The organism is Aliirhizobium wenxiniae (genome assembly GCF_014201355.1).
GTDB lineage: Bacteria > Pseudomonadota > Alphaproteobacteria > Rhizobiales > Rhizobiaceae > Neorhizobium > Neorhizobium wenxiniae.
Map to the genome: position 1 here is coordinate 735,618 of NZ_JACHEG010000002.1, position 230,686 is coordinate 966,303.

Genomic DNA, 230,686 nt, shown 5'->3' on the forward strand with positions numbered 1-230,686 from the left:
CAATCGGCCTGGTCATCCGTTTCGTGCCGGAAATCCTCAGCCGCTACGAGGTGATCCGGGACGCACACTACGCCCGTGGGCTGAAGCCACGCCCGGTGTCGCTCATCGTTCCGCTGATCATCACGACACTTAGAAGCGCGGACGAGATTGCAGCCGCCATTGACGCCCGCGGCATCCGCCGTCAGAAGTGACGAATTGTCAGCCTCAAGGAACCCTAAACCATGGCAACCCGCGACCTCGTTCTTTCAGCGCTCTTTGCCGCCATCATCGTGGCTCTCGGCCTCGTTCCGCCGATCATGCTCGGTTTCATTCCGGTTCCGATCACCGCCCAGTCGCTCGGCGTGATGCTTGCAGGCGTCGTGCTCGGCGCAAGGCGCGGCACGATTTCGGTGCTGCTCGTGCTGGTGCTTGCCGCGATCGGACTTCCGGTACTTTCCGGCGGCCGTGGCGGGCTTGCCGTGTTCATGGCGCCGACCACCGGTTATCTGATCGGCTGGGTATTTGCCGTCATCACCACCGGCTACCTGTCGCAGCTTCTGGTCAGCCACAGCCAGGCCGGCTTCGTGCAGACGGTCAATTTCTTCGTCGCGGCGCTGTTCGGCGGTGTGATCGTTCTCTACGTTTGCGGCATCAGCTATCTGGCGCTGATCACCGGCCTCGGTTTCTCCAAGGCATTCATGGGTTCGCTCGCCTTCATCCCGGGCGACGTGTTGAAGGCCGTGATCGCAGCGCTTGCCGGCCGCGCCGTCATGGTCGGCTACCCGCTCCTGCCTAAGAGGGCCTGAGCCAGACCATAGGGCTCAATCGAGAAACGAATAAAGCCAGTCGCGCAGGTCTTCCGGAAGCGCGACTGGACTGCCGCCCTTTCCATCCGTTGCCACCCAGACGATCTCGACTTCGGCAACGGCCTCTTCGCCACGGGTCATGCGGACAAGGAAACCGGCCGATTTTCCGCCGATCTTGCTGACGCCGACATGGGTGTGGACAATATCCCCCACCTGAAGCGGCACATGGAATGTCCCGGCAACCTTGCCGGTGATGAAGAATGGGTCATCGTCCTTGGTCTTACGGCGACGCCAGAATGCGGCAACCGCTTCTTCGGCGCGGTCGATATAGACCGAACGGAACATCTGGCCATTCATGTCGACGTCGCGGAAGGCAACGCGAAAATCCGACGCCTTGATCGTATCCTTGGCCACGCACACCTCTGAACAGCCATTTCCCCTAGGCCCTATTCTTTCCGGCCAAACCGGGCCGAGGGCAAGGGCTGCTGCTTGAAAAAATGCCACGGATGCGCCATGTCGTGGGCAACAGACCGTCGGGGACACGTTCCATGACCACCCGCCTTTACGAACACCAGATCTTTCTTGAACATCCAGCACCAGAGGGCCATCCGGAGCGGCCCGATCGGCTGCGCTCGCTGGCGATCGCGCTCCAGCATAAGAATTTTTCCGATCTGGCACGCAAGGAAGCGCCGCAGGCCAACGAGGATGCGGTCCTGCTTGCGCATCCGGAAGAACATCTTCGCGCCGTGATGCGCGAAATTCCGGAAGAGGACACGATCCATCAGGTCGAGGCGGATACCTATGTCGGGCCGAAGAGCCTGCAGGCGGCCCTGACCGGGATCGGCGGTGCGATGGCGGCGGTCGACGATGTGATGACAGGTGCGGTCGACAATGCGTTCGTTGCAGCACGGCCACCCGGTCACCATGCCGAAAAGACCAAGGCCATGGGCTTCTGCCTGTTCAACAATGCGGCGATCGCCGCACGCCATGCCCAGCAGACCTATGGTGTCGAGCGTGTCGCGATCGTCGACTGGGACGTGCATCATGGCAACGGCACGCAGGACATATTCTGGGACGATCCGTCGGTGCTGTTCTGCTCCACTCACCAGATGCCGCTTTATCCCGGCACAGGCGCAAAAAACGAGACGGGTGCGAAGAACACCGTCGTCAATGCACCGCTTTCACCCAATGACGGCAGCGATCATTTCCGCGATGCGTTCAAGGATCGCGTGTTGCCACGGCTTCACGACTTCCGGCCGGATTTCATCATCATCTCGGCCGGTTTCGACGCGCATCACCGCGATCCGCTGGCGCAGATCAACCTTGTCGGCGACGATTTCGACTGGGCGACCGGGCGGCTGATGGAAATTGCTGGGAAATACGCCAATAACCGGGTCGTCAGCCTGCTTGAGGGTGGTTATGATCTGGAAGGACTGGCAGAATCCGCCGGCATGCATATCGTGAGACTGATGAGAGGATGAAGGACATGACCGAAACCACCGATACGATCGATGTAAGCGGCTATTCCTTCGAAAAGGCAGTCGCCGAACTCGAAAGCATCGTCGCGCGACTGGAGCGCGGCGACGTGGCGCTCGATGAGTCCATCGCTATCTATGAGCGCGGCGAAGCGCTGAAGAAACATTGCGAGAAGCTGCTCAATGCGGCCGAAAACCGGATCGAAAAGATCCGCCTCGACCGCGCCGGCAAGGTGCAGGGCGTCGAGGCGCTCGACGGGGAATAAGGCTCAGCGCTCAGGCGGGTACGTCGGGAGACGCTCCGCCGTATGACTGCATGCGTGCCTCCGATACCAGATGCCGCAATACAGGATGCCATGAGCAAGAAACCGAAAATCCGGGCCAAGCCGCCTTACCTGCGCAGCATTTCCATCAAAAGCACATGGACGGATTTCGAGTCCTATCCCTATTCCCTGCCGCTTTTGCGGGACGGGGATTTCTCCCTTAGGTTCGACCACCCGATCACGATCATCGTGGGGGAAAACGGCATCGGCAAATCTACCCTTCTGGAGGGCATTGCCGTGCTTGCCGGATTCGATGATGCCGGCGGCGGCAGTGGTTATCGCCCCGTCGATCACTCGATGGCGATCGAAACGCCCGGCGGCATCTTGTCCAAATGCCTAATCGGCGGATGGCTGCCGAAAGTTTCTGCAGGGTGGTTCTTCAAGGCAGAGACGTTCTTCTCCGTCGCCCGTTATCTCGATCAGGCCGCCAGAGAGAGCAACGAGATGGGGCCGGACTTTCTTTCCTATTCCCATGGCGAAGGGTTCCTGCGTTTCTTCCACGAACGCTGCCGGCGACGCGGCATCTTCATCCTCGACGAACCGGAATCGGCACTTTCTCCCAGACGCCAGATCGAGCTGATGAGGATATTGCGTGAGGCGGAACATGCCGGTGAAGCGCAGTTCATCATCGCCACCCATTCGCCGCTGATCATGGCCTATCCCGGCGCACGGCTTCTGCGCATGACGAAGGACGGGTTGGCGGAAACAGACTTCCGCGAGACGGACCATTTTGCGCTGATGAAGGAGTTTACCTCCGATCCGGAAACTTTCGTCGCAGAAATGTTTCCGCCATCCGAAGGCGATGAGTAGATGGACCTGTATTCGCAAGATCCACACCCATATTGAGGTTGGCGGAACAGCTGCCCACCCCTGTAACCCCGCGGTTGTCCACCCTGGGGCGAACGCGCTAGGATGAACCGAAAGACGGAGATTGCTGGATGTCCTTTTTCCCCGGAACAGACCCCGCCCCCGGCGATGCCTTTGCCTGTGATGCGATCGAGAACCTGATCATCCCGCGGTCTTCCGATATCGGCGGATTTTCGGTGAGGCGCGCGTTGCCCAGCCGGCAGCGGCGGCTGGTCGGGCCGTTCATCTTCTTCGACCGCATGGGGCCGGCGATCCTCAAGCCCGACGAGGCGCTGGATGTAAAGCCGCATCCGCATATCGGGTTGTCGACCGTCACCTATCTGTTCGACGGCGAGATCAAGCATCGCGACAGCCTGGGCACCGAACTCGTGATCAAGCCCGGCGACATCAACCTGATGACGGCGGGACGCGGCATCGTGCATTCGGAACGGACGCCGGAGAACCTGCGCGGACACCCGCTTTCGATGTCCGGGCTGCAGACCTGGCTGGCGCTTCCGGACAACAGGGAAGAAATAGACCCGGCCTTTGCCCATACCGGCCGGGAGGTGATGCCTGAAATCGAATGGGACGGCGCGCACGGACGCGTGGTGATCGGCGCATTCGAGGGACTTTCCTCGCCGGTTTCGACCTTTACCGACACGCTTTATGTCGATCTGCGGCTCGAGCCGGGCAAGAGCTTCCCCTTCGGCGCCGGTCATGAGGAACGCGCGCTTTATATCCTTGCCGGTGAACTGGAGATCGCGGGCGACCGGTTCGCAGCCGACCAGCTGCTGGTGTTTCGTGCCGGCGACGAGATCACGCTTAAGGCCGGACCGCTCGGCTGTCATGTCATGCTGTTCGGTGGAGCAGCACTCAACTCGAAACGTTATATCTGGTGGAACTTCGTGTCGTCTTCGAAGGAACGGATCGAAAAAGCCAAGGAAGAGTGGAGAACAGGCCGTTTCGACATCGTTCCGGGCGACGAGGAAGAGTTCGTTCCTTTGCCGTCGCCATAGGCTTTCCGCTTGCCCGCCAGCTAAAATCGATTAGAACCGGTTGTGCGTAAAACTTGAAAAAAGCCGTTTTCTGCTCATCTTCTGAAACGAAACGCCTTCCAAGAAAACAAGAAGAGAAAGCCAGCTTCCGTGACTTCCCTGCCCGCGACGCCGCTGCTCGACACCGTCAAGCTCCCCGCAGATCTGAAAAAAGTCGATGACCGCGACCTGCCCAGGCTTGCCCGTGAAGTGCGCGACGAGATGATCGATGCGGTCTCCAAGACGGGTGGTCACCTGGGAGCAGGGCTTGGTGTCGTCGAACTGACGATCGCCATCCACAAGGTTTTCAACACGCCTGACGACCGGCTGATCTTCGATGTCGGCCACCAGTGTTATCCGCACAAGATCCTGACGGGCCGCCGCGATCGCATCCGCACGCTGCGCCAGGAAGACGGTCTTTCCGGCTTTACCCGCCGGGCGGAAAGCGAATACGACCCCTTCGGTGCCGCACATTCGTCCACCTCGATTTCGGCCGGTCTCGGCATGGCCGTCGGCGCGGAGCTTGCCGGCAAGAAGCGCAACGTCATCTCGGTTATCGGCGACGGCTCGATGTCGGCCGGCATGGCGTTCGAAGCGCTCAACAATGCCGGTGCGCTGGACGCACGGCTGATCGTCATCCTCAACGACAACGACATGTCGATTGCCCCGCCGACCGGTGCGATGAGCGCCTATCTGGCGCGTCTGGCATCGGGCCGCGCCTATATGGGCGTGCGCGAAATGGGCAAGAAGCTGACCGGCTATCTCGGTGCCTCCATCGACCGCGCCATCACTCGCGCCGTCGAACATGCCCGCGGTTACGTGACCGGCGGCACGATGTTCGAGGAACTCGGCTTCTACCATATCGGCCCGATCGACGGTCATTCCTTCGACCACCTTCTGCCGGTCTTGCGCAATGTGCGCGACAATGCTCATGGCCCGGTGCTGATCCATGTCGTCACCCAGAAGGGCAAGGGTTATCCGCCGGCGGAAGCAGCCGCCGACAAGTATCACGGCGTCAACAAGTTCGATGTCATCACCGGTGCGCAGGCGAAAGCCAAGCCGAACGCCCCTTCCTATACGAGCGTCTTCGGTGACGCCCTGGTGCAGGAAGCCGGTTTCGACGACAAGATCGTCGGCATCACGGCCGCCATGCCGGATGGCACCGGTCTCGGCAAGATGCTGAAAGCCTATCCGTCGCGCACCTTCGATGTCGGCATTGCCGAGCAGCATGCGGTGACGTTTGCGGCAGGTCTTGCGACCGAGGGCTTCAAACCTTTCTGCGCCATCTACTCCACCTTCCTGCAGCGCGGTTACGACCAGGTCGTGCATGACGTGGCGATCCAGGGACTTCCCGTGCGTTTCCCCATCGACCGCGCCGGTTTCGTTGGTGCCGATGGGCCGACCCATGCGGGTTCGTTCGACACGACATTCCTTGCCACGCTGCCGAACATGGTGGTGATGGCTGCCGCCGACGAGGCGGAACTGAAGCATATGGTGCGCACCGCCGTTGCCTATGACGACGGCCCGATTTCGTTCCGTTATCCGCGCGGCGAAGGCGTCGGCGTCGAACTGCCGGAGCGCGGCGAAATCCTTGAGATCGGCAAGGGCCGTATCGTCAAGGAAGGCTCCAAGGTGGCGCTTCTCTCCTTCGGCACGCGGTTGAGGGACTGTCTGCTTGCGGCGGAAGATCTCGAAGCCGCCGGTCTTTCGACGACGGTTGCCGATGCGCGTTTCGCCAAGCCGCTCGATCATGACCTGATCCGCCAGCTTGCCCGCCACCACGAGGTGCTGATCACCATCGAGGAAGGCGCTGTCGGCGGTTTCGGCAGCCATGTTCTGCAGTTCATGAGCTCCGAGGGCTTGCTCGATCATGGCCTGAAGGTCCGCTCGATGGTCCTGCCGGATATCTGGATGGAACAGGCAAGCCCGGACGTGATGTATGCCAAGGCCGGTCTCGACCGCGCCGGCATCGTCAGGACGGTCTTCGGCGCGCTCGGCAAGACCGTGATCGACGTGGGTGCGGCGGGCTAAGCGACGCCTCAGTTTCGCTGACCTTCAACCACCATGTCGAATTGCACGAGATTGGAATAGATAGGTGTGCCGACATCCATGGCGTAATGCGACCGGAGTATTTGGCCGCGGACCGTGAAGCCAATCGTCCTGCCGTTCCACGACGTCAACCTGACATCGAAACTTTCCGGAGCGCTATGTCCCTTGGCAGTCAGCGTGCCAGTGACATGCGCCCTATCCGGGCCGGTCTGTTCGATACGGTTGGAGCGAAAGGTAATCTTCTCGTAGTTGTCGCTATCGAACACGGCACTTGAGCGCAGAAATGCATCGACGCGTGTCTGGCCGGTGCTGACGCTTTGCGGTTTCAGTTCGAAATTCACCATGGAATGGTCGAGGTCGCCGGCCTTGAGGTTGAAGTTGCCGGAGAAGCTTCCAAAACTCCCTTTGATGCCGCCGCCGCCAACCTGATCAACATGGAACCGAATATCGGAGGCGTTGGTGATGGTGTAACGCCCCGCCGCGTCCGTCAGGCTTGGTATACCCGTCGCGGCCTGAACGGACTGGGAATATGGCGAACAGATAATGATTGCGACTAGGATTGCTGTTCCTCTGATCATGACGCGTCACCTCCCTGACGAATCCCTGTCTCATCGATAGCGGCGAATGCCGAGCATGCGGATCAGAACGGCATCACGCCTTGCATAATGGTGGTAGAGTGCCGCGCCGGCATGCAGCGCCACCAGTGCCAGGACAAAATAGGCGAGTACTGCATGTGCCGTCGTCCACCATGCTTCCGCGGCATCGGATTTTTCGACCGGCAAATGCGGGATGACGAAGAGATCAAAGGCAAATGTCGGGATTTCCAGCGTCGAGACCGAGGCGATCATCCAGCCCGCAAACGGCACGATCACGGCCAGCAGCAGCAACAGATGATGCATTGCTCTCGCCGCCAGATGTTCCGCCACGCTCATGCCCCCGACAGGCTTTGCCCGAACGTAGAAAAACGAATGGGCCAAGCGTATCAGCGACAGGAGCAAGACCAGCATGCCGAACGACTTGTGCCACTGGAAAAGCGAAAACTGCAGGGCCGGGTCGATGGAGCTGCGCGTCATGATGAAGCCCAGCACGATCAATCCGAGGATAAGCAGGGCGATCAGCCAATGCAGCGTGATCGTCAGAAAGTTGTATCGTTCGAAAGCATCCGCATAACGACGCATCGCTGGCATTCCGGCTGCCTGATCGAAAAACATTGCACCCGCATGAAACCTGCTTCAACTCAAAAAGCGTCACGGGCTTTCAACATATGCTGAATGGCGGCCCCGGAGCGCTTTCGCCATTCCTTCACACGCGAAACTCTCAGCCTGTCGCAAATCCAATCGGGATCTCGCCCGGTCAAGCCGGATTGATGCTCCCGATCCCAAGACTACCCGATGAAACGTGCCGCTTGCGCCGCCTTTCGAGTTGCCAGCCGAGGACCAACTGGATTGCGCAGCCGGCAACAAGGATCGCCATCTGAGCGACGATGGATGCCCGCGCATTGAGATCCATGTAGACGCTTGCGACGGCAGAGAGGAAAATCCCGACCGAAAAGACGGGCAGGCTGTGGCGGCCGATCATGGCGACGGGCTTCAGCAAAGGCCAGTCCGCCGCTCTTTTCACCAAGTCGATATTCCAGGCCAGATAGAGAATGGCGAGCGCATCGACGACACGCAGCGGGCCGGCATTCGTCTTGGAAACCAGCTCCTTGTAGAAACCCGGAAATGGCGGCGTGACCCATTCCCGGAAGACGGCGAGATTGACCGGGATGGCGATAACGGCGAAGGCGGCAGCAAGTGCGAAAACAACCCGGTTATAGGGCATAGGATCAAGACCGTTCTTGATGCGTATGCCAAGCATAATCCCGATGGTGAACACTACCTGCCACGACAGAGGATCGAAGAACCAATGGCCCGTATCGAGCGCGTGGTTCACGAGGTTGACATGGCCCAGACCGGCAATCAGCCAGAGCATTGCCGAGATCACAAAAAGAACGCCCGGGCGACGATCGTGGAGCAGAAAGATGAAGGGTGCCCAGAGCATAAGCGCGACATACATGGGCAGTATGTCGAGATTGCCCGGCATATAGGTGAGCAGCATGGCCTGCATGCCGCGAATGCCCGGTTCGGCAAGGAAACCTGCCATGTCTCTGGCGGCCTCGGTGGGCGGCAGAATGATCGCGAGCCAAGCGGCAAGTGCTCCCATGACGAGAAACAGCAGCAAGTGCGCGAGATAGATACGCCATGCACGGTCCCAGGGCCGTTTCAGGGAGAGATCACCATTCGGTCGATAATAGGCAAGCGCCGAGGACATACCCGCGAGAAGCACGAAGAGCTCGGATGCATCGGCAAAGCCACGCGAGTGCTGGAAGGTGGCAGAGAAGGTGAATTCGGCGTGGCCGATAAAGATCAGCAGCAGCGTAATGCCGCGTAACAGATCGATCCTGACTTCGCGTTGAATTCCCATGCGTGTCTCCACGACAAATTCGTCATGAATGCCGTGCAGCCGTTCTTATCGAAAAATCGCTACCCGCCGCTTTATGCGCTTCCTATTATTTTAGCGATTTTCAACTTCTGCCCGATTTCGGGAATTCCCGCCGGTTTCAACGGAAAGTCGCCATTGCTTGTCTGTTTGGCGTTTACGCAATTCCAGACGCAAGACCGGTTGCCACTTTTGCTGGAATTGCTTGCCTTGCGCCAAGGAAACCGCCAAGAGAGCCGCATGACCCAACATTCATCATCCGTCCGCCTCGACCAGCTGCTGGTCACGCTCAATCTTTTCGACAGCCGCTCGCGGGCACGCGATGCGATTGCGCGCGGCACCGTGAAGGTGGATGGCAAGGTGGTGACGAAGCCGGCGCAGTCCGTTTCGGCGGAAGCCGAGATCGTCGTCGATGATCCGGCAAGCACCTATGTGTCGCGCGCGGCGCTGAAACTGATTGCAGCACTCGACCATTTCGGTCTCGACCCGGAAGGCCTGACCTGTCTCGATGTCGGGGCCTCGACGGGCGGCTTTACCCAGGTTCTCCTGGAGCGCGGTGCGGCGCATGTCATCGCCGTGGATGTCGGCCATGACCAGATGCATGAGCGGCTGCGCGATGACGAACGCGTCACCAATATCGAGGGCCTCAATGCCCGCGAGATGACGGTGGACGATATCGACGACGAGCCGGTCGATTTCATCGTCTCGGATGTCTCGTTCATTTCGCTGAAGCTGGCTTTGCCTCCGGCACTGGAAATGGCGGAACCGGGCAGCCATTGCGTGCTGCTGGTGAAGCCGCAATTCGAGGCGGGCCGCGAGAATGTCGGCAAGGGCGGCATGCTGAAACAGCCGGAGACCGCGCCGGATGTGGCGGCGGAGCTTGAACGCTGGCTTGTCGAAGAGATGGCGTGGGAAAGTCTCGGGATGATCCCCTCGCCGATTGCCGGCGGCGATGGCAATATCGAATTCCTGCTTGGCGGAAGGAAGCCATCATGAGCACGGTTACCGTCACGATCGAGCGGCTGGGCGCACAGGGACATGGCGTCGCCGAAAGCGAGTTCGGGCCGGTCTATGTGCCTTACGCGTTGCCCGGCGAAACGCTGGCGATCGCCCGCAATGGCGATTACGGCACTGTCATGTCGACCTCCAACCCGTCGCCCGACCGGATCGAGCCAATCTGTCGGCATTTCAATCCCGACCGGGACAATTGCGGCGGCTGTTCGCTGCAGCATCTGGCGGCACCGGCCTATAACGCTTTCAAGCGTGAACTGGTCATCGATGCGCTGAAGGCGCGCGGGCTGACACCGGACGTCGGCGAGACCATTGCCTGTCATCCCGGCGAACGACGCCGCGCCGTATTTTCCGTGCGCCGCACCGAGAAGGAACTGCTGCTCGGCTTCAACCGCGCCGAGACCAACCATATCGTGTCGATCGAGGAATGTCCCATCACCTCGCCCGGCATCGTGGCGAGGCTTCCCGCGATCCGCACCGTGGCCGCATCGCTTGCCCAAGGATCCGAGACATTCCGCCTGACCGTGCTTGAGACGTTGTCCGGGCTTGATCTCTCGGCCGACGGGTTGAAGAAGCTCGATGACAAACAGCGCCGTGCGGTGACCGAAGCTGTCCTTTCGCTGAAGGGGATCGCGCGGGTTTCCGTCAATGACGAGATCATTTTGGAACCGACGAAGCCGATTATCGATTTCGGTGGCGTCAACGTCTCGCCGCCGCCCGGCGCATTCACTCAGGCGACCAAGCCTGCAGAAGAGGCGATGGCGGAACTGGTGATGAGCCATCTCGGCAAGGCCAAGCGGGTGATCGACCTGTTTGCCGGCTCCGGCACGTTTTCGCTCAGGATCGCCCGCAAGGCGAAGGTTCATGCGGTCGAGGGCGAGGACAAGCCGCTCAAGGCACTCGACCTTGCGGCGCGCAATACGCAGGGGCTGAAACCGGTCACGGTGGAAAAGCGCGATCTCTTCCGCCGTCCGATGATGGCGCAGGAGCTGAAGGTCTATGATGCGGCCGTCTTCGACCCGCCGCGCGCCGGCGCCGAAGTTCAGGTGAAGGAGCTTGTCCGCTCCGGCATCAAGACGGTCGTGGCCGTTTCCTGCAACCCTGCGACACTTGCGCGAGACCTCAAAATTCTCATCGATGCGGGCTATCGCATCAAGTCGGTGACGCCGATCGACCAGTTTCTCTGGTCGCCGCATGTGGAAGCCGTGGCGCTGCTTTCGCGTTAATCTGACGCAAATCTCGCCCCAGTTCGGGGCAGGCTTATTCTGAAGTGCCGCGAAGATACACGTTCCAGTATTGCTTTCGGCACTTTTGAATTCCCTCCGATTTACCGAACATTAGGACGAGAGCATATTTCGCCGCCTCGCAGCCTGTTGAAGCAAATGACTTGCTTTGCTGCGACGGGAGGGGAAATCATGACAGACGTAGCGATGCATGGGCATGGCGTGCGCGGCATGAAACCGGAGACGCTGCATTCCTTCGACGGTATAGGCGATCCCGGCAAATTCGGGGTGATGTTTCCAAATCTTCTGCCGCTTTCAGCCAGCGACGACGCGCTGGCTGAACTGGCGGCAGCTATGCTGGACAGGCTCGATGCTGCGGGCAATCCGGATCCCGCGGGCGACAACATGAACATCCCGGCCGGATATACCTATCTCGGCCAGTTCATCGACCACGACATTACGCTCGACACGACACCGCTCGACCAGCAGAAGGCCGATCCGCTGGCGACGGTGAATTTCCGCACGCCGGCACTCGATCTCGATTCGCTTTATGGCGACGGACCGGGCATCCATCCCTATCTCTACCAGCGCGATCGCGCCAAGCCGAAGATCATCGGCAAGATGCTGATAGGGCATGCGGCGCAATCACCCGACCAGAACGGCCGCAGCATTCCGACACTGCCCAACGACCTGCCACGCAATCAGGTCGGCCATGCGCTGATCTTCGACGAGCGCAATGACGAGAACCTGCTGGTGGCGCAGATGCATCTTCTGATGCTGAAGTTCCACAACAAGGTGTTCGACAAGGTGGTGGCGGAAAAACCCGGTCTCAGCGACGACGCGCTGTTTAAGGAAACAAGGCGGATCGTCACCTGGCACTACCAGTGGATCGTGCTGTTCGATTTCGTCGAACGGCTGACCGAACCGGGCCTGATTCAGAAGATCAAACATCAGGGACGGCGTTTCTACCGCTTCAAGCAGCGGCCCTATATGCCGGCGGAATTTGCGGCGGCCTGTTACCGGCTCGGGCATTCGATGGTGCGGCAGACCTACAGTCATAACCAGGTGTTCAACCCGACGGCGGATTCCATCGCTAACGGTACGCTGGGGCTGCTGTTCTTCTTCACCGGAAAATCAGGATCGATCACCGGCGAACTGGCACCGGTGCCCCCTGCCCCGCCGCCCGCCGCGCAGAACACGCTTCCCTCCAACTGGGTGATCGACTGGCGGCGCTATTTCGATCTCGGCACACCCGCCGGCGGGAACTTCGCACTCAACCACAGCCGTCGTATCGATCCGCTGCTGACACCGGCACTGCATACGCTGCCGGGACTGATACCCGAAGCACCGCCGCAGCTGGTGCGGGAGTTCAACCTCGCCTTCCGCAATCTCAGACGCGGTGTGCAGATCGGGCTTCCGTCCGGCCAGGCGGTCTGTCGGGCGATGGGTATCACGCCGCTGAAACCGGCGCAGGTTGCGACCGGACCGGACGGCAAGGCCGCCAAAAAACACGGGCTGCATGAGGAAACGCCGCTCTGGTATTATGCGCTGAAAGAAGCGGAGCATTACCACAAGGGCGAACGCCTCGGCCCGATGGCCTCGACCATCGTTGCCGAAACCTTCCTCGGCATGGTGCATGGCGACCATGACTCTTTCCTCTGGCAACAGTCCGACTGGAAGCCGGAACTGCCAAGCGCGAAGGCCGGGCATTTTACCATGGCGGATCTGATCCGCTTCGTCGGCGATATCAACCCGGTCGGCACCGCCCTGGAGCAGGCATTGGAACCGCAACCATAAAAAGTCGAAATTGCCTGCCCGCCCGCAGGCGAGGCCTGCCGGTGCCGACGTCACAGTCGCATCGGCAGGCTGACTTATTGTCAACGCTGAAGGAAAGCCTCGAAGGCCGCGCGTGCCTCGGCGCTTTTCAGCCGCGCGGAGAAATGAACGAGTTCCTCGTCAATCCGGGCGAGAACCTCATCGCGTGGACCGCGGACGAGATTACGGGCGATCTGCAGAGCCTGGGGCGGTTTTTTGGCCAGTTCGGCACCGATTGCCAGCGCCTCCATCTCCACCTCGTTCGGACCGACGACCTTCCAGATCAGCCCTGCCTCAAGTGCCGCCTCGGCCGAGAAACCCTCACCGGCCACCAGAAGCGCAAACGCCCGTTGATGGCCGATGATCCTCGGCGCAAGCAGGCTTGATGCGGCTTCGGGAACAAGCGCAAGATCAACGAAGGGTGTCTTGAACAGGCTGCGGCCGGAAGCGACCGTCAGGTCGCAATGAAGATTGAGCGTCGTGCCGATGCCAATCGCCAGGCCATCGACACCCGAAACGAGCGGCTTTTCAGCCTGCGCCAGCGCCTTGATGAACACGGCTCCAGCGGGTGGCTCCGTGGTGCCCGACATGGCGTAACCGACAAAATCGCCCATGTCGTTGCCAGCGGAAAAGCAGCCTTCGGTGCCGAGAAACACCACGGCCTTCACTTCGTCATCGGCATTCGCCTCTTCGAGCGCCGCCGTCATGCGCTGATACATGGCGGCGGTGATGGCATTCTTCTTTTCCGGCCGGTTGAAGCGGATGACTAGGACGCCCGGATAGGCATCGGTACGCTCGACGATGATATGTTCAGTCAAGATGTCTTCCTCAATCCAGCAGGCTGCGGGCGGCGGCAAGGCTGGCGGAACCTGCCATGACGCGGTCCTTGAGCGCGGAGGTTTCGGCCAGAAGGTTTTCCGCCATGAAACGGCAGAGGCTGAAACGCCCGCTCCCCTCGCCATTATCGGCTGCGACCAGCCCGCCCCTGGCGAGATAAACGCCGGTCAGAACGAGGCCAAACAAGCGCTGATAGGGTGTTGCGCCCGAAAGCGCATCGGTCGTGCGGCCATCCGCCTGAGCTACCAGCAACCACGCGGTCGCCGCCTCCAGAGCGGCGATAGCGGCCCGGAGCCGGTCACCGGTTTCGCCGAAGTCGGGATCGTTGCGGGCGGAGACCTCATCGGCCACCTGTTTCAGCTCGGCGAGAAACCCCTTAACCTGATCGCCGCCGGAAAGCGGCAGCTTGCGGGTAACGAGATCGATCGCCTGAATGCCGTTAGTGCCTTCATAGATCGGGGCGATACGGGCATCGCGAAGATAGCGCGCGGCACCGGTCTCCTCGATGAAGCCCATGCCGCCATGGACCTGAATGCCGAGCGATGCGACATCGACGCCGATATCGGTGGAGAAGGACTTCGCGATCGGGGTCAGCAGCGCCGCACGCTCCGCCCAATGTTTGGCCTCTTCACCCTCATGATGATGGGACATGTCGGTCGCATGGGCGCAGGCATAACAAATCGCCCGCGCGCCTTGCGTCAGCGCCTTCATGGTCAGGAGCATCTGGGCGACATCCGGATGCTCGATGATCGGGTTCATCCCGCTGTTCTGGCCGCCGTTTTTACCGTCTCCCGACCAGCCGGGCGCCTTGCCCTGCGTGCGTTCCTTGGCGAAGGCGATGGCCTTCTGGGTGGCGGCTTCGGCAATCGCGACGCCCTGAATGCCGACGGCGAGGCGCGCATTGTTCATCATCGTAAACATGCAGGCGAGGCCCTTGTTTTCCTCACCGACGAGATAACCGACTGCACCCCATTCCTCGCCGAAGCGGCCGTCGCCGAAGATCATCGTGCAGGTGGGCGAGCCATGAATGCCGAGCTTGTGCTCGATCGAGTGGCAGAGAACGTCGTTGCGCTCACCCAGCGAACCATCCTCGTTCACCAGGAATTTCGGCACCAGAAACAGCGAGATGCCGCGCGTGCCGGCCGGCGCATCGGCTAAACGGGCAAGAACCAGATGGATGATGTTGTCGGCGGCGTCATGTTCGCCCCAGGTGATGAAGATCTTCTGGCCGAAGATGCGGTAGGTGCCATCGTCGCGTGGCTCGGCGCGGGTTTTCAGCACCCCGAGATCGGAACCGGCATGCGGTTCGGTGAGGTTCATCGTGCCGGTCCATTCGCCGGACACCATCTTTTCGAGAAAAACCGCTTTCAGTTCATCCGAGCCGTGGGTGGAAAGTGCCTCGATCGCGCCCATCGTCAGTGTCGGGGCAAGCGCGAAGGCCATGGAGGCCGAGTTCCACATTTCCAGCGCCGCGACGTTGAGCATATGCGGCAGGTTCTGGCCGCCATAGGCTTCAGGCGCGGTCAGGCCGTTCCAGCCGCCCTCGCGCCAGCGGCGGTAAAGATCCGGCCAGCCCTTCGGCGTCGTCACCTCGCCGTCTTCGAGTTTCGCGCCTTCACGATCGCCCTTCTCGCCCAGCGACGCGATCTCGCTCGAGGCGAAGCGTCCGGCCTCTTCAAGGATCGCCGCCACCAGATCACCGCTGAGGTCGCCGAAGCACCCCTCCTCAAGGGCAGCGGAAAGACCGGCAACATGGTTCAACGTGAAGGCAATTTCCTCCACCGGGGCGCTGTACATATGATCCTCCTCATCAGCCGTGCAGCCTTGCCTCTCCAGACAAGTAATTCCTTTTACGTAAACGTAAAGGAGATTGTCAATCGGCAGGTTGTTCCATCATGAAGCAGTCGCGCATGAGGGGAAAGAAAAATGATAAAGGCGGGACGAGGCCACGCGCTAAAGATTCCTTCGCGAGTTTGATCTAGAACGTCCTTCAGGATACCGGAGTTCTGCCGATGGATACGCCACCGCTGATGACGCCTGCCATTCCCGGTCTCGTCTGGGCCTACCGCTTCGATGGGCCGACGCGATCCTGCGCGCGGCTGCCGCTTGAGACGACGGCACGGGAGCTGGATAGCGGGGACGGATTTCTGTGGTTGCACCTGAACCTTGCCGACAGCCGGGTGCCGGCCTTTCTCGAAAACCTGCCGGGCGTGACGCCGCCGGTGCTGGCTGCGCTGACAACCCGTGACACCCACGCGGCCATCATTCTCGACGAACAGCTGATCTACGGCACGCTGATCGACTTCCAGAAGGAGTTCGACAGCGAGACGCGCGATATCGGCTGGCTGCATTTCTTCGTCTCCGACCGCATCATCATCACCACAAGGCTGCAGCCGCTACGCTCCATCGATCGGCTCAAGGCCCAGATGGAAAAGAACGCGGCACGCTACAAACGACCGATCGACGTATTCGAGACGCTGGTGGCGGAATTCCAGCGGACGCTGATCTCGCTCGTCATGGAACTGACGGAAGAGCTGAACCTGATCGAGGATTTCGTCTACGACAACGCACCGCGCGACGAACGCCGCAAGCTTGCGCCCGTGCGCCGCACCGTCGTTCGGCTGCACCGGCATCTGCGAACGGTGCTGACCCTGATGCGGCGTGCTGCTGCTTCCGACGAGGACGAAATGCCGGATGGTTTCGACGATGCCGCAGCGAGGCTGATCAGCCGTCTCGAAGCGGTCGATCATGACGTCTATGCGCTGCAGGAACGGGCGCGGCTGCTGCATGAAGAAATCGATTCCAAGCTTTCGTCGGAAACCAACCGCCACCTCTACATCCTGTCGCTGATGACCGCCTTCCTGTTGCCGCCTTCGCTGGTCACCGGCTTTTTCGGGATGAATACGGAAGGCCTGCCGTTTGCGCATCTGGAGCACGGCACCCTGTTCGCCTTCGGCGCGATCGGGCTTTCGGTCGCCGCCGCATGGTGGCTGCTCAGGCGCGTCGGCATTCTCTGAAACGACAAAACCCGCGCCGAAGCGCGGGCTGATCTATCGCGCCATTTCCCGCCCCACTCAGTAATAGGGCGAATAACAGGTCTGGCGCGGCCCGTTATACGGCTGGAACGAGTTCGAATAGCTATCATAGGACCGGTAGCGGCCCGCGCACCATTCATAGTGGCGCGGGTTCAAGCCGCCTCCGCCGCTATAGGCAGGCCGGGGTGCGGGCTCGACATAACGCGGCTGCGAGGCGATCGCTCCTCCGATGATCGCGCCGGCGCCGAAAGCTGCAAGCGGATACCAGTAGCCGTCGCTGTGACGATGATATCCGTCACGGTGATAACGGTAACCGCGATGACCTCCGTACCAGCCACGGCGCGGGCCATCGCCACGCCAGCCGCGGTCGCGATAATATTGCACGTTGCTGACGTCGGATACGACCGGCGCATTCGGTACAGCCGGCAGCGGCAGCGCCTGCGCGGTTCCGAGCGAGCCAGCGAGAACCACGGCTGAAACAGCTGCAACAGCAAATTTCTTGAACAGAGTCATTTCGTACTCTCCATTCCCTTAGTTGAAGAGGCGACGCCTCCCGCGCCACCAACTCGCACGATAGTCAACAAACATTCCACAACGCTAGGATTTTTATCCTGAAAGCATTCTATACGCGGAAATGTGAAAGCCCGGCCGCGTAAGCGTCCGGGCTTGTTCGTCATGATATCCGCTTACCTGTAAGGCGAAACGCAAGAGCGGCGGACACCGGCGCTGGCGACATAGGTGTTGTCCGAAGCACGATAGGTCCGGTAGCGATTGGCGCACCACTGATAATGGCTGCCCCCCGAAGCCCGCGGCTGGTTGGCGATGGCCCCGCCGATAATTGCAGCGGCACCGAATGCTGCCAGCGGGAACCAGTAACCGTTGTGATAGCGATAGCCTTGGCGGCGCTCGCGATATCCGCGGTGGCCGTTGTAATATCCTTCCCGATAGGCGCGTCGATCATGGCGATAGTGACGGCGATCGCGATCATGGCGGTAATAGCGGCGATCACGATCGTCGCGACGGTATTGGACCTCGGTCGCCTGGTTGGCGGAACTCTGCACCGCCATCGGTGCCGCCGGCATCACAGGTGCGGCCGAAACCGGAATAAAACTCGTAGCAAGAACGGCCGCTGCCGTGAAGGCGGTGGCAATGCGCATGCGAAATGCGGTCATGGGATTGTTTCCTCAGATATAAATCAGCGATTCAAAACGCGAGACATGCCGATTTTGTTCCGGGTTATATTCCTTGGCAAAGGAATGCCATGCCCTATTCGCCGGCTTCGTCGTAAATGCGCCGGTTTTCCTCGATGCGGGAGAAGTTGTCCCTGATCCAGAAATTCAGGCCCTGAAGAGACACCAGTATGCCGGCCCCCAATTCGGTCAGCTCGTATTCGACGCGAGGCGGCACCTCGGGAAAATAGTGTCGCCTGACGAAACCGTCGCGCTCCAGGCCGCGTAGCGTCAGCGTCAGCATGCGCTGCGTAATGCCTTCGATGTCCCTTTTCAGATGCGAAAAACGAAGCTTTCGATCCTCTGCAAGCGAGAGGCGCCAGATGACCTGAACCGTCCACTTGTCGCCCAGACGCCCGCATATTCCGTTTGCAGGTTGCGGCAGGAAAGCCTGATCGCGCTTCACCTGCCTGTCGGTTTTGCTCTGACCTGAATTGTCCAAGAGTATCACCTGTGTGCCCGAGGCTGAAAATAGTGCCGTCTTCCGGCTGTGTTTCAACAGTATATATGGAGACCCCGTGTTCACCACGAGGGTTCTCAGATGAAAGAAGACAAACGTCCAATCCTGGTATTCGGCGCCACCGGCCGGCAGGGTGGAGCGGTCGCCGAAGCGCTTTTGAAGGCAAGATGGCCCGTTCGCGCGATTGTGCGAGACACTGCGGCCCCCAAATCCGTCGCCCTTCGTCAGGCGGGTGCCGAACTGGTTGAAGGATCATTTGCCGATCTCGATAAATTTCGCGCCGTGATGGACAGTGCTCATGGCGTGTTCAGCGTATTACCGGCCAACCTGTCAGAGACCGAAGAGGTACGGATAGGATGCGCGATCGCCGATCTTGCAGCCGAAAGCGGCGTCGCGCATCTCGTCTATTCCTCGGGCGCCAGTTCCGGCGACACACCGACCGGCATCGCCCGTTTCGACGCCAAGCCGCGGATCGAGGCGCATATCCGCCGGCTACCGGTCACCGCAACGATAATCAGACCGATGATCTTCATGGAGATGCTGATCAACCCGGCATTCGGCCTTTCGGAAGGCCGTTACACGTTCCTCCTCAGGCCGGACCAGTCGATGCAACTGATTGCCGTGGAAGACATCGGAAAATTCGTCGCCGCGATCTTTGCCGATGGGATGCGGTTCAGCGGACGAACGATGAAGATCGCGAGCGATACCGTGACAGGTCGTGAGCTGGGAGAAATCTTCAGCGAAGCCGCCGGTCGTCCGGTCGTTTATTCCCGCTTTGCCGATGAAGTCCTTTCCGCCAACAGCGATCTTAGTCAGCTTGCGGCGATCCTGGATAACGGCCCGCTGGCGGATCACGTGGACCTTGCCGCGATGCGCGAGATCAATCCCGAGATCCTTTCCTTTCGGACCTGGCTTGCGACCCAAGGACACCAAGCCTTCGACGCCGTAATCGGGAGTGATCGCACGTCCCACTCGGCGTAAAAACAGGCTCCTCCGCAAACTGACGGCACATTGCGGAGGAGCGCTCAGTATCACGCCACCGCGTAAAGCGTGCTGTCCTTGCCCTGCAGGCGATCGATCATGAAGTTCGAATACCATTCGACGAACTGCATCACACCGCCTTCATGCGCCTCGGAATAAGGACCGGGTTCATAAGCGGGCGAGCGGATGCCGAAGGCGTTTTCCTCGACGATCTGCCTGTCCTGGTCGTTGGTCATGTTCCAGACATGGGTCAGCTGCTCGACATCGTAATCGACGCCTTCCACCGCATCCTTGTGGACCAGCCATGTGGTGGTGACCGCCGTCTCTTCCGGCCCGATCGGGATGACTCGGAAAGAGATCGCGTGGTCGACCAGCATATGGTTCCAGGTGGTCGGGTAATGGAACAGAAGCATCGTGCCGATATGGGAAATCGTCACGTCGTCGGAAAGCGATCGTTGAACTGCGGGACGGCCGTTCATCGTGTAGCTTTCGGCATCCTCGATCAGCGGCATACGCGCCACGCGGAACTGGCCGTCCGGCGACATGTTGAACGTGCTCGGCAAGCCGGCCGCTTCACAGCGGCTCCAGTGTTCGGAAATGAACGGATCGTCGCCTGCGCCCTGCACACCGGTCGCAGTCGGCGCTTCCGGGTAGGTGCGGCAGAGTTCAGGATGGTTGCCGGCGCAATGATAACACTCGCGATTGTTTTCCCAGACGAGCTTCCAGTTGCCCTTTTCGATAATCGTGTTCTGGGCAGCAACCTTCGTTTCGGGCAGGCGATGCGGCGCCATGTAAGGCTCTACCGTTGCGCGAACCGGAGCAAAATCCGGAGCTTCCTTTGCGAGGCAGATAAAGATGTAGCCGGCAACCACCTGACAGTGAACGGGTTTCAGTCCAAACTGCTTCTTGTCGAAATTCTCGCCCATATGACGGGCCGACATCAGCGAGCCGTCATGCTGGTAGGTCCACTGGTGATAGGGACAGACGAGGCGGGTCGCAGAACCCGTTTCCTTGGTGCAGACGCGGTGGCCACGATGGCGGCAGGTATTGTGATAGGCGCGGACATCGCCCTCGCGCGTGCGGATGACGAGAACCGGATAGTCGCCAACCTGCAGGGTGAAATACATGCCCGCTTTGTTGATCTGGCAATCGTGGCCGGCAAACAGCCAGTCGCGATACCAGATCATCTCGAGATCGAGCTTGTAATAATCGGGATCGATATAAAAGGGCTGTTCCAGGCTGAAACCTTCGCGGCGGTTCTTCAGCTGCCGCAGAACCTGATTGTGAATGTCCATATGCTTCCTCGCAATACAAGCAAGCTTCAGGGCATGGACAAGCCGGCAACAATCAATGCAGCCAATTCCCGTCCCGTGCGCCCTCCGCGACCGGTGTCATCAAACTCAGGCTGGTTTCCGGGCTGAGGAGTTGTCCCAAAAGGACTGCATGGTACCTTCCCGGTCGGCCGTTCGGCTCTGTCCCAGTGGCCGGGGTCGCCCCCTACCATGCCTTCAACTCCACCACCGTTGCGGGGGCAGCGCCGGATAGATCTTTGCGATCCGCCGGCTTCCCAATTCTCCGCCTCCCCTAGCGAGGCGGCACCTTGAGCTTTGTCATATTTAAGCGGGATGCCGGCCTGTCGCATAGACGACATTGCGACATCGGCCACTGCATTGGCGACGATCGCGCAATAGCATTCGATGTCGGGGGAAACCGACTGTTAAGGTCTTGCTAATAGTGTTCTTGAAAATTCATTGGGAAGAGCCGCCGCCATGCCAGGACAGCTCCGTTATTACGAAGTCAACAGGCCCAGGCCCTTGATGGTGCCGCCAAGCAGCGGCAATGCCCATACCGAATTCCTGCGAACCGGCAGAATTCCACGCTCACGCCCTGTCTGGGTTCCGGACGAACGCCGCTATCTCACCCATGACGAAGTGGCTGAAAAGACGGGCAAGAAGCTCGAAACTGCCGGCGAAACCACGCATAAGCGGCTGAACAGCTTTCACCGGTCCATCCACCTGCCGAAGATCATCTTTCACCGCACGCTGGAGGGTAGCCCGCATCTGGGCTATTGCCATGTGACCGCGGCACGCACCTTCTTTTCGCAGGATGCGATGGTCAGCTGGTCATTCTACATCGCCAACTTCTCTTCCGAGATCGGCGGCGACGAGGTGTTTTTCGCCCGAATCAATCCACGGAACTCCCGCATGTATTTCGCCGTCGCCGTGGAAGGTGAAGCGGGCGAACAGGCGCGGATCGACCGGACATGGCGCAGAAACGGGCTTCTGTTTCAGACCAACAGCCCGCGCGAGGCGATGCGCAACGTGCTGATGCTTGGTGCGCCGAGTGCCGCAGTACGCGAAATCGTCAAAAGGCTTTGAAGAGCCCGCACTCCGCTGTATTGACAGCACCATGACAGCCGAAATCATCAACATCACCCTTGAGCCCCAGCGCGCCATCAGCGAGGCAAGCCGTGTGCTCCATGACGGTTTTCCCGTCGCCATCCCGACCGAAACGGTCTACGGCCTTGCCGCCGATGCGACGCGGCCTGAGGCGATCTCGCGCATCTACGAAACCAAGGGGCGGCCGCAGTTCAATCCGCTCATCTGCCATGTCTGCGATATCGAGATGGCAGAGCGTTATGCGGTGTTCGATCCGGCGTCGCGAAAGCTGGCCGAAACCTTCTGGCCCGGTCCGCTGACCATCGTCCTTCCGCTCAGGAAAGACAGCGCCATCCATCCGCTGGCAACGGCGGGGCTGGAAACGGTCGGGCTTCGCTGCCCGGAAGGTTTTGCCAACGACCTGATCCGCGATTTCGGCCGGCCGCTTGCAGCGCCGAGCGCCAACACGTCCGGCCGGGTCAGCCCGACGGCCGCACGCCATGTGATGGAAGATCTCGGCGACAAGCTTCAACTGATCATCGACGGCGGCTATTCGCCCGTCGGCGTCGAGTCGACGATCATCCGCGTCGATCCCGAAACCGGCACGATCCTGCTTCTGAGGCCTGGTGGTCTTGCGGCCATGCATATCGCCGATGTTGCTGGGCGTGACCTTGAGCGTCGCTCAGGCCCTGCCGCGATCATCGAGGCTCCGGGCATGCTCGCCTCGCATTATGCGCCGGGCGCTACCGTGCGTCTCGACGCGACGGCAATCGAACCGGGCGAAGCGCTGATCCGTTTCGGTGGCCAGCCGGTTGCTGGTGCGGAAAAGGCTGCGATCGATCTCGACCTCAGCCCATCGGCCGACCTTGCGCAGGCGGCGGCCAACCTGTTCGAATACCTGAAGCGCGCGGATGCCAGCGGTGCCTCAAGCATCGCGGTTACGCCGATCCCGAACGAGGGACTGGGCGAAGCGATCAATGACAGGCTGGGACGGGCAGCCGCACCCCGCGACGGAGAGGAATGACAATGGACGGTTCAGCGGGGGACAATGCAGCGGGCGAGAGCGCAAGGGCTGGTTCAGAGATGGCTTCCGGACTGATCGACCGTTTTGCTGCGATTGTCGGAAACGCCAATGTGATCCGCGATGCGGCAGGCCTAGCCCCGCATCTGGTGGAAGATCGCGGTCTCTACAAGGGTTCCTCGCCGCTGCTCTTGAAGCCTGCCTCGACGCAGGAGGTCTCAGCGATCCTGAAACTCGCCAGCGAAACCGGGACATCCATCGTGCCGCAGACCGGTAATACCGGTCTTGTCGGCGGACAGACGCCGCGTGCCGGCGGCAACGACATCATCGTCTCGCTTGCCCGGATGAACCGCATCCGTGACGTGGACCCGGTTGCGAACGTGCTGGTGGCGGACGGTGGTGCAATCCTTGCCGATGTGCAGAAGGCCGCGGAAGAAGTGAACCGGCTGTTCCCCCTCTCGCTCGGGTCGGAGGGTTCCTGCCGGATCGGCGGCAATCTTTCCACCAATGCGGGCGGCACGGCGGTGCTTGCCTATGGCAACATGCGCCAGCTCTGCCTCGGGCTTGAAGTGGTGCTTCCGACCGGCGAGATCTGGGACGGGCTGCGCCGGCTGAAGAAGGACAATACCGGTTACGATCTGCGTGATCTCTTCATCGGTGCGGAAGGCACGCTCGGCATCATTACCGGCGCGGTGCTGAAACTCTTTCCCCGCCCGGTCGGCCATCAGGTGGCGTTTGCCGGGGTTGCCTCGACCGAAGACGCGCTCGCGCTGTTCGACAAGGCCTCGACGCTTTGCGGCATGGCGCTGACCGGTTTCGAGCTGATGCCGCGGATCGGCATCGAATTCACCTCGCGGCATATCGAGGGGGTTCGCGATCCGTTGTCGGAACCGCATCCGTGGTACGTGCTGATCGACATATCGACATCGGACTCGGCCGAGACTGCCGAAGTCATGATCCATTCGCTGCTGGAACAGGGTTTCGAGGCCGGTCTGGTACGCGATGCGGTGATTGCCAGCTCGGTTGCGCAGCAGAAGGCGCTGTGGACCATGCGCGAAAGCATGTCCGGCGCCCAGAAGCCGGAAGGCGGATCGATCAAACACGACGTGTCCGTGCCTGTTTCGAAGATCCCGCAGTTCATGGCAGAAGCCGAAAAGGCGGTTCTCGCCGCCATGCCAGGCGCGCGCGTGTGCGCCTTCGGCCATATGGGCGACGGCAATATCCACTACAACATCTCCCAGCCGGTAGGCGCCGACAAGCAGGCGTTTCTCGACCGCTGGCGCGAGATCAATGAGATCGTCCATACGATCGTTCTTGCTGCGGGCGGGTCTATTTCCGCCGAACATGGCATCGGCCAGTTGAAGCGCGACGAACTTGCGCATATCCGCTCGCCGATCGAAATGGAGTTGATGGCCCGGATCAAGAAATCCTTCGATCCGGCCGGCATCATGAACCCGGGCAAGGTCATCATCGCCCCATGAGCCATATCCGGAAAACCACGATCCGCATCGATTTCGATATCGGCGTCAGGCTCGGGCCGGGAAAGGCGCAACTGCTCGAACTGATAGAGGAACATGGCTCGATCCGCGCCGCCGGGGCCTCTATCGGCATGTCCTACCGGCGCGCATGGCTGCTTTCGGACGAGATTAACCGGATGTTCCGCGAACCTTCGATCTTTACTCGCCATGGTGGAAAAAGCGGCGGCGGGGCCGGCCTTACCGAGTTCGGCCGGGAGCTTCTTTCCCGTTATCGACGGATGGAAACCGCCATGCTGGAAGCTGCCGACCAGGATCTGGCATGGCTGTCGTCCAATATCGACGCGACCTTCACACCCTTCTCCAAAAAAGACGACGGCTGATTTTTCGCCCGGGCTTTCTGCCTGCGGCATCGGCGATCCGGGCGGTTTTCCACAGACCCGAAAACGCGATCGCAAAGGCGTGTCTCGCAGCGATACGCCTTCAATCCAAGCTGACGCGTTCACTCTTCGGAAACTGCAATAATTGCGGCATTCGGTAACCATCCACCAAGGCAAACTTTCCTTAACCGCGATTTTTAAGGGGTTTTCGTAAGCCCGCCGCCTAATGTGAGCCCATCAGAGGACAAAAGTCCCGCAGAGAAACGAATACGGGAAACCGGAAGCGGCTCTCAGGTAAAACAAGGGTAGCATAAAGCGATGAGCAAAACCGTTCTGAAGCCCGAATGGGCAGGGTCGACATTGAGGCTCGATCCGTCTCGTTTTCCGCAGCAGATTACCTATGCGCTGCGCGAGACCTCAGGAGATGTCACAATCACCATCGACGAGCGCGGCGCTGTGCTGCGCAAGATCCTTCCGGGTAGCGGCCTGCCGCTGTCCTTCGCCCTGCCGGCACGCGCTTTCAAGGGTGTCGCCGCCCGCGCGATCGACCATGGCGACGGCGAAGTTACCGTCACGCTCGAACTCCATCACGACGATCCGGATCTCTGCATTCCGCTTCTGGTAGCGCACGATCTCTGCGACATCGCCGCCGACTGGCGCAGCTGGTCTGAAGCCTTTCACATTCCGATGCTGATGGTGGAAGCCGATGGCGTTGCCCGTCCGCTGGAAAACCATATCGGCGACGTGCGCAACCATGGCACCAAGCAGCGCCGCCGTCACTCCTATTTCGCCGCAAGGCGTCCCCGTTTCCTCGTTCGCCGCACGACCGGCAGCCTCGGCGTCGCGATGAGGATCGAAGGCCGGGAAATCATCGCGCGCCGGTAGGACTGTCCCCTAGCCTGCAAGGCGTAGCGCGAAGCCCGGCTTGATCAAGCCGGGCTTTTTCAGTTCAGGATATTTCCAGCATCAGAAGATCAGCGACAGAAGGAGGCCGGCAAAGAGTATTGCGCCGACGCGATTGTTGGAAAGGAAGAGATCCCGGCACTGGGCGGTGTTGCGGATATCCAGAATGAGAATCTGCCAGCCCAACATGACGACCATAGCGATCAGCCCGACATAGGCGAAGAAACCGGCACCGGCAGCGATAAAGGACAAGAGAAGAAACAGGACGGTTACGCCGTAGAGCCCGACAAGGCAGGGTTTTGCCTTGTCGCCGAATAGACGAGCTGTTGAGCGCACGCCGATCAGTTCATCATCCTCGATATCCTGATAGGCATAGATCGTGTCGTAACCGATCGTCCAGGCAACGGCACCGATATAGAGAAAGACCGGAGCCCAGGAGAGCGATCCGAAGATTGCCGCCCAGCCCATCAGCGCGCCCCAGGAAAAGGCAAGCCCCAGGAAGAACTGCGGCCAATCGGTAAAACGTTTGGCGAAGGGATAGATCGCGACGACAGCGAGCGAGGCGATGCCGAGCACGATGGAGAAGGTGTTGAACTGAATAAGGACAAGTAGTCCGACCAGCGCCTGCAAGACGATGAACACCTTGGCACCGAAACGGGACACGCGGCCCGACGGCAACGGACGCGAGCGGGTGCGCGCCACTTCCATGTCGATATCGTGGTCGACGAGATCGTTATAGGCGCAGCCGGCGCCACGCATGGCGACCGAGCCTATGAACATCAGGAAGAGATAGAAGATGATCGTGCCCGCCGATGGCTCCAGACCATCGGGTGCCGCGTCCGCCGCAAGAGCGATGGACCAGAAGCACGGCCACATCAGAAGCTGCCAGCCGATCGGACGATCCCAGCGGGCAAGCTGGGAGTATCCCCAGAGCGATCGCGGCAGCACGCGATAGACAAAATTGTCGGAAGGAGCATCGGCCACGCGGGCGGCATCATTTGGGGCGTTTGTCATCATGCCGAGTTTCTAGCGCCGGGGATTTGGGGTGGTCAAGCGGTCGCAGCCGCTCGCGTGTCGCTGCCCCTCATCCGCCTGCCGGCACCTTCTCCCCGCTTGCGGGGAGAAGGGACCAAGCCGCAGCCGCACCATCACACCGCAATCTTGTCCAGCGGCAACCGGCTCTGCTCAAAAGCCCGCAACTCCGCTTCCCGTTCGTAGATGTAGTCACGCGTATCGGGCACAGCCTGGCGCTTCTTGACGATCTGGATCTGGAAGATGTGGAAGGCTTCGTGGGTGAAGGCCATTTCAGAGGCTGCGAGATAGAATTCCCACATCCTGACGAAACGCTCGTCGTAAAGAGCCTTCGCCCTTTCCTTGTTCGCCATGAAGCGCTCGCGCCAGTGACGCAGCGTATAGGCGTAATGCATCGGCAGGATCTCGACATCGGAGACCAGAAGACCCGCCTTTTCGATCGAGGGAATGACCTCCGCCAGCGACGGGATATAGCCGCCCGGGAAAATATACTTCTCGATCCAGGGATTGTTGTAGATCGCCGGATAGGGCTGGCCGATCGAATGCAGGACCATGACGCCGTCATCCGACAGAACGTCGTTCACCTTGTTGAAGAACTTCTTGTAGTTCAGCCGGCCGACATGTTCGAACATGCCGACGGAGACGATGCGGTCATAGCTCTTGGTCGGCGGCAGGTAATAATAGTCCTGCAGTTCGAAGCGGACGCTGCCCGCGAGACCCCGCTTGGCGGCGCGTTCGCGGGAGATCTTCAGCTGTTCGGTCGATAGCGTGATGCCGGTCACATCGACGCCGGAGCTTTCCGACAGATACATCGCCATGCCGCCCCAGCCGGAGCCGATTTCCAGCGCCTTCTGACCCGGCTCGGCCAGAAGCTTTGCCACGATATGGCGCTTCTTGGCGATCTGCGCCTCGTCCAGCGAAATGCCGGGCGGATTGAAATAGGCGCAGGAATATTGCCAGTCCTCGTCGAGAAAGAGCGAGAACAGCTTTTCGTCGAGATCGTAGTGATGCGAGACGTTCTTGCGATTGTGGTTGATGGGAACGCGATTGCGGAACTGCGCCTCGATCATGCGCCCGATACCGCGGACGATCATGCCGAATGTCAGGCCTTCGGACAGGGTGTTGTCCTTGATCAGAGCCAGGAACTCATAGATGTCCCCCTCTTCCACGAGGAGACGGCCATCCATGTAGAGCTGGCCGAGTTGCAACTGCGGATCACGCAGAAGCGCCAATTCCGATGCCTCGTCGGTGAAGCGGATGGCCACCGACCGGCCTCCCCCTCCTCCATATCGCTGTTCGCCTCCCGTCCCACGGACGGTGAGAGTGCCTATCTTGATGATTTTGCTAAGAAGATCGTGAAGGGACGAGTTCACGGACCCACCTCCTGAATACTAAGGGAACCTTACTATTTTTCGAAATCTAGCGTCTATTCCTCGGACTGCAAGCACATTCCGGTCATGAAAATGACACGAAACAGCACGCCGTCAAACGGGTTGTTTGACGGCGTACACCTAATGGTAGCAATGACATTGATGCTTGTAGAATTCAGCGCTTTTTTAAAGCTTCTGCGAGCGCTGCGCCGAATGCGCCCTGCGAAGAGGGCTTTTCGGTCTTCATGAATTTTTGATTGGAAGGGCGCTCATTTTTGCCCGGACCACGCGGCGGAGGGGCGCTTTCGCCTCCGTCCTTGCGCATTGTCAAGCCGATTCGCTTGCGCTTGACGTCGACTTCGACCACCCGAACCTTCACCACGTCGCCGGCCTTGACCACTTCATGCGGGTCCTTGACGAACTTGTCGGCCAGTTGCGAGACGTGCACGAGACCATCCTGATGCACGCCGATATCGACGAAAGCGCCGAAGGCCGCAACGTTGGTGACCGTGCCTTCTAGCAGCATGCCGGGCTTGAGATCGGTAATCTCATCGATACCGTCTGCAAAGGTGGCGGTCTTGAAGCTCGGGCGCGGGTCGCGGCCGGGCTTTTCCAGTTCGGCGATGATATCCTTCACCGTCGGCAGACCGAACTGCTCGTCGATGAACTGGCGCGGATCTACGGATTTCAAGGCCGCGCTGTCGCCCATCAGGGTGCGCAGGTCGCGACCGCACGCGGCGACGATCTTCTTCGCCACGCCATAGGCTTCCGGGTGAACGGAGGAGGCATCGAGCGGCTCCTTGCCGTTGGGAATGCGCAGAAAGCCGGCTGCCTGTTCGAAAGTGCGGTTGCCGAGGCGCGCAACCTTCAGGAGATCCTTGCGGCTTTGAAAGGCGCCATTCAAATCGCGATGGGCAACGATCGCCTCGGCAATCGACTTGCTGAGGCCGGAAACGCGGGCAAGCAGCGGGGCGGATGCCATATTGAGGTCGACGCCGACAGCATTCACCGCATCTTCGACGACGGCATCGAGCGAACGGGCGAGTTTGCCCTGATCGACATCGTGCTGGTACTGGCCGACGCCGATTGCTTTCGGTTCGATCTTTACCAGTTCCGCCAGCGGGTCCTGCAGGCGACGGGCGATGGAGACCGCGCCGCGCAGCGACACGTCGAGCCCAGGGAATTCGGCGGCCGCCGTTTCGGAAGCGGAATAGACCGATGCGCCGGCTTCCGAGACGATAACCTTGGTCGGCTTGGCCCCCGGAAGAGATGACAGCATGTCTGCCACCAGCTTTTCCGTCTCGCGGCTGCCGGTACCGTTGCCGATGGCGATCAGTTCGACATTATGTTTGCGGATCAGCGAAGCAAGTTCCGCCTGCGTCCCGCGCAGGTCGTTCTTCGGCGGGAAGGGATAGACGGTCGAGGTGTCGATCAGCTTGCCGGTGGCATCGACGATCGCCACCTTGACGCCAGTGCGGATACCCGGATCGAGACCCATGGTGGAGCGGGAACCGGCGGGAGCGGCAAGCAGCAGGTCCTTAAGATTGCGGGCGAAGACGTGGATGGCATCTTCTTCGGAGCGCTCGCGCATTTCCCGCATCAGGTCGAGCGACAGGGAAACAGAGAGTTTGACGCGCCAGGTCCAGCCGGCAGCTTCCATCAGCCACAGGTCACCCTTACCGGAGCCGCGGATTTCGAAGGCCGCGGCGATGATGCGCTGCGCCGGTTTTACCGGGGATGTGTCGTCGGCATCGACATCGATCGTCAGCGTCAGCATTTCCTCGTTCCAGCCGCGCAGCATGGCGAGCGCGCGGTGGCCGGGCACGGTTGCCCAGCGTTCCGTGTGATCGAAATAGTCGGCGAACTTGGCGCCCGCCTCCTGTTTTCCATCGACGACCTTGGCACGCAGGACCGCGCCATCGCGCATGTGCTGGCGCAGGCGGCCGAGAAGATCGGCATTTTCGGAGATGGTTTCGGCGACGATATCGCGCGCGCCATCGAGCGCCGTCTTCACGTCGGCAACCTCACCCTGCACATAGGTTTCGGCAAGCTTTGCCGGATCGGCGTTGCGATCGGCCCAGATGGCTTCTGCCAGCGGGCCTAGTCCCCGTTCGCGGGCGATCTCGGCGCGGGTGCGGCGCTTCGGCTTGTAGGGGAGATAAAGGTCTTCGAGTTCGGCCTTGGTGGCGGCACCGGCAAGCTTGGCTGCCAGTTCGTCGGTCATCTTGCCCTGGGTATTGATGCTGTCGACGATCGAGACGCGGCGAGCTTCCAGTTCGCGCAGGTATACGAGACGTTCGGCGAGATTGCGCAACTGCGTATCGTCGAGACCGCCGGTCACTTCCTTACGGTAGCGCGCGATGAAGGGAACCGTCGCGCCTTCATCCAGCAAACCGATTGCGGCCTTGGCCTGATCCGGGCGTGCGTTGATCTCGGCAGCAATCGCAAGGCTGAGTTTCTGGATGTCGGCGGCCATGGAAGTCCTCGTCAAATTCGGGAGGCGCGACCATAGTCAAACTTTGCGGCAAGACAACACCGCCTTGCCCTGCGCTCACAGGATGATGAGGAGCATGTGCCAAAACGTGCCAGCGTTCAGCAAGTGATAACCGTCACTCGGTGGATAAATACGTGACATCTTCTCGCATTTGCAGCCCTCCCTATAGTTAGCCGCGCCGCATGATGCGGCACGCATGGAGGTATGAATGCCCAGAAGAATCGCCACCCAACTAGCCAGTGATGAGGCGGTGGGCTCCGAGGAGCTTGAGGCCGCCATCATCTACCTGAGCGAAAAGATAAAAGATGCGGCCAAAAGAGACGAACCGGTTCCCTTCCTCGCCTATAGAAACCGGCTGATTTTCCAAACGACACTGGCGTTGCGCCGGTAGGAATATTTCACGCTCTAGAAATATATCATCAAGGCCGTGCCGACCCTGTTATCCCTGTGGGGCCGGCCGCCAACCGGGTGCATATCGGCCGCAGACCCTTGACCTTTGCGGCAACGAGCCTTAACCGCCCCAGTGAAAACAACCATGAGGGCGGTTTATGAAGGTTCTGCTGATCGGCTCAGGCGGCCGCGAACATGCACTGGCGTGGAAGCTTGCGCAGTCTCCCAAACTGACTGCCCTTTATGCCGCTCCCGGCAATCCCGGTATCGCGGAACATGCCGAGATCGTTTCTCTTGATGTCGATGATCACGGCGCAGTTGCCGAATTCTGCCTGACCAACGGTATCGACTTCGTCGTCGTCGGCCCGGAAGGCCCGCTGGTTGCCGGTATCGCCGACGTGCTGCGTTCCAAGAACATCGTCGTCTTCGGACCTTCGGCCGCTGCAGCGCAGCTCGAAGGCTCCAAGGGTTTCACCAAGGATATCTGCGCCCGCTATAACATCCCGACCGGAGCATACCGTCGCTTCACCAATGGTGAGGAAGCCAAGGCCTATGTGACCGAGCAGGGTGCACCGATCGTCGTCAAGGCGGACGGACTTGCCGCTGGCAAGGGTGTCACCGTTGCGATGACTGTCGAGGAAGCGCTTGCCGCAATCGACGACTGCTTCGACGGCGCTTTCGGGGCAGCCGGCGCGGAAGTCGTGGTCGAGGCCTATCTCGATGGCGAAGAGGCGAGCTTTTTCTGCCTTTCCGACGGCAAGACGGCGCTGGCGCTGGCAACTGCGCAGGACCACAAGCGTGTCGGCGACGGCGATACCGGACCGAACACGGGCGGCATGGGCGCCTATTCCCCTGCCCCGGTGATGACGCCCGAAATGGTCGAGCGGACGATGAAGGAGATCATCGAGCCGACGATCCGCGGCATGGCGGAAAGCGGCCATCCGTTCACCGGCGTCTTCTTCGCCGGCCTGATGATCACCCAAAAGGGTCCGGAACTGATCGAATACAATGTCCGCTTTGGCGATCCTGAATGCCAGGTTCTGATGATGCGGTTGAAGAGCGATCTTCTCGAACTGCTCTATGCCGCCGCAACCGGCACGCTCAACCAGGTGGAAGCGCTGTGGAGCGATGACGTGGCGCTGAGCGTCGTCATGGCATCCAAGGGATATCCCGCCGCCTATGACAAGAACACGCCGATTGCCAAGCTGCCGGCAACCGCCCGGGGCGAGAAGATCTTCCACGCAGGCACGGCGATCAAGGACGGGCAGTTGGTCGCGACCGGAGGCCGTGTGCTCAACGTTACCGCCATCGGCCATAATGTTCGCGAGGCACAGGCCGGGGCCTATTCTCTCGTCGAAGGCATCACCTGGGAAAACGGTTTCTGCCGCCGCGATATCGGCTGGCGTGCGGCCGCGCGGGAAAATTCCTGACGGATTGGTCGCTTTCCTTTTGGTGATGTGACCGATCGTTACAGGTTAAGTCGTTATTTACCGGTTCTCCTGACGGGATCGAAACCACTGATGGACTAGGCATGGTGCAAAGAGAGGATTTGCATCATGCGCCATCTGGCCCTTACAGCCTTCGTGCTTTTCGCCGGTACTGCCCAGGCGCAGTCTGTCATGCCATTTCCTGGCAATACGCATGGAACGACCCCAAGCATGCTGAGCATGACTTGCGAAACCTGCCCTCCTCTCAAGACGGCCGAAGACAGTAACTACAAGGTTCCAGAGCTGAAAGGCAGCATACAATCGGTCTCGCTTATGGAGATCGACGGCCAGAAAAAGATCGTACGTACCAATGCTTGGATGGGCGGCTCGCCGGTCGTCCATATCAGCAAGGTACCGGACTGGATGAATGTCGATCAAATTCAGGCTGTGATTGCAACCACGAGCGGCAGATATGTCCAGACGGAAGTCCAGACCGCCAGCCATCAAGCTGACCTGATCGACCTTGAGTCAAAGACAGGCGCCGTGGAGAAAAACACCTCCAGCGAGCAGAATGTAAAAGATACTCCACTGAGGTTGAGCGAATAACGAGAGCTGCATATTTCGCCGTCAGCAAGATACAATATTTCTAATACTTCTGCCCAGACTTGCTAAATTCCATATCGAGCCGAAAAATCGCGATAACGGTCGATAATATATCCGTTATCATCAGGCATTCGCCCAAAACTTAAATTTTTATTCAAAAATACAGGGCATTTTTAGCCCTGTGCGATGCAGCACGAATTTTGCGCAGGATGCGCTCTTCCCCACACTTGAAGTCTATTCGGCTGCCGGACAATGGCGGCCCGCATGGTCGCGAGGATTCCATGAAGAACCTGAAGATCTCCCATCAGCTCGTCCTGCTCGTGCTGACATTAATGGTCGCCTTCGCGGTCGGTACCTATTTCGAACTGCGCGCATCCACCAGCGCCATCTACGCAGAGCGCTACGGCATGCTGCGCAGCCAGGTGGAATCCGGCATCGGCATCCTGAAGAAATTCCAGGAGCGCGAGGCAGCCGGCGAGCTGACGCGCGAAGATGCCCAGAAACAGGCCTTCGCAGCCGTCGCAGCCATGACCTTCAAGCCGGACGGTTATCTCTACGCCTATGATTATGACGTGACGATGCGCCTGCATCCGGACCCCAAGCGTCTGGGCCAGAATTTCAAGGGCAAGCCTGACAGCCAGGGCTTCATGTATCGCGACGAGCTGGTGAAGATCGGCCGCGCCGGCGGCGGCACCGCCGACTTCCTTGGCCCCAAGCCCGGCGAACAGGGTGAGGATTTCCGCAAGAGCTCCTACGCGCTCGCTTTCGAACCCTGGCAGCTGGTTCTTGTTACCGGTGTCTATGTCGATGACCTCGAAGCCCAGGTCCGTTCGGATATCATGAAGGCGGTCGGCATCGGGGCCGGCATCCTTCTGCTTGCCGCCATTCTTGCGCTGGTCGTCATCCGCAATATTTCCGGGCCGCTCAGCGATATTCGCAACGCACTGAACGCCGTTGCCGACGAGAATGTCGATCTCAAGATCCCGCATACCGGCATGACGAACGAAGTTGGCCTGATGGCCCGCGCCACCGAAGCCTTGCAGCAGAAGGTGCGCGAGCGCCATGCGATGGAAGAACGCCAGCAGCGCAGCCAAGAAGAGCTGGACGGCGAACGCCAGCAGAACCTTGACATGCAGCGTGACGAGGCAGCACTCCAGGCCCGCGTCGTCTCCACCATCGGCTCTGCTCTCGAAAACCTCGCCAAGGGTGACCTCACGGTTCGCTGCGGCGATCTCGGCAGCCGCTATGCCGGCCTGCGCGACAATTTCAACGAGGCGCTCGGCCATCTCGAAGCGGCCATGTCCAAGGTCAATGCCAAGGGCATCGATATCGGCGGCTCGAAGGAGGAAATCCGTCGCGCTTCCAACGAACTGTCGCAGCGCACTGAGCGCCAGGCGGCAAGCCTGGAAGAAACCTCGGCCGCTCTCGACGAACTGACGGTTGCCGTCAAGCAGACTGCCGACGGCGCTCGCGAGGCTGCCCAGCGGGTTGTCACGGTCAGCGGCGAAGCGAACCGCAGCGATGCCGTGGTCGCCGAAGCGATTGAAGCCATGAGCGGCATCGAGCAGTCTTCCGGTGAGATCTCCAAGATCATCGGCGTCATCGACGAGATTGCCTTCCAGACCAACCTGCTTGCGCTCAACGCCGGCGTCGAGGCCGCGCGAGCCGGCGAAAGCGGCAAAGGCTTTGCCGTCGTCGCCCAGGAAGTGCGTGAACTCGCCCAGCGTTCGGCAGCCGCCGCCAAGGAGATCAAGGACCAGATCTCGCATTCCTCGCATCAGGTGGAAAACGGTGTGCGCCTGGTGGGCGAGGCCGGCGAAGCGCTCAAGCGAATTTCGAGCCAGGTGAAGGCTGCAAGCGACATCGTCAGCAAGATCGCTGATTCTGCTGCCGAACAGGATTCGACACTGCGTTCGATCTCCTCGTCGCTCAACCATCTCGACCAGGCAACCCAGCAGAATGCCGCCATGGCGGAAGAGACCACGGCATCAGCCGAAGCTCTCGCAGTCGATACGGAAGACCTGCTCAACCTGATCCGCGGCTTCCGCGTCAGCGGCTCCCGCAATGCCGACAACCTGCGCGACATGGCCGGCCAGATGCGCATGGCTAGCTGATTACACACTATCGAGACCCCGTCCAACTCGGACGGGGCTCTCTCCAAGTTACGCGGGGGACGCGGGGAGGAAAGCCGTCAGGACAATATGGTCCGGCGGCTTTCTCTTTTTCAGGACCTTTTCGGGATCAGTGCGATAGCTGCAAATGCGCAACGTCAGGCTTTTGCCAGCAACTCGATGAGTTCTTCCACCTGACGATCGGAACGCACGACAATACCCGCCTGCTCCAGAAGCGCTGCCGTCACGCCGTTTCCTGCGTGTTTCAGCCCGCCGAACGATCCGTCATAGATAAAACCCGAGCCGCAGGATGGGCTGCCATCGATCAAGAGAGCATGGGTGCAGCCGTGAGCCTTCGCAAATTCCAGCGCGTGACGGGCACCCGCGACAAAGGCCTCGGTCACGTCGCCGCCGGTGATCTCCATGACCCGCGCCCGCCCCTCAAGCACATCGGCGCCGGTCATACCCTTCTCGATCTCGGCAGGCGGCCGCGGCACGCTCATGCCGCCGGCCAACTCCGGGCAGATCGTCACCAGCCTCCCCTCCTCCCGCCAGCGATCGATCGCCGGATGGACAAGCGGCTTCCCTTGCCGTCATAGCGAACGGCATGGCCGAGAAGGCAGGCGCTGATGAGAATTTTTGAAGCTGTCATTGCTGTTCATCGAGATGGCGGCGGATATCGGCCTTTTCGTGGAGGATACGAACGATTTCGACCTGGCCGTCATCGGCACTTACATAGAAAACATGCGAAGCCCCGCCTCGACAACCTCATCAACAGTGTCGAAGCGTCCGCTTTCCAGTTCACGCGAGACGAAGCTTGTGGCCTGATCGCTGACTGTGACTTGCACGGGCTTGTTCATCGAAGGCTCCAGGACAATTCCACACGCAGTTTAACACGGAGCACGTCATGGAAAAAAGCCCCGGACAAACGGGGCTTTGCATAGCGAGAGGACGTGAGCCAGTGCGCGGAACCGCGCCTTACCCCGAAATTTTGGAGAAATCCGCAACCGTACCGGTCGCTTCGCGGATGGCCTTGAGCAAGGCCAGACGGTTGGCGCGGATGGCGGTGTCCTCGTCGTTGACCAGAACGTCCTCGAAGAACTTGTCGACCGGCGCGCGCAGCTTCGAGAGTGCGGCCATGGCCGACTGGAAGTCTTCCTTCCCGCTCGCTTCCGCAGCCTCGCTGGAAGCAGCCTTGATCGCGGTCCAGAGCGCCTTTTCGGCATCGAGCTTCAGGAGTTCTTCCGCGACGCCTTCGGCAACAACGGTGCCCTTCTTCTCTTCGGCGGCAAGCAGCTGGGTGGCACGCTTGGTGCCGGCCAGCAGGTTAAGGCCGTCATCCGATGAAATGAAGGAGGTCAACGCTTCGGCGCGGCGAGCGACGAGCAGAAGGTCGTCGGTCTCAGGCGTCAGCACGGCATCAATGATGTCGTGGCGCGCGCCCATATCGCGCAGATAAACCTTCAGGCGATCGTGGAAGAAGGAGAGAAGGTCGGCATCCTTCGTCGTCGCCAGCAGCGGCAGGCGAACATTCCGCTCCAGCAGAATGCGCACGACGCCCAGCGCCGCGCGGCGCAGCGCATAAGGGTCCTTCGAGCCGGTCGGCTTTTCGTCGATAGCCCAGAAGCCGACGAGCGTGTCGAGCTTGTCGGCAAGCGCCACGGTGATCGCAACCTTGTCCTTGGGCACGCGGTCGGACGGGCCCTGCGGCTTGTAGTGATCCTCGATGGCAATCGCGACGGATTCGTTTTCACCCTGCAGGCCGGCATAACGGCGGCCCATCAGGCCCTGCAATTCGGGGAATTCGCCGACAGCTTCGGTGCGCAGGTCCGCCTTGGCAAGCACTGCGGCGCGATCAACGAGGATCGGATCGGCACCGACGATCGGGGCCAGTTCCTTGGCAAGCGCGCGGATGCGGGTGACGCGTTCGCCCTGCGTGCCGAGCTTGGCATGGAAGGTGACGTTCAGCGCATCGAGCTTGGCCATGCGCTGGTCGAGCGGCTTCTTCAGGTCGAGATTGAATTTCTTCGCCGAGTCCGCAAGCGTGCCGAGATCCGGCAGGTCGCCCTGGTCGCGGGTCCAGAAGTGCTTGGCGTCGGACAGGCGGGCACGCACGACCTTGCCGTTGCCGTGAATGATTTCCTTGCCGCCGTCCTTGGCATCGATATTCGAGATCAGGATGAAATGGTTCGACAGGCCTTCCTCGGCACCCTGCGGCCGGGTGACGAAGCATTTCTGGTTGGTCTTGATCGTCAGGCGGATGATTTCGGCCGGGATTTCGAGATAATCTTTCTCGAACGTGCCCATCAATACATGCGGCCATTCGACGAGGCCGGAAACCTCTTCGAGCAGGCCCTCATCCTCGACCAGATCGAGACCGCTTGCGAATGCCAGATCACGGGCATCATGCAGGATCATGTCCTTGCGGCGGTCGGCATCGAGCATGACCTTCGCCTTTTCGAGGCTTGCCACGTAGTCATCGAAACGGCGCACGGTGATGGCATCCGGCGCATGGAAACGGTGACCATAGGTCACGTTGCCAGCGGTGATGCCGTCAATCTCGAAGGGGATGACCTTGGTCTCGTCGTGTTCGGACCCGAAGGTGCAAATGATCGACTGCAGCGGGCGTACCCAGCGGAGACTTTCAGAACCCTTGCCTTCGATGCCGCCATAGCTCGACCCCTTGGGCATGGAAGCGAAACCGGAGCGCATCGATTTCGGCCAGGGGAAGGAGCGGATGATGCCGGGCATCACGTCTGAAATGATCTCCTCGGCGGCGCGGCCGGCCTTGGAGACAATCGCGACGTAGAAATCGCCCTTCTTCGGATCAGTTGCCACCTGGGCTTCGGAAATATCGGCAAGGCCTGCCTTGCGCAGGAAGCCGGCGATCGCCTGTTCCGGCGCCTTGGTGGACGGGCCCTTGATCTCTTCGCGCAGATCGGCGGAGCGTGCGGTCAGGCCGCGAATGTCGAGCGTCAGCCGGCGCGGCGTCCAGTATTCGCGCGCACCCTCATAGGTCAGGCCTGCATCCACCAGCGCGTCGGTCACGAGCTTTTTCAGGTCACCCGCCGCCTTGCGCTGCATGCGGGCGGGAATTTCCTCGGAGCGAAGTTCTAGAAGCAGGTCGGGCATGGGGCTCAAGTCTTTGCGCTGAAAATAATTGTGTGGCGGGCTTAGCAAGCCCGTCCGCAAAAGTCATCAGTTCTCATCGGGAAAGTGGAGGCCTACCAGCCTCCGCCGCCACCGCCACCGCCACCGCCGCCAGAAAAACCACCTCCCCCGCCACCGCCGGACGAAAAGCCGCCGCCGGAGAAACCGGAGGAGCCAGAAGAAACCGGCGCGGGAATGGTCGAGGCGATGGTGGAGGCCATGGACGAGGAAAAGCCACCAATGCTTTCGCCAAAATTGCTGCCCGAATGGCCGTGGTACCAACCGGGATCATAAGCGAGTGCGGCAGCGCCCGTTGTCGCAGTGGCAAGCCATGCCTGGAAGGCCTGGTTCCAGGGCTTCTCAACACCGAGCGCCACCGCATAGGGCAGAAGTTTTTCGAAATGCTGCGGCGACATGGCCGGCGCGCCGGCCATGTTCATCCGATCCTTTTCGGCGACCGTCAGATAGAGGCGCAGGCCCTCGATATGCTGCATCAGCTTGGCACCAAGCGGTGTCGGCGCGCCCATCAGGAAAAAGAAGATCACGTTGGTCACAACGATGCCGGCGACGGCGACGAGGATGGGCCAGTGATCATTGGCCGTCAGCTCCTCGACAAGCGCGGTCATGATGGCAGAGAAGATCAACAGGAGCACGAAACCCATGAACCCGCCGATGATGACTGCGCCGATCTTGTTGCGCAGCGTCGCACCGCGCCGAAAGCTCAGTCCCAGCCGCGCCGAAAGAATGCTCATGAACACTGACACGAACACGACAGCAACGAGAAAACCGGTGACGTCCGTCTCTATCTCACCAAGGATCATCACGGTGACGAGAAGCGCGAGGCTGAACACGATGCCGCCGATCGTGTAGAGGATATTGGAGCGATAATATCTGCCGCGATGTTCGCTCTCGATCGCCTGGCGGAACTTGCGACCCGCTTCCTGCACCTTCTCGCCATTCGACGAGCTGATCGTCAGCGTGTTGCCCGCCTTGCCGACCGCACCGAGAAGCGCCGACTGGCCGGCCGGAAGATCCTTCGGCAACGGCTTGTCTGTTCGCTTGATGGTAATCGTACTGCCGATCTCGGTCAGGACAGCATATCCCTTTACCGCAAGATCGAGAATGCTGGCGGAAAACGCCGGCCAGCCGGCGCCGTTAAACCCCTTGTTGTCGATGTAATTGACGAGGGCGGGCGAAAGCCCGTCCGGCGCATCCCAACGCGGCACGATCGTGCCTCCATCCGGATCCCGCCCGACACGCATCCAGAAGACGACGTAGTAGAGGACAATCAGGACAAGTCCCGCGACCGCGATGATATCGGCCTTGTAGTCACGCAGCCACCAGGTGCGCAGCTGCTCCGCGGAGGGTGGGGCGATGATACCCTTCGGCACGGCGGCGACAACTGTGAGGCCTTCTCGGCTGCCGAGCCACTGCGTTGTGGCGAAGGTCGCCTCGTTGCCGTTGATCGCAGATGTGGCATTGGTGGCGCGAGATCCAAACGGCCCGGTATAGGCTGCCACCCTGTCGACGCGACCTTCCGGAAAGACAATGCGCGCCGAGACCTTGCCGATGGGGAACTGCCATTCGGTGCCGGTGACGTTCCAGTAAACCTCGTCATGATCGGCAAAATACCGGATCATCCGGTCGGTTCTGTAGGTCAGGACATAGGTGTGCAGGCCGCGCGACAGAAGCGTATCTGCATTCCCGAAATAGATGCGGATACCACGATCGATCGTCTCGGTGCGATAGGGCTCCGGGTGACCGTCTCGCGTGACGGAAAGGACATCGAACCCGACGCGGATGAGGCGGCCGTCGCCATCCAGCATGGTCAGGGGGAAATCGCGAAATATGCCGCGACGGATAAACAATCCTTCGGCATTGACTGTAATCGTCTCGCTGACCGTCAGATCGCCATTGCGAGCGACCTCAACCTTGGAGCGGTAGTCGGTGATCCGTTCATCTGCCACGGCAGGCAGAACGAAGGTGGCAAGCAAGGCAAGAGCAACGAGAAGGCGCCGAAACATCCGCGGCCTCCGGCTCAGAATTTCACGGTAGGTACAGCCCGATCGGCCTCGTTCTCGATCTCGAAATATTCGCGCTTGGAAAAGCCGAAGGGGCCAGCGACGAGATTGGCCGGAAAGCTCTCGACCTTGATGTTCAGGTCGCGGGCCGAGCCATTGTAATAACGCCGCGCCATCTGGATCTCGCTTTCGATCGTCTCCAGCGAGGTCTGCAACTCGGCAAAATTCTGGTTAGCCTTAAGGTCCGGATAGGCTTCAGCGAGCGCGAAGAGTTTTCCGAGTGCCTGTGAGAGCAGGCCTTCCGCCTGTGCACGGCCGGCAACATCACCTGTCGGCACCGCCTGCGCTTGGTTGCGCAGCTTCACTACCTCTTCGAGCGTGCCCTTCTCGTGGGCCGCATAGCCCTTCACGGTCTCGATCAGGTTGGGGATGAGATCGGCGCGGCGCTTCAGTTGCACATCGATGCCGGACCAAGCCTCTTCCGCCATCTGCCGAGCGCGAACGAGGCCGTTATAGATGACGATCACATAAAGAGCGACAAGTGCGATAAGGCCAAGTGCGATGTACATAAAAATCCCCCGAGGTACCTAAACCGCGGGGGAGACTATGTCGCTAACGCCGGATTGTCACCGGAAATTGATAATCGGCAGGTTCAGGCGGCCTTTTCGCCGAAATTCGCGCCGCCTGCATCGGTCAGCAAGAAGGCTTCGCCGCAGGCTTTTGCCAGCGTGCGGACGCGCAGGATGTAGCTCTGGCGTTCAGTCACCGAGATCACGCCGCGGGCATCGAGCAGGTTGAAGACGTGGGATGCCTTGATGCATTGGTCGTAAGCCGGGAAGACGCATTTGTGCAGCATCTGGTTGGCGTTGTCGCCCGGTGCACCGGCAGCGAGAAGGGCCAGGCATTCCTTTTCTGCATCGATGAAATGGCGATGCAGCATTTCGGTATTGGCGTATTCGAAGTTATGGCGCGAATATTCCTGCTCTGCCTGCAGGAAGACATCGCCATAGGAGATCTTCTCTTCGCCTTCGCGGCCGTTGAAATTCAGGTCATAGACGTTGTCGACGCCCTGGACATACATGGCGAGGCGTTCGAGACCGTAGGTCAGTTCACCTGCAACAGGGGAGCATTCGATGCCGCAGACCTGCTGGAAGTAAGTGAACTGCGAGACTTCCATGCCGTCGCACCAGCATTCCCAGCCAAGACCCCAGGCGCCGAGCGTCGGGCTTTCCCAGTCGTCCTCGACGAAACGCACGTCATGCAGAAGCGGATCGAGACCGATCGCCTTCAGCGAGCCGAGGTAAAGCTCCTGCAGGTTGGAGGGGTTAGGCTTCAGAATAACCTGATACTGGTAATAGTGCTGCAGACGGTTTGGGTTTTCACCGTAACGGCCGTCGGATGGACGACGCGAAGGCTGAACGTATGCGGCCTTCCAAGGCTTGGGACCAAGCGCACGCAAAGTGGTTGCCGGATGGAAGGTGCCGGCACCGACTTCCATGTCGTAAGGCTGCAGCACGGCGCAGCCCTTGTCCGCCCAGTAGTTATGGAGCGTCAGGATGAGCGCCTGAAAAGAGCGCTTGGGGTCCATGTGTTCGGGCAGATCGGTCATGGGCATATCGGCATCGTTTGATTGAGGATGCGGACGAGTGCCACGCGAGGCGGCGGGGGTCAAGCGTGAAGGCACGAGTGCCTTATTCTTCTTCCTTCTTCACCCGATACTCGCCCGTTACCGGATCCTTCTCCAGCGTACCGACAGCACCGGTCTGGCGTTCTTTTTCCTGCTGCTTGCGGCGTGCGGTCAGTCTTTCCGCGTCCTTGATGAAACGCTTGTAGAGCATCCACCCGCCGACGATCAGCACGGCCATGAATATAAGCTGGGCCATTTCCCCTCGAAGTCCTTATAAAAAGCGCCTCGCCCTTGAGGCGAAGCGCATCAGGCATCAGAGCCCGTATCGGCTCCACAATGCCCTTTCTTCGATACTGGCGGCAAGTCCCGCCCCCGCTTGCGCGGCGATTTCACCAAAGGCCGGTGTCGATACATCCACGCCTGGCAGCCGCTTGCCGAACAGGGTGCGGGCGCTGCCGATCAGTTCGAGGCGGACATCCTTGCCGAAGCGGCGTTTCAAGACTTCGCGCATATCGCCAAGCCCGTCGATCAGGCCGAGCTCCAGACCTCTCGAACCGGTCCAGAACAGGCCGGAGAAAATCTCCCCGTCATCGGACAGACGCTCGCCGCGGCGCATCTTCACCATGTCGATAAAGACCTTGTGGATCTCGACCTGCAGCGTCTTCAGATATTCGATATCGCTATCCTTTTCCGGCTGGAACGGATCGAGGATGACCTTGTTTTCACCGGCGGTATAGACGCGACGCTCGATGCCGATCTTCTTCAGCATTTCAGGGAAACCGAAGCCGCCCGAAACGACACCGATCGAACCGACGATCGAGGTCGGGTCGGCAAAGATCTCGTCACCCGCCAGCGCGATCATGTAGCCGCCTGAGGCCGCGACATCCTCGACGAAGATCAACACCTTCTTCTGCTTTTCTTCGGCAAGCGCCCGGATGCGCTGGAAGATCAGCCGCGATTGCACGGGCGAGCCGCCCGGGGAGTTCACCGAGATGGCAACAACCGGCGTCTCCTTGTTGGCGAATGCCTTTTCCAGCATCGGGGCTGCCGTCGCCAGGCTCAATGTCGGCTTGAACTGGCTTCCGCCCGTCATGATCGCCCCATGCAGGCGAACGACAGGTATCGCCAATCCCTTCTTGCGAAAACGCTTCGGGAGCAGACGATTGAACAAGCCAGCCATTTAAGATCCTTCCAGAATATCGGTTCAGCAATGCATGTAGGCATTGGAACGACAAGTGCAATCGCTGTGTTCCAACCAAGGTTTACGGCTTATTGCGAATGACTTGCAATTTCATTCCAAACAAGCAAGATGCCGGCATTGCCTATCCGAGGATCACATGGATTTCTCCCGCATAAAGACCGAGAGTGGCTGGCGGCAAGATGCCCGCGAGGCGTCGCTGTCGGATGTCTATCAATCAGTCAAGGTCACCCGCCACGGTTCGAAGCTCAGGCGCATTCTAGCCTTTGCCGGGCCGGGGTACCTTGTAGCAGTCGGCTATATGGATCCCGGCAACTGGGCGACCTCGCTCGCCGGCGGGTCGAAATTCGGTTACGCGCTACTTTCGGTCGCACTGCTTTCAAACCTGATGGCGATCGTGCTGCAATCGCTCTGCGCCCGGCTGGCGATCGCCTCGGGCCGCGATCTGGCGCAGGCCTGCCGTGATGCCTTTCCGCGGTCGGTTTCGGTCGTTCTCTGGGCATTGGCGGAGATCGCCATCATCGCTACAGATATTGCCGAGGTGATCGGCACGGCGATCGGGCTCAACCTGATTTTCGGCATCTCGCTGGAAGTCGGCGTTCTCGTCACTTCGCTCGACGTATTTCTGATCCTCTATCTGCAGCGGCTCGGTTTCCGCTGGGTCGAGGCCTTCATCATCACGCTTCTCGGGGTCATCGCCGTCTGTTTCGGCGTGCAGATCTTCTTTGCCGATCCGGTCTGGTCGGAGGTCGCCTTCGGCTTCGTGCCGACGACGGAAATCGTCAAGAACCCGGAAATGCTCTATCTGGCGCTCGGCATTTTAGGCGCGACCGTGATGCCGCATAATCTTTACCTTCATTCCGGCATCGTGCAGACGCGCGATTTCGGCAAGACGGTGCCGGAAAAGCGTGAAGCCCTGAAATTTGCAACGATCGATTCCACCGTTGCGCTTACCTTCGCGCTGATGATCAATGCTGCAATTCTCATTCTTGCGGCCGCGGCCTTCAATGCCAACGGGCACACCAATGTGGTCGAACTCGGCCAGGCGAATGCGCTTCTGTCGCCCATCCTCGGGCTGGCTCTGGCACCGGTTTTCTTCGGCATCGCCCTGCTCTGCTGCGGCCTCAACTCGACCGTGACGGCAACGCTTGCCGGGCAGATCGTCATGGAAGGTTTTCTGCATATCAAGCTGAAACCGTGGGTCAGGCGCGTGGTCACCCGGGCGATCGCGATCGTGCCGGCCGGCATCGTCACCATCTGGTATGGCGACGCGGGAACATCCGAGCTTCTGATCCTCACACAAGTCGTGCTCAGCCTGCAGCTTTCCTTCGCCGTGTTTCCGCTGGTCATGTTCACGACCAGCAAGGCGAAGATGGGCGCACTCGTCGCGCCACGCTGGCTGGCGGCGCTTGCCTATCTGATTGCGCTCGCCATTGCCGCGCTCAATGTCAAACTGCTGATCGACGTGGTGAGCGGCTGACAACGCGACGCACATAGGCCGAGCGGCCATTGTTCAGGTCGTCGACATCGGCGTTGAACGAATGGCCGTCTGGACCATGCACGACAAGCGGGGCGCGGAATATCAGCCTTGCCTTTGATCCCTTGATCGCCGTCACGAGAATGCGGGTCGCGTCTTCGCCGGGTCGCGGATGGACGGGGGTGATTTCCACGCCGCCGAAACGTTTTCCGCAGGCGGAAAGAATATCGGCAATCGATTCAGGCCGTGCGATCAGCGACAGCTGCCCGCCGGGCTTCATGATTGCGCCTGCCGTCTTCAGCCAGGCTTCGAACAGGCCGTCCGTCAGCGCATGGGCTTCCGCCTTGAGGTTGTCGGGCGTCTTCCTATCCCCGGCGTGGTTGAAGGGCGGGTTCATGATGACGTGATCGTGAACCTCGTCCTCAAGACCTGCCGCGACCCGCGCCTTGCCCGTCAATGTCACGTCCGCTTCGACCACGCTCACGCGGTCCGCGAGGAAGGTGTTTTCGGGTAGTCCAATGCTCCGTCTGGCGTAATCGGCCATGACCGGGAACTTCTCGATCAAAAGAACACGAGCCTCGCCAAGCCGCGAGGCGACCGCAAGGCCGGCCGCCCCTGCCCCGGAGCCCAGATCGGCAACGCTTGAAGGCCCTTCGCTCGCCACCAGCGAGGCAAGCAGCATGGCATCTATGCCCGAGCGATGCCCTTCATTCCTGGGCTGTACGACATGAAAGCGCCCCCGATGGAAAGCGTCGATGGTGAACTCATGTCCCCGCGGATCGGGCTTGGTCAGGTCGGGTGCATTCATGGCCGCAATTCGGCCTCCAGGCCGGCATCGCGCAGGATGGTGCGGGCTTCTTCAGCGCGCCCATCTTCCACCAACAGACGGCGTTGCAAAAGGCCAAGCGAACCTTCCAGCACGCTCATGGACTGGTCGGCGACAAGGCAATGGATACCGGCATCCTTCATCAGGCTTTCCGCAAGTGACAGTGTGACGACATCATTGGTGCGGATAAGCTCGATCATCAGGCACCCTTTCGTGAAAAGCCCTTTATGTTTTTGCCCTACCGCCCTATGACGACTTACTAGTCTCGTCTCATACATTTCCAGGGAGGCCTGAACTTGGGCGTCGTCATATCGCTTGAAGAAGGCAAAAACAAATCTGCATCCGTAAAGCCGCTGGTGGATCTCACCAAGACGGACATGGATCGCGTCAACCAGTTGATCCTGTCTAAGGCCGGCTCGGATGTACAGATGATCCCGGAAGTGGCCAACCATCTGATCTCTTCCGGCGGCAAGCGGCTGCGCCCGATGCTGACGCTCGCATCGGCTTCGATGTTCGGGTACCAGGGCGAAGGCCATGTGAAACTCGCGACATCCGTCGAATTCATGCACACGGCGACGCTTCTGCATGACGACGTGGTCGATGAAAGCGATCTTCGCCGCGGCAAGTCCACCGCCCGAATGATCTGGGGCAACCAGGCAAGCGTCCTCGTCGGCGACTTCCTGCTCGGCCAGGCGTTCAAGATGATGGTTGATGTCGGTTCGCTCGAAGCGCTCGACGTGCTTGCGACCGCAGCCGCCGTGATTGCCGAAGGTGAAGTGCTGCAGCTTTCCGTCGCCAAGAACCTTGAAACGACCGAGGACGATTATCTCTCCGTCATCCGCGCCAAGACGGCGGCACTGTTTGCCGCGGCCGCCGAAGTCGGCCCGATCATCGCCAATGCCGACAAGGCAAGCCGTTCGGCCCTGCGCTCCTACGGCATGAACCTCGGCTACGCCTTCCAGATGGTCGATGACGCACTGGATTACGGCGGCAAGTCTGCCGATCTCGGCAAGAATGTCGGCGACGATTTCCGTGAGGGCAAGATCACCCTTCCCGTCATCCTCGCTTTCCGTCGCGGCACGCAGGAAGAACAGGCTTTCTGGCGCAGCGCGATCGAAAAGGGCGAGAGCAGCGACGAGAACCTTGAAAAGGCGCTAGGTCTGATCACGAAGCACGATGCGCTGAAGGATACGATCGCGCGTGCCTTGCATTACGGCAAGATCGCTCGCGATGCTCTTGCACCGCTTCCAGCCGGTCCGCTCAAGGATGCGATGATGGAAGTCATCGACTTCACCATCCAGCGGGTGAACTGATCAATCTGCCGTGACACCCCTTTGGGGATAGCTGTGCTCGCGGCAGATTTCCTTGCGGACCTGCTTCAAAAAAGCCATTCTGTTATGAATCATTCGGCGCATTCCTGCGGCGACGCGTCGCCGACACGCCAGCTTTCATGAAAGGCCCGTTTATGCGGCAGACAAACCGTCATCTCCTGCTTTCCAGCGTCGCGCTCGCGGCATGCCTGGTGTTCGGTTCTGTGGCGGGCGCCGCCACACCGGAAGCCAAGCCTGCCGAAGAGAAGGCGGCGACGTTCGGGGCGCGTGACGTGAAGTCGTTTGCCGGCGCGTTTCTCGCTGCCCGCACGGCCGATGTCGATCACGACTATCCGACAGCAATCGCGCTTTATCGCAAGGCGCTCGATTTCGAGCCTGCCAATCTGGAAATCCGCGAACGGCTGATGATCTCGCTTCTTCTCAACGGCGATTTTGCCGAGGGGCTGAAGGAAGCCGACGCGCTGAAAGGCGATACCGCCGTCGAGCGCGTGACGAAGATCGTGCGCGGACTGGATGCGCTGCGCAGCGGCAAATACGACAGCGCCAAGAAGATTCTTGCCTATGAGGGACCGAACGATCTCGACCGGTTGACGCATCTTCTTCTGTCCGGCTGGGCCGAGGTCGGTGCCGGGAAGGGTAAGAAGGCGATCTCGACGATCAGCGGCCTTAAAGGTCCCGCCTGGTTCAAGGTCTTTACCGATTACCATCTCGGTGCAATGGCGATTGTCGCCGGTGACACCTCGACCGCCCGCCAGTATCTCAACCGGGCCGTGACCAATAATGAAGCGGTCGCTACCGCCCCGGATACGTTCATGCGCGCCGTCATGGCGCTGGCGCGATTGGAAGCCTCGGCCGGCAATAAGCAGAAAGCGCTCGATGCGATCTCGGTCGGCGACGGCATGATCTCCAATTACGCTCCGCTCAAGGCGCTTCGCCAGAGCATCGAGAAGGGTGAAACGCCGGCCCAGCAAGTCACCACTGCTGCCGAAGGTGCAGCCGGCGTGCTCTTCTCCATCGGCGGGGCACTGAACCGCCAGGGTGCGGAAGACATGGTGGCGCTTTACCTGCAGATCTCTCATGCGCTCGACGAGAAGAGCGCCGATACGCTGATCATGCTCGGCGGCATTGCCGAAAAGCTGGAACAGCCGCAGCGCGCCATCGCATTCTACCAGCAGGTTCCCGAGGATTCGCCGATGCGGCGGATTTCCGAACTGCAGCTCGGCATCACGCTTTCCGATACCGGCAAGATCGATGAGGCCAAGAGCCACCTGAAGGAACTGATACAGTCCGACCCGGCCGATATCCGCAGTTACATCGCCTATGGCAGCGTTCTTTCCGAGGCCAAGGACTACAAGGAGATGGCCGCGAATTACGACAAGGCCGTAGAAGTCATCGGCTCGGTGCCGCGGCAGAGCGACTGGTCGGTGTTCTTCCAGCGCGGCATTGCCTATGAGCGCCTGAAGGAATGGCCGAAGGCCGAACCCAATTTCCGCAAGGCACTGGAACTGAACCCTGAACAGGCGCAGGTTCTGAATTATCTCGGCTATTCGCTGGTCGACATGAACCTCAACCTGGACGAAGGCCTGAAGATGATCCAGGCGGCCGTCGATGCGCGCCCCGATGACGGCTATATCGTCGATTCGCTCGGCTGGGCTTACTATCGCCTCGGCCGCTTCGACGATGCGGTGACGGAGCTTGAAAAGGCGATCCAGCTGCGCGCCGGCGATGCCACGATCAACGACCATCTGGGTGACGCCTATTGGCGGGTCGGGCGCAAGCTCGAAGCCGTCTACCAGTGGAACCGCACGCTCATCTCCGAAGGTGAAGACGTCAACCGCGAGCATGTGAAGCAGAAGATCGAAAACGGCCTGCCGGCGCTCGATCCGAATGCCACCAATACGGTGCGCAACCAGACGGAAACGCCGGCTCAGATCGCTCCGGCTCCTGCTACGCCCGACAAGAAGTCCTGATGTCTCTGGACATGACATCGTCCGAAATCAAAAGGCCCGCCACAGATGCGGGCCTTTTCGGCTTCGCCCTCACCGAATTTGCGATTACCGAATTTGCGCCGGCGAAGATCAATCTGGCGCTGCATGCCGTCGGCCGGCGCGCGGACGGGTATCACCTGCTCGACAGTCTCGTAACCTTTGCCGCCGATACGGACGATGCGAGAGAAGGTGCACCCGCCGGAGACCGGCTGGGTTTCAGCCTTTCCGAAAAGGACGCATTTTCGATTTCCGGCCGGTTTGGCGAAGGGCTCTCACCTGATCCAGATGCAGTCCAGCAGAACCTGGTACTCAAGGCTCGCGATATTCTGCGTACTGTGCTTGACGCGAAAGGTATTACTGCTCCGCCGGTTACCATCCATCTGCAAAAGAACCTGCCGATCGCCTCTGGCATCGGTGGCGGATCGGCCGATGCGGCAGCAACCCTGCGCGGTCTGCTACGCCTGTGGGATGCGCAAATCAGCGAGCTGGAACTTTCGGCACTTGCGCTTTCGCTCGGCGCCGATGTGCCGATGTGCCTGAAAAGCCGGCCGCTTGCCGCAAGAGGCATCGGTGAGGACATCACCATGCTCGATACCATGCCGTCTTTCGCCATCGTGCTCGGCAATCCGCTTCGCGGCGTTTCGACACCGGATATTTTTCGGCGGCTGACGAACAGGAACAATCCTGCCATTCCAGCCCTTACCGGAGACTGGCAAGCCGATCTCAGCGCCCTGCGCAACGATCTGGAGCCGCCGGCGCGCTCGCTGGTCAGCGAGATCAGCGAGCTTTCCGAACTGATGGCGACCGAAGATGCGTGGCTTGCCCGCATGTCCGGTTCCGGTGCGACATATTTCGGACTGTTTGAAACGACAGCCAAAGCGGTAAACGCTGTGAACCATCTTCAGAGCAAGCGGCCAGACTGGTATTTCACAGCCGCACGGACCATCGGAGCGAAACAATGATCGGGATAGACGAAATGCGCAGCTTCATTCCGCTCGGCATCGCGGTCCTGACTGTCTCCGATACGCGCACACTCGAAGACGACAAGTCGGGCCAGACGCTCGTCGACCGCATCGAGGCGGCAGGGCACATACTGAAAGCCCGCGCCATCGTTACCGACGACCGCGAAAAGATCGCCGGACAGGTGACGGCCTGGACGCTCGACCCGGAGATCGATGTCGTCATCACCACCGGAGGCACCGGCTTTACCGGCCGCGACGTGACGCCGGAAGCGCTAGAGCCGTTGTTCGAAAAGCGGATGGATGGGTTTTCGGCGCTGTTTCACCGTATTTCCTATGACAAGATCGGCACATCGACGATCCAGTCGCGCGCCACGGGCGGCGTACTCAATGCCACCTATATCTTCGTCATTCCCGGCTCGCCCGGCGCCTGCAAGGATGCCTGGGACGGGATATTGAAGGCGCAGCTCGACTATCGCCACATGCCCTGCAATTTCGTCGAGATCCTGCCGCGGCTGGACGAACATCTTAAGCGCACCAAAGGCTGAGATTACCGGCTCTTGACGACCCATGCCGGAATAAGCTGGCTCATCAGCTTCGTCGCCTTGTGGCCCTTTGCCAGCGCTTCCAGACTCATGCCCGATTTGGCGACCGCAATCGCGCTCTTCTTCGGCAGGATCAGCCCGTATTCCAGCGGCGGAACGGAACGCCCGATACGCTGGAAGAACGACCGGCGGTAATTGCGCGACGGCGAAAAGCGCGCCGGCTGCTTGTGGATCGCCAGATGCTCGATGACTTCCTCGATCCAGCCGCTTTGCGGACGTGCGCCCGCCTCGATGAACAGCAGCCATTCACCCCGCGCGCTGCGCAAGACATCCTTGATGTCCCAATGATTGTGAAACCGGCAGCCGGCAGCATCCGCCACGCGGGACGAACCATCGCGCGACGCGTGATCGAGCACGATCACGTCACTTACAAGTCCTTCCACGGCGGCAGTGACAAGGATCGAAAGCGTCTGAGCAAGCTCGGCTTCCTGGTCCCTGCATTCCATCAAAACAGTCAGCATTTCTGACCTTTAACCCATAGCTCACGCAAAAGCCAGCAATGAACAAAGTTTGTTCTTGCAATGTTCTCATTTTGGCGATAGGAATTTAGTCATCGAGAACGGGAAATGATCCCGTCAGGAGCCTTCAATGACAGAGCTGTCCCAACTGCGGCAGGGTGCGTTTGCGCCCGCCCATACGGCTGACATTGCCGATGCACTGGTCCAATCGTCCGGGCTCAGGATCGAGATCGATCGGCGGCGCGGCAGAGGCGCCGGTCTGAACCCGAGCGGACGCTTCGAGGAGGAGCGCCGCGAGGTATTCGATGACGGCTGGCAAACGCTCGAGGAGCTGGAGCCGTTCCGCACGGAAGTGCAGGTCGAGAAGCCGAAAACGGCGATTACGCGCAACGACAGCCCCGATATCGGCTTCGACCGCTCGATCAATCCCTATCGCGGCTGCGAGCATGGTTGCATCTATTGTTTTGCAAGGCCGAGCCACAGTTTCATGGGCCTTTCGCCGGGTCTCGATTTCGAAGCAAAACTGTTTGCCAAGCCGGACGTGCCACGGCTGCTCGAGCGCGAACTCAGCAAGCCGGATTACAAGGTCCGGGCAATCGCAATCGGCACCAATACCGATCCCTACCAGCCGATCGAGCGGGAATGGCGGATCATGCGCCAGATCCTCGAAGTGCTGCAGAAGGCCAATCATCCGGTGGTGATCGTGACGAAATCGGCGCTCGTCATGCGCGATATCGACATTCTTTCCGACATGGCCTCGAAGGGCCTGGCCAAGGTCGGGATTTCTGTAACGACGCTCGATCGCAAGCTGGCGCGCACGATGGAACCACGTGCCTCGACACCGTCCAAGCGACTGGAAGCGATCAAGGCGCTTTCGGATGCCGGCATACCGACGGCGATCATGGCTTCGCCGATCATTCCTGCGCTGAACGACCATGAGATCGAACGCATTCTGGATGCCGGCCATGCGGCGGGTGCGACGGAAGCAAGCTACGTCCTGCTTCGCCTACCGCTGGAAGTAAGCCCGCTGTTTCGCGACTGGTTGCTGCGCAACTATCCGGATCGCTACCGGCATGTGATGTCACTGATCCGCTCGATGCGAGGCGGCAAGGATTACGATGCCGAGTTCGGCAAGCGGATGAAGGGTGCCGGTCCTTATGCCTGGCAGATCGGCCGCCGTTTCGAAATGACGACCAAGCGACTGGGGCTCGGGCGGCGCGGCATGCATTTGCGCGACGACCTGTTCATCCGCCCGAATGGCGGCGGCATCCAGCTTTCGCTTCTCTAAGATAAGGAACCATAGCGTCAGAAGGACACGCAGGAAGGGAATCGTCCAAGAATGCCCGCGCATTCTCAGCCAAATTTTTCTTCAGTCCTTCGCATGTCGAGTTTCATATCATTCATGCGCCTTCCGTGAGGCAAGGCATATTCAACTTCGTTCTCGGTAAGGTCTCCGCCCCCTTGCTCCGCCGAGAACATTGCCCCGAGCCCACCGCCATGAGCGCGGTGGAAAGCGAAGCCGCACTCGCTTTCGGGGTTGCAGGAGATCGGGACGGCGTGCGAGCTTGCCGCCATGTTGGTTCACACGCCGCCCGATTCTCCGATGCTTTTCGATATTCCCCTCACCTGTGATTTCAGCCTGGAACTTGCCGCCCGCAATGCCGGGCACTGGCCAGTTGCCGGAACCGACGAGGCAGGCCGTGGGCCGCTCGCCGGCCCGGTGGTCGCCGCAGCGGTGATCCTCGATCCCGACAATATCCCGGCCGGTCTCAACGATTCCAAGAAACTCTCGCTCAAGCAGCGCGAAGCCCTGTTTGAGGCGATCATGGCGACCGCCCATGTGTCGATCGCCTCGTCCGGCCCGCGCCTGATCGACGACATGAACATTCTGCGCGCCAGCCTCGATGCCATGCGCCGTGCTGTCGGCGGCCTACCGGTCGCTCCGGCACATGTACTGGTCGATGGCCGTGACGTGCCCAAGGGCTTTTCCTGTTCCGGTACTGCCGTCATCAAGGGCGACAGCCGTTCCGTCTCGATCGCCGCCGCCTCGATCATCGCCAAGGTGACGCGAGACCGGATGATGGACCGCGCCGGCCTCGTTTACCCGGCCTACGGCTTTGCGAAACATGCCGGCTACGGGACGAAACAGCATCGCGACGCGATCATCTCGGACGGGCCTTGTGCTTTGCACCGGATGAGCTTTCGGCCGTTGAAGACGGACGATGTGTCGGAAAGATAGAATTTTCGTCCTTCGACCGAACAATCGATGCTATTTCTGGCAGAGCATCAGCTAGGTCATTTGTTTGACGTGCACGGCATGTACGCCCCCAAGGAGATTTAAATCCTAAATGGGACATCCCGCATGATACCTGCTGTTATGTTTGATCTGGATGAGACCTTATTTGATAGATCCTCGTCCTTGCGCATCTTTATCCAGCAGCAATTTTTACGAATTGCAATTGGCAGATTTCGCAATTTTAATGAGTTAGCTGATAGGTTTCTCCAGCTGGATAACCGAGGGCGTGTTTCAAAACGTGATGTATATCGGACCATTGTTGATGAGATCGGCAGCAGCAATGAGCACTTAGCTGGCGATTTGTTCGACGATTACGAAGTGAACGCTTGGCGTTATGCTCGTCCCTTTGAAGACACGAGAGATACTCTCCTATGGCTGAGGAATGCCGGCATTAAGACCGCGATCGTCAGCAATGGCCAAACTCATATCCAGCTGAGAACATTATTGGCACTGAATCTCGATCGTCTGGTGGACACATACCTAATCTCCGAACAGGAGGGCTGCAGGAAACCCGATGCTGCAATTTTCCTTAAAGCAGCAGAGAGACTATCGGTGAAGGTGGAGGACTGCTTATTTGTCGGAGATTCCCCTGAAGCCGATATTCTAGGCGCTCGCTCCGTCGGTATGCGAACAGTTTGGTTCCCGAATGGAGCCGAGTGGCCTCACGCTTATTCATTTGAACCCAGTGCCACGATCAGTAGATTGCAGGAACTAAGGCCCATTATTGAACATTGGCATCGAGCCTAGTATTAGGGCGTTATGAATGACGACGCGGGCAGCATACAAATACCCCTCACCTCGGCATATTTCGACCAAATAACAAAAAAGCCGGGCGTTTCCACCCGGCTTTTTCAAATTCCATATATGATCGAAATCAGTTCAGGCGTGACTGGACCTTGGCGACGGCGTCCTTGAAGAGGGCGGTCTGGGTGGTCTTGTCGGTCTTCGAAGCAATCACCTTGCCGGCTGCTTCGACAGCGATGTCGATGGCGGCGGACTTGACGGCGGTGATGGCGTCGGCTTCAGCCTGCTTGATCTTCTGTTCCGAGAGCGCGTTGCGGCGAGCAACGAATTCCTCGGTTTTCTGGCGGGCTTCCTCGGTGAGAAGAGCGGCTTCGCGTTCGGCAGCGGCCAGCAGGGCTGCAGCTTCGGCTTCGGCTTCCTTGCGCTTCTTCTGGTATTCGGCCAGCAGTGCCTGGGCTTCCTCACGCAGGCGCTTTGCCTCGTTAAGTTCGGCGCGGATGTTGTCGGCGCGCTTGTCCAGCGACTTCGCCATCACGCCCGGAACCTTGATGTAGACCATCAGGCCAAGGAAGAGGACGAGACCGATAAGGGCCCAAAATGTTGCGTCCATGGATCAGGCTCCCGTCTTGGCAGCTGCGACAGCAGCCTTGATGTCGTCGCCGGTGGCCTTGCCGCCGATCAGCTGATCGACGATCGCGGTCGCGGTTTCCTCGGCAATCGTGCCCACTTCGGCAAAAGCCTTGGACTTGATTTCGCCGATGCGGGTTTCGGCTGCAGCAAGCTTGGCTGCAAGTTCCGCTTCGATCGCGGTGCGATCGGCAGCGGCCTTGGCCTTGGCGTCGTTGCGGGCAGCGTCAGCAATGCCGTTCGCCTTGGAACGGGCCTGAGCCAGTTCCTTTTCGTAGGTCTCGACAGCTGCGTCGGCTTCCGCCTTCAGGCGGCTTGCTTCTTCGAGATCGCCGGCGATACGGCCCTTGCGATCTTCGATGATGCCGCCAACGCGCGGCATGATGACCTTCTGAATGACGAGATAGAAAAGGCCAAAGGTGATGGCGAGCCAGAGCAGCTGCGACGCGAAATGCGACGAGTCGAATGGCGGGAAACCCGCAGACTCATGCTCTCCGCCGTGAGCGACGCCGGTTTCGGTATGAACCTCGCCTGCGGGCGCAGCAGGCGTTTCAGATGCGGCCGGCGCGGTCTGCGCGTATGCCGAGGTCACGAACATCATCACCTCCAGGTGAATTCCATATAAAGTGGATCACGGCTCACCGTTTCCGGCCGGCCGTGATCCTATCCTATGCCGCTAGACGATTAAGTCTTAGACAGCGAACAGGAGAAGGAGAGCTACGAGCAGCGAGAAGATGCCCAGAGCTTCCGTAACGGCGAAGCCGAAGATCAGGCGGCCGAACTGGCCATCAGCAGCCGACGGGTTACGCAGAGCGCCCGACAGGTAGTTGCCGAAAATCGTGCCGAGGCCGATGCCTGCGCCACCCATGCCGAGGCAAGCGATACCTGCGCCGATGTACTTTGCTGCTTCCGCGTCCATGATGAACTCCTTCGAATGGTTTGTTGCGGCTTTGGACTGGTGCCCTCAAGCACCAACGACTTTATTTCTCAGTGACCGTCCGGATGCAGGGCATCGTTCAGGTACATGCATGTCAGGACTGCGAAGACGTAGGCCTGAAGGAATGCAACGAGAAATTCCAGACCGGTCAGAGCGACGGTCATGATGAGGGGCAGGATGGCCGTGCCGATGCCGAGCGCACCGAGTGCACCGAGCGAGGTCACGAAGCCTGCGAAAACCTTGAGCGTGATGTGGCCGGCCAGCATGTTTGCGAACAAACGAACCGAGAGGCTGATCGGGCGGGCGATGAACGAGATGACCTCGATCAGAACGACCAGCGGCAGCAGCGCGCCGGGAACGCCAGACGGCACGAAGAGCTTGAGGAAGCGAAAACCGTGCTTGGCAAAACCGTAGACCACGACGAGACCGACGACCAGGATCGACAGGGCGAAGGTGACGATGATCTGGCTGGTGACGGTGAAGAAGTAAGGGAACATGCCGATCAGGTTCGCCGTCAGGATGAACATGAACAGCGAAAAGACCAACGGGAAGAATTTCATGCCGTGGCTGCCCGCCCCTTCTCGCAACATATTTGCGACGAATTCATAGGACATTTCGGCAACCGACTGCGCGCGGCCCGGGATCAGCGAGCGCTGCGAGGTCGAGAAATAGAGAAAGCCGGCTGCAATAGCGACTGTCGCAACCATGAACAGGGAAGCATTGGTGAAAGAGAAGTCGATGCCACCGATTTCAATCGGCACGATCGTGTTGATGTGGAACTGATGGATCGGATCGTTTGCCACCGTTTACCCTCTTTCGATGACCGCCCGCGCGGCCTGTTCACCAAGACGACCCGAGGTCGCCTCACTTCTTGTCTTTACTGCTCCGGCTTTCAAGGTGCGGCGGTTGAGCCACCATACCTACAGCGCGGAGCACACTTAGCACACCGGCACAAAAACCGAGGAGGACAAAAAGTATCATCCCCCAGGGTTTTGAGCCGATGGCCCAATCAATCAGATAGCCTATGATCCCGCCAACCGCGATCGCAGAGATGAATTCGGAGGAAATCTTCAATCCGAGCGCCATGCCCTTGCGGCTGGCTTCCGACTGTCCGTTCTTCCGATCCTCTGCCGCGTCTTCCGCCTTTCTTTCAGCCAAGGCTGCAGAAAGGCGCTTCCGGCGCTCATCAAGACCATCATCAGGGTCGTCCATCGCATCCTCCATCACCGGCTCTCCCGCACGGCAAAGCCGTGCAACGGTTAGCGAGGGATTTCGCGCCTTCCGGCCCTCTTTCAAGTGCGCGCAACATAGTTTTCACCGCCTTGCTAGTCAAGGCGCTGAACAAGCTTGCCACAAGCGTTTTAAAGCTAATGAATTCATCGCCTTATAGCATAAGTGACGCTATGGCGGATAAAACTGTTGCGGGAATCGGCGGGCACTGGGGCGCTTGTATCAGCTCCAACCACCACCATAGGTTCTATAGAAGACGTGTAAACCGATGCGTCCGACCTTTTTCATCGTCTTCGCCCAGTTCGGTCGGACATAGGTTGCGTGATAATGTGTCGCAGAGCCGACCTCCGGCATCCAGATCTTGCCCGCGGTGACGGCCATGGCCACCTCACGCGCCGTCTTCCAATGATCCTGCGAGCGTATCCGGTCCTTGATATTGTCGCAGGCGAAGGAAAACTGGCAGCGGTTTCGCCAATCCTCGTTCTGATAGACGACATCGCAGATGGTATCCGGATATGCCGGATTGCGCACCCGATTGAGGATGACCTGGGCGACCGCGGCCTGGCCGCGCACCGATTCGCCCCGCGCCTCGAAGTAGATGCCGGATGCCAGGCACTGCTGCTGTTTGGGCGAGAAGGAATCGGCCGGCAGCGGATTGGCCGCCCAGGCGTGGTCTTCCGGACCGATCGGCGGGATGAACCTTCCCGCCTCGGGCTTCTTCAGAATTGCATCGAAAGGTGACTGGCGGGAAAAATCCGGTGCGGACGAGGCATAGGCCGTGGCGAGGATATCGGCATGATCGTTAGTCACGAGGCTGGCGATCATCGGCGGAAGGCTCTTTTCCTTCACCTCGTCCTTGCGGAAATAGAATTCGGCCACTTCGACCGGTTGCTGACTGGCCTGCTCGCCCTTGGCGACCTTGACGAAGGCAGTCATCTCATCCTCGTCATCGACAGGCTTTGTCAGCGAACTCGAACGATCGAGGATGGAGCCGGCAGAGAATGCCTTCGGCGGCAGCATCGGCATGACGGCAACGATGCGGCCCTTCTTTTCAGAGCGGTTGATGCGATCTTCGTCGGGCGTCCCTTCGCCCGGCTTGTCCTTGTCGGCCAACGCCACCCTGCGCCCGTCCGGCAGCGCGACGCCGGCATCGCCGCCAAGCACATGCGAGCCACCCGGAAAGGCAAGCGAGGCCGTGTGGAGCGATCCGGCCGGCGACTGGGTAATCACCATCCTCCAGCTTTCAGACGGCCCGTTCACACCGGAAAACAGGTCAGTGAGGTCACCCTGGGAGGGAACGGAAGGAAAGGCCAGCCAGGCGGCAAAACCGAACAGAACCGGAGAGGCCAATCTGTCCCAACGCGGCAGGGACCTCTTACGCAGAACTCTTTTCGAACGCAAAACGGCAACTCCACAAGGTAACCATAGAAGCCCGCAAGAGGACGTGCGGGACAGCGACTATGCTTGAAGAGTGAATCATTAACCTTGATGAGCGGTTAACGCACAGACAGAAAGCCTTGCGCCACAGCCTCCTTCAGCACACGCGCATTTAACAAAGACGTGAATGTTGCCTCAAGGACACGCGGTAGAGGTGATCCATTCCGCTCAGATGATGACGTGCGCACCGAGTTCGACCACACGATTAGCCGGCAGATGGAAATAGTCGGATGGGTCGGTCGCAGCATTGGCCATGGCGATATAGAGCCGGTCCTGCCACATGGGCATGCCCGATTCGGCATCCGGCACCAGCTTCCTCCGGCCAAGATAAAACGAGGTCGACATGATGTCGAACTTGAAGCCGGTCTTGCGCAGATAGGCGAGCGCCTGGGAGACATTGTGCGACTGCATGAAGCCGAAGCGCAGTTCTATCACGGTGAAGCGCTCGGAGATTTTTTCGACACGATATCGCTCCTCGATCGAAACGCGCGGCTTGTTGACGGTGCGAATGGTCAGGATGACGTTCTTCTCATGCAGAACGTGATTGTGCTTGATATTGTGCAGCAGTGCCGCGGGTGCAGTTTGCGGATCGCTGGTCAGAAAGATGGCGATGCCAGGCACCGAGACCGGAGCATGATCCGACTTCTTCTCCACCATAGGCACGAAGGTGTCGAGCGGCACATCGATGCGACGCGTCTTTTCGAACAGGATCGCGGTGCCGCGTTTCCAGGTCCACATGATGATGGTGAAGAACGCGGCCATCATCGCCGGCACCCAGCCGCCATCATGGATCTTCAGGAGATTGGCTCCAAGGAAAACCAGCTCGAAGGCGAGCAATGGCGCCAAAACCATAATCGCCACCGTCTGTGGCCAGTTCCAGCGAAGGCGGACGAATTCGAAAGCCATGAGGGTCGTTACCACCATCGCGCCGGTCACCGAAATGCCATAGGCGGTAGCAAGCGCCTCCGAGCTTTCGAAACCGAGAACGAGCGCTATCACGCCGACAAGCAGCAGCGTGTTGACGCCAGGCAGGAAGATCTGCCCCGTATTGGTCTCCGAGGTGAAGAGGATCTGCATGCGCGGCAGGTAACCGAGATGGATCGCCTGGCGCACGAGCGAGAAAGCGCCGGTAATCACCGCCTGGCTGGCAATGATCGTCGCAGCTGTCGCCAGAAGGATGACCGGGATAAGCGCCCATTCGGGAAACATCAGATAGAAGGGATCGCTCATCGCTTCCGGATGCTGCAGCACCATCGCGCCCTGGCCCAGATAATTCAGCGTCAGCGCAGGGTAGACCAGAAGGAACCAGGCCAACTGGATCGGCTTGCGGCCGAAATGACCAAGATCGGCATAAAGCGCTTCCGCCCCGGTCACCGTCAGAAAGACCGCACCAAGCACGACGATGCCGGCAAAGCCCTCGCGCAGCATGAATTCCATCGCATACCAGGGATTGAAGGCCTTCAGAATATTCAGATCATCGGCGATATGCACGAGCCCTATCGCACCCATGACGATGAACCAGAGGGCGGTGATCGGCCCGAAGAAACGCGACACCAGGGCAGTGCCCTTCGACTGTATGGCGAAAAGCGCAATCAGAATAACCACGGAGATGGGAAGAACCGCGCTATCCAGCTTCGGCGTGACCAGTTTCAAGCCCTCGACCGCGGACATCACAGACAGCGCCGGCGTTATCATCGCATCGCCAAGGAAGAGGGCTGCGCCGATCAGGCCGAGCAGCATCAGCATGGCGCGCTGTCCATTGGCTGACTTGGTCAGAAGCGCCAGAAGCGAGAGCGTGCCGCCTTCACCGTCGTTGTCGGCCCTGAGCAAAAAGATCACGTATTTCAGCGTAACGATGATCGTCAGGGTCCAGATCATCAGCGAGATCAGGCCGATGATTTCCATATGAGTGAGGCCGTCGCTGGCAACGGGCTTCAGCGCCTCGCGGAATGCATAAAGCGGGCTGGTGCCGATATCACCGTAAACGACGCCGACGGAGCCGAGAGTGAGTGCAAACAGGCTGTGAGTACGCGTCTTTTCGGCAGCGTGATGTTCAGCGGGGTGACCCATAGAGTGCCTGACTTCAGTCAGCCTTTCCAGAAGACGACGGACGATGAAACGGATAACGGCATGCGCAACAGAATGGGCGGAACAGAGCGGACGAACTTCCAGACTAGGGTTACGATGTGCAGACTATTTTGGCAGGTCGGGCTTTGATCACTCTCAATTTTTGCCCGGAACCAGCCAGCGACCCCGTCGCCTGCCAGCAAGCGAGGCGACGATAAGAGCGGCAATAGCCAAAACATAGGAGGCGGGGTGCCCCGGACAGCAGAGGGAAAATGGCGCTTGAAAGCCTTCTGCGCAAGGGCCTTGCGGCGATCGGCCACAAGCCCCTCGCTGCATAAGGCGGTGACACCGCAAAAGAAGGCGCCAGAGTTGCGGCCGTCCTATTCGAAAACGATTGACGGCGCCTGGCGACGTTTGCCTTGCGAGAGCTGCGCCCAGACCTTGGCGGCGATATCCTTGTAGATGCCTGCAATCTGGCTGTCCGGTTCGGCATGCACGATCGGCGTGCCGAGATCGGAACGTTCGCGAATATCCATCGTCAAGGGCACTTCGCCGAGGAAGGGAACGCCGATGCGGTCGGCTTCCGCGCGGGCGCCGCCATGACCAAAGATGTCATAGCGCTTGCCGGTATCGGGGGCGAGGAAATAGCTCATGTTCTCGACGATGCCGAGAAGCGGGATTTCCACCTTGCGGAACATCGTCACGGCCTTGCGGGCATCGATCAATGCCAGGTCCTGCGGCGTGGACACGATCACCGCACCAGCGAGCGGCACCTGCTGGGCCATGGTCAGTTGCGCATCGCCGGTGCCGGGCGGCATGTCGACGACGAGAACATCAAGATCGCCCCAAGCGACTTCACGCAGCATCTGCAGAAGCGCCGACTGGACCATGGGGCCGCGCCAGATCATCGCCGTTTCCTCATCGACGAGGAAACCCATCGACATGGCCTTGAGACCGTAGTTTTCCATCGGCTTGATCAGCCGGCCGTCGATCTGTTCGGGCCTGCCGGAAATCTTCAGGAGCCGTGGTACGGACGGCCCGTAGATATCCGCATCGAGAATGCCGACACGCAGGCCGTTGGCCTGCAGCCCGAGCGCAAAATTGACGGCAGTGGTGGATTTGCCGACGCCGCCCTTGCCGGATGCGACCGCGACGATCGCGCCAACACCGGGAACGCCGGCCTTCACGTTGCCCGGACCACGGGATGGACCGCCGGCGGGGGCATGAGCGTGCGAATGACCATGAGCCGAGGGGGCCGCAGTCTGCTGCGGTGCTGCAGACGCCTTGCGGTCCGCCGTCAATGTGACCAGCGCACCTTTGACCCCCGGCACTGATGTGACCGCCTTTTCGGCGGCCAGCCGCAAGGGCTCCAGTTCCTGAGCCTTATCTGCAGGCACGGTGATCGAAAAATAGACCTTGTTATCGGAGATGAAGACGTCGGACACCATGCCGCGGCTCACAAGGTCGCTTTCCAGGTCCGGACTGCGAACCTTGCCGAGTGCTTCGAGCACCTGGGTTTTCGTTACATCCGGCATGTCGAGCTCCTGCTTGTCCTCAAGCGCATCCCGGCTTTTCGCCACGGCGCACATTCATTGCTGCTATATAGGAGTTGCTGCCACATACCGGCAAGACGAATAAAGCCGCTGTCTGGATGGCAGCCAATGGGCGCTCGATCCGGACAGCGGCTTTTTCTTGGTCGCGTCTCTTGGTACGCTTTTGAAGTCCCCTCTGGACCTATTTCTAAGCAAGCATGAAACGTGCCAGTCTGAAAGAGGGTATTTTAGCACTTTTTTGCAGTAATTTTCGGAGCAACCGTCGTATAAGACGGCATTTCGCACTGCAGCAAACAAGGTTCGCACATCATTTGTGCAGATTAGCGAAAGCCTATTTAATCAGTCCTATGCGCAAAGCCTTGGCCACAGCCTGGGTGCGATTGACGGTATCCAGCTTTTTGGCGGCACGATTCAAGTAATGATTAACGGTATGTTCTGACAGGCCGAGGATATCGGCGATCTCGGCGCTTGTCTTGCCCGCTGCCGTCCAGGTCAGGCAATCGATCTCGCGATCCGTCAAAAGATCGGTCGCACGAACGTCCATGTTTCGGATTTCGGCAAGCCGGTCAAAAATATGGATCGCCGCAAAAGTCATTTCCATCAACTGCTGGCGATTCGGTTCGCTCCCCAAACCGCCGATGACAACTGCCCCCCTGGCTCCAGCCGGATCGTGGACCGGAATGCAAGCGCCGCGCACGATCCCAAACCTGCCGAACACGGCTGCCATTTCCGGCGTTTCTGCATCGCGCTCAAGGTCGAAAGTGAATGGCACCGCGGAGCGGCGCAGATGACGCACGACAAAACTTGAGCGGATCATTCCTTCGCGATCGAAAAGCGAAACGAGTTCGGACGGCCAGTTATTGATGATAGCACTGCCGGACAGGCCCAAGGCGGTTGCCGGAGGAAGATTGAGAACCATGAAATTGCGGAAGCCATAAAACTCCGCCAATTTCTTGGTGAAACGGAAGACATCGAACTGAGTCTTCAAACCTGCAATCTCCTCGACATCGACGTCGAAGGTAATCAGGTCGGCGGCCGTTTCCGTTTTAGACATTTTCTAACTTCTCTGTTCCGAATGCGCAGGATTGGCGGCGCAAGCACACGAATCATTCAGGTGATTTTCGGAGATCGCTCATTGGGAGAAAAGGCAAAAGTTGCAATTTCCTTGCATTTCTTCCCGCATCGCGTGTCTTACAATATAGGAGCTTCCACTGCAGACTTAAAAGAGATGTTAATTTTTTTCGCTATCAACCGTTTTATCAATACTGACAGGTACTCGTCTTAGCAGAGTTCTCGCGCGGGCGACACGAGGCTGCAGGTTATTAGCTGGGGATGACGCATCTTGAGCGGCCGGTGTGGACAGGGACGCCGCAATATGGCGAATAGGCAGCGGCGATAACATCACCGTATCCGGGAGGGAAAAAGATGGCATCCGTTCATTCGTTCAAAGGCACGGTATTGTCTTCCAGCTTGTGCGAACTGGGCGAAGGGATCAGCTTCGAAGCCGAGACCAATACGCTGTGGTGGTGCAATATTCTCGGCAAGGCGCTGCATGCCCTTGATATGGCAACCGGTATCGAGAGCGTCCATCCGCTTCCGGTGATGGCGAGCGTCGTTGCGCGGATCGATGCTGACACACAACTGATCGGCAGCGACAAGGGGCTGTTCCTCCGTAACCGAGCAACCGGCGAACTTGCGCCGCATTGTGAACTCGAACCCGGCAATGACGGCAATCGTTCGAATGACGGGCGCGTACACCCCTCTGGCAGCCTCTGGATTGGTACGATGGGACGCACTGCTGCCGATGGTGCCGGCGCGATCTATCATGTCTCCCGAGGCGTGGTGACAAGGCTTTACGACGCAATCAGCATACCGAACTCCATCTGCTTTTCTCCCGATGCAGCGACAGCCTACTTCGTCGATACGCGCGGCAACCGGTTGATGAAAGTTGCGATCGACCCCTCAACCGGTCTTCCAGCGGGCCAGCCATCCGTCTTCGTCGACGGCAGCGCGGATGCCGGCGGTATCGATGGGTCTATCTGCGATGCCAAAGGCCATCTGTGGAATGCACGCTGGGGCGAAGCGGCGCTCGATCATTACGATGCTGCCGGAACCTTCATTCAGCGATACCAGCTGCCGGCCAAGAGGACGACCTGCCCCGCCTTTATCGGTAACGGCCGCATCGCTGTCACTTCCGCCTGGGAGGGGCTGGACGCTGCCGGCCGCGCGGCTGATGCGATGGCCGGTGCGACATTTGCAGTCGATGCCGGCGCAGAGGCCAAATACGACCCTGCCTATCGCCTCTGACGACCAAAGGCGCGTCTCAAACCAAGACGTTCTCAGCGTAAAAAACAGCATTCGGGGAACCAATGCTGTCCCTGCTTGTTTCATTATCGAGCCGCAGCCGCGACGACTTCCCGGTCGAGGCAGTGGTTTTATGTAACGATAACAAATGGAAAAGGCAGGAACACCATGAAGAAGACCTTTGGAGCACTTATTGCGGCCGCCCTCATGACGTCCACCGCCCTTGCGCCGGCATTCGCCCAGACCAACAATGCTACGCCGGCTACCCCTGCAGCACCGACGGCGCCGGCCGAGACCAATACGATGGCACCGGCAGCCGGCTCGGCAACATCCGCTGCGGCTGATGCATCCTATCTGACCCAGCAGTCGGAAACCCAGGTCAGCGCCAATGATTACATCGGCAAGCAGATCTACAACGCTGGCGACGAGAGCATCGGCAAGGTCAACGACCTGATCCTCGAAGAAAACGGCGGCATCGTCGCGGCGGTTGTCGGTGTCGGCGGCTTCCTCGGCATTGGCACAAAGGATGTCGCACTGCCGATGAGCAAGATCAGCATGACCCGCGATGCCGAGAAAAACGACGTACGCCTGACGACGACCGAAACGGCCGAAGCGCTTCAGTCCGCCCCGGAATTCAAGACGTTGGGCGACAAGCAGGCTGAGACGGACGCAACCACGACATCGTCCACGACTACGACGCCGGCCACCCCTGCCGCGCCGGCAGCCCCCGCAACTGGTGGCGATACAAACTCGTCGACGGCGACAAAGCCTTAAAGCTTAAAGCCCGGAGCGAGCCATCCGCCACGTGTGATGCGATGAGAATGACAGAGGGCGGTGCCGCGGCGCCGCCCTTTCGTCGATCTACAGGAGAGAACAGAGCCGTAATGCATCATAGACGGCCGCATGGATGTTGCGGCTCGATACGGCATCGCCGATCCTGACGAGATCGAAAGTGGCATCTTCGCTCTTGAGAGGCAGCGGCGCACGGCGGTCGATCAGGGCGCGGTAATCCACCGCTCCGAGATTTCTCGACAATGGCTTTAATGCGAGAAACAAGTCGGCATTGGCCACGGTGCCGTGTTCCACCACCACCTGACCGACCTGACGCTCAACAGTCACGGGCGAGTAATCCGAACCGAGAACCGCTGTCAGGCCATTGCCATTACGCCGCACGGATTTAAGCCGCGTGTTAATCGTGACCTTCACGTTCCTTTCCGCGAAGCTCTTTGCATAGGGCACATGGTTCATGCCGCCCATTTCCGGTGCGAAAAACCGCTCGGGAGAGACCAGTTCCAGCTCCGTGCCGCTTGATGCGATAACTTCGGCCGCACTCATGCCCGGATGGCCGCCATTGTCGTCGAAAAGAAGAACCGGAGCTTGAGGCTTTGCAGTACCCGCCAGGATATCCCAGCTCGAGGTAACGAGATCCTCACCCTCGTCCAGCTCGGGCAATTGTGCGAAACCTCCTGTGGCAACAACAACAAGCTCGGGATCGAGCGACAGGACGTCATCCGCCTCGGCGTAGATGTCGTAACGGATTTCCACACAGAGACGTTCGAGTTCCGACAGGCGCCAATCGATAATGCCGATCATTTCGCGCCGGCGGGGATTGCGGATGAGAAGATTGATCTGGCCGCCAGCCTCTCCCGTCGCTTCGAGCACTGTTACCGAATGCCCCCGTTCGGCCAGAACCCGTGCCGCCTCCAGCCCTGCCGGACCGGCGCCGACGACAACGGCGCGCCGTGCCTCATGTGCAGGAGCGATATCATGGGAAATCAGCGCCTCGCGGCCGGTCGCCGCATTGTGGATACAGAGCGCTTCGCCGCCCTCATAAATCCGGTCGAGGCAGTAGGTAGCGCCGACACAGGGGCGAATGCGCGCCTCTTCGCCCCGCATGATCTTTCTGACGATATGCGGATCGGCGATATGGGCACGGGTCATGCCGACCATATCGAGCTTGCCGTCCGCGATCGCGTGGCGGGCGGTTGCAACATCGGCGATGCGGGCCGCGTGAAAGACCGGGAATTTCGTCGCCACCCTCACCTCGCCGGCAAAATCAAGATGCGGCGACGCGCGCATGCCCTGGATCGGGATGACATTGTTGAGATCGGCATCGTGATCGATATGGCCTCTTATGACATTGAGGAAATCAACATTACCGGAGGCGACCATCCGCCTTGCGATCTCGATACCCTCCTCGCGCGACAGGCCTTTTTCCCAATCCTCGTCCGTCACCAGCCGAATGCCGACAATGAAATCCGGCCCCACCGACTTTCGGACCGCCTTCAACACCATGTCGGAAAAGCGCATGCGGTTTTCCAACGAACCGCCGAATTCATCCTCGCGCCGGTTGGTGGCGGGCGACCAGAACTGGTCGATCAGATGGCCATAGGCCTCGATCTCGATCCCATCGAGACCACCTTCCTTCATGCGCGCAGCCGCATCGGCATAGTCGGCAACGATCCGCTCGATGTCCCAGTCCTCCATTTCCTTGGGAAAGGCGCGGTGAGCGGGTTCGCGGATAGGGGACGGTGCCAGCACCGGAAGCCAGTTGCCCTTGTTCCAGTTGGTTCGCCGGCCGAGATGGGTGAGCTGAATCATCACCGCCGTGCCAAGCTCATGACAGTCGTCGGTCAGCCGCTTCAGCCATGGGACGATCTCGTCCTTGTAAGCCAGAAGGTTGCCGAAGGCGGGCGGGCTATCGACCGAAACGCTGGCCGACCCCGCCGTCATGGTCATGGCGATGCCGCCCTTGGCCTTTTCCAGATGATAAAGCCGATAGCGATCCTTAGGCATCCCGTCTTCCGAATAGGCCGGTTCATGCGCTGTCGACATGATGCGGTTTTTCAGCGTCAGATGCCTGAGCTGAAACGGCTGCAGAAGCGGATCGTTAGATGTCAGATGCTTCGATATCGACATGGGCGCGCTCTCGTTCAGCCGAGAAAGGATCATCGCCGAGGAGCGGGCTTTCCGCGACGAGCAGATGCGCCGCTTGGTGTCTGTAAAACGGCAGGAGCGGATTATGCAGTCTGCGATGGCCTTCTCTTTGTTCTTGTCAAAAAGGACCTCGGACACAGTTACTGAGAACACGCCGTAGCGGCCAACCGACGAGGAAGAAGGAGAGAAGCTATGGGAGTTGCAGCTGCCATCATTTTTTTGAGCTTGGCATCATGGTGGTTTGCCAAAGCAAACAAAACCGCAATTACCTGGCTCGGTTTCGTAATTTTTGTCTTAGGCCTCGTTCCCATTACGGCGATAACGAGCTTTCATCCGTACATGCTGTTAGCGATAGGCCAAGCGCTTGTAACTTTCCCGCTCGTGCCAATTGGCGTCGCGGTGATGGTATTCGGTCAATACCTGTATAAGTCGAAGCTTGAACAAAAAGAACCCTGAGCCACTCAACGTCAGGCAGGGACCTCAGCTTGTCATGACGCTGAAGCACTGTTTGCGGATACTTCGTGCAATATCTCAGATCCGCTCAAGCGCCATGAAGTCGTGGTAGTGATCCTGAAGGTAGCGCAGTGTCGCTGCGCCATCCACGGGCCTGCCGTAGTGATACCCCTGCCCCATGCCGCAGCCGAGCGCGCGCAGCATGTCGACATCGGCCTGTTCCTCGATACCTTCGGCAACAACGGAGAGATCCAACCCCTGGCACATGGCAATGATGGCGCGCACGATATGTTCCGACGCGCGGTCGGAGGTGATGCGTGAGATGAAGGCGCGGTCGATCTTGACCTTGTCGAAGGTGAAGTCGCGCAGCCGGCCAAGGCTGGATTGGCCGGTGCCGAAATCGTCGAGCGAAATGCGCACGCCGCTTGCCCGCAATTCCGAGATGATCCGCTGGGCGGTATCGGCCGACGTCATCACCGCGGTTTCGGTGATTTCCAGTTCCAAGCGGCGCGGATCAAGCCCGACGCGCGACAGCGTCGAGAGGATGTTGCGGGATGTGCCCGGATCCATGAGCTGGGCAGAAGACAGGTTGAAAGACAGGAAAAGCTCTCGCGGCCATGAAAGTGCAGCCTCTGCGGCCTTGCGCAGCAGCGTATCCGACAACGCGTCGATAAAGCCGCGCTCTTCGGCCAGCGGCACGAAGACGGCAGGCGAGACGAAACCGAGATCGGCATCGCGCCAACGCGCCAAAGCCTCGAAACCCACCACCACGCCGTCGCGGATGCGCACGATCGGCTGGAAATGCACGTCGACCGCATCCGTGATGATCGCGTTGCGCAGCGCCTGCTCGATCTGCGTGGCACGCTTCATTTCCTGGGCAATTTCAGTGGAATAAACGGTGATCTGGGCGCGGCCACGGCGCTTGGATCGGTAGAGGGCCGTTTCGGCGCTCTTCAGCAGGTTTTCGAATTCCTCACCTGCGAAAGGATAGATGGCAAAACCGAAGGATGCCGAAAGGCGAACATTGCGGTCGCCCAGATCATAGGGAGCAGACAGCACATCTTTCATCATCTGACCGATGCGCTCCGCCCCTACCCGCTCGAAGACAAGAGGAAGGACAAAGGCGAATTCATCGCCATCATGGCGTGTCACCGTCGCACCATCGGGCATGCAGGCCTTCAGACGATGGGCGACCTGGCAGAGGATTTCGTCACCCGCTTCCGAGCCGAACAGATCGTTGATCGGCTTGAAGCCGTCGAGATTGGCGATACAGATGGCAAAGGGAGCCGGATCGTCGGCGCGTTCGGCTGCAAGCAGGCGCACCTTGTCGCGCAACCGGTAGCGGTTGCCCAGGCCCGTCAACGGATCGCTGTAGGCCATGGCCTGCAATTCGTTCTGGCTGACGTGCGGCAATGGGTTGCCCGCTAGCTTCATAAAAAATCCTGCTCATCGAAACGAGCGAAGGATGAGGGACAAAGATTAAGAAACTCTGGTTATGTATCAGCTTATGCCAATATGGTCACGAAACGGGCCAGGCTTCAGCTGCTATCTCGTCTTCGTCCGAGAGCAAATACCTCTGGAATACGGCATCCAGTGCTTCCGGGCTGATCGGCTTCAGGATCACATCGTTCATACCGGCCTCGATGCAGGCCTCGCGGTCACGGTCGAACGCTTGCGGCAGGACAGCGATAATCGGCACCGCCTGAACTCCGTCCTCAAGTGCACGGATCGCCGCAGACGCCTCGAAACCGGTCAGTTTCGGTAGCGTTACATCCATCAGAACAAGGCGCGGCGAATGCTCGCGCCAAAGGCGGACTGCCTCTTCGCCATCAGTCGCCAGAACGTAGCTATAACCAAGCCCTTCGATGATCTGTGAAAAGACGATCTGATTGACCTCATTATCCTCGGCAACAAGGACATCGATACTCTCGTCCTTCGAAACCGGCCCGAACGACGGCTCGTCGATTGGCGGCAATACGATTTCATCAACGGGTTTGGCCAGTTCGGTGGCGATCCGAGCTGGCAGGCCAGGCCCGAAAATTCCTTCTTCGACACGCAGTGAAGTTACGCCATAGGCTTCGGCGATCTGCTTCAACTCGGCCGGCATGCGGGCATCGATAACGACGAGATCGATGCGGACATCGGCTTCGGCCGCAAGCTGAAGAAACAGGGTGAATTCGTCGGCGTCGGCTGCGGCTGAAACATCGGCGGCCTGGCGGGAAAGGACATCGATCGCCTCCGCCACCGTGTCGGCGAAACGGCTTACAACGAGTATCTTTGCGCCAGCGACGGCGGAGAGCGGGTCGACAGCCGAGCTCGAAACGGCGCTCCGGGTCATGTCGATCGGAACAAAGCCGGAGACCCATTCGCTCGATTGCTGCGACAGATCGGTACGGACGCCGGCGACAACCGACGACACATCCTGCTTGACGGTTACAAGGTAATAACGGCCGGGCTTGCCGATCCGATATTTGTGGACGATCGTCAGCGCGGTCGAACCATCCGGGCGGGTGATGTGCTCGGGAAGCTGGATCGGGTCGCCGGTTTCATAGACATGCTGGTTGATCGGCGTAAGGCGGTCTTCGAAGGCCTTGGAATTGATGTCGGAACCCTTGTGACCAAGGATCGCATCCGCGGGCAGATCGAGGAAATCGCAATTGGCCTTGTTGACCGCGACGAAGGTGGAGTTGCGGTCCTTGACGCTGATCGGGAAAGGCAGGTTGTCGAGGACTTCCTCGGTCACCTGGACCCGTTCGGTATCGAGGCGCCACTGCTCCTCGCGCTTCTTCTGTTCGGAAACATCCTTGATGACGCAGACGCCGTAGCCGGATGGAAGACGGCGCTTGACGACACTCAGCCAGCGATCGGGACCGGGGCGCTCCAGGCTTTCCGAACGCTCCTTCCACAGACCGGCAATCTGTTCGGCAACCCAATCCTCGCGATTGAGCGCACGGCGATAATTGTAGGTGTCGGCGACAAGGCGGATACCGGCATCATACATGGCAGCGAGAAGATCGCGAATACGGGTTCCCGGCACCAGCAGACGGGGCTGTACCCGTGTGATGCTCGCGATCTGCTGGCTGGCAAATACGACAAGATCGTTCCTGTCGTAAAGCAATACAGCCGCGGACAAGCCTTCGGCCAGTGCTTCCAGAATGGCAGTCTGAATGTTCGGATCCGCCGCGTCCAAATCATTCATGGATGAAACTCCGTATGCTTTCGGGATGGCTTTAGGCCACTCCCGGTCAGCCGATTCAACGTACGATCGGCAAAACTTCCTTCACGCTCGTCAATGGGAACATGCTGGCTGCAAGTCATCAACGAATGACCGGATTGTTGTGGCGGTGCCCAGCTGGCCACCACTCCGGTCATTCGCGAAGAGCAGAGATACTCTCCCGGATTCATCCAATTTCTCACATGAACCCTAGCCCGTTTACCTTAAGGCCGGATTAATGGCGTTTCCCATTGAGACGATTGCCGAGGATAATCCTGTCGCAGCACTTTCCTCCGGCCGCAGAATCCCCGAAAATAGTGGCATGTCTGTAAAGCTCCTGCCTGAAACCCTGATCAACCAGATCGCCGCCGGCGAAGTCATTGAACGGCCCGCCAGCGCGACCAAGGAATTGATCGAGAATGCGATCGACGCCGGTGCGACGCGCATCGAAATCGCCACGGCCGGCGGGGGCAAGAGCCTTGTCCGCGTCACCGACAACGGATCGGGCATGGATGCGGCGGATCTGGAACTGGCCGTGCGTCGCCATTGCACCTCGAAGATCTCGACGACACTCGACGATATCCACACGCTCGGTTTCCGCGGGGAAGCGCTGCCGTCGATCGGTTCGGTTGCGCGACTGACGATCACCAGCCGCCGCCACGGCGATCCGTCCGGCTCACAGGTTTCCGTCAATGGCGGCGCCGCGATCCCGGTCAAGCCGGCGCCGGCCAATCCCGGTACGGTAGTCGAGGTGCGCGACCTGTTCTTTGCCACCCCTGCCCGGCTGAAATTCATGAAAACCGAGCGGGCGGAGGCGGCAGCGATCACCGAAGTCGTCAAGCGCATGGCGATCGCATTCCCGCATATCCGTTTCGTGCTGTCCGGTTCCGACCGCTCGACGCTGGAATTTGCCGCCACCGGTGACGACCATCTCGCCCGTATGGCGCAGATCCTCGGCCCGGAATTCAAGGAAAATGCGATCGAGATCGATGCCGGGCGCGAGGATGTTTCGCTGTCCGGTTTCGTCGGCGTACCGACCTTTCACCGCGGCAACTCGGCGCATCAGTTTGCCTTCGTCAACGGGCGGCCGGTGCAGGACAAGCTGATCCTGTCTGCGATCCGCGGTGCCTATGCCGAACAAATGCCGGCCGGGCGTTATCCGGTCGCAGTCCTGTCGATCGACCTCGACCCCGCCTTCGTCGACGTCAATGTGCATCCGGCCAAGGCCGACGTGCGCTTCCGCGATCCGCAACTGGTGCGCGGGCTGATCGTCGGAGCCATCCGTCAAGCGCTGCATCGCGAAGGTGACCGCGCCTCGACCACCGGGGCTGCCGCCATGCTGCGTGCCTTCCAATCCGGTTCGTTCCAGCAGCCGCCCGCTCAACCGGGCTTTTCCGAGAGCTCGAGATCCGGCTTTCCGCAACGCTCTTATCCGCTTTCCGCGCCTCCTCAACAGAACTGGACTGCATCGTCATCGCCTTCCCGACCGCTCGATCAGGCGGTTGCGCCCAGCTATCAGTCACGTCCGACACAGGCCGGCTTCGATGCTTTCTCCACTCCGACAGCACGGGCCGATGTTGTCGAGGAAAGTGCGTATATCCCGGAAACCACCGCCGCCGGTTACCGGCTGGGTGCTGCCCGCGCGCAGGTTCATGAGAACTACATCGTCGCCCAGACAGAGAAGGGTCTCGTTATCGTCGACCAGCATGCCGCGCATGAACGTCTGGTCTACGAGAGCCTGCGCAAGGCGCTGGAAAATGACCGCCTTGCCTCGCAGGTGCTGCTGATCCCGGAGATCATCGACCTACCGGAAGAAGATTGCGACCGGTTGATGGTGCATGCAACGGAACTCGACAGGTTGGGGCTTGCGATCGAGCGTTTCGGTCCCGGTGCGGTTGCGGTGCGCGAGACGCCGGCCATGCTGGGAGAAGTGGATGCAAGCGCGCTGATTCGCGATCTCGCCGACGAGATCGCGGAATGGAACACGGCGAGCGGCTTGAGAAACAAGCTCGAATATATTGCCGCGACCATGGCCTGCCATGGATCGGTCCGCTCCGGTCGGCGGCTGAAGCCGGACGAAATGAACGCCCTGCTCCGCCAGATGGAAGCAACACCCGGCTCGGGAACCTGCAACCATGGGCGGCCAACCTATATCGAACTCAAGCTTTCTGATATAGAGCGGCTGTTCGGGCGCAGCTGAGACGGTGCTCTGGTAATCGTGATTGGTTCGGAGTAGAGGGGACCGATGTTTTTTCGCAGGAGACGAGTTATGAACCGGTTTGAAGGAAGCGGCTTTCGCGAGGCCAAGATCCGCTATCTCGACGGCGACTATCAGATCCTGAGCGCCGGCTCCTACGTGACCTGCGCCGCCACCGGCGCGCATATTCCGGTCGATGAACTTCGCTACTGGAGCGTTACCCGCCAGGAAGCCTATATCGACTGCGCAACCTCGCTCGAAGCCGAAAAACGCGCCGGCACGCTGCCAAACCAAAAGGTGGGCTGAACGATCAGCCTTTGGCCGCGCCCTCGCGCAGCCGTCTTTCGCGGAAACTCCTGAATGCCGCCTCGATCATGGTCGAAGGACCATTGGGATCGTCGAAGACCATGTCGATCTCGACGATCTTCGATCTCTCCAGCAGTGTGCGGGCCGGGCCGAAATGGCCGGCAAGGCGGGCGGCATCCTTGGCCGTAGTCGCCAGTATCAGGTCCTCACGCTCGGCATCGTCGAGCAGCGACTGGATCTCGTCCTCGGTGAAATAATGATGATCGGGAAAGGAACGGGTCGTCGAGATCAGCCCGCCGATGGTGCGGACGGTGCGGTAGAATTTTTCCGGATCTGCGATTCCGGCATAGGCCAGCACATTCTTGCCCGACAGGCTGGCATCGGGGCGCGGCTCGATCGTGGCGACATGGATCGCCTTGCCGGCGCGAGCTGCCTTGCGGACAAGCGCATCCGCAGCTTCGCCATTACCGACCTTGAGGATGGCAGAGAGCTGGTGCATCTGTTCCTTTATCGGAGCGCGAACCGGGCCACCCGGCACGAGATGGCCGTTACCGATGCCTCTTACGCTATCGATCACCACAAGAGCGAAATCCAGATGCAGGCGGGCACTCTGGAACCCGTCGTCCATAATGATCAGGTCGGCGCCTTCTGCGGCCAGCTTTCTTGCGCCATCGACACGTTTGCGCGAGATCACCGTCATGGCCTCTGCCGCGAGAAGCAGCGCCTCGTCACCTACTGCATCGGCCCGGTGGCGATCGCGATCGACCACCGTCGTCACATCCAGCGAGCCGCCATAACCGCGGCTGAGGAAACCGGGTGTGTGGCCCATTGCCTTGGCAGCCCTTGCGAGCGCGATCGAGGTCGGGGTCTTACCCGCGCCCCCAACGGTAAAGTTGCCCACACAGATCACAGGTATCGGGGCAGAAGCGCGCTTGGCCGTGCGCATCCGTTTACCCGCAACCGCGCCATAGATGGCCGAAAAAGGTGTCAGCGCATAAGCACGCCAATCGGCCTTTTCCCACCAGAAGGGCGGTGCTTCGGAAACCATCGCGGCTAGGCTCTCGACAAGCCGGGGCGAGCTGCCGCCAGTTCGCGCAGCAGGTCTCCGATAAGGGTAATGTCTTCCAGGCAATGATCAGCCAGCGGCCGTAAGGTCTGCAATGTTCCCGTGCCGGTCAGAACCCCGAAATTCAGTCCGGCGCCTGCAGCACGTCCCATATGCATATCATGGCTGTTGTCGCCAACCATCGCGACCTCTGCCGGTTGAAGACCGACGGCCTTGCAGAAAGCCACCATCATGCCCGGCGCGGGCTTGGTGCCAAACCCGCTGTCGTAGCCGGCGATGAAATCCACATAGTCGGCAATGCCGGAGCTTTCGGCCATCCGGCGGATGGCCTTCTCGTTGTCGCTGGAGGCAATGCCGAGCTTTAAACCGCGTGCCTTCAAATCCGAAAACACGGAAGGGAGATCGGCGACCGGCACGGAAAATTCGGCAGCGCGGAGGAACAGCGCATCGAGTTCACGCGTCAGGTCGGCCACATTAAGCGGCGATCCGGCTGCGACGAAACCTTCGGCGATCTCGGCGGAATTACCGGCGGCAAGCAGGCTGTCGGCTTTCGTTTTACCCGTCTCCGGGTCCATGCCACCGGCGGCCAGCAGAACGGGTTCAAGCGCTGCGTTTCCGGCTGCAGCGATGCGTGCGGCCTCCCTGTTTACCGGCCCCCAGCTTTCATCGTAACGGATAAGCGTGCCGTCCTTGTCAAACAGGATACCCGCGATCGCGGGGGGCGGGCTCACCGGCCGTTACCGGCAGCGGCGACCTTCGGCTGCAGGCGTGCCGTCACGGTCAAGGGATTGAGATAGGGTTCGAGTGCCTTGACGGTCTTGGCGAGCGCACCGCGCAGGTCTTCCATCGCATCAGCTCCGGCTTCCACCATCCTGGCCCGGGCGGGATCGGTAATCAGCAGGTAATGCACGGCCTTGGCCAGCATCTCGACATCCTTGACTACCCGCGCCCCACCCTTGCGGACGAGATGCTGATAGGCATCACGGAAATTCTGGATGTTCGGGCCGGTCAGCACGGCGCAACCGATCATTGCCGGCTCCAGGGGGTTCTGGCCGCCTTCATTGGTCAGCGAGCGGCCCACAAAGGCGATTTCGGTCAGGCGCAGGTAAAGCCCCATTTCGCCGATGGAATCACCGAGGAAAATATCGGTCTCAGGCGTCAGTTCATCATTGCGCGAACGACGGGCGACAACGAGGCCCTCTTCCTTGAGCATGGTTTCGATCGCATCAGCCCGGTCGGGATGGCGCGGAACGATGATGGTCAATTGGCCATTCTTCGGCTTCAGCGCCCGGTGAACGGTGGCAGCAGCCATTTCTTCGCCATCGAAGGTGGAGATCGCCGCCCAGGTCTTGCGGTCGCCGATCTCTGCCTTGTATTTCGCCAGCAGCAACTCGTCGCATGGCGGCGGGTCTGTATCGCTCTTCAGGTTGCCGGAGACGATGACCGGCCATGCGCCGAGGTCACGGAAGCGTTCTGCATCCAGATCGGACTGGGCGACGACGAGCGCCATCTTGTCGAACAGCGCCTCAGCCACCTTGGCGTGGTTGCTCCAGCGCGCGAAGGAGCGATCCGAAATGCGGGCATTGACCCGGATCTGCGGGATGCGGCGACGCGCGAGTTCAGCGACGGTTGTCGGCCAGATTTCAGATTCTGCCGTAATGCAGGCATCCGGCCGCCAATAGGCGATGAAACGCTTGATCGGGAATTTAAGGTCGATCGGCACATATTGATGGATGACCTCGTCGCCCAGCCGAGCGGCGACAAGGGCAGCGGAAGTGACAGTGCCGGTGGTCAGCACGACATGGATTTCGCGACGGCGCAGTTCACGGATCAACGGCAGGATGGAAAGAGTTTCTCCGACGCTTGCCGAATGAACCCAGACCAGCGGTCCACGAGGACGCGGCTGGCTCGCATAACCCAGTCTCTCAAGTCGTCTTGAGCGGTCTTCCTTGCCCTTCATCGCCCGGCAGGCGAGATAGGGGCCGGCCAAAGGATAAAGCGCCACGCCCGCAAGGCGATAGCCGGCAAGAGCCATGCGAGCCACAGCGCCGCTCATAGCCCTCGCTCCATATCCCTGCCTAGCGCCATCAATACCTCACCCCTGGAGCAATATCCTATTGCAGCCTGTCTGTTTCACAAATGCGTCAAAAAAGCGAGTTTCAGGCTGCGACAGCCTAGACCTGAATATCTATCATATTTTTCGCGCCTTGTGTCAGGCCTACTTGGTTTCGGGATCCAGAAGGCGGTGCATGTGGACGATGAAGTAGCGCATCTCGGCATTGTCGACCGTCGACTGCGCCTTTGAGCGCCAGGCGGTCAGCGCCGTTGCGTAGTCGGGATAGATGCCGACGATGTCGAGAGCCGAGAGATCCTTGAACTGAACGCCGTCAAGGCTCGAAAGTTCACCGCCGAATACCAGGTGCAGGAGCTGCTTCTTTTCGCTCGATTGCGTCATTTCCAAATCCGTCCATTTCTTGACTAGAAGCCCTTCCTCTGCGGCATTCCGTCACAAAGGTCAACCCGCTGCACCGGTCACAAGATGGGGTAGAAGCACATGGCGCGCATGGCGGGTTCCAGCCACCAGAACACCGTGACGGACGGTTTCGCGATTATAGATCAGGGGCTGGTCATCAAGCCCGGTCAGTGCCCCGCCTGCACGCTCCAGTATCAGGTCGGCAGCGGCCAGATCCCAGTCATGGCTATCCCTCTTCACGATCGTCCCATCGATGCGTGCATCGGCCACCATGGCCAGCCGATAAGCGAGCGAGGGAACGTGGCTGACGCGGTGGATTGCAAGCTCGGGCTGCAGCTTTTTGACGATCTTCTCGTCCGCGGCCAGTACAAGTTCCTTAACCTCCATCTCGGATCGGACAGAGATCGGTGCGCCGTTCCTCAAAGCCGGACCTTCTGCCGCGGCCTGATATTCCTGCTGCAGCGCCGGCGCGACGAGAACCCCTGCCACCGGACGGCCCTTGTGGACGACCGCGACGGATACACACCAGATCGGTTCTCCGGCGATGAAGGCGCGGGTGCCGTCGATCGGATCGACCACGAACAGCGTCTCACAGGCCAGCCGGGCGCTGTCGTCGTCCGTCTCTTCCGAGAGCCAGCCATAGTTCGGGCGCGCCTTCAAAAGAAGCGACTGGAGACGGTCATTGGCGGCGAAATCGGCAGCGCTGACCGGCGAGCGGCCCTCATTCTTCCACCAGACTTCCGGCGACTGCCGGAAATAGCCATTGGCGATCTCACCTGCCTGCCGGGCGGCATCCAGGATGAGATCGAGATCGGCGCTCCAGTTTTTGTCAGAGGAAACCATGGCGTCAGCTTCCCGCCAGCGTCATGCCCTCGATCGCGATGGTCGGCGAAGCGACACCGTATTTGCGGTCGATGTCGTTTGCCAGCGTGAGACGCATGAACATGTCCTTGAGATTGGACGCGATCGTCACCTCGGAGACAGGATAAGCAAGCTTGCCGTTTTCGATCCAGAAACCGCTGGCGCCACGCGAATATTCGCCGGTGAGCATGTTGACGCCCTGGCCGATCAGTTCCGTCACGTAGAGCCCGGTGCCGACCGAGGCGATCAGCTCTTCCGGCGAGATATCGCCCGGCTCAAGCGCCAGATTGGTCGAGGCGGGAGTGACTGAATTGCCGCCGCGCACGCCACGACCATTGGTCGGCAGGCCGAGTTCGCGGCCCGTCGAGGTCGACAGGAACCAGTGTTTAAGCACGCCGTCCTCGATCATCGTCATCCGTTCGCCGGAAACGCCTTCGCCATCGAAGGGACGCGAGGATGAACCACGCACGATCAGCGGGTCGTCGGTGATGTTGAGACCGGCTTTCAACACCTGCTGGCCCATCCTGTCACGCAGGAAGCTCGTCTTGCGCGCCACGGATGAACCGTTGATGGCGCCGGCGATCGTGCCGACGAAACCACGCGCCATGCGCGGATCGAAAACCACGGTGACATTGCTTGCTGTGGGTACCTGGCGCGGATTGATGCGGACAACCGCACGTTCGCCGGCACGCCGGCCGATCAGGTCCGGCGCATCGAGATCGGCGTCATAAAGGCGGCTGTCGAAATCGTAGTCACGCTCCATCTTTGTGCCTTCACCTGCAATGGCGCTGACGGAACGGCCGAAACGGGTGGCCATGTAGCTGCCGGAAAAGCCGTGCGAGGTGACGAGAACCATGCCGCCCATGCCCGCAGAGGCGCCGGCACCGGAGGAGTTGGTCACGCCGTTGACGGCCAGGGCAGCGGCTTCGGCAGCAAGGGCTGCTTCGCGCAATGCATCGGTCGGCACATCGGTCGGGTCAAAAAGGTCGAGATCCGGATAGGATTTCGCCAGCCGGTCCGAATCCGCCATGCAGACGAAGGGGTCTTCGGGGGAGACCTTCGCCATGGCAACCGCGCGTTCGGCAAGCGTCTTCATGTCGAAGCCCGGATTGGCCGAGACGCTGGCAACCTTCTGGCCGACAAACACGCGCAGCGAGAAATCGTCGCTTTCGGACGATTCCGTCCCTTCCACCTTGCCGAGGCGCACCGATACGGAGCGCGAGCGCGAGCGGACCACGACGGCATCGGCCGCGTCGGCGCCTGCCGCCTTCGCCAGGTCGATTAGTTCAGAAGCACGGGATAAAAGCTGGGCGGAATCAATTTCAGAGCTCATATTTGCAAGCCTTTCGTTCCTGTCCCATTTATTGTGAGCGCTTCGAAGCATCAAGTGTGCCACACCTTTTCTTGACCGGGTTGTCGCATCCGCGACCGGCCCGACTGATCCATACCGCCTATTCGAAAGTTTCTGCATGACCGCACCGGGCTCGCTATTCACCGAAATGTTGCTTCTTCTGGCCGGAGCGGTCATCGCCGCACCAATCTTCAAGAGGCTGGGGCTTGGAACAGTTCTCGGTTATCTGGCCGTCGGCGTGATCATCGGTCCGGTGTTTCAGCGTATCACCGATACGGAAGAGGTTCTGCATGTTGCCGAATACGGCGTCGTCTTCCTGCTCTTCGTCATCGGGCTGGAGCTGAAACCATCGCGCCTGTGGCAGATGCGCGGCGACGTGTTTGGCCTCGGTCCGGTTCAGGTTCTTTTGACCGGGTTGGCACTTGCCGCACTTGCCTTCGAGACCGGCATGGCGACGTGGCAGGGAAGCCTGATCGTCGGTTTCGGCCTTGCGCTTTCCTCCACCGCCTTTGCATTGCAGCTGCTCAACGACGCCGGGGATATCAACAGCCGGTACGGGCAACGGTCCTTCTCGGTTCTTCTGTTCCAGGATCTGGCAATCGTGCCGCTTCTGGCGCTGATCACCGTGCTTGCGCCGGGAACGGAGGAACAGGCCGCGACGCCGCTTGTCGATTTCGCCATCGCGATTGCGGCCATCGGAGCCATGATCCTTGCCGGAAAATATCTTCTCAACCCGATGTTCCAGATTATCGCTCGCACTGGCGCGCGCGAGGTGATGATCGCGGCCGCCCTGCTCGTCGTGCTCGGATCGGCCGCGGCAATGCAGATGGTTGGCCTGTCGATGGCCATGGGAGCGTTTCTCGCCGGTGTGATGCTGGCGGAATCGTCCTATCGGCACGAGCTGGAGGCGGATATTGAACCGTTCCGCGGCCTGCTTCTGGCGCTGTTCTTCGTTGCGGTCGGGCTGTCACTCGAACTCGAAGTGATCGTCGATCACATCCTGTTCATCATCCCGGCCGTCATCGTGTTCATGGCGGTGAAGGCGTTTCTGGTCTACGGGCTCTGCCGGCTCTGGGGTTCGTCCCATAACGATGCGATCCAGATCGCTTTCCTGTTGCCGCAGGGAGGTGAGTTCGCCTTCGTTTTGTTCACCACGGCAACCGCTGCCGGGCTTCTGTCTTCCTCGACCGCCTCGCTGTTGATCGCCATCGTGACGCTTTCCATGGCACTTACCCCGCTCGGTTCGGCGCTTGCCAAACGCCTGATGCACGGTGAGGCGCGGGAGGAACTGGATGAGGATTTCGCAGGTGCGGGTGCCGACGTGCTGATGATCGGCTTTTCGCGTTTCGGCCAGATCGCCGCGCAAATCCTGCTTGCCGGCGGCAGTGCCGTGACCGTGATCGACGATTCCGCCGATCGTATCCGCCAGGCTGCCAATTTCGGTTTCCGCATCTATTTCGGCGACGGCACACGCCGCGACGTACTCGTCTCATCCGGGATCGAAAAGGCCAAGATCGTCGTTGTTGCGACGCAGAAGAAGGAAACGACCAACAGGATCGTGGAGCTTATCCAGTCCGATTTTCCCAATGTCCGTCTTTTCGCCCGCTCCTATGACCGCATTCATTCTCTCTGGCTGAGGGAAAAGGGCGTCGAATACGAATTGCGCGAAACGCTGGAATCCGGTCTTCTGTTCGGCGCCAAGACGCTGGAAGCTCTCGGCATGTCCGAAGCGCGCGCCGAGGAAATTCTCCAGGATATCCGCCGCCGCGACGAGGAGCGCCTGCAGATCCAGGCCGTCGAAGGCATTTCGGCAGGACGCGACAAGCTGTTCAACAGCCCCGTCAAGCCGGAACCGTTGATCAAGCCGAAACGCATCAGTGTTCAGGAAGACGCGGCCGATGAGGTGGAAGCGGGTCTGTCTCTGGGGAAATGGTGAGCCGGACGGCTTCAGCCCTTGGCCACGGATGCTTCCAGTGCATCCACTGCACGCTTCAATTCGTCCTTGACGTGGCTTGCCTCGTCCAGAATTTCCTGCGCTTTGAGGAAATCCAGCACGCGGAAACGGTTGACCTGCGGGCGCAGGAAGATGTGCGGCGGGTTCAGCTTCAGTTTCAGCGCGATCGAGGCCTGCATGGTCAGCTGGCTGGCGCCGAATAGCGCGTCGATGCGGGTCGGCGGATGGGTGCCGTCGCCTTCCGGTGCGCCGACGACATCGACGCCTATGACAACGTCGGCAAGGTCGAGCAGCTGTTCATAGGGAACCGGATTGAAGACGCCGCCGTCGATCATCACCCTTCCGTTGACCCATACCGGCATGAACAGGCCGGGAATGGCGGCCGATGCGGCAATCGCAGTTCTGAGATCCCCTTCTTCGAGGATCACCTCGGCCTGCCCGTAATAATCGGTGGCGGAGATTTTAAGCGGGATTTTCAGGTCGGAAAAATCCTCCGGGATATCAGGAGGAAGGAAGGCATCGAGGATGGGATCAAGGTTGAAATGGCCGAAGCGGAAGCCGCCCAGCTTGTCGCGCATTGAAGCCGGCCCGAGCGTCCAGAGGCGATTGAACAGCGAATTGCGGTTGCCCATCGTGCGCACCGTATAGTCGCGGATGTCGGCGCCTCGCATGCCGGACGCCATGCCGGCCCCCATGATGGCACCGATCGAAGATCCCGAAATCGCCACCGGTTTGATGCCGAGTTCATCGAGCGCCTCGATGATACAGATATGCGAGATACCTCTTGCTCCCCCGCCACCGAAGGCTACGGCATAACGCAGGCCCTCCCCGCTGTTTTCAGTATCCAGATCCGGCAGGGAGAGGCGTGTGTTCATGGCGAGGTTCAGCCTGGCTGATATCGATAAAATTCGATGCGGCTATCGCCGAACATCCGGCTTTCCAGCGGCTTGAAAACGGGATCGACGACGATCTCGGCATCAATCCGCTCTTCCAGCAGAACAAGAGCACCCGCGGCCAACCAGCCGCCGGCATGCGCCGCATGGAGTGCCTTTTCACCCAGGCCCTTGCCGTAAGGCGGATCGGCGAAGATCAGGTTGAACGGCTCGATATTGCCGATCGAACCGAGGCTGGTTGCGTCCCGACGGAGAATACGCGCCCGGCCATGCAGACCGAAACTATCGATATTCTCCCAGAGCAGACCCCTGCCCTCGACGCTGTTTTCAACGAACAAGGCCTGCTTGCAGCCGCGCGACAGAGCTTCCAGCCCCACCGCGCCGGTTCCGGCAAAAAGGTCGATCACCCGTGTGCCATCGAGCGCGTCCGGATAGACGTGCCCGAGGATATTGAACAGGCTTTCACGCGTCCGGTCGATGGTCGGCCGGATATCATTCGTCTTCGGCGTGGCCAGAGCGCGGCCGCGGAACTCACCCCCTACGATCCGCACAGCTTAGCCCCTCGGTGTCCGCGGCTTGCCGCCTGGGCGTCCACCGCCTGGGCCACCACGCGAACCACCACCTGGCTTACCGCTATTGGGTCTGCCGCCGGAAGGCTTGCCACCGAAGGACTTTCCGCCACCCGGCTTGCCACCGAAACCGGGCTTGCCACCCGAGGGCTTGCCGCCGAAGCCTGAAGGCTTGCCGCCAAAGGGCTTGTCACCTCTTGCGGGGCGATCACCGAAGGAGCGTTCGCCTCTATCGTCACGCGCCGGGCGGTCACCACGCGGCGGACGATCCGAGAAGGAACGTTCTCCCCTTGGCTTGTCGCCGAAGGAACGCTCGCCCCGCGGCTTGTCACCAAAGGAGCGTTCGCCACGCGGACGCTCGGAGCGCCCCTCGCCGCCGAACGACTTGGCACGTGCAGGACGGTCGCCATCCTCGCGCGGCTTGCGATCACCATAGGGCTTGTCGCCCCGATTACGATCACCGGATGGACGATCACCAAAGGAACGCTCGCCCCTAGGCTTGTCGCCGAACGAGCGCTCACCGCGTGGCTTGTCGCCAAAACCACGGTCGCCACGGTCCTCGCGGTCACCGCGCCTTGCACCTCGTTCCGGCTGGTCTTCACCACGGATCCAGTCGCTGTCATCCTTGACGCGGTTGATCTTTACGCGGAGATCATTCTCGGGTGCGGGCTTCTTGAACAGCTGCTCGGCCTGGGCGCGGGCCGAAACCTTGCGGCCACCTTCATCCGTCGTCGGACGCGCGCCGGGCGCCATCCAGACATTGGCCGTGCGGCTCGTGCCCATCGGCGGACGCTTCTTCGGCTTCTCGTCACCGAAATCGCGATCCGAAGACTTCGCCCCGAACTTACCAGAAGGCCTGTCGGAGAACTTGCGATCGTCGCGACGGCTGTCGGGACGCTTGGTGTCGAGGCGGCCAAGGGCACGCTCGCGACGGTCACCCCGGTCATCCGAGCGATCATTCGCCCAGCCGCGTTCGGGCTTGGCGGGACGCTCTACCTTTTCGGCACGCTGCGGCTGCTCGTCTTCCGAACTGCGCTCGTTATAAAGCGGGGCTTCGAAATTGGCCTTCGATTCATTGATCAGGCGCGGGCCGAGCTGGTCGCGCAGGGTGCGGCCGCGCACTTCCAGCACTTCGCCTTCCGGCAGATCGCCCAGCTGGAACGGACCGTAGGAAATGCGGATCAGGCGGTTGACCTCGAGACCGAGCGCGCCGAGCACGTTCTTGATTTCGCGGTTCTTGCCTTCGCGAAGGCCCATGGTGATCCAGACATTGTGGCCCTGGGCACGGTCGAGCGTCGCTTCGATAGAACCGTAGAGCACGCCGTCGACAGCAATGCCGTCCTTCAGCTTGTCGAGCGCTTCCTGATCGACCTCGCCATGGGCACGCACCCGGTAGCGGCGCAGCCAGCCGGTGGTCGGCAGTTCGAGCGTGCGCGACAGGCCGCCGTCATTGGTCAGAAGCAGCAGGCCTTCGGTGTTGATATCGAGGCGGCCGATGGAGAGAACCCGCGGAAGACCTTCCGGCAGATTGTCGAACACGGTCGGGCGGCCTTCCGGATCGGAATTTGTGGTCACCAGACCACCGGGCTTGTGGTAGAGCCACAGGCGCGTGCGCTCGATGCCGCGGATCGGCACGCCGTCCACTTCGATCTTGTCTTCCAGCGTCACGTTGACGACCGGCGTATCGAGCGGCTTGCCATTCAATGTGACGCGGCCCTCGAGGATCATCCGCTCAACATCGCGACGGGATGCGACACCGACACGGGCGAGGATTTTCGAAATACGCTCGGGCTTGCCGTCGGTCGGCGCGGATGCACCCTCGCCCACGAATTCCTCGCGCTTGGCCGAACGAACCGGCTTTCTGACGGCACCTTCCGCCTTGGCGCGCGGCTTTGCAGCCCCAGCGGGCTTGTCGCTGAATTTCGCTCCCGGCTTGCCTGAGGACTTGAAGCCCGGCTTGCCCCCCGACTTGGAAGCAGTGCTGCCTTCGGCTTTCGGCTTGATTTCGCGAACGAAGGTTTTCGCTTCGCCGCGCTTCGGCTTGTCTTTTGAATTCATATGTTGTTTGCCTGAAGCAGGATGTCGACGGAGTATCCCGGACATACTTGTTCGTGTTGACCAGATGGATGCACACCCTTAGGGCGCGCTTCGCGTTGCATGCTTCCTACCAGTTCATGCGATCCGGGTTAAGAGGAAATCGCTGAAATGCCTAAGAGCGACAGCTTCATGGATGCCGCACTGACAGAAGCCAGAAATGCCGCCGAACGCGGCGAGGTTCCAGTCGGTGCCGTCATCGTTATCGATGGCGAGATTATTGCCCGCTCAGGCAACCGCACCCGCGCCGAAAACGACATCACCGCCCATGCCGAAATTGCCGTGATCCGCGAGGCTGCAGCCAAGGTCGGAAGCGAGCGGCTTGGCGGAGCGGATCTTTATGTGACGCTGGAGCCATGTACCATGTGCGCCGGCGCCATATCCTTCGCCCGTATCCGCCGGCTTTATTACGGCGCCAACGATCCGAAGGGTGGCGCTGTGGAAAACGGCGTGCGGTTCTTCTCGCAACCCACCTGCCACCATGCGCCTGAAGTCTATTCCGGCATTGCCGAAGTGCCGGCGGCAGACCTGCTCACCGGCTTTTTCCGGTCCCGGCGGGACAGATAAGGCTTACAAAAAAGGCCCGGCCGAGCCGAGCCTCATTCGTTCTATCTTACTGGAAGGGCTTCCACCAGGCGGAGCCCTTTGTAGAAGCAGCCTCGGCTTCCTTCTTGCGGCGAGCTTCCTTCTTGGTCTCCGGCTCACCCAGATCCTGCAAGGTCTGCGCATCGGCGGTTCGGAATTCCGTCGGCGGATCGGAGAGCGAACGGCGGCCTCCGCTGATGCCCGGATCGTTTGCGTTGGCTTTCGCCTGACGGAAGGCTTCCCATTTCTGCGATTCCGTCAACTGCCCAGCCTGACCCTTGCCGGCCAGAAGCGGTGAACGGTAGTTCGGGTTGCCCTGGTTGTCGGTTGCTTCCTGACGAAGGCGCTCACGTGCCTCTTCCGGCGATTCGACCCAGTTCGGGTTGTTTTCGCGGTTGGCAAGCGATTGCTGCGGCGGCGGCAACGCTCCACCTTCCTGATGGCTGGCGACGACCAGCGCAGGACGTGGGTTGTAGCGGATCTTCGCCTTTTCCTTGGCGCGATCGCCACCGATATCGATGGCCGAAGTCACGTCATCGCCCAATTGTTCCATGGCAGTCTTGTCGGTGCCGTAGGTCGGGCTTCCCATGCAGCCGGAAAGCGTCACGGTCGCAACCAGAATACCGGCCGCACCAAGGGCCATACGCAAGGTTTTCGTCGTTTCCATCAAACCCCTACCACGGACGCCCGCCTCGACGCCTCATAGACTATTGCCATCGACCTGACGGATAAATCCGGCCAATTTCAGGCAGGAATACCGGATGAAGCGCTCAAGCGCAATCATCCGGCACGGTTCATGACATTACAACTTGCCAAGCTTGGCAAGTTCGGTCAGTGCCGCAGCATCGCGAGCCGAGACATCCGGCCATGCCGGATCGGAGCCGACATCGGTCGTCACACGCCACGAACGGGCGCATTTCGTGCCCTCGGCCAGCTTCGGATCGACCGCGACACCTGCGACTTCAGTCAGACGGAAAGCCGTTTCCGGACCTTCACCTGCCGTGATCTTGATCGCGGAAGTGATGCAGGTTTCCTCGAATTCGAGGCCTTCCAGCGCCTTCAACAATTCGGCATCGGCAACATAGACAACCGGGGCCGCTTCCAGCGACGAGCCGATACGCTTGTCCTTGCGCTCGATTTCGAGGGCGCCGGTGACGACGGAGCGAACCTTGCGGATCTTCGCCCACTTTTCGGCAACGGCATCGTTCTTCCACTCGGCCGGCACATCCGGGAACTGTTCGAGATGGACAGAAACCGCATCGGCTTTAAGCGACAGCCAAGCCTCTTCCGTCGTGAAGGGCAGCATCGGGGCAAGCCAGGTAACGGTGGCCTCGAAGATCTTGCGGATGACGGCGAGCGAGGCGCGGCGGCGAAGCGAAGACGGCGCGTCGCAATAAAGCGCGTCCTTGCGGATATCGAAATAGAAGGCGGAGAGTTCGATATTGGCGAAATCGATCAGCGCGCGCGTGATCTTCTTGAATTCGAACGCGTCATAACCTTCGCGCACGAGCTTATCCAGCTCGTACAAGCGATGCAGCATCAGCTTTTCGAGTTCGGGCAGTTCAGCGTAGGCAATCTCTTCGCCTTCGTCATGCGCCAGCGTGCCGAGCATCCAGCGGATGGTGTTGCGCAGCTTGCGATAGGCATCGACGTTCGTCTGGATGATCGTCTTGCCGAGGCGCTGGTCTTCCCAATAGTCGGTGGTCATGACCCAGAGACGCAGGATATCGGCGCCGGCATCCTTCATCACGTCCTGCGGAGACACGACGTTGCCGAGCGACTTTGACATCTTCTGGCCCTTTTCATCCATGGTGAAGCCATGGGTGACGACCGTGTCATAGGGCGCGCGGCCGCGGGTGGCAGCCGATTCCAGAAGCGAGGAATGGAACCAGCCGCGATGCTGGTCGGAACCTTCCAGATAGACGTCGGCCGGCCATTTCAGGTCCGGGCGATCTTCGAGCGTGAAGGTGTGCGTCGAGCCACTGTCAAACCAGACATCGAGGATGTCCATGACCTGCGTCCACTTGGCATGGTCATGGCCGTTGCCGAGGAAACGATCCTTGGCGCCTTCGGCGAACCAAGCATCCGCACCTTCGGCATCGAAGGCTTCCAAGATGCGCTTGTTGACCTCTTCGTCCTGCAGGACATTGCCTTCTTCATCGGCAAAGACGCAGATCGGGACGCCCCAGGCGCGCTGACGCGACAGAACCCAGTCCGGGCGCTGTTCGATCATGGCGCGCAGGCGGTTCTGGCCGCCGGCGGGGACGAAACGGGTGTCGTCGATCGCCGAAAGCGCGCGGGTGCGCAGCGTCGTGCCGTCCTTGAGGTCCTTGTCCATATAGACGAACCACTGCGGCGTGTTACGGAAGATGATCGGCTTCTTGGAGCGCCAGGAATGCGGATAGGAGTGCTTCAGGCGGCCACGGGCGAAGAGTGCGTTACGCTCGATCAGCGACTTGATGACGCGATCATTGGCATCGCCCTTCTTGCCGTTGTCGTCCATGACGCGGCCACCCTCGAAACCGGGGGCATCGGCGGTGTAGGTGCCACTGTCGTCGACCGGGAACGGGATACGGGTGTCGATGCCGCGGGCTTCCAGTTCCTTGACGCCCGACATCCAGGCCTCGAAGTCTTCGCGGCCGTGAGACGGAGCGGTGTGGACGAAACCGGTACCGGCATCGTCGGTGACGTGATCACCGGCGAGAAGCGGAACGGTAAATTCGTAACCGCCACCGAGGCCCTTCAACGGATGGGCAAGCGTCAGGGCAGCCATCTCTTCGGCAGAGACGCCACGCAGCTTCTTGAAGGTGAGCTTCGCTTTCGCGGCAGACTCTTCGGCCAACGCATCGGCAAAGATCAGCTTTTCACCCGGCTGCGGACCGAAATCATTGACGGCTTCGGTCACTTCGTAAAGGCCGTAAGCAACCTTAGGCGAATAGGCGACGGCGCGGTTGCCCGGGATGGTCCACGGAGTGGTGGTCCAGATGACGACATGGGCATCGGCCAGTTCGGCCGCGCCAACCACCGGGAACTTCACCCAGATCGTGTCGCTCTCGTAGTCGTGGTATTCGACCTCGGCCTCAGCCAGCGCCGTGCGCTCGACGACCGACCACATGATCGGCTTCGAACCACGATAGAGCTGGCCGCTCATGGCGATCTTCAACAGTTCGCCGGCGATGCGGCTTTCCGCGTGAAAGTTCATGGTCAGATAGGGATTGTCGAAATCGCCGACGATGCCGAGGCGCTTGAATTCGTCGCCCTGGATCTTGATCCATTTTTCGGCATAGGCGCGGCATTCCTTGCGGAATTCGATCATCGCGTCCGGCTGTTTCAGGTCCGGCTTGGCCTTGCCCTTGGCGCGGTAGTTTTCTTCCTCGATTTTCCACTCGATCGGCAGGCCGTGGCAATCCCAGCCCGGAACGTAGTTACTGTCATAACCGCGCATCTGGAACGAGCGGGTGATGACGTCCTTCAGGATCTTGTTGAGCGCATGGCCGATATGGATGTTGCCGTTGGCATAGGGAGGGCCATCATGCAGCACGAATTTTTCGCGGCCGGCGGCGGAAGCGCGGAGCTTCTTGTAGAGGTCCATCTGCTGCCAGCGGGCAACCGTTTCAGGCTCCTTCTGCGGCAGGCCGGCGCGCATCGGGAATTCCGTTTCCGGCAGGTAAAGGGTCTTCGAGTAATCGAGCTTTTCGGCTGTATCGGTCATTTTGAGCAATCGTCTCTTTGCGCCACGTCAGGGCGCGATGCGGATGAGAATTCGGTGGCGGAGGCGCTGTTCAAACGCCAAAATCCCGGACCTTCCCGCAGCTTGATCAAGCAGCGCGGAAAGCCGGGCCGATAATTCGTATGATCATCTTCGCAATGATCTGGGCCGACCGGAAAATTGTCATGGACGCGGTTATTAAGGCGTTTTGGGGCGGAAAGGAAGGGGGAAATCAGATAGGCGAGACGACATGATTGCCTGACCGCCGCGAGGTCGTATATTCTTCTTGCGACTATACCAAAACAGGTTTGGGCCTTGGTTATGAAAAGAACGTTTTTCGTAAAAGCCGTTTGGGATGCCGAGGCCAAGGTCTTTTATTCTGAAAGCGATATCGATGGCCTCCATATCGAAGCCGCAACCCTGGACGCTTTCGAGGAAGTCCTCTTTGACGCAGCCATAGACCTGATCGTCGCCAACCACATGTCGGCATCGGATCTCGCTGACACGCCGATCAGGGATCTCATTCCTGCAATCCTTTGGGAAAGACCCGCAAACATACCGGCTGCCGCCTGATGGTCGACGGTTTCTATAAGACCGTCCGCACCATTATTTCAGAACTCGGCTATGAATATCTGACCAACGCGAAAGGCTTGCACGAGAAATGGCGATCGCGTGAAACGGGAAAGATCATATTGCTTCCGCGTCATCTTTTGAGCCGACACACTGCCAATGCAATCCTGAAAGATGCAGGCTCGGAAAAGCGGCTCTAGGGAGACCGCTCTCGGCTTAGTTCTTCGGATTGGCCGCCATCACACCGCGCAGCGCGTCATTGATGCGATCCTGCCAGCCGGGGCCGTCTTCCTGAAAATATTCGATCACCGCGCTGTCGAGCTTGATCGAGACAAGCTCCTTCACTTCCGGCACGGCGCACTTTTCGACAGGGGCTGCGGCAGTTTTCTTGGCCGGCTTGAACAGGGCTTCGGCGGCATCCATCGGGTTGGCCGGTCGGCGCGGAGTGCTTGCCATGGTCTTATCCTTCGTTTTCTGCGTTGAAGGCGAATGCAATCTTCGCATCCAGTTCACTGATCGGCTGAACGCCGGTAAGCAACGCTCTTGCCTCTTCCTCGTCGCGCTTGATCTGCGCGACCAGCGGGTCGAGACCGTCGAATTTCAGCTCGTCGCGCAGATGGCCGAAAAAGGAAACGGCGCAGACTTCGCCATAGAGCGAACCGGAAAAATCGAAGAGATAGGTTTCCAGCAACGGAGCGCCGTTATCGGTCACCGTCGGGCGGCGGCCGTAGCTTGCGACCCCATCATAGAGCATGCCGTCGGGGCGGCGGAAACGAACGGCATAGATGCCGGGCTTCAACTCTGCCTCTGGCGCCAGCCGCATGTTGGCGGTCGGGAAGCCGAGCTGGCGGCCTAGCTTTTCGCCGTCGATCACTTCCGCCTCGACCGTATAGCGATAACCGAGCAGGCCGGCGGCCTGAGCGACATCTCCCTCGCCCAGCAATTCGCGGATACGGCTAGATGAGATCACCTCGGCATTTTCATCGCGGAAGGCATCGACCAGCGATACCGTGAACCCATGGCGCTCACCGGCGGCCATGAGGAAGGCCGGTCCACCCTCGCGGCCCTTGCCGAAATGGAAATCGAAACCGGTGACGACGGCACTCGCGCCCAGCCAGTCGACCAGAATGGACTGGATGAACTCTTCAGCGGAACGTCCGGCAAAATCGCGATCGAACGGATATTCGATCACCGAATGGAACCCCATCGCCTCCAAGAGCCGCGCCTTCACCGGCGCCGGCGTGATGCGGAAAACCGGCTGGTCCGGCTTGAAGACGGTGCGCGGATGTGGCTCGAAGGTCAGAACCAGAGCCGGCACGCCGCGCTCTTCCGCCAGTTTCAGCGCACGTTCGAGCACGCTGCGGTGGCCGCGATGCACACCGTCGAAATTGCCGATCGCGACCACTCCGCCCTTGAGCACCTCGGGCAGCGGGTCCTTCTTTTCGTTGCGATGGAATACGGTCATGTGGCAGGTCCGGATCAGTCTATTCTCGTTTGCAAGACCGGTCAGGCCAGTCTGGGCATCCAGAATTTCGGCGCGGCGTTTTCGCTTTTCAGCCAGGCCTGAAGGATGGCCTCGTCCGTCTCGCCGTTGACGGTATATTCCGCAACATGGATACCAGCGCTGATATAAAGCAGGTCGAGGCCTTGCGAAAGCGCGCCGCGCACATCGGTCGGCATGCCGTCACCGATAGCGAGTACTTTCGACTTGTCGAATTCGCCGCGTGCTTCGCGGGCAGCAGCCAGCGACGCTTCATAGATCGGGAAATGCGGCTTGCCGGCGATGCGGGTCTTGCCGCCCAGTTGTTCGTAATAAGCGGCAACGGCACCGGCGCATGGAATGATCTTGTGGCCGCGCTCGACGACGAGATCCGGGTTGGCACAGATGAATGGCACATCGCGCGCGACCCACGCCTTCAGCATGTCGGTATAATCTTCCGGCACTTCCTTTTCGTCATCGAAGAAGCCGGTGCAGACGATAGCTTCCGCCTCGTCGGCCGAAACGACCTCGACATCCAGCCCGTCGAACAGCGGCATGTCGCGTTCGGGGCCGAGCAGGAATACCTTTTTCGGGCCTTCGGCGATCAGGTGACGGGTCACGTCGCCGGAGGTGACGATGCGGTCATAGGTGTCGTCGGATACGCCGAGCACTTTCAACTGCTCGATGACGCCAGGGGCGGGGCGTGGGGAGTTGGTGATCAGCACGACGGTCGCGCCGGCCTTTCGGGCTGCGGCAAGCGCCTGACAGGAATGCTGGAAGGCAGCAACGCCGTTATGCACAACGCCCCAGACATCGGACAGAACCACATCGTAGCCGCCAATGACTTCACTCAAGTTCTGGATGCGCTTTGCCATGCCTGTCGATCACCTTCTGCCACGTCCGGCCTTACATATCTGGCGCTGATGTCGCAAAGCGTGGGCTGGATGGCAAGGAGATTTGCGTGCAGTGCGGGATATTTCATGCGGCCGTTACATGAGCGCCAGAAGGCGGACGAGCAGCCCGGCCGCGGCGCAGATGCCGAGAACCGGCACCATCCCGAGCTTCAGCCGGAACAGCAAAACGGCCGAGAGCACGAACAGAACTGCTGCCACCGGATCAAGGCTTGTCCAGACCGGCAGTGCCAGCTCAAGCCCGAGCGACGGCACGAGTTCAACCTTACCTACCTGGCGAAACAGGACATGCAGGCCGAACCAGATGGCGAGGTTGAGGATGACGCCGACAACGGCGGCAGTGATCGCCGAGAGCGCGCCGGACAGGATGCGATTGCCGCGCAGGCGCTCGATATAAGGTGCACCGGCAAAAATGAAGATAAAGCTCGGAACGAAGGTCGCCCAGGCGACCAGCAATGCGCCGAGAACGCCTCCGACAACCCCGGAAGCCTCGCGAAAACCGGTGAGGAAACCGACGAAGGAAAGAACGAGAACGAGCGGCCCCGGCGTGGTTTCGGCCAAAGCCAGCCCATCCAGCATTTCGCCGGGCTGCAGCCAGCCATATTGCTCGACGCCGACCTGCGCCACATAGGCAAGAACCGCATAGGCACCGCCGAAGGTGACCAGCGCCATTTTCGAGAAGAAGGAGAAAAGGCTTGTCAGGCCATCCGGCGCGGAAAAGACCCAGAGGATCAGAAGCGGCAATTGCCAGACGATGATCCAGCCGATCAGGCTGATGATCGCCCTGCCCGGCGATGGTGGCGCGGCAAGATCGGTGAGGCCTGTTGGTGCCGTGGAAACACCCGTTCGCCGGGCATTGAGAAAACCGGCAAAGGCTGCAGCGAGAACCACGATCGGGAACGGCACGCCGAAGAGGAACAGCGCCACGAAGGCCGTGGCGGCCACGAGACAGAGAAACCCGCTCTTCAGCGTCTTCTTCGAGAGCCGGATGACCGCCTCGACGACGATGGCAAGAACTGCGGCCTTGAGGCCAAAGAACAGGCCGGCCAGCCATGTGGTTTCCTGCCAGAGGGCGTAAGCCGCGGACAGGATGGTGATGACAACGAGGCCGGGCAGAATGAAAAGCAGCCCGGAAATGATGCCGCCGCGAGTGCCATGGGTCAGCCAGCCGATATAGGTAGCGAGCTGCTGCGCCTCCGGACCGGGAAGCAGCATGCAGTAGTTCAGGGCATGCAGGAACCGCTCCTCCGAGAGCCAGCGTTTTTCCTCCACGACAGCGCGGTGCATCATGGCGATCTGCGCCGCCGGGCCACCGAAGCTCAGGCAGCCGATGCGGGCGAAGACGGAAGTTAGTTCGGCAAGCGAGGGCTTCGCCTCATCCGTTTTTCCCACACCGTCAATCGCCGCCATATACCCTCCCCGAAACCGACATCCTCAAACGGAATGCGTCTCAGTAAAAATGTCATGTTAAAGCTATATGACAATCTTGATTGGCTGGCTTCATTGACTGGCTTCATCGGCTGGCTGCCATGCTGAGGTCAAACTCTGCTGACAGAAGCCGTCTCGCCAGAGCATGAGAGTGATGGCCGTTGGCTGTTAATCCTGTTTTGCTTGATGCTGCAGGGCGGCAACTAAAATTTCGAGCCCGTTCTTGACTCGCCCGATGGCCACCCTTATCTCGGCTCCGTTAGCACTCTGACAAGAGGAGTGCTAAACGAGATCCGCGGGTCTTATTCCTGAGACCTGTCCATGTCATTTGATCGAGGGATTAGACAATGGCAAGCACAACTTTCCGCCCCCTGCACGATCGCGTTGTCGTAAAGCGCGTCGAGTCTGAAGAAAAGACCAAGGGCGGCATCATCATTCCGGACACCGCCAAGGAAAAGCCGGCTGAAGGCGAAATCATCGCAGTCGGTTCTGGCGCACGCGACGACAAGGGCGCACTCGTTGCTCTCGACGTCAAGGTCGGCGACCGCGTCCTGTTCGGCAAGTGGTCCGGCACGGAAGTCAAGCTTAACGGCGAAGACCTTCTGATCATGAAGGAATCCGACATCATGGGCGTTATCGGCTGATTGCCGGTTACGCCTTTTTCGTAATTCGCTGAAACCTCTATTCAGGAGCTCTCAAAATGGCAGCTAAAGAAGTAAAATTCGGCCGCTCTGCGCGCGAAAAGATGCTGCGCGGCGTCGACATCCTCGCTGACGCAGTGCAGGTAACCCTCGGCCCGAAGGGTCGTAACGTCGTTATCGACAAGTCCTTCGGCGCTCCGCGCATCACCAAGGACGGTGTATCGGTCGCCAAGGAAATCGAACTCGAAGACAAGTTCGAAAACATGGGCGCCCAGATGGTCCGCGAAGTTGCTTCGAAGACCAACGACATCGCCGGCGACGGCACCACGACTGCAACCGTTCTTGCCCGCGCGATCGTTCGCGAAGGCGCCAAGGCTGTTGCTGCCGGCATGAACCCGATGGACCTGAAGCGCGGTATCGATCTGGCCGTTCTCGAAGTCGTCAAGGACCTGCAGGCCAAGGCAAAGAAGATCTCCACATCGGCTGAAGTTGCCCAGGTCGGCACGATCTCCGCAAACGGCGACACGCAGGTCGGTAACGACATTGCTGAAGCCATGCAGAAGGTTGGCAACGAAGGCGTCATCACCGTCGAAGAAGCCAAGACCGCTGAAACCGAACTCGAAGTCGTCGAAGGCATGCAGTTCGACCGCGGCTACCTGTCGCCTTACTTCGTGACCAACCCGGAAAAGATGATCGCGGACCTCGAAGACGCATTCATCCTCCTGCACGAAAAGAAGCTCTCGAACCTCCAGGCCATGCTGCCGGTTCTCGAAGCTGTCGTTCAGACCGGCAAGCCGCTCGTCATCATCGCTGAAGACGTCGAAGGCGAAGCTCTTGCAACTCTGGTCGTCAACAAGCTGCGTGGCGGCCTGAAGATCGCTGCCGTCAAGGCTCCGGGCTTCGGCGATCGCCGTAAGGCCATGCTGGAAGACATCGCCATCCTCACGGGCGGCACCGTCATTTCCGAAGACCTCGGCATCAAGCTCGAAAACGTCACCCTCGACATGCTCGGCCGTTCCAAGAAGGTTTCGATCTCCAAGGAAAACACGACGATCGTCGACGGCGCTGGCCAGAAGGCTGACATCGAAGGCCGCGTAGCCCAGATCAAGGCGCAGATCGAAGAAACCACTTCGGACTACGACCGCGAAAAGCTGCAGGAACGTCTTGCCAAGCTCGCTGGCGGCGTTGCCGTCATCCGCGTTGGCGGCTCGACCGAAATCGAAGTCAAGGAACGCAAGGACCGCATCGACGACGCTCTGAACGCAACGCGCGCTGCTGTTCAGGAAGGCATCGTACCGGGCGGCGGCGTAGCCCTGCTCCGTTCTGCTTCCAAGATCACCGTCAAGGGCGCAAACGACGACCAGGAAGCTGGTGTCAACATCGTTCGCCGCGCTCTGCAGGCTCTGGTTCGCCAGATCTCTGAAAACGCTGGTGACGAAGCTTCGATCGTGGTGGGCAAGATCCTCGAGAAGAACGAAGACAACTACGGCTACAACGCCCAGACGTCTGAATATGGCGACATGATCGCCATGGGCATCGTCGACCCGGTCAAGGTTGTTCGTACGGCTCTGCAGAACGCAGCTTCGGTTGCTTCGCTGCTGATCACCACCGAAGCCATGATCGCCGAGCTGCCGAAGAAGGACGCTCCGGCCGGCATGCCTGGCGGCATGGGCGGAATGGGCGGCATGGACATGATGTGAGACCGTTAAGGTCTTACATCTGAGCCATCCGGTTCAGGTTACGGAAAGGGCGGTCTTCGGGCCGCCCTTTCTGCTTTCGGAGAGAATTACTTACGCCTCGATGGGCCTGGCGCTCGCGCGTCTGCGCTGGATGGCCGGCGCGCAAAACGTTGCCAGCGCGACCAGAGCAAGCACGACGATCATCCCGTTGCGCAGTCCGTATTCCTCGCCCACGAAGCCCAGAAGCGGCGGGCCGACGAGGAAGGCGACATAACCCGCGATCGCAACGATCTTGACGCGTGCCGCACCGTTGGGCCCGGAATCGCCGGCAGCCGAGAGCGCGACGGGAAAACCGAGCGATGCACCAAGCCCCCAGAGAACCACGGCAACCGCTGCCAGAGCCGGATGGCTGGCAAAGATGACAATGGCGATGCCAGCAGCTCCCGTCACGGCGCTGGCGGCAACGACCGCTGCGCGGCCGTAACGGTTGAGAAGTACGCCGCCGCCGAAACGGCCAACGGTCATGGCAGTGGCGAAACCGAGAAAGACCATCGATCCGGCTGTCGGGCTGAAACCGTATTCATCGACCATAAGCAATGGCAGCCAGTCGTTTGCCGCACCTTCGGCCAGCGCCATGGCAAGCACGATAAAACCGATCAACAGAACGACCGGCTCCTTCCACACAGGCACCTGCGCGGCCGAACCATTCGCATGATCTCCCTCTCCGTCATGGACAACCGAACTGACCGGAATATGCCGGATGGCCGTGGCGATGACGGGGATACAGATCAGCGCGATAACCCCCATATGCAGTGCCACCGGGAAATGCAGGGCATTGAGGGCAATGCCGATTAGTGCGCCAAACACCGTGCCGAGGCTGAAGAAACCGTGCAGCGCATGGAGAAGATGTTTGCCGGTGATGCGCTCGACATCCGCCCCATCCATATTGACGGCGATTTCCGCGCCACCGACGCCGAGGCCGAAAAAGCACAGCCCCAGAGCCACCGTCAGCGACGAAGCGATGGTGACACCGAGCGCCAAAGTTGCCAGCGACAGAATGATGAAACACAGGCCGGTGAACATCACCTTGCGTGTGCCGAACCGGCCGACAAGCGCACCGGCACTCAGAATGCCGGTCATCGAGCCGACGGAGAGGCCGAACAGCACGGCGCCCATTTCAGCGATGGACACACCGAGACTGTCGCGGATCGCCGGCGTGCGCGTGACCCAGGAGGCCATGGAGAGGCCGGGAATGAAGAAGAACGCAAACAGAGCAAGGCGCCGTTTTTGAATTGATGTGGTCAAGAAAAGCTCCATCGGCCACGTTAAGAACAAATGTACACTTGCGTTATGTACGTTTGTACGCATAAGTCGTCAAGACTGAATAAGAGGACAGATGAATGACGGCAGAAGGGTCTTCGGGCGGCAACAGGCGATACGATCCCGACCGCAAGGCGCGGATCATCGAGGCCACGCTGGAGGTCATTGCCGTTCAGGGCGTATCCGGCACCACCCATCGCCGGGTGGCGGAAGCGGCCGACGTGCCGCTGGGCTCGATGACCTACCATTTCGCCAGCCTCAACGATCTGCTCAAGCAGGCGTTTTTAAAGCTGACGCAGGAGATTACCCATCATTTCGACGCAGCGTTTCAGAAGGCGCAGACCGCCGATGAAGCCCGCGAAGTCGTCGTGGATGTCATGTGCGGCTGGTACGCCATGACCGACCGGAAGATGACCCTCATTCTGGAGCTTTACGCCTATGTGGCTCGCAACCCGCAAACCAGGCACGTCATGACCGGATGGATGGCAAAAAGCCGGGAAGCGCTCGAACGGCATTTTTCGCCTGCTGTAGCCGCATCGCTCGACGCCATGATCGAAGGCGCGACCATTCACAACTTCATGCACCCGGACGGCATTTCGCGCGACGCCGCCCGCGTTATCGTTGCGAAGCTCTCGAGTTAGAGCGGTTCAGCGAGATCAGCGGTTTCTGAAAATCGTGCAGGGCACCGATGCCGCCCCGATCTCCGCAGAAAGCTTGTTCGCGTGCTCGCGGGTCTCGCGGTCGATCCTTGCCGCATAACGCGGGCGATAACCAAAATTGCCGCCGCGCTGACGCACGATCAATGTCCCTGGGCATTAAGCAGTGCCGGCAGCTGAAGGATGGCGCACGTAAAAAGGCTGCCGCCGGTCGCTGTCCGCAAAAGCCCCCGCCCCCAACGATAGAGTCTATGTGCCGGATTTCCGACATCAGAAGGAAGCAGGCTATTGAACGTGAAGCGATCCACGCCGCCTAACCAACCCGCCATCTGCTGTCACATATCAGCGTTGCAGAATGAGATATATGCATCTGCCCAAAATGAGAGCATAAGGCACATAGCTTATGCAAATGAGAGCCTTTGTCATGGATTGGGTCCCTGTCGTCTTCGTCATCTTCAAGGCTGCCGCTTTGGGCTTGGCCATGTTCTTCGCCATCAAGTGGCATTATGATCAGGGTGAAAAGGGTGAGACGCTGGCGCTGGTACGCACGGGCGGCAAGGTAGCGGCGGTCTTTGCGCTGGCAGTACTGGCTCTGGCAGTCTTCGCATTTTTCCTCAGCAGTCAGCTCGGTCTGGACTTGAGCCTGTGATGGCTAGGCATTCGGCGCCCCCTCCCCGTCACCGAACGCGCGTTTTCGTGATCGGTCCGGCGCGCGATATTAGCGTGTCGTTAACCATCCGAACCTAGACAATCGTCGGCACGGTGGTCGATGATCTTCCGCCCGAGAGCAGAAGACCGCCATGTCAGTTATCGCCTTTTCCCTTCGCAAGAGCGGTCGCGTGAAAACGCTGATCTCTGCAAAACGCTCGGCCAGAGCGAAGCGGAAGGCGCAGGGCAGTGCGAAGCAGGCAAGATCCCGCCTCGTCATCCTGTCGGCCTGTTTCATCCTTGCCTATTGCGCAATGTTTGCCCGGATGACCGAATACGGCTTCAGCCCGGCGGAGGCGACTGCATCCATTCCCGCCAACAATAATATCGCGGCGCGTCCGGACATTACCGATCGCAACGGCGAGCTTCTGGCAACAGACGTCCACACCGTCTCGATGTTTGCCGAACCCTTCCGCATCGTCGATCTCGATGAGACGGTGGAGAAGATTTCGGGCCTTTTTCCCGATCTCGATCGCAAGTCGCTCTATGCCAAGCTTGCTGACAAGCGCCAGAAATTCATCTGGGTCCGCCGCCAGCTGACGCCGAAGCAGCAGAGCGAGGTGCTGAAACTCGGCATCCCCGCCATCGGTTTTCGTCCGGAAGTGAAGCGGTTCTATCCCGATGGCCGTATCGCAGCCCATGTGCTCGGTTATGTCGATATCGACAATCGCGGCGTCGCCGGCATGGAGAAATATCTCGACATGCAGGGCCTTTCCGACCTGAAGAGCGTCGGGATGACCACCGAAGAAGCGCTGAAGCCGATCCGCCTTTCGCTCGATATCCGGGTGCAGAACGTCGTCTATGAGGCGGTTCGCCACGCGATGACGGAATACAAAAGCAAGGCTGCCGGTGCCGCCGTCATCGACATTCATACGGGCGAAGTGCTGGCGCTTGCTTCCGCACCCGATTTCGATCCGAACGATCCGCAGGCCGATGGCGGAGACGGCTGGCTGAACCGGATGACGAATGGCACGTTCGAAATGGGCTCGACCTTCAAGACCTTCTCGATGGCGATGGCGCTCGATTCCGGCGTGACAAAACTTTCCGATACGTTCGACGCCACGACGCCGCTTCATTTCGGCCGCTTCACCATTCATGACGACCGCGACGTGCCGCGCCGCTGGCTGACAGTACCGGAGGTCTTCCGCTACTCCTCCAATATCGGCACGGCGAAGATGATGGACCGGGTCGGTATGGATAACCAGAAAGCCTATCTCACCAGGTTCGGGCTTTTGACACGGATGGAAACCGAACTGCCGGAAGTGAAGACGCCGAGCCAGCCGAAAGTGTGGAAGAAGATCAACGCCATCACCATCTCGTTCGGCCATGGCGTGGCGACCACGCCGCTGCAGACGGCAGTTGCGGGCGCTGCCCTCGTCAATGGCGGCGAGCTTATCGAGCCGACCTTTTTGCCGCGCACGGCAGAGGCTGCCGAGCAGACCGCTACACGCATCGTCAAGCCGAGCACGAGCGATACGATCCGCACTCTGTTCAAGCTCAACGGCGAAGAGGGTTCGGGCAAAAGTGCAGATGTTCCCGGCTTCCATGTCGGCGGCAAGACGGGAACGGCGAATAAGGTCATCAACGGCAAATATTCGCACACGCTGAGCTTCAACGCCTATCTGGCGGCCTTCCCGATCGATCACCCGCAATATGTCGTCCTGTCCTTCTGCGACGAACCGCTTTCGGGCGAAGGTACGACGAGCACGTTTGCCACCAATACGGCAGCCCCGATGGTGAAGCAGATCGTTGCGCGTGCAGCACCGATGCTCAACGTCGTCCCGGACTTCGAGCCGACCATGGTGGCGAACTACTGAGACAGCCGGCCCCGATGAAAAATTCGCTTCTCGGGGTCGAAGCGCACCGCAACCGAAATCGCGATGAAATTTGTCGACACCACCTGTGCGGGTATAATTTTAGATAGATGTAAAATAATATATTAGCTAATAGGCAATCATAAAGACCTGCCGCTACCATGGCCTCGACGCACTCTCTGCACACGGGGCATTTCGATGAAGCACATCTCGATCGTCGGCAAGTTCATGGCCATCATGGCGTTGTTCGGTATCTTCGCCATCGCCATTGCGGGTTACAGCAGTTCACGCATCTATGAGATCAACGGTTCCTATGGCGATCTTCTACACAAGGAGAGTACGGCATCGCTTTCGGTAGCGCGCGCCAACCGGTCGATCCAGATGGCGCGGGCGGCGATAGGTGATCTTTTGATGTCGCGCACGCCGGAGGGCAATGCGGCCGCGACCGCGGAACTACAGCATGCGCAGGCGGGATTTTCCGAGCGGATGGATGCGGCGATCGGCATTCTTTCTGATAACCGGGACCTGCATGCGTTGAAAGCTGCCGGCCTTTCGATCCTTCAGCAATCCTGCGCACCGGCAATCAGGCTTGGCGAGGTCGCAAAGACGGAGAGCGAGATACAGGCATCGCAGGAAGCTTTCCTTACCGGCTGCCAGCCGCAGTTCGCCGCATTTGCCGAAACGTCGACGAAAATCACCGACACGATCATCAGTAGCGTATCGGGCAAGGCCGAAACTCTCGGCAGTGCAGCCAACACCACGGCATTGACTACGCTTGGCGGCGTCCTGCTCGGTCTTATCCTCGTGCTGTCGGTCGGATTCTTTGCCATTCGCAGCTGGCTGGTGCGGCCGATCAAGCAATTGCAGGCAACAATGGTCAACTTGGCCAACGGCAATCTTTCCGTCACGATCGACGGCGTTGATCGCCGCGACGAGGTGGGCCAGATGGCTGGTGCGGTGCAGGTATTCAAGGATAACGGCCTGCGCACCCGCGAAATGCAACAGCAGGCAGAAGACAACCGCAGCGCCCAGGATGCGGAGCGCCAGCGCAATGCGGAAACCGACCGCGTGCGGGCAGCAAACATGGCGCAGGCAACGGAAGGGCTGGCAGAGGGGTTGAAGCAGCTTTCAGGCGGCAATCTGGCAGTCACGCTTAACCGGCCGTTCAGCCCGGATTTCGAGGGGCTTCGATCGGATTTCAATTCCGCCGTGGCGCAGTTGCGTGACACCATGCAGGCTGTTTCGGACGCCACCGGCGCGATCGACAGCGGTTCGCGCGAACTTTCCCAGAGCGCCGGGGATCTTTCCCGCAGAACAGAACAGCAAGCCGCCTCGCTGGAGGAGACCGCAGCAGCACTCGACGAGATCACCTCGAATGTCACCAATTCCTCTAACCGCACGGAAGAGGCGCGCGGAATGGCCGTGGAAGCCAATCAATCGGCGTTGCAATCGGGTGAGGTGGTCGCGAAGGCGGTCAATGCGATGCAGAAGATCGAACAGTCGTCGGAACAGATTTCCAGCATTATCGGGGTGATCGACGAGATCGCCTTCCAGACCAATCTTCTGGCGCTGAATGCGGGTGTGGAGGCAGCCCGCGCAGGTGAAGCGGGCAAAGGTTTTGCGGTGGTAGCCCAGGAAGTGCGCGAACTCGCCCAGCGCTCGGCCCAGGCGGCAAAGGAGATCAAGGAGCTGATCCGTAACTCCGCCGATGAGGTCAGAAGCGGCGTTTCGCTGGTCAGCGCTACCGGTATTGCGCTTGCCGGCATTCGCGATCACGTCTCGGCGATCAATAGCCAGCTGGATGCGATTGCCACATCATCGAAGGAACAGTCGGTCGGCATGTCGCAGGTGAATGTTGCGGTCAACCAGATGGACCAGGTCACGCAGCAGAATGCCGCCATGGTGGAAGAGGCAAACAGCGCCAGCGTGGCGCTTGCCGGTGAAGCGGAGCGGCTGCGTGTGCTGGTGTCCCGCTTCGATCTCGGTGGGGATGCGCCAATCGCAACGGCCGCCGCTGTGCGCGCCGTCTCGCCCGCAGCGCAGGCGCGTCAGGTTCACTCCTCGCCCGCCCGGGTGCTGGCAGGAAAACTGGCGGCCGGACTGGGGCTCGCTCCGAGTGCTTCCGGAGATAACTGGGAAGAGTTCTAAGCTACCGCGTTCCTTCGGTCGCAAGCTTCACCCCAAGTGCAGCAAAGGATGCGGCGAAGGCGCGGCGCATCCAGTTCATCGCGGTTTCGCTTTGCAGCAGATATTGCCGCCCAGTCGCGGCAATCGCGGCATAACCGATAAACACGATGAAGGTCATGGCGGTGAAGCCGAGACCCAGTTCGACCAACAGCCCAACCGGGCTTCCAGCAGGCACAAACTGCGGGATGAAGGCGACGAAGAACAACGGCAGTTTCGGGTTCAGTATATTCAGCAGAACGCCGCTGCGGATAAACTGCAGCGGGGATTTTGGTTCCGTTGGGCGCACCGACAGCCCGCCTCGTCCTTTCAAAACCGCCCAGGCCATCCAGAGCAGATAAGCAACGCCGGCGAATTTGATCGCCTGGAACAGAACCGCGCTCGTGTGGAGAATAGCGGCAAGACCAGCCATGGCGACGACAAGATGGATGACCGTCGCAATCGTGCAACCGATCGCAGCCCAGAAACCCGCCTTCAATCCGCCACCAAGTGTCGATGACAGCGTGTAGACGACACCGATGCCAGGCGAGAGGCATATTATGAAAGCCGTCACCAGATATTCGAAGGTCATCCCTCACTCCCTTCCATGATCGCAATGCGAAGACAGGGTTGCAAGGATGGAGCAGGAAAGCGCATCGATCAAGCTGTGTGCGCCGCCGAAAGATATTCTTCAATCTTCGACGCAATAAAAAGGGCGACCGAAGTCGCCCTGCTTAAACTCTGTCGTTGTCTCGCGCTCAGTAAACACTACGACTGTTATGCGTCTTGCGGTAGATGTTGCGCGAGGCGCGATCCTGCATCTGTTCAATCTTTCGGCGTTCGCCGCGCGTCACATACCCATCGCGAGCCGTCCGTGCCTTGAAACGGTCGATACGGTTCTGCTGGCGCTGGATCTGGCGCAATTCGCCAGGCGTCAGTTCGCCTCTCGCCGCGCCGCGATAGATGCGATAGTCCTGACGGTGTTCACGGGCCTCGCTGCGATAGGTCTGCGCCTGGGACAGGGTCGGAATGGTTGCGGCCATCATAAGGGCCACTGCGCCGATGACGATCTTCTTCATGCCTTACTCCTTTTGACGGTCATACTCGCTTGAAGAGCGAGGCGACGATGGAGAGATAACGGTGAACCGGGCCTGAAGGTTTCATTCACAAAGCGCAACGAAGTGAAACGAATTGGCTCACTTATTCGCAACGTCGCAGCAATCGGGCGGGGAAGCTTTGTCTCGCTGATCCCAGTAAAATCAGGATTATGACGTGAATTTTGCGCCGCTTCATCCCCGCTGCGAATGGCGGTCACATAATCATGTCGCTTTCGCCACCGGAGTGTTTCGCGAGACGTTCGTGGGCAGGCGGAAGCTGGCATAAGGCCTGTCGCAGTCACGCCTGCGGCATGCAAGGCATGTCCGCAAGCCGACCCATCCTCATGAAAGGAAGAAATCGAGGGAAACCGGCAGGACATCAACCAATATGCCAGGCCGCGCAATTGCAACGCCACCCAAACCTATATCCCGATTCCGCATTTGCGCGGCCTCTCCCCTGTTTCACATCACGCGCCAAGCTTTGCCTGGATCGTTCATTTTTAGCGAACAATTTGTCCACCTTCGTTCATCTTTCGGGGTGCCGATAAACGTGGCACATACAGCTCCAGAGAATTCAACCGCTGGCCCGAAAGACCGGAGCTGGCGAATATCTGGAGACTTCCATGTCTAGCTCGCAAAACACCATCGTCCTGATCGCCCGTATCCTTCTGTCCTTCATCTTCATCTATTCCGGCTTCGGCAAGCTGACCGATCCGGCAGGCACCGCCGGCATGATCACCGGTGCAGGCCTGCCTGCTGCGACGGCTCTCGCCTATCTCGCCGGCCTGTTCGAATTCGTCACCGGTCTTGCCGTTCTCGTCGGCTTCCAGACCAAGATTGTCGGCTGGGCGCTGGCACTCTTCTGCATCTTCACCGGCGCCGTCTTCCATTCCGGCACCGTTGCCGTTCCCGGCTGGCCTGACCCGGCTCTCGGCTGGATCAATGCGCTGAACGGCATCATGCTGATGAAGAATTTCACGCTGGCCGGCGCATACATCCTGCTCGCAACCTTCGGCCCGGGCGCATATTCCATCGACGCCCGCCGTGGTTCCGTCGCAATTGCCGCCTAACGATTATCAAATCCCTGCCAAGACATTCCCGCCGGACCAACATCCGGCGGTTTTTTTATTGTCTGGATAAAGGACTGTTCTAGCGGCGGATATTTTTGGCGAGCCAGACGGTCGCGCCGCCGCAGGCAGGATCCTGCGAAATCTGGGCGACCACCTTAAAGCCGTTCTTCTGCAGCAGTGCCTCATATTCGGCCTTTGACAGGCTGGCATGGTAAAGCGGCTCGCCGCCGAACTCGCCCATCGCCTCACCTTCGAAATGACCGCTGGTAAACATCAGCGCAGCACCCGGACCGGCAAGCGCGCCGAAGCGCGGAAACATCGCCCGCTGGTCATCGGCATTCAGGTGAAAGAAGCTGTGCCACGCAAGAATGCCGGAAAACTTGGTCGGTATGTAAAACTTCCGCATGTCGTCTTCATGCCAGGCCATGCCCGGAAACCGCTCGCGCGCCAGCCCGATCAGCGTTTTCGACGTATCGACGCCGGTGACATGAAAACCTCTGCTGATCAGGTGCGCAGCCATCGGCTCGGCCGCCCCGCAACCGAGATCCAGCACATGGCCGCGCTGCGCGATAAGCCCGCTAAAATGATCGAGCCAGGGCCGTTCGAACAGATTGCGGCCGCGCACCTTGTCGAAGGCCAGCGCGTGTCGCTCGTAAAGCCCAATAATGTTGGCGTCTGCGCCCGACATCCTGGTCACACGGCCTTGCGGACCGCCTCGACGATCGCCGCGATGCGGGCGTCGCCCTCGTGCTCGGCCTTGCGGGCGCGAACAAGGCAGGCTTCCGACTTCAGGATCACGCCATCGGACAGGATCTTCAGGTGATTGGCCTTCAGCGTCGAGCCGGTCGAGGTGATGTCGACGATGATATCCGCCTGTCCCGCGGCAGGCGCTCCTTCGGTGGCGCCAAGGCTTTCGACGATGCGATAGAGCTGGATGCCGTGACTTCCCGAAAAATGCTGCTGCGTCAGCCGCCAGTATTTGGTGGCGATCTGCAGACGGCGGCCATGGCGCGAGCGGAAGTCGGCGGCAACGTCACCAAGATCCGCCATCGTGTCGACATCGAGCCAGATCTCCGGCACGGCGACGACGACATCCGCATGGCCGAAGCCGAGGCGGGCCGAAATTTCGACCTTACGGTCGGCATCTGCCAAACCTTCGCGGATCAGGTCTTCACCGGTCACGCCGAAATCGACCGTTCCGGCACCGATCTCGCGGGCAATCTCGGAGGCAGACAGGAAGGCGATCTCGATATCGTCGTGACCGTCGACCTTGCCGCGATAGGAGCGCTCGTTACCGACGGCAACGATCGGCATGCCGGCGCGCTCGAAGATTGCGGACGCATCTTCCTTCATGCGGCCCTTGGAGGGGAGAGCGATGGTAATCATAGACATCAGCGCGCCCTCGCCTGTTCGATCCGGTCGAGCCAGAGCGAGAAGCCCACGGCCGGAATATCTTCGTTCGCACCGAGAAGCGTCATCAGCCGGTCAAAACGCCCGCCACCGGCCAGAACCGCGTTGTCGCGGCTGACTTCGAAGACGAGCCCGGTGTAATAATCGAGCGGACGGCCGAAAGCGGCGCGGTAGGTCACCTTGGTCAGGTCGACACCGAGATCGGCCATGGCCTCCGCGCGTGCCTGAAACGTCACGAGTGCCGCACCCATGGCAAGCCCCGCCGCATCGGCGAAACCGGCCAGCGCTGCGGGAGCCTCGGAAAGTGACATTTCCAGCGACAGGAATTCGCTCAGGAGAAGAAGCGCCGAGCCATCGAGCCTTGTTTCGGCCAGCGATTGCTTTTCCTTCAGCCGGGCTGCGATTTCGCGCGGCGAGCGGCTGGCATTGGTGGAGTACCCCGTCTCTTCCATGGTCCGGTCGATATGGGCGATCAGCGCCGCCTCGTCCTGGCTCAGAAGCGCGGCAAGCTCTGGTGACAGACCCGTTTCAGCCTGCGGGCTCGCCAGCGTCATCAGCAGGTGCCGCAGATGGGCATTGTTGCCGAACGACTGGATCAGCCGCTTCTGCCAACCGCCGGGAAGCCCGAGCGCACGAACGACCGCCTCGAACACAGCCTGGTCGCCCAGCGTCACGTTCAACCGGCGGCCGGGTATGAGGTTGTGCAGGATCTGCATCGCATCATTGACAGCGCGCGCATCGGCATTGGCCGTTGCGGTCTCGCCGAGATCCTCGATACCGGCCTGATAAAACTCGTTATCCCCCTCGCGGCGCTGGCGGAACACTTCGCCAAGATAACAGTAACGCCGCGGTGTGCCGGTGGCGTTTTCGATATGGCGCAGGCACACCGGAATGGTGAATTCCGGCCGCAGGCACAGGCTCTCGCCCGTTTCGCTTTCGGTGAGGAAGATGCGGCGACGCAGGTCTTCGCCCGCCATGTCGAGAAAGGGTGCTGCGGGCTGGATGACGGGCGTATCGATACGCGCGGTACCGCGCGCGGCGAATTCATCGAGCAGGTGGGTCGAGAATTCGGGCATGTTGATCAGAGGCATGGGCGCACTCCCGGAATGTTGGAGAGACGCTTAAACATCCTTGGCCCGCCTGCGGTCTTCGGCCTGGGCAGCCAGGATTTCCTTCACCTTGGCGACGAGGTCGGCTTCGGAGACAGTCTCCTGCGCCACACGGGCCTCACGCCAGGACGCGTTATCCTCGATCTCGCCCGAAAGACGCTTGCCCTCGATCAGATCCTTGATCTGCACGACACCTGTCGCGCGCTCATCGCCGCCCTGGATGATGGCGATCGGGCAGCCGCGGCGGTCGGCATATTTCAGCTGATTGCCGAATTTCTTCCAGTTGCCCTGGTACATTTCGGCGCGGATGCCTTCGGCACGCAGCGCCTGGGTGAAGCGCTGGTAACGGCCCATGCTTTCCACATCGCCATCCATGACGGTGACGAGAACCGGAGCGATCACCTCGTCCTGGCCGAGCTTGCCGAGGTTCTTCAGCGCCGTCATCAGGCGCGAGACGCCGATGGAGAAACCCGTGGCCGGAACCGGCTGGCCCATGAAGCGCGACACGAGACCATCATAACGGCCACCGCCGCCGACAGAGCCGAAGACGACCTTTTCACCCTTCTCGTTGGTCACGTCGAAGGTCAGTTCGGCTTCGAAGACCGGACCGGTGTAATATTCGAGGCCGCGGACGACGGAAGGATCGATTTTGATGCGGTCCGCTCCGTAACCTGCACCGGTCGCCAAGGCACCGATCGTGTTCAACTCGTCGACGCCTTCTCCACCTCTTTCGGTGCCGGCAACCAACTCGCCGAGCTGGGCGGCGCTTTCCGCATAGTCCTTGATGCCGACGAAGAAGAGAACCTTGTCGATCTGCTCCGCATTGAGGCCTGCGCCCTTGGTGAAGTCACCGCTCTCGTCCTTGCGGCCTTCGCCGAGCAAAAGCTTCACGCCTTCCGGGCCGAACTTGTCGAGCTTGTCGATGGCGCGTAACACGTTCAGGCGCTGGCCGGCTTTGTCATCGCCGCCGAGGCCGATCGCTTCCATGACGCCGTCGAGAACCTTGCGGTTGTTCACCCGGATCACGTAGTCGCCGCGCTTGATGCCGAGCGCTTCCATCGTGTCGGCCATCATCATGCACATTTCGGCATCGGCCTGAACGCCCGGTGCGCCGACCGTATCGGCATCGAACTGCATGAACTGGCGGAAACGGCCAGGGCCGGGCTTTTCGTTGCGGAACACGTAACCGGCGCGATAGGTGCGGAACGGCAGTTGGATCTCGTTGAAATTCTCCGCGACATGACGGGCAAGCGGTGCCGTCAGATCATAACGAAGCGACATCCACTGCTCGTCGTCGTCCTGCAGCGAAAAGACGCCTTCGTTGGGGCGGTCGCTATCGGGCAGGAACTTGCCGAGCGCGTCGGTATATTCGAACAGCGGCGTTTCGACCGGATCGAAACCGTAACGCTCATAGACCTCGCGGATTTTCGCGGTCATCTCGTTGGTCGCATGGATATCGGCAGCCGAGCGGTCGACAAAACCGCGCGGCAGGCGGGCCTTGAGTTTCTGTGGCTTTTTCTGCTTGTCGCTCATGATCGATATCCATTGCTTTGTGGCCTTTCGGAAAGGCCGAAAATACGAGCGGTTTCTTAGAGGATCATGCCTTGAGCGGCAAGGGCGGCGGCTGGCGAAGTATCAAGCCGGATGGTATATATCCGATCCTCAAAGGGATCATCGCCATGAACAAGCGCGTTGCCGTTGAAATCCCGGAAGCCATGCATCGTCTTCTTCGTCGCTACGCCGATCTCCACGGCTTCGATACGGATGCCTATGCTGCCCAGGTTCTTCATAAGCATCTTGAAGATGTGCATGACATTGCGATCGTTGAGGCGCACTTGGAAGAAGTTCGAAACGGCAATTCACGTACGTACACGATGGAGGAGCTTGAAAAGGAGCTAGGTCTGGACGATTGAATAAAATATCGCCAGGAAATCGATCGCTAATTCATGATCCTCGAAGCCATCCAATATGCCGCGACCGCTCTGGTCACGCCACGCGAATTCCGTCCCTTCATCCGTTCCTCCCTCGGCCTCTGGGGCCGGGCGGGGCGCTGCGCCAAAGACTGGGCGGCGCATGAAGAGAACTGCCACGCCTTCATCCGCGAGACGATCGCGCCGATGAAACAGCGGCGCACCGCCGTGGTGCTCGGCTCCGGCCTGCTGCGCGATGTGCCGATCGTCGAACTGTCGAAAAGCTTCGATACGGTCGTGCTGGTCGATCTCGTCCATCTCGCCAGCGTCAGGACATGGATCAGGGCAAAACGGCTCTCCAATGTCCGGTTGATCTCGCGGGATCTTTCCGGCCTGCCGGATGCGTTGTCCGGCAAGTCGCCCGAGCCGCTCGCCTTCCTGCGGCAGGTGCCTTATCTCGATCTGGTGGTCTCGGCCAATATCGTCTCGCAGATCGGCGTCGGCTGCCGCCGGGTGTTGGAGCGATCCGCCCATGAAAATCCGGATGCCATCATTTCGCAGCTGATCCGCGCCCATCTCGACGGACTTGCCCAACTGCCCTGCAAAACGGCGCTGCTGACGGATGTGGCTTACGAGGTGACCGATCGCAACGGCGCGATCCTGGAGGAGGACGACCTTCTCTGCGGCGTTGCGCCACCGGAGGCGAAGCGTCAATGGGACTGGCCGGTGGCGCCCTTCGGCGAGATCGGCCGCGACCGGCAGGCCATCCATCGGGTGATCGCGGCCTGAACCGCAGCCATATTTAATCCCACGATATCAGATCAGCGTGACGTGATCCCGGCCTCGCTTGATTTCCGAGGCCCGAAGCTTAGAATCATTGCAATGAGACAGCTCGCCGCCATCATGATGTTTGCCGCATGGCTCCTTTACGGAGCGATGCCGGCTATGGCGGTGATGCCCATGGCTGGCGCGGTAGTGGCTGGGTCGGCAATGGATGCCGGAACTTCAATGCCGCAGCATGCCAGGTCCGCTCATTCGGGACACGGCGATGTTGCGCAATCCGGCCCCGTGCATGGCGAAATGCAGCAACCATGCCCGCACAAGAGCGAAGGCGGCAACAAGATCTGCGTCGCACCTTTCTGCTCCGCTTGCCTCGTGATGCCGCCGCATATCACATTTGCCGATGGCGGCCGTTTCGTCCACCGTTACCCCGCACCGGAAACCGGCTTGTCGCTGATCGTTTCCGGCCCCGCGCCGCTGACGCCTCCTCCCCGAGCCTGATCGTTTTTCGTCAATCAGTCGAATAACGAATTTCAGGACACGGAAGGATACCTCATGTCCAGGACCACGATCATCGCCGCAGCTGCGGTAACGCTCGCCTTTGCCACCACCTCCTTTTCCGGCGCTTCTGCGCAGGAAATGAAGGGCCATGACATGAAAGGCCATTCCGGCATGACGATGAATGCGGCGTCAGCCGACGACAGCGCCTCGACAAAAGCCTTCAAGGCCGCCAATGCAAAAATGCACCAGGGCATGGCGATCGAATTTTCCGGCGATGCGGATGTTGATTTCGCCCGCGGCATGATCGCCCATCATCAGGGTGCAATCGATATGGCCAAGGTCGAACTCGAATTTGGAAAAGACCCGGTGCAGCGCAAGCTGGCTGAGGCCGTCATCAAGGCGCAGGAAGCAGAAATCGCCGACATGCAGGCCTGGCTGAAACAGCGCGGAAAATAACAGCTGAATGAGATGCGCCCGGGCATGCTTGCCGCTTGCCCGGCGTCCATCTTCCTCCATATGATAAGGCCGGAGGCTCGATCCCATGCGCCCGATTACCGCTATCGGCTTCGATGCCGATGATACGCTCTGGCAGAACGAACAATATTACCGGCTGACGGAAGAACATTTTCAAACCCTGCTCGGCGATTTTGCCGAGGGTGCAGATATTTCCGCCAAGCTGCTCGAAGCCGAGAAGCGCAATCTCGAATATTACGGTTTCGGTATCAAGGGTTTCACCCTGTCGATGATCGAGACCGCCGTCGAGATCACCGAGGGCAAGGTGCCGACGCAGACGATCACCAAAATCCTCGAGATCGGCCGCGATCTCCTGCGCCATCCGGTCGAATGCATGCCGCATGTGGAAGAGACGCTCGAAGCGCTGAACGGCCATTATCTGCTGGTGCTGATCACCAAGGGCGACCTGTTCGACCAGGAGCGAAAGCTGGCGCAATCGGGGCTCGGCGACTATTTCGATGCCATCGAGATCGTCTCCGACAAGAATGCCACCACCTATCGCCGTATCTTTCACAAGGTTGCCGAAGGGCCGGAACGGGCGATGATGGTGGGCAATTCATTGAAATCCGACATCGTGCCGGCAATTGCCGCCGGCGCTTACGGTGTCTTCATTCCCCACGCACTGACCTGGGTTCTTGAACACGTCGACGCGCCGACCGATGCTCCACGTTTTCGCCAGATCGAACATCTCGGCGAGCTGAACGGCGTTCTCAACGGCATCACCTCGGCCTCGGAGTAAACCTCAGGGCCGCTTAAAGCGAAGCCGCATCTCGTCCACCTCGCTCTGGCAGAAGCAGCCGTCGATATGGTCGTTGACCATGCCCATGGCCTGCATGAAGGCATAGATCGTCGCCGGGCCGACAAAGGTCCAGCCGCGTTTCTTGAGGTTCTTGGAAAGCGAAACGGAGACCGGCGTGGTCGGATTGGCGCGCAATGTTTCGAGATCGCGCGTAGCCGGGCGCTGATCCGCGCCGGGTTCGAAACTCCAGAAGAATTTGGCGAGCGAGCCGAATTCCTGCTGCAGCTCGATCGCGCGGCGCGCATTGTTGATGGTCGAGACGATCTTGCCGCGATGGCGAATGATACCCGCATCCGTCACCAGCCGCTCGATGTCGGCTTCACCGAATTCCGCCACCTTGTGAAAATCGAACCCGGCAAAAGCTGCGCGGAAATTCTCGCGTTTGCGCAGGATCGTCAGCCAGGAAAGGCCAGACTGGAACCCTTCGAGGCAAATCTTTTCGAACAGGCGGATATCGTCGGTGACAGGGCGGCCCCATTCTTCGTCGTGGTAACGGCGGTAATCCTCCAGCCCGCCATGCCAGAAGCAGCGGCCCTTGCCATCCTCTCCCGTAATGATGCCCGCCATTTCCTTCTCCCAGACCATATGCCCCGTTTCCAAAATCTGAATCGTTAACGGCAGTATCGCCGGTTTCAGTTTCAGGCAACCATGTCTCGAAACCGCCGGCTAACCTTGCCGGAAGCTATATCGGATTTGACGCATGAAACGCGCCACCCGTTTACCATTCGCTTTGAGCTTGCGTTCACCATTCTGCCCAGTTGGCGGGGGTACCGCCTTTCGGTGATTGTAACGAGTGGATCCGACATGAAGGCGAAACTTCTTCTCGCGCTGGGCCTTGCTGCCCTGTTTTCCAGTTCCGCATTGGCGGATGATCGTTATCGCGAACGCCCGCCGATCGTGGTCAGCCCAGATCTCGCAGCCCCATGGCTGATACAGCTCGGTGCCCAGCCGCAGGCACGCCAAAGACAAGTCCAGCCTCAGCGCCAGATGAAGCCGCAGGCCGTGGTGACCGGCCAGCGCAACTATTACCCGGCAGCACCAAGCCGTGCCGGTGTCGCGCAACAGGCGGAAGTTCAGCAACCGGCCCGCACGCCGGTCGTGCGCCGTGGCATTTTCGGCAATAGCGATAGCCAGGTGCAGCAGGTGGCCGTACGCCCCAATCGCGCCATCCGCAGCCAGATCGAACCACAGTTCCTGCCCCAGATGGTGGCTTATGACATAAAGGAAAAGCCGGGCACGATCGTTATCGATACCAATAACCGCTTCCTCTATCTCGTGATGGAAGGCGGACAGGCGAAGCGTTACGGCGTCGGCGTCGGCAAGCCGGGTTTCGAATGGGCCGGCGAGCACAAGGTGACCCGCAAGGCGGAATGGCCGACCTGGGTGCCGCCGCAGGAGATGATCGCCCGCGAGGCCGCCAAAGGTCATTACCTGCCGGCGCGCATGGATGGCGGCCCGGAAAATCCGCTCGGTGCGCGCGCCATGTATCTCGGCTCGACACTCTACCGTATCCACGGAACCAACGCGCCCTGGACGATCGGCAGCGCGGTTTCCTCCGGCTGCATCCGCATGCGCAACGAGGATGTCACCGATCTTTACGGACTGGTTGATGTCGGAACCAAGGTCATCGTGATCTAGGTTTTACGCCCTTCGGCATCTATTCATGTGGCCGGATCGACACGATCCGGCCGTTTTATTATCCACAGCCTGCCCATATTCTTGCCTCTTTGACTTGCCCTACCAGCCAAGCCGGGACATTTTGCCCCGTCTTTTGGATCAGATCCGTATGAGGGGTAAGGATGAAATCGCCTAAATTGCTGCTGGCTGTGGCCGGCATGATGCTTGCGGCCATCGCCACGACGGCACCGGTCGAAACCGCCAGCGCTCAATCTCAATCGACCGCCAGCGATGTCGCGCCAAAGGTTCGCAACAAGGAAGTTCCGGCGAAATTCCAGCGCCGAAGCGTGCGCTTCACCACCAACGAAGCGCCCGGCACGATCATCGTCGATACCAACAACAAGTTCCTCTACTACGTCGAAGGCAAGAACCGCGCGACGCGTTACGGCATCGGTGTCGGCCGCGAAGGTTTCGGTTGGTCGGGTGTGGTGTCGATCGGCCGCAAGGCTGAATGGCCGACCTGGACGCCGCCGGCTGAAATGCGCGCCCGCGAAGCCCGCCGCGGCATCAAGCTGCCGGCAGTCCAGCCCGGCGGTCCGGACAACCCGCTCGGCGCCCGCGCCATGTATCTCTACAAGGGTGGCCGAGACACGATCTTCCGCATCCACGGCACCAACCAGCCCTGGTCGATTGGCCTCAACCTGTCTTCCGGCTGCATCCGCATGATGAACAAGGATGTCGAGCATCTTTATGCCCGCGCTCCGGTCGGCTCCAAGGTCGTCGTTATCGGACCCGGATCAAAGCCCGGCGACGTTGCCTTCAAGGATCGTGGCATCGACATTTTCCGCACGATTTTTGGCGGTTGATACATGATGGCGGAGGGGCGATCCGGGATCGCCCCTCACGCAAATCACAAGCTGATGCTCATATGACACATCTTGGTTACATCCATGTCATATCGCCGCGCTATCTCGGACCATCGACATTCGAGCGGACCGAACCATGCGCATTTTCGCGACAGCATTCCTCTCCTCAGCAGCCTACCTGACGTTTCTCGCGTGGCCCGCGCTTTCGGGCGATTTCGAAATATCAGGCTATGGCGGTTACCAGACCTCGCCGCATAGCGACATAACGGTTTCCGACGGTCCGGATTTCCGTGCCGGCTGGGATACCAAGCCGTTTGCGAACCCGCCCTATTGGGGTGTGCGCGGCACATACTGGTTCGACGAGGGCCAGCTCGCAAACTGGGGCATCTCGCTCGATTATACCCATGCCAAGGTCTATGCCGATGACAAGACGCTGGATCGTAGCGGCTGGGACCATTTCGAATTCACCGACGGCCTCAACCTTCTGACCGTGAACGCGCTTTACAAGTTCGACATCGAAGGCAGCAAGTGGGCGCCTTATCTGGGCGCCGGCGTTGGCATCAACGTGCCGCATGTGGAAGTTACCCGCGCAAGCGGCACAACTTTCGACTACCAGTTCGGCGGCGCGACAGTGCAAGCACAAGCCGGCCTCCGTTACCAGTTCACCGATAACTGGTCGGCCTTCGCCGAATACAAGGGCAATTACTCCTGGGTCGATGTCGATATCGACAATGGCGGCAAGCTCAAGACGGAAATCCTCACCAATGCGGTGAATTTCGGCGTGAACTACAGGTTCTGAGCGGAAGCACTTCTCGATCCTGTGCCTTTCGCAAGGCAAGTCTGTAGGCAAGATGCCCCTCCCATCTCGCCATCATGCTCGGACAAGCCGGGCATGACGAAGGAGGGTTGCCGAGTTTCCAGACTGGCTCAATGCTTCGCCGGTTCCTTCGCAAAAGTGAGTTTCGCCGGCTTCTCGCCGCCATAAGCCCAATCCAGCAATTCCACTGTGTGGACGATCGGAATGGCCGTGCCCGAGCCTATCTGGGTCATGCAGCCGATATTGCCGGTGGCGATGACATCCGGTTTCGTCGCCTCGATATTCTTCACCTTGCGGGCCTTCAACTCGGCAGAGATATCCGGTTGGAGGATGTTGTAGGTACCAGCGGAGCCGCAACAGAGATGCCCTTCCGCAGGATCGCGGACGGTGAAGCCGGCATTCTTCAACAGCAGTTTGGGTGCCAGCGTGATCTTCTGGCCGTGCTGCATGGAGCAGGCGGAGTGATAGGCGACGTTGAGACGTCTCTGTTCCTGCCGCGGCAGATCGAGCGTCGAGAGATATTCGGTAATGTCGCTGGCCAGCGCCGATACCCTTGCCGCCTTTTCCGCATAGGCCGGATCGAGCCGCAGCATGTGGCCGTAATCCTTGATGGTCGTGCCGCAGCCGGATGCGGTGATGATGATCGCGTCGAGGCTCTTGTTGTCGATCTCGCGTGTCCAGACATCGACGTTGCGGCGGGCGAAATCGAGCGCCTCCTCCTCACGCCCCATATGATGAACAAGCGCGCCGCAACACCCCTCGCCTTCAGGCAAAATGACCTCGATACCAAAGCGGGCGAGAAGCCGGATTGTTGCTGAATTGATGCCCGGATCGAGCACGGATTGCGCACAGCCCGAGAGGATCGCCACCCGCCCCCGCCTTATGCCGCGAATGGGCTGGGCGCCGCGCATGACCGTTTCCTGCCGCACTGGTGCAGATTGCGGTGCGAGATAGAGCATGGCGGCGAGTGGCCTCAGCGCCTTGACCTGCTTCAACAACGGCGCGAAAGGGCGGCCGAATTTTGCCAGCGTCAGCGCCGTGCGGAAGCGTGCCGGATAGGGCAGAACGGCGGCAAGCAGGCTGCGGATCAACCGGTCGATCAGCGGGCGCCTGTAGGTGTTTTCGATATGGACGCGGGCATGATCGACCAGATGCATGTAGTCGACGCCGGAGGGACAGGTGGTGACGCAGGAGAGGCAGGAGAGGCACCGGTCAATATGGGTGGCGACTTCCTCATCCGCCGCACGGCCGTTTTCCAGCATGTCCTTGATCAGGTAGATGCGGCCGCGCGGGCTGTCGAGTTCGTTGCCTAAAGTCACATAGGTGGGACAGGTGGCGGTGCAAAAGCCACAATGGACGCAGCGCCGCAGGATCTTTTCGGATTCGGCGACGTGCGGATCTTCGAGCTGTTCGGGGGTGAAGGATGTTTGCATCAGAAGGTCCCTCGGATGGTCGAGGTTGCCAACCCCCCTCTGCCCTGCCGGCTTGCCCGGGCCGAGCCACGTGTCTCGTCCCGCTCTTCGAGCTCCCCACAGGTGGGGAGATCACAAGCGGCTGGACCTTCGCCCATTTCTCCGACCACATCACAAGCGGTGATTTCGCCCAGGTTCGCTTGGGGCAAGAAGATGCGCCCAGCTGATCTCCCCCCTTGTGGGGGAGATGCCCGGCAGGGCAGAGGGGGGTAACGCAGTCGCATAGTCATCATCATCCCCCCATTTTCCCCGAACAAAAAATTCCCGCCGGATCGAGCTTTTCCTTCACGCGCGCAGAAAGCGCAGCAATAGCATCCGGCAGCGGCTCAAAGGTCGGGATTTCGGCATGTGCCGCTTCCGATGCCCTGATCAGGGTTGCGTGACCGCCGCCGAGTGCGCGGATGTAGCGGCGGACAAGTTCGGCTTCGGGGTCTGCCTCCATGCGCATCCAGACCAGTCCTCCCTGCCAGTCGTAGAAGGCATCGATGCCGGCCTCCAGCCGCAGTGCCGAGACCAGGTGATAACCGGCGCTCGGGGCGACCGAGACCCGCCAGAGCGGTTTTTCCGTGCCATCGGCGTAAGGGACAACGTTGCGGATCTCGCGCCAGAGCGTGAGGCTCCGTTCCATACCGAGCGTCGCCACCGGCCCGAAGGCCTCCATGACGGCGGCAAGTTTTTGCGCCCGGACCTCTATGGATGGTCCAAGCCCTTCAAGCCGCAATACCGTCGCCTCGCCGTCCGGCAGGCGACCGTTGATGAAGCGGGAGCGGACACTGGCCGGCAGGTGTGCCGCGCCTGAGATTTCAACCGGCAAGGCCACGGCCGCAGCCATCGCCTTTGCCGCCATCTCGTCGTCGAGGCTGGAGATGACAACCGTCTCCACGGCAGGCGGAACGGGGAGCACGCGGAAGGTGACTTCGGTGATGAAACCGAGCGTGCCCCGCGAGCCGGCAAGCAGCTTCGTGAGGTCGAGACCGGTGACGTTCTTCATCACCCTGCCGCCGGCGCGGATGATTTCGCCGCGGCCATTGACGAAGCGGAGACCGAGAAGGCTGTCGCGGGCTGCCCCTGCGGTGAAACGGCGGGGGCCGGAAACATTGGCGGCAAAGACGCCGCCGATGGTCGGCTCGCCTTTGGTTGCGAGAATGCCGCGATGATCCATGGGTTCGAAAGCCATCATCTGGCGGTTGGCGGCAAGGGCCGTTTCCACCTCGGAAACCGGCGTGCCGGACCTGACCGTCATCACCATTTCGGCGGGATCATAATCGACGATGCCGGTGAGGCCGCGGGAGCTGATCGGTTCGGCTGGCTGGTTCGCCCTGGAAAAACCACGGGTGTTGTTGCCGCAGATCGCAAGCGGCTTGCGATCGGCTGCAGCATTGCGAATGACATAGGCGGCATCGGCTTCGGTATTGGGGATCAGCATGCGGGGGATGCTCCCCGCCTTGCTTTCAGGTGGTGGTCACGGAATGAGACGCCAATCGAAAACATAGACCTCATCCCCTCCCCTCCAGCGGAAACACTTTTGACGGATTGAGGATCCAGCCCTCGTCAAACGCTGCGCGCACCGCCATCTGCTGCGAAAGCTCGGCCGGCGTATATTGATGGCGCATCAGGTCGCGTTTTTCGATGCCGACGCCGTGTTCGCCGGTGAGGCAACCTCCGGCATCGACGCAGAGTTTCAGGATCTCGTTGCCGGCCTCTTCGGCCTTCATCGCCTCTTCAGGGTCATTGGCGTTGAACAGGATCAGCGGGTGCATGTTGCCGTCACCCGCATGGAAGACGTTGGCGACGCGCAGGCCGAAGCGATCGATGATTTCCGACGTCTTTTTCAGCACATAAGAGAGCTTTCCGAGCGGCACCGTGCCATCCATGCAGATGTAATCAGCGATGCGGCCGGTGGCACCGAAGGCGGATTTGCGGCCTTTCCAGATCAGTGCCGCCTCGGTTGCCGACTGGCATTCGCGCACGGTCATGACCTGATGTCGGCGGGCGATCTCGACGATGTTTTCCAGCGTGGCATCCATTTCCGCTTCCGAGCCTTCGACCTCGACGATCAGGAGTGCGCCGACATCCAGCGGATAACCGGCCTTGGCGAAGGCCTCGCAGATCTCGATCGCCGGCTTGTCCATGAATTCGATGGCGACCGGGATGATGCCGGCGGCGATGATATCGGCCACACAGGCGCCGGCTTCCTCAGATGTCGAGAAGCCGAACAGAACCGGGCGGGCGCCTTCCGGTTTGGCGATCAGGCGAACCGTCGCCTCGGTGACGATGCCGAGCTGGCCTTCCGAACCGCAGACGAGACCCAGGAGATCATAACCAGCAGCATCCAGATGCTTGCCGCCCAGTTCGATCACCTGGCCATCGACCAGGACCAGCTTGACGCCGAGAAGATTGTTGGTGGTGACACCGTATTTCAGACAGTGCGCACCGCCGGAATTCATGCCGATATTACCGCCGATGGTGCAGGCAAGCTGTGAACTGGGATCGGGTGCGTAAAAGAAACCATCCACCGCCACGGCTTCGGAAATACTCAGATTGGTGACGCCGGCCTGCACCGTCGCGGTGCGGTTGGCATAGTCGATCTCGATGATGCGCGACATGCGCGACAGGCCGAGCACGACCGCATCCTCCTGCGGGATGGCGCCGCCCGAAAGCGAGGTACCGGCGCCGCGCGGCACGACCGGGATACCGTAGCGATGGCAGTATTTCATCACCGCCGCCACCTGCGAGGTGGTGCGTGGTAGAACGACGGCGAGCGGCATGCGGCGATAGCTGATGAAGGCATCGGTTTCGAAGGGAACCAGCTCTCGCGCCTCATGGATGACGCAATCGGCCGGCAGAAGGCCGCGCAGATCATCGATGATGGTTGCCCTGCGAGACAGGACATCCTGCTTCGGCGGCAGAAACTGGATTGGCTGCGGCATGCATTCCTCCCTCGCATGTCTCAATCGCAACCTATTTCATGACGCCGGGACGCTTCAACTTATTCTTGATGAATGTTGCTTCGATGCGTTCGCCATGCACATTTCGGCAACATTTCGAGGAAAGTTGAACAGGTGTGCAATAAGCTGTTGACGTCTCAGTTTATCGACCCCCTTATATTTAGCTGAGTAAGGGTTTTTAACGGGTGATTCACGATCAAATTCGATCCCGACACCTCGTTAATCCTGGCGCAATCATTATATTAGTAAAATGAAACTCTCGGAGGTGTTTTCTAAATTGGGCCTAATGAACCGTATCGCCAGCAATCTTCGTCTCATGGTGCAGCGCCCCCCGCGCCAGCAATATGCTGCGATCTGCTATCGCGCTGCCAAGCGCGGCGAATTCGAGGTTCTGGTTGCCACCAGCCGCGATACCGGTCGGTGGGTGATTCCCAAGGGCTGGCCCATGGAAAACAAGCTGGCGCATCAGGTCGCCGAGCAGGAAGCCAGAGAAGAGGTCGGCGTCAAGGGCAAGGCCGAGAAAAAGCCTTTCGGCTTTTACCACTACCGCAAGGGTCTCGATAACGGCATCAAGGTGCCGGTGCGCGTGCAGGTTCACCTCCTGAAGGTCGAAGGCAGCTGCAAGGACTTCAAGGAAAAAGGCGTGCGGCAGATCGAGTGGGTTTCTCCCGAAGAGGCCTCCAACCGGGTGAATGAGCCGGAACTGAAAATCCTGATGCTGCAGTTTGCCGAAAAGATGCGCAAACCGGTTCAGGATCTCGCCGCGGTTGGCACTCTCGCCATAAAAGCCACGGGCTGAGCAAGCTCTTCGGCCCAAGATCATAATCTCTTCAAAAGCGAGCGCTAAAAAAGCTTCGGGATAAACCGGAGCAAGATATCCAAGCGCCGCTCCCTACCGATAAAACGAAGCATGGCCCAACAGAAGCCGCGTCTGGCAAAACCGACGCTCGACAAGGATCTGGAGAAACTCTCCTCGGTGGAAGACGCCGCGCGGCATACGGCGCGCGGACTTGCCGGTCCGGGCGTGGCGTTGCTCTTCATCATTCTGGCCGCGATTTTTGCTTCGACCTATGTGACAGGCACATCCGGCTCCGTCATCGTCATCGCCGCTGCGGCACTGGCCGGCTATATGGCGATGAACATCGGCGCAAACGACGTGACCAACAATATCGGTGCCGCCGTCGGTGCGCGCGCCATGACGATGGGCTTCGGCCTTGCACTGGCGGCTGTCTTCGAGGTGGCAGGCGCGGTACTTGCCGGCGGCAATGTCGCCACCACGATTGCCAGCGGCATCACCAACGGGGCGCTGATTTCCAGCCCTAACGTGCTGATCTGGGCGATGATGGCGGCGCTGCTTGCCGCTGCCGTGTTGATCAACATCGCGACCTGGGCGAGCGCGCCCATCTCGACCACCCACTCGATCGTCGGTGCGGTGATGGGCGCCGGCATCGCCGCCGCCGGCTTCGGCGCGATCAACTGGGGGCTGGTCGCGGGCATTACCGCAAGCTGGGTCGTCTCACCGGTGCTTGGAGCGATGATCGCCGCGGCCTTCCTGTTGCTGGTCAAGGAAACGATCATCTACCGCGAAGACAAGATCACTTCAGCCAAGACATGGGTGCCGGTGCTGATCGGTATCATGACCGGGGTATTTGCGGGCTATCTGACACTTGTCGGCGGCAACCAGCTGCGTGCACCCTCGCCTTATCTGGCAAGCCTGGTGACGGTCGTGACCGGTCTTATCGCCTGGCGGGTGCTGATCCCGGTGATTGCGCGGCAGGCGGAGGGGCTGGAAAACCGTAACCAGTCGCTCAGAAAGCTCTTTCGCATTCCGCTGATCCTGTCGGCGGCGCTGATGTCGTTTGCGCATGGAGCGAATGACGTGTCGAACGCGATCGGACCATTGGCGGCGATCGTCGGAGCGGTTCAGGACGTGGCCACCGGCAGCGTGCACCGGATGCCCGGCGTACCACTGTGGGAACTGGTGATCGGCGGGTTGGGCATTTCGCTCGGGCTTCTGCTTTACGGGCCAAAACTGGTGCGGCTGGTGGGTGCCGAGATCACAAAGCTCAACCCGATGCGGGCCTATTGCGTCTCGCTGTCGACGGGACTGACGGTGCTCGTCGCTTCCTGGATCGGCATGCCGGTCTCGTCCACCCATATTGCTGTCGGCGCAGTGTTCGGCGTCGGGCTTTTCCGCGAATGGTATACCCGCAATTCCAAGCGGCGTTACGAATATATGCGGGTACGGTCCGGCAGGGACATCCAGCTCGAGCCTGAAGAGCGCGAGGCTGGCGAGCACAATGACGACGAGATGAAACGGCGCTACCTGGTGCGCCGTTCGCATATCCTGAGCATTCTCGTTGCCTGGATTATCACGCTTCCGGCCGCGGCGGGCCTTGCGGCGATCATTGCTACGGTTATGTTTGCGCTGTTTTTGTAAGAGAAGATCATGCGCGCCAATTTTCGCCTTCAGCGGCTTTTCGTCGATGCTCCCCTGTCTGCCAACAGCCTGTATGAGGTATCGAGCGAGCAGTTCAACTATCTCGCCAACGTGCTGAGGCTGGAAGCCGGTGCGAAGGTTCTGGTCTTCAACGGGCGCGACGGCGAATGGCTGGCCGAGATCACCTTCCCCAGCCGCAAGAAGATCGTGCTTCAGCCGATCGAGCAGACAAGGCCGCAGCCGGAGACCTCCGACCTGCATTATCTGTTTGCGCCGCTAAAAGTCGGCCGGCTGGATTATCTGGTGCAGAAGGCCGTGGAGATGGGTGCCGGTACGATGCAGCCGGTGATGACCCAGCATGTGCAGGGCAAGATCACCAATCTCGACCGATTGAGAGCGAATGTGACGGAAGCTGCCGAACAGTGTGGCGTGCTGTCGATCCCGGAGGTTTGCGAACCGCGCAAGCTTGCCGATATACTCGAGCGCTGGTCTGAAGACCGGCGGATCATCTTTTGTGATGAAGGCGACGAGGGCCAGAACCCGCTGCCGATTCTGGCCAAGGTAAAAGAGAAAAAGCTTGCGCTGCTGGTTGGCCCGGAGGGCGGATTTTCGGAGGAGGAACGCAGCCTCTTGCGCTCGCTGCCCTACGTGACGGCGATACCGCTCGGGCCGCGGATCCTACGGGCTGATACGGCGGCGGTTGCAGCACTGGCGGTCATTCAGGCGGCGATCGGGGATTGGAAGTAAAGGACGGCCATTGCAGACTTGCCAAAGCGCAACAGATGGCACTGTTTTTCTGAACTGATCTTGAAACAAATTCGCTTGCACCGCAGATGAATCCAGTCCAATCAGCCGGACGATAATCAGTCTGGCTTATCAATCAGACATTCCGACCAAGGTATTTTCATGGCGCGCGACACGACCGACCAGACACCACTTTCCTCGGTCTCCGAGCTTTCCGCCTATCTGGCACAGGGCTCGCGCCCGAAAGACAAGTTCCGCATTGGCACGGAACACGAGAAATTCGTGTTCTTCCGCAAGGATAACAGCCCGGTTCCCTATTTCGGCGATGCCAGCATTTCCGCGCTTTTGAAGGGCATGCAGGAAAGGCTCGGCTGGGAGCCGATCATGGACGGCGAAAACATCATCGGGCTTGGTGAACAGTCCGGCATGGGCGCGATCTCGATCGAGCCCGGCGGGCAGTTCGAACTGTCCGGCGCGCCGCTGGAAACGATCCACGAGACCTGCAAGGAATCCAACAAGCATCTGGCGCTGGTCAAAGAGATCGCAGAGCCGATGGGCATCCGTTTTCTCGGCCTCGGCGGCAGCCCGAAGTGGTCGCTGGCCGAGACGCCGCGCATGCCGAAATCCCGCTACGACATCATGACCCGCTACATGCCGAAGGTCGGCGCCAAGGGGCTCGACATGATGTACCGCACCTGCACGATCCAGGTGAACCTCGACTTTTCCTCCGAGGCCGATATGGCCGCCAAGATGCGGGTATCGATGAAGCTGCAGTCGATCGCGACCGCGCTCTTCGCCTCCTCGCCGTTTACCGAAGGCAAGCCGAACGGTCTTCTCTCCTGGCGCGGCGATATCTGGCGCGATACGGACAACCGGCGCTCCGGCACCCTGCCCTTCGTCTTCGATGCGGATTTCGGTTTCGACCATTATGTCGAATGGGCGCTCGACGTGCCGATGTATTTCATCGTTCGCGACGGCAAATATCACGACTGCACGCATGTGACCTTCCGCCAGTTCATGGCCGGCGCGCTGAAGGGCGAGGTGGCCGACTGGCAACCGAACATGGGCGACTGGACGAACCACCTCTCGACGCTTTTCCCCGACGTTCGTCTGAAGCGTTTTCTTGAAATGCGCGGCGCAGACGGTGGCCCGTGGCGCCGGATCTGCGCACTGCCGGCCTTCTGGGTCGGCCTGCTCTATGACGATGCAGCACTTGCCGAAGCCGAGGCGCTGACGGCAGACTGGACATTCGAGGATGTCGTGGCGATGCGCGATGCCGTTCCGGCACAGGGTCTCGCCGCGACGATCAAGGGCCGTCCGGTTCTGGATGTGGCGCGCGATACAGTCCGGATTTCGACGGCTGGCCTCAAGGCGCGGGCGAAACTGAACGGTGACGGCCAGGACGAAAGTGTGTTCCTGCAGCCACTCGAGGAAGTGCTGGCGAAGAAGGCGACGCTTGCCGACGACCTGCTCGGGTTGTTCAACGGCCGCTGGAATAGCTCGGTGGAGCCGGTCTTCGACGAATACCAGTATTGATGAAAAGGCCCGCTTCGGCGGGCTTTTCTTTGCTCTACACAAAATAAAAAAAGGCCCGGCGCGGGTGTCCGGCCGGGCAAGAGGCAGGGTTATTGGCTTACCCTGCGGGGAAAATCATACTCAAATTGATGCACGCGGTCAGCGAGCTGGCGGCCGGGCGAACCGCGTGCGGGCGCGCTCGCGAGCGGCTCTTGCCAGAAGCAGAGACGGATCATCCAGCGCGGCGGAACGATCAAGTGCGGTCACGACATCACGGCGGCTAAGTCCGATATCGTCGAGCATATGATCATCCAATTCAAAAAGCGGATGTGCCGCAATGCGGTTACGGATGGCGCGCCATGCGGATTTGATGCGCACGAACACGGCCGTCTGGAAAATTGCAGACTGCGCTGTGGCCGGAGCCTTCACAAGCTTCAAATCGGTTCCGCATTCGGTCGTGCTCATCGGGGTATCCTTTCATCGGGCACGGTCAAAGGCTTTCCGACTGCCAATGCGGGCGGATTGCCGGTGAGACATTTGCGCCGTTTGCGACAGCGCCTCTGTTCGAGAATTGCAGGTGTTATCGGTTAATCGTATTGATCAGTCCAACGAATGTTTCTAATGATGATTATCAAGTTCACTGATGGATGACGCTCATGTCCGCTCCTCTCGATATCGACCAGCTGCATACTTTCATCGCCATTATCGACACCGGCAGCTTCACCAAGGCTGCGGACCGGGTGTTCAAGACGCAATCTGCCGTGTCGATGCAGATGCGCAGGCTTGAAGAGCGGATAGGCAAGCAGCTGTTTGCCAAGGACGGGCGCGGCAACCGCCTGACCGCCGAGGGCGAGAAGCTGATGAATTACGCCCGGCGCATCATCCGGCTGAACAACGAGGCGATCGCCGCCTTCGACGACAACCGGCTGGAGGGCACGATCCGGATCGGCACTCCCGACGATTATGCCGATCGCTACATGCCGGAAATCATCGGCCGGTTCGCCAAGACGCATCCGAATGTGGAGCTCTATATCGTCTGCGAGCCGTCGGTCAGCCTCGGCGAAAAGATGGCGCGGGGCGAACTCGATATCGCGCTCGTCACCCATAACCCGCGGCAGCGGATTTCCGACGTGGTGCGCACCGAGCCGCTGTGCTGGGTGGCATCAGCCAACCATCCGCTGAAGGACGATGCGCCGGTGCCGCTTGCGGTGGGACGTCGTGACTGTCTGTGGCGCCAGCTTGCCTGTTCGGCACTGGACGCGGATGGGCGCGAATATCAGGTTCTGTTCACCAGCTGGTCTTCGACCGTCATTGCGGCTGCGATCCTTGCCGGTATGGCGGTGTCTGTTCTGCCGGAATCGGCGCTTCGGCCGGGCATGAAGGTGCTGACGGCCGCAGACGGTTTTCCGCCGCTGCCGCCGGTGCAGATCGGCCTGATGAAGCGGCCGGGGCTTTCTCCGTCGTTGATGAACGCGATCACCGACCATATCACCGCCTGCCTCGACAACATCTCGCCTGCCGCCCTGCCCGACGATCTGGACGGAGAGGTGAAGAGCTTTGCCCGACAGGCGCGAGCTCGATCGGGCCAAGTGATGACGGGGTGGTGAGATCACCGTCAGCGTTTCATTTTCCAACGCGGCTGCTAAAGCACGTCGCGATCTTTCAGATTCGCTTGCCGTGTTTTAGCTCTTTGTTTTTGCGCATGTCCCCCGAAACCGGTGACGCTTTCGGGGGACATGCTGTAACGGTTGAAGAAGACACTCTCACCTCATAAGCTTGAGGTGCGGCATAGTCGCCGTTAGATTGGAATTTCTTATCATGCTCACACTTCGCCAGATGCGCTATTTCGAGGCGCTTGCTGCCACGCGGCATTTCGGCAAGGCGGCGGCGATGGTGCATGTCAGCCAGCCGGCGCTTTCAACCCAGATCATGGAAATGGAAGATCATCTGGGCGCGCAACTGGTGGAGCGCAATCGCGCCGGCGTGCTTTTGACCGCCAAGGGTGAGGCTGTGCTGGCACGCATCCGTGTCATCCTTGGCGCCGTCGACGAGCTGGAAGAAACAGCGCGACGCAAGAGCGGTGTCCTGGCCGGGCCGATCCGCATCGGCATCATTCCAACGGTCGCGCCCTATCTGGTGCCGAAACTGATCCCTCATCTGCGTCAAGCCTACCCGGAAATCGAGATCGAGCTGAAGGAGACGGTGACCGACCGGCTCGTTGCCGAACTTCTCGACGGGCGTCTAGATGCTGTGATCGCGGCGCTGCCCGTGGAAGCAGAGACACTTGAGGTCAGGCCCTTGTTCGCCGACCGGTTCTTCATGGCGATGGCGAAGAACGACCGGGAGGTGCTGACCTCGCCGATGACGGAAAATCAGGTGGATGCCGACCGGCTGCTGTTGCTTGAAGAAGGGCACTGCCTGCGCGACCAGGCGCTTGCAGTCTGCAGTGCCGCAGGCAAAAGGAGCCTCGTCAATTTCGGCGCAACCTCAATGTCGACGCTGCTGCAGATGGTATCCCACGACATGGGAATGACGTTGATCCCCGAAATGGCGCTTGCCTCGGAAACCGCCCGAAACAACCTGATAATCGTGCCGTTTGCCGATCCCGCTCCGTCTCGCGAGATCGGATTGATATGGCGAAAATCCAGCGGGCGTTCAGAGGACATGTCTGCCCTGGCGGCAGCGATTATCGAGACAGCCCCGAAGCAGAAATGAGGGGCGCTGAGCACCCCTCACCCGATACTGGATCAGGCCGCGAGGTCTAGGACGATACGGCCGTCGATCTTGCCCTCTTCCATGCGGTGGAAAATGGCATTTATATTTTCCAGCTTGTCCCAGGAGAAAGTCGCGGCAACCTTGCCTTCCCCAGCGAAGACCAGCGATTCCTCAAGATCCTGACGGGTGCCGACAATGGAGCCGCGCACAGTGATGCGCTTCAGAACCGTATCGAACACCGGCAGCGATATATAACCCGGTGACAGGCCGACCAGCGCCATCGTGCCCCTGGAGCGCAGGAATCCGTAGGCCTGCTCCATCGCCTTGGGCGAAACGGCGGTAACCAGCGCGCCATGCACGCCGCCGGTCGCCTTCTGCACCTGCTCGATGGCATCGGCATCGCGGCCATTGACTGTGATGTCTGCGCCAAGCTTTTTCGCCAGATCCAGCTTTTCATCAAAAATATCGGCGGCCACAACATGCATTCCCATGGCCTTGGCATATTGAACCGCCATATGGCCGAGGCCGCCGACGCCGGAGATGACCACCCATTCGCCGGGCCGGACCTCAGTTTCCTTCAGCCCCTTATAGACGGTGACGCCGGCGCAGAGCACGGGAGCGGCTGCGCCGAATTCGAGATTATCCGGCAGGCGGCCACAGAAATCCGGATCGGCCAGACCATATTGCGCAAACGTGCCGTTGACGGAATAACCGGTATTCTGCTGGCTGCCGCAGAGCGTTTCCCAGCCGGTGCGGCAAGGCGAGCATGCGCCGCAGGCGGTGTGTAACCACGGCACGCCGACGCGATCGCCTTCCTTGATACGGGAGACGCCGGCACCGAGTTTGGCGACATAGCCGACGCCCTCATGGCCGGGAATGAAGGGGGGATTGGGCTTTACCGGCCAATCGCCATTGGCGGCATGAAGATCGGTGTGGCAGACACCTGTTGCTTCGTATTTTATCAGGACCTGACCCGGGCCTGGATCGGGGATCGCCACTTCCTCGATGACGAGCGGCTTTCCGAATGCACGTACGACGGCGGCCTTCATTGTTGATGCCATTTCATCCTCCTCACAAGCGATGACATTCGGCTGAGCGCTTGCTCGCCGCGACCGTGGAGAGAAAAGAAGCCGAACTGACACATGTCAACGTCGGCGGGTTTGCCGCCGCCGCTTCTGTCGCAAGGCTGCTACACTTGTGTGTGGCAAGATTGGTGTCAGGCGAGATACTTCCTGAAGAAGCCGGTCGTTCGGCTCCAGGCGAGATCTGCGGCTGCCTTGTCATAACGGGCGGCCGAAGTGTCGTTGTTGAAGGCGTGGTTGACACCCTCATAGACGAAGATCTCGAAGCTCTTGCCGTTCTTTTCCAGCGCCTCGCGATAAGCGGGGATGCCGGGATTGATGCGCTCGTCGAGCCCCCCGTAATGCAGCATCAGCGGCGCCTTGATTTTTGGGACGTCGGCGGCCGGCGGCTGCTGGCCGTAATAGGCAACGCCGGCATTCAGGTCCGGCGAGTTGACCGCCATGCGGTTGACGAGACCACCGCCCCAGCAGAAGCCGACAGCGCCGACCTTGCCGTTGGCGCCTTCATGTTTCGAAAGCCAGACACGTGCCGCTTCGCCATCGGCCGCAGTCTGTGCAGGATCAAGCGTCGAAAACATTTCGCGCGCCTTGTCCTCATCCATGGGCGTTCCGCCGAGCGGAGAGAGGAAATCCACGGCGAGCGCGTTGAAGCCTTCCAACGCCGCGCGGCGGGAGACATCGCGGATATGTTCGTTGAGTCCGCGATTTTCGTGAATGACGATGATGGAGCCGAGCGGGGCGGTCGCCGACTTCGGACTGGCCCAATAGGCCTTCATCTCGCCGGTCGAACCGGGAAAGGTCACGTCCTGCGTCATCAGCCGATCGTCGCTTGGCTCGACGATCGCAGCGCGGGCGCCGTTGGCGGCGAGCATGGGGGCGATCGCTGCCGCTGCGGCGCCGGATCCGGCGAGTGCCGTCAGCCTCTCCATGAACCTGCGACGATCGAGATGGAGATGCGTGTATTCGTCATAGGCGTTGATCATCGCCTGGGTGACTTTGGGCTCCTTGTCCATATTGCCTGCTCCTCTCGCTACAGGCGAAAGAAGGTAGGGCAGCAGCCGGACAAGGCGATGAAGCGCGGAAGAGCCGCGCTACACTTATGCGTGACAAAAGATGGGTGCGTGAGAGCGGAAAGGTCTCAGGAGGTGGCGAGCCAGATTGCCAGCCAGCCCCACATCAGCACTGTCGCCATGAAGCCGAGCATGAACAGCGGGCGGCGCAGAAGCAACCGGTTGCTGGTGATGTGCACATAGGAATGCGCGTAACGCGAAATAACGAAGATCCAGGCTAGCGCGATGGTTATGATGTTGTCGGCATTGCAGATGAAGATCGCCAGCACGCCGGCGTGGAAAAGCATCGGCAGCTCGAACTGGTTCTTCAGGTTGTTATGGACCAGCAGGCTTTCGGCCGGTTCGGAGAGATTTTCCTTGAACTGGCGGATATCTACGCTGCCGGAGCTGACGGCTGCGCCGCGGCGCATCGACAGCAGGTAATAGAGGATGAAGACCAGAAAGGCGTGGGCGATCATCGGCCAGAACATGGCGGTCGTGTCGGTCATCATCGGGTAATACTCCTACAACGTTTCCGACCTTCTGGCACGAAAACGGGCCGGGTTGAATGCCCGGCCCGCTTGAAATCGGTGGAGAGTTTCCCGTCAGACTTAAGAGCTTACGCCCGGATAGTTCGGGCTTTCGCGGGTGATGGTCACGCCATGCGGATGGCTTTCGCGAAGACCGGCACCGGAAATGCGCACGAAGGTCGCCTTTTCCTGGAAATCCTTGATGTCCTTGCCGCCGACATAACCCATGGCAGCCTTCAAACCACCGGCGAGCTGGTGCAGCACGGCCGAGACCGGGCCCTTGTAGGGAACCTGGCCTTCGATGCCTTCCGGAACGAGCTTCAGCGTATCGCGTACTTCCGCCTGGAAATAACGGTCTGCCGAGCCGCGCGCCATGGCGCCGACAGAGCCCATGCCGCGATAGGCTTTGAAGGAACGGCCCTGGTAGAGGTAAACTTCGCCCGGGCTTTCATCGGTACCGGCGAGCAGCGAGCCGACCATGACAGCCGAAGCACCGGCGGCGATAGCCTTGGCAACGTCACCGGAGAATTTCAGGCCACCGTCAGCAATGACCGGGATACCGTGCTTGTTGCCTTCCTCGACAGCCGCCATGACGGCTGCGAGCTGCGGAACGCCGACGCCTGCGACAACGCGGGTGGTGCAGATCGAGCCCGGGCCAATACCGACCTTGATGCAGTCAGCGCCAGCATCGATCAGTGCCTTGGTACCTTCGGCTGTCGCGACATTGCCGGCGATGATGCGAATGGCGTTTGACATCTTCTTGACGTGGGCAACGGCGTCGAGAACCTTCTGGGAATGACCGTGGGCGGTATCGACGACGATCACATCGACGCCGGCATCGATCAGGCGCTCAGCGCGTTCAACACCATCGTCGCCGGTGGAGATGGCGGCGGCGGCACGCAGACGGCCCTGGGCATCCTTGGCGGCATTCGGATTGAGCTGCGACTTCTCGATGTCCTTGACGGTGATGAGACCGATGCAGCGACCTTCGTTATCTACCACCAGCAGCTTTTCGATGCGGTGCGAATGGAGAAGGCGCTTGGCCTCGGCCTGCTCGACGCCATCCTTTACGGTGATGAGGTTGTCGCGGGTCATCAGTTCGAAGATCTTCTGGTTCGGATCAGAAGCGAAACGGACGTCGCGGTTGGTCAAAATACCGACCAGACGGCCCGGACGACCACCGTTTTCGACGACCGGAATGCCGGAAATGCCATGCGCCTTCATCAGCGACAGAGCTTCTGCCAGCGTCGCATCCGGGCCGATCGTGACGGGGTTGACGACCATGCCGCTTTCGAACTTCTTGACCTGGCGGACTTCCTCGGCCTGTTCGATCGGGGTCAGGTTGCGGTGGATGACGCCCATACCGCCCGACTGCGCCATGGCGATTGCCAGACGGCTTTCGGTGACCGTGTCCATGGCCGAAGACAGGATCGGCAGCGACAGGTCGATATCCTTGGCGATGCGGGTGGAGATATTGGTCTGACCCGGCATGATTTCCGAGTGCCCCGGCTGGAGAAGCACGTCGTCAAAGGTTAGCGCTTCCGCGCCGGTTGCCGAGATTACGATGCGTGCCATTGCCAGTTCCTTCAGTTGGATAGGCAGAATCCTCCGGGAAAAGGAAATCCTTCATCCGGTTGCTTCTGCATGAAATACATGGAAGTTGGCGAGGGCTGGTAACACGTTAATGACAGTTAGGGAATAGAAAAAACCCGGGAGGCAGCCCACCCGGGTTTGCATAGCTCATAAGCTATGTTCCGAAACGATCAGATATCGAACTGATAGCTCTTCGGCACGAAGCGGTAACCCGTCTCCTGCTTTTCGGCATAACCGACGGCCGGGAAAGGCATGTGGTAGCCGAGGAAGGCGACCTTGTCGGTGGCGACCATGTCGAACACCTTCTTGCGCGTTGCGGCGGCGGCGGCCTTGTCCATATCGAACTTCACCTCCCAATCCGGGCGCTGCAGCGACAGCACGAAATGGTTTGCCGTATCGGCGGTCAGGATCAGGCGCTTGCCGGCGGATTCGACGTTGAAGATCATGTGGCCCGGCGAGTGGCCGAAAGCCGCCATGCTGGTGATGCCGGAGACGACATCTGCGCCATCACCGATGAAGGTGATCTTTTCGGCAAGCGGCTTGACGTTGGCGAGCACGCCCTTGTGGCCACCTTCGGCAGGTGTGCCGACACGCGCAGTATCGGTCCAGAAATCGTATTCCTTCTGGCCGACAACGTAACGGGCATTTTCGAAGGCCGGTTTTCCATCTTCCATCAGGCCGCCGATATGATCGCCATGCAGATGGGTCAGAACGACGATGGTGACGTCCGCCGGCATGTAACCGGCAGCGGCCATGCCTTCGATCAGGCGGCCTGCACCCTGCGCACGACCGGACTGGCCGAAACCGGTGTCGAACAGGATAACGTCGGAACCGGTGTCGATCAGGGTCGGCGAGAAGCCGTTGACGAACTGGTCGGTCGGCAGGAAATTGTCGGACAGAAGCGCGCCGACGGTTTCAGCGGACTGGTTGGTGCCGAAGGTTTCGTTCGGGACGCCGGACGGGCGTGCGCCATCCTTGACGACAAGAACCTCGAAACTGCCTACCTTGAACTTATGAAGATCGGGCGGGGTAACTCGATCGATTGCCAAATTGCTGCTCGCTTTGCTGCTGTCCTGGGCGAAGGCCGCCCGGTTGCCGATGATTGCCGGTGCGCCGAGGACCGTGAAGCCCGCAGTGCCCAGCAAAGTTCTTCTTCCGATACCGTTTCCAGCCATATCCCGTTCCCTCATGACGAATGATGTCGGCGCGAAGTTAGCGCGCCCGAGCGAAAAGTTGACGATGATCATGGCTCAAAATCGCGTTTTCACGCAGACGTGACACCTAGCCCGATAGACGCGATGAACAAAAAGGCGCGGAACGTCCATTGGCAGAACGGATTTGGAGGTTTACAGGCCTCTTGTCCCTCGGGCCTGTCAGATAACGGCATCCGTCTCCATGAATCGTATCATTCCACTCATCCTCGCTGTCGCCCTGTTCATGGAGAACATGGATTCGACTGTGATCGCCACCGCACTTCCGACAATCGCCAACGATCTCGGCGTCAGCCCGATCACGCTCAAGCTGGCGCTAACCTCCTATATGGTGGCGCTTGCGATGTTCATCCCGATCAGCGGGTGGATGTCGGACCGGTTCGGCGCGAAGAAAGTGTTCCGGCTGGCGATCTGCGTTTTCATCATTGGATCGATCCTCTGCGCGATCTCCGATTCTGTCGTCCAGTTCGTCATGTCACGGTTTCTACAGGGCATGGGCGGGGCAATGATGACGCCGGTCGGGCGCCTGGTTCTCTTGCGCACAACCAAGCGCAGCGATCTCGTTTCCGCCATGGCGCTTTTGACCATACCGGCGCTTGTCGGGCCACTGACGGGGCCGCCGATCGGTGGCTTCATTACCACCTATTTTTCCTGGCACTGGATCTTCATCATCAATGTCCCGATCGGGGTGATCGGGCTTTACCTCACCGGCAGATACCTGCCCGAAGTGCCGCCGATGGGAACCGCCAGGATGGACTGGACTGGCTTCCTGCTGACATCCGTCGCGGCCTCCGGCGTCGTCTTCGGGCTTTCGGTAATCGGCCTGCCGGCTCTGCCGCCCGCAGTCGGCATCAGTGCTACGCTTGCCGGCTTTGCCGCGTGCTTTCTTTATGTGCGTCATGCAAGGCTGCATCCTCACCCGATCCTGAACCTGAAGATTTTCAACGATCGGGCATTCAGGGCCTCGACAACGGGGGGCACGCTGTTTCGGATTGCCACCGGTGCTATCCCCTTTCTGATGCCGCTGATGTTGCAGCTCGGTTTCGGGCTCAATCCGTTCCAATCCGGCCTTATCACTTTTTCAGGTGCGATCGGCGCGCTGACCGTGAAGTTCGTGGCACGGCGGGTATTTGCCGTCACCGGCTTCCGCACAGCGCTGATGGTCGCCGGCGTTCTCGGCGCGGCCATGACGGCGGTGAACGGGTTCTTCACGCCCGAGACGCCGCATATCTGGATCATCGGCGCGCTTCTGGCTGCAGGCCTGTTCCGCTCGCTGTTCTTTACCGGCGTCAACGCACTCGGTTATTCGGAGATTTCAGACGAACTGGCGAGCCAGGCGACTTCCATGGCATCCGCGCTGCAGCAGGTCAGCCTTGCGCTTGGCGTCGCCTTTGCCGCCTTCATCCTGGAGATGTCCTCGATGTTTTCAGGCAGCCATCTGCAGCTGGCAGATTTTCACCTTGCCTTCTTCATCGTGGCAGCGGTCTCGCTGTTTTCGATCATTCCGCTCATCAAGCTCGATCCGCTGACAGGGGCGGATGTTTCCGGCCACCGGGGCCGGCGACCGGCTGACGCACAGCCGGAAGCGGGAGAATAAGGATCAGTCGTCAGACGTCTCGGAAACGACTTCGGCGTCGGCATCCTCTGCCCTGCGACCTTTGAAGTGCTTGGCAAGCAGGAACATCTCGACCGATTCCTGACGCGAGGACGCGGGCTTTACATGGATGACCTGCTTGAAGTTCTTCTTCAGGAGATCCAGCAGATCCTTTTCCGTGCCGCCCTGGAAGGTTTTGGCCAGGAAGTGGCCGCCTTCGGCCAGAACCTCGATGGCGAAATGCGCCGCGACTTCGCACAAATGCATGGTGCGCAGGTGGTCGGTCCGGTGATGGCCGGTCGTCGGCGCCGCCATGTCGGAAAGCACGAGGTTCGGCACTCCGCCGATCGCTTCCTTCAGAAGCGCAGGCGCGCTGTCATCAAGAAAGTCGAGCTGCAGGATTTTTACACCCGGCAAGGGATCGACCTCGAGGAAGTCGATGGCTGCGACACGCGGATCCTCGTCCGTCGAGTTCGTCACCTTGGCGGCAATCTGCGACCAGCTGCCAGGTGCTGCGCCCAAATCGATGATGCGACGGGCGCCTTTCAGGATCTGGTGCTTTTCATCGATCTCGAGCAGCTTGAAGGCTGCGCGGGCGCGATACCCCTCGAGCTTTGCCCGTTGGACGTAAGGATCGTTGATGTGGCGCTCCAGCCAGCGGCGTGAAGACGCCTTCAGCTTGCCCTTCTTGACCTTCTGGCCGAGCTTTCGCCCTGTTCTGTTTATTCCGACCGGTGTCTTCGTCATCGCCGTCTCAAAACCTCTCCGGAACCTGTCGAGCCCGATCTCCTCGAGCGAATGCGCCGCCAGACGCCATCATCGGCCATCATATCGGTCAAAAGCCCTTCGCGCAGCCCGCGATCGGCAACCCGCATCCTGGGACTTGGCCAACGGCGGCGGATCGCCTCCAGAATGGCGCAGCCGGCGAGCACCAGATCAGCCCGATCGGGGCCAATGCACGGATTGGCAGCACGACCGGCAAAATCCCATGAGAGCAGCTTTGCCTGCATGGCGGTGACTTCCGCATCCGACAGCCACAGGCCATCGACCCTGCGACGGTCATAACGCGGCAAATCGAGATGGACCCCGGCAAGCGTCGTCACTGTGCCCGATGTGCCGATAAGGTGGAAATCGTAGTCGCTGCCGTTGTCAACAGCCTCAGGCGGCGGGCAATCGAATTTTGCCAGCATGCCCTGAACCTCGCAGATCATCGCCTCGAAGACATCCGGCGTCACATCGCGACCACCATAACGCTCAGACAGAGTGACGACGCCGACGGGCAGCGAGGTCCAATGCGTGATATGGTTGGCAAGCCGTGATGAGCGATTGTCGGCGATGCGGATGACGGCAATTTCCGACGAGCCACCGCCGATATCGAACAGCACGATCGAACGCGCCTCGCGCCCCACGAGCGAAGAGCAGCCGGAAACGGCGAGCCGCGCCTCTGTCTCACGATCGATGATTTCCAGCTCAAGGCCGGTTTCGGCAGTCACCCGCGCCAGAAATTCCTCGCCGTTTGCGGCGGCGCGGCAGGCTTCCGTTGCAATCAACCGCATCTTGCGGATCGGCTTGGCGGCGAGCTTCAAGGCGCAGATGCGCAAAGCCTCGACGGCACGGTCCATCGCGTCGTTCGACAGCCGGCCGGTGGCTGCCAGCCCCTCGCCCAGGCGCACGATACGCGAGAACGCATCGACGACACGAAAATGGCCGGGACGCGTCGGCTGGGCGATCAGCAGGCGGCAATTGTTGGTGCCGAGATCGAGCGCGGCATAAAGATCGTCGTGGAAGGGAAGCGTCGCTTCGACCGACTGAAGCGCCGGGGTGATGCTGTTGCCCTGCTCGGAGGACGACATCGCCCGCGTCAACGCAGGCTGCGAAACACCGTTCAGAGCGCCCTTGGCCTGTGTGAGGGGACGCCCCTGGAGTCCGCGACCGGCCCGGTTCTTCTTGCGCCGATCACGCCCTCTACCGCCGTGAGACTGGCCGCCGTGATTTTTGCCATCATTCCGCGATGCGCCTTCGCCACCCGCATGATGGGGCTGCTGCACGCTTGCGCCGGCATTCGATGCGCCTGCAGAATGGGATGATCCGCCTCGAGCATCGGCATGCGGCTTGCCACCGGAATGTCCTGCAGCACCGGCTGCAGTCTGTGACATGTGATCGGACGATGCGCCGTAATGAGATCTGGAGCGCCTGCGCTTACGTTTGCGCGCAGGCTGATCCTGCTTCGCGACATCCGATTTCCCGGCATCGCGTTTAGCCACGTCCTGTCTTGACGAGTCCTGCTTTTTCTCTGGGCGCGCGGCCGGGTCAGCCTGAACGGCTGATGACGCGTGTTGGGAAGCGTTCGCATTGCGGTTTTTGCCGCCGCGCTTCCCTTTCCTGCGACGGGGCCGCTTTTCTGCCCCACGCTCTCCGGCCGACGCCCCGCCATCTGGCGGCATACGGCCGCTATCGGGGTCCATTGGTCGTTCTATCCATTTCGCGGCGCACCGCCTCCAAAAGGCGTGCTGCTGCGTCTGATTGCTTCGTTGCGCCAAGGATAACAGCGCAAGCGCAATTCGCCAATGTCTTTTTCCGAACGGCGACCAAAAGTGGCTAACTCAACATGCTGCAAATTTTTCAGAAAAAACTATTTGCAAGTCGCGAAGGTTTGGCTATAAGCGCCGCACACCGACGAACCGGCCAAGCGCCGCTTCCTGCTGGGGAATAGTTCAACGGTAGAACGACGGACTCTGACTCCGTTAATCTTGGTTCGAATCCAGGTTCCCCAGCCAAAAACTTCTTCAAGAAATTCAGAGACGTAACCCCTTACGGGGATGGGCGTTCTGCAGATAGCTGACTATCGCGATCCATCATGGCAGACGGCCTACATGAAAAAACTGCGTGATGCATATCTACTTAGCACCACGGCGACACACTCTTTTTGAAATCGTTACGTAATTTCGACGTGCGGGTCTGCCCCGCCGCACGGAATTTCGTGCCGCGTACAATCCCATCTCCTTTCAACTTTTGGCTACCGACACATCGTGTCGGCCTGTGTTATAGTCGCTCTGTCAGGTGCAGGATTTAGCAGACACGCAAGGGGCGGCGATGGCGAGCGAAAGTCCTATCAATTCACCGAAGCACCCACGAAAATCGCCGGGCGGGGGTGCGCGGCCGGCGGAGCATGGCAGCGAGCGGCGCCTCATCACGGCACTCTGCTACGATCTTGTCGGATCGACAAATCTTTTCCATCAACTCGATATCGAGGACTTCCAGGAGCTGATTTCCGCCTTTCAGCAGGCGGTGCGGTCGGCGATCGTCGCGCGTTCCGGCATGATGCGGCTCGAGGCCGGTGACGGCGGTGTTGCCCTTTTCCCGACGGAACTTGGCTCGCGCGATGCCGCGTCGCTGGCGATTCGCGCTGGCTTCGACGTTATCGAGGCCTGCCGGCGCATCGGCCGCGAGGCGCGGCGCAGCGACATGCATGTCCGCGTCGGCATCGCCACCTCCATCGCGCTGGTCCAGGAACCGCGCGAGGACGTCCCTTCGCAGGAGCCGGTGACGGGGGCGGCGCTCGCCATGGCGATGCGGCTGGAAACGCTCGCGGCCCCTGACAGCATTCTCGTCTCGGAGGAAACGAAGACCCTCGCTGGACGCGCCTACGCCTTCATCTTCGAGGGCAGCCGGTCGCTAAGGGGATTTGCCGAGCCCGAAAGGGTTTGGCGCGCGCTCGAACATCGTACCGAAGTCACCCGCTTCTACGCCTTCGGACGGCTTGGCGGTTCCTTAATCGGCCGTGCCGCCGAGCTTGAGACAATTGGCCGTTGCTGGCAAGAGGTCTTGGCCGGGAAAGGCCAGATCCTGGCGATCGAAGGCGACGCCGGCATCGGCAAATCACGGCTTTTGCGGGAGATCCGCAAGCTTACCCGCAAGGAGCGATCGAGGGCCTTCCTGTTTCAGTGCGCGCCCGGCGGCGCGCGCTCCACGCTTCACCCGCTCATGCATGGCTTTCCCGGCACGGCGTCCAAGGCGGCTGGCCCCTCACGCCTGGCGGCGACAACCGTCGCCGCCGCGTTCGCGCACCACGGCATAGAAGAGCCAGACGTCGCCGAACTGTTTTCGTATCTGCTCGGCGCTGCGGGCCGAAACGAGTCCCTCTCCGGCAGTGATCCCAAGGCAATCCGCGACAGGGCCCGGCGGGCGACCATCCATGCGCTGGAGACCGTCGGCGCCCGCGGTCCGCTGATCATGGCGGTCGAGGATATTCACTGGATCGATCCGACGTCGCAGGACCTCCTTGGGGAAATCGCCCGCACAGTTTCACGGCTTCCCATCCTTCTCGTCGTCACCTTGCGCCCCGGCACCGCGATGGATTGGGCCGACGGTGCCGACGTGGTGCACCTGTCGTTGAAGCCACTCAATCGCGGCGAGACGAAGCAGGCGATCGAAGCGAGTTGGCCGGCACACAAGCGCACGGCACTTCCGGAACTTCTGGAGGCGACGGAGCGGATTTCCGGCGGCGTTCCGCTGTTCATCGAGGAGATCTGCCAGTGGATCACGGAGATCGCGCCTGCGGATGCGGCGAATATTCCTGAGGCAATCGCGCATGAGGGCGAGGCCAAGGTCTCTCACACGCACGCGCTTGCCTTCGAAGGGATTCTCGACGAACGGCTCGCGCGCCTCGGACCGGCGCGGGACGTGGCGCGAGCCGCGGCGATCGCCGGCGGCCGTACGACGCTATCGCTGCTTCACGCGCTTTTGCCGGATCTCGCCAGGCGGTCACTGGCGAGTGCGGCGGATGTGCTGTGCGAAACCGGCTTTCTGACGCGTGGCCGAACCGGCGGAACCGTGATCTACCGCTTCCGACACGCCCTGATCCAGGAAACGATCTACAAGGCACTGCTGCGCACCCAACGGCAGGTTCTGCACCGGCGGCTGTTCAACGCCGTCAGCGACGACCGTGGGCTGGCGGAATGGATCGACACCGGCGGGCTCGCCGACCAGGCGGAACGCGCCGGGCTCACGGAGGAGGCAATTCGGCTGTTCATCGCCGCCGGCTCCGAGAGTGCCGGCCGCTCGGCGATGATCGAGGCGCGCCACCATCTGGAGCACGCGCTCGCCCTTTGCGCCGAGATGGACGAAAGTGAGGCGGTCGACGCCTTGCGGCTTTCCGCCTTCACCAGGCTCGGCCCGATCCTCACTGGCCTCATCGGCGCCAATTCTCCGCCCGCCCGCAAGCTGTACGAAGACGGCGTCGCCATCGCCCGCCGCCAGCCGAAGGAAGACCAGCCAAAGTGGTTTCCGATCTATTGGGGCTGGTGGCTGACCGGGCCTGACTTTCTCGTCATGCACGACCGCGCACTCGAAGTGCAGATGATGATGCTTGGCACCGAAGATCGCGAAATCACCCTGCAGGTCAAGCATTGCATCTGGGCGATCGACTTCAATCTCGGCCGGCACAAGGAGACGCAGGAGGCGATCACGGCGGGGATTGCGCTCTACGACGAGCGATCGGCAGAAACCGCGCGAACGCTCTATGGCGGCCACGACGCCAAGGTCTGTGGCCTCGGACAACTCGCTCTGTCGCTCTGGCTGACGGGACAGGGCTCGGCCTCGGACACAGCACTTGCGGACATGGTCAGCCTGGTCGAGCGCATCGGCCATGTTCCGAGTACCGCCCATTCGCTCGACACCGAGGCGGTCTCGGCCTTCTACCGCGACGATTTCGAGCGGCTGGCGGATGTTTCGAGCCGGATGCAGCTCTTTGCCCAGCAACATGAGATGCAGTCGCTCGCTGGCATGTCGCTGCTTTTCGGCGGCTGGGCCAAAGCCCACAGCGACGACCTCCTCGCCGGCCATGAGATGTTCGGCGAGGGTTTGGCGCTGCTCAAGGATCTCGGCGCCGTCGCCGACCTGCCGATCTATCTCTACATGCACGCGACCCTGCTCGGCCTTGCCGGCAAGTATGAGCAGGCCATCGACGTCGTCACCGATGCCATCTGGCAGGCCAAGGAAACCGGCCATGCCTACTGGCTCTCCGAACTCTACCGCTGCCGGGCCGTGCTGCGCGCTCAGGGAAACGTGAAAACCAATCTTGTCGCCGCCGAACTGCTGACCGCCGTGACCATCGCCGAAAGCCAGGGTGCGATGGCTCTGCTGCAAAGGGCGAGCCGCTCAACCCGGGAGCTGGGCGTTGTTATCGGACGCTGACACGGCCGAAGGCCTGCCCCCTGTCCCGCCGGCGATCGACGGACGGATTGCCGACTTTCGCGACGAGCTTGCCGCCGGCTTGAGGCAACCGCTCGATACGCCGGCCGACCCCGGCGCCGCCGAGGCGTGTTTTCGCAGGCTACTCCCTTTCAGCCGCCGGGCCGGCATCACCCGTCTCGCCGACCTGACCGGGCTCGACCGTCTCGGTCTGCCGGTGGTGCAGGCCATCCAGCCGGCCGCGCTTTCCGAGGTGACCTCGCTTGGCCGCGGCCTCACCCTGATGGAGGCGGCGGTCGGGGCGATCATGGAGGGTCTCGAGCGTTTCTTCGCCGAGCGCATTCCCTCCTCGGACTGCTTTCTTGCGACCGCCGACGAGCTCCGGATCGACGCGGCCCTGCTCGAAAACCTGCTGCTTCCCCACGCCGGCACCGCATGGCGATCGCTGCCAATTCCCTGGACATTGGCTGTCGATGTCGCGAGCGGAGCGCCGCAGCCGGTGCCGCTCGAACTTGTTCACACCTGCTATACCGATCCCGAGCCACAGGGCGACGGATTGTTCGTCCGCACCACCACCGGCCTTGCCTGCCACAGCACGGCGCGCGATGCCTTCGCGCATGGACTGTTGGAATGCATCGAACGCGACGCGATCGCGCGGGCCTTCACCACCCACGGCTTCTTCGATCGCCGCCGCATAGCGACATCGCACATCGGGCCGACGGTCGAGCATATTCTTTCGGTCACCCGGACGCAGGGCATCGCTTTCGCGCTTTGGCACGCCCCCTCGCCCACCGACCTACCGGTGATCTGGTGCCAGGCGATCGAGGCCGGCGCGGCTGAGCCGACCCTGGCGTTGCCGACGGAGGGCCATTCCGCGGGCTTTACCGTCGAGACAGCCGCGGCGAGCGCGATGCTGGAGGCATTGTCGGCGCGCGCCGGGGCGATTTCCGGCGCGCGCGACGACCAGACGCGCGAACACTATCGCAAGAGCACCGATCCGCTCGTCGCGGACGCCCGCCGCCTGATCCTCGAAGCCACGGCTGCGGGTACGGCAGCGTCGCCCTTCGCCCCAACATGCCTGCGCGACGTCGTCGACCGGGTTGCCGCCTGCGGGCTTGGACCTGTTCTCGCCGTACCGGTCGGAGCGGACGCCGAAGCAGGCGTGGCCTGCGTGCGAACCATTCTTGCGGGTGCACGGCCGTTTTCAATTTTGCGTTGAGGGGTTGCCGATGACGAATACCGAAAGTAAAGGTCCAATTCTGGTATTTCTCGGCCCCACGCTACGTCTCGACGAGGCGCAGGCAGCGCTCGACGCGATCTATCTGCAGCCGGTATCCCAGGGTGACGTCATCCTTGCCGCGCACGCGTTCCGCCCCCGCGCGATGGTGCTGATCGACGGACAGTTCGAGGACCGTCCCGCCGTCCGCCACAAGGAAATTCTCTGGGCGATGGCACAAGGCATCGTCATGATCGGCGCGGCCAGCATGGGAGCCTTGCGGGCGGCCGAGCTTACGCCCTATGGCATGATCGGCGTAGGCCTGATCTATAGGTGGTACCGGCGCTGGCCGTTGACGGCGGAGGATGCGGTCGCCGTGCAGTCAGGGCCCGCCGAACTCGGCTTTCTGCCGCTCACGGACGCACTGGTCGACCTTCAACGGACGTTCTCGACGCTTGCCCGCCGTAATATGATGACATCCGATGAGCATGACCAGCTCATCGCATTGGCGCGCGGCACGAACTTTCGCGATCGCTCACTCGCAGCCCTATTGCGCACCGCGGGATTTTCCAGCGACCGTATTTCGGCATTGCGGAAAGAAATGCACGGGCAAAAGCGCCTGGACGCCCTCCTTGCGTTACGTAAGGCGCCCACCCTTAAAGTAGAACCGCAGGGCCAAGACGTTGATCTCGCCTGGGTCGCGACCAATACTTTCATGAGAGATTTGGAAGCCTCGCATATTGACATCGACTTGATACGAAATTACTAATTAAGCATGTGGTTGCTCAATCCTTCTTCTTCGAAAGCGATTGTGCCATGGAACCGTATCCGAACAATGTGACGGAACGCGTGAAGCCACGCATCGGAACACGATTCTGGATTTTTCCGCAGCCGCCCTTCATCCCCGGCTACGAGGAGCCCGATCGAGTCTGGCTCTCGATCCTGCCCGACGAGATCCACGACGGACCGAGCGACCCGTGGATTTACGTGGTCGATCCGTTGATTGAAAAGCAGCCATACGGTCCCGAGGATTTACCACCATTCGAAGGCGAGCGGCGACCGGCGGCCCGGTCGGGGCCGGATCGCAACTTCGACAATATGGACCCGAAATCGCGGGCCTACCTCGGCGTCCACGCCTATGCCTGCGTACATTTCGTGCTCGACATCTGGCACAGCTATCTCGGTCATCGCATCCGCTGGTTCTTCGACCCGGCGTTTCGCCGCCTGGAGATCATTCCCCTGGTCGACTGGGACAACGCGCATGCGGGCTATGGCTATCTGGAACTGGGAGCCTCCGACGTTGGCGGCGTGCTACGGCCCTATGCGCTGAGCTTCGACACGATCGCCCATGAGATCGGCCATTTCATCAGCCTGTCGGAACTCGGCATCCCGATGATCACATCGCGCGAGGCCGATTTCTTCCCGTTTTCGGAAGCCTTTTCCGACTGCGTGTCGCTGATTTCGCTGCTGCATTTCGATTCCGCCGTCGACCGGCTGCTGCGTCGGACGCAAGGCAATCTTCTGCTCTCCAACGAGCTCAACCGTTTCGCCGAGACCAGTCCCGAGACGCAAATCCGGCTGGCTACCAATTTCCGCCGCATGTCGGAAACCACCCGCGAACCGCACGACCGCTCGCTCCCCTTCCTCGGCGCGATCTTCGACAGCATCGTGGACGTCTACCACCGCCAATTGGTTCGCGAAGGGTTCGCCGACCCGCGCCTGCTCGACGTCGATCTCCGTGAATTGACGCTCGACCAATTCGACGAGTTTCGCGGCTTAACCGAGCGATCGTTTCGCGACCGGCCGCTCTATTTCAAGCTGGCACTCGAAACCGCCCGCGACCAGGTCGGTAGCGCGCTCGCGGGGTCGCTGCGCTCGCTCGACCCAAACACCATGACGCTTGATCAAGTCGCAAGGGCGGTGGTTGCAGCAACGGTCGACGGGGTCGCGGCCGAACGGCTCGAGGCAAATTTTGTATGGCGTGAAATCATCAGTTGAAACCAGTCCTTGATAGGAGGGGAACATGAGCGACTGCTGCTGCCATCCCGGTGTAGGTCAAAACCCAACAGACCTAACGCCTCCCAACTATAGCACCTATAGACCGGGCGAAGTGCGATTATATGGGCGCCCGGCTCCTCACGCGCCCATCTTTGTACATTCCGAGGAAGAGGCACTAAAACGCCTCGAAAACGACCTGCACGTCAACAACATCGAGGGCGATACAAAGAAAATAGCGGAAATCGCAAGAAAAAGTCTGGCATACAGCCTTGATCCCAATAACTTTCTTGGGATTTTTAAGGAAAAAATCACACTCGCGGGCCTGCTGGGTTTCGATATTTATTCTCTCCCGGTGGAGATATCCTCCAAGAAATGCTGCGACGATGACAAAGGCAGGAGCATCGGCGTCATATACGGCTATTCCTATGAAGGGCACTGCTATGATTTGCCAAAGCCGTTGATCATGTTCCTGCCATGTCTACCCCACCAGCTGACATCCGGCTATTGCGAATGCGATTGCGGATACGGTCCAGGCCTCGGCTATGCCGTATGGCAGATCGACAAGCTGGAGGATGTCGTCGTAATCGATATTCGCGTCGACGATGTGAAGACACTCATCCTTGACGCCAATCTTCCGGGCAACCGTTCTCCGCTCGCCTACTCACAGACCATGAGGCTTGCACCGTCGCGGCCGCCGATCAGCGGCTGACTCCGGTATCACGCGGCTAGTGTGGCCGAAGCAATCGGCCACACGCCGTTCATGCGTCCCAAACACACCTCAATTCATTTGGGTCGAACTCAAGGCCATCAGTTCCGCAGCGTTCCTGATCCCGGTGGAGCGCATCATTCTCGCGCGGTACCGCCGCGATAGGTTCAGCTCCTCGGCGATCTCGCCGCTCGTCTTGCCCTGCGCCATCATCGTCAATATCTGCCGCTGCCGGCCGGTCAGCGGATTTTCCGCGTCTGCCAGTGGCCGGTGCAGTGCATCGAAACAGTAGAGCGCCTCGGCAAAAGGGCGCAAGAGGAACATCTTAGGCTGCTGCCAGTATTGTCTCCGTGCTGGCATTTGTCTGCCGGTGTTCCTCGTCGTTAGCACAGCAGCCATAAAGCCATCTCGCCCCGGATCAGACTCGCCAATATGTCCTTTCGGAACCAGACTTTTTCGGATTGCAGCATAACGCCACTACACTGCAGTGCCGAGCCCTCGTCACTGAAATGGCGGGATGGCTACTATGGAGGCGCAAAACTGCCGTGAGCCTTTGGCCGCCTCACCGCAAACATGAGGCCCGAAAGCGGAAATTATTGCCGTTAGACCGTCCAGTTGACTGATGCCCAAAGCCAGGGCTCAAAGATGGCATCCACGGTCGCTCGCGATTGGAAAACAGAGGGGCTTCAAGAATTTTCTTACAAGTCATTGAAATTATGTGGCAATTAAAGATCCCCAGCCAATATTCTCTTCGCCCATCATAAAGTTATACCGCGATCCGACGGTAGTTCGCGACCTGCCTTGTGTCATCTGTGCAGCTTTCACTCCCCGCAAATGAAAAAGCGGACGCAATGGGTGCGTCCGCTTCGTGATTCGTGAATTGCCGCGGGCCGCCGGTCGAGGCGGCCCGCCGGAGCATCAGGCGTGGGCGCCTTCGTGGTGGTCGAGCGCTTCGATATGCTTGGTGCCGGCATAGACCGTTTCATCGAGTATGCCTTCCCGCTTCGCAACGATGGTGGGGACAAGCGCCTGGCCGGCGACATTGACCGCGGTGCGGCCCATGTCGAGGATCGGGTCGATCGCCAGCAGTAGACCGACGCCTTCAAGCGGCAGGCCGAGCGTCGACAGCGTCAGCGTCAGCATGACGACGGCACCGGTCAGGCCGGCGGTGGCCGCCGAACCGAGGACCGACACGAAGACGATCAGTACATATTCCTGAATGCCGAGCGGGACCTGGTAGAACTGGGCGATGAAGATCGCCGAGATGGCCGGGTAGATGGCGGCGCAACCGTCCATTTTGGTCGTTGCGCCAAGCGGCACGGAAAAGGCTGCATATTCGCGCGGGACGCCGAGGCTCTTTTCGGTGACGGTTTCTGTGACGGGCAGCGTTCCGATCGACGAGCGGGAAACGAATGCCAGCTGGATCGCCGGCCATGCGCCCGCGAAGAAACGCACCGGGTTGAGGCCATGGGCCGCAAGCAGAACCGGGTAGACGACAAAAAGCACCAGCGCCAGGCCGATATAGACGGCAACGGCATACCAGCCGAGCTGCGACAGCGTCGTCCAGCCATATTGATCGACGGCGCGGCCAAGCAGGCCGATCGTGCCGATCGGCGTCAGGCGGATGACCCACCAGAGGATCTTTCGCACGATGGCGAGAAGCGACTGGTTGAAGGCGAGGAACGGTTCGGCCGCCTTGCCGGCCTTCAGCGCCGCGACGCCGAAGGCGATGGAGACGACGAGAAGCTGCAGGACATTGAAATTCAGCGAGGTCGAGGCGGCGCCATTGTTAAGCTTCGTCGAGGCCTCAAGGCCCAGCACGTTGACCGGCACCAGACCTTTCAGGAAATCGAGCCACGAGCCGGTGGAGGATGGCGCCTTGGCTGCGGTCTCGGCGACGGTGGTGTTGAGGCCCGGCTGAATGATGAGGCCCAGCGCGATGCCGATGACAACCGCAATCAGCGCGGTGATGGCAAACCACAGAAGCGTCTGCCAGACCAGTTTCGCCGCATTGTTGAGGTTCTTGAGGTTCGCGATCGAGGCAACGATGGCGGTGAAGATCAGAGGCGGAACGAGCGCGCGCAGGAGCTGGACGAAAAGCGTGCCGATCGTCTGCAGCGTTACGGACAGTCCGTTCTGGTTACCGGCGGCATCAGGACCGATATTGCGCGCCAGGAGGCCGAGAAGAAGGCCGATCACCATCGCGATCAGGACCTGAAAACCGAAGCTGCGATAGATGGGTTTTGGGCTCGAAGGAGCCGGGGAAGAGGTTGCCTGGGGCATGTTATTGAACTTTCAAATGCAAAAAGGCCGGGATGCAGTGGCAATTGCGCACATCCCGCTCAGACGGCCTAAAATACTCCAAGGGGCGCTCAAGTTAAGAAATCGCCCGCCTATAGGCTCATAGGGAAAAGAGTTTATTTTTCCAAGCTTTGGCAGCAGGCGGGATTTCTGCACCAAAGCCCGCGCAGGGATCGGGTCGATACTTCAGCGGGTTATCGGGCGGATACTCGCCTGAAGACGCAGATCACCAAGCTCCGCATCGCTCAACGCCCGGACTGCGCCCTTTTCCAAATCGCCGAGAACGAGAGTGCCGATCGCCACGCGGATGAGGCGCAGCGTGGTGATGTTTAGGACTTCGAGCATGCGGCGGATGTGGCGGTTCTTGCCTTCGTCCAGCTCGATTTCCAGCCAGGAATTCTTTTCCCCTTCGCGTAGTTTTATCGCGCGGCGTGCCTTCAAGGTTTCGCCGTCCTGCTCGATGCCTCTTGTCATGGATTTCAGCATCGCGTCGTCCACCAGCGTGTCGATCTGGACGTGATAGGTTTTCGGCACATGCGTTTCGGGGTCAAGCAGCGCATTGGCGAATTGCGTGTCGTTGGTGAAAAGCAGCAGGCCTTCGCTTGCCTTGTCGAGCCGGCCGACGGGCGACAGATGGGTGTGGTCGAAGTCCTTGAGGCAATCGAAAACGGTGGGGCGGCCTTGCGGGTCGTGGCGGGTGGTGACGAGGCCGCGGGGTTTGTTGAGCATGAGATAGACGGGCGCTTCGGCGGCAACCGGCTTTCCATCGACAGCGAGCTTTGCGGTGTCGAGGTCGATCCAGGCTTCGATGTCGGTGACCGTGCGGCCATCGACGCTGACCTGGCCGGCGCGGATCAGCTCTTCGGCCTGGGTGCGTGAGCAGAAGCCGAGTTTCGACAGGGCACGGGGAAGCGTGACGCGCTTGCCGGAGGATGACGGGGCGGGTTTGCGAGCGGGCGCCGCCGTCGGTCGGCGGTTCTGGGTTGGCTTGGGGCGTCGGGGCTTTTCGTTCATTTCATATTGTTCCTGCCGACACGATTGGTATGCCGCTGATCTATGAGTTTCTGGCGCCCCCCTCTGGCCTGCCGGCCATCTCCCCCACGAGGGGGGAGATTACAAGCGGCACCGACCCGCTCTATTTCTAATCTCGGCTGAATTAAGCCATTCCCCTTGTCAGGAGGGGCAGGACCGATCTTGTCCAGCCTTCCCTGTTGACCCATCCGCCCTTGCCATTCTATGCCCGGCTTCGTCCAGTCCTATATGGTCCGGATGTGATCAAAACCCAGCTGCGACAAAGAGAGACGCCGGTGAGCCAGGACAATATTACGACAGACCTCGTGACGCTGCGCGATTACTGGCGTTATGCGATTTCCCGTTTCAATGCAGCGGAGCTGGGCTACGGGCATGGCACGACGACGGCGGGCGACGATGCGGCGTTTCTGCTGCTCGACAGTTTGAACCTGCCGATCGATGCGCTCGATCCGTTTCTCGATGCGCGGCTTCTGCCTTCCGAGCGCAAGCTGCTGGCCGAGCGGATCGAGACGCGGGTAACGACACGCAAGCCTTCGTCTTACATTACCGGCCATTCCTATATTCAGGGCGTGCGCTTCCATGTCGACGAGCGGGTGATCGTGCCGCGCTCGCATATCGGCGAGATCCTGTTTTCGGAATATCTGGGCGAGCAGGGTTCTGCCTATCTGCCCGATCCTTTCGCGGTGGAAAGCGCCGTCGATATCTGCACCGGTTCTGGCTGCCTTGCGGTGCTTGCGGCAAAGTTCTTCCCCAATGCGGCAATCGATGCCGTCGATCTTTCTGCCGATGCGCTGGAAGTGGCCAAGATCAACGTGGCCGAGCATGAGGTTCAAGAACAGGTGTCGCTCCATCAGGGTGATCTGTTTGCGCCGCTGAAGGGCAAGACCTATGACCTGATCATCACCAACCCGCCCTATGTGGACCATGCCTCGATGGCCGGTTTTCCGGCGGAGCATCAGGCGGAGCCTGCCATGGCGCATGATGGCGGCGAGGACGGGCTCGATCTGGTGCGCCAGATCCTGGACCAGGCCGGCGACTATCTGAACCCTGAAGGCGGGATGATCTGCGAGATCGGCTCGGGTCGCGAAATCCTCGAGGAGGAATATCCGCATCTGGAATTCCTCTGGCTGGAAACGGCGGAATCGCAGGATGCCGTATTCTTTATTTCGGCTGAGGCGCTGAAGGGCTAAGCACCCGCCAATTCTGCATTTTTCGTTTGCGCGAGTGTCACCGGGGCTGCATGTTCCGGTGATCGAATGAGCGTGGAGACGAAAGATCATGGCGGCTGCGGATGTCATCGTGCTTGGGGCTGGCATTGTCGGCATTTCGACGGCGCTTCAGCTTGCCCGTCGCGGCAAGGCGGTGGTTCTGGTCGACCGGGGCGAGCCGGGTCGTGAGACATCCTATGGCAATGCCGGGCTGATCCAGCGCGAGGGTGTTGTCCCTTACGGCTTTCCGCAGCAGTTCGGCCAGATCTTGCGCTATGCGCTGAACAACCGGATCGACTCGCATTTTCATTGGAGGGCGATGCCTTCCGTCTCATCCTTTCTGGCGAAATACTGGTGGCATTCGAACCTTTCCCGCCACCAGCTGATCGCCCGCGCCTATGCGCCTTTAATCGAGCATTCGATCTCCACTCATAACGAACTGATCGAGGAAGCGGGCGCGCAGGACCTGATCGCCAAGAACGGCTGGACGGAGATTTTTCGCACGCCGGCCAAACGGGATGGCGAGCTGCGCGAGGCCGAAAGGCTGGGACGGGAATACGGCGTAGCGTTCGAGGCGCTTTCGCCGAAGGATCTGGCAGTGCGGGAGCCGCATCTTTCAAAGGATTTCGCGGGTGCGTTGCGCTGGGAAGATCCGTGGTCGGTGAAGGACCCGCTGGCGCTGAGCCAGGCCTATGTGCGGCTGTTCGAAAAGCTCGGCGGCAAGGTGTTGAAGGGCGATGCGCGCAGTCTTTCGAGAACCACGAGCGGCTGGCGGGTCGTGGCGGGGGACGGCACGGTGGAAGCCAAGGACGTGGTCGTGGCGCTCGGGCCGTGGTCGGATGTGGTGACGAAGCCGCTCGGCTACAATTTCCTCGTCGGGGTGAAGCGCGGGTATCACATGCATTACGCGCCCAAGGGCAATGCGGTGCTCAACGGCTGGCTGCTGGATGCGGAGCGCGGTTATCTTCTGGCGCCGATGAACCAAGGGATCAGGCTGACTACCGGGGCGGAATTTGCTCGTCGGGATGCGCCGAAGACGCCGGTACAGTTGGCCCGCGCGGAAGCGGTGGCGCGTTCCATTCTTCCGCTTGGCGAAAGGCTGGACCAAGAGCCCTGGATGGGCGCCCGCCCCTGCACGCCGGACATGATGCCGGTGATGGGCAAGGCGCCGCGGCATGAGGGACTTTGGTTTGCCTTCGGCCATGCGCATCACGGGCTGACGCTCGGGCCCGTGACGGGTCAGGTGATTGCCGAGGCGATCCTAGGCGAAAAGACGCTGATCGACATTTCCGCCTATCGGCCGGAGCGGTTCAACGCCTGAAGGAGCGATCACAGGCGACGGGCTGGCTTTTGGCAAAAAGCCGGGTTAGGCTTCGTGGAACAATCAAAGGGAACGATGCCCGGATGATCGCCCCGATCCGCCGGGCTGACATGACAATGGCACGTTATCTCATCTACGACGCCAGATTTCTCGACCGTTAGCGCGCTTGATTACAGGCGTGAACGGGCATTTTTCGCCCCGGGTTCGATTGGATTTTCTGGTGTTTCATGAATGATGTTGCCGACGCAAAAAGCTTTTTTGATGCCAATCCCGATATCGAGGTTCTCGAAGCCTTCGTGATCGACGCGAATGGTGTTCCGCGCGGAAAGTGGATACCGCGCGAACGAGCGCTCGACGTGCTGGAAAAGGGCATGGCGATGCCGCGCTCGGTCTATGCGCTCGATGTCTGGGGCCGGGACGTGAATGCCGCCGGGCTGGCGCAGGGTACCGGCGATCCGGACGGTTTGTGTTTTCCCATTCCCGGCACGCTGTCACGCATCAGCTGGCTGAACAGGCCAACGGCTCAGGTTCTGCTCGGCATGCGCGATCCGGACGGCGAAGGATTTTATGGCGATCCGCGGCAGGTGCTGGCCAATGTGCTGAAAGGTTTTGCGAAAATCGGGCTGACGCCGGTGGTGGCGACGGAACTCGAATTCTACCTGATCGACCCGCTGCGTTCGGCGCTCGATCCTGTGCGGCCGCCGAATTCGCGCGAGGGGCGTTGGCATACGGGTCAGACGCAGGTGCTTTCGATTTCCGAGTTGCAGGATTTCGAAGACGTGTTCCATGGCATTGCCAGTGCGGCGCGAGCACAGGGCATACCGGCCGACATGGTGGTGCGCGAAAACGGTCCCGGCCAGTACGAGATCAATCTCAACCATGTGCCGGATGCGCTAATGGCCGCCGATTATGCGGTGCTTTTGAAGCGGATCGTCAAGGGCGTGGCGCGGGCGAACGATCTCGACGCGACCTTCATGGCCAAACCCTATGGCATGCAGGCGGGAAGCGGCATGCATGTTCATTTCTCGCTGATCGACCAGAGCGGGCGCAATGTCTATGCCGGCGAGGACGGGCCTTCGGAAATGCTGTTCCACTCGGTCGGCGGGCTTCTGGAGAATATGGCGGAAAGCATGGCGGTGTTTGCGCCGCATGCCAATTCCTACCGGCGGCTTCGGCCATCGGAACATGCGCCAACCTATGCGTCCTGGGGGTTCGATAACCGGTCTGCGGCGGTCAGGGTGATCACGGCGTCAAAGCCTGCAACGCGGATCGAGCATCGGGTGGCGGGGGCTGACGTGAACCCCTATCTGGCGCTGGCGATGATCCTCAATGCGGCACTTTCCGGCATCAAGGAGAAGCGCAATCCGGGCGGGGCGATTACCGGCGACGAGCATGCGATCAACCACGATCCCTTGCCGACCAACTGGGATTATGCGCTGCGGCAGTTTGCCCGATCCACTTTCGCCTATGCCACACTCGGCCCGAAATACCGGTCGCTCTATAGTGCCTGCAAGGCACAGGAACTGGCCGAGTTTTCGCTGCGCGTCACCGACGTGGAATATGACGCCTATATAAGGACGGTATGAGATGACGTTTCGAGACAGCGCCACCAATCCCGGCCATACCGGCTCCTGGTATGCGGCAAGCGCCAATGACAAGCGCGTGCGCCCTGCCCTTGCCGGCGATATCGAGACCGATATCTGCATCATCGGCGCCGGTTTCACCGGCATATCGGCGGCGCTGGAGCTTTCAGAGCGCGGTTTCTCGGTCGTGGTGCTGGAGGCGGAACGGATCGGTTTCGGCGCGTCCGGCCGCAATGGCGGGCAGATCGTCAACGGCTACAGTCGTGATCTGGAAACGATTGCCGGGCGTTACGGCCGCGACAAGGCGATCGAGCTTGGCAAGATGTCGCTCGAAGGCGGCAATATCATCCGCGAGCGGGTCGAAAAATATGCGATCGACTGCGACCTCGAACATGGCGGGTTCTTTGCGGCCTTCACCGACAAGCAGATCCGCGAGATGGAGCATCACAAGGCCGACTGGGAACGCCATGGGCATCCGGGTCTGGAAATGGTGTCGAAGGCGGACGTGGGCAAATATGTGAAGACCGATCGGTATGCCGGCGGAATGATCGACAAGCTCGGCGGGCATATCCATCCGCTGAACCTCGTGCTCGGCGAGGCACGCGCTGCGGAAAACCTCGGTGCGAAGATTTTCGAGGGCTCGCGGGTGATTGCGGTCGACACCGACAAGGCTCGGCCCGTCGTCAGTACAGGCGCCGGTTCGGTGACGGCCTCCTATGTGCTGATCTGCGGCAATGCCTATCTGGCACCGCTTTTCCCAAAGGTGCATGGCCGGATGATGCCGGTATCGAGCCAGGTGATGGTGACAGAACCGCTTGAGGCTTCGCTGATCGAGAGCTTGCTGCCGGCGAATTACTGCGTCGAGGATGCCAATTATATTCTCGACTATTATCGCCGCACCTCAGACAACCGGCTGCTTTATGGCGGTGGCATCGGTTACGGCGGCAATGATCCGAAGAACCTGACCGGCGTGATCCGTCCTAACATGCTGAAAACGTTTCCGCAGCTGAAGGACACGAAGATCGATTATGCGTGGAGCGGCAATTTCGCGCTGACTCTGACCCGCATCCCGCATATGGGCAAGCTGAGCGACCAGGTCTATTTCTCCCACGGCGACAGCGGCCATGGGGTAACGACGACGCATCTCTTGGGAAAGATCCTCGGCGAGGCGGTGGCCGGCCATGCCGAGCGGTTCGACGTCTGGGCATCGCTGCCCAACCTGCCCTTCCCCGGCGGGCGGATGTTCCGCGTGCCGCTTACCGCGCTTGGCGCGTGGTATTACGGCATCAGGGACAAGTTGGGCGTCTGACGACGCCCGAAACTTACGCGATTGCCGGGAAATGTCCCTTGAGGAAATAGGTCGCGTGGGTGCGCACGATCGACTTGAACTGGCCGGAGATCTGGGCCGCTTCAGCAGGCACCATCAGGGCCAGACGCAGGGTGGCGCCGGCCATGTGGAACATGACGAACAGGGTCTGCGCATAACTTTCGCGCAGCGGTTCGGCGACGAAATGCTTGGTCAGCTGGAAGAAGCCATCCGCCTGGGCGCGCGTCTCGGCGATATCAAGGTCGGCAAGCGCCTTGTCCGCCTGGATTGCGTTGAGCAGGTCCTGCGTCGAGGGTTCCTGCCGCATGCGCTCGTAATACATGTCGAACAAATCATCGGTGGCGCGCAAGGCGTCGTCGGCGGTTTCAATATGCGAAACATGGCCGGCAATCAGTTCGCGAACCTCTTCGACATAAAGCTCATAGAGCATGGCGATGATGGCCGACTTGTTGGGGAAATACTGGTAAACCGAAGCGATGGGACCGCCAGAAAGCGCTGCAATCTCCTTCATGGTGACCGCATCAATACCCTTCTGCCCGATCAGTTCCTTCGCGACTTTCAGGATCTCGCCGATACGCTCACGACTTCTTTCCTGTTTCGGCACCCGGCGAAGCGCGGCACGACCCGCGCCCTGGCTAGACTCCTGCATGCGATCTCTTTTCCCACCAACACTCATTGACCAAACGATGTCGGCGAAACCGACAACGCTAATTGAGTGTTATACGTAATAGGGTGAGGTTCAGATCACCGGGCCAAGCAAAAAATCTAAATAAAAGATTAATTCGTCAAGAAATGCCGATCCCGGCGAGCTATCGCTCAACTATCTTCTCGCCATAGCTTTTCCAGCCTGCCGATCGCATCCTCCACGATCTGCGGAACCGAGGCGTCGATATCGACGGTCACCACATTAACCTCATCCTCCGGGCTTTCAAGCGTTGCAAGCTGACTCTGCAGCAAGGAGGTCGGCATGAAGTGGCCCTTGCGAGCGCCCATGCGGGAGGCCAAAAGCTCCGGCGAGCCCTTGAGGAACACGAAGTAGAGCGGATCACCGCCAGCAGATCGAAGTCTTTCGCGGTAAATCTTCTTCAAAGACGAGCATGTCACGACAATATCTTCCCCGGCAGAGCGGGCGGTCTTGAGTTCGTTGCCGATGATATCCAGCCACGGCCAGCGATCTTCGTCCGTCAGCGGCGTGCCTTCCGCCATCTTCTTGACGTTCGCCTCCGGATGCAGCCTATCTCCTTCGACGAACTTGCAGCCGAGACGGTTTGCCAGAAGATCGGCAATCGACGTCTTGCCGGCGCCGCTAACCCCCATGACGATGATCGTCTTCGACATTCGTTCTTCTCCCTGCTTGTGTCTGCGCATCTGACGCGACGAATTTTATTTCAATCTTGCATCCCTGCCGATGACGAGCGGCATCAGCACGGACAGGAACATCAGCCTTAGCACATGATGGGCGCCGACATAGGTGGGATCGGCATGAAGCATGACGGCCATGGCGGCCATAGTTTCCAGCCCGCCGGGAGAAAACGCGATTAGCGCCGCATCAAGCGGCACATTGGCGAAATAGGAGACGATAACGGCAATGCTCCCCGCAAGCGCCATCACGACGACCGTGACGACCAAGCCCGAAACGATGGCAAGGCGCAGATCGGCGAAGGACAGGCCGGAAAAGCGCGAACCGATCAACGAGCCGAGCAATACATAGATCGGGATCAGCAGCCAGTTGGGAACGGCGCCCGAAACGGTGCCGGTGATATGGGTGGAGATGGAGACAAAAACGCCGCCAAGCAGAAGGGCCGCGGGAAACTTCCAACGCTGGAAAAGCAGGCCGAAACCGGCTGATGCAATCAGCATCACGACGAAGATCGGCATGCTCATCGCGTCGGGCAGAACGATCACGTCGGTGTCGGCCAAATCAAAGAATTCAACGATCAGCGGGACACTGATCGTCAGCGCAAGCACGCGCACGCTCTGGGAAATGCTGACGGCGCGAAGATCACAGCGCATTTCGGCGGCGAGGCTCAGAACATACCCCAGATGGCCGGGCGATGCGGCAAGAAGCGCTGTCGTGCGATCGTAACGGAACAGGCGCTGAAGCACCCAGGCCGCCGAAAAAAGCAGGATAATGATCGCCACGAAGACCATGACAAAGCTGAGCGGCCAGGTGCGTGCCGCAACAAAAATCTCCGGCGTAACTGTCGAGCCCATCGATATGCCGATGATCACGAAGCAGGCGTTCCGGACGATAAGCGGGACGCCCAGACGAAGTCCGGTTAGACCAGCAAAGGTGACAGCAAGCGCCGGTCCGATGAGATAGGGGGCAGGAAAGCCTATTGCGATAGCTATAAGTGCGCCGGCAGTTCCGATCAGCAACGTTATAAAAAATTGGCGCAGTTCGGGAAAATTCATACAGACCGGCCCTGATACCTGTCGATGCAACAGGCTGCCGACACGGCAGACTGCCGGCATGGCAAGACATAATTCGTTCTAGCCACTGCGGCAGGAAGGTCAACCAAGTGCGGTCGCCAGAAACAAAAAACGCCGGAGCGACCGGCGTTTTTCGTCGAAAAAGCTTTGGTGAGATCAGGCCGCCGGAGCGACAACCTTCTTCATATCGACCGCATCGAGGCCGAGGAGGAAGTTGATCTGCGGACGTGCCTTGACCAGATCGTCGATCGTGTATTCGGCCAGAACATCAAAGAAGGCGTTCAATGCCTTGCGAAGCGCGGAGTTGAGACCGCAGCTATCGACCAGAGGACATTCGATCGCGCCGTCATCCTCGAAACATTCCGCCATCGCGAAACTGTCTTCGGTGACACGCACGACGTCGAAGAGAGTGATCTTGTCGGCTGCGCGACCAAGCTTCACGCCGCCATTGCGTCCACGAACCGTCTCGACCAGGCCAGCCTTGTTAAGCGGCTGCAGGATCTTGAACAGGAACAGTTCGGACACGCCATATGCCCTGGCAATCTCCGGAATGCGGCTGAGATGGCCGTGATTGGCTGCACAATACATCAGCATTCTTACAGCATAATTGGTCTGTTTGGTCAGGCGCATGATGGTCTCCGAAGACTCGAGAGAACTCTATATAGACGCTTCCCTAGTTTTGAACAATTCCAAAATAGGAAAATCGGGATCATGTTTTCAAGTGCACTAATTCACCGAATACACAAAAAAGCAAATCCTGAATGAAGCGATCAACATAAAGCAACCACTAGGTGCGGTTTTCCCGGTGGCGATCACCATCTGCTTACACCCGCGTCAGCGTGCAATCCTTGACAAAGGACATTCATACCATGGCTGTGACAAATAGGTTCAGCACCACCTTGATCGGGCGCCGGAAGTTTTCTTGCGAGGAAACTGTAGGCCTGCTGAGACCAGCTATCAGAAAAAACGCCCTGCGCCAGCGAACCATATGCCCACTCGCAGACTTCACGCCCTTTCACCGCATGCCTTTCGCGCCACATCATTAGCGGGCTTTGGCTGACATGTTTGAAATAGGCTGCTGGGACGGCTCAACCGATAGACATCGCGATAGCAATCGCTGCGGAAACGCCCAAGGTTATCGTGATTGCCAGGATGCTTAGGCCAATACGCGCCAAATACGTGCGACGGGCACGCTTTTCGTCCCATTCGTAAACCATTACACAACTCCCACTCCTACCCGCGTCAAATTAGGGCAACTGGCGACTACGTCAACCTTTCGTGAGGGGTAGTTGATTAAGCGAAAGCTGGATGGCGGATACGATCATACCCGCCATCGATGGTATCCAGATTATTTCATGACCGGCATGACGAATTCTGCGCCGTCCTTGATACCGGAGGGCCAACGGGCGGTGATCGTCTTGGTCTTGGTCCAGAACTTGATCGAATCCGTGCCGTGCTGGTTGAGGTCGCCGAAAGATGACGCCTTCCAGCCGCCGAAGGAATGGTAGGCGAGCGGAACCGGGATCGGCACGTTGATGCCGATCATGCCGATGTTGATGCGGGATGCGAAATCGCGGGCGGCATCGCCATCACGGGTATAGATCGCGACGCCATTGCCGTATTCGTGTTTCATCGGCAGCGACAGGGCCTCCTCGTAATTGGTCGCGCGGACGACGGAGAGCACGGGGCCGAAGATTTCCTGCTTGTAGATTTCCATGTCCGGCGTGACGTTGTCGAACAGCGAGCCGCCGACGAAATAGCCGTTCTCATATCCCTGCAGCTTGAAGCCGCGGCCATCGACGAGAAGCTTGGCCCCCTCTTCGACGCCCTTGTCGATCAGGCCGTTGATACGCTCCTGCGCCGCCTTGGTGACAACCGGCCCCAGGTCGGCCTTGTCATCGGTATAAGGGCCGATGCGCAGGCTTTCGATCTTCGGGATCAGCTTGTCGACCAGACGGTTGGCGGTTTCCTCGCCGACCGGGACGGCAACGGAAACGGCCATGCAGCGCTCGCCGGCAGAACCGTAACCTGCACCCATCAGCGCGTTGACCGCCTGATCGAGATCGGCATCCGGCATGATGATCATATGGTTCTTGGCGCCGCCGAAGCACTGGGCGCGCTTGCCGTTCTGAGCTGCCGTTCCATAGACATAACGGGCAATCGGTGTGGAGCCGACGAAGGATACGGCACCGATATCCGGATCAGTCAGGATCGCATCGACAGCCGCCTTGTCGCCGTTGATGACATTGAGGATGCCGGCAGGCAGGCCGGCCTCGATCATCAGTTCGGCGAGACGAAGCGGAACTGACGGATCACGCTCGGACGGTTTGAGGATGAAAGCGTTGCCGCAGGCGATTGCCGGCGCGAACATCCACATCGGGATCATGCCGGGGAAATTGAAGGGCGTGATGCCGGCGCCGATGCCGACCGGCTGGCGGATCGAATACATGTCGATTGCCGGGCCGGCGCCTTCGGTGAACTCGCCCTTGGAGAGATGCGGGATGCCGATGACGAATTCGCAGACTTCCAGGCCGCGGACGATATCGCCCTTCGAATCCTCGACCGTCTTGCCGTGTTCCTTTGACAGCATGACTGCAAGCTCATCCATATTCTGGTTGAGCAGATCGACGAACTTCATGAAAACGCGGGCGCGGCGCTGGGGGTTGGTGGCGGCCCATGCCGGCTGAGCCGCCTTGGCGTTTTCAACCGCGGCGCGGATTTCGGATACGCTTGCAAGCGCGACCTTGGCCTGCACTTCGCCGGTTGCCGGGTTAAAGACGTCGGCGGTGCGACCGCTGGTTCCAGCGACACGCTTGCCGCCAATGAAATGACCGATTTCCTGCATGGGTTTCCTCCTGGTTTTCTATAGCGGACAGAATGTCACTCGAATTTGCGCAATTCAACGCGATAGTTTACGCAACTGTTGTGCAAATTTCGACATTAGACGGTGACGCAAATGGACTGGGATGATGTCAGGATGTTTCTGGCGGTGGCACGGACCGGCCAGCTTCTCTCCGCCTCTCGGCGCCTCGGCATCAACCATGCCACGCTCGGGCGCAGGATGACAGCATTGGAGGATGCGCTGCAGACGCGGCTTCTCGTGCGCCGGACCAATGGCTGCACGCTGACGGCGGAAGGCGAAGTGCTGCTGGCGGCGGCGGAAAAGATGGAAACCGAAATGCTTTCGGCGCAGGCGCGGACCGCCAGTACCGACACGGTGATTGCCGGAACGGTGCGGATCGGCGCGCCGGACGGTTTCGGCGTCTCTTTTCTCGCATCGCGGATGAGCCGTCTCACCCGCCGGCATCCTGAACTGAAAATCCAGCTCGTGCCGGTGCCGCGGCATTTTTCGCTGTCGCAGCGCGAGGCGGATATTGCGATCACCATCGAGCAACCGGAACAGGGCCGGCTCGTCTCTTCCAGACTGACCGACTACACGCTCGGCCTTTATGCCTCGCGTACCTATCTCGATGCGGCAGGTGAACCGGAAACGGCAGAGGACCTAAGACGGCATGCGCGGGTGGGATATGTCGAGGATCTGATCTTTTCGCCGTCGCTGAATTTTACCGGCGAGATCATGCGCGACTGGGATGCGGGTTTCGAGATATCCAGTGCGATCGGCCAGACCGAGGCGGTCAAGGCGGGCGCGGGCATCGGCATCCTGCATGATTATGTGGCGCGGCAATATCCTGAGCTCGTCAGGGTGCTGCCGCAGGTCTCGCTCAAGCGATCCTATTGGACGACCTATCACGAAACATCGCGCGATCTTGCCCGGCTTCGGATCGTGGTCGACTACATCCGCGAACTTGTGGCTGCGGAAAGCCATATCTTCGTTGTCGAGCCGGCGTAGCAATTCTCAAAAAACGCGACAGATCGGCTGTTAGTCAGATTGATTGGATAGCGATGCGGTTGCCTTCACTGTCAGTGATCTCAGCGACAAAGCCGGTGTCATTGATCGGCGTCTTGGCAAACAGGATCACACTTCCCAGTGCAACAGCCCTGGACAGAACGTCATCAATGTCTTCGACACTAAGATAAACGACCGATCCATCTCGGCTCGGTACGTATATGTCGCCTTGCGCAAGCGCTCCGCTGGCGCCGTCTTTTCCTTCCTCGAAGGGGAAATAGGCCATCCGGCTGCCATGGATTGTCACGACATCGCCAAAAGCGACGCTGAAAACAGCAGTATAGAAGTGCATCGCTCGCTCAAGATCGCTAACCGGTATCTCAACATGAGCGATCAGGTTCATCGTGCACTCATTCAAATTGACTAGAGGTGCTGCCTATTCAGATGCAGCGCCAGATATCAGAAACGTTTTGTGATAAAATGAATAAGCCCGGCCTAAGCCGGGCTTTTTGGGTACCGCCTTAATCAGGCGACGAGAAGCGCTGACGGGGGCAATTTCAGCGCCACAGCAATACGTTTCAGCTTGGCCGGATCGGCATTCAGGCCTTCCTCGACGCCTACGATCTCCTCATGTACGAGGCCGGTGGTCAAAGAAAGGTCATCGATGCTGTAGCCGGCGGCAAGGCGCGCTTCGGCAACGGCTCTTGCTACTTGACCCGAAAGAACAGCGCCGCTCTGAGATGCCTTGATGTTGCTAATTGAGACTGTCATGGTTTCATCCTTCTTGAAAAAACCCGGCGTTTGCGACGGGTGAAGGGGGTCAAATGACCCATGGTGCGACACGCGGCCGCAGGACAAACATAGGCCATAATCCGCTTTGTGCAATAGGCAATTGTGCGCTGCACAACATCGAATGTGAAAAAACGGTGGCGCCTCCGTATCTTAGGTGGTCAAAATTCCGGCAGAACCAAAGCAAGCCCTGCGCGTTTATAAGGCAAACGAGGACAGGATCATGCCTTATTCAGCTTTCACAAAACCGGCGCATGGCGACGATCACGTCTATGGGATAGATGGTGGAACCGACGCGCAATTGCTGCAGACGGCGCACCGTCTGGTCGACATCTATCTGGTTTATCTGCGGGAGCATGAAACGGGCAGCGATCTATTCGACACACGCGAGCTGCCGGTATCCAAGGGCAGCCTCATCAACGCCTTCCGTGTGGTGATCGCCACAGAAAGCCGCTCTGGTGTGCGGGCTCTACTGGTGAAGGCCGGTATGACGCTGGCGCAGTTTCAGGAGAATATCGGCCCGCGCATGTCGTTCAAGCCTGCAAGCAGCAACGACAAGGCCCGCGACGGGCGCTGGCGGCCGGATCCGGGCCAGATCCGGCGCTTCGACCACGCACTGATGCGGCATGGGGAAGAGCGGACAAGGCTGGTGCGCATGTTCCGCCATGCCGCCGACATCGCCGAGCACAAGCCCATCCACGACGCCTGAATCGGATATCCATTCGAAGGCATTTCAGGGGCATTGCGTTGGGTCAATGAAATCAACCGCAGCCTGTATAGGCTCAAAGCCAACTCGGACTGCAAGGATTTCCACTCCCGGAATTTGGTCTCCCGGAAAGCATATATCCAGTTTGCCGCCGAGGGTTGAGGTGAAGTCTGAATTCCGTGAACCCTGCGCGACGATATCAACGATATCCGGGCGCAGCCAAAGGACGGTTCGATCACGAGCCGGACGGTGCCGGATTCGCCATCTCCGCCTGAACGGTGGGCTGGGACGACGCGACGGAGGCCGCGTCGTCCCACGAAGGACCCGGCCCAACATTCATGGGCCGGGTCTTCCTATTTGAGCTACCAGGATTTCAGTGCACGAAGCGTAGGCGTCTTCTTGAAGATATGCTCGTCCATGCGGGCAAGAAGCGTGTCGAGCAGCGTGACGGCTTCGGCAACCGCCGGCCCCTTGTTCAGCATGACGCATTCGGCACGGGCAGCCATGGCGGCATCGGTCATCTCTCCACGCGATGGCAAACCGTCCTTGACCAAATCCTCCAGAACCTGTGTCGCCCAGACGGTGGGGACGGATGCCGCTTCGCAGAGCCAGAGGATTTCTTCCTGCATTTCGGCAACCCGCTCGAAACCGATCTCGGCTGCAAGATCGCCGCGGGCGATCATGACGCCGAAGGGGCGACCGAGTGTGTGGGCGCGGGCAATCAAGGCCGGCAGGTTGCGGACCGCTTCCGGCTGCTCGATCTTGGCAACGAGGCCAAGCTTTTCGACACGCGGCGGATGGGCGCCGAGCGCCTTCTCCAACAGATCCAGATCCTCCGGCCGGCTGACGAAGGAATAACCGAGCATGTCGGCATTGCCGATGACGGCAGCAAGATCACCTTCATCCTTGGCGGTCAGGGGCGACAGGCCGAGTGCCGTATCCGGCAGGTTCAATCCTTTTTCCGGTTTCAGCTTGACGCCACCAGCCTTCACATGGGTCACCCTCAGAAGCGCTTCGCCTTTCGAAACGCTTTCGACGACGGCTTCCAGCTTGCCGTCATTATAACGTAGCTTATGCCCCGGCTCGACCCGTTCGACGATCTCCGGCAGTGAAACCGCCGCGCAGAAACGCACGTCTTCCGTCTGATAAGGTTCGCGTGAAGCGACAAGGCGGAAAAGATCGCCTGTCGTGAGTTTCGCGCCCTTGTCGGCCACAACGGCTTCCGTCCTGATCTTGGGCCCGGCGATATCCATCAGCACAGTGATCCGGCGTTCGATCTTTTCGCCGGCGGCACGCACATGCCGCGCCATTGCCTCCCATGTGTCGGGACCATCATGAGCGCAGTTGATGCGAGCGACATCCATGCCGCGCCGGGCGAGATCAAGGATGAAATCGGGATCGGTCGCCGCCTCTCCCGGCAGCGTGACCATGATGCGGCCGCGGCGATGCGGGCGTCCGCTGCCCAGCAACCGCTGCGTCATCGCGCTGAGCTCCGCCTCGCCGGCAAAAAACTGCGCTTCTGACGGCAGGGCATAGGGAGAGGTCATTCCCTGCATGGCAGACAGGGCTGAGAGCACGGCATCCAGCGTCGGCAGAACCCGGCTTTCCAGCCGGCCGAGTGAGGAGAGGCCGTAACACATCAGCCTGCGCTGCAGCGGCCGAATGTCGTGCCTGCGCAGGCAGAGATAATGGCAAAGGTTTTCAAGGCGATCCGCTTCGACACCCCCGGGGATAAGGCTTTCCAACAATGATCGCCCTTCGTCAGCGACCCGGTCACGCAATGCCCGAACCTCGGAGAAAAGCGCACCAAGCTCGATCGTGCGTTCATCCGCATCGATGGCGGCGATGCTATTCGTGTCATGCATGTTTCGTCTCCTCCCATGACGACAATCCGGCCAGGACAGAAGTCTGGCCTTTCAACATCACCCTGACATGACAGGCGCGCGTTGAGCCGCGTCAAAACCTGCGACGGCATAACGCACGGCGTTTATGCGCGGCGAATGATCAGGCCCGACTGGCGGCAGCGGGGGACCAAAGCCAGAAATGTCGCCCTTAAAGCTGGCAATCGTCAGCCCCTGCCCTATCCTGACGTCCATCGCGCAATAGTTGATTGATTGTCACAAAAAACGTCCACATTGCCGGAAGCGCGATGCCTCTTGAGAGGCGGACAATCCGCCAGTCCATGATCCATGTCATGAAACAGATCATCTAAATCGATTAGCATCAGAGGTGAGGAAAAAGAGAGGAGTTTTCAATGCAGCAACATTTAGTCCAAAAGGACGCCGCTTTTTCGCAGGCCGAGTATTTCGACCCCACCCGTCCGCGCACGCAACTGTCGCAGACGGAAGTGGAATTGATGGATCGGTACTGGCGAGCGGCCAATTATCTTTCCGTTGGTCAGATCTATCTTCTGGAAAACCCGCTCCTGCGTGAGCCGCTTCAGCCGCTGCATATCAAACCGCGACTCCTCGGCCACTGGGGCACAACCCCTGGCCTCAATTTCATCTACACGCATCTCAACCGGGTGATCAAAAGCCGCGATCTCGACGTCATCTATATATGCGGGCCGGGCCATGGCGGACCGGGCATGGTTGCCAATACCTGGATGGAAGGCATCTACAGCGAGGTCTATCCGGAGATTGCGGAGAACGAAGAGGGCATGCGCAAGCTGTTCCGGCAGTTCTCTTTCCCCGGCGGCGTGCCGAGCCATGTGGCACCCGAAACACCCGGCTCCATTCATGAAGGCGGCGAACTGGGTTATGCGCTGGTGCATGCCTTCGGTGCAGCCTTCGACAACCCGGACCTGATCGTTGCCTGCGTCGTGGGTGACGGCGAGGCAGAAACCGGGCCGCTGGCCGCCAGCTGGCAATCGAACAAGTTCCTGAACCCGGCCCGTGACGGCGCGGTTCTGCCGATCCTGCATCTCAACGGCTACAAGATCGCCAACCCGACGGTGCTTTCGCGCATTCCGCATGACGACCTGAGAAGGCTGTTCGAAGGCCATGGTTATGCGCCGATCTTCGTCGAAGGCAATGAGCCGGAGGCGATGCACCGGCTGATGGCGGATGCGATGGATCTGGCAACCGACATGATCCGCGCGATCCAAGAAGAGGCCCGTTCCGGCGCTGCTTCCGGCCAGGCACCGCGCTGGCCGATGATCATCCTGCGCAGCCCGAAGGGATGGACAGGACCGAAGGAAGTCGATGGCAAGAAGGTCGAGGATTTCTGGCGCGCGCACCAGGTTCCGGTTGCCACATGCCGCGAAAACGACAGCCATCGCAAGGTTCTCGAAGACTGGATGCGGAGCTACAATCCGGAAGACCTGTTCAATGCGGACGGCAGCCTGAAGGCGGAGCTCAAGGCTCTGGCTCCAACCGGCGATCGCCGCATGGGCGCCAACCCGCATACCAATGGCGGCGTGCTGCGCAAGGAACTGAAATGCCCGCCGATCTCCGACTACGCCGTCGATGTGACGGTTCCGGGGCAGAAGATCGTCCAGACGACGGAAGTGCTGGGCAAATACCTGCGCGACGTGATGAAGCTCAACGACACGGAGAAGAATTTCCGGGTCTTCGGGCCGGACGAAACGGATTCCAACCGCCTTGGCCCGGTCTTTGAGGCAACCGACCGGGTGTGGATGGAAAAGATCGAGCCCTATGACGTGCATCTTGCGCCCGATGGGCGGGTGATGGAAGTGCTTTCCGAGCACCTGTGCCAGGGCTGGCTGGAAGGCTATCTGCTCACCGGCCGTCACGGCTTCTTCTCTTGCTACGAAGCCTTCATCCACATCATCGACAGTATGTTCAACCAGCATGCCAAGTGGCTAAAGGTGACGCGTCATCTCGAGTGGAGAAAGCCGATCAGCTCGCTCAACTACCTGCTCACCTCGCATGTGTGGCGGCAGGACCATAACGGCTTCTCGCATCAGGATCCGGGCTTCCTCGATCACGTTGCCAACAAGAAGGCCGACGTGGTGCGCATCTACCTGCCGCCGGATGCCAATACGCTCCTTTGGGTGGCCGACCATTGCCTCAATACCTGGGACCGGATCAACGTCATCGTGGCCGGCAAGCAGCCGGAGCCGCAATGGCTTTCGATCGAGGATGCGACAAGGCATTGCGAGGCCGGCATCGGGGTCTGGGACTGGGCCAGCAACGAGGATGACGCGATTGCGCCGGATGTGGTGATGGCCTGCGCCGGCGACGTGCCGACAATGGAAACACTCGCCGCCGTGATGATCCTGCGCGAGGCAATACCGGAACTGAAGATCCGCGTCGTCAACGTCGTCGACCTGATGACGCTGCAGGCGAAGGAAGAGCATTCGCACGGCCTGACGGACGAGGAGTTCGACAAACTGTTCACCACCGAACGGCCTGTCATCTTCGCCTATCATGGTTATCCGTATCTCATCCACCGACTGACCTATAAGCGCAACAACCACCGCAACATGCATGTGCGCGGCTTTGTCGAGGAAGGCACGACCACGACGCCTTTCGACATGACGGTGCTGAACCAGCTCGACCGCTATCACCTGGCGCTCGAAGCCATCGAACGGGTGCCGGAGCTGAAGGAAAAGGTTCCGCATGTGATCGAGATGCTGAACGGCAAGCTCGCCCTGCACACCGCCCATGTGCGTGAATACGGCGAAGACATGCCGGAAATTCGCGACTGGAAGTGGACCGGTCTTACCGCCTGATCATAGGCGAACCGGTGGGATGATATCCCGCCGATATGACAATACCAGAGTGGGCCGCCGACTAAGCGGCCCATTTTTTGTGCCTTCCGTATGGGCCAATCGACGGCAGGATTGGACAAGAAAATGTTAAATCAATTTTTATGATACTTTGTCAGATTTGAGGCAACAAGCCGCAGCGTTGCACAGCCCGCTGTAAGCCCTTTGTTAGCAAAACTGTCACAAATCTCAACGGGCACGCGCACAACACAAGAATGCACGGCACATCCAAGGACCCGGTTATGTTTGCAAAAATTCAGATTAAAACACTTTTACCATTGCTATTCGGCATCGTCGTCACGCTCGGAATTGTCCAGGGCGCCTTTTCCATTCTCGCGGTCAATTCTCTCCAGGCCCAGGTCGACACCGTGGGAGAGCGCGTTTCGCGGGCAGCCCAGATGGGCGAAATGGAACGTCTTTTCGGCGATGTCCGCCGCAATGTCGCACTGCTGCTCAGCACTTCGACACAGGAGGAACGCGCCAGCGCGCTTGCCGTGCTGAAGGCGGCCTATGCTGCACGCAACAAAGCATTCGAGGCCTATGGCGCCAGTCTGACAACAGACACCATGCGCGCCAAATATCAGGCCACGGAAGCCGCAATCGACACTTATGAAGCGGCAGGCGGGCGTCTCGTTACCCTGATGGGTGAAGGCGACATGGCTGCGGCCAAGGCACATGTGCAACAGATGACGGTCATGGGTGGGGAAGCCGTCAAGCTGTTTGCCGAAATGGTCAGCCTGAACAAGGCAACTGGCGAAGCGGCCGTCAGCGAGGCAAAGGAAACGGCAAGCTCGTCGCTGGTGACAACGGTTATCCTGGTGGTCATCGTCGGTGTAGTCGGCGGGATTGCCGCCCTGCTCGGCTTCCGCTGGATCGCACGGCCGATCACCAACATCACACTGGCGATGAACGAACTCGCCGACGGCAATACCGAGCACCAGATTCCGCATCGGGACCGCAAGGACGAAATCGGCGACATGGCCGCCGCGGTTTCGATATTCCGCGATAACGCTATCGAGCGCGAGCGGCTGGAACGCGAGGCGGAAGCCAATAGCCTGCTTACAGAAGAGGAGCGTCGGTCCCGCGAGGAACAAAGGGCCAAGCAGGCAGCCGAGGTCAAGTTTGCGGTGGATGATATTGCCCGTGGCCTGAACCATCTTGCCGAAGGTGACGTGACCTACCGTCTGGCTACTCCGTTTGCCGGTGAACTGGACAAGGTTCGGCTGAACTTCAACGAGTCCATCACCAGACTTCAGGCAGCACTGCGGTCGGTTGGTGACAATGCCAAGATGATCGATGCCGGCGCGAGCGAAATTCGTGCGGCAACGGAGGACCTGTCTAAGCGCACGGAGCAGCAGGCAGCATCGGTGGAAGAGACGGCTGCAGCACTGGAACAGGTGACTACCGCCGTCAAGGATTCCGCCACGCAAGCAAGCACGGCCGGCGACCTGGTGAAAAAGGCCCATGATGGTGCCGAACGCTCCGGAGAGATCGTTCGCAAGGCCGTCCTGGCGATGCAGGAGATCGAGAAATCGTCATCCGAGATCGGCAACATTATCGGGGTAATCGACGATATCGCGTTCCAGACCAACCTGCTTGCGCTCAATGCCGGCGTCGAGGCTGCTCGTGCAGGCGACGCGGGCAAAGGGTTCGCCGTCGTTGCGCAGGAGGTGCGCGAACTCGCTCAACGTTCGGCAAACGCCGCCAAGGAGATCAAGAACCTGATCACCAAGTCGAGCGCGCAGGTGCGCGACGGGGTGGCGCTGGTGGGTGAAACCGGCACGGCGCTGCATACAATCGTATCGGAAGTGCAGGAAATCAACCGGAGCGTCTCGGCCATCGTATCGTCCACACGTGAGCAGTCGACCGGCCTTTCGGAGATCAACTCCGCCGTCAACCAGATGGATCAGGGCACGCAGAAAAATGCATCGATGGTGGAAGAGACAACCGCCGCGACCTACAGCCTTGCTTCGCAGGCTGCCGAGCTGACCGCCCTGCTTGCCCAATTCAGGCTTGATACGGAAGCATCAGTTCGTGCCATCAACAATGCAGACCTGCGGGACAGGAGGGAGCCATCGCCGGCACGTGCACTGGGCCAGCGGCTAACATCGGCCTTCGGCTAAGAGCGACCGTCGTCTTCGAACATATCCGCCGGATCGAAAGCGACCCGGCGGATTTTTATTGCATCAGGCCTTCGAATTGGCGAGCGCCACCGCATCGGCGCCAGCCGGCAGCCGCATCGGGCATGACGGATCGGTCGCCGCCTGCCAGACGGCTTGTGCGACATCCATTGGCAGCGTGACCTCGGTTCGCTGCATCATCTCGCCAAGGACTTCCTTTGCATATCCCGCATAGGCTTCAGGGAAACCGCCCTGCCCGTCCATACGGGACATCGCGGTCCTGCCGAAACTGGTGGCTGGTGCGGCACCCGGCAGCACGATCTTCACATCGATGCCGAACGGTTCGAGTTCGAACGCAAGCGATTCCGTGAATGCATTCACCGCGGCCTTGCTGGCCGTATAGACCGACAGAAGCGGCAGCGGCTTCATGGTGACGGTCGATGTGACGTTTACGATCAGCCCCGCCCTTCTCTCGCGGAACTGCGGAAGCACGGCCTGCACCATCCGCATGGTGCCGATCGTGTTGGTCTCGAAGATGTCTCGAATGACATCAACCGGTGTGCCTTCAAGCGCGTTCAGCCAGCCGATACCGGCATTGTTGACAAGGACGTCGATCGGGCCTGCCGCTTCTATAGCCCTGGCGACGCTTTCATCGCTCCTGACGTCCAGGGGGAGAATGAGGAGGTTTTCGGATATCGGCAGCAAATCCTCACGCGGGGTGCGCATGGTCGCGATCACCTTCCAGCCTCTGTCGAGAAACAGTTTTGCGATATCGAGGCCGAAACCGGACGAGCAGCCGGTGATGAGAACGGTCTTCATGATTGTTCCTTTCATGTCTGTTCCTGTCTTCCGGGCATGAAAGTAGATATCAGGCGCAGGACGCACTATAATCGATCGTCCGCGTTTCATTTTTGGTAGTCCTGAATTGACTGATCCGTTCGCAGATGTGGTGGCTCTGCTTCAACCAAGCCTGCCGTTTTCGAAGATGGCGAGCGGCTCCGGCCCATGGCGCGTCGATGCTCCGGCAACGGCCCGGCCGCTCTTCTGCGTCCTGCTCGAAGGCGCAGCACGGCTGTCGGCTCCCGGGGAGGAACCGATGGAACTGCAGGCCGGCGATTTCATCCTGATCCCCGCCGCCTGCGACTTTACCATGTCGAGTATCGAGCCGGTCGATCCGAAAAACGCCGCGCATTTCGTCGTTACCAAGCGCGATGAGGAAACTCGGCACGGCGACCCCGACGGGCCTGCGAATATGCGCATGCTTGTCGGCGGACTTGCGTTCGGATCCCCGGATGCCAGTCTTCTTGTATCGCTGTTGCCGCGACTGGTGCATGTGCGTGGGGAAAGGCAGTTCGCCACGATCGTTCAACTGATCCGTAACGAAGCGAAGGAAGAAAAGCCGGCGCGCGACATGGTGCTGACGCGACTGCTTGAAGTGCTGCTGATCGAGGCGCTTCGTTCCGCATCCGGCGGCAGTGCCTCTCCCGGCCTGCTTCGCGGACTTTCCGACGAAAGACTGGCGGCCGCGCTTCGCAAGATACACGCGGACCCGAAGCATGACTGGACGGTGGAGAAACTTGCCGGCGAAGCGGCTCTATCGCGGTCGGTCTTTTTCGAGCGGTTTCGCAAGGCGATGGGCGTCGCGCCGATCGAATATCTGCTCTCCTGGCGGATGGCGATCGCAAAAAAACTGCTCAGATGTGGCGATGAAGGCATCAAGGAGATCGCCGATCGTGTCGGCTATGGTTCCGCCAGCGCCTTCAGCATCGCGTTCACGCGATTTGTCGGCATGCCGCCAACGCATTACGCGCGTGCGCAGAAGGACGGCCATTTATTGGAGTCCTGAGGATAGAGACCCGACAGACGCGCCTCTGTTTCCAACATCACAATCGAAAGGTGGGGAAATGCGGTCGCCATGTTTCCGCCTTATTGTCTGCTGCTCTTATTTGCGCTTTTTGGCTATAGTCATTTCCAATCATGCGTTCTTGTCATCATGCCCAGAGAAGCTCCGTTTACTGCCGTTTCCCGAAAAATGCTTGATGCCTGGATTGAGACGGATCCCGCATGCCCGGTGGAACCGGAAAAAATTTATGGAAGTATTCTCAGCATGCTGTCGATAAAGATGCGGCTTACAGTCTTCCGGATCGAAGGCGATGATCCTCAGAACTGGAAGATGACGCCAATTCGGCATTCCGGTTTCACCACCAGTCTTTTCGACGTCAACAAGGTGTTCGAGGACCAACGGATCGGTAATTTTCGAGATCAGGCCTATATGGCCGAAGCGGTCATTCCGCGGCTCAAACAGGTGATTGAAAACCAGCAGCCTTCCATCGAACTGGTCAAAACCAAGCTCTTCGGCATCAATCTCGGATACGATCGGATACTCATCCCGCAAAAAAGCGCAGGACGGGCACAGTGGGTGATTTCGTCTTCCTATGCGCGCTTTCTGCTCGACACACCGAAGAATTACGGCAAGTTTGACGTCGGCGATGAAGCGGTGGTCCAGCTTCTGCTTGAAGGATGCACGGCGAAAGAGATCGCGGCTCAGCTGGGGCTCTCGCATCGGACGATCGAGCATCGGCTGGAGAAGCTGAAAGAGCGCTTCGGTGCCCGCAATACCGTCCATCTGGTCGTGATGCTGCTCGGCAACCATGTCGGCCACGATACCGGCACAACAGTTAATTGAAGAGTTGAAGCACCGTATCGAATTGCGAATTGGCGATGTTCAATGACTGGATTGCAAGCTGCTGTTGCGTCTGCAAAGCACCAAGCCGGCTCGATGCCTCCTCCATGTCGGCATCCACAAGACGGCCAACGCCCCGATCGTAATTGTCCTGCCACTTGGCATTGAGTTCGTCATAGGTGTCGAGCGCGTTCTGTACCGAACCGAGATAGGCCATGCCGTCTCTCATGCCGTCCAGCTTCGCCTCGATCGCGTTGATGGCGTTATCATAGGTCGCGCCCCTGTCGGCGCCCCATTTGACGATTTCCTTCTCCAGCTTCAACAACGGGTTGGGATTGACGTTCGCGCTCTCGCTCAAATATTGAACGCCTGAACCAAAAACCGAATTGAAAAACGTCATGCCGTGCGTGTGAAAGGTTCCCTCCAAGCTGAATTGCATCGAACTGTCCAACAGGCCTGTATCTTCATAATAACTGCCCATGAGATGATCCTGGTGTTCGTCGCTAAACAGCGTGGTCTTGAGCGGATCGGTGACCAGAGTACGAATGTCGCCCTTCTGATAGCCGATCACGAGGCTTTTCCCGGATTGCTCTATTCCGACGGAGAGATCGCTGTTGTAGAGCAGGTTCACGCCGGAGAAACTCGAAGCCTTTATCGCGGCCGTCGCTCCCGCAAGCAGCTCATTGATGCTGTGATCAAGCTTTCCCAGATCCGTTTTGGAAAAGTACTTGTCACCGATGACCCCATTTGGCCATAGATCTTCGAAATCGTCTTCTGCCGAAGCCGGCATGCTCTTTGCGGTTATAAATATGTCGCGGATACTCTCCATATAGCCCATAGCCGTGTCGAGACCATTGTAGGCAGTATCGACGATCGCATGCGACAGGCTGATGCTGTCGCCCACGGATGCCAGTGCCTTGTTCTCGGAACGCATCGTCGTGCCGATCGACCAATAGGCAGCGCCATCCGAAGCCGTTGCCACGCGGTAACCCGACGACACGACATCCTGTTGCCGGTCAAGGTCGCTATTGGTCGAACGCATGATGGCAAGCGCAGACATCGCTGCGGAATTTGTATGAATGCTCGTCATTGGCCCTGGCGGAAAATGATCCTGAACGTGGAAAGTGATGAGATCCGGCTTTGCCGAATGCGATCACCATGGTTCATGAGCCGTTAACAGGACAGCCAAAAGCGAGAGGTAAAAATACCGCGCCCTGCGAAAAACAGAATTATTTCAGCAACTTTACCCGCAGATACACGTAGCCTCGAAACACGAAGCCAACGGGCCGCAGACGCATTCAACGAAAATCGAATAAAAGGGGAATTTTCCCCTCTCCCCGTAAGTCCTAGTGACATATAGACTTACCGAGAGAGGGGAATGGTACGGTTGAGTGGGGTCGAACCACCGACCTCAGGTGCCACAAACCTGCGCTCTAACCAACTGAGCTACAACCGCATAAACCGCCGAAGCGATGTTGACCGGTCACATACGGCCATCGAATGAAGATTGCAAGTCCTTTCAATCCGACAAATTCGATCATTGTGATCAAGCCTGCCACGAGAATGTGGACAAGAGCGGGCGATCAGGACGGTTTGAATGTGTCCATGGCTTTTTCGGCAGCCTGCCGGCCGGGTCTTGCGACTTCGCCCGCAACCTTTTGCGCGGCGTCCTGCATCACCTTCACCTGCTCGACGGTAAATTCCGCCTGCTTACGGACGAAAGCCGTCTGCAATTCCATCATTTCAGAAAAGGACTTGGCCCCGATCAGCTGCTCCATATGGGAGAGCGACATTTCGGTATTGGTGCGAAGTGCGTCGATTGCCTTCAGGCCGAATTCCATAGAGCCGGCCTGGGCAGAATGGATTGTGGATTCAACCGTGCGGGAGGCTTCCGCCGCCGCCGTTTTCATCTTACCGTAGGCGTCATGGGAATGGGTCGTGCTTTGCTCAGCAAACTCGCGCCAGCTTTGCGTCAGCTTTGCCGGATCGAATGCAGAGAACGAGAAGATATCGTCAGAATAAGCCACAATCTTTTCCTCCAAAAAGATCCGGTCCGGCGAAAAAACAGGCATCGCCGAACCTGTTATGCCGTAAATATAGCCGATGCTATTGTGCATTGCAATATTTGCAGTGCAGCACAACCGACCGACGTTAACCCTGTTTACGCGTTCCTGTTCTCCCATGTGGACCCTGCGCAGGGGGAGGGATATTAACAAGAGGTTAATTCCATGGCCTTATAGGCCGACACGTAATTTCACAGGCTTGCCCATGTCGGACGTGCAATACCCATTCATAGACGTCGCCGTACACGAGCGTGTGCGCGAAGCCTTTGCCGCGGGTATGGCGGTCGTGCTTTTCTCGCCCGACCTGCGATCGGTCTCATGGGCAAATGGCCGCGGCGCCGCCCTTTTCGGCTTCGGGTCCATCTACGATTTTCTCGACCAGGGTCTCGACCGCGGCGAACTGATGTTCCGTCAGGTGGAGCCTGTCGCGCGCTCACTGCAGTCGGTGGGCGACCGGCGCACGTTTACCGTTCGCATCGCTTCCGGGTTTCTGCGCGTGGCCGTGCAGGCGCGCTGCGAAATGATCCGGGTGCAGGACAAGCCATGCATCCTTCTTTCCGTGCCCGTGGACAGCCAAAGCCTGCCGCTGAAGGAATGCGCTGCCCGCCTGATCGAAGGCTTTGACGATCCCGAAACGCATATGGCCGTGCTCGATGCCGATGGTAACATTCTGGCCGCATCCGGCCAGTTTGCAGCGCTAAGCCTTTCCATCCAGACGACGCGGATGCTGGTGTCGATGGTCGGCAATGACCGTCACCATCTGATCAAGCGCCCGATCGCGACCGCCAGCGGATATCTGCCTGCTGCGATCGGCCAGGTGTCGGAAGAGCCTGCTCTCAATCTTTTATTCGTCGTGGGAGCCGCAAAAAAGCAGGCTGCGGCGGTGAATGCCGCCCATGCCGCGGAAGAAATCGCCGTCGAGAACTTCGCCTTGCCTGATTACGAAGATGCGCTGAGCGCCGTCGCCGCGATCGAGGACAATCCCGAAGCGGAGGAAGAAATCTCGCTCGACGACACGACGGGCGCGGCCGATGAGAGCGATGCGGCTTCTGTGGAGACGGGCGGACACCAGGCCGAAGCAGATGCCTTCGCCGAGACGTCTTCAGAAAAGGTTACGGAGGAAGAGGCTGCGGATGCGCCTTCGCCGGTTTCCCGCATTGAAGACATCGAGAGCGCAGATGTGAAAACTGAAGATCTGGCCCCCACTGATGAAGCGGACGAGGTTTTCGCAGAGAGCGGCGAGCCGGATGCGAAGACGTTCGACGGCACCACAGCTGCTGAGCGGGATGTCGAAAACGTTGCGCAGGACATTTCCGCCGAAGAGATCGTGAGCGGAGAAAATCGCATTCCGGCAGACCTGTTGGGCGACGCGGACGCGCTTGTCGACATTGAAACCGATGATGACGAGGTCGCGACGTCCGGATCGCACGAAGAGCATGATGACGACCCCGACGAAATATCGGCGGCGTTCGAGGCTGATGACGAAACCGTGCCAGCCACCACTTCTGAGGCAGAGGCGCCGGGGCGGCGGGATGAAGGCATAAACATCGCAGAAGACCACGCCGAACCGTTGCCGCTTGTGCAACAGGCCGAGCCGGCATCACGTCCGCTCGGAGCGGTGCGCTTCGTCTGGAAAATCGATGCGGCCGGCCGGTTCAGCGAAGTCTCGAAGGAATTCGCCCAGGCTGTCGGGCCGCATGCAGCCGATATTTCGGGCATGGCATTTTCCGATCTCGCCGCACTCTTCAATCTCGATCCAGACGGCAAGATCGGCGAATTGCTTGGCCGTCGGGATACATGGTCGGGCAAGACGATCTGGTGGCCGGTAGAGGGAACCTCGCTCGTGGTGCCGGTCGATCTGGCAGCGCTCCCGACTTATACGAGAGCACGCGAGTTTGACGGGTTCCGCGGCTTCGGCATCGTTCGGATGGGCGACGCGGCCGAAGACCCGCACGCCGCTGGCCTTTCATTGGGGAGAGCACAGGCAGACCTGGTAGCCAAGCCGCTCGAAGCGGAACAGACCGAGTTGCAAGCTTCCGAGCGATTGGAAGAAGTTATCGAGCAACCGACTGAAACTCAGGATGCCGATACCATCGCTGCGGCAAACGACGAAAGCGCGGAAACGGCGACGTTCGACGAAATTGGCGACACATCGAATGAAGAGGCAGGTGCCGAAGCTAGCTCTTTCGCCAGTGACGACATCCCGATGCCGGGCGAGACGAATAACGAACCGGATGGGGATACCGCTGGTGCGGACACAGCTGAAGACCCGGCCAAGACCGTTGAACGGCTGGAAGGCGAGCCCCCTGCCCTGACGCTGACCGACACGCCGGGCAGACGGCAATGGGACAAGGTGATCCAGCTTGAGGAGCGGCGGTCGCGACTGAGCCCCGGCGAACAGGCGAACTTTCAGGAAATTGCCCGACGTCTGGATGATTTCGTGAAACCGGCCGAGGACGTGGAGACGGAAAGCGACGAAACCCTCGCTGATCAGGTTATCACCGCAGACACCACCGCATCCCATCTGCCGGAAGATGTTGCTGCTTCCAGCAAGGACGTGACCAGCACGAACGAAGACCTCGTTTCCAAGGCGAATGACGAGGCTGAGCAGTCCCTGCAGACCGACGAAGACGAAACGCAACAGGTTGACGAAGAACTGCCGGAACATACCCAGGCATTTCACGAGGATCAGGCGCTCGAGGTGACCGACGGGTCGGAGACTTCCGATAACATCGTCGTCACGTTGTTCGACAACGAGCCGACGGTTGCAGCCGAGGACCGCCCCGAAAATGAGATCGAGCACGAGGAAGCGGTGGATGCCGCAGCTCTCGCCGCCATGCTGCCCGGCCGCGATCGCACCGGCCTTTCGGAGGATATCATCGACCAGATGCCGGTAGCACTTCTGGTGCATGCCGGTGATCGACTGATCCATGCCAACAGCGAATTCCTGAAACTGACCGGCTATTCTTCACTAGAGGCGCTTGGTGATGTCGGCGGACTTGATGCGTTGTTGCAGCGGCAGGAACTGGAAGACAAGACCACGCATGCCGGCGGCATGGTGGTGGTGCGCGCCGACGACGTGATTGTTCCCGTGACGGCAAGGCTTCAGTCGATCCGCTTCAATGAGACATCGGCATTGATGCTGGCGCTGATGCCGGTCGCCGCCGAGGCGGAGCCGCCAGAAAACACCACGGCGGAAGTGTTGCCGCTGCGCCCGATCCGCACCGCCGACCAATTGGCGAAATTGCAGGTCGAGGTGGAGGAGCTGCGGGCCATTCTGGAGACCGCTACCGACGGCGTCGTCATCATCGGATCCGACAGGGAAGTCCGGTCGATGAACCGGGCGGCAAGCGCGCTGTTCAATTTCGATGGCGAAGAGATCAACGGCAAGCCGTTCGTCACGCTGTTTGCGCATGAAAGCCAGCGGGCAATCCTCGACTATCTCTCCGGGATTTCCGGCCATGGCGTGGCGAGCGTACTGAATGACGGTCGTGAAGTGATCGGCCGAGAGGCATCCGGCGGGTTCCTTCCCCTTTTTATGACGATCGGCCGACTGACGTCCTCCAATGGCTATTGCGCCGTCATCCGCGACATCACCCAGTGGAAACGGACCGAAGACGAACTGCGCACCGCAAAACGGGCCGCGGAAACGGCCAATGCGCACAAGAGCGAGTTCCTTGCGCATGTAAGCCACGAGATCCGCACGCCACTGAACGCCATTATCGGCTTTGCCGACATGATGGCATCGGAACGGCTCGGGCCTGTCGGCCACCCCCGCTATATCGAATACTCGAACGATATCGGCCGCTCCGGCAGGCATGTGCTCGATATCGTCAACGACCTGCTCGACATTTCCAAGATCGAGGCCGGAGAGCTTGATCTCGATTTCGTCGCTGTCGGCCTGGACGAAACGGTGTCGGAAGCAGTCTCGCTTGTGCAGCCGCAGGCAAACGGCCAGCGGGTGATCATACGGACGGCACTGTCGCAAGCCGTGCCGCAGGTGGTGGCCGATCTGCGCTCGATCAAGCAGATCGTGCTCAACATCCTGTCCAACGCCATCCGGTTTACACCATCGGGCGGCCAGATCGTCGTCTCCACCGCCTATGAGGCGAATGGCAGCGTCGTGCTGAGAATTCGCGATACCGGTATCGGCATGAACCGTGCCGAGCTGGAATTGGCGATGAAGCCATTCCGGCAGGTGGCGGGCGCATCCCGCAAACGGGGTGACGGCACGGGCCTTGGGCTGCCACTTACAAAAGCGATGGTGGATGCGAACCGGGCGAATTTCGCTATTACCTCTGCGCCGAACGAGGGAACGCTGGTTGAAATCACCTTCCCTTCGCAGCGGGTCCTGGCAAGCTGACGACACGCCAAAAACGCGACACATAATCACATATTCACGCAATGCGTGTATCCTACCATAAAAAAAAGGGCAGCCTCGGCCGCCCTCAAGTCATTGTGCTGTTGAACAACGATAGAAATAAAAGACGTCCCGCCTCACAATCTCATCGTGTGTCAGCTTTATAGCCCGTAACCCGGAATTTTGCGCCAGAATTGAGGAACGTCACTCAACAATAGCTTAAACCTGTCCCGATCCGGACCATCGCGATGTATTGCTGCATCGCAGCAAGCTCACGTGCCAAGTTCTGCAAGGTTTTCGTACTGTTTCAACGCGTCAGGATTGGCGAGTGCTTCCTTGTTTTTGACGGGCCTGCCGTGAACGACATCACGCACTGCGAGCTCGACGATCTTGCCGGATTTGGTTCGTGGAATATCCGATACCTGGATGACCTTGGCGGGGACATGGCGAGGCGTCGTACCATTGCGAATTCGGGTACGGATTGCCTTGGCAAGATCTTCATCGAGCGACAACCCATTGGCGAGCCGGACGAACAACACGACGCGCACATCATTGTGCCAATCCTGGCCGATACAGATGGCTTCCGACACTTCCTCCATCTGCTCGACCTGATTGTAGATTTCGGCCGTACCGATGCGCACGCCGCCGGGATTGAGCGTAGCATCCGAGCGACCATGGATGACCAGCCCGCCATGCTCTGTCCATTCGGCGAAATCGCCATGGCACCAGACATTGTCGAAACGCTCGAAATAAGCGGCCCTGTATCTCGATTTGTCCGGGTTGTTCCAGAACCCGATCGGCATGGAGGGGAAGGCCCTAGTGCAAACCAGTTCGCCCTTCTCGCCGCGTACCGGCTCGCCGTCGTCGTTCCATATATCGACGGCAAGCCCCAGTCCCGGCCCCTGAATCTCACCCTTCCAGACAGGTTTTAGCGGATTGCCGAGCACGAAACAGGAGACGATGTCGGTGCCGCCGGAGATCGATGCAAGATGGATATCCTGCTTGATGCCTTCATAGACAAAAGAAAATCCTTCAGGAGACAGCGGTGAACCGGTTGAGGTCATCAGGCGCAGCGATGACAGATCATGACTTTCCTTCGGCACGATGCCGGACTTGCGCAGTGAATCGATATATTTCGCCGCCGTGCCGAAGACAGCAAACCTCTCATCCTGAGCAAAATCGAAGAGCACGTTGCCATCGGGAGCAAAGGGCGAGCCGTCATAGAGGCAGAGCGTCGCGCCAACCGCGAGACCGGAAGCCAACCAGTTCCACATCATCCAGCCGCAGGTGGTGAAATAGAAGAGCCTCTCGCCCGGCTCTATGCCGCAATGGAGCCGATGCTCCTTCAGATGCTGCAGCAAGGTGCCGCCGGCAGAATGGACTATACATTTCGGAATGCCGGTCGTGCCGGAGGAAAACAGGATGTAGAGCGGATGAGAGAATGGCAGCCGGACAAATTTGAGCGGCTTTTCCTCATGGGCGGCGATTACATCAGGATAAGTGCGGGCGTCCGTCAAGTCGGCGGCCAGCGTTGCCGCTTTGCCAAGATAGGGCACAACGATGACCGGCACGCCTAGGCGGCCTGTCACCGCCTTCAGCTTGGTCGAAACATCCTGCTGTTTGCCGTTATACCAGTAACCGTCACAGGTGATGAAAAGCCTGGGCTCGATCTGGCCGAAGCGGTCGAGCACGCCCTGCTCACCGAAATCGGGGGAGCATGACGACCAGATGGCGCCGAGCGAGGCAGTGGCCACCATGCAGGCGATGGTTTCGGGCATGTTCGGCATCATCGCCGCAACGCGATCCCCTTTGCCGATACCCATGGCGCGAAAAGCCTGCTGCAGCTTCGAAACCTCCGAGCGCAGCTTGTCCCATGACCAGCTGTAACGGACCTTGTCTTCTCCGCGAAAAATCAGTGCGTCCTCGGATCCCTCACCGGCATGTGCGAGCAGATTTTCCGCAAAGTTGAGCGAAGCTTCGGGGAAAAAACGTGCGGCCAGCATATCTTCCCCGTTTGACAGGACGATTTCGCCACGCTCTCCCCTGACGCCACAGAAATCCCAGATCGCCGACCAGAAATGTTCGCTTTCATTGATCGACCATGAATGAAAGGCGTCATAATCGGCAAATTTGGTGGCGTGGCGCGCCTCGCACCAGCGGATGAAGCGATAAAGGGGCGTTTCATGCCGTTTTTCTTCAGGCATGATCCAGAGCGGCTTTTCCTGTTCGAGCATAGTCCTCCCTTTCCGGCATTTGCCGGCCTCCTCTTGCCGCGGGCACCTCCATGCCGGTGCGACAGGAATGTATAACATGTCGCATGCGACAATGAAGTCCATGACAGTGTCGTTTGGATGCCCGAATTGCGCCCTGCAGCCATTTCCTATATGCGCCTTGCATGTTCACGAAAGCCGCCCAGACATTCCGCAGGCATGCCCGCCGACCAGTTGGTCGAACGGTGCTGATCACGCTTGCGCTGATCCTTGCAGTGGCCGCGGTTTTCAGGATCGTTACGCCGTTCCTGATCTCCACCAGTCTGGTGCGGGAAAGCATTGAACAGTCGGTAGAACGGTGGACCGGAAATAACGCCACGATCGGCGGCATCTCCACAATTCGGTTCTGGCCGCATCCGGAAGTCACGCTTACCGACATCACCATTCATAACGATGAACACGGCGGACGGCGGATACTGGCGACGATCAAGGAACTGTCCGCCTCGTTCGACCTGATGGAAGCCTTGCTTGGCCACCCGGTCTTTGAGGATTTCCGCCTTAACGAACCACACCTTTTCATGAGCCGTGACAAGGACGAGCGGCTTCATTGGGCCAATGGCGGACAGCTGGTCGATGCCATGGCGAAGGTTTCGGCTAATGGGGACCGGCAGAGGCTCGATCAGGCGCTGGATGCACCGATCGGCGAGGTACAGGTTCGCAACGGCATTCTCGATATCATCCGCGAAACAGATGGACGGGTCGTCCGCTTCGATGCCATCAACGGCATGATGGATTGGCCTCGCCTTTCCGACACCGCCACCATTCGCGGGGACGCCGTTGTCCGCGGCAAGAAGATCGGCCTCGATATTCGCAGCACACAGCCGCTGCTGCTTCTCGATGGTAGAAGCGGAGATTTCGAGGGAACGGCCAGTGCCGACATCGGGTTTGCAAAGTTCGACGGCGTCGTAAGCCTGACGCCGCGCGGTTATTTTTCCGGCAATGCCGAGCTTCGGGCATCGGACATGCCTGCTGCGCTGCGCTGGTTCGAGATCGATCCACGCCTGGTGGATGGACTGCAATCGGCATCGGTTTCAGCCAGGTTGATTGCAGACCGCCAGGAAATGCGGTTCGAGGAGCTTTCGCTAGGGCTGAACGAGGAGAATGCGACCGGTCTGCTGGAGCTCGACATCCCCGCCTCCACGCCGCCGAAGCTTTCGGGCACGCTTGCCTTTGACCATATGGACCTGCGCCGCCTGCTTATCGCTCTGGAGCCGACGATCAGCAAGGATGTGCAGGCGCTGCCGTCGCTGGTGACGAATATGGACCTCGATATGAGGCTTTCTTCACAAGTCGCCTCGCTGGGCGGTCTCCAGCTTTATGATGTGGCGCTTGGGCTGATGAATGTGACCCAGCAGTTCCGCCTCGATATTCTCGATAGCGATCTAAAACCGGGTCGCCTTACAGGGCGGATCACCACCGTTAACGCGAATTCCAGCGCCCGGAGCGAGGAACAAACCGTCGCCTTCCGCGCGGCTGTCCGGGGTGTCAATTTCGCGACGATCGCACAACAGCTGCAGCTCAGAGGCCCGCTGCCTGCGGCACAGGGATCGCTCGACATTTCGCTGGATGTGCCACGCCCGATCACGCTTGACGCCTGGAACGCAGCGACCGGGACGGTCAGCTTCCAGACAGGCTCCGGCAATCTGACCGGCATAGACCTGTCGGCTATTCGCCAGCTGGCAATCCAGAAGCCCTATTTCTCGCTTAGCGACGCTGCAACGGGCTCGATCGAATTCGACAGCATGAAGGCGACGGCTACTATCCGCAACGGAATTGCCGACCTTCAGGACACCGAGATTGCCGGGCGTAACGAGACGATTGCGCTGGCCGGTGCCGTGCCGCTCGCAAACAGCAGCCTCGCGCTCTCGGCCACGATCACACCGAAGGATGCAAGCCCGCCGTTGAACTTCTTCATCGGCGGCGCATGGCCGACACCTATCCTCTGGCCGATGAACGTGCCGGCCGCCAAACCCGGCGAATAAACCAGGCCCCACCTATCAGCTTTCCGCACCGCGGATCGCAAGATGCTCGTCGCGGACGCGCCTTATCTCTGCGCGCTTGGTGGTGAGCGACGCGGCGATAACCCCGATCGTCACGAGGCCGATCAGAATGGTGCAGATGGCGTTGATTTCTGGCGTCACCCCCAGGCGGACCTGCGAATAGATTTTGATCGGCAGGGTCGTTGCACCCGGACCGGTGTTGAAGCTTGCGATCACCAGATCATCGAGCGACAGGGTGAAGGCCAGCATCCAGCCTGCGATGACAGCCGGGAATATCAGCGGCAGGGTGATCTTGAAGAAAGTCTTGACCGGCGGGCAGCCGAGATCAAGGGCGGCCTCCTCAAGGCTACGGTCGAAGGTCAGGAGCCGCGACTGCACGACGATTGCCACATAGCACATGGTAAAGGTCGTATGCGCGATCGTGACCGTCCAGAAGCCGCGATCGACACCCATGGCAACGAAAAGCAGGAGCAGCGACAGGCCGGTGATGACTTCCGGCATGACCAGCGGCGCATAGATCATGCCCGAGAAAGCCATGCGGCCCGGAAAGCGGGCAAACCGGGTGAGCGCAAGGGCTGCCAGCGTGCCGAGGATGGTGCCCAATGTGGCGCTGAGCACGCCGACGCGGGCGGTCACCCAGGCCGCGTCCATCAGGCCCTGGTTCGACCACATGGCCGAATACCAGTTCAGCGAAAAGCCGCCCCAGACCGTGACCAGCCTCGAAGCATTGAACGAATAGACGATCAGGATGATGATCGGGATGTAGAGAAACGCAAACCCGAGGGTGAGCACGGTGGCGTCGAAACGGGGAGATTTCATCACACCACCTTTTTCTGCTGGTTCTGGAAGATCATGATCGGCACGACCAGCATGATCAGCAGGATGACGGCAACAGCGGAGGCGAGCGGCCAGTCGCGATTGCCGAAGAATTCCGTCCAGAGCGTCTTGCCGATCATCAGCGTGTCGGCGCCGCCAAGCAGATCCGGGATGACGAATTCGCCGGTGATCGGGATGAAGCAGATCATCGCTCCGGCAATGACGCCCGGCATGGAGAGCGGGAAGGTGATCTTCCAGAAGGCTTTCCAGGGCGGGCAACCGAGATCGCTTGCCGCTTCCAGAAGCGAATTGTCCATCTTTTCCAGCGCCGAATAAAGCGGCAGGACCATGAAGGGCAGATAAGAATAAACGATGCCGATAAAGACGGCATAATCGGTGCGGAAGATCTGTACCTGCTGGTCAGGCCCCATCAGTCCGATCGTCTGGAGGAGAAGCGTCAGCAGGCCATCCGGCTTGAGGATGCCGATCCAGGCGTAGACACGGATGAGGAACGAGGTCCAGAAGGGCAGGATGACCAGCATGACCAGTGTCGGGCGGATCGAGCTCGGGGCGCGGGCCATGGCGAGCGCCATCGGGTAACCGATCAGCAGAAGCAGCAACGTCGAGATCGCCGCGATCCGGAGCGACGACAGGTAGGACCAGATGTAGAGCGGATCTTCGGTCAGGAAGACGTAATTCTCGAAATCCAGCTGCGAGAAGAAGTCGCCGATCGCACCGAAGCCTTCGAAGACCGGCGTATAGGGCGGGATCGAGATGGCCGTGTCGGAGAAGGATATCTTCAGAATGATCAGGAACGGCGCGACGAAAAACAGGATGAGCCAGACATAGGGCACGACGACGACCAGCCAGCGGGTCCAAGAGGGACCGCCAGTGCTGGTGACAGGATTGGTTTCCGCGACATTCGCCATGTTCGCTCCCCCTTCCCTATCGTGTCAGGACGAGGCCGGCATCGCGCGACCAGGTGAGCCAGACCATATCGCCGAAGGTGATCGGCCGGTCGACGAGGCGCGAAACATTGGCCTGTGCGGCACGCAGAAAACGACCATCCTCGGAACGGACTATAAAGAGCGAGAAATCGCCGAGATAACCGATATCCCAGACCTCGCCGTAAAACGCATTGGTGGCAGTATCAGCCGGGGCATCCAGCGAGATGCGCACTTTTTCCGGGCGGATGGCGAAGGCGACATGATCGTCCTTCACCGCCTGGCTTTCCTGATCGACGGCGATCGACAGGCCTTCGCTTTCGATCCTGACCGCGCCCGGTGCGCCGAGCGCGCTTGCCGTTTCGGCAACTTTGCCTTCGATGATGTTAATGTCGCCGATGAAATCCGCGACGTAGCGGCTGTTCGGCGCCTCGTAGATTTCAGCCGGCGTCGCCACCTGCATGATGATGCCTTTGTCCATGACCGCGATACGGTCCGACACCGTCATCGCCTCTTCCTGGTCATGGGTGACGATCAGGAAGGTCATGCCGAGCGTGTGCTGCAGGTCCATCAGCTCGAACTGGGTTTCCTCGCGCAGCTTCTTGTCGAGCGCGCCGAGCGGTTCGTCGAGCAGCAGGACCTTGGGCCGCTTGGCGAGCGAGCGAGCGAGTGCGACGCGCTGGCGCTGGCCGCCGGAAAGCTGGTTCGGCTTGCGCTTGGCGAACTGCTCCAGCTTGACGAGCTTGAGCATCTCCTGAACGCGGGCGGTGATCTCGCCCTTCGGCATGTTGTCCTGCTCGAGACCGAAGGCGATGTTCTTCTCCACCGTCATATGCGGGAACAGCGCGTAGGACTGGAACATCATGTTGGTCGGACGGCGATAGGGCGGCACACCACCGATATCCTGCCCCTGCAGAAGAATGCGGCCTTCCGTCGGCTCCTCGAAGCCGGCGAGCATACGCATCAGCGTCGTCTTTCCGCAGCCGGAAGGACCAAGCAGCGAGAAGAATTCCCGCTCGTAGATATCAAGCGTGAGGTTATCGACGGCGACAAAATCGCCGAAACGTTTGGTGATATTCTCGAAGCGGATGAAGGGGACCGCATTCGGATCGGTCCAGGGAGAGAATTTACGTTTTACCGGTCCGAGAGTTTTCGCCATGCCTTGCCCCGCTTGCGATCCTTGGAAAATGAAAGGGCGGGTCGAAGCCCGCCCTTGGATTATCAGCTATCAGCTGCCGGTCTTGATCTGCGTCCAGACCCGGTTCAGCACGCGCTGTTCCTTGGGGCCGTAGGGCGAGATGGTGAAGAGCTTGGCCACGACATCTTCCGGCGGATAGACCGACGGGTTTTCCAGCACTTCCTTGTCGATGAATTTCTGCGAGGCAAGATTGCCGTTGGCATACTGGACATAGTTGGAGGCCTTGGCGATGACTTCGGGCTTCATCAGGTAGTTGATGAAGGCGTGCGCCTCTTCGACATTCTTGGCATCCGCCGGGATCGCGAGGTTGTCGAACCACATGTAGGTGCCTTCCTTCGGGATGACGAATTCCACCTTGACGCCGTTGCCGGCCTCTTCGGCGCGCGACTTCGCCTGCAGCACGTCACCCGACCAGCCGATCGAGATGCAGCTGTCACCGTTTGCGAGCTCATCGATATAGGCGGAAGCGTTGAACGTCTTCACGAAGGGACGGATTTTCTTGTAGACCTCGCCGCCGGCTTCCAGATCAGCGGTTTCCTTGCTGTCCGGGTTCTTGCCGACATAGTTCATGGCGATGGCGAAGGTCTCGTCGGAAGCATCGAGAATGTTGATACCGCAGGATTTCAGCTTCTCGGCATTTTCCGGCTTGAACAGCACATCCCAGCTGTCGATCGGCACATCGCCGAGCGCCGCCTTCACCTTGTCGACATTATAGCCGATGCCGGTGGTGCCCCACATGTAGTTGACGGCATACTCGTTGCCGGGGTCATATTTTGCCAGACGCTCGGAAACGAGCGGCCACATGTTGGTCAGGTTCGGCAGCTTCGACTTGTCGAGCTTCTGGAACACACCGGCCGTGATCTGGCGGGCAAGGAAGGGACCGGTCGGGACAACGACGTCATAACCGGAGCCGCCGGCAAGCAGCTTGGTTTCCACGAGATCGTTGCTGTCAAAAACGTCGTAGACGACCTTGATGCCGGTTTCCTTGGTGAAATCCTCGAGAATGGACTCATCGATATAGTCCGACCAGTTATAGACGTGGACGACCTTTTCCTGCGCAAAAGCGGAGGAGCCAAGGGCGGTAACAGCAAGTGCTGCCGCCATTCCAAGCAGATGGTTTCTCATGATTTCTCCTGTTTCTTTTTTCTCCGCGGGCGACCCCGCGCAGGAATTCCCTCTGTATTTGAACGTGAGAGTAGAAAGGATTTTTACGGGCTACAAGTGGGAATGTGCGCTGCGGAATAACTTGCCCCCAAGGCTTGTCGCCCAAGCTACTGAAAGTCGAAGGCGCTAAGGCCGGCCACCATTTCGTCAAGCCCGAGCGGTCGGGTGATTGGCGGCTCGGCGCGCGACAGGCAGGCCTTGCGCTCGCAAATGCGGCAGGCGGGGCCGGATTCGACGGTAAAACCAGTCGCCGGCAGAGCCGCGGCATAGGCCACATCGGCAGCAAAGCCGATATCGCAACCGACGAGGATTGCCGTGCGCCGGATGCGCTCGCCGAAATCCGCCTGGGGGCCTTCCAGCGTTCTCGACACGGTGAGGAAGGCGTCCCCTTCCGGCATTTCCACCCGGTCGACAAGGATGCGGCCGGGCTCGGCAAAGGCGGAATGGATGCCGAGCTTGGGACAACGGCCACCGAAGCGGGATTGCGGAAAGCCTTGGGCGCCCGCGCGACGCACGACATTGCCAGCGTGATCCATCTCCATGAGGAAAAAAGGAATGCCGGCGGCATCCGGCCGACAGAGGGAGGTCAGGCGGTTCGCCGCCTGTTCGAAGGAGACATCGAAACGGGCGCGCAGGATATCGATATCGTAGCGGGCGCGCTGGGCGGCGGCGAGAAAGGCCGCGTAAGGCATCAGCAGCGCATGCGCCGCGTAACGGGCAAGTTCGAAGCGGGCGATACGCCGGGCTTCCGCCGTCTGGAGAGCTAGGCCATCCAATTCGGCATCGATTTCTGCCGCCATTGCCAGCAGCGCCACTTCGGTTGCCAGTTCCCGGTTGCGGTCGAAGGGCGACAGGCGCTCCGACAGGAAAAGCCGCATGCTGTGGCGATCGTACCGGCGGCGAAGGCTCGGCATGACATGGGAGGGTAGCGTACGGACGGTTATGCCGCGCTCGTTCTTCAGCCAGGTGCGGAGGGCCGATGGCAGGTCGTCTCCCGCGGCAAAGGTCTTTGCCAGAGCTTCCGCCGCATCCTCCAGGCGGGGGAAGAAATTCGGGCGGCGCTCCAGCGACTGGCGCACCTCATCCATCGGCAGGCGGCTGCCGCCAGTGGCCATCTCGCGGCCTTCGCTTGCCAGAAGCGCTGCGAGATCGGAAAGCCGGCCCGCCTGCTCGCGATAGGCCCGATAGAGTTTGACGGTGGCGAGCGCGGCGTTGGGGGCTGCTTCCGCCACTTCGACGATTTCCTGATCCCCGGGGATTTCACCGGCCAGGAGCGGATCGGCGAAAACCTCGCGCAGCTGAGGGACAAGCCCTCCGCCCTCTCCCTGAAGTGCATCGAGATCCACCTTGTAGGTGGAAGCGAGCTTCAACAGCAGCTGCACCGTCAGCGGCCGCTGGTTGCGCTCGATCAGATTGAGATAGGAGGGCGAGATTTCCAGCGCGCCTGCCATGGCAGTCTGCGTCAAACCAAGCCCGAGCCGAACTCGCCTGACACGGCCTCCTGCAAATACCTTCCGCTCCACTAAAGACCTCCTCATGTCAAAGTTTTACGCGGCTTCTATTTTTACAATATTTACAAAACTCAACTCGCTTCTGTGTAAGTCGTGACATCGTAACTTCTTTTATATCATGTACTTATAGAATTAACATTCGTCATTCTGTAAAACTTTCACATGAGCTTTCGGGCCTGATCCAGAGTTCAAAACCAGTGGGAGAGAGACAGATGACAGATTTTTACAAGCTCGTTGCCAATGCGCCCGAAGGCCGGTTCGACGGGATTACCCGCCCCTATTCGGCCGAGGACGTGCAGCGGCTGCGCGGCTCGATCGAGATCCGTTATTCGCTGGCGGAAAAGGGTGCGAACCGGCTGTGGGAACTGTTGAAAAACGAGGATTTCGTCAACGCGCTCGGCGCCATGACCGGCAACCAGGCTATGCAGCAGGTGCGCGCAGGCCTGAAGGCCATCTATCTCTCCGGCTGGCAGGTGGCGGCGGACAGTAATACCGCGTCCTCGATGTATCCCGACCAGTCGCTTTATCCGGCCAATGCCGCGCCGGAACTGGCACGCCGTATCAACCGGACGCTGCAGCGCGCCGACCAGATCGAAACATCCGAAGGCAAGGGGCTTTCGGTCGAGACATGGTTCGCGCCGATCGTTGCCGATGCGGAGGCAGGCTTCGGCGGGCCGCTCAACGCCTTCGAGATCATGAAGGCGTTCATCGAGGCCGGTGCTGCGGGCGTTCACTTCGAGGACCAGCTGGCATCTGAAAAGAAGTGCGGCCATCTGGGCGGCAAGGTGCTGATCCCGACCGCGGCGCATATCCGCAACCTGACCGCGGCACGGCTTGCAGCCGATGTCATGGGCGTGCCGACGCTGGTCATCGCCCGCACAGATGCCGAGGCGGCAAAACTGCTGACTTCCGATATCGACGAGCGCGACCGGCCTTTCGTCGACTACGATGCGGGGCGGACGGCGGAAGGGTTCTATCGCGTCAAGAACGGGCTTGAGCCCTGCATTGCGCGTGCCATCGCCTACGCCCCGCACTCAGACCTCATCTGGTGCGAGACATCGAAACCGGATCTGGAGCAGGCGCGGAAATTTGCCGAGGGCGTGCATCGCGAACATCCGGACAAGATGCTGGCTTACAATTGCTCGCCGTCGTTCAACTGGAAAAAGAACCTGGACGACTCCACGATCGCAAAGTTCCAGCGGGAACTGGGGGCGATGGGCTACAAGTTCCAGTTCATCACGCTGGCCGGTTTCCACCAGCTGAATTTCGGCATGTTCGAGCTTTCGCGCGGTTACAAGGACCGGCAGATGGCCGCCTATTCGGAGCTGCAGGAGGCGGAGTTCGCTTCCGAGATCAACGGATATACGGCGACCAAGCATCAGCGCGAAGTCGGCACCGGCTATTTCGATGCCGTGTCGATGGCAATCACCGGCGGGCTGTCCTCGACGACGGCCATGGGAGAGTCCACCGAACATGCGCAGTTCCGGCCGGCGGCCGAGTGAGACGGCAAAACCAACGAAAGGAGACCCCGAAATGACGATCCAGGCACCCATCAAGACCCATGTCAAGGAACGGGCGGAGGAGCAGGCAAGCGCCATGACCGCCGATCAGCAGGCAGCGATCCGCTCGCTTGCCAATGACCTGCACCGGCTGAACCATGCCGTCATGAAGGCAGTCGAGGCCGGTGTTTCGGTCGAGCTGATCCGCTCAGCCCGGCATCACGGCGGCGACGGCCACTGGGGTGACCTTATGGTTCCCGTCGTCATGACCAACAGGCTTCAATAAGCCGACCCTTAAGCCGCCCAAGGCAAACACCGGTCGCGACACGTACCGGGACCATGGCGACCGTCGGCATGGCTCACGGCCAACCACAACTTCCCCGTTCCCCGCAAAGAGAAAGGGCGACCGACAGGCCGCCCTTTCTCGTATTCACTATCTATCCAAAGCCGGATCAAGCGGCCTTGTCGTAGCGGTGTTCCATCCGCGTGGAGGCATCGATGCGGAACTGCTGAAGCAGGCCAAACAGGGCCTCAGTCTCTTCCGCCAGGCGACGGCTTGCATCGCTGGTTTCCGATACCATGGCGCCGTTCTGCTGGGTCATCTGGTCCATCTGGTTTACGGATTGGTTGATGTTGGACAGCGCTGCCGACTGGTCACGGCTGGCGGTGGCGATGGTTTCGACATGCTGGCTGATGACGACGATCTCGCTGCTGATCGTGGCGAGCACTTCACCTGCCTGCTGGACGAGCGAGGCGCCGGCACCGACTTCGTGGGTCGACTGGTTGATCAGCCCCTTGATCTCCTTTGCGGCATCGGCGGAACGCTGTGCCAGCTCACGGACCTCCTGGGCGACGACGGCAAAGCCCTTGCCGGCTTCACCGGCGCGGGCCGCCTCGATACCGGCATTGAGCGCCAGAAGGTTCGTCTGAAAGGCGATGTCATCGATCACTTCGATGATCAGCTCGATCTTCTGCGAGGCGTCCTCAATGCGGCCCATCGCATCAACGGCGTTCTTGACGACGACGCCGGAATTGTCGGCGCTTCTCTTGGTGTGGTTGACAGCCTCGTTGGCTTCGCGGGCACGATCGGCCGAAGAGCGGACGGTTGCCGTGATTTCCTCGACAGCAGCCGCGGTCTCCTCCAGCGAAGCCGCCTGGCTTTCGGTCCGGCGTGACAGATCGGCAGAGGAATGGCTCAAGTCCGCGCTGCTCTTCTGGATTGCCATCGTGCTCTGGCGAATGTGGGAAAGCGTGTCGCGCAGTTTGAGGATCGAACCGTTGAAATCGGTGCGCAGCGGTTCCAGCTTGCCGGAGAAAGGCCGGTCGATAGTGACAGAGAGATCACCCTGCGACAGGCGCGACAGGGCCGTGCCAAGCGCTGCGACAGCCTGATCGATCTGGCCATCGACCATGCGTTTGTCGCTGTCGTTACGTTCGCGTTCGGCTTCGGCCTCTGCGCGTTCCATGGCACTCTGATGCTCGATGCGCAGTTTTTCGAGCGCGTTGTCGCGGAAGACCTGCAGGGCGCGAGCAATGTTGCCGAACTCGTCAGAGCGTGCGGTGTAAGGAATCTCGGATTTGTTGTCGCCATCGGCAATCGCGCGTACCGAGCCGGTCAGGACGCCGAGCGGGCGAACGAGCGCACGAATGACGAAGTAGCTGGCAACGGCAATGAAGAGGAGTGCGAGCAGCGAGGAGACCATCAAGGCCGTGCCGGCGGAGGCGATATGGGCGAAATAGACTTCCATCGGGATGCCGATGAAGAGTACGCCGCTAACGGCGCCGGATGCATTCATGATCGGATAGTAGGCGGTCATGAAATCGCGGCCGAAGAGGACGGCAGGGCCATAATAGGCCTCGCCTTTGGCCAGAGCCTTCTGTGCCGGGTGATCGGCTACGAGCTTGGTGCCGACGGCACGTTCGCCCTTCTCGTTCTTCACGTTGGTGGAGATGCGGACATAATCGCTGCCCTGCTTTTCGAACACCGTCGCGACGCCGCCGATGGAACCGGCAGTGCGATCGACAAGATCATGGCCCTGAAGTGCTCCCTCGCCGGCAGTAACCTTGGCGAGCTTTCCGTCAGAAAGTGCCGTTTTTGCACCCGCCACAGCCGTCTCATAGATTAACGCCATCGTCCGGATAGACTTGTGCGTATCCTCCACAGCCGTTTCCATGATGTCCTTGCGAAACGTGTTGTAGGCAAGGCCGGAAACGGCGGAGACTGCAACCACGATAAGAAAGAGACAGAGAAATACAATTTTAGTGACGACCGAAGAAGGTACGATCTTTTTCATGGGGAGCCTTTGCGGGTGTAAATTTCCCACACACACTCGCCGACATAGGTGAAATTTTTGCTAAACTTGACAAATATCAGGCATTTGGAGGCGGACGCGCAAAGCAAACCAGCCCAAATCCACTGAAAATCCGATTAAATTAGCGTACCGCTTAAAACAGTACCGGTACGGCCAACAGTGCAGCCGTGGTTCCAGCGGCAATCATCAGCATGCTGAAACGAAAGAGCTTTGCGCGGTCATCCGCCTTAGCAATTGCAATGGCGCGGGTACGGCGAGCATTCGGCATGGATTGGAACTCCGAGACGATAATCAAACCTATAGTGGCAGCCTTTTTCAGTTTTGAACATCAAAATAAGCTGGGATTATGGCAGGATCAGCTCGTTACATTAAGAAGTGCTGAACGATGCCGCCACAACCGGAGCCATGCGGGCGCGAATGCCAGGATCAAAGCGCTTCTCCGCAGACATGGCCGGACGACCAGGCCCATTGGAAATTATAGCCCCCGAGCCAGCCAGTGACGTCTACACATTCACCGATGAAGTATAGGCCCGGCACAGACTTCGCCTGCATCGTCTTTGAATCGAGTTCCGAAGTATCGATGCCGCCGAGCGTGACTTCGGCCGTGCGATAACCTTCGGAGCCTGCCGGACGGACTCGCCACTCCTGGATCGAAGCGGCGACGGCGTCGAAAACCTTGTCGGAACAGTCCGCAAGCTTCGTTGCTGCGGGATGTTTCTCGGCGAAGAACTGGGCCAGCCGCTTGGGCAGGATTTCCGAAAGCGCCGTCTGCACCAGCTGCTTGCCGTTCGCCTTGCGGGCGACCTTCAGGTCCTCGGCGATACGGCGATCCGGTTCGATCACGAGCGTGATCTCGTCACCTTCGCGCCAATAGGACGATATCTGTAGGATCGCGGGACCGCTTAAACCGCGATGGGTGAACAGCAGCGCCTCGCGGAACGCGGTCTTGCCGTGGCGGATTTCGGCGGGTGCGGCGATGCCCGAAAGCAGCGCGAGCTTTTCGAGAAGGCCCGGATCGAGTGTCAGTGGTACGAGACCGGGGCGGGTTTCGACGAGCTTCAGGCCGAACTGGCGGGCGATGTCATAAGCGAGACCGGTCGCGCCCATTTTCGGGATCGACTTGCCGCCGGTGGCAATGGCGACTGAGCCTGCTTCGATCGTCTCGCCGGTAGAGGTTACGATACGAAAACCATCGACGGATTTTTCGACCGAGGTGACGCCGGTCTGCAGTTCAAGCTTGGCACCGGCCGCTTCCATCTCGGATAGAAGCATGCGGATGATGTCCTTGGCGCTGTCATCGCAGAAGAGCTGGCCCAGTGTCTTCTCGTGAAAGGCGATGCCGTGGCGGTTCACCAGATCAATGAAATCCTGCGCCGAATACCGGGCGAGTGCCGATTTGACGAAATGCGGATTGGAAGAGAGGTAGTTCTTCGGGCTGGCATTGATATTGGTGAAGTTGCAGCGACCGCCGCCGGAGATGCGGATCTTCTCGCCCGGTGCCTTGGCGTGGTCGAGAACCAGAACGGAACGTCCACGCGCACCGGCGCGGATCGCGCACATCATGCCGGCCGCACCTGCGCCGAGGATCACCACATCGAATTTACGGGCCAATCATCACTCCCTCGGGCTGCTTGGTGGTTGCTGCCTTCGCTGTTCGCCATAGTTCACCCAAAGTCAACGCCTCCCCCTCGCCAATTGCCGATCGGTGGCTATGATGGGAACATTCGATCAACCTCACCCGGTGTGTCATGCCAACCAAAAAAGCCAATCCCGCTGCAGTTGAAGTCGGTACGGTCGCAAAGGCCGCCGTCGCCCAACCAACACTGACCTCGCTTCGCGGCGTGGCGGACTGGCAGGAGGCCGCAGCATGGCTGCGAGCGCGAGGGATCGAGGATATCGAATGCATCACGCCCGACCTTGCCGGCGTGCCGCGCGGCAAGATGATGCCGTCGTCGAAGTTTACGTCCAACACATCGCTGGCGCTGCCTTCGGCGCTCTACCGGCACACGATTTCCGGCGAATACCCGGAAGAAACCGAGAGCTTCCGCTACGAGCCGCGCGACAGCGATCTTAAGCTGATGCCGGATCTTTCGACGCTCTCCGTCGTGCCATGGGAAACCGATCCGACGGCACAGGTGATCTGCGATATCGTCAATACCGAGGGCAATGCAGTCGCCTATACGCCGCGCAACGTGCTGAAGAACGTCGTCCGGCTTTATAATGAGCGCGGCTGGAAACCGGTCGTGGCGCCGGAAATCGAATTTTATCTGGTCGCCAAGAACGACGACCCGGATTACCCGCTGCATCCGCCGAAAGGTCGGTCGGGCCGCTCCATTCTCGGTGGTCAGGGTTATTCGATCGCCGGCATCAACGAGTTCGACGAGTTGATCGACGACATCTACCACTTCTCCGAAAAGCAGGGGCTGGAGATCGACACGCTGATCCACGAGGAGGGACCGGCACAGCTCGAGATCAACCTGCGCCATGGCGATCCGGTGGAACTGGCCGACCAGGTGTTCATGTTCAAGCGGACGATCCGCGAGGCGGCGATGAAGCACGGCATCTACGCGACCTTCATGGCCAAGCCGATGCAGGGCCAGGCGGGGTCGGCCATGCACATCCATCAGTCCGTCGTCGATATCGATACGGGCAAGAACATATTCTCGCAGAAGGATGGCAAGCCGTCGAAGGAGTTCTTCCAGTTCATCGGCGGGATGCAGACCTATATTCCGAAGGCGCTGGTGATGATGGCGCCCTATGTGAATTCCTATCGTCGCCTGACGCCGGATATGGCGGCGCCGGTCAATACCGCATGGGGTTACGACAACCGCACGACGGCTTTCCGCGTCCCCGTCTCCGATCCGGTCGCAAGACGCGTCGAAAACCGGCTACCGAGTTCGGATGCCAATCCCTATCTGGCACTCGCCGCCTCGCTCGGCTGCGGGCTTCTCGGCATCATGAACAAGATCGACCCAACCCCGCCAACGGACGAATCCGCCAATGAAGGCGCGATCGACTTGCCGCGCGATTTGTTGAAGGCCGTTTCGCTGCTGGAAGAGGAGCCGGCGCTGGCAGAGGTATTCAGCAAGGAATTCATCGGCATCTATGCCGGCGTCAAGCGTGGCGAGTTCGAGACATTCATGCAGGTGATCAGCCCGTGGGAGCGCGAGTTCCTGCTTCTCAACGTTTAAGGTGAGCGGCATGGATACATGGCAGAGCCCGATCGCGCCGGGTCTTTCCTGGTATCAGGCGAGTGTCGACGAGCGCCCCACCTATCCGACACTCGACGGCTCGCAGGCGGTCGATGTAACAATCATCGGCGGCGGTTATACCGGGTTGCAGGCGGCCTGTAATCTTGCGGCAGCAGGCGTTTCGGTGGCGCTGATCGAGGGCGGGCACTTTGGCGACGGTGGCTCTGGCCGTAATGGCGGGCAGCTCGGCACCGGGCAGCGCTGGTGGCCGGAAGAGGCCGAGAAGGAACTGGGCTACGAACGCTCCAAGCTTTTGTTCGACATGGCAGAAAACGCCAAGCGGCATCTCCACGATTTTGCGACAGTGCATGGCATAGACATGGACTACATGCCGGGCCAGCTCAACGTGTCACACAAACCGGGATATGAGCGCGACTACCGCGCCAACGCAGAGATCGCCGCCGCACGCTACGACTATCCGCACATGACCTTCATGGAAAAGGCGGAGACGGAAGAGCGGGTCGGCACCAAGGATTATTATTGCGGCGTGCGCGATACCGGCACCGGCCATATCCATCCGCTCAAATTTCTGATCGGTCTGGCGAAAGTGGCCAAGGCCGCAGGTGCCGGTATTTACGAGAATACCAGGGCAACGGCGATCCGCCGCGAGGGTGGCAAGATCAGGGTCGAGACGCCGAAAGGCACGCTGACATCCGACCGGGTGCTGATCGCCACCAATGCCTATATCGGCGATCTGGAACCGGTCACCTCGGCGCATGTGATGCCGATCGGATCGTTCATCGCGGCAACCGAGCCGCTCGATGCTTTCCCACATGTCATTCCGGGCATGGAGGCCGTTTGCGACAGCCGCTTCGTGGTGCGCTATTTCCGCAAGTCGAAGGATAACAGGCTGCTGTTCGGCGGCCGAGAGGTCTATAGTTCGAAAGACCCGAGCGATACGGCAGAAGCAATACGACAGCAGATCGTCACCACGTATCCAGCCCTGAAGGACGTGCAGATAACCCATGCCTGGGGCGGCAATGTCGGGATAACCCTGCCGCGCCGGCCTTTCGTTCGCCAAGTCATGCCGGGCGTTACCTCCATCGGCGGATATTCCGGCCATGGCGTGATGCTGTCAAATTATTGTGGCAAGCTTTATGCTGAAATGGTCGCTGGACACAAAAGCGAGCTCGACGTGCTTGCCGATCTCGACATACCTGCCTTTCCAGGAGGACATGCAATGCGTAAACCACTGCTTTTCCTTGCATTAACCTGGTTTGCACTAAGAGACCGTATTTGAGATCGACATTCGGGCTAGCCTTTTTAAATCGATTAGCATAAGACACACCCCAACCACACACGATGAAAGTTGAGCGATGAGCAGCCAGATCATTCCAGTGGAACCATTCGATTGCATCGTCTTCGGCGCAACCGGTGACCTTGCAGAGCGCAAGCTTCTTCCGGCGCTGTATCACCGGCAGATCGAAGGCCAGTTCACGGAGCCGACGCGCATCATCGGAGCGTCGCGTAGCGCGCTTTCCAATGAGGAATACCGCAAGTTTGCCGAGGATGCGCTCAAGGAGCACCTCAAGAAGGGCGAATATGACGAGGCCCAGGTCAAGGCCTTCTGCGAGCGCATCTTCTACATCTCCGTCGACGCCAAGTCCGATCAGGGCTGGGACAAGCTGAAGAAGATCCTCGATGAAGGCACCGGCAAGGAGCGTATTCGCGCCTTCTATCTGGCCGTCGCGCCGGCGATTTTCGGCGCCATCTCGGAAAAGATCCGCGACCACAAACTGATCACCAAGTCGACCCGCATTGTCGTCGAGAAGCCGATCGGCCGCGACCTCGCCTCCGCGCTGGAATTGAACGACACGATCGGCAAGGTGTTCAAGGAAGAACAGATCTACCGTATCGACCACTATCTGGGCAAAGAGACGGTCCAGAACCTGATGGCGCTGCGTTTTGCCAATGCGCTCTATGAGCCGCTGTGGAACGCAAACTATATCGACCACGTGCAGATCACGGTTGCCGAAGCGGTCGGCCTTGAAGGCCGTGCCGGTTATTACGATACCGCCGGCGCGCTGCGCGACATGGTGCAGAACCACATCATGCAGCTGCTTTGCCTTGTCGCGATGGAAACGCCGTCTTCGATGAATTCGGAAGCGGTGCGCGACGAAAAGCTGAAAGTGCTTCGCGCACTGAAGCCGATCACCGCAGACAATTGCGAAGTGATGACGGTGCGTGGTCAGTACCGCGCCGGCGCTTCCGCAGGCGGCCCGGTCAAGGGCTATCTGGAAGAGCTGGAAGGCGGCGTCTCCAACACCGAGACTTTCGTCGCCATCAAGGCCGAGATCGGCAACTGGCGCTGGGCCGGCGTTCCCTTCTACATCCGCACGGGCAAGCGCCTTGCAAGCCGCGTTTCGGAAATCGTGATTTCCTTCAAGCCTGTGCCGCACAACATTTTCGACACGGCAGCGGGCCGGATTTCGGCCAACCAGCTGATCATCCGCCTGCAGCCGGACGAAGGCGTCAAGCAGTCGCTGATGATCAAGGACCCAGGTCCGGGCGGCATGCGCCTGCGCAATGTCTCGCTCGACATGAGCTTTGCCGAAGCCTTCAACGCCCGCAGCCCGGACGCCTACGAACGCCTGCTGATGGACACGATCCGCGCCAACCAGACGCTGTTCATGCGCCGCGACGAAGTGGAAGCGGCGTGGGAATGGGTCGATCCGATCCTCAAGGGCTGGGAAGAGACCGGACAGGTGGCGCAGGGTTATACTGCCGGCACCTGGGGTCCGAGCCAAGCGATTGCCCTGATCGAGCGTGACGGCCGCACCTGGCACGAAGGCTGAAGACCATGGCATCGACTTTTCATGAGTTTGCCAATGGAGCCGATCTCGCCACAGCGCTAGCCGACAAGGTTGCCAAGCAACTTTCGGCAGCGATCTCGAGCAAGGGAGCGGCGTCCATCGCCGTTTCCGGCGGGTCGACGCCGAAGCGCTTCTTCGAGGCGCTTTCGGGCAAGGATCTCGACTGGACGAAGGTTTCGGTGACGCTGGTCGACGAACGTTTCGTGCCGGCCGACAGCCCGCGCTCCAACCATCTTCTGGTCGCAACGCATCTCCTGAAGGACAAGGCTGCGGCCACGACCTTCATCCCGCTCTATCACGAAGCGGCAACGATCGATGCAGCCGCGGAAATCGCCACTGGAAAGACGGCTTCGATCTGCAATCCGTTTGATGTCGCGATCCTCGGCATGGGCGGCGACGGGCATACCGCATCGTTCTTTCCGCGTGGCAATCATCTTGCCAAGGCGCTCAATCTTTCGACGCCGCGTGGCGTGATGACCATGGCGGCGGAAGGTGCCGGCGAAGAGCGGTTGACCTTCACATTCTCCAGCCTCTCCGACGCACCGCTGCTGGTGCTGCATATCGAGGGGCAGGAAAAGAAGGACGTGCTGGCGAAGGCTGAAGCCGGATCGGACGAGACCGACATGCCGATCCGCGCCGTACTCAACCGGGCGGTTTCGCCGCTCGAGATCTACTGGGCGCCCTGAGGCACCTATCGTCCGCCTGGCGCTCGTCAGGCGGCAACAATTTGACGAGACATGCGATCCCGGTGGCTTAGGCCTCTCCCAAGCCGGGATTGCCCGAAGGAGGTTTGACATGGCGGCGCATTCCAGCATTCAGGCGATCACGGCAAGGATCATCGAGCGATCCAAACCGCATCGCGAGGCCTATCTCGACCGATTGCAACGGGCGGTCGCCAAAGGGCCGCACCGGGCGGTTCTTTCCTGCGGGAACCTGGCACATGGATTTGCCGTCTGTTCCCCCGCTGAGAAGGATGCGCTTTCAGGAGACGTCGTTCCGAACCTCGGCATCATCACCGCCTATAACGACATGCTCTCGGCGCATCAGCCTTACGAGACGTTCCCGCCGATCATCCGCGAGGCAGCTCGCGAGGCAGGCGGTATCGCGCAGGTAGCAGGTGCCGTACCGGCCATGTGTGATGGCGTTACCCAAGGCCAGCCGGGCATGGAACTGTCGCTGTTCTCACGCGATACGATCGCCATGGCGGCCGGTATCGGCCTTTCCCACAACATGTTCGACGCTTCCGTTTATCTCGGCATTTGCGACAAGATCGTTCCCGGTCTCGTCATCGCAGCGCTTTCCTTCGGGCATCTGCCGGCCGTGTTCATTCCCGCCGGTCCGATGACTTCGGGCCTGCCGAACGACGAGAAGTCGCGCATTCGCCAGCTTTATGCGGAAGGCAAGGTCGGCCGCGACGAGCTTCTGGAAGCCGAATCCAAGTCCTATCACGGCCCCGGCACCTGCACCTTCTACGGCACGGCAAATTCCAACCAGATGCTGATGGAGATCATGGGCTTCCATATGCCCGGCGCATCCTTCGTCAATCCGGGCACGCCGCTGCGCGAAGCCTTGACCCGCGAAGCCGCCAAGCGGGCGCTGGCGATCACCGCCATGGGTAACGAGTTCACGCCGGCCGGCGAGATGATCGACGAACGCTCGATCGTCAACGGCGTCGTCGGCCTGCATGCAACGGGCGGTTCGACCAATCACACGATGCATCTGGTCGCGATGGCACGGGCTGCCGGCATTCACCTGACCTGGCAGGATATTTCCGAACTTTCGGATGCCGTCCCGCTTCTTGCCCGCGTCTATCCGAACGGGCTTGCCGACGTGAACCATTTCCACGCTGCCGGCGGCATGGGTTTCCTGATCAAGCAGCTTCTTCGCGGCGGTTATGTGCATGACGACGTGCGCACTGTCTTCGGCCACGGTCTGGAAGCCTATACGGTCGAAGCCAAGCTGGGCGCCGACGGACAGGTGACGCGCGAGAGCGTGCCGGAGGTCAGCGGAGACTCGAAGGTTCTGACCACCGTCGACCAGCCGTTCCAGAAGACCGGCGGCCTGAAGATGCTTTCCGGCAATATCGGCCACGGCGTCATCAAGATTTCGGCCGTCAAGCCGGAACGCCATGTGATCGAAGCACCGGCGATCATCTTCCACGACCAGCAGGGCCTGCAGGATGCATTCAAGCGCGGCGAGCTGAACCGTGACTTCATTGCCGTCGTCCGCTTCCAGGGACCTAAGGCGAACGGCATGCCGGAACTTCACCGCCTGACGCCGCCGCTCGGCGTGCTGCAGGACCGCGGCTTCAAGGTGGCGCTCGTCACCGACGGGCGCATGTCCGGCGCATCCGGCAAGGTGCCCGCAGCGATCCACATGACGCCGGAAGCTTCCGACGGCGGCGCAATCGCGAAAATCCGCGAAGGCGACATGATCCGTCTCGACGCCGTTGCCGGAACGTTGGAAGTGCTGGTGGATGCCGCCGAATTCGATGCGCGCAAGCCGGCCGAGGCCGATCTTTCCGAAAACGAATTCGGTATGGGCCGCGAACTCTTCTCCGCCTTCCGCCGCAATGTCGGCCGGGCGGATCAGGGCGCAAGCGTTTTTGCCTGACCGCTGTCAAAGACCGTCACTTGATTGTCTTTAACCGGATCTAATAGGCTCCCCGGGCTTTCATACATGCCCGGGGGATCGTTTCATGACCATTGCCATCAGCCGCAGAAGATTTGTGGCATTCCTTGCCTCGACCGCAATCGCGCCGATTGTTCCGACAACGGCGCTTGCCGCTCCTGCAGGGTTCCAGGCGATCATTCTTTCCGATCTGCATTCCGCCTATGAACGAATGGGCCAGTTGCTCGCGGCAATCGAGAACCAGGTTGCCGCGGCAAACCTGCCTCAGGTCATCCTGATCAACGGAGACGTGTTCGAAAGCGGCAATGTCGTCGGATCACGCTCGGCGGGCGAGATAGACTGGGCGCTGCTTGCGGCACTGGCCAAGCTCGCTCCGACCGTCATCAATATCGGAAATCACGAATCCGATTTCGATAACGACCTTGCCCATTTCGTCGAGCGGGCCGGCGGGCTCGGCATCACGGTTCTCAGCAATATCGGCGACAAACGCACCGGCAAGCCTTTCGCGCCGGCCAGTGCCGAGATCGATGCAGATGGCGTGAAGATCAGAATAGTGGCGCTCGGCACCGATGCGATAAACACCTATCCCAAAGCAACGCGTGAGATGCTGGACATTCCAGAGCCGGTTGAATGGGCCAAGGCGCAATTGCCAGGTCTGCTCAGTGGCGAGGATTTCAAGATCGTTCTCAGCCATGCCGGCGTGGTGCCCGATCGAGAGATCCTACCGATCCTGCCGGACGGTACTTTGATGATCGGCGGACATGACCACCTGATCCTCGAACATGGCCAGGGTGAGACCCGTTACGTTCATACCGGTTCGTGGTCCTCGCTGCTGACCATTGCCACCTTCACAAGCCCCCGAAAGGCGGCAGAGCTGGAGCGCGTGACGATCGAGCATGCAGCCCCCTCCTCCGCCACGCTGACAGATCTCATTCCTGCGGTTCTCGCCAAGTATCTGAAGGACGAAGAGCGCGAGACCGTCGCCCATCTGGCAAATCCGATGACGCTTGGCGAGACCGCACGCTTTGCTGCAACCGCCATGGCGGCAAGGACAGGCGCGGATCTCGGTTTCATCGGCCACACATCCTTCGGCACAGGACTGCCGTCAGGCGATGTCAGCCGCTTCGACTACAATGCCGGGCTTCGCTTCGACGGTAAGCTGATGGTGGCAGATGTCGACGCCCAGACGCTTGCGGCCATCATTGCACGGAGCAACCAGGATGGGGATGTGCCGCTTTCCGCGCGTACCGGCGATTTTCTTTACGCCGCACCTGAAATTCCCAAGGGCAAGCAGCAATATCGGATCGTCTGCAACGACTGGTCGGCGATCAACAAGAAGAGTTATTTCGGCCGTGATGACCTGGCTTTCACCGAAGTGCCTGAGCTGAAACTGAAACCAATCGTGCTGGAAGCGCTCTCGAAAGCCTGAGCTATCCAAAAAAGGAACGCCCGCAACCGGAGGCGATTGCGGGCGTTCCGAAAGATCATTTCGAATTGCGGCCGTCTTACCAGGTCCGGATATCCATCTTGTGGTCGCGGTGCCTCGGATGGGTGGAGAAGACGAAGATGCGGTTGAGTTCTTTGTCCGACAGCAGGCGCAGGAAGCGGACTTCGATCGTGTTGTTCATGTTGACGCGCATCAGGACACAGCCGACCTTGTTGATGCGGGCATCGGGAATGTCGAGATAGAACTGCTGAGGAAGATTATACTGCGTCAGCAGGCCAAGGACCGCGCCGCTCTGGGAGATCTGCACGACGTCGCAGCGGCGCTGCGCCATGTTGAGAACAGCCTTTTCCGTATATTCGATGCGGCCAGCATTCATCGTATCTTCCATCTTGAACCGCTGTTCGCGGTCATACATGAAGGACTCTTCCTTGTTTAAATAATGATTTTTGTTAATTGGCGCCGCACCCACGACTATACTCCTATACTTACACGAGGAGACTAGGTGGTGAAGTTTAACAAGGGGTTGGCGCGTCCCGTTTCAGCACAGGACAAATGGACGCTTTGCGAAATGTGGTGAACCCACCCTTACCGTCGCAAGCATTGCGCTTTTCTTCGAAACACGAAATCGACCAAGCCGAGCGGGCTGTAGCAATTCCGGATGGCAAGGTCGTTTTCACCCCGGCTCCGCATGCGTCAGGCCCGGTAGGTTCTGCCTTCGGCATCAAAAAGATGCAGCTTTTGAGGAACGGTCTTGAGGCGGACGATATCGCCCTTCGAGACATCGGACGTGCCCGGCAATTTGACGATGACCGGCTCTTCACCGGCACCGCCTTCGAGATAAAGAAGGGTCACCTCCCCCAACGCCTCGACCAGAAGCACGCGGCCTTCGAAGAGGTAGTCGTCATGCGTGGAAATCTCCAGGTCTTCGGGACGCACGCCGAGGCTTGCCTTGCCGCCCTTGTCGGTAGCGGGCACCGTGATCGGCACGCTCGTCGACCTGCCACCCTTGAGGGTGACCGAGGTTTCCGAACCGGGCTCGCCGATCGTTACCGGCAGGATGTTCATCGCCGGAGAACCGATGAAGCGCGCGACGAAAAGATTGGCCGGGCGCTCGTAAAGTTCCAGCGGCGGCCCGACCTGCTCGATCCTGCCGGCGGACAGGACGACGATGCGATCCGCAAGCGTCATGGCCTCGACCTGATCGTGGGTGACATAGATCATCGTCGTGTCGGAAAGCTTGTCCTTGAGCTTGGCGATCTCGATACGGGTGGCGACGCGCAGCGCCGCATCGAGGTTCGACAGAGGCTCGTCGAACAGGAAGACCTTGGGATTGCGGCAGATCGCGCGACCGATCGCGACGCGCTGGCGCTGGCCGCCGGAAAGCGCCTTTGGCAGGCGGTCGAGATAGGGCGTGAGCTGAAGGATATCGGCCGCCGCGCGGACGCGGCGATCGATCTCGGTTTTGCTTTCGCGGGCGATCCGCATGCCGAAAGCCATGTTGTCGTAGACGGTCATATGCGGATAGAGCGCATAGGACTGGAAGACCATGGCGATGCCGCGCCGCGAAGGCGGGATATCGTTGACCACCTCGCCATCGATCGACATCTCGCCGGAGGTGACAGTTTCAAGCCCTGCGATCATTCGAAGCAGGGTCGATTTTCCGCAGCCGGACGGACCGACGAAGACGATGAATTCGCCCTGATCTATTTCCAGGTCGATGCCGTGCAGCACCTTGACCTGACCATAGGACTTGCGAATTTCCTTGAGCGTTACGCCGGTCATGCCCTTCCTCCCCTGTTCCCTATCTCACACTTGCCGTGCGAAGAACGCGCCCCACGCCGGTAGCTCGATCTGGCGGCCTTCCAGCGGTGTCTCGAACCCGTGTCCTTCCAGCACTTCCCAGTTTCCGTCCGGCAATGCTGTCGATGAGGAATTAGGGCTCATGTTGAACATGCACAGGATGGTCTCGTTGCCATATTGCCTTTCATAGGCAAGCAGCGGTTCCTCGGTGGCCAGGAACGAGATCTCGCCCTTCGACAGAGCCGGATTTGCCTTTCTAAAGGCGAGGAAGCGACGATACTGTTCCAGCACCGAAGCCGGGTCGCCATATTGGGCGCTTACAGCCTTCAACTGATGCTCGACCGGGATGGGCAGCCATGTGCGTTCTGCAGTCGAAAAACCCGCCTGCAACGCCTGCGCATCCCATGGCATAGGTGTGCGGCAGCCGTCGCGGCCCTTGAATTCCGGCCAGAACTGGATGCCGTAAGGATCCTGCAGATCGGCATAAGCAATATCGGCTTCCGTCAGGCCCAGTTCCTCTCCCTGATAGATGCAGACCGAGCCGCGCTGGGACAGAAGGATGGCGGAGAGCATCTTGGCGTAGCCGTCGCGATCAAGGACCTCCTGGCCCCAACGGCTGACATGACGCACCACATCGTGGTTGGAAAAGGCCCAGCAAACCCAGCCTTCCGGCGCTGCGGCCGCAAACGCATGCTGGGTTTCCTGCACGCGTTCAGGCGTGAGCGGATCCGGCGCCAGGAATTCGAAGGCGTAGCACATATGCATCTTGTCGCCGCCGGACGTGTATTCGCCGACAATCTCCAGCCCGCGCTGGCTATCGCCCACCTCGCCGACGGCGGCGATGGCGGGGAACTCGTTCAGCACGGCACGGAAACGCTTGAGGAAGTCGATATTTTCCGGGCGGCTCTTGTCGTAGAGGTGCTCCTGGAAGTTATAGGGATTGACCGCAGGGGCGGTGGAGGCGTTACGACGCGCGGGATCAAGCGCCGGATTGTCGCGCAGCTCCTTGTCGTGGAAATAGAAGTTGATCGTGTCGAGACGAAAACCATCGACACCGCGCTTCAGCCAGAAGCGGGTCAGATCGAGCAGCGCATCCTGCACCTCGGCATTATGCAGGTTGAGGTCCGGCTGTGAGGTGAGGAAGTTGTGCATGTAATATTGCATGCGCGTCGGATCCCAATGCCAGGCGGATCCACCGAAGATCGACAGCCAGTTGTTGGGCGGCGAGCCATCCGGCTTGGCGTCGGACCAGACATACCAATCGGCCTTGGGATTAAAGCGCGAGGATCGGCTTTCGATGAACCAGGGATGCTGGTCGGACGAATGGGACATCACGAGGTCGATCATCACCTTGATGCCGAGGCGATGGGCTTCGGCGATAAGGCCGTCGAAATCTGACAGCGTGCCGAACATCGGATCGACATCGATATAATTCGAGACGTCGTAGCCGAAATCCTTCATCGGCGACGGGAAAAAGGGCGAGATCCAAACTGCATCGGCGCCAAGCGCTGCGATATGCGGCAGGCGGGCGGTAATGCCCTTGAGGTCACCGATGCCGTCACCGTTGGAATCCTGAAAGGAGCGCGGGTAGATCTGATAGATCACGGCACCGCGCCACCAATCCCGGTCCGGGGCATTGCTGGGCGTCGCGGTGGCTTCTGCGGAAATGCTCATTCAATATCCTTGTGGGTTCTGGTGATCGTCCGCGGCCTCAGCCGCCCTTGACAGAGCCTGCCAGCAGGCCGCGAACGAGATAACGCTGCAGTGCAAAAAAGACGATAATCGGGACGATAATGGTAATGAAGGCCGAAGCGGTGAGGATTTCCCACTTTCCACCCATGGAGCCGAGCAGCGCATTGAGCGCGCCGGTCAGCACCAGCTGGTCCTTGCCTGTACCGAGGAAGACCATGGCAACGAGAAGGTCGTTCCAGGTCCAGAGGAACTGGAAGATTGAGAAGGAGGCCAGCGCCGGGAAGGACAAAGGCAGCACGATGCGGACGAAGATCTCGAAGTCGCTGGCGCCATCGACACGGGCGGATTCGATCACTTCCTTTGGCAGACCGGCGATATAATTGCGCAAGAGATAGATGGCGAGCGGCATGCCGAAGGCGGCATGCGCCAGCCAAATGCCAACATAGCTGCGCGACGCAATGCCGAAGAAGGCACCGATCTCGTTATACATCTTCAGCAGCGGGATAAGCGACATCTGCAGCGGCACGACGATCAGGCCGACAACGACGGCGATGATGATCGCGCGACCGGGAAAATGCATCCATGACAGGGCATAAGCCGCAAAGGCCGATATCAGGATCGGGATGATCGTGGCCGGGATTGCCACCGTCAGCGAATTGATGAAGGCTTGGCCGATGCCTTGAGAGGTGAGGACCGTGCGGTAATTGTTGAGCGTGAAGGACGGCGGCTGCGCGACCGAGAGATAGACGCGCTTGCCGCGCTTGTCCGTGAAGGGTGCATTCTTGGAATAGATGTAAGTACCGTCCTCATTAACGGTCAGCGTTTCGCCGTCACCGAGATCGGCAGCTTCACCCGCGGCAAATTCCGTCGGAGCCGCTACCTTGGTGCCGAAGGCACGGACGCTGCCCTTTGGACCCGAATCGGCAGCATCGAAGACGGAACCGGAAATCACGTAATTGGGGCCATCTTGTCTTGCAGTCGATGGCTCGCCGAGCCGGGCCGCACTGGTTTCGGCGGCACCGCTGAACGCCGTCCACCAGCCGGACGAGGCGATCTGGCCCGGTTCCCGCAGCGAGGTGACGAGGATGCCGATTGTCGGGATGAGCCAGAGAATGCAGATGACGAGAACCGACAGGTGAACGATGAGGCGAGGAAGGCCTATGCGACGGAGGGTGATGGCTGCGGTCATCTCAGTGTCCTCCCCGATCTTCACTTGCCTGCCGGATATTCCAGATCATGATCGGCGTGACCGCCGCCATGATGACGAGCGCGATAACGGCGCTTCGGCCACTGTCACCGCCGCCACGGAACATCCAGTCGAACATCAGGTTGGCCAGCACCATCGTGTTCCACTGGCCGTTGGTCATTGTCAGCACGATGTCGAAGACTTTCAGGACGAGAATGGTAATCGTGGTCCAGACGACGGCGATCGTGCCCCATATCTGCGGCACCATGATCTTCCAGAAGATCTGCCAGCCATTGGCACCATCAATAACGGCCGCCTCGATCGTCTCTTCGGGAATGCCACGAAGGGCCGCCGAGAGGATGACCATGGCAAAACCCGTCTGGATCCAGATCAGGATCACCATGAGGAAGAAATTGTTCCAGATCGGCATGGCGATCCAGACCTGCGGATCGCCGCCGAAGAACTGCACGATCGCGTTGAGGAGGCCGATCTGCGTGCCATCGGCGCCGCGATATTCATAGATGAATTTCCATATCACGGAGGCGCCGACGAAGGAGATCGCCATCGGCATGAAGATCAGGCTTTTTGCGATATTGCCCCACCAGATGCGGTCGGTGAGCACTGCGATGACGAGGCCGAAGAAGGTGCAGGCGGCGGGCACGACAGCGAGCCAGAGGATGTTGTTGAAAATCGACTGGCGGAACTGCGCATCGGTCGCCGCCCACCAGTAATTGGCCAGCCCGACGAAATTCCCCCCGGACCTGTCATAGAAGGACAGGATGAAGGTCGCGATGACGGGATAGACGAGGTAGACGATCATCAGAAGCAGCGCGGGGCCTAGGAACAGCCAGGGGCGGATCGCCGCGTGGGTTTTCAGGTTTGCCGAGATCCGCTGCACGTCACCCGAGCGTACCGGCAGAACGATTTGCAGCAGCTTGTCGGATAGCCAGTAATAGAGCGCACAGGCAAAGACGCCGGCGATTACCGCGCCGAAGGCCGATACGATCTGCGATGCCATGCTGCCTCCCCTTGTTATCTTCGTTCGGCTTTTGTTGAGTTTGAGGGCCGCCCCTCACCCCGCCTCCGCTTCGCTCGGCGCACCCTCTCCCCGCAAGCGGGGCTAGGGGGAACGGAGACGTTGCGGCTTGGTCCCTTCGCCCCGTTTACGGGGCGAAGGTGCCGGCAGGCGGATGAGGGGCAGCCCCCAACACCGAACCCTACTTCAACCCGTCCCAAGCCTTCTGGATCTCGGTTGCCGCCGTCTTGGCGTCCTTGCCGCCGACATAATCGATCATGCCGGTCCAGAAGGCGCCGGCGCCGATCTTGCCGGGCATCTGGTCGGAAGCGTCGAAGCGGAAGGTCGTTGCCTTGGTCAGCAATTCGCCCTGCTTCTTGAGCACTTCGTTGGCATAGGCATCGAGATTGACGCCCTTGTATGGCGTCAGGAACGAGGCCTGCGCCATCCACACCTCATGGGCGATCGGCGTTTTCAGGAATTCGATAAAGGCCTCGGCGGCAGGCGAATCCTTGGTGACGGCGAAGAATGTGCCGGCACCGAGAACCGGCGTGCCAAGTTCAGGCTTGGAGGCATAGGTCGGCATGTAGAAGAAGTCGGCATCGACACCAAGTTCCTTGTCCGGCGGGAAGAAGGACGGGACGAAGGATGCCTGATGATGCAGGTAGCATTTCGGCGGGATGTCGAAGAGGCCCTTGGGGCTGTCGCGGAAATCGGTCGAGGCGACGGCGGCCACACCGCCAGCGACATACTTCTCGTTCTTGGCGAATTTCCCGAATTCCTCAATGGCGCCAACCACGGCCGGATCGTCGAACTTCACCTCGTTGCTCACCCACTTGTCGTAGGTTTCCGGCGTCTGGGTGCGCAGCATCATATCCTCGACCCAGTCTGTCGCCGGCCAGCCTGTCGCGCCGCCGGAACCGAGACCGATGCACCAAGGCACGCCGCCATCCTCAACGATCTGGTCGGTCAGCTTGATGAGATCCTCCATGGTCTTGGGGACTTCATAACCGGCCTCTTCAAAGTTTTCCGGCACGTACCAGACCATGGATTTCAGGTCGGCCTTGAAGGGGAAGCCGAAGTAACCTTCCTTGCCATCCTTGCCCTTGTAGGTGCCGTAGCGAACCCAGTCTTCGCCGGAGCCGTAATTGGTTTTTACCCAGTCGGCATTCTCCTGGCCGAGCGAGGTGAGGAAACCCTTGGTGGAAAGATCGGCCAGAAGGCCGGGCTGCGGGATGATCGCGATGTTAGGCGGCGAGCCTGCCTGGGTATCGATGACGATCTGCTGTTCGTAGTTTTCGGAGGAGGAGTATTTGCCGTTGATGCCGGTCGCGGCATTGAAATAGGCAAGCACACTGTTGAACAGCACCTCGTCCTCGCCGCGCCACGGACCAAACAGGGTCAGGTTCTGCCCCTTGAGGTCGGCATGCGCAGCCTTGAAATCCTCATAGCTCTTCCAGTTGAACTTGGCATCCTGACCCGGCGGAAACTTCAGTTCCTGCGCATTGGCCATGCCTGCGATCAAGGCAAGCGCAGCGGTGCCGATCCACACAGAAGTCCTCATCAAATCCTCCTCCTCTCAAAATCGTTTAAGTCGACCTGAAAGATTGCCACATGCGACGACGTGGCAACCGGAGTGATGATTTAACGCTCCCGCTGAGGAATCAAGGGGCTATCGCACAACCACGGCGCGACAAATGTGCAAATTTCAGAACTTCGGCACGGGAAGGCTGCAAGCGCGGTGTGCGGCGATGACGGTGTTGGCCATCAGCATGGCGATGGTCATCGGCCCGACGCCGCCCGGAACCGGCGTAATCGATGCCGCAACCTCTGATGCTTCGACAAAGGCGACGTCGCCGACGAGCTTGGTCTTGCCCTCGCCCTTTTCGGGAGCCGGCACGCGGTTGATGCCGACATCGATGACGGTTGCGCCCGGCTTGACCCAGTCGCGCTTGACCATTTCGGCCCGACCGACAGCTGCGACGAGAATATCGGCATTGCGGCAGACGGAAGCGAGATCCTTGGTGCGCGAATGCGCCATGGTGACGGTGGCATTGGCTGCCAGAAGAAGCAGCCCCATCGGCTTGCCGAACAGGTTGGAGCGGCCGATGACGACGGCGTTGAGGCCCGACAGGTCCTCGCCATGGACGCGTTTGACCAGCAGCATCGAGCCGGCCGGGGTGCAGGAGATGAGGCCGGTATCGAGGTCGCCCGTGGCGATCTTGCCGGCATTGGCGATGTTCAGGCCGTCGACGTCCTTTTCCGGCAGGATGGACTGGATGATGGCATCGCTGTCAAAATGTTTCGGCAGTGGCAGCTGGACGAGAATGCCGTGAACTGCCAGATCGGCGTTGAGCGTGTCGACCAGTGCCTGCAGCTCCTCCTGTGTTGTCTCTTCCGGCAGCGTGTGCTGGATGGAGTTGAAGCCGCATTGCTTTGCCATCTTGCCCTTGGAATTGACATAGGCGTGGCTTGCCGGATCTTCGCCGACGATGACGACCGCGAGGCCCGGCTTGATACCGGTTTTGCCTTCCAGCGATACGGATGCTTCGGTTACGGCGGAAATCACGGAAGCGGCTGCTTCCTTGCCATCGATCACAAATGCCACGGTGAACTCCTCGCTTCTCAGCGTCAATTTAGGGGATCGGCGGAGGGCCGATTGCCCGTGCACGCCCTATGCTGTCCAGATCAGGCAAATGCAAGGAGTTTATGCCTGATGGCGCTGGATCAGCCCGTGGCCTTCAGCCGACGGGCAGCGTGTTCGGCCACCAGTTCGCGAAGCTCGGCGAGTTCGCGCTGCAACCTGAGCAGCTCTTCCTGATCATAGTCAACGGCGTCATCCCAACGCTGCCAGCTCTCCTCGCCGCGACGTGTCAGAGACTCATCGACCAAGGCTGCAACATGCGGCGGCAGATCCGTCTCCTTCAAGGTCATCCGGTTTTCGATGAGCAAGAAACGCATCCGGTCGCCAAAAGCGGTATCGTTTGCAGCAAGCCGTTCCTCGACCGGATCGTCATCGGGAAGGCGCTCATTCCGGCCATCGTCATAAAGCAATGCGCTTTCATCGATGGCTTGCGCTGCGGCAGGCTCGACCTGCAGATCGTGCTCGGGCAAGTCCAGTTGAACGGGCATATCTTCGAATTCATTAGCAAGCTGCGACTGACGCCGATAACGCAGCGCTGACAACAGGAGACCGGCAATAAGCCCGACAAGCGCTCCGAGACCTGCGAGCCTGATCAGGTCGGGGCCGAGACGCTCGGCTGACGCGGGCGATGCAGCGCGCAAAACAGGCGGGAGCGAGACGGCCACGGGTCTGGATGAATTGGATGCCGCTTCGATCTTATCGAGGTTATGGCGAGCTTCTTCGGCTGCAGCATGAAGCGATGAGAGCTGTGCGGCCGTGTCGTTCAACGGCCTGTCCGCATCGAGAGCCGCCTTGCGATCCTTAAGCTCGGCAAGGGTCTTCGTCGTTGTGGCAAGATCATCCTTGAGCGAGGCCTCAAGCTGGCGCAATGCGCTGCCGATATCCCGTTTCGCACCGTCGAGAGCGCCTTGAGCCGCCACCAGCCGTGGATGAAGCGGACCAAGATTGACGGCGAGCTGCTGCGCGGCAAGCTCCGCCTGCACATAACGCTGCCGCTCATATTCAAGGCCGGTAAATTCCAGGCTGTCGGGAAGCGGCTTGGCAAGCACATCGGCGAGCTTCATCGACGACGCCGTGTGCTGCTTTTCAGCCACGTCCGCAAGATGCCGTTCGGTACCGGAGATATCGGTCTCGAGCTTGCGACGCTCGTCCTGCAACGACTGCAGTTTTGAACGCGTGCCGTCATCCAGCTTGCCGACAAAACCTGTGAGCGCGGATTCGGCCCGGGCGGCCGCCTTGCGCATGGCATCCACCTGCGGGCTTGGCGTTTCGCCAATATTCGCAACAAGCGAGCGCTGGAGTTCGCTTGCCAGCTGATTGGCAATAACAGCAGCTGTCTGCGGATCATCTGCCTTGGCACCGAGCACGATTCTGGCGCCGGCAGCGTCGTAAGAGACGGACATTGCATCGCGTAATTTCTGGCGAGCGACTTCCTCTCCCTGCGAAACCGTCGTCACCTCACCCGAAACAACTTCGGAGACAACGCGGGCTATGCTGGGGCGGCTTTCCTCTACGCTTGCAAGGTTGAGGGCGCGAATGACATTGTCCAGCGCCGTCTTGGAGCTCAGATCTTCGATGGCGGAATGGATCGCGTCGCCGCGCTGAGTGGTGACTGCTACCTGCGTCTCAGCTTTAAATTGGACGCCTTGGAGCTGCATGGCGACAAAAGGTATGGTGATGCCGAAAGCCGCTGTCATTGCCAGCGCCGGACCAAATGTCAGGAAAGCTGAATGGAGCCGGCGAAAGATCGCCGGCGTCTCTTCGGGCGCTTGCCTGTCCTTTGCATCGGCATACATTGCTCACCACCTCTGCGCGCAGCGGAGCCGACATTGCCCGCATTGATTAACGCAGTCTAAATTTTCGTGGCAAACAAAAGGTTAACCGTCAGGCGAAAGACGGCTTGGAAACTGAAGATTGAAGGCCGGAGGAGACGGGAGGCGTTTTAGCGAGCCGGCGAAGCCCCCTGCCCGCCAATACGACGAGCCCGATATCGGCGCCACGCAGACCACCCGCAATATGCTCATACACATGCGGGTCTGTCGCATCGACGATCACCAGATCCAACCGGCCGGACAGGTTCGCGTCAGACGGGATGGCTACGAAATCGTGCCACGGGGTATGACGGGCGAAATGCGTGCAAAGCAACTCCGTGCGGCTCTTGTCATCGCCGATGATGCCGACACGGCGGGGTTCTGCAAAATAGGTAAGCAGAGCAGGAATAAAGCTATCGGGAGAAAACCTGGCGTCGAACGGCGGTTTACGATGGAAAAACTTCATCAGAATGTGCTGAAAGGCCCCACCGACCGGCAGAAACATATGTCGCTTCAATATCTTGCCGCGAGCAAACCCTAACAGCGCGCCCAGGAGCTGTGCATCGTCGAGGAAGGCGATAGTTTTGGGATGCCCCTTTGCCAGAGCAAGCTCTTCCGCATGAGCCAGAGCCGCATTCCAATCCAGGGCCGATACCGGCAGACCGCAAAATGTACGGGATACAGGATCAGTTGAAGAATTCATGCTTTCGCTCATTACCGACTCGATCAGACAGCGTCACCTGTCCGATCGTGTAACAGCGTGTCCTCAAGCGACATTTAAGTAAAAGGCTAAAATGCAACCGTTGCGTGATTATGCGGCATCACCCAGGTATCAGGTTAGCGCAGCGGCCAGACTTCTGTGAATCCGATGGGGACACATATTTGCGCAGCCTTGCCGATGGTTGATGCAAGGCGATAAGACCTCAGGGGTCGGCATGATGCCGGCGCATGTCCAGGCAAGGCCGGCGACGATATTGCCTACATCATAAATTGCAGAACTTTATGGATGCCAAGGTCGACAAGATGAGCTTATCTCCCAACGCCCCGCTCGCCGAAATTCTGGAACTTGCGCGCACACAGCGGCTCGCCTTCACCGATCTCTTCACCGTTGCGGAAAGCCGAAGTGCGGCCGGACAGAAGGCAGAGGCCGCGGAAATCTACAAGGCCTGGATCGCCTTCAACGATGGCAATCCATTCCTGCATCTCGTCTATTTCAACTATTCGGTCACGCTCCGGCAATTGAACGACCTTGCCGGTACGATCAACGCCTTGCGCGCCTGCCTTAAGCTCGATCCCGCTTTTGGTGCTGCCCACATCAATCTCGGTCGCGCGCTTGAAGACGGCGGTCTTGCCGTTCAGGCCATCCAGCAGTGGCAGACTTATACCGCGCTCACGGCCGAAAGCACTGCCGACCGGGTCAGCCACCGGCTGATGACGCTGCAGCATATCGGCCGCGTGATGGAAAATGCCGGTCTTCTGGAGGAAGCCGAAACTGCACTGTGGCAGGCGATCGAACTGCGCCCCGACAAGCCGGAGGCCGGACAGCACTGGAGCGCGCTTCGGCAGCGCCAATGCAAATGGCCGGTGCTGACACCATCGACCCATGCCACGCAGCGGCAGATGATCGATGCCATGTCGCCACTGACGCTTGCCTGCTATTCGGACGATCCGATGTTCCAGCTTGCCAAGGCCTATCGCTACAACAGGTCGCTGGTCGGGCGCGTCGAAACGAAGGAGCTGCAGCGCCGCACGCCGAAACAGAAGACCGGAACCGGCGAGCGCCTTCGGGTCGGTTACGTTTCCTCCGACCTGCGTGACCATGCAGTCGGCTTCGCGCTCCGGGAAGTGCTCGAACTGCACGACAAGGAAAGCGTCGAGATTTACGCCTATTATTGCGGCGATCCGGTATTGCGCGACGAAACGCAGACGCGGATGAAGGCGGCTGTCGATTGCTGGCGCGATATCGCGACGATGAGCGATGCCGAGGCAGCGAAGCTGATCGGCGATGACGAGATCGACATCCTCGTCGACGTCAACGGTTACACCAAACATGCGCGGACAAAGATCTTCGCCTATCGTCCGGCACCGGTGATCGTCAATTTCTGCGGTTATCCAGGCTCGATGGGCAGCCCGTTCCATCAATATATGATCGCCGACGAGCATATCGTTCCGGCGGATAACGAGATCTATTATTCCGAAAAGGTCTTCCGCATCGCCTGCAACCAGCCGATCGACCGGAAGCGTGCCATCGCGGACAAACCGACGCGCGCGGATGCCGGGCTGCCGAAGGACAAGTTCGTCTTCGCGTGCTTTAACGGCATGCAGAAGATCACCGAGACCACGTTCGGACACTGGATGCAGATCCTGCGCGAGGCGCCGGATAGCGTGCTCTGGCTTTTGACCGGCGGCGACAAGGTCGATCAGCGGCTGCGCGAAAGTGCGGAGAAGGCCGGCATCACCAGCGACCGGATCATCTTTGCGCCCAAGGCGCCGAATGCGCAGCATCTGGCACGTATCGCCGTTGCCGACCTGTTCCTCGATACGTTTCCTTACGGCGCGCATTCCACCGGGGCCGATGCCCTGACGATGGGTCTACCCGTGCTGACATTCCCGGGCCGTAGCTTTGCAGCCCGTTTCTGCCACAGCATCGTGCATGCCGCGGGCGTGCCCGAGCTGCTGTGCAGCGATCCGGAAAACTATGTGGCGAAGGCCATCGGTTATGCAAAGAACCCAGTCAGCCTGAAGGCAATCCGGGACCAGCTTGCGGCACGACGCGAAAGCAGCGTACTTCGCGACATTCCCGGCCTCGCCCGCAGGCTGGAAGAGATCTTCTGGGAAATGCAGGGAGAGTGCGAACGCGGCGAGACACCGGTGCCGGACCTGCGAAACATGGAAATCTATTACGAGATCGGCGCAGATCTCGTTCAGGCCCATATCGAATACTGCGACGATGGCGACTATCGGCGACATTATCGCGAAAGGCTTGCCGATTGGGACGACCAGTCGCCGATAGAGGCCGACAACCGTCTCTGGTCCAGTGCAGACCGATAGAAAGAAACAAACCACCGCTCATTGAGAGCGGTGGTTCTCGTTTATACCAGCCTTCCCGACAACAGCCTTACGCTGCCAGATAAAGCGAGATAATCGCCGATACCTGTGCCGGGCTCAGTGCCGCCATGTGGGTTTCGATCAGCGTGTCACGCTGTGCGCTCGACATGGCCACGATGCTTTCCGTCGACAGGCCGGGAAGAGCGGCGCTGTTGAAGGCTGCAATATCCTCGGTCGAGAAAGTGGCCAATCCATCATTGGACAAAGCGGCAAGCTGAGACGAGGTCAGGGAGTTGACCTGGGTCGGGGTCAGGGCTTGCGCCTGCGCCGTGGTGAGCGACGAGATGACCGACGAGGTCAGACCGGAGATTGCCCCGGTGTTCAGCGCGGCAATCTCGCCCGTCGTGAAGACAGCGATATCATCAGTACCCAGCGCTGCTGCCTGCAGCGCGTTGAGCGCGCCGATTTGCGCTGTAGTCAGCTCTGCGACCTGGGCGGTGGAGAGAGCGACGATCTGATTGTAGTTCAGACCACCGACCTGGCTGGCGGAGAGTGCGCCGATCTGCTCCGTCGTCAGCGATGCGATGATCGCGGTGGACAGGCCCTTGATTGCCGCGGTGCCAATGGCTGCGAGATCCGCCGTCGAGAATGCGGCCATGTCCTCGGTGGTGAGGCCGGAAAGGCCTGCCGAGCTGAAGGCCGCAATCTGCGCCGTCGACAGCGAGTCGAGATGTTCTGCCGTCAATGCATCGACCTGGGCGCTGGTCAGACCGGAGATACCGGCGGTCCCGAGCGCTGCAAGTTCCTGCGTGGAAAGAGCCGCGATGAAGCTCGTCGACAGACCGGCAATCGCTGTGGACGAGATTGCGGCAAGCTTTTCGGTCGAGAAGGATTCCAGATCCTCCACCGTCAGTCCCGATATGGCTGTCGATGTCAGCGCCGCGATCTGCGTCGTCGACAGCGCGGAAATCTGGTCCAGTGTCAATGCACTGGCCTGTCCGCTCGTCAGACCTGCGATGCCGGATGTGCTAAGTGCCGCGATCTGCGCCGTTGTCAGGGCCGCAATTTCGACAGTTGTCAGCACCGCCACCTGGCTCGACGAGAGAACGCCGATCTGAGCCGTCGATAGGGTCTCGAGCTGGTTCAGGCTCAGTGCGGCGATCTGGCCGGTTGTGAGACCAGCGATGGCTGCCGTTCCGAGGGCCGCGATCTGCTCCGTCGTCAGCGCGGCAACGGTGCTGGTCGACAGACCCGAGATGGCCATAGAACTGATGGCTGCAATCTCGTCGGTCGTGAAGGTCGCAAGATCGTCAAGGCCGAGTGCGGATATCTGCCTGGAGTTGAGCGCTGCGATCTGGGTCGTCGTCAACGCTTCCGCCTGAACCGTCGTAAGCGCGGTAATCTGGCTGCTGGTGAGACCGGCAATGCCCGCAGCGCTCAGATGCGCGATCTGTTCAGTCGAGAGCGCGGCAAGAACAGTGGTCGTCAATCCCGCCACGCCGCTGGAACTCAGGGCAGCAATATCGGCAGTCGAGAAGACTTCAAGGTCGTCGGTCCCGAAGGCCGCCACCTGGGCCGAGTTGAGTGCGCCGATCTGCGTCGACGTCAGGGCTTCGACCTGGCTGGTGGTAAGCGCCGCGATCTGGGCAGCCGTCAGCCCGGCAATACCGGCCGTGCCGAACGCTGCGATCTGATCGGTCGAAAGACCTGCGATTGCATCGGTACTGAGGACCGCGATCTGCTTGGAACCAAGCGCACCAAACTGGGCCGTTGTCAGGGCATCGATCTGCGCGTTGCTCAACGCCGCAACCTGGCTGGTGGTAAGCTGGCCGATTGCGGCAGAACTCAGCGAAGCGATCTGCTCGCTCGAGAGTGCTGCAAGCACAGCGGTGGACAGGCCGGCAATGGCGCTTGAGCCTAGGACCGCAAGTTCTTTTGTCGAGAAGACTGCCAGATCGTCGGTGCCGAGGGCCGCGACCTGCGCCGAGGTCAGAACCGCGACCTGCGTGCTCGTCAGTGCCTCGACCTGGCTGGTCGACATCGCATTCACCTGAGCCGAGGTCAGGCCGGCCAGGCCCGCCGTTGCCATGGCGGCGATCTGACCGGTGGAGAGCACCGATATGCCGGCCGCACCGAGCGCGCCGATCTGCCTTGATGACAGATGGCCGATCTGAGCGGTTGTGAGGGCCTCCAACTGTTTGCTGCCGAGAGCTGCCACCTGGGCGGTGGAAAGCGCTGCAATATTCGAGAAGCTGAGCGCCTCGATCCTGTCAGTCGATAGGGACGCAAGGACGTCTGTCGAGAGGCCGGCAATCGCGCTCGCGCTTAGCGAAGCAATCTCCCGGGTCGTGAAAAGGGCCAGGTCGTCACTGCCAAGCGCGGCGATCTGGTTGGAATTCAGGACCGCAATCTGTGAACTCGTCAGCGCTTCGGCCTGCGCGGTCGAAAGCGTGGCGATCTGCGCAGTCGAAAGGCCGGCGATGACTGCCGTGCTGAGAGCCGCGATCTCCTCCGTCGAGAGGGAGGCGATATAGCTGGTCCCCAGCGCTTCAAGCTGTTTCGAATTCAGTGCACTGACCTGACTGCTCGTCATTGCCGCAAGCTGCGTTGTCGAGAACGCGGCCATCTGGGTAGTCGAGAGACTGGTAATTGCAGCCGTGCTCAAGGCGGCAACGAGATCATTGGAGAGAGATGCAAGTGTCGTGGAGGACAATCCGGCGACGGCGCTAGAACTCAGGGCAGCGATTTCCCTGGTCGCAAACAGTGCAAGATCATCGGCGCCAAGTGCCGCGATCTGTTTGGAGGTCATTGAGGCCACCTGCGTGGCGGTCAGCGCTTCTGTCTGGACAGTCGTCAGCGCTTCTATCTGGCCCGAGGAAAGCCCCGAAATACCGGCGGTGCTCAAGGCTGCGATCTGGCCGGTCGTCAAAGCTGCAAGGTCGTCGCTCGACAGCGCTGCCGCCTGGTAAGAGCTCAAAGCTCCCATCTGACGGGTTGTCAGGGCGCCGATCTGGTCGGTGCTCAGCGTGGCAATCTGCCTGGTGGTGAGACCGGCGATAGCCGAAGTGCCGAGACCGGCGATCATTTCGGTCGACAGCGATGCCAGCGTATCGGTCGACAGGCCTCCTATCGCAGTGGAGCTGATTGCCGAGAGGGCCGAGCTGGAGAGTGCTTCGAGATCGTCAGCACCAAGAGCCGCAATTTGTTGTGACGTCAAAGCGCCGACCTGCTTGCTCGATAGGGCGGCGATCTGCCCCGTGCTGAGCGCAGCAACCTGCTTCGTCGTCAGCGAGGCGATCGCGCTGGTGGTCAAGGATGCAATCTGGCTCGTAGAGAGCGTTGCGATGACCGCCGTCGTCAGGCTGGAAATCGCATCCGTATGGATGGCTGCAACATCAGACGTGGAGAAGGTCCGAATGTTTTCCGTTCCGATGACCGCGATCTGGGCGGAACTTAATGCCGCGACCTGAACGCTGGTCAAGGCTCCCGCCTGCGCAGTTGAGAGCGCCGCAACCTGTTTCGTCGTCAGACCCGAAATTCCCGCAGTGCTGAGCGACGAGACCTGGGCGGTGGACATGGCAGCGATGTCGTCCGTCCCGAGGGCCGCCGTCTGGGTGGCGCTCAGCGACGCAATCTGTTTCGTCGTCAGTGACGACACCTGGCTTGAGAGCAGAGCCGAGATCTGCCCTGTGGTCAAACCGGTAATGCCGCTGGCGCTGAGTGCCGCTATCTGGGCGGTAGACAAGGAAGCCAAGGCCGATGTCGATAATCCAGAGATGGCAGCAGAGCTGATTGCGGCCATTTCCTTCGTCGAGAAGGTTGCGATATCGGCAGAATCGAGAACCTCAATCTGGTCGATACTCAGTACAGCAATCTGGGTGGCGGTCAGGGCATCGACCTGCGCCGTCGACAAGGCTGCGACTTGTCTTGTCGACAAACCGGTAACGCCAGCCGTGCTTAGAGCCGCGACCTGCGCCGTGGAGAGTGAGGCGATGTCATCGGTGCCGAAAGCTGCGATCTGCATCGAGCTCAGCGTCGACATCTGGAGAGTGGACAGAGCCGAGATTTGTGCGGCCGTCAGCGCTGCGATGTGATCTTCGCTCAGGCCCTTCATGCCAGCCGTGCTAAGCGCCGAAATCTGCGCGGAGCTGAAATGCCCGATTGCGGTCGCACTCAACGCCGCCACCTGTGCCGAGGTCAGGGCAGCGACCTGCTTGGTTGACAGGGCGCCGATCTGGGCCGAGCTAAGTGCTTCAATCTGGTCGCTCGTCAGATTGGCGATCGCCGTTACACCGAGCGCACCGAGCTGATCGCTCGTCAATGACACAAGTGCGCTGCTGCTCAGGCCCGCGATCGCTTTCGCACCGATCGCCGCGATGTCGGCTGTCGAGAAGGTTGCGAGGTCCGCGGTGCTCAATGCTGCGAGCTGTGATGACTTCAGAACGCCTATCTGCAGCGTCGACAACGCATCGACTTGCGCCGTCGACAGAGCAGCGATCTGGTCCGTCGTCAGGCTGGCGATGCCCGCAGTACTGAGAGCGGCGACCTGGGCCGTAGAAAGGGCCGCGATCACGTCCGTGGACAAGGCGGCGACAGCACCGGTATTAAGTACGGAAAGCCGGGCTGCGGAGAAGGCAGCGATAGCCTCCGACGAAAGTGCGCCGACCTGGAGCGAAGTCAGAGCCGCAACTTGTGCCGTGGAAAGAGCTGCAAGCTGAAGCGAAGTCAGAGAAGCAATCTGATCGGTCGAAAGAGCGGCAAACGCAGCCGTGTTCAACGATGCAATCTGACCGCTGGAAAGCGATACCAGCGTTTCGGTCGGCAATGCGCCGATCTGCTTGGATGTCAGCGCCTTGATCTGTGTAGTGGTCAAAGCCGATGCCTGACCGCTGGACAATACGCCGACCTGGGCAGTGGACATGGCGGCGACTGCCGCCGTACTCAGCGCGGCAATCTGCGCCGACGACAAGGCCGTGATCGTGCCGGTCGACAGGCCTGCGATAGCGGCGGAGGTGATCGCCGCGAAGGACTTGGCAGACAGAGCAAGCAGGGTTTCCGTGTCGATCGCCCCGAGCTGCGAGGAAGACAAGGCGGCGATCTGAGCGGTGGTGAGTGCGGCAACCTTGTCTGCGCTCAAGGCAGCCATCTGTTCCGAACTCATCTTGGCGATGGCGACCGTCGTGAGGGCTGCAATCTGGGCCGTCGACAAGGCCTGCAGCGTAGCGGTGCTTATGCCTTGAATGACACCTGTCGTGAGTGCGGCTATTTCCGCGGTCGAGAACGTCGCCAGATCCTCTGGATCCAGCGCCGCGACCTGGTCGGAGGTCAAGGCCTTTACCTGCGCCGTCGTGAGCGCTTCGGCCTGGACCACACTCAAAGCCGCAACCTGGGCAACGGTCAGTCGCGACACGGCACCGGCCGACAAGGCAGCAATCTGGGCTGTCGAAAAGACAGCGATGCCTTCCGATCCAAGCGAACCAATCTGCGAAGTTCTCAACGCGGCAACCTGTTCGGTCGTCAGCACCTTGACCTGCTTCGACGACAGGCCATCGAGCTGTTCCGTCGTCAATCCACTGACAGCACTTGCCGTCAGGGCAGCAATCTGGTCGGTCGTAAGAGACGAGATAACGTTTGCCTTGAGGCCGGAAATCGCAGCGCTCGAGATCGCCGCCATGTCGTCGGTAGAGAATTTGGCAAGCTGCTGCGGCGTCAGCATTGCCAGTTGCGCGGACGTCATTACTTTTACTTGCGCCGACGTAAGTGCCTCGGCCTGCGCTACCGACAGAACTTCCAGCTGATCAGACGAGAGCTTTGCTACGGCGGCCACGCTCAAGGCTGCGACCTGCGCAGTCGACAGAGATGCCATGGCACTGGTGCTGAGGCCCGAAATGCTGCGGCTGGTCAGAGCCGCGATATTGGCGGTCGAGAAAGCAGCAAGATCTGCCGAATTGAGGACGGCAAGCTGGCCCGATGTCAGCACGGCGACCTGCAGGTTCGTCAGGGCCGCGATCTGGGCGGTGTTCAATGCGTCAAACTGATCCGTAGACAAAGCAGCCACGGCGCTGGTGCTCAGCGATGCGACCTGAGCGGGCGCCAGCGATGCCATGACGGCGGTCGAGAGGCCGGCCACAGCCTTGTTGCTGAGTACCGCCATTTCGTCGGTAGAGAAGGTTGCAATATCATCCGCACCGAGAGCCGATACCTGATCCGATGACAGGACCCTGATCTGGGTCGAAGTCAGCGCCTGAACCTGGCTGGTGGAGAGTGCCGCAACCTGATCCGTCGTCAGACCGAGAATGGACTTCGTGCCCAAGGCGGCAATCTGCGCTGTCGTCAGGCCTGCAATGTCACCCGTCGAAAAGGCAACGATCTGCGTTGCCTTGAACGCCGACATCTGCGCCGTCGTCAATGCTGCAATCTGCGTCGCCGAAAGCGCATTGATCTGGTCAGTGCTCAGACTGGAAACGCTTCCGGTGCTGAGGGAGGCAATCTGCATCGTTGTGAGGGCACCGACCATCGCGGTGCTAAGCGCCGCAACCTGCAGCACTTTCAACGCGCCAATCTGGGCTGACGTCAATGCCGCGACCTGAGCCGTAGAAAGTGCCGAGATCTGTGTCGATGTCAGGCTTGCAATGAGCGCCGTGTTGGCGGCAGCGAGCTGTGCCGATGAGAGGGCCGAGATCTGGGCCGACGACAGGCCGGGAGCTGCGCCGTTGCTGAGTGCTGCGACGCTTTCTGTCGACAGGACGGCGATATCGTTCGTTCCAAGAACGGCGACCTGTTGGGACTTGAGAGCGCCGACCTGCGCCGTCGTCAAAGCCGCAACATGTCCGGTGGACAACGCCACGATCTGGTCGGTAGTCAGTCTGGAAATCGAGCCGGTGGAAAGCGAAGCAACCTGCGCCGTCGACAATGACGCCATGACTTCGGTTCTAAGGCCTCCGATCGCAGCCGGATTGATCGCCGCCATGTCTTCCGTCGAGAAGGTCGCAAGATCCGCCGGCGTCAAGGCCGCAAGCTGTGCGGTGGTCAATGAACCGACTTGCGACGACGTCAGTGCTTCGGCCTGATCCGTGGACAGCGCCAGCAGCTGCGCCGTGGTGAGCGCTGCAACCTGTCCTGTGCTCAAGCTTTCGATAGCGACCTTGCTGAGCACGGCAAGCTGGTCCATCGTCAGGCCGACGATCGCATTTGTCGCGATGGCGCTCAACTGACGGGAATCCATCGTTTCGATGTCTTCCGTATCCATTGCCGAAATCTGTTCGGAAGAAAGGGCCTTGATCTGGGCCGTGGAGAGCGACGCCACGTCCTCCGTCGTCCACGCTGCAACTGCCGCCGTCGAAAGCGACCTGATCTGGGTGACGCTGAGCGAGGAAATGGTCGTAGTCATGTGTGGAGCCTTGACGCTGGATCAAATGCCTAAAACAAACCCGGGAATGGCTTCCGCGGTATGGCGAACATTACGAGGAAACCAATTCTCGCCGCTCCATCCTCCCTGGAATGGCGAGCTGCAACCAGCTTTTCATGCTGGTCATATCAGAAGCTGTAGGGAGGCCGACTTGTGCGAAGCTGAAGCTTTTCTACAGCTGCAGATAAATATGATTGAGTATCCATTTTTCGGCGCAACGTGCCGGCACGATGCAGAAAGAGCAAACCGGGTTCGAATTGCGAACCTCACGGGCGCGACGCAGCGCCACAGACAAGACGTTAAGATGACCGCCGAAAAAGGAAGACAGATAAGGGCAAGCCTGCAGGCTTCAAAAACCGCTTTGTACGCGTGAGAAAACCAGATCCGCAAACAAGGCAATCTGTGCGCCCATAAAAGATGCCGAAAGGCCGATAACGACCATGACGGCAACGATCTTGGGCACGAAGGTGAGCGTCATTTCCTGCACCTGTGTCAATGCCTGGATCAGTGCGATGGTCACGCCTACAATCATGCCGGCAAGAACAGCCGGTCCTGCAGCGACCAGGATCGTCCAGATGGCGTTGCGCATAATATCGAGCGCATCGGCCTCATTCATGACATTCTACCCTTCATAGGCGCTTGGACGGCCGCACGGTCATCGCAAATCGACCGTCCCAGCTCTAAGGGATTCGTGCGCTTAGTTTAAGCGGAAGTTTCGGTTGTCGTCGTGGTTTTCGCAGTGGAGATCGTTATGCCCTCTCCGATGCTGATCTCTGCGCCATCCGTCGTCTTGGCAGTGAGACCGTCGGATGTGACCTCGACCGAGGCGACAACGCCTGTGGTCTTGCCATCTGCGCTGGTGATCGTCTTGCCGATATAGTTCGATGCGTTCGACAGGTTGGACTGGCTGATCAAGCTCTCCAAATTGGAGTTCGTCTTGATCGTCTGTTCAACCTGCGAAAATGTCGCAAGCTGCGAAACCTGCTCGGTCGCATCCATGGGATCAGTTGGATCCTGGTTCTGCATCTGCGTGATCAACAGCTTGAGAAAGCTGTTGTAATCAAGCGATGCCGCGGCCGCTGCGCTGGATGAGGCAGATGTCGAGGTGGACGCCGTCGATGTCGTCGACGTTGCGGAAGTGACCGTCACCATAGCGCAATTTCCTTTCGCAGTTCCATAACGGCTGCGGGCGTGATCTCGTTCTTGTTGAGAATGGCTTCCTCGACCGGATAAAGAGCGCGGATGGCCTTAAGCGCGTCAAAGGGACGACCCGAAGATACCATGGTGTCGATCCGCTTCAATTCAGCACGGACTTCCTCGTTCTGGAAGCAGGCCACCAGCATGGTAATCGACTTGCGGAAGAGCGCCATGGAATGCTCTTTGCCTTCCGGATTGATCAGCATCATCTGGGCGATGAAATAAAGCTGCCGAAGTGGCGTCGTGGTCTGCTCGGGCTGAAGAACATGGTTTTCCAGCAAGAACGTCACGTCGTTGAGGAATTCGATCGAAACCTTCCGGTCCACCCGAAGGACGGCACCGTTGACGAAGATCTTTTCCCCGGATTTCAGCGAGAGGCGTAGCGTACTTTTCATTTAAGTCCATCCCGAATGATGATGGTTATGTCGATGATACCCTGGTAGTTGGTGGACGTTCGTCGCCGAATGTTTTCCAACTCCTTCAGTATCCATATTGCGATCGATATTAGATTGGCTCTGACTTCCACACTAAGCTGATTGTCGGCGCTCCGCAGATCCTCGATCAACCTGATCCATACCCGTCTTGTGTAGTAGACAGCTTCGATCGAATCCTTGTCGTATTTGGCGCTCTGCTTGGCCACTTCCAAAAGCTCGATCGATCTTGTCAGGATCTGGCGTTCTCGTTCGCGGGCGACAGTGAGATCATCCTCCATGATCTCCGCGTATGAAAACTGAAACATTCAATTACCCTTCATGGTAGAGCGGGCATCGGACATACATGCCGATGACTAGAGATAATCAGCGAGGCTCATGCCCAGGATTCGAGATGTGATCGAGTAAGAGGTTTCAACCTGGTTCAGCAGTGTCGACAACCGCACAGAGGCCTCCTCCGTATCCACACCCACCAAGCCCGTCAGCTGCGTATCGATGATCTTGATCTGGTTGCTCATATACGTGTTCGCTTTGTCGATACGCTCTTGCGACAAACCAAGTGCTGACTGCTGAGCAGTCACGCCGGAAATTGCGGTGCCGGCATATTGCGTTGCCTTCTGGCTAACCACGGACAAGGCTCCGCTCCCGAGGCCGGCGTTCGATAGCTGCGACGCTACCACAGAAGCGAGGACAAGGTTCTTGAAACCTTCGGAATTGGCGCTGGTTGATGTCGCTACGGTTTCCGAAGAACTTATGCGCGTCGTCATTACGGTGTCAGACGCGTTGGTCCAGGACGCCCAGTTGAAAGATGTCTCATAATCGGACAGAAACTGGGTCATCTGGCCGGCGGTCACATCACCGGCCGAAGCGATACCGTTTGCCGTTCTGAAGTTGGCGAACGCCGTATTGAAGTCATCCGTCACGTTGGCGATGAAATCATCGTCGAAAGTCTGCACATCCGTCGATATGCCGGAAAAGAGGTATTCGCCGTTAACTGCAGTGTTCGCGTAGCTGACGAAATTCTCCAGCACCGACATCGCGCTGTCGGCGGAAACCTTGAGGCTGTTTACATCGGAATTGCCACTGAGCGCCGTCAAGGCATCCAGCAGTGTCTGCCCTGCATCCGAGATGTTGGTCAGCGCAAGCTGCGATCCTTCCATTCTCGTCTCGGCGAAGGAATTCGCATCGATAACCGACTGGAGGCGGCTGCTTTCCCGCGAATAATCCAGACTTGTCGAGGTACGGGTTCCAAGCTCCAGCCCGACATCGGAATAGGTACCGGTAACCGCCTCATCCTGCAGCTTTGTAATCTCCGTCATCGCAGTGGAGACGGTCGATTGCATAGACTGACTAATGGCGAGAGATGAGATAGACGTTGTTTTCATGACTAGCTAGCCGCCTGCATTAGTGAGCTGAGCATTTCGTCAATCGTCGAAAGCAGCTTCGTGGCCGCCTTGTAGGACTGCTCGATGTCCAACAGGAGAATAAGCTCCTCGTCGAGGTTGACGCCTGTGGCATTGGCATAGGCTTCCTTCGCCCGCATCTGCATGGCAGAGGTGCTTTCTGCAGCCGAGCTGGCGTTGCTTCGATATTCCTGAACCCAGCCGACGGAGTCGGTCGAATAAGCCAGAAGCGTGGCACGCGTTGTGGTTCCGGCATCGCCATCGAAATCGACGGTCTCTTCGAAGCCTGCGAGATAGCCGTAAAGGAGCTTCGAAAAGCCTGCGGCATTCTCGGTATTCTGCTTTACGCCGGAAATATTGCCGTCCCTCAACTTAGTCGGATCGGCTTGCGCGTCACTATCGACCGTGATCAGCCCCGCCAGACCGGAGACGATATCCGGGTTGTTGAAATCGACAGTCGATCCGTCCTTGGTGGTGAAGAGGCCTGCGATTTCATCACCTGCACCGTCCAACTCGGCAAAGACCGACATCGTCACGCGGGCAATCTCGTCCAACTGATCCTGATAGGTCGGGTAGACTTCGTCGCGCAACTGCAGCAGCGCCTGAAGCGAACCGCTGGCACTGGTGCTACTGCCCTTGCCCGAAGCAAGCGAGACACCATCGATATAGACAGGATTTCCGGACGTAGTCGCGTCCAGAGCCGCGCTGGCATCGAAGGTTACCTCGCGTGGCACCGTCTCGAACAGAGTGATGCCGCCGCTGGTATAAAGCACCATGTCGTTGCCATCACGGACGGTGCTCGTGACGCCGACGATTTCAGATATCTGCTTTACAAGTCCTTCACGGGTATCCAGCGCATCGTTGGCATCCTCGCCCCGCGAGATCTTTTCCTTGACCTTGTCGTTGACCTTCTCGAAATCCTTCAAGAGCTGGTTCAACTTATCAACGGTCGTCGAAATCTCCGAGTCCGCCTGGACGCGAAGCCCCTGAACGGCTGATGTCTGCTGATTAAGGGAGTTGGCAAGATCGCCAGCCGCCGCTACTGCGGCCGCTGCCAATGTTACGTCGCTCGGTGACGTAGCATAAGTATCAAGCGACTCGACAAGAGCCGCCAGATATTGCGAAGGCGTTGCCGAAGATTCGCTTCCGCCCATCGCCGCATCGAGCGATACGAGACCCTTCAACAAAGCCTGCTGACCTGCATCGTCTGCAATTGCCGACAATGTCTGCTTCAGCAGGGCCGCGTCCTCGGTACGCTCCAGCTTGACCGTAGTCGCACCGGAATAGGGGTTCGTCGTCGTGACCGCAGTACGACGATTGTAATCCTCAGTGTTCGTATTGGACGTGTTGGTCGACACCGTGGCCGTCTGGGTCGCGGTGTTGCTCAGGATCGATTTCGTCGTATTGATTGCGGATGCGATGGACATTCAGCTGGCTCCTACGCCTTAACGGGCGAGATTGATGAGAACATCCATCAGGTCAGAGCCGGTCTGGAATACCTTGGAATTCGCCGTGTAGCTACGCTGCGATTCGATCATTTCCGTCAGTTCGCTTGCGAGGTCGACGTTGGACGTTTCCAAGGCTCCGGAAACGATCTCACCGAAGCCGGTGGTGCCGGCAAAGCCGATGGTGACAACACCCGAGTCCGCGGTCGGCTTATATACGTTGCCCGAGAAGAGCTTGAGATTGTCCGGGCTCTGAACCGTCGCCATCGCAATCTGGTAGAGGGCTTTCGGATCGCTCTTGGCGTAGGTCGCGTAAACCGTGCCATCCGAATCGATCTCGATGCCGGTCATAGACTCGGCCGGACTACCGTTGGCGCTACCCTTGGAGATTACCGAAGCGCTGGAAAGCTGGTTCATGCCGGAAAGGTCGAAGTCAATGCCGCCAACGGTGATCGACAGCGGCGAGGTCGCGCCGTCAACGCTGACGAGACCTTTCGAATCAAACACCAGATCGGCGGTCACGGCCGTGCCGGAATACGGGAAGCTGCCGCTGCCGGTCGTGCTCTTATCGGCAGCATTGTAAACTGCGACTTCCCAAGAGTTATCGGCCGTCTTGGTGAAGTAGAAATCGTAAGTTACAGCTGCACCGTACTCGTCATAGGTCGTCACCGAGGTCTTCAGCATGCTGTCCATGTCGACATCGGTGGTAGCACCGTTATCGCTTGCCCAGCTGCCGGCAGCGACAGGATCCGCCGACTTGTTGAGGTTACCGGTCAGCGAACCATTGGTCGTGGCGACTGCCGTGATGCTCGAGTTGGAAGCCTTGACCGGCACCAGCCCGTCATAGGAATTGACGACAGTGGTCGGCGTGCCTCCATCGGCGTCGTAACCGAGAAGCATGTAGCCGGCATCGTTGACGAGATAGCCGTTTTCATCGGGAGTAAACGAACCCGCACGCGTCAGGAAGATGTTTCCAGCGGTATCCTGAACGATGAAGAAACCTTCACCCTGGATCGCGAGATCAGATCCGGACGTGGTGTATTCCAAGGCACCCTGTTCCGAAACGGAGTAGGAAACCTTCGTCTCCACGCCGCCGGAGTTGTAGTTGCCGGAAGTTGACGGAAGAACCAGTGACGAAAACGAGGTCGAAGCGCCCTTGTAAGCTGTCGTGCTCGAGTTCGCGATATTGTCACCGACCGTCCCCAGGCGGTTAGCCTGAGCATTCATGCCCGAAACGGCGGTCTTCATGGTTCCAAAAATGCTCATTTCGAATCCTCGCTGTGATAGTTGCTCCACATTAGGTGCCGGTCCTTGCGTGAAGCTGTCTGAAAAGGATGGGTGGGAAATTTGAAAAACATTTTTCGACGGCGGGATGCCAAACGGGTCGATGGAAAACCGGCAGTCGAAACAATCAGAAAAGGCCGGACAATCATTGCCGGCCGGAAAACAAAAAAGGGGCGATCCTGATCGCCCCTTACATTTTTCAATTCCAGTCGATGCAATAACCGAGGAAGCGCTTTGAATCGATCGGGTCGGTTCCGAGCTTCTTGCGGAGCTTCTTGCGCAATTTGCTGATATGGCTCTCGACCACGTTTTCCTCGACGTCCTCGTCGAAGATGCCGTAAATGGCCGAGAAGATCTGCGCCTTGGAAACACGCCGGCCGCGATTGGCGACCAGATATTCGAGAATGCGGCGCTCGCGCCGCGGCAGCGGGAAGACTTCGCCGCCAATCTCGGGATCGCGACCATCGGAATAGACGCGGATCGAACCGATATCGGTGTAATTGGCGATGGCGGTCAGGCGGCGACGGATGGCAGCGGCGCGCGCCAGGATCTCGCGCGGATGAACCGGCTTGCGGACAACGTCGTCGACGCCGGCATCGAACAGCGCGAGCGTTGCATCGAGGGACGGCTGGTCGGAAACGGCGATGACCGGTGCAGTGGAACGATCGCGGATGGTGCGCGGCAGATCGCAGGCGTTCCTGGTCTGGCCGATGAGGAAGGCTTCGATGGCGCGGATATCGGCATCGGCTGCGGAATTGACCCACTCGCCGAACTCGACGGGATCGAAGCCTGCCGAGGGGATGCCCTCGCGGCCGAACAAGGATGTGTAACCTTCCGTTACGAGCTCTCGCTCATCAACCACGACGATCATTCACCCATCTCCGAATCAGCAGCGTTCATGTGCTGAGGCATGAGTACGAATCGTGGGAGTCAGCCACAATTATAGGAACTTGTGGGGACTAATTAATAATTGATTAACCACACCCCTCCGATTTGCACTAGATGTAGTGGCGCAAACCAAAACAGGCACAATTTTTTCGGTGGATATCGTGCGACAATGATTGATGCCCACGAGACTCCGTTTGACACGCCTCATTATCGCCGGACTCGTGATGGGAGAAAATCCGCGATCGAATATCTACTTTTAGTTGCGTATATATTTATTACTCATCCGCCCCGACACGGTAAAGAGACACCGTTTCTACGGCTCGATATTGAAAGCGCGGAGTGGTGAGCCGTCCGCGAATGCGCGGATACAGGATCGGGCGGTATCAAGCGCCTCACGGATCGTCACATCCATATCGAGATAACGGTATGTGCCGAGGCGGCCGACAAAGGTGACGCCTTGCTCGAAGCGAGCACGCGCTACGTATTGCGCCAGCAGCGCCTGCTCGCCACTCAGCCTTATCGGATAATATGGCTCATCATCCGGACCGCATGCCCGGGAATACTCCCGGTAACATACGCTCCGTTCGTGTTTTTCCCAGGGAGAGAAATGCTTATGCTCGGTAACCCGTGTGTAACGGACATCGGCATCTGCGTAATTCATCACCGCGCAACCCTGATAATCACCGTCGTATTGAAACTCCTCGAAATCGAGGGTGCGGTATCCAAGCCGGCCGAGCTCGTAGTCGAAATAACCGTCGAGCGGTCCGGAATAAAACACGTGTGAAAAATCGCCGGCATCGGTGCGGACGAAATTCCGTTCAAGTTCGATGGAGATGTTCTCGTGCGACAAGATACGCGCGACCATCTCGGTATAACCGTGCTCCGGCATGCCCTGATAGAGATGCGAAAAGTAATTGTCGTCGTAGCTGAACCGTACCGGCAGTCTTTTGAGGATGCTGGCAGGCAGATCCGCGGGCGAGCATCCCCACTGCTTGCGCGTGTATCCTTCAAAAAACGCTTCGTAGAGTTCGCGTCCGACGAATTTGAGCGCCTGATCCTCGAATGTCACCGGTTCGCCGATCGACGGGTCAGACTGTGACTGAATGAAGTCGCGCGCCTCATCTGGCCTGAAGGTCCTGCCAAAGAACTGGTTGATCGTGTGCAGGTTGACGGGCAGCGAATAGACCTGCCCTGCGCTCGTGGTCTTCACCCTGTTCACATACGGCATGAACGTCATGTGCCGGTTGACGTAACGCCACACCTCATCGTCGTTGGTGTGGAAGATATGCGGCCCGTAGACATGGACCATCACGCCGGATGCTTCGTCCCGCGCCGTGTGGCAATTGCCTGCAATGTGGGAACGCCGGTCGATGATGTGGACGACGTGACCGGCCTCTGCCAGCTCGCGGCCGATGACGGCACCGGACAGACCGGCGCCGACGATCAGAACTGGTTTCGGCACTGTGCCCCCCTAAATTCCCGAACCGCCAGAGCATGTCTCTCGAAGTGATCCCGGGATTTGCGGGGAAGACATGCCTGGAAACAAGAAACCAAAGTGTGGTTCGCTCTAGTGCGATTTCGCCGGCGCAGCCGCACCACCGGCTGTGCCTGCAGGAGCAGGCTCTGGCGCAACGATTTTCTTGGACGCCATCTTCTGGTTCGATTTCCCGGCAAGGTCGGCCTTGGAGAGATAATCGAGCTGTTCGAAGATCACCGCGGTCACCAATGCATCCCCGGCTCGGGCGTTGAGGTCGTCCTTGATCTTGGCTCTCAGGCCCTCGACATTCAGGTCACCCGCCTTCGGCAGGTCGATCATCTTGTTGCCCACCAGGACGGTATAGAGCTCATCCGTGATGTAGGGCGCGATCGGGATATGCGTGTTTGCAGCCTTCTCCTGATCGATCATCACCGAGACCTTGGTGAGGAAGTAACCGGTTACAGCTCCTTCCGTCACCACGGGAATGCTCAGGGTTTCACCTGCCACATAAGCCGGGGGAATGACGGGTTTGGCAACCTCTACGCCGGATTTCGCCGACAAGGTCACAGCCGCATATACCCCGCCAAGCGAGATTATGCATACCCAGACGCCGATCAGGACAATCTTGATCATCTATCGGCCCGAACGAGGAACTGTTCCTGGGAATAGGTGCCGTCGTCGTCTGCACTGCGAACGGCATTCTTCAGAAGTTCGGCAACGGCGCGTACAGCACGCATATGAGCTTCCACGCGGCGCTCGTTCAACTTCAGCTTGGCCTTGAGCGCATGCAGCTGCTCCAGATGGGCCGCCGTGATGTCATTTCGCTCGCTGTTGCGGAAAAGCATGGTCAATTCGTAAAGGCAGCGGCTCTTGTGCGCATTCGAGAGCTTGAAATCGAACTCGGGATCGTTGCCGATCCGCTGGTTTTCGTTTTCGATGATCACGTCAAGACGACCGAGAACCGCCTTGATGCGGTACTCGCTGTTCAGCACTTCCATGGAATCGTTCTCCCTCGGCATTTCAATCAAGCCGCGTCGTTATCAGTTTTTTTGATGGCGTCCGGCGATAGCAAGGTACGGCGTTCGAAATCCGTAATCATGCTGACAGCCTTGGCCTTGTCGTTTCCGTCTGTCGTGTTGTTGGGCACTTCAAGGCGCTGCTTGTTCAGCGCCTGCGCAAAGACCTGTTCCGCGATGCCGATGCCGCCGCGCTTGGAAACCGAATCCGCCATCTGTTCGGCCATCATGCTCTTCCAGAACTCGCCGGCAGAGCCCTTACCGTAAACAGCTTCGCTGTCGGAAGGCATCATGTCCTTGAGGAAGGTCGTCAGGACGCTCGATTCGAATTTCCGGTAAACTTCCGGAATCTGCTCCTTGCCGGTAGCGTGCTGAATATTGCCGATACCGGCCTTGGATGCATCGCTTGCACCTGCGCCCAGCACGGATGCAAAACCGGCATCGCTAGCAGTCAGCACGGATGCCTGATGTTCAGCACTTACAGAACGCAGCTTTTCGCGCGCTGCCAACATGCTGTTCGGATCGGCTGCCTTGACTACGTCGAGGACAAGATCGCTGGAAGGAGATATGGCCACGTCGTTTCCCTCTTGCTTGCGCGCCGACCGAAAATCGACTTCGATTTCCCGGCTTGCGATGCGCAGATCTCAGTGTCACAGCGTCTTGCCTGAACCGATGAATGGCGCACGACGCTGTAAAATCGAGGGGAATGTTGCCACCTTAACCTTGCTGGAAGCTGGTGTCCTTCAATGTGATCATCATCTCAATCAAGTTGATCACGGCATCGTCCTCGCGAGCACGCTGCTCGAGTTCCAAGGCCTCTTTGCGGCGCTCATCAAGCCGATCTCCCTTGCTGCGCTCCTTTGCCAAGCGCGCTTCCTGAGAGCGGCGGGCTGCCGTAAGCTGCTTTTCTTCGGTTGCCAGCCGCGAGAACCGGCCCAGATAATGGCGCGAAAGCCCGCGATGGATCGGGTCGAGCGAGGTCATCACATTCGCCGTCAATTCCATCGCTGTATTCACTTCCTCGCGCTGGCGAACGATAATCGAAAGCTCGTTT

General features: G+C 59.8%; 201 protein-coding genes, 2 tRNA genes, 2 pseudogenes and 1 riboswitch (2 of these 206 only partly in view). Of the genes and pseudogenes, 88 read left to right on the forward strand and 117 right to left on the reverse strand.

The window, feature by feature from the left end:
* Both HNQ72_RS11570 and HNQ72_RS11575 read left to right on the forward strand, forming a co-directional pair.
* Nucleotides 1-191, forward strand: partial view of an energy-coupling factor transporter transmembrane component T family protein gene (locus HNQ72_RS11570; protein ID WP_183992393.1) — the 3' portion only. Its footprint begins 415 nt before the window's first position; the window shows 191 of its 606 coding nt (coding positions 416-606); its start codon lies off the left edge, out of view; it ends in the stop codon at nt 189-191.
* Between the two features lie 30 nt (nt 192-221).
* Entirely contained in the window at nt 222-785 is a 564-nt protein-coding gene (locus HNQ72_RS11575; protein WP_183992394.1) for a biotin transporter BioY, read from the forward strand.
* Between the two features lie 15 nt (nt 786-800).
* Here HNQ72_RS11575 and HNQ72_RS30960 read toward each other — a convergent pair whose 3' ends face one another.
* The gene (locus HNQ72_RS30960) at nt 801-1,199 is read right to left on the reverse strand and encodes an acyl-CoA thioesterase (protein ID WP_183992395.1); all 399 of its coding nucleotides are present in this window, start codon (nt 1,197-1,199) and stop codon (nt 801-803) included.
* Nucleotides 1,200-1,333: 134 nt separating this feature from the next.
* On the opposite strand from HNQ72_RS30960, the gene HNQ72_RS11585 reads away from it, so the two are divergent.
* From HNQ72_RS11585 to dxs, 5 genes are all read left to right on the forward strand, one after another.
* Nucleotides 1,334-2,266 (forward strand): histone deacetylase family protein, encoded by a 933-nt coding sequence (locus HNQ72_RS11585; RefSeq protein WP_183992396.1) that lies wholly within the window; start codon nt 1,334-1,336, stop codon nt 2,264-2,266.
* Between the two features lie 5 nt (nt 2,267-2,271).
* The gene (locus tag HNQ72_RS11590) at nt 2,272-2,526 is read left to right on the forward strand and encodes an exodeoxyribonuclease VII small subunit (RefSeq protein WP_183992397.1); all 255 of its coding nucleotides are present in this window, start codon (nt 2,272-2,274) and stop codon (nt 2,524-2,526) included.
* 90 nt (nt 2,527-2,616) lie between these two features.
* Nucleotides 2,617-3,393, forward strand: a complete 777-nt coding sequence (locus tag HNQ72_RS11595) for an AAA family ATPase (protein WP_183992398.1) — start codon at nt 2,617-2,619, stop codon at nt 3,391-3,393.
* 128 nt (nt 3,394-3,521) lie between these two features.
* Nucleotides 3,522-4,445 (forward strand): pirin family protein, encoded by a 924-nt coding sequence (locus HNQ72_RS11600; protein ID WP_183992399.1) that lies wholly within the window; start codon nt 3,522-3,524, stop codon nt 4,443-4,445.
* 129 nt (nt 4,446-4,574) lie between these two features.
* Nucleotides 4,575-6,494, forward strand: a complete 1,920-nt coding sequence (gene dxs, locus HNQ72_RS11605; protein WP_183992400.1) for a 1-deoxy-D-xylulose-5-phosphate synthase — start codon at nt 4,575-4,577, stop codon at nt 6,492-6,494.
* An 8-nt stretch (nt 6,495-6,502) separates the two neighbouring features.
* Here dxs and HNQ72_RS11610 read toward each other — a convergent pair whose 3' ends face one another.
* The 3 genes from HNQ72_RS11610 to HNQ72_RS11620 form a co-directional block, all read right to left on the reverse strand.
* Nucleotides 6,503-7,090, reverse strand: a complete 588-nt coding sequence (locus HNQ72_RS11610) for a YceI family protein (protein ID WP_183992401.1) — start codon at nt 7,088-7,090, stop codon at nt 6,503-6,505.
* Between the two features lie 30 nt (nt 7,091-7,120).
* Entirely contained in the window at nt 7,121-7,699 is a 579-nt protein-coding gene (locus tag HNQ72_RS11615; protein WP_183992402.1) for a cytochrome b, read from the reverse strand.
* A gap of 166 nt (nt 7,700-7,865) precedes the next feature.
* Nucleotides 7,866-8,975 carry an OpgC family protein gene (locus HNQ72_RS11620; RefSeq protein ID WP_183992403.1) on the reverse strand — a complete coding sequence of 370 codons (1,110 nt, stop codon included), beginning with the start codon at nt 8,973-8,975 and terminating at the stop codon, nt 7,866-7,868.
* A 255-nt stretch (nt 8,976-9,230) separates the two neighbouring features.
* On the opposite strand from HNQ72_RS11620, the gene HNQ72_RS11625 reads away from it, so the two are divergent.
* From HNQ72_RS11625 to HNQ72_RS11635, 3 genes are all read left to right on the forward strand, one after another.
* A complete protein-coding gene (locus HNQ72_RS11625) occupies nt 9,231-9,986 on the forward strand; it encodes a TlyA family RNA methyltransferase (RefSeq protein ID WP_183992404.1) in 756 nt (251 codons plus the stop codon).
* The gene (locus tag HNQ72_RS11630; protein WP_183992405.1) at nt 9,983-11,227 is read left to right on the forward strand and encodes a class I SAM-dependent RNA methyltransferase; all 1,245 of its coding nucleotides are present in this window, start codon (nt 9,983-9,985) and stop codon (nt 11,225-11,227) included. The genes HNQ72_RS11625 and HNQ72_RS11630 overlap by 4 nt, the downstream gene beginning before the upstream one ends.
* 189 nt (nt 11,228-11,416) lie before the next feature.
* Nucleotides 11,417-13,021, forward strand: a complete 1,605-nt coding sequence (locus HNQ72_RS11635) for a peroxidase family protein (RefSeq protein ID WP_183992406.1) — start codon at nt 11,417-11,419, stop codon at nt 13,019-13,021.
* An 80-nt stretch (nt 13,022-13,101) separates the two neighbouring features.
* Here the strand turns inward: HNQ72_RS11635 and HNQ72_RS11640 are convergent, their stop codons facing one another.
* Together HNQ72_RS11640 and HNQ72_RS11645 are read right to left on the reverse strand one after the other, a co-directional pair.
* A complete protein-coding gene (locus HNQ72_RS11640) occupies nt 13,102-13,857 on the reverse strand; it encodes a crotonase/enoyl-CoA hydratase family protein (RefSeq protein ID WP_183992407.1) in 756 nt (251 codons plus the stop codon).
* Nucleotides 13,858-13,867: 10 nt separating this feature from the next.
* Nucleotides 13,868-15,673, reverse strand: a complete 1,806-nt coding sequence (locus tag HNQ72_RS11645; RefSeq protein ID WP_183992408.1) for an acyl-CoA dehydrogenase family protein — start codon at nt 15,671-15,673, stop codon at nt 13,868-13,870.
* A gap of 215 nt (nt 15,674-15,888) precedes the next feature.
* On the opposite strand from HNQ72_RS11645, the gene HNQ72_RS11650 reads away from it, so the two are divergent.
* On the forward strand, nt 15,889-16,893 hold the full coding sequence (locus tag HNQ72_RS11650) for a transporter (RefSeq protein ID WP_183992409.1): 1,005 nt from the start codon (nt 15,889-15,891) through the stop codon (nt 16,891-16,893).
* A gap of 57 nt (nt 16,894-16,950) precedes the next feature.
* Here the strand turns inward: HNQ72_RS11650 and HNQ72_RS11655 are convergent, their stop codons facing one another.
* From HNQ72_RS11655 to HNQ72_RS11665, 3 genes are all read right to left on the reverse strand, one after another.
* Nucleotides 16,951-17,424 (reverse strand): BA14K family protein, encoded by a 474-nt coding sequence (locus HNQ72_RS11655; RefSeq protein WP_183992410.1) that lies wholly within the window; start codon nt 17,422-17,424, stop codon nt 16,951-16,953.
* A gap of 173 nt (nt 17,425-17,597) precedes the next feature.
* Entirely contained in the window at nt 17,598-18,083 is a 486-nt protein-coding gene (locus HNQ72_RS11660; RefSeq protein WP_183992411.1) for a BA14K family protein, read from the reverse strand.
* A 94-nt stretch (nt 18,084-18,177) separates the two neighbouring features.
* On the reverse strand, nt 18,178-18,591 hold the full coding sequence (locus HNQ72_RS11665; RefSeq protein ID WP_373289425.1) for a winged helix-turn-helix transcriptional regulator: 414 nt from the start codon (nt 18,589-18,591) through the stop codon (nt 18,178-18,180).
* 90 nt (nt 18,592-18,681) lie between these two features.
* Between HNQ72_RS11665 and HNQ72_RS11670 the strand changes: the two genes are divergently transcribed.
* Entirely contained in the window at nt 18,682-19,581 is a 900-nt protein-coding gene (locus HNQ72_RS11670; protein ID WP_183992412.1) for an NmrA/HSCARG family protein, read from the forward strand.
* Nucleotides 19,582-19,631: 50 nt separating this feature from the next.
* Here the strand turns inward: HNQ72_RS11670 and HNQ72_RS11675 are convergent, their stop codons facing one another.
* Nucleotides 19,632-20,876 carry an aromatic ring-hydroxylating oxygenase subunit alpha gene (locus tag HNQ72_RS11675; RefSeq protein ID WP_183992413.1) on the reverse strand — a complete coding sequence of 415 codons (1,245 nt, stop codon included), beginning with the start codon at nt 20,874-20,876 and terminating at the stop codon, nt 19,632-19,634.
* 91 nt (nt 20,877-20,967) lie between these two features.
* A riboswitch (cobalamin riboswitch) is annotated at nt 20,968-21,200 on the reverse strand.
* A gap of 150 nt (nt 21,201-21,350) precedes the next feature.
* On the opposite strand from HNQ72_RS11675, the gene HNQ72_RS11680 reads away from it, so the two are divergent.
* The 5 genes from HNQ72_RS11680 to HNQ72_RS11700 all read left to right on the forward strand — a co-directional run bounded on the left by HNQ72_RS11680 (nt 21,351) and on the right by HNQ72_RS11700 (nt 25,720).
* The gene (locus tag HNQ72_RS11680) at nt 21,351-21,959 is read left to right on the forward strand and encodes a DUF6656 family protein (protein WP_183992414.1); all 609 of its coding nucleotides are present in this window, start codon (nt 21,351-21,353) and stop codon (nt 21,957-21,959) included.
* Between the two features lie 31 nt (nt 21,960-21,990).
* Nucleotides 21,991-22,983: an L-threonylcarbamoyladenylate synthase gene (locus HNQ72_RS11685; RefSeq protein WP_183992415.1), complete on the forward strand. Its 993-nt coding sequence runs from the start codon at nt 21,991-21,993 to the stop codon at nt 22,981-22,983.
* Between the two features lie 59 nt (nt 22,984-23,042).
* The gene (locus HNQ72_RS11690; RefSeq protein WP_183993106.1) at nt 23,043-24,461 is read left to right on the forward strand and encodes an FAD-binding oxidoreductase; all 1,419 of its coding nucleotides are present in this window, start codon (nt 23,043-23,045) and stop codon (nt 24,459-24,461) included.
* Entirely contained in the window at nt 24,458-24,838 is a 381-nt protein-coding gene (locus HNQ72_RS11695) for a winged helix-turn-helix domain-containing protein (RefSeq protein WP_183992416.1), read from the forward strand. Before HNQ72_RS11690 ends, HNQ72_RS11695 begins: the two co-directional genes overlap by 4 nt.
* A 315-nt stretch (nt 24,839-25,153) precedes the next feature.
* Nucleotides 25,154-25,720, forward strand: coding sequence for a DUF6101 family protein (locus tag HNQ72_RS11700; protein ID WP_183992417.1), 567 nt, complete (start codon nt 25,154-25,156; stop codon nt 25,718-25,720).
* An 81-nt stretch (nt 25,721-25,801) separates the two neighbouring features.
* Here HNQ72_RS11700 and ubiA read toward each other — a convergent pair whose 3' ends face one another.
* The 3 genes from ubiA to HNQ72_RS11715 all read right to left on the reverse strand — a co-directional run bounded on the left by ubiA (nt 25,802) and on the right by HNQ72_RS11715 (nt 30,616).
* A complete protein-coding gene (ubiA, locus tag HNQ72_RS11705; RefSeq protein WP_183992418.1) occupies nt 25,802-26,752 on the reverse strand; it encodes a 4-hydroxybenzoate octaprenyltransferase in 951 nt (316 codons plus the stop codon).
* Between the two features lie 134 nt (nt 26,753-26,886).
* A complete protein-coding gene (locus HNQ72_RS11710) occupies nt 26,887-28,143 on the reverse strand; it encodes an SAM-dependent methyltransferase (protein ID WP_183992419.1) in 1,257 nt (418 codons plus the stop codon).
* 172 nt (nt 28,144-28,315) lie between these two features.
* The gene (locus HNQ72_RS11715) at nt 28,316-30,616 is read right to left on the reverse strand and encodes a Tex family protein (RefSeq protein ID WP_183992420.1); all 2,301 of its coding nucleotides are present in this window, start codon (nt 30,614-30,616) and stop codon (nt 28,316-28,318) included.
* 226 nt (nt 30,617-30,842) lie between these two features.
* On the opposite strand from HNQ72_RS11715, the gene HNQ72_RS11720 reads away from it, so the two are divergent.
* From HNQ72_RS11720 to HNQ72_RS11735, 4 genes are all read left to right on the forward strand, one after another.
* The gene (locus HNQ72_RS11720; protein WP_183992421.1) at nt 30,843-31,025 is read left to right on the forward strand and encodes a hypothetical protein; all 183 of its coding nucleotides are present in this window, start codon (nt 30,843-30,845) and stop codon (nt 31,023-31,025) included.
* 157 nt (nt 31,026-31,182) lie between these two features.
* The gene (purD, locus tag HNQ72_RS11725; RefSeq protein ID WP_183992422.1) at nt 31,183-32,454 is read left to right on the forward strand and encodes a phosphoribosylamine--glycine ligase; all 1,272 of its coding nucleotides are present in this window, start codon (nt 31,183-31,185) and stop codon (nt 32,452-32,454) included.
* Nucleotides 32,455-32,580: 126 nt separating this feature from the next.
* Nucleotides 32,581-33,057, forward strand: a complete 477-nt coding sequence (locus tag HNQ72_RS11730) for a plant virulence effector HPE1-like domain-containing protein (RefSeq protein WP_183992423.1) — start codon at nt 32,581-32,583, stop codon at nt 33,055-33,057.
* A 278-nt stretch (nt 33,058-33,335) separates the two neighbouring features.
* Nucleotides 33,336-35,168: a methyl-accepting chemotaxis protein gene (locus tag HNQ72_RS11735; RefSeq protein WP_183992424.1), complete on the forward strand. Its 1,833-nt coding sequence runs from the start codon at nt 33,336-33,338 to the stop codon at nt 35,166-35,168.
* A 155-nt stretch (nt 35,169-35,323) separates the two neighbouring features.
* Here HNQ72_RS11735 and HNQ72_RS11740 read toward each other — a convergent pair.
* Nucleotides 35,324-35,817, reverse strand: a pseudogene (locus HNQ72_RS11740) (2-thiouracil desulfurase family protein).
* On the opposite strand from HNQ72_RS11740, the gene HNQ72_RS30515 reads away from it, so the two are divergent.
* Nucleotides 35,805-35,993: a hypothetical protein gene (locus HNQ72_RS30515; RefSeq protein WP_244654431.1), complete on the forward strand. Its 189-nt coding sequence runs from the start codon at nt 35,805-35,807 to the stop codon at nt 35,991-35,993. The pseudogene HNQ72_RS11740 and the gene HNQ72_RS30515 overlap by 13 nt on opposite strands.
* A gap of 150 nt (nt 35,994-36,143) precedes the next feature.
* Here HNQ72_RS30515 and glyS read toward each other — a convergent pair whose 3' ends face one another.
* The 6 genes from glyS to HNQ72_RS11775 all read right to left on the reverse strand — a co-directional run bounded on the left by glyS (nt 36,144) and on the right by HNQ72_RS11775 (nt 43,143).
* Nucleotides 36,144-38,297 (reverse strand): glycine--tRNA ligase subunit beta, encoded by a 2,154-nt coding sequence (gene glyS, locus HNQ72_RS11750; protein ID WP_183992426.1) that lies wholly within the window; start codon nt 38,295-38,297, stop codon nt 36,144-36,146.
* Nucleotides 38,298-38,389: 92 nt separating this feature from the next.
* A complete protein-coding gene (locus tag HNQ72_RS11755) occupies nt 38,390-40,339 on the reverse strand; it encodes a DUF2207 domain-containing protein (protein ID WP_183992427.1) in 1,950 nt (649 codons plus the stop codon).
* A gap of 14 nt (nt 40,340-40,353) precedes the next feature.
* On the reverse strand, nt 40,354-40,905 hold the full coding sequence (locus HNQ72_RS11760; RefSeq protein WP_183992428.1) for a LemA family protein: 552 nt from the start codon (nt 40,903-40,905) through the stop codon (nt 40,354-40,356).
* A gap of 83 nt (nt 40,906-40,988) precedes the next feature.
* Entirely contained in the window at nt 40,989-41,945 is a 957-nt protein-coding gene (locus HNQ72_RS11765; protein WP_183992429.1) for a glycine--tRNA ligase subunit alpha, read from the reverse strand.
* Between the two features lie 82 nt (nt 41,946-42,027).
* A complete protein-coding gene (locus HNQ72_RS11770) occupies nt 42,028-42,219 on the reverse strand; it encodes a hypothetical protein (protein ID WP_183992430.1) in 192 nt (63 codons plus the stop codon).
* Between the two features lie 57 nt (nt 42,220-42,276).
* Nucleotides 42,277-43,143, reverse strand: a complete 867-nt coding sequence (locus HNQ72_RS11775; RefSeq protein WP_183992431.1) for a S49 family peptidase — start codon at nt 43,141-43,143, stop codon at nt 42,277-42,279.
* Between the two features lie 157 nt (nt 43,144-43,300).
* Here HNQ72_RS11775 and HNQ72_RS11780 point away from each other — a divergent pair, with 157 nt between their 5' ends.
* The gene (locus HNQ72_RS11780) at nt 43,301-44,641 is read left to right on the forward strand and encodes an Nramp family divalent metal transporter (protein ID WP_183992432.1); all 1,341 of its coding nucleotides are present in this window, start codon (nt 43,301-43,303) and stop codon (nt 44,639-44,641) included.
* Here HNQ72_RS11780 and HNQ72_RS11785 read toward each other — a convergent pair.
* On the reverse strand, nt 44,610-45,446 hold the full coding sequence (locus tag HNQ72_RS11785) for a tRNA1(Val) (adenine(37)-N6)-methyltransferase (RefSeq protein ID WP_183992433.1): 837 nt from the start codon (nt 45,444-45,446) through the stop codon (nt 44,610-44,612). The two genes, HNQ72_RS11780 and HNQ72_RS11785, sit on opposite strands and share 32 nt — an antisense overlap.
* Nucleotides 45,443-45,664: a putative signal transducing protein gene (locus HNQ72_RS11790; RefSeq protein WP_183992434.1), complete on the reverse strand. Its 222-nt coding sequence runs from the start codon at nt 45,662-45,664 to the stop codon at nt 45,443-45,445. The genes HNQ72_RS11785 and HNQ72_RS11790 overlap by 4 nt, the downstream gene beginning before the upstream one ends.
* A gap of 96 nt (nt 45,665-45,760) precedes the next feature.
* On the opposite strand from HNQ72_RS11790, the gene HNQ72_RS11795 reads away from it, so the two are divergent.
* The 4 genes from HNQ72_RS11795 (at nt 45,761) to moaB (ending at nt 50,290) form a co-directional block, all read left to right on the forward strand.
* Nucleotides 45,761-46,777: a polyprenyl synthetase family protein gene (locus tag HNQ72_RS11795; RefSeq protein ID WP_183992435.1), complete on the forward strand. Its 1,017-nt coding sequence runs from the start codon at nt 45,761-45,763 to the stop codon at nt 46,775-46,777.
* Between the two features lie 152 nt (nt 46,778-46,929).
* The gene (locus tag HNQ72_RS11800) at nt 46,930-48,765 is read left to right on the forward strand and encodes a tetratricopeptide repeat protein (RefSeq protein WP_183992436.1); all 1,836 of its coding nucleotides are present in this window, start codon (nt 46,930-46,932) and stop codon (nt 48,763-48,765) included.
* Nucleotides 48,765-49,745: a 4-(cytidine 5'-diphospho)-2-C-methyl-D-erythritol kinase gene (locus HNQ72_RS11805; RefSeq protein WP_244654386.1), complete on the forward strand. Its 981-nt coding sequence runs from the start codon at nt 48,765-48,767 to the stop codon at nt 49,743-49,745. Before HNQ72_RS11800 ends, HNQ72_RS11805 begins: the two co-directional genes overlap by 1 nt.
* Nucleotides 49,742-50,290, forward strand: coding sequence for a molybdenum cofactor biosynthesis protein B (moaB, locus tag HNQ72_RS11810; RefSeq protein ID WP_183992437.1), 549 nt, complete (start codon nt 49,742-49,744; stop codon nt 50,288-50,290). Before HNQ72_RS11805 ends, moaB begins: the two co-directional genes overlap by 4 nt.
* Nucleotides 50,291-50,292: 2 nt before the next feature.
* Here the strand turns inward: moaB and HNQ72_RS11815 are convergent, their stop codons facing one another.
* On the reverse strand, nt 50,293-50,808 hold the full coding sequence (locus HNQ72_RS11815; RefSeq protein WP_183992438.1) for a glycosyltransferase family 2 protein: 516 nt from the start codon (nt 50,806-50,808) through the stop codon (nt 50,293-50,295).
* Nucleotides 50,809-50,935: 127 nt separating this feature from the next.
* On the opposite strand from HNQ72_RS11815, the gene HNQ72_RS11820 reads away from it, so the two are divergent.
* From HNQ72_RS11820 to HNQ72_RS11830, 3 genes are all read left to right on the forward strand, one after another.
* Nucleotides 50,936-52,093 carry a PA0069 family radical SAM protein gene (locus HNQ72_RS11820; RefSeq protein ID WP_183992439.1) on the forward strand — a complete coding sequence of 386 codons (1,158 nt, stop codon included), beginning with the start codon at nt 50,936-50,938 and terminating at the stop codon, nt 52,091-52,093.
* Between the two features lie 285 nt (nt 52,094-52,378).
* Complete coding sequence (locus tag HNQ72_RS11825) at nt 52,379-53,044, forward strand: ribonuclease HII (RefSeq protein ID WP_183992440.1); 666 nt, start codon at nt 52,379-52,381, stop codon at nt 53,042-53,044.
* A 123-nt stretch (nt 53,045-53,167) separates the two neighbouring features.
* Complete coding sequence (locus HNQ72_RS11830; RefSeq protein ID WP_183992441.1) at nt 53,168-53,848, forward strand: HAD family hydrolase; 681 nt, start codon at nt 53,168-53,170, stop codon at nt 53,846-53,848.
* A gap of 127 nt (nt 53,849-53,975) precedes the next feature.
* On the opposite strand, the gene HNQ72_RS11835 is transcribed toward HNQ72_RS11830, so the two are convergent.
* From HNQ72_RS11835 to HNQ72_RS11875, 9 genes are all read right to left on the reverse strand, one after another.
* A complete protein-coding gene (locus HNQ72_RS11835) occupies nt 53,976-54,455 on the reverse strand; it encodes a F0F1 ATP synthase subunit B (RefSeq protein ID WP_183992442.1) in 480 nt (159 codons plus the stop codon).
* 3 nt (nt 54,456-54,458) lie between these two features.
* Nucleotides 54,459-55,070, reverse strand: coding sequence for a F0F1 ATP synthase subunit B (locus HNQ72_RS11840; protein WP_183992443.1), 612 nt, complete (start codon nt 55,068-55,070; stop codon nt 54,459-54,461).
* Between the two features lie 93 nt (nt 55,071-55,163).
* Complete coding sequence (locus HNQ72_RS11845) at nt 55,164-55,391, reverse strand: F0F1 ATP synthase subunit C (RefSeq protein ID WP_112455014.1); 228 nt, start codon at nt 55,389-55,391, stop codon at nt 55,164-55,166.
* Nucleotides 55,392-55,459: 68 nt separating this feature from the next.
* Nucleotides 55,460-56,212, reverse strand: a complete 753-nt coding sequence (locus HNQ72_RS11850; RefSeq protein ID WP_183992444.1) for a F0F1 ATP synthase subunit A — start codon at nt 56,210-56,212, stop codon at nt 55,460-55,462.
* Nucleotides 56,213-56,273: 61 nt separating this feature from the next.
* On the reverse strand, nt 56,274-56,633 hold the full coding sequence (locus HNQ72_RS11855) for an AtpZ/AtpI family protein (protein ID WP_244654385.1): 360 nt from the start codon (nt 56,631-56,633) through the stop codon (nt 56,274-56,276).
* A gap of 228 nt (nt 56,634-56,861) precedes the next feature.
* A complete protein-coding gene (locus HNQ72_RS11860) occupies nt 56,862-58,040 on the reverse strand; it encodes a cell wall hydrolase (RefSeq protein ID WP_183992445.1) in 1,179 nt (392 codons plus the stop codon).
* 204 nt (nt 58,041-58,244) lie between these two features.
* Nucleotides 58,245-60,146: a potassium transporter Kup gene (locus tag HNQ72_RS11865; RefSeq protein ID WP_183992446.1), complete on the reverse strand. Its 1,902-nt coding sequence runs from the start codon at nt 60,144-60,146 to the stop codon at nt 58,245-58,247.
* Nucleotides 60,147-60,523: 377 nt separating this feature from the next.
* On the reverse strand, nt 60,524-61,678 hold the full coding sequence (locus HNQ72_RS11870; RefSeq protein WP_183993109.1) for an Mrp/NBP35 family ATP-binding protein: 1,155 nt from the start codon (nt 61,676-61,678) through the stop codon (nt 60,524-60,526).
* Nucleotides 61,679-62,027: 349 nt separating this feature from the next.
* On the reverse strand, nt 62,028-62,750 hold the full coding sequence (locus HNQ72_RS11875; RefSeq protein WP_183992447.1) for a LuxR family transcriptional regulator: 723 nt from the start codon (nt 62,748-62,750) through the stop codon (nt 62,028-62,030).
* Between the two features lie 371 nt (nt 62,751-63,121).
* Between HNQ72_RS11875 and HNQ72_RS11880 the strand changes: the two genes are divergently transcribed.
* Together HNQ72_RS11880 and HNQ72_RS11885 are read left to right on the forward strand one after the other, a co-directional pair.
* Nucleotides 63,122-64,003, forward strand: a complete 882-nt coding sequence (locus HNQ72_RS11880; RefSeq protein WP_183992448.1) for an SMP-30/gluconolactonase/LRE family protein — start codon at nt 63,122-63,124, stop codon at nt 64,001-64,003.
* Nucleotides 64,004-64,168: 165 nt separating this feature from the next.
* A complete protein-coding gene (locus HNQ72_RS11885) occupies nt 64,169-64,774 on the forward strand; it encodes a PRC-barrel domain-containing protein (protein WP_183992449.1) in 606 nt (201 codons plus the stop codon).
* Between the two features lie 87 nt (nt 64,775-64,861).
* On the opposite strand, the gene HNQ72_RS11890 is transcribed toward HNQ72_RS11885, so the two are convergent.
* Nucleotides 64,862-66,901 (reverse strand): oxidoreductase, encoded by a 2,040-nt coding sequence (locus tag HNQ72_RS11890; RefSeq protein ID WP_280518272.1) that lies wholly within the window; start codon nt 66,899-66,901, stop codon nt 64,862-64,864.
* A 228-nt stretch (nt 66,902-67,129) separates the two neighbouring features.
* On the opposite strand from HNQ72_RS11890, the gene HNQ72_RS11895 reads away from it, so the two are divergent.
* Entirely contained in the window at nt 67,130-67,393 is a 264-nt protein-coding gene (locus HNQ72_RS11895; RefSeq protein ID WP_183992451.1) for a hypothetical protein, read from the forward strand.
* 75 nt (nt 67,394-67,468) lie between these two features.
* Here the strand turns inward: HNQ72_RS11895 and HNQ72_RS11900 are convergent, their stop codons facing one another.
* Nucleotides 67,469-68,824 carry a putative bifunctional diguanylate cyclase/phosphodiesterase gene (locus HNQ72_RS11900; protein WP_183992452.1) on the reverse strand — a complete coding sequence of 452 codons (1,356 nt, stop codon included), beginning with the start codon at nt 68,822-68,824 and terminating at the stop codon, nt 67,469-67,471.
* Between the two features lie 85 nt (nt 68,825-68,909).
* The gene (locus tag HNQ72_RS11905) at nt 68,910-70,589 is read right to left on the reverse strand and encodes a response regulator (protein WP_183992453.1); all 1,680 of its coding nucleotides are present in this window, start codon (nt 70,587-70,589) and stop codon (nt 68,910-68,912) included.
* Nucleotides 70,590-70,926: 337 nt separating this feature from the next.
* On the opposite strand from HNQ72_RS11905, the gene mutL reads away from it, so the two are divergent.
* Both mutL and HNQ72_RS11915 read left to right on the forward strand, forming a co-directional pair.
* Nucleotides 70,927-72,804: a DNA mismatch repair endonuclease MutL gene (gene mutL / locus HNQ72_RS11910; RefSeq protein ID WP_183993110.1), complete on the forward strand. Its 1,878-nt coding sequence runs from the start codon at nt 70,927-70,929 to the stop codon at nt 72,802-72,804.
* Nucleotides 72,805-72,873: 69 nt separating this feature from the next.
* On the forward strand, nt 72,874-73,107 hold the full coding sequence (locus HNQ72_RS11915; RefSeq protein WP_183992454.1) for a DUF2093 domain-containing protein: 234 nt from the start codon (nt 72,874-72,876) through the stop codon (nt 73,105-73,107).
* A gap of 4 nt (nt 73,108-73,111) precedes the next feature.
* Here the strand turns inward: HNQ72_RS11915 and lpxK are convergent, their stop codons facing one another.
* From lpxK to HNQ72_RS11945, 6 genes are all read right to left on the reverse strand, one after another.
* Nucleotides 73,112-74,155, reverse strand: coding sequence for a tetraacyldisaccharide 4'-kinase (gene lpxK / locus HNQ72_RS11920; protein ID WP_183992455.1), 1,044 nt, complete (start codon nt 74,153-74,155; stop codon nt 73,112-73,114).
* Between the two features lie 5 nt (nt 74,156-74,160).
* Nucleotides 74,161-74,904 (reverse strand): HAD family hydrolase, encoded by a 744-nt coding sequence (locus tag HNQ72_RS11925; RefSeq protein WP_183992456.1) that lies wholly within the window; start codon nt 74,902-74,904, stop codon nt 74,161-74,163.
* Nucleotides 74,901-76,229: a lipid IV(A) 3-deoxy-D-manno-octulosonic acid transferase gene (gene waaA / locus HNQ72_RS11930; protein ID WP_183992457.1), complete on the reverse strand. Its 1,329-nt coding sequence runs from the start codon at nt 76,227-76,229 to the stop codon at nt 74,901-74,903. The genes HNQ72_RS11925 and waaA overlap by 4 nt, the downstream gene beginning before the upstream one ends.
* Before the next feature lie 162 nt (nt 76,230-76,391).
* Nucleotides 76,392-76,628: a DUF4170 domain-containing protein gene (locus tag HNQ72_RS11935; RefSeq protein WP_183992458.1), complete on the reverse strand. Its 237-nt coding sequence runs from the start codon at nt 76,626-76,628 to the stop codon at nt 76,392-76,394.
* Between the two features lie 60 nt (nt 76,629-76,688).
* On the reverse strand, nt 76,689-77,489 hold the full coding sequence (locus tag HNQ72_RS11940; RefSeq protein ID WP_183992459.1) for a 3'(2'),5'-bisphosphate nucleotidase CysQ: 801 nt from the start codon (nt 77,487-77,489) through the stop codon (nt 76,689-76,691).
* A 4-nt stretch (nt 77,490-77,493) separates the two neighbouring features.
* On the reverse strand, nt 77,494-78,840 hold the full coding sequence (locus tag HNQ72_RS11945; protein WP_183992460.1) for a TldD/PmbA family protein: 1,347 nt from the start codon (nt 78,838-78,840) through the stop codon (nt 77,494-77,496).
* A gap of 136 nt (nt 78,841-78,976) precedes the next feature.
* Between HNQ72_RS11945 and HNQ72_RS11950 the strand changes: the two genes are divergently transcribed.
* Complete coding sequence (locus HNQ72_RS11950; RefSeq protein WP_183992461.1) at nt 78,977-80,794, forward strand: monovalent cation:proton antiporter-2 (CPA2) family protein; 1,818 nt, start codon at nt 78,977-78,979, stop codon at nt 80,792-80,794.
* 11 nt (nt 80,795-80,805) lie between these two features.
* Here HNQ72_RS11950 and HNQ72_RS11955 read toward each other — a convergent pair whose 3' ends face one another.
* Genes HNQ72_RS11955 through HNQ72_RS11965 form a run of 3 tightly spaced genes read right to left on the reverse strand, consistent with a single transcriptional unit; the run spans nt 80,806 to nt 84,332 of the window.
* Nucleotides 80,806-81,687, reverse strand: a complete 882-nt coding sequence (locus HNQ72_RS11955; protein ID WP_183992462.1) for a patatin-like phospholipase family protein — start codon at nt 81,685-81,687, stop codon at nt 80,806-80,808.
* Nucleotides 81,688-81,695: 8 nt separating this feature from the next.
* On the reverse strand, nt 81,696-82,256 hold the full coding sequence (gene rsmD / locus HNQ72_RS11960; protein WP_148142910.1) for a 16S rRNA (guanine(966)-N(2))-methyltransferase RsmD: 561 nt from the start codon (nt 82,254-82,256) through the stop codon (nt 81,696-81,698).
* A 3-nt stretch (nt 82,257-82,259) separates the two neighbouring features.
* Complete coding sequence (locus tag HNQ72_RS11965; RefSeq protein WP_183992463.1) at nt 82,260-84,332, reverse strand: pseudouridine synthase; 2,073 nt, start codon at nt 84,330-84,332, stop codon at nt 82,260-82,262.
* Between the two features lie 147 nt (nt 84,333-84,479).
* On the opposite strand from HNQ72_RS11965, the gene HNQ72_RS11970 reads away from it, so the two are divergent.
* Entirely contained in the window at nt 84,480-84,935 is a 456-nt protein-coding gene (locus HNQ72_RS11970) for a nucleoside deaminase (protein WP_183992464.1), read from the forward strand.
* A 46-nt stretch (nt 84,936-84,981) separates the two neighbouring features.
* Here HNQ72_RS11970 and HNQ72_RS11975 read toward each other — a convergent pair whose 3' ends face one another.
* Entirely contained in the window at nt 84,982-85,620 is a 639-nt protein-coding gene (locus HNQ72_RS11975) for a hypothetical protein (protein ID WP_183992465.1), read from the reverse strand.
* A 135-nt stretch (nt 85,621-85,755) separates the two neighbouring features.
* Nucleotides 85,756-88,665: an isoleucine--tRNA ligase gene (ileS, locus tag HNQ72_RS11980; protein ID WP_183992466.1), complete on the reverse strand. Its 2,910-nt coding sequence runs from the start codon at nt 88,663-88,665 to the stop codon at nt 85,756-85,758.
* A 318-nt stretch (nt 88,666-88,983) separates the two neighbouring features.
* Here ileS and HNQ72_RS11985 point away from each other — a divergent pair, with 318 nt between their 5' ends.
* Complete coding sequence (locus HNQ72_RS11985) at nt 88,984-89,235, forward strand: DUF1902 domain-containing protein (RefSeq protein WP_183992467.1); 252 nt, start codon at nt 88,984-88,986, stop codon at nt 89,233-89,235.
* Nucleotides 89,235-89,432, forward strand: coding sequence for a type II toxin-antitoxin system HicA family toxin (locus tag HNQ72_RS11990; RefSeq protein WP_183992468.1), 198 nt, complete (start codon nt 89,235-89,237; stop codon nt 89,430-89,432). The genes HNQ72_RS11985 and HNQ72_RS11990 overlap by 1 nt, the downstream gene beginning before the upstream one ends.
* 16 nt (nt 89,433-89,448) lie before the next feature.
* Here the strand turns inward: HNQ72_RS11990 and HNQ72_RS11995 are convergent, their stop codons facing one another.
* The 4 genes from HNQ72_RS11995 to chrA form a co-directional block, all read right to left on the reverse strand.
* Entirely contained in the window at nt 89,449-89,688 is a 240-nt protein-coding gene (locus HNQ72_RS11995; RefSeq protein ID WP_183992469.1) for a BrnA antitoxin family protein, read from the reverse strand.
* 4 nt (nt 89,689-89,692) lie between these two features.
* A complete protein-coding gene (locus HNQ72_RS12000; protein WP_183992470.1) occupies nt 89,693-90,697 on the reverse strand; it encodes a bifunctional riboflavin kinase/FAD synthetase in 1,005 nt (334 codons plus the stop codon).
* Between the two features lie 41 nt (nt 90,698-90,738).
* A complete protein-coding gene (locus HNQ72_RS12005; protein WP_183992471.1) occupies nt 90,739-91,587 on the reverse strand; it encodes a TIGR01459 family HAD-type hydrolase in 849 nt (282 codons plus the stop codon).
* Nucleotides 91,588-91,701: 114 nt separating this feature from the next.
* The gene (gene chrA / locus HNQ72_RS12010; RefSeq protein ID WP_183992472.1) at nt 91,702-93,033 is read right to left on the reverse strand and encodes a chromate efflux transporter; all 1,332 of its coding nucleotides are present in this window, start codon (nt 93,031-93,033) and stop codon (nt 91,702-91,704) included.
* A 365-nt stretch (nt 93,034-93,398) separates the two neighbouring features.
* Between chrA and groES the strand changes: the two genes are divergently transcribed.
* Together groES and groL are read left to right on the forward strand one after the other, a co-directional pair.
* Nucleotides 93,399-93,695, forward strand: a complete 297-nt coding sequence (groES, locus tag HNQ72_RS12015; RefSeq protein WP_092997992.1) for a co-chaperone GroES — start codon at nt 93,399-93,401, stop codon at nt 93,693-93,695.
* A 56-nt stretch (nt 93,696-93,751) separates the two neighbouring features.
* A complete protein-coding gene (gene groL, locus HNQ72_RS12020; RefSeq protein WP_183992473.1) occupies nt 93,752-95,392 on the forward strand; it encodes a chaperonin GroEL in 1,641 nt (546 codons plus the stop codon).
* Nucleotides 95,393-95,482: 90 nt separating this feature from the next.
* Here the strand turns inward: groL and HNQ72_RS12025 are convergent, their stop codons facing one another.
* Nucleotides 95,483-96,676, reverse strand: coding sequence for an MFS transporter (locus tag HNQ72_RS12025; protein WP_210319568.1), 1,194 nt, complete (start codon nt 96,674-96,676; stop codon nt 95,483-95,485).
* 95 nt (nt 96,677-96,771) lie between these two features.
* Here HNQ72_RS12025 and HNQ72_RS12030 point away from each other — a divergent pair, with 95 nt between their 5' ends.
* Nucleotides 96,772-97,332 (forward strand): TetR/AcrR family transcriptional regulator, encoded by a 561-nt coding sequence (locus HNQ72_RS12030; protein WP_183992475.1) that lies wholly within the window; start codon nt 96,772-96,774, stop codon nt 97,330-97,332.
* A 15-nt stretch (nt 97,333-97,347) separates the two neighbouring features.
* On the opposite strand, the pseudogene HNQ72_RS30520 reads toward HNQ72_RS12030, so the two are convergent.
* Nucleotides 97,348-97,562: pseudogene (locus HNQ72_RS30520) on the reverse strand (lytic transglycosylase domain-containing protein); the annotation flags it as partial.
* 209 nt (nt 97,563-97,771) lie between these two features.
* On the opposite strand from HNQ72_RS30520, the gene HNQ72_RS12035 reads away from it, so the two are divergent.
* The 3 genes from HNQ72_RS12035 (at nt 97,772) to HNQ72_RS12045 (ending at nt 102,017) form a co-directional block, all read left to right on the forward strand.
* A complete protein-coding gene (locus tag HNQ72_RS12035; RefSeq protein WP_210297757.1) occupies nt 97,772-97,996 on the forward strand; it encodes a hypothetical protein in 225 nt (74 codons plus the stop codon).
* 151 nt (nt 97,997-98,147) lie between these two features.
* Nucleotides 98,148-99,872 (forward strand): peptidoglycan D,D-transpeptidase FtsI family protein, encoded by a 1,725-nt coding sequence (locus HNQ72_RS12040; RefSeq protein WP_183992476.1) that lies wholly within the window; start codon nt 98,148-98,150, stop codon nt 99,870-99,872.
* A 195-nt stretch (nt 99,873-100,067) separates the two neighbouring features.
* Nucleotides 100,068-102,017 (forward strand): methyl-accepting chemotaxis protein, encoded by a 1,950-nt coding sequence (locus HNQ72_RS12045; RefSeq protein WP_183992477.1) that lies wholly within the window; start codon nt 100,068-100,070, stop codon nt 102,015-102,017.
* Between the two features lies 1 nt (nt 102,018).
* Here the strand turns inward: HNQ72_RS12045 and HNQ72_RS12050 are convergent, their stop codons facing one another.
* Both HNQ72_RS12050 and HNQ72_RS12055 read right to left on the reverse strand, forming a co-directional pair.
* The gene (locus HNQ72_RS12050) at nt 102,019-102,624 is read right to left on the reverse strand and encodes a LysE family translocator (RefSeq protein WP_183992478.1); all 606 of its coding nucleotides are present in this window, start codon (nt 102,622-102,624) and stop codon (nt 102,019-102,021) included.
* 166 nt (nt 102,625-102,790) lie between these two features.
* A complete protein-coding gene (locus tag HNQ72_RS12055; RefSeq protein WP_183992479.1) occupies nt 102,791-103,111 on the reverse strand; it encodes a hypothetical protein in 321 nt (106 codons plus the stop codon).
* A 641-nt stretch (nt 103,112-103,752) separates the two neighbouring features.
* Between HNQ72_RS12055 and HNQ72_RS12060 the strand changes: the two genes are divergently transcribed.
* Nucleotides 103,753-104,199 carry a DoxX family protein gene (locus tag HNQ72_RS12060; protein ID WP_183992480.1) on the forward strand — a complete coding sequence of 149 codons (447 nt, stop codon included), beginning with the start codon at nt 103,753-103,755 and terminating at the stop codon, nt 104,197-104,199.
* A 79-nt stretch (nt 104,200-104,278) separates the two neighbouring features.
* Here the strand turns inward: HNQ72_RS12060 and HNQ72_RS12065 are convergent, their stop codons facing one another.
* The 4 genes from HNQ72_RS12065 to hisS are packed head-to-tail and all read right to left on the reverse strand — an operon-like array spanning nt 104,279 to nt 108,251.
* Nucleotides 104,279-104,887, reverse strand: a complete 609-nt coding sequence (locus HNQ72_RS12065) for a class I SAM-dependent DNA methyltransferase (protein ID WP_183992481.1) — start codon at nt 104,885-104,887, stop codon at nt 104,279-104,281.
* A gap of 5 nt (nt 104,888-104,892) precedes the next feature.
* Nucleotides 104,893-105,585 (reverse strand): ATP phosphoribosyltransferase, encoded by a 693-nt coding sequence (gene hisG / locus HNQ72_RS12070; protein WP_183993111.1) that lies wholly within the window; start codon nt 105,583-105,585, stop codon nt 104,893-104,895.
* Nucleotides 105,586-105,590: 5 nt separating this feature from the next.
* Complete coding sequence (locus tag HNQ72_RS12075) at nt 105,591-106,700, reverse strand: ATP phosphoribosyltransferase regulatory subunit (RefSeq protein ID WP_183992482.1); 1,110 nt, start codon at nt 106,698-106,700, stop codon at nt 105,591-105,593.
* Nucleotides 106,701-106,730: 30 nt separating this feature from the next.
* Nucleotides 106,731-108,251 carry a histidine--tRNA ligase gene (gene hisS, locus HNQ72_RS12080; RefSeq protein ID WP_183992483.1) on the reverse strand — a complete coding sequence of 507 codons (1,521 nt, stop codon included), beginning with the start codon at nt 108,249-108,251 and terminating at the stop codon, nt 106,731-106,733.
* A 71-nt stretch (nt 108,252-108,322) separates the two neighbouring features.
* Here hisS and relB point away from each other — a divergent pair, with 71 nt between their 5' ends.
* The 5 genes from relB (at nt 108,323) to HNQ72_RS12105 (ending at nt 111,161) form a co-directional block, all read left to right on the forward strand.
* Entirely contained in the window at nt 108,323-108,631 is a 309-nt protein-coding gene (gene relB / locus HNQ72_RS12085) for a type II toxin-antitoxin system RelB family antitoxin (RefSeq protein WP_183992484.1), read from the forward strand.
* A gap of 33 nt (nt 108,632-108,664) precedes the next feature.
* Nucleotides 108,665-109,417 carry a hypothetical protein gene (locus tag HNQ72_RS12090; RefSeq protein WP_183992485.1) on the forward strand — a complete coding sequence of 251 codons (753 nt, stop codon included), beginning with the start codon at nt 108,665-108,667 and terminating at the stop codon, nt 109,415-109,417.
* A 93-nt stretch (nt 109,418-109,510) separates the two neighbouring features.
* Nucleotides 109,511-109,909, forward strand: a complete 399-nt coding sequence (locus tag HNQ72_RS12095; RefSeq protein ID WP_183992486.1) for a hypothetical protein — start codon at nt 109,511-109,513, stop codon at nt 109,907-109,909.
* Nucleotides 109,910-110,047: 138 nt separating this feature from the next.
* A complete protein-coding gene (copM, locus tag HNQ72_RS12100) occupies nt 110,048-110,365 on the forward strand; it encodes a CopM family metallochaperone (protein ID WP_373289447.1) in 318 nt (105 codons plus the stop codon).
* 85 nt (nt 110,366-110,450) lie between these two features.
* Nucleotides 110,451-111,161, forward strand: coding sequence for an HAD family hydrolase (locus tag HNQ72_RS12105; RefSeq protein ID WP_183992488.1), 711 nt, complete (start codon nt 110,451-110,453; stop codon nt 111,159-111,161).
* Nucleotides 111,162-111,164: 3 nt separating this feature from the next.
* On the opposite strand, the gene HNQ72_RS12110 is transcribed toward HNQ72_RS12105, so the two are convergent.
* Entirely contained in the window at nt 111,165-111,788 is a 624-nt protein-coding gene (locus HNQ72_RS12110) for a DNA-3-methyladenine glycosylase I (RefSeq protein WP_183992489.1), read from the reverse strand.
* Between the two features lie 237 nt (nt 111,789-112,025).
* Here HNQ72_RS12110 and HNQ72_RS12115 point away from each other — a divergent pair, with 237 nt between their 5' ends.
* The 3 genes from HNQ72_RS12115 to HNQ72_RS12125 all read left to right on the forward strand — a co-directional run bounded on the left by HNQ72_RS12115 (nt 112,026) and on the right by HNQ72_RS12125 (nt 114,503).
* On the forward strand, nt 112,026-112,859 hold the full coding sequence (locus HNQ72_RS12115) for a L,D-transpeptidase (RefSeq protein WP_183992490.1): 834 nt from the start codon (nt 112,026-112,028) through the stop codon (nt 112,857-112,859).
* Nucleotides 112,860-113,020: 161 nt separating this feature from the next.
* Complete coding sequence (locus tag HNQ72_RS12120; protein WP_183992491.1) at nt 113,021-113,704, forward strand: L,D-transpeptidase; 684 nt, start codon at nt 113,021-113,023, stop codon at nt 113,702-113,704.
* Nucleotides 113,705-113,840: 136 nt separating this feature from the next.
* Nucleotides 113,841-114,503 (forward strand): outer membrane protein, encoded by a 663-nt coding sequence (locus tag HNQ72_RS12125; protein ID WP_183992492.1) that lies wholly within the window; start codon nt 113,841-113,843, stop codon nt 114,501-114,503.
* Between the two features lie 128 nt (nt 114,504-114,631).
* Here the strand turns inward: HNQ72_RS12125 and glcF are convergent, their stop codons facing one another.
* The 3 genes from glcF to HNQ72_RS12140 form a co-directional block, all read right to left on the reverse strand.
* Complete coding sequence (gene glcF / locus HNQ72_RS12130; protein WP_183992493.1) at nt 114,632-115,954, reverse strand: glycolate oxidase subunit GlcF; 1,323 nt, start codon at nt 115,952-115,954, stop codon at nt 114,632-114,634.
* A 271-nt stretch (nt 115,955-116,225) separates the two neighbouring features.
* Nucleotides 116,226-117,419 (reverse strand): FAD-binding protein, encoded by a 1,194-nt coding sequence (locus HNQ72_RS12135; RefSeq protein WP_183992494.1) that lies wholly within the window; start codon nt 117,417-117,419, stop codon nt 116,226-116,228.
* A gap of 70 nt (nt 117,420-117,489) precedes the next feature.
* The gene (locus tag HNQ72_RS12140) at nt 117,490-118,923 is read right to left on the reverse strand and encodes an FAD-linked oxidase C-terminal domain-containing protein (RefSeq protein ID WP_183992495.1); all 1,434 of its coding nucleotides are present in this window, start codon (nt 118,921-118,923) and stop codon (nt 117,490-117,492) included.
* A 334-nt stretch (nt 118,924-119,257) separates the two neighbouring features.
* On the opposite strand from HNQ72_RS12140, the gene HNQ72_RS12145 reads away from it, so the two are divergent.
* From HNQ72_RS12145 to HNQ72_RS12160, 4 genes are all read left to right on the forward strand, one after another.
* A complete protein-coding gene (locus HNQ72_RS12145) occupies nt 119,258-119,740 on the forward strand; it encodes an NUDIX hydrolase (protein WP_183993112.1) in 483 nt (160 codons plus the stop codon).
* A 111-nt stretch (nt 119,741-119,851) separates the two neighbouring features.
* Entirely contained in the window at nt 119,852-121,381 is a 1,530-nt protein-coding gene (locus HNQ72_RS12150; protein WP_183992496.1) for an inorganic phosphate transporter, read from the forward strand.
* Nucleotides 121,382-121,390: 9 nt separating this feature from the next.
* On the forward strand, nt 121,391-122,128 hold the full coding sequence (locus HNQ72_RS12155; RefSeq protein ID WP_183992497.1) for a 16S rRNA (uracil(1498)-N(3))-methyltransferase: 738 nt from the start codon (nt 121,391-121,393) through the stop codon (nt 122,126-122,128).
* A gap of 159 nt (nt 122,129-122,287) precedes the next feature.
* Complete coding sequence (locus HNQ72_RS12160) at nt 122,288-123,661, forward strand: glutamate--cysteine ligase (RefSeq protein ID WP_183992498.1); 1,374 nt, start codon at nt 122,288-122,290, stop codon at nt 123,659-123,661.
* Nucleotides 123,662-123,799: 138 nt separating this feature from the next.
* Here HNQ72_RS12160 and HNQ72_RS12165 read toward each other — a convergent pair whose 3' ends face one another.
* Complete coding sequence (locus HNQ72_RS12165; protein ID WP_183992499.1) at nt 123,800-124,105, reverse strand: YjiS-like domain-containing protein; 306 nt, start codon at nt 124,103-124,105, stop codon at nt 123,800-123,802.
* Between the two features lie 191 nt (nt 124,106-124,296).
* Between HNQ72_RS12165 and HNQ72_RS12170 the strand changes: the two genes are divergently transcribed.
* Entirely contained in the window at nt 124,297-125,247 is a 951-nt protein-coding gene (locus HNQ72_RS12170) for a LysR substrate-binding domain-containing protein (RefSeq protein WP_183992500.1), read from the forward strand.
* Between the two features lie 211 nt (nt 125,248-125,458).
* Nucleotides 125,459-126,355 carry a hydrogen peroxide-inducible genes activator gene (locus HNQ72_RS12175; RefSeq protein WP_183992501.1) on the forward strand — a complete coding sequence of 299 codons (897 nt, stop codon included), beginning with the start codon at nt 125,459-125,461 and terminating at the stop codon, nt 126,353-126,355.
* Between the two features lie 32 nt (nt 126,356-126,387).
* Here the strand turns inward: HNQ72_RS12175 and adhP are convergent, their stop codons facing one another.
* The 5 genes from adhP to HNQ72_RS12200 form a co-directional block, all read right to left on the reverse strand.
* Nucleotides 126,388-127,416 carry an alcohol dehydrogenase AdhP gene (gene adhP, locus HNQ72_RS12180; RefSeq protein ID WP_183992502.1) on the reverse strand — a complete coding sequence of 343 codons (1,029 nt, stop codon included), beginning with the start codon at nt 127,414-127,416 and terminating at the stop codon, nt 126,388-126,390.
* A gap of 155 nt (nt 127,417-127,571) precedes the next feature.
* Nucleotides 127,572-128,450, reverse strand: a complete 879-nt coding sequence (locus tag HNQ72_RS12185; protein ID WP_183992503.1) for a dienelactone hydrolase family protein — start codon at nt 128,448-128,450, stop codon at nt 127,572-127,574.
* A gap of 125 nt (nt 128,451-128,575) precedes the next feature.
* A complete protein-coding gene (locus HNQ72_RS12190) occupies nt 128,576-128,995 on the reverse strand; it encodes an MAPEG family protein (protein WP_183993113.1) in 420 nt (139 codons plus the stop codon).
* Between the two features lie 102 nt (nt 128,996-129,097).
* The gene (gene guaB / locus HNQ72_RS12195; RefSeq protein ID WP_148147389.1) at nt 129,098-130,591 is read right to left on the reverse strand and encodes an IMP dehydrogenase; all 1,494 of its coding nucleotides are present in this window, start codon (nt 130,589-130,591) and stop codon (nt 129,098-129,100) included.
* Between the two features lie 188 nt (nt 130,592-130,779).
* Nucleotides 130,780-131,784 (reverse strand): MBL fold metallo-hydrolase, encoded by a 1,005-nt coding sequence (locus tag HNQ72_RS12200; protein WP_183992504.1) that lies wholly within the window; start codon nt 131,782-131,784, stop codon nt 130,780-130,782.
* Between the two features lie 220 nt (nt 131,785-132,004).
* Here HNQ72_RS12200 and HNQ72_RS12205 point away from each other — a divergent pair, with 220 nt between their 5' ends.
* Entirely contained in the window at nt 132,005-133,417 is a 1,413-nt protein-coding gene (locus HNQ72_RS12205) for an MFS transporter (RefSeq protein WP_183992505.1), read from the forward strand.
* 3 nt (nt 133,418-133,420) lie between these two features.
* Here HNQ72_RS12205 and HNQ72_RS12210 read toward each other — a convergent pair whose 3' ends face one another.
* Both HNQ72_RS12210 and HNQ72_RS12215 read right to left on the reverse strand, forming a co-directional pair.
* On the reverse strand, nt 133,421-134,161 hold the full coding sequence (locus HNQ72_RS12210; RefSeq protein ID WP_148147392.1) for an RlmE family RNA methyltransferase: 741 nt from the start codon (nt 134,159-134,161) through the stop codon (nt 133,421-133,423).
* Complete coding sequence (locus tag HNQ72_RS12215) at nt 134,158-135,570, reverse strand: Ppx/GppA phosphatase family protein (protein ID WP_444544451.1); 1,413 nt, start codon at nt 135,568-135,570, stop codon at nt 134,158-134,160. The genes HNQ72_RS12210 and HNQ72_RS12215 overlap by 4 nt, the downstream gene beginning before the upstream one ends.
* Nucleotides 135,571-136,117: 547 nt before the next feature.
* Here HNQ72_RS12215 and HNQ72_RS12220 point away from each other — a divergent pair.
* The 6 genes from HNQ72_RS12220 to HNQ72_RS12245 all read left to right on the forward strand — a co-directional run bounded on the left by HNQ72_RS12220 (nt 136,118) and on the right by HNQ72_RS12245 (nt 143,529).
* Nucleotides 136,118-136,191: transfer RNA gene (locus HNQ72_RS12220), tRNA-Gln, on the forward strand.
* A gap of 316 nt (nt 136,192-136,507) precedes the next feature.
* Complete coding sequence (locus HNQ72_RS12225) at nt 136,508-139,609, forward strand: ATP-binding protein (RefSeq protein ID WP_183992507.1); 3,102 nt, start codon at nt 136,508-136,510, stop codon at nt 139,607-139,609.
* 13 nt (nt 139,610-139,622) lie between these two features.
* Nucleotides 139,623-140,825 (forward strand): YcaO-like family protein, encoded by a 1,203-nt coding sequence (locus tag HNQ72_RS12230; protein WP_183993114.1) that lies wholly within the window; start codon nt 139,623-139,625, stop codon nt 140,823-140,825.
* A 10-nt stretch (nt 140,826-140,835) separates the two neighbouring features.
* Nucleotides 140,836-141,591, forward strand: a complete 756-nt coding sequence (locus tag HNQ72_RS12235) for a TfuA-like protein (protein WP_183992508.1) — start codon at nt 140,836-140,838, stop codon at nt 141,589-141,591.
* Nucleotides 141,592-141,638: 47 nt separating this feature from the next.
* A complete protein-coding gene (locus tag HNQ72_RS12240) occupies nt 141,639-142,820 on the forward strand; it encodes a gluzincin family metallopeptidase (RefSeq protein WP_183992509.1) in 1,182 nt (393 codons plus the stop codon).
* A 25-nt stretch (nt 142,821-142,845) separates the two neighbouring features.
* The gene (locus HNQ72_RS12245) at nt 142,846-143,529 is read left to right on the forward strand and encodes a hypothetical protein (RefSeq protein ID WP_183992510.1); all 684 of its coding nucleotides are present in this window, start codon (nt 142,846-142,848) and stop codon (nt 143,527-143,529) included.
* 69 nt (nt 143,530-143,598) lie between these two features.
* Here HNQ72_RS12245 and HNQ72_RS12250 read toward each other — a convergent pair whose 3' ends face one another.
* From HNQ72_RS12250 to HNQ72_RS12260, 3 genes are all read right to left on the reverse strand, one after another.
* Entirely contained in the window at nt 143,599-143,850 is a 252-nt protein-coding gene (locus HNQ72_RS12250; protein WP_210319569.1) for a helix-turn-helix domain-containing protein, read from the reverse strand.
* A 594-nt stretch (nt 143,851-144,444) separates the two neighbouring features.
* Nucleotides 144,445-145,809 carry a dicarboxylate/amino acid:cation symporter gene (locus HNQ72_RS12255; protein WP_183992512.1) on the reverse strand — a complete coding sequence of 455 codons (1,365 nt, stop codon included), beginning with the start codon at nt 145,807-145,809 and terminating at the stop codon, nt 144,445-144,447.
* Nucleotides 145,810-146,013: 204 nt separating this feature from the next.
* On the reverse strand, nt 146,014-146,841 hold the full coding sequence (locus tag HNQ72_RS12260) for a pseudouridine synthase (RefSeq protein WP_183992513.1): 828 nt from the start codon (nt 146,839-146,841) through the stop codon (nt 146,014-146,016).
* A 293-nt stretch (nt 146,842-147,134) separates the two neighbouring features.
* Here HNQ72_RS12260 and prmB point away from each other — a divergent pair, with 293 nt between their 5' ends.
* The 4 genes from prmB to HNQ72_RS12280 all read left to right on the forward strand — a co-directional run bounded on the left by prmB (nt 147,135) and on the right by HNQ72_RS12280 (nt 152,280).
* Nucleotides 147,135-148,049 carry a 50S ribosomal protein L3 N(5)-glutamine methyltransferase gene (prmB, locus tag HNQ72_RS12265; protein ID WP_183992514.1) on the forward strand — a complete coding sequence of 305 codons (915 nt, stop codon included), beginning with the start codon at nt 147,135-147,137 and terminating at the stop codon, nt 148,047-148,049.
* Nucleotides 148,050-148,137: 88 nt separating this feature from the next.
* Entirely contained in the window at nt 148,138-149,388 is a 1,251-nt protein-coding gene (locus HNQ72_RS12270) for an NAD(P)/FAD-dependent oxidoreductase (RefSeq protein WP_183992515.1), read from the forward strand.
* Between the two features lie 227 nt (nt 149,389-149,615).
* Complete coding sequence (locus HNQ72_RS12275) at nt 149,616-150,974, forward strand: glutamine synthetase family protein (protein WP_183992516.1); 1,359 nt, start codon at nt 149,616-149,618, stop codon at nt 150,972-150,974.
* 1 nt (nt 150,975) lies between these two features.
* Nucleotides 150,976-152,280 carry an NAD(P)/FAD-dependent oxidoreductase gene (locus HNQ72_RS12280; RefSeq protein ID WP_183992517.1) on the forward strand — a complete coding sequence of 435 codons (1,305 nt, stop codon included), beginning with the start codon at nt 150,976-150,978 and terminating at the stop codon, nt 152,278-152,280.
* 13 nt (nt 152,281-152,293) lie between these two features.
* On the opposite strand, the gene HNQ72_RS12285 is transcribed toward HNQ72_RS12280, so the two are convergent.
* The 5 genes from HNQ72_RS12285 to HNQ72_RS12305 all read right to left on the reverse strand — a co-directional run bounded on the left by HNQ72_RS12285 (nt 152,294) and on the right by HNQ72_RS12305 (nt 157,576).
* Nucleotides 152,294-152,947 (reverse strand): TetR/AcrR family transcriptional regulator, encoded by a 654-nt coding sequence (locus HNQ72_RS12285; protein ID WP_183992518.1) that lies wholly within the window; start codon nt 152,945-152,947, stop codon nt 152,294-152,296.
* A 167-nt stretch (nt 152,948-153,114) separates the two neighbouring features.
* Complete coding sequence (locus tag HNQ72_RS12290; RefSeq protein ID WP_183992519.1) at nt 153,115-153,636, reverse strand: gluconokinase; 522 nt, start codon at nt 153,634-153,636, stop codon at nt 153,115-153,117.
* A 45-nt stretch (nt 153,637-153,681) separates the two neighbouring features.
* Complete coding sequence (locus HNQ72_RS12295; protein ID WP_183992520.1) at nt 153,682-154,713, reverse strand: AbrB family transcriptional regulator; 1,032 nt, start codon at nt 154,711-154,713, stop codon at nt 153,682-153,684.
* Nucleotides 154,714-154,887: 174 nt separating this feature from the next.
* Nucleotides 154,888-155,361, reverse strand: a complete 474-nt coding sequence (gene rirA, locus HNQ72_RS12300; protein ID WP_183823217.1) for an iron-responsive transcriptional regulator RirA — start codon at nt 155,359-155,361, stop codon at nt 154,888-154,890.
* A gap of 718 nt (nt 155,362-156,079) precedes the next feature.
* Nucleotides 156,080-157,576: a CoA-acylating methylmalonate-semialdehyde dehydrogenase gene (locus HNQ72_RS12305; RefSeq protein WP_183992521.1), complete on the reverse strand. Its 1,497-nt coding sequence runs from the start codon at nt 157,574-157,576 to the stop codon at nt 156,080-156,082.
* Nucleotides 157,577-157,687: 111 nt separating this feature from the next.
* On the opposite strand from HNQ72_RS12305, the gene HNQ72_RS12310 reads away from it, so the two are divergent.
* Nucleotides 157,688-158,581, forward strand: coding sequence for a LysR family transcriptional regulator (locus HNQ72_RS12310; protein ID WP_183992522.1), 894 nt, complete (start codon nt 157,688-157,690; stop codon nt 158,579-158,581).
* A gap of 34 nt (nt 158,582-158,615) precedes the next feature.
* On the opposite strand, the gene HNQ72_RS12315 is transcribed toward HNQ72_RS12310, so the two are convergent.
* Together HNQ72_RS12315 and HNQ72_RS12320 are read right to left on the reverse strand one after the other, a co-directional pair.
* Nucleotides 158,616-158,981 carry a VOC family protein gene (locus HNQ72_RS12315; RefSeq protein ID WP_183992523.1) on the reverse strand — a complete coding sequence of 122 codons (366 nt, stop codon included), beginning with the start codon at nt 158,979-158,981 and terminating at the stop codon, nt 158,616-158,618.
* 122 nt (nt 158,982-159,103) lie between these two features.
* On the reverse strand, nt 159,104-159,349 hold the full coding sequence (locus tag HNQ72_RS12320) for a helix-turn-helix domain-containing protein (RefSeq protein ID WP_148148101.1): 246 nt from the start codon (nt 159,347-159,349) through the stop codon (nt 159,104-159,106).
* Between the two features lie 241 nt (nt 159,350-159,590).
* Here HNQ72_RS12320 and HNQ72_RS12325 point away from each other — a divergent pair, with 241 nt between their 5' ends.
* Nucleotides 159,591-160,076: a hypothetical protein gene (locus tag HNQ72_RS12325; protein ID WP_183823225.1), complete on the forward strand. Its 486-nt coding sequence runs from the start codon at nt 159,591-159,593 to the stop codon at nt 160,074-160,076.
* 359 nt (nt 160,077-160,435) lie between these two features.
* Here HNQ72_RS12325 and HNQ72_RS12330 read toward each other — a convergent pair whose 3' ends face one another.
* Nucleotides 160,436-161,938, reverse strand: coding sequence for a pyruvate kinase (locus HNQ72_RS12330; protein WP_183992524.1), 1,503 nt, complete (start codon nt 161,936-161,938; stop codon nt 160,436-160,438).
* Between the two features lie 389 nt (nt 161,939-162,327).
* On the opposite strand from HNQ72_RS12330, the gene HNQ72_RS12335 reads away from it, so the two are divergent.
* On the forward strand, nt 162,328-164,769 hold the full coding sequence (locus tag HNQ72_RS12335; RefSeq protein ID WP_183992525.1) for a phosphoketolase family protein: 2,442 nt from the start codon (nt 162,328-162,330) through the stop codon (nt 164,767-164,769).
* A 278-nt stretch (nt 164,770-165,047) separates the two neighbouring features.
* Nucleotides 165,048-166,928, forward strand: a complete 1,881-nt coding sequence (locus HNQ72_RS12340; RefSeq protein WP_183992526.1) for a methyl-accepting chemotaxis protein — start codon at nt 165,048-165,050, stop codon at nt 166,926-166,928.
* A 63-nt stretch (nt 166,929-166,991) separates the two neighbouring features.
* On the opposite strand, the gene HNQ72_RS12345 is transcribed toward HNQ72_RS12340, so the two are convergent.
* Nucleotides 166,992-167,744, reverse strand: a complete 753-nt coding sequence (locus tag HNQ72_RS12345) for an SDR family oxidoreductase (RefSeq protein WP_183992527.1) — start codon at nt 167,742-167,744, stop codon at nt 166,992-166,994.
* Nucleotides 167,745-167,850: 106 nt separating this feature from the next.
* Between HNQ72_RS12345 and HNQ72_RS12350 the strand changes: the two genes are divergently transcribed.
* Nucleotides 167,851-168,771, forward strand: a complete 921-nt coding sequence (locus HNQ72_RS12350) for an AraC family transcriptional regulator (RefSeq protein WP_183992528.1) — start codon at nt 167,851-167,853, stop codon at nt 168,769-168,771.
* A 261-nt stretch (nt 168,772-169,032) separates the two neighbouring features.
* Complete coding sequence (locus tag HNQ72_RS12355; protein WP_244654384.1) at nt 169,033-169,611, forward strand: response regulator transcription factor; 579 nt, start codon at nt 169,033-169,035, stop codon at nt 169,609-169,611.
* On the opposite strand, the gene HNQ72_RS12360 is transcribed toward HNQ72_RS12355, so the two are convergent.
* The 3 genes from HNQ72_RS12360 to HNQ72_RS12370 form a co-directional block, all read right to left on the reverse strand.
* Nucleotides 169,604-170,698, reverse strand: a complete 1,095-nt coding sequence (locus HNQ72_RS12360; RefSeq protein ID WP_183992530.1) for a flagellin N-terminal helical domain-containing protein — start codon at nt 170,696-170,698, stop codon at nt 169,604-169,606. The two genes, HNQ72_RS12355 and HNQ72_RS12360, sit on opposite strands and share 8 nt — an antisense overlap.
* Nucleotides 170,699-170,987: 289 nt before the next feature.
* A tRNA-His gene (locus HNQ72_RS12365) sits at nt 170,988-171,064 on the reverse strand.
* Nucleotides 171,065-171,191: 127 nt separating this feature from the next.
* Nucleotides 171,192-171,680 carry a phasin family protein gene (locus tag HNQ72_RS12370; RefSeq protein ID WP_183993115.1) on the reverse strand — a complete coding sequence of 163 codons (489 nt, stop codon included), beginning with the start codon at nt 171,678-171,680 and terminating at the stop codon, nt 171,192-171,194.
* Between the two features lie 196 nt (nt 171,681-171,876).
* Here HNQ72_RS12370 and HNQ72_RS12375 point away from each other — a divergent pair, with 196 nt between their 5' ends.
* On the forward strand, nt 171,877-176,034 hold the full coding sequence (locus HNQ72_RS12375) for an ATP-binding protein (protein ID WP_183992531.1): 4,158 nt from the start codon (nt 171,877-171,879) through the stop codon (nt 176,032-176,034).
* Nucleotides 176,035-176,303: 269 nt separating this feature from the next.
* Here the strand turns inward: HNQ72_RS12375 and HNQ72_RS12380 are convergent, their stop codons facing one another.
* Nucleotides 176,304-178,265 carry an acetoacetate--CoA ligase gene (locus tag HNQ72_RS12380; RefSeq protein WP_183992532.1) on the reverse strand — a complete coding sequence of 654 codons (1,962 nt, stop codon included), beginning with the start codon at nt 178,263-178,265 and terminating at the stop codon, nt 176,304-176,306.
* A gap of 161 nt (nt 178,266-178,426) precedes the next feature.
* Between HNQ72_RS12380 and HNQ72_RS12385 the strand changes: the two genes are divergently transcribed.
* Nucleotides 178,427-180,283 (forward strand): AsmA family protein, encoded by a 1,857-nt coding sequence (locus HNQ72_RS12385; RefSeq protein ID WP_183992533.1) that lies wholly within the window; start codon nt 178,427-178,429, stop codon nt 180,281-180,283.
* Nucleotides 180,284-180,298: 15 nt separating this feature from the next.
* Here the strand turns inward: HNQ72_RS12385 and HNQ72_RS12390 are convergent, their stop codons facing one another.
* From HNQ72_RS12390 to HNQ72_RS12410, 5 genes are all read right to left on the reverse strand, one after another.
* A complete protein-coding gene (locus tag HNQ72_RS12390) occupies nt 180,299-181,120 on the reverse strand; it encodes an ABC transporter permease (RefSeq protein WP_183992534.1) in 822 nt (273 codons plus the stop codon).
* Entirely contained in the window at nt 181,120-182,046 is a 927-nt protein-coding gene (locus HNQ72_RS12395; RefSeq protein WP_183992535.1) for an ABC transporter permease subunit, read from the reverse strand. Before HNQ72_RS12395 ends, HNQ72_RS12390 begins: the two co-directional genes overlap by 1 nt.
* Nucleotides 182,047-182,062: 16 nt before the next feature.
* Nucleotides 182,063-183,220, reverse strand: a complete 1,158-nt coding sequence (locus HNQ72_RS12400; protein WP_183992536.1) for an ABC transporter ATP-binding protein — start codon at nt 183,218-183,220, stop codon at nt 182,063-182,065.
* A 69-nt stretch (nt 183,221-183,289) separates the two neighbouring features.
* Entirely contained in the window at nt 183,290-184,384 is a 1,095-nt protein-coding gene (locus HNQ72_RS12405; RefSeq protein ID WP_183992537.1) for a polyamine ABC transporter substrate-binding protein, read from the reverse strand.
* Between the two features lie 146 nt (nt 184,385-184,530).
* Complete coding sequence (locus HNQ72_RS12410; protein WP_183992538.1) at nt 184,531-185,961, reverse strand: helix-turn-helix domain-containing protein; 1,431 nt, start codon at nt 185,959-185,961, stop codon at nt 184,531-184,533.
* A gap of 185 nt (nt 185,962-186,146) precedes the next feature.
* On the opposite strand from HNQ72_RS12410, the gene aceA reads away from it, so the two are divergent.
* Both aceA and HNQ72_RS12420 read left to right on the forward strand, forming a co-directional pair.
* Complete coding sequence (gene aceA / locus HNQ72_RS12415; RefSeq protein WP_183992539.1) at nt 186,147-187,436, forward strand: isocitrate lyase; 1,290 nt, start codon at nt 186,147-186,149, stop codon at nt 187,434-187,436.
* Between the two features lie 31 nt (nt 187,437-187,467).
* Nucleotides 187,468-187,719: an SMc00767 family acetate metabolism repressor gene (locus tag HNQ72_RS12420; RefSeq protein WP_148148117.1), complete on the forward strand. Its 252-nt coding sequence runs from the start codon at nt 187,468-187,470 to the stop codon at nt 187,717-187,719.
* A gap of 166 nt (nt 187,720-187,885) precedes the next feature.
* Here the strand turns inward: HNQ72_RS12420 and HNQ72_RS12425 are convergent, their stop codons facing one another.
* The 3 genes from HNQ72_RS12425 to HNQ72_RS12430 all read right to left on the reverse strand — a co-directional run bounded on the left by HNQ72_RS12425 (nt 187,886) and on the right by HNQ72_RS12430 (nt 191,356).
* Nucleotides 187,886-189,727 carry a methyl-accepting chemotaxis protein gene (locus HNQ72_RS12425; RefSeq protein WP_183992540.1) on the reverse strand — a complete coding sequence of 614 codons (1,842 nt, stop codon included), beginning with the start codon at nt 189,725-189,727 and terminating at the stop codon, nt 187,886-187,888.
* Nucleotides 189,728-189,878: 151 nt separating this feature from the next.
* The gene (locus HNQ72_RS30965) at nt 189,879-190,013 is read right to left on the reverse strand and encodes a hypothetical protein (protein WP_280518264.1); all 135 of its coding nucleotides are present in this window, start codon (nt 190,011-190,013) and stop codon (nt 189,879-189,881) included.
* Nucleotides 190,014-190,171: 158 nt separating this feature from the next.
* Nucleotides 190,172-191,356 carry a BaiN/RdsA family NAD(P)/FAD-dependent oxidoreductase gene (locus tag HNQ72_RS12430; RefSeq protein ID WP_183992541.1) on the reverse strand — a complete coding sequence of 395 codons (1,185 nt, stop codon included), beginning with the start codon at nt 191,354-191,356 and terminating at the stop codon, nt 190,172-190,174.
* 137 nt (nt 191,357-191,493) lie between these two features.
* Here HNQ72_RS12430 and HNQ72_RS12435 point away from each other — a divergent pair, with 137 nt between their 5' ends.
* The 6 genes from HNQ72_RS12435 to HNQ72_RS12460 all read left to right on the forward strand — a co-directional run bounded on the left by HNQ72_RS12435 (nt 191,494) and on the right by HNQ72_RS12460 (nt 199,869).
* Nucleotides 191,494-192,936: a glutamine synthetase family protein gene (locus tag HNQ72_RS12435; RefSeq protein WP_183992542.1), complete on the forward strand. Its 1,443-nt coding sequence runs from the start codon at nt 191,494-191,496 to the stop codon at nt 192,934-192,936.
* Between the two features lie 10 nt (nt 192,937-192,946).
* Nucleotides 192,947-194,236 carry an NAD(P)/FAD-dependent oxidoreductase gene (locus HNQ72_RS12440; RefSeq protein ID WP_210319570.1) on the forward strand — a complete coding sequence of 430 codons (1,290 nt, stop codon included), beginning with the start codon at nt 192,947-192,949 and terminating at the stop codon, nt 194,234-194,236.
* A 76-nt stretch (nt 194,237-194,312) separates the two neighbouring features.
* A complete protein-coding gene (gene zwf / locus HNQ72_RS12445; RefSeq protein WP_148148122.1) occupies nt 194,313-195,791 on the forward strand; it encodes a glucose-6-phosphate dehydrogenase in 1,479 nt (492 codons plus the stop codon).
* 5 nt (nt 195,792-195,796) lie between these two features.
* On the forward strand, nt 195,797-196,495 hold the full coding sequence (gene pgl, locus HNQ72_RS12450; protein WP_183992544.1) for a 6-phosphogluconolactonase: 699 nt from the start codon (nt 195,797-195,799) through the stop codon (nt 196,493-196,495).
* A gap of 109 nt (nt 196,496-196,604) precedes the next feature.
* A complete protein-coding gene (gene edd / locus HNQ72_RS12455) occupies nt 196,605-198,422 on the forward strand; it encodes a phosphogluconate dehydratase (protein ID WP_183992545.1) in 1,818 nt (605 codons plus the stop codon).
* An 85-nt stretch (nt 198,423-198,507) separates the two neighbouring features.
* Entirely contained in the window at nt 198,508-199,869 is a 1,362-nt protein-coding gene (locus HNQ72_RS12460; protein WP_183992546.1) for a metallophosphoesterase, read from the forward strand.
* A 76-nt stretch (nt 199,870-199,945) separates the two neighbouring features.
* On the opposite strand, the gene HNQ72_RS12465 is transcribed toward HNQ72_RS12460, so the two are convergent.
* From HNQ72_RS12465 to HNQ72_RS12505, 9 genes are all read right to left on the reverse strand, one after another.
* Nucleotides 199,946-200,302, reverse strand: coding sequence for a hypothetical protein (locus HNQ72_RS12465; RefSeq protein ID WP_183684951.1), 357 nt, complete (start codon nt 200,300-200,302; stop codon nt 199,946-199,948).
* 278 nt (nt 200,303-200,580) lie between these two features.
* Entirely contained in the window at nt 200,581-201,669 is a 1,089-nt protein-coding gene (locus tag HNQ72_RS12470; RefSeq protein WP_183992547.1) for an ABC transporter ATP-binding protein, read from the reverse strand.
* A 24-nt stretch (nt 201,670-201,693) separates the two neighbouring features.
* Entirely contained in the window at nt 201,694-203,361 is a 1,668-nt protein-coding gene (gene bglA / locus HNQ72_RS12475; protein ID WP_183992548.1) for a beta-galactosidase BglA, read from the reverse strand.
* A gap of 37 nt (nt 203,362-203,398) precedes the next feature.
* Entirely contained in the window at nt 203,399-204,568 is a 1,170-nt protein-coding gene (locus HNQ72_RS12480; protein WP_183992549.1) for a carbohydrate ABC transporter permease, read from the reverse strand.
* A 1-nt stretch (nt 204,569) separates the two neighbouring features.
* Entirely contained in the window at nt 204,570-205,583 is a 1,014-nt protein-coding gene (locus HNQ72_RS12485) for a carbohydrate ABC transporter permease (RefSeq protein WP_183992550.1), read from the reverse strand.
* Nucleotides 205,584-205,782: 199 nt separating this feature from the next.
* On the reverse strand, nt 205,783-207,144 hold the full coding sequence (locus HNQ72_RS12490; RefSeq protein ID WP_183992551.1) for an ABC transporter substrate-binding protein: 1,362 nt from the start codon (nt 207,142-207,144) through the stop codon (nt 205,783-205,785).
* Between the two features lie 144 nt (nt 207,145-207,288).
* Nucleotides 207,289-208,188, reverse strand: a complete 900-nt coding sequence (gene folD / locus HNQ72_RS12495) for a bifunctional methylenetetrahydrofolate dehydrogenase/methenyltetrahydrofolate cyclohydrolase FolD (RefSeq protein ID WP_183992552.1) — start codon at nt 208,186-208,188, stop codon at nt 207,289-207,291.
* A 119-nt stretch (nt 208,189-208,307) separates the two neighbouring features.
* Nucleotides 208,308-210,020, reverse strand: a complete 1,713-nt coding sequence (locus HNQ72_RS12500) for a GumC domain-containing protein (protein WP_183992553.1) — start codon at nt 210,018-210,020, stop codon at nt 208,308-208,310.
* Nucleotides 210,021-210,108: 88 nt separating this feature from the next.
* Nucleotides 210,109-210,738: a hypothetical protein gene (locus HNQ72_RS12505; protein WP_183992554.1), complete on the reverse strand. Its 630-nt coding sequence runs from the start codon at nt 210,736-210,738 to the stop codon at nt 210,109-210,111.
* A 299-nt stretch (nt 210,739-211,037) separates the two neighbouring features.
* Between HNQ72_RS12505 and HNQ72_RS12510 the strand changes: the two genes are divergently transcribed.
* Nucleotides 211,038-213,086, forward strand: coding sequence for an O-linked N-acetylglucosamine transferase, SPINDLY family protein (locus HNQ72_RS12510; protein WP_183992555.1), 2,049 nt, complete (start codon nt 211,038-211,040; stop codon nt 213,084-213,086).
* A gap of 67 nt (nt 213,087-213,153) precedes the next feature.
* Here the strand turns inward: HNQ72_RS12510 and HNQ72_RS12515 are convergent, their stop codons facing one another.
* The 14 genes from HNQ72_RS12515 to HNQ72_RS12580 form a co-directional block, all read right to left on the reverse strand.
* Complete coding sequence (locus HNQ72_RS12515) at nt 213,154-220,473, reverse strand: hypothetical protein (RefSeq protein WP_183992556.1); 7,320 nt, start codon at nt 220,471-220,473, stop codon at nt 213,154-213,156.
* 367 nt (nt 220,474-220,840) lie between these two features.
* A complete protein-coding gene (gene fliQ / locus HNQ72_RS12520) occupies nt 220,841-221,107 on the reverse strand; it encodes a flagellar biosynthesis protein FliQ (protein ID WP_148148136.1) in 267 nt (88 codons plus the stop codon).
* 86 nt (nt 221,108-221,193) lie between these two features.
* Nucleotides 221,194-221,643: a flagellar hook assembly protein FlgD gene (gene flgD / locus HNQ72_RS12525; protein WP_183992557.1), complete on the reverse strand. Its 450-nt coding sequence runs from the start codon at nt 221,641-221,643 to the stop codon at nt 221,194-221,196.
* Nucleotides 221,637-222,083, reverse strand: a complete 447-nt coding sequence (flbT, locus tag HNQ72_RS12530; RefSeq protein WP_148148137.1) for a flagellar biosynthesis repressor FlbT — start codon at nt 222,081-222,083, stop codon at nt 221,637-221,639. Before flbT ends, flgD begins: the two co-directional genes overlap by 7 nt.
* Nucleotides 222,080-222,427 (reverse strand): flagellar biosynthesis regulator FlaF, encoded by a 348-nt coding sequence (gene flaF / locus HNQ72_RS12535; RefSeq protein ID WP_148148138.1) that lies wholly within the window; start codon nt 222,425-222,427, stop codon nt 222,080-222,082. Before flaF ends, flbT begins: the two co-directional genes overlap by 4 nt.
* A gap of 48 nt (nt 222,428-222,475) precedes the next feature.
* A complete protein-coding gene (locus tag HNQ72_RS12540) occupies nt 222,476-223,504 on the reverse strand; it encodes a flagellar hook-associated family protein (RefSeq protein ID WP_183992559.1) in 1,029 nt (342 codons plus the stop codon).
* Between the two features lie 2 nt (nt 223,505-223,506).
* On the reverse strand, nt 223,507-224,949 hold the full coding sequence (flgK, locus tag HNQ72_RS12545; RefSeq protein ID WP_183992560.1) for a flagellar hook-associated protein FlgK: 1,443 nt from the start codon (nt 224,947-224,949) through the stop codon (nt 223,507-223,509).
* Nucleotides 224,950-224,967: 18 nt separating this feature from the next.
* Nucleotides 224,968-226,233 (reverse strand): flagellar hook protein FlgE, encoded by a 1,266-nt coding sequence (locus HNQ72_RS12550; RefSeq protein ID WP_183823291.1) that lies wholly within the window; start codon nt 226,231-226,233, stop codon nt 224,968-224,970.
* Between the two features lie 217 nt (nt 226,234-226,450).
* Entirely contained in the window at nt 226,451-227,122 is a 672-nt protein-coding gene (locus HNQ72_RS12555) for a response regulator transcription factor (protein WP_183992561.1), read from the reverse strand.
* 330 nt (nt 227,123-227,452) lie between these two features.
* Nucleotides 227,453-228,601, reverse strand: coding sequence for a UDP-galactopyranose mutase (gene glf, locus HNQ72_RS12560; RefSeq protein ID WP_183992562.1), 1,149 nt, complete (start codon nt 228,599-228,601; stop codon nt 227,453-227,455).
* Between the two features lie 105 nt (nt 228,602-228,706).
* Nucleotides 228,707-229,249 carry a hypothetical protein gene (locus HNQ72_RS12565; protein WP_183992563.1) on the reverse strand — a complete coding sequence of 181 codons (543 nt, stop codon included), beginning with the start codon at nt 229,247-229,249 and terminating at the stop codon, nt 228,707-228,709.
* Nucleotides 229,246-229,614, reverse strand: a complete 369-nt coding sequence (locus HNQ72_RS12570) for a hypothetical protein (RefSeq protein WP_183992564.1) — start codon at nt 229,612-229,614, stop codon at nt 229,246-229,248. The genes HNQ72_RS12565 and HNQ72_RS12570 overlap by 4 nt, the downstream gene beginning before the upstream one ends.
* A gap of 26 nt (nt 229,615-229,640) precedes the next feature.
* A complete protein-coding gene (locus HNQ72_RS31085) occupies nt 229,641-230,207 on the reverse strand; it encodes a rod-binding protein (protein WP_183992565.1) in 567 nt (188 codons plus the stop codon).
* Between the two features lie 142 nt (nt 230,208-230,349).
* Nucleotides 230,350-230,686, reverse strand: partial view of a hypothetical protein gene (locus HNQ72_RS12580; protein ID WP_183992566.1) — the 3' portion only. 74 nt of this gene lie beyond the right edge of the window; only the last 337 of its 411 coding nucleotides appear in the window; its start codon lies beyond the right edge, outside the window; it ends in the stop codon at nt 230,350-230,352.

Bases quoted from the DNA above. Each gene is read 5' to 3' on its own strand.
- HNQ72_RS11575 (WP_183992394.1), top strand. From the start codon at position 222: ATGGCAACCCGCGACCTCGTTCTTTCAGCGCTCTTTGCCGCCATCATC.
- HNQ72_RS11585 (WP_183992396.1), top strand. From the start codon at position 1,334: ATGACCACCCGCCTTTACGAACACCAGATCTTTCTTGAACATCCAGCA.
- HNQ72_RS11590 (WP_183992397.1), top strand. From the start codon at position 2,272: ATGACCGAAACCACCGATACGATCGATGTAAGCGGCTATTCCTTCGAA.
- HNQ72_RS11595 (WP_183992398.1), top strand. From the start codon at position 2,617: ATGAGCAAGAAACCGAAAATCCGGGCCAAGCCGCCTTACCTGCGCAGC.
- HNQ72_RS11600 (WP_183992399.1), top strand. From the start codon at position 3,522: ATGTCCTTTTTCCCCGGAACAGACCCCGCCCCCGGCGATGCCTTTGCC.
- HNQ72_RS11610 (WP_183992401.1), bottom strand. From the start codon at position 7,090: ATGATCAGAGGAACAGCAATCCTAGTCGCAATCATTATCTGTTCGCCA.
- HNQ72_RS11615 (WP_183992402.1), bottom strand. From the start codon at position 7,699: ATGCCAGCGATGCGTCGTTATGCGGATGCTTTCGAACGATACAACTTT.
- HNQ72_RS11620 (WP_183992403.1), bottom strand. From the start codon at position 8,975: ATGGGAATTCAACGCGAAGTCAGGATCGATCTGTTACGCGGCATTACG.
- HNQ72_RS11625 (WP_183992404.1), top strand. From the start codon at position 9,231: ATGACCCAACATTCATCATCCGTCCGCCTCGACCAGCTGCTGGTCACG.
- HNQ72_RS11630 (WP_183992405.1), top strand. From the start codon at position 9,983: ATGAGCACGGTTACCGTCACGATCGAGCGGCTGGGCGCACAGGGACAT.
- HNQ72_RS11635 (WP_183992406.1), top strand. From the start codon at position 11,417: ATGACAGACGTAGCGATGCATGGGCATGGCGTGCGCGGCATGAAACCG.
- HNQ72_RS11645 (WP_183992408.1), bottom strand. From the start codon at position 15,673: ATGTACAGCGCCCCGGTGGAGGAAATTGCCTTCACGTTGAACCATGTT.
- HNQ72_RS11650 (WP_183992409.1), top strand. From the start codon at position 15,889: ATGGATACGCCACCGCTGATGACGCCTGCCATTCCCGGTCTCGTCTGG.
- HNQ72_RS11655 (WP_183992410.1), bottom strand. From the start codon at position 17,424: ATGACTCTGTTCAAGAAATTTGCTGTTGCAGCTGTTTCAGCCGTGGTT.
- HNQ72_RS11660 (WP_183992411.1), bottom strand. From the start codon at position 18,083: ATGACCGCATTTCGCATGCGCATTGCCACCGCCTTCACGGCAGCGGCC.
- HNQ72_RS11670 (WP_183992412.1), top strand. From the start codon at position 18,682: ATGAAAGAAGACAAACGTCCAATCCTGGTATTCGGCGCCACCGGCCGG.
- HNQ72_RS11675 (WP_183992413.1), bottom strand. From the start codon at position 20,876: ATGGACATTCACAATCAGGTTCTGCGGCAGCTGAAGAACCGCCGCGAA.
- HNQ72_RS11680 (WP_183992414.1), top strand. From the start codon at position 21,351: ATGCCAGGACAGCTCCGTTATTACGAAGTCAACAGGCCCAGGCCCTTG.
- HNQ72_RS11685 (WP_183992415.1), top strand. From the start codon at position 21,991: ATGACAGCCGAAATCATCAACATCACCCTTGAGCCCCAGCGCGCCATC.
- HNQ72_RS11690 (WP_183993106.1), top strand. From the start codon at position 23,043: ATGGCTTCCGGACTGATCGACCGTTTTGCTGCGATTGTCGGAAACGCC.
- HNQ72_RS11695 (WP_183992416.1), top strand. From the start codon at position 24,458: ATGAGCCATATCCGGAAAACCACGATCCGCATCGATTTCGATATCGGC.
- HNQ72_RS11700 (WP_183992417.1), top strand. From the start codon at position 25,154: ATGAGCAAAACCGTTCTGAAGCCCGAATGGGCAGGGTCGACATTGAGG.
- ubiA (WP_183992418.1), bottom strand. From the start codon at position 26,752: ATGACAAACGCCCCAAATGATGCCGCCCGCGTGGCCGATGCTCCTTCC.
- HNQ72_RS11715 (WP_183992420.1), bottom strand. From the start codon at position 30,616: ATGGCCGCCGACATCCAGAAACTCAGCCTTGCGATTGCTGCCGAGATC.
- HNQ72_RS11720 (WP_183992421.1), top strand. From the start codon at position 30,843: ATGCCCAGAAGAATCGCCACCCAACTAGCCAGTGATGAGGCGGTGGGC.
- purD (WP_183992422.1), top strand. From the start codon at position 31,183: ATGAAGGTTCTGCTGATCGGCTCAGGCGGCCGCGAACATGCACTGGCG.
- HNQ72_RS11730 (WP_183992423.1), top strand. From the start codon at position 32,581: ATGCGCCATCTGGCCCTTACAGCCTTCGTGCTTTTCGCCGGTACTGCC.
- HNQ72_RS11735 (WP_183992424.1), top strand. From the start codon at position 33,336: ATGAAGAACCTGAAGATCTCCCATCAGCTCGTCCTGCTCGTGCTGACA.
- glyS (WP_183992426.1), bottom strand. From the start codon at position 38,297: ATGCCCGACCTGCTTCTAGAACTTCGCTCCGAGGAAATTCCCGCCCGC.
- HNQ72_RS11755 (WP_183992427.1), bottom strand. From the start codon at position 40,339: ATGTTTCGGCGCCTTCTCGTTGCTCTTGCCTTGCTTGCCACCTTCGTT.
- HNQ72_RS11760 (WP_183992428.1), bottom strand. From the start codon at position 40,905: ATGTACATCGCACTTGGCCTTATCGCACTTGTCGCTCTTTATGTGATC.
- HNQ72_RS11765 (WP_183992429.1), bottom strand. From the start codon at position 41,945: ATGACCGATCTGCCCGAACACATGGACCCCAAGCGCTCTTTTCAGGCG.
- HNQ72_RS11770 (WP_183992430.1), bottom strand. From the start codon at position 42,219: ATGGCCCAGCTTATATTCATGGCCGTGCTGATCGTCGGCGGGTGGATG.
- HNQ72_RS11775 (WP_183992431.1), bottom strand. From the start codon at position 43,143: ATGGCTGGCTTGTTCAATCGTCTGCTCCCGAAGCGTTTTCGCAAGAAG.
- HNQ72_RS11780 (WP_183992432.1), top strand. From the start codon at position 43,301: ATGGATTTCTCCCGCATAAAGACCGAGAGTGGCTGGCGGCAAGATGCC.
- HNQ72_RS11785 (WP_183992433.1), bottom strand. From the start codon at position 45,446: ATGAATGCACCCGACCTGACCAAGCCCGATCCGCGGGGACATGAGTTC.
- HNQ72_RS11790 (WP_183992434.1), bottom strand. From the start codon at position 45,664: ATGATCGAGCTTATCCGCACCAATGATGTCGTCACACTGTCACTTGCG.
- HNQ72_RS11800 (WP_183992436.1), top strand. From the start codon at position 46,930: ATGCGGCAGACAAACCGTCATCTCCTGCTTTCCAGCGTCGCGCTCGCG.
- HNQ72_RS11805 (WP_244654386.1), top strand. From the start codon at position 48,765: ATGTCTCTGGACATGACATCGTCCGAAATCAAAAGGCCCGCCACAGAT.
- moaB (WP_183992437.1), top strand. From the start codon at position 49,742: ATGATCGGGATAGACGAAATGCGCAGCTTCATTCCGCTCGGCATCGCG.
- HNQ72_RS11815 (WP_183992438.1), bottom strand. From the start codon at position 50,808: ATGCTGACTGTTTTGATGGAATGCAGGGACCAGGAAGCCGAGCTTGCT.
- HNQ72_RS11820 (WP_183992439.1), top strand. From the start codon at position 50,936: ATGACAGAGCTGTCCCAACTGCGGCAGGGTGCGTTTGCGCCCGCCCAT.
- HNQ72_RS11825 (WP_183992440.1), top strand. From the start codon at position 52,379: ATGTTGGTTCACACGCCGCCCGATTCTCCGATGCTTTTCGATATTCCC.
- HNQ72_RS11830 (WP_183992441.1), top strand. From the start codon at position 53,168: ATGATACCTGCTGTTATGTTTGATCTGGATGAGACCTTATTTGATAGA.
- HNQ72_RS11835 (WP_183992442.1), bottom strand. From the start codon at position 54,455: ATGGACGCAACATTTTGGGCCCTTATCGGTCTCGTCCTCTTCCTTGGC.
- HNQ72_RS11840 (WP_183992443.1), bottom strand. From the start codon at position 55,070: ATGTTCGTGACCTCGGCATACGCGCAGACCGCGCCGGCCGCATCTGAA.
- HNQ72_RS11845 (WP_112455014.1), bottom strand. From the start codon at position 55,391: ATGGACGCGGAAGCAGCAAAGTACATCGGCGCAGGTATCGCTTGCCTC.
- HNQ72_RS11855 (WP_244654385.1), bottom strand. From the start codon at position 56,633: ATGGAGGATGCGATGGACGACCCTGATGATGGTCTTGATGAGCGCCGG.
- HNQ72_RS11865 (WP_183992446.1), bottom strand. From the start codon at position 60,146: ATGGGTCACCCCGCTGAACATCACGCTGCCGAAAAGACGCGTACTCAC.
- HNQ72_RS11870 (WP_183993109.1), bottom strand. From the start codon at position 61,678: ATGCCGGATGTAACGAAAACCCAGGTGCTCGAAGCACTCGGCAAGGTT.
- HNQ72_RS11875 (WP_183992447.1), bottom strand. From the start codon at position 62,750: ATGTCTAAAACGGAAACGGCCGCCGACCTGATTACCTTCGACGTCGAT.
- HNQ72_RS11880 (WP_183992448.1), top strand. From the start codon at position 63,122: ATGGCATCCGTTCATTCGTTCAAAGGCACGGTATTGTCTTCCAGCTTG.
- HNQ72_RS11885 (WP_183992449.1), top strand. From the start codon at position 64,169: ATGAAGAAGACCTTTGGAGCACTTATTGCGGCCGCCCTCATGACGTCC.
- HNQ72_RS11895 (WP_183992451.1), top strand. From the start codon at position 67,130: ATGGGAGTTGCAGCTGCCATCATTTTTTTGAGCTTGGCATCATGGTGG.
- HNQ72_RS11900 (WP_183992452.1), bottom strand. From the start codon at position 68,824: ATGAAGCTAGCGGGCAACCCATTGCCGCACGTCAGCCAGAACGAATTG.
- HNQ72_RS11905 (WP_183992453.1), bottom strand. From the start codon at position 70,589: ATGAATGATTTGGACGCGGCGGATCCGAACATTCAGACTGCCATTCTG.
- mutL (WP_183993110.1), top strand. From the start codon at position 70,927: ATGTCTGTAAAGCTCCTGCCTGAAACCCTGATCAACCAGATCGCCGCC.
- HNQ72_RS11915 (WP_183992454.1), top strand. From the start codon at position 72,874: ATGAACCGGTTTGAAGGAAGCGGCTTTCGCGAGGCCAAGATCCGCTAT.
- lpxK (WP_183992455.1), bottom strand. From the start codon at position 74,155: ATGGTTTCCGAAGCACCGCCCTTCTGGTGGGAAAAGGCCGATTGGCGT.
- waaA (WP_183992457.1), bottom strand. From the start codon at position 76,229: ATGAGCGGCGCTGTGGCTCGCATGGCTCTTGCCGGCTATCGCCTTGCG.
- HNQ72_RS11935 (WP_183992458.1), bottom strand. From the start codon at position 76,628: ATGACGCAATCGAGCGAAAAGAAGCAGCTCCTGCACCTGGTATTCGGC.
- HNQ72_RS11940 (WP_183992459.1), bottom strand. From the start codon at position 77,489: ATGGTTTCCTCTGACAAAAACTGGAGCGCCGATCTCGATCTCATCCTG.
- HNQ72_RS11945 (WP_183992460.1), bottom strand. From the start codon at position 78,840: ATGAGCTCTGAAATTGATTCCGCCCAGCTTTTATCCCGTGCTTCTGAA.
- HNQ72_RS11950 (WP_183992461.1), top strand. From the start codon at position 78,977: ATGACCGCACCGGGCTCGCTATTCACCGAAATGTTGCTTCTTCTGGCC.
- HNQ72_RS11955 (WP_183992462.1), bottom strand. From the start codon at position 81,687: ATGAACACACGCCTCTCCCTGCCGGATCTGGATACTGAAAACAGCGGG.
- HNQ72_RS11965 (WP_183992463.1), bottom strand. From the start codon at position 84,332: ATGAATTCAAAAGACAAGCCGAAGCGCGGCGAAGCGAAAACCTTCGTT.
- HNQ72_RS11970 (WP_183992464.1), top strand. From the start codon at position 84,480: ATGCCTAAGAGCGACAGCTTCATGGATGCCGCACTGACAGAAGCCAGA.
- HNQ72_RS11975 (WP_183992465.1), bottom strand. From the start codon at position 85,620: ATGGAAACGACGAAAACCTTGCGTATGGCCCTTGGTGCGGCCGGTATT.
- ileS (WP_183992466.1), bottom strand. From the start codon at position 88,665: ATGACCGATACAGCCGAAAAGCTCGATTACTCGAAGACCCTTTACCTG.
- HNQ72_RS11985 (WP_183992467.1), top strand. From the start codon at position 88,984: ATGAAAAGAACGTTTTTCGTAAAAGCCGTTTGGGATGCCGAGGCCAAG.
- HNQ72_RS11990 (WP_183992468.1), top strand. From the start codon at position 89,235: ATGGTCGACGGTTTCTATAAGACCGTCCGCACCATTATTTCAGAACTC.
- HNQ72_RS11995 (WP_183992469.1), bottom strand. From the start codon at position 89,688: ATGGCAAGCACTCCGCGCCGACCGGCCAACCCGATGGATGCCGCCGAA.
- HNQ72_RS12000 (WP_183992470.1), bottom strand. From the start codon at position 90,697: ATGACCGTATTCCATCGCAACGAAAAGAAGGACCCGCTGCCCGAGGTG.
- HNQ72_RS12005 (WP_183992471.1), bottom strand. From the start codon at position 91,587: ATGGCAAAGCGCATCCAGAACTTGAGTGAAGTCATTGGCGGCTACGAT.
- chrA (WP_183992472.1), bottom strand. From the start codon at position 93,033: ATGGCGGCGATTGACGGTGTGGGAAAAACGGATGAGGCGAAGCCCTCG.
- groES (WP_092997992.1), top strand. From the start codon at position 93,399: ATGGCAAGCACAACTTTCCGCCCCCTGCACGATCGCGTTGTCGTAAAG.
- groL (WP_183992473.1), top strand. From the start codon at position 93,752: ATGGCAGCTAAAGAAGTAAAATTCGGCCGCTCTGCGCGCGAAAAGATG.
- HNQ72_RS12030 (WP_183992475.1), top strand. From the start codon at position 96,772: ATGACGGCAGAAGGGTCTTCGGGCGGCAACAGGCGATACGATCCCGAC.
- HNQ72_RS12035 (WP_210297757.1), top strand. From the start codon at position 97,772: ATGGATTGGGTCCCTGTCGTCTTCGTCATCTTCAAGGCTGCCGCTTTG.
- HNQ72_RS12040 (WP_183992476.1), top strand. From the start codon at position 98,148: ATGTCAGTTATCGCCTTTTCCCTTCGCAAGAGCGGTCGCGTGAAAACG.
- HNQ72_RS12045 (WP_183992477.1), top strand. From the start codon at position 100,068: ATGAAGCACATCTCGATCGTCGGCAAGTTCATGGCCATCATGGCGTTG.
- HNQ72_RS12050 (WP_183992478.1), bottom strand. From the start codon at position 102,624: ATGACCTTCGAATATCTGGTGACGGCTTTCATAATATGCCTCTCGCCT.
- HNQ72_RS12055 (WP_183992479.1), bottom strand. From the start codon at position 103,111: ATGAAGAAGATCGTCATCGGCGCAGTGGCCCTTATGATGGCCGCAACC.
- HNQ72_RS12060 (WP_183992480.1), top strand. From the start codon at position 103,753: ATGTCTAGCTCGCAAAACACCATCGTCCTGATCGCCCGTATCCTTCTG.
- HNQ72_RS12065 (WP_183992481.1), bottom strand. From the start codon at position 104,887: ATGTCGGGCGCAGACGCCAACATTATTGGGCTTTACGAGCGACACGCG.
- hisG (WP_183993111.1), bottom strand. From the start codon at position 105,585: ATGATTACCATCGCTCTCCCCTCCAAGGGCCGCATGAAGGAAGATGCG.
- HNQ72_RS12075 (WP_183992482.1), bottom strand. From the start codon at position 106,700: ATGCCTCTGATCAACATGCCCGAATTCTCGACCCACCTGCTCGATGAA.
- hisS (WP_183992483.1), bottom strand. From the start codon at position 108,251: ATGAGCGACAAGCAGAAAAAGCCACAGAAACTCAAGGCCCGCCTGCCG.
- HNQ72_RS12090 (WP_183992485.1), top strand. From the start codon at position 108,665: ATGATCCTCGAAGCCATCCAATATGCCGCGACCGCTCTGGTCACGCCA.
- HNQ72_RS12095 (WP_183992486.1), top strand. From the start codon at position 109,511: ATGAGACAGCTCGCCGCCATCATGATGTTTGCCGCATGGCTCCTTTAC.
- copM (WP_373289447.1), top strand. From the start codon at position 110,048: ATGAAGGGCCATGACATGAAAGGCCATTCCGGCATGACGATGAATGCG.
- HNQ72_RS12105 (WP_183992488.1), top strand. From the start codon at position 110,451: ATGCGCCCGATTACCGCTATCGGCTTCGATGCCGATGATACGCTCTGG.
- HNQ72_RS12110 (WP_183992489.1), bottom strand. From the start codon at position 111,788: ATGGCGGGCATCATTACGGGAGAGGATGGCAAGGGCCGCTGCTTCTGG.
- HNQ72_RS12115 (WP_183992490.1), top strand. From the start codon at position 112,026: ATGAAGGCGAAACTTCTTCTCGCGCTGGGCCTTGCTGCCCTGTTTTCC.
- HNQ72_RS12120 (WP_183992491.1), top strand. From the start codon at position 113,021: ATGAAATCGCCTAAATTGCTGCTGGCTGTGGCCGGCATGATGCTTGCG.
- HNQ72_RS12125 (WP_183992492.1), top strand. From the start codon at position 113,841: ATGCGCATTTTCGCGACAGCATTCCTCTCCTCAGCAGCCTACCTGACG.
- glcF (WP_183992493.1), bottom strand. From the start codon at position 115,954: ATGCAAACATCCTTCACCCCCGAACAGCTCGAAGATCCGCACGTCGCC.
- HNQ72_RS12135 (WP_183992494.1), bottom strand. From the start codon at position 117,419: ATGCTGATCCCCAATACCGAAGCCGATGCCGCCTATGTCATTCGCAAT.
- HNQ72_RS12140 (WP_183992495.1), bottom strand. From the start codon at position 118,923: ATGCCGCAGCCAATCCAGTTTCTGCCGCCGAAGCAGGATGTCCTGTCT.
- HNQ72_RS12145 (WP_183993112.1), top strand. From the start codon at position 119,258: ATGGTGCAGCGCCCCCCGCGCCAGCAATATGCTGCGATCTGCTATCGC.
- HNQ72_RS12150 (WP_183992496.1), top strand. From the start codon at position 119,852: ATGGCCCAACAGAAGCCGCGTCTGGCAAAACCGACGCTCGACAAGGAT.
- HNQ72_RS12155 (WP_183992497.1), top strand. From the start codon at position 121,391: ATGCGCGCCAATTTTCGCCTTCAGCGGCTTTTCGTCGATGCTCCCCTG.
- HNQ72_RS12160 (WP_183992498.1), top strand. From the start codon at position 122,288: ATGGCGCGCGACACGACCGACCAGACACCACTTTCCTCGGTCTCCGAG.
- HNQ72_RS12165 (WP_183992499.1), bottom strand. From the start codon at position 124,105: ATGAGCACGACCGAATGCGGAACCGATTTGAAGCTTGTGAAGGCTCCG.
- HNQ72_RS12170 (WP_183992500.1), top strand. From the start codon at position 124,297: ATGTCCGCTCCTCTCGATATCGACCAGCTGCATACTTTCATCGCCATT.
- HNQ72_RS12175 (WP_183992501.1), top strand. From the start codon at position 125,459: ATGCTCACACTTCGCCAGATGCGCTATTTCGAGGCGCTTGCTGCCACG.
- adhP (WP_183992502.1), bottom strand. From the start codon at position 127,416: ATGGCATCAACAATGAAGGCCGCCGTCGTACGTGCATTCGGAAAGCCG.
- HNQ72_RS12185 (WP_183992503.1), bottom strand. From the start codon at position 128,450: ATGGACAAGGAGCCCAAAGTCACCCAGGCGATGATCAACGCCTATGAC.
- HNQ72_RS12190 (WP_183993113.1), bottom strand. From the start codon at position 128,995: ATGACCGACACGACCGCCATGTTCTGGCCGATGATCGCCCACGCCTTT.
- guaB (WP_148147389.1), bottom strand. From the start codon at position 130,591: ATGGCACGCATCGTAATCTCGGCAACCGGCGCGGAAGCGCTAACCTTT.
- HNQ72_RS12200 (WP_183992504.1), bottom strand. From the start codon at position 131,784: ATGGCTGGAAACGGTATCGGAAGAAGAACTTTGCTGGGCACTGCGGGC.
- HNQ72_RS12205 (WP_183992505.1), top strand. From the start codon at position 132,005: ATGAATCGTATCATTCCACTCATCCTCGCTGTCGCCCTGTTCATGGAG.
- HNQ72_RS12210 (WP_148147392.1), bottom strand. From the start codon at position 134,161: ATGACGAAGACACCGGTCGGAATAAACAGAACAGGGCGAAAGCTCGGC.
- HNQ72_RS12215 (WP_444544451.1), bottom strand. From the start codon at position 135,570: ATGTCACAGACTGCAGCCGGTGCTGCAGGACATTCCGGTGGCAAGCCG.
- HNQ72_RS12225 (WP_183992507.1), top strand. From the start codon at position 136,508: ATGGCGAGCGAAAGTCCTATCAATTCACCGAAGCACCCACGAAAATCG.
- HNQ72_RS12235 (WP_183992508.1), top strand. From the start codon at position 140,836: ATGACGAATACCGAAAGTAAAGGTCCAATTCTGGTATTTCTCGGCCCC.
- HNQ72_RS12240 (WP_183992509.1), top strand. From the start codon at position 141,639: ATGGAACCGTATCCGAACAATGTGACGGAACGCGTGAAGCCACGCATC.
- HNQ72_RS12245 (WP_183992510.1), top strand. From the start codon at position 142,846: ATGAGCGACTGCTGCTGCCATCCCGGTGTAGGTCAAAACCCAACAGAC.
- HNQ72_RS12250 (WP_210319569.1), bottom strand. From the start codon at position 143,850: ATGTTCCTCTTGCGCCCTTTTGCCGAGGCGCTCTACTGTTTCGATGCA.
- HNQ72_RS12255 (WP_183992512.1), bottom strand. From the start codon at position 145,809: ATGCCCCAGGCAACCTCTTCCCCGGCTCCTTCGAGCCCAAAACCCATC.
- HNQ72_RS12260 (WP_183992513.1), bottom strand. From the start codon at position 146,841: ATGAACGAAAAGCCCCGACGCCCCAAGCCAACCCAGAACCGCCGACCG.
- HNQ72_RS12270 (WP_183992515.1), top strand. From the start codon at position 148,138: ATGGCGGCTGCGGATGTCATCGTGCTTGGGGCTGGCATTGTCGGCATT.
- HNQ72_RS12275 (WP_183992516.1), top strand. From the start codon at position 149,616: ATGAATGATGTTGCCGACGCAAAAAGCTTTTTTGATGCCAATCCCGAT.
- HNQ72_RS12280 (WP_183992517.1), top strand. From the start codon at position 150,976: ATGACGTTTCGAGACAGCGCCACCAATCCCGGCCATACCGGCTCCTGG.
- HNQ72_RS12285 (WP_183992518.1), bottom strand. From the start codon at position 152,947: ATGCAGGAGTCTAGCCAGGGCGCGGGTCGTGCCGCGCTTCGCCGGGTG.
- HNQ72_RS12290 (WP_183992519.1), bottom strand. From the start codon at position 153,636: ATGTCGAAGACGATCATCGTCATGGGGGTTAGCGGCGCCGGCAAGACG.
- HNQ72_RS12295 (WP_183992520.1), bottom strand. From the start codon at position 154,713: ATGAATTTTCCCGAACTGCGCCAATTTTTTATAACGTTGCTGATCGGA.
- rirA (WP_183823217.1), bottom strand. From the start codon at position 155,361: ATGCGCCTGACCAAACAGACCAATTATGCTGTAAGAATGCTGATGTAT.
- HNQ72_RS12305 (WP_183992521.1), bottom strand. From the start codon at position 157,576: ATGCAGGAAATCGGTCATTTCATTGGCGGCAAGCGTGTCGCTGGAACC.
- HNQ72_RS12310 (WP_183992522.1), top strand. From the start codon at position 157,688: ATGGACTGGGATGATGTCAGGATGTTTCTGGCGGTGGCACGGACCGGC.
- HNQ72_RS12315 (WP_183992523.1), bottom strand. From the start codon at position 158,981: ATGAACCTGATCGCTCATGTTGAGATACCGGTTAGCGATCTTGAGCGA.
- HNQ72_RS12320 (WP_148148101.1), bottom strand. From the start codon at position 159,349: ATGACAGTCTCAATTAGCAACATCAAGGCATCTCAGAGCGGCGCTGTT.
- HNQ72_RS12325 (WP_183823225.1), top strand. From the start codon at position 159,591: ATGCCTTATTCAGCTTTCACAAAACCGGCGCATGGCGACGATCACGTC.
- HNQ72_RS12330 (WP_183992524.1), bottom strand. From the start codon at position 161,938: ATGCATGACACGAATAGCATCGCCGCCATCGATGCGGATGAACGCACG.
- HNQ72_RS12335 (WP_183992525.1), top strand. From the start codon at position 162,328: ATGCAGCAACATTTAGTCCAAAAGGACGCCGCTTTTTCGCAGGCCGAG.
- HNQ72_RS12340 (WP_183992526.1), top strand. From the start codon at position 165,048: ATGTTTGCAAAAATTCAGATTAAAACACTTTTACCATTGCTATTCGGC.
- HNQ72_RS12345 (WP_183992527.1), bottom strand. From the start codon at position 167,744: ATGAAGACCGTTCTCATCACCGGCTGCTCGTCCGGTTTCGGCCTCGAT.
- HNQ72_RS12355 (WP_244654384.1), top strand. From the start codon at position 169,033: ATGCTGTCGATAAAGATGCGGCTTACAGTCTTCCGGATCGAAGGCGAT.
- HNQ72_RS12360 (WP_183992530.1), bottom strand. From the start codon at position 170,698: ATGACGAGCATTCATACAAATTCCGCAGCGATGTCTGCGCTTGCCATC.
- HNQ72_RS12370 (WP_183993115.1), bottom strand. From the start codon at position 171,680: ATGCCTGTTTTTTCGCCGGACCGGATCTTTTTGGAGGAAAAGATTGTG.
- HNQ72_RS12375 (WP_183992531.1), top strand. From the start codon at position 171,877: ATGTCGGACGTGCAATACCCATTCATAGACGTCGCCGTACACGAGCGT.
- HNQ72_RS12380 (WP_183992532.1), bottom strand. From the start codon at position 178,265: ATGCTCGAACAGGAAAAGCCGCTCTGGATCATGCCTGAAGAAAAACGG.
- HNQ72_RS12385 (WP_183992533.1), top strand. From the start codon at position 178,427: ATGTTCACGAAAGCCGCCCAGACATTCCGCAGGCATGCCCGCCGACCA.
- HNQ72_RS12390 (WP_183992534.1), bottom strand. From the start codon at position 181,120: ATGAAATCTCCCCGTTTCGACGCCACCGTGCTCACCCTCGGGTTTGCG.
- HNQ72_RS12395 (WP_183992535.1), bottom strand. From the start codon at position 182,046: ATGGCGAATGTCGCGGAAACCAATCCTGTCACCAGCACTGGCGGTCCC.
- HNQ72_RS12400 (WP_183992536.1), bottom strand. From the start codon at position 183,220: ATGGCGAAAACTCTCGGACCGGTAAAACGTAAATTCTCTCCCTGGACC.
- HNQ72_RS12405 (WP_183992537.1), bottom strand. From the start codon at position 184,384: ATGAGAAACCATCTGCTTGGAATGGCGGCAGCACTTGCTGTTACCGCC.
- HNQ72_RS12410 (WP_183992538.1), bottom strand. From the start codon at position 185,961: ATGAGGAGGTCTTTAGTGGAGCGGAAGGTATTTGCAGGAGGCCGTGTC.
- aceA (WP_183992539.1), top strand. From the start codon at position 186,147: ATGACAGATTTTTACAAGCTCGTTGCCAATGCGCCCGAAGGCCGGTTC.
- HNQ72_RS12420 (WP_148148117.1), top strand. From the start codon at position 187,468: ATGACGATCCAGGCACCCATCAAGACCCATGTCAAGGAACGGGCGGAG.
- HNQ72_RS12425 (WP_183992540.1), bottom strand. From the start codon at position 189,727: ATGAAAAAGATCGTACCTTCTTCGGTCGTCACTAAAATTGTATTTCTC.
- HNQ72_RS30965 (WP_280518264.1), bottom strand. From the start codon at position 190,013: ATGCCGAATGCTCGCCGTACCCGCGCCATTGCAATTGCTAAGGCGGAT.
- HNQ72_RS12435 (WP_183992542.1), top strand. From the start codon at position 191,494: ATGCCAACCAAAAAAGCCAATCCCGCTGCAGTTGAAGTCGGTACGGTC.
- HNQ72_RS12440 (WP_210319570.1), top strand. From the start codon at position 192,947: ATGGATACATGGCAGAGCCCGATCGCGCCGGGTCTTTCCTGGTATCAG.
- zwf (WP_148148122.1), top strand. From the start codon at position 194,313: ATGAGCAGCCAGATCATTCCAGTGGAACCATTCGATTGCATCGTCTTC.
- pgl (WP_183992544.1), top strand. From the start codon at position 195,797: ATGGCATCGACTTTTCATGAGTTTGCCAATGGAGCCGATCTCGCCACA.
- edd (WP_183992545.1), top strand. From the start codon at position 196,605: ATGGCGGCGCATTCCAGCATTCAGGCGATCACGGCAAGGATCATCGAG.
- HNQ72_RS12460 (WP_183992546.1), top strand. From the start codon at position 198,508: ATGACCATTGCCATCAGCCGCAGAAGATTTGTGGCATTCCTTGCCTCG.
- HNQ72_RS12465 (WP_183684951.1), bottom strand. From the start codon at position 200,302: ATGTATGACCGCGAACAGCGGTTCAAGATGGAAGATACGATGAATGCT.
- HNQ72_RS12470 (WP_183992547.1), bottom strand. From the start codon at position 201,669: ATGACCGGCGTAACGCTCAAGGAAATTCGCAAGTCCTATGGTCAGGTC.
- bglA (WP_183992548.1), bottom strand. From the start codon at position 203,361: ATGAGCATTTCCGCAGAAGCCACCGCGACGCCCAGCAATGCCCCGGAC.
- HNQ72_RS12480 (WP_183992549.1), bottom strand. From the start codon at position 204,568: ATGACCGCAGCCATCACCCTCCGTCGCATAGGCCTTCCTCGCCTCATC.
- HNQ72_RS12485 (WP_183992550.1), bottom strand. From the start codon at position 205,583: ATGGCATCGCAGATCGTATCGGCCTTCGGCGCGGTAATCGCCGGCGTC.
- HNQ72_RS12490 (WP_183992551.1), bottom strand. From the start codon at position 207,144: ATGAGGACTTCTGTGTGGATCGGCACCGCTGCGCTTGCCTTGATCGCA.
- HNQ72_RS12500 (WP_183992553.1), bottom strand. From the start codon at position 210,020: ATGTATGCCGATGCAAAGGACAGGCAAGCGCCCGAAGAGACGCCGGCG.
- HNQ72_RS12505 (WP_183992554.1), bottom strand. From the start codon at position 210,738: ATGAATTCTTCAACTGATCCTGTATCCCGTACATTTTGCGGTCTGCCG.
- HNQ72_RS12510 (WP_183992555.1), top strand. From the start codon at position 211,038: ATGGATGCCAAGGTCGACAAGATGAGCTTATCTCCCAACGCCCCGCTC.
- HNQ72_RS12515 (WP_183992556.1), bottom strand. From the start codon at position 220,473: ATGACTACGACCATTTCCTCGCTCAGCGTCACCCAGATCAGGTCGCTT.
- fliQ (WP_148148136.1), bottom strand. From the start codon at position 221,107: ATGAATGAGGCCGATGCGCTCGATATTATGCGCAACGCCATCTGGACG.
- flgD (WP_183992557.1), bottom strand. From the start codon at position 221,643: ATGGTGACGGTCACTTCCGCAACGTCGACGACATCGACGGCGTCCACC.
- flbT (WP_148148137.1), bottom strand. From the start codon at position 222,083: ATGAAAAGTACGCTACGCCTCTCGCTGAAATCCGGGGAAAAGATCTTC.
- flaF (WP_148148138.1), bottom strand. From the start codon at position 222,427: ATGTTTCAGTTTTCATACGCGGAGATCATGGAGGATGATCTCACTGTC.
- HNQ72_RS12540 (WP_183992559.1), bottom strand. From the start codon at position 223,504: ATGAAAACAACGTCTATCTCATCTCTCGCCATTAGTCAGTCTATGCAA.
- flgK (WP_183992560.1), bottom strand. From the start codon at position 224,949: ATGTCCATCGCATCCGCAATCAATACGACGAAATCGATCCTGAGCAAC.
- HNQ72_RS12550 (WP_183823291.1), bottom strand. From the start codon at position 226,233: ATGAGCATTTTTGGAACCATGAAGACCGCCGTTTCGGGCATGAATGCT.
- HNQ72_RS12555 (WP_183992561.1), bottom strand. From the start codon at position 227,122: ATGATCGTCGTGGTTGATGAGCGAGAGCTCGTAACGGAAGGTTACACA.
- HNQ72_RS12565 (WP_183992563.1), bottom strand. From the start codon at position 229,249: ATGATCAAGATTGTCCTGATCGGCGTCTGGGTATGCATAATCTCGCTT.
- HNQ72_RS12570 (WP_183992564.1), bottom strand. From the start codon at position 229,614: ATGGAAGTGCTGAACAGCGAGTACCGCATCAAGGCGGTTCTCGGTCGT.